The 230686-nt window shown below is 71.2% G+C and carries 196 protein-coding genes and 1 pseudogene (1 of these 197 running past the window's edge); 94 read left to right on the top strand and 103 right to left on the bottom strand.

Features of this window, described 5'->3' with window-relative positions:
- A protein-coding gene (locus OP04_RS16185; protein WP_033340478.1) for an MGH1-like glycoside hydrolase domain-containing protein crosses the window boundary here: on the top strand, nt 1-2540 show its 3' portion. The gene continues 76 nt to the left of window position 1, outside the view; only the last 2540 of its 2616 coding nucleotides appear in the window; the start codon falls outside the window, past its left edge; the stop codon is at nt 2538-2540.
- A 169-nt stretch (nt 2541-2709) separates the two neighbouring features.
- Here OP04_RS16185 and OP04_RS16180 read toward each other — a convergent pair whose 3' ends face one another.
- The gene (locus OP04_RS16180) at nt 2710-3000 is read right to left on the bottom strand and encodes a hypothetical protein (protein ID WP_033340671.1); all 291 of its coding nucleotides are present in this window, start codon (nt 2998-3000) and stop codon (nt 2710-2712) included.
- Between the two features lie 170 nt (nt 3001-3170).
- Between OP04_RS16180 and OP04_RS16175 the strand changes: the two genes are divergently transcribed.
- The 3 genes from OP04_RS16175 (at nt 3171) to OP04_RS53340 (ending at nt 5388) form a co-directional block, all read left to right on the top strand.
- Complete coding sequence (locus tag OP04_RS16175; RefSeq protein WP_051798015.1) at nt 3171-4460, top strand: hypothetical protein; 1290 nt, start codon at nt 3171-3173, stop codon at nt 4458-4460.
- 79 nt (nt 4461-4539) lie between these two features.
- Nucleotides 4540-5061 (top strand): hypothetical protein, encoded by a 522-nt coding sequence (locus OP04_RS16170; RefSeq protein WP_033340476.1) that lies wholly within the window; start codon nt 4540-4542, stop codon nt 5059-5061.
- A gap of 66 nt (nt 5062-5127) precedes the next feature.
- On the top strand, nt 5128-5388 hold the full coding sequence (locus OP04_RS53340) for a hypothetical protein (RefSeq protein ID WP_157239882.1): 261 nt from the start codon (nt 5128-5130) through the stop codon (nt 5386-5388).
- A gap of 286 nt (nt 5389-5674) precedes the next feature.
- Here OP04_RS53340 and OP04_RS48495 read toward each other — a convergent pair whose 3' ends face one another.
- Nucleotides 5675-6523 (bottom strand): hypothetical protein, encoded by an 849-nt coding sequence (locus OP04_RS48495; protein WP_051798013.1) that lies wholly within the window; start codon nt 6521-6523, stop codon nt 5675-5677.
- Nucleotides 6524-6693: 170 nt separating this feature from the next.
- Here OP04_RS48495 and OP04_RS16160 point away from each other — a divergent pair, with 170 nt between their 5' ends.
- The gene (locus tag OP04_RS16160; protein WP_033340475.1) at nt 6694-7182 is read left to right on the top strand and encodes a DinB family protein; all 489 of its coding nucleotides are present in this window, start codon (nt 6694-6696) and stop codon (nt 7180-7182) included.
- Nucleotides 7183-8344: 1162 nt separating this feature from the next.
- On the opposite strand, the gene OP04_RS16150 is transcribed toward OP04_RS16160, so the two are convergent.
- Both OP04_RS16150 and OP04_RS16145 read right to left on the bottom strand, forming a co-directional pair.
- Nucleotides 8345-9016 (bottom strand): response regulator, encoded by a 672-nt coding sequence (locus OP04_RS16150; protein WP_033340473.1) that lies wholly within the window; start codon nt 9014-9016, stop codon nt 8345-8347.
- Between the two features lie 139 nt (nt 9017-9155).
- The gene (locus OP04_RS16145) at nt 9156-10382 is read right to left on the bottom strand and encodes a sensor histidine kinase (protein ID WP_051798010.1); all 1227 of its coding nucleotides are present in this window, start codon (nt 10380-10382) and stop codon (nt 9156-9158) included.
- Here OP04_RS16145 and OP04_RS16140 point away from each other — a divergent pair.
- The 5 genes from OP04_RS16140 (at nt 10374) to OP04_RS16120 (ending at nt 15280) form a co-directional block, all read left to right on the top strand.
- Nucleotides 10374-10751 (top strand): hypothetical protein, encoded by a 378-nt coding sequence (locus tag OP04_RS16140; RefSeq protein ID WP_157239880.1) that lies wholly within the window; start codon nt 10374-10376, stop codon nt 10749-10751. The two genes, OP04_RS16145 and OP04_RS16140, sit on opposite strands and share 9 nt — an antisense overlap.
- 275 nt (nt 10752-11026) lie before the next feature.
- On the top strand, nt 11027-11518 hold the full coding sequence (locus OP04_RS16135; protein WP_063746615.1) for a DUF1707 SHOCT-like domain-containing protein: 492 nt from the start codon (nt 11027-11029) through the stop codon (nt 11516-11518).
- 126 nt (nt 11519-11644) lie between these two features.
- Nucleotides 11645-12457 (top strand): metal-dependent hydrolase, encoded by an 813-nt coding sequence (locus tag OP04_RS16130; protein ID WP_033340471.1) that lies wholly within the window; start codon nt 11645-11647, stop codon nt 12455-12457.
- Between the two features lie 97 nt (nt 12458-12554).
- Nucleotides 12555-13640, top strand: coding sequence for a hypothetical protein (locus tag OP04_RS16125; RefSeq protein WP_157239878.1), 1086 nt, complete (start codon nt 12555-12557; stop codon nt 13638-13640).
- Between the two features lie 317 nt (nt 13641-13957).
- Nucleotides 13958-15280 carry a PQQ-binding-like beta-propeller repeat protein gene (locus OP04_RS16120; RefSeq protein WP_033340470.1) on the top strand — a complete coding sequence of 441 codons (1323 nt, stop codon included), beginning with the start codon at nt 13958-13960 and terminating at the stop codon, nt 15278-15280.
- Between the two features lie 20 nt (nt 15281-15300).
- Here the strand turns inward: OP04_RS16120 and OP04_RS16115 are convergent, their stop codons facing one another.
- Nucleotides 15301-16314: an aspartate-semialdehyde dehydrogenase gene (locus OP04_RS16115; RefSeq protein WP_033340469.1), complete on the bottom strand. Its 1014-nt coding sequence runs from the start codon at nt 16312-16314 to the stop codon at nt 15301-15303.
- Between the two features lie 190 nt (nt 16315-16504).
- On the opposite strand from OP04_RS16115, the gene OP04_RS16110 reads away from it, so the two are divergent.
- The 3 genes from OP04_RS16110 (at nt 16505) to lexA (ending at nt 20487) form a co-directional block, all read left to right on the top strand.
- Nucleotides 16505-17554, top strand: coding sequence for a DUF4037 domain-containing protein (locus OP04_RS16110; RefSeq protein ID WP_033340468.1), 1050 nt, complete (start codon nt 16505-16507; stop codon nt 17552-17554).
- A gap of 10 nt (nt 17555-17564) precedes the next feature.
- Nucleotides 17565-18194 carry an HAD family hydrolase gene (locus tag OP04_RS16105; RefSeq protein ID WP_033340467.1) on the top strand — a complete coding sequence of 210 codons (630 nt, stop codon included), beginning with the start codon at nt 17565-17567 and terminating at the stop codon, nt 18192-18194.
- A 568-nt stretch (nt 18195-18762) separates the two neighbouring features.
- Complete coding sequence (gene lexA / locus OP04_RS56985) at nt 18763-20487, top strand: transcriptional repressor LexA (protein WP_198153844.1); 1725 nt, start codon at nt 18763-18765, stop codon at nt 20485-20487.
- Between the two features lie 12 nt (nt 20488-20499).
- Here the strand turns inward: lexA and OP04_RS16095 are convergent, their stop codons facing one another.
- Nucleotides 20500-21003: a DUF2199 domain-containing protein gene (locus OP04_RS16095; protein ID WP_033340466.1), complete on the bottom strand. Its 504-nt coding sequence runs from the start codon at nt 21001-21003 to the stop codon at nt 20500-20502.
- Nucleotides 21004-21027: 24 nt separating this feature from the next.
- Nucleotides 21028-22719 carry a bifunctional 3'-5' exonuclease/DNA polymerase gene (locus OP04_RS16090; protein ID WP_051798005.1) on the bottom strand — a complete coding sequence of 564 codons (1692 nt, stop codon included), beginning with the start codon at nt 22717-22719 and terminating at the stop codon, nt 21028-21030.
- Nucleotides 22720-22806: 87 nt separating this feature from the next.
- Here OP04_RS16090 and OP04_RS16085 point away from each other — a divergent pair, with 87 nt between their 5' ends.
- Nucleotides 22807-23577: a DUF4132 domain-containing protein gene (locus OP04_RS16085; protein WP_033340464.1), complete on the top strand. Its 771-nt coding sequence runs from the start codon at nt 22807-22809 to the stop codon at nt 23575-23577.
- A gap of 34 nt (nt 23578-23611) precedes the next feature.
- On the opposite strand, the gene OP04_RS16080 is transcribed toward OP04_RS16085, so the two are convergent.
- The 6 genes from OP04_RS16080 to OP04_RS16055 all read right to left on the bottom strand — a co-directional run bounded on the left by OP04_RS16080 (nt 23612) and on the right by OP04_RS16055 (nt 33223).
- Entirely contained in the window at nt 23612-24508 is an 897-nt protein-coding gene (locus tag OP04_RS16080) for a carbohydrate ABC transporter permease (protein ID WP_033340463.1), read from the bottom strand.
- A gap of 12 nt (nt 24509-24520) precedes the next feature.
- Complete coding sequence (locus OP04_RS16075; RefSeq protein ID WP_033340462.1) at nt 24521-25432, bottom strand: carbohydrate ABC transporter permease; 912 nt, start codon at nt 25430-25432, stop codon at nt 24521-24523.
- Between the two features lie 63 nt (nt 25433-25495).
- Nucleotides 25496-26911 (bottom strand): N-acetylglucosamine/diacetylchitobiose ABC transporter substrate-binding protein, encoded by a 1416-nt coding sequence (ngcE, locus tag OP04_RS16070; RefSeq protein ID WP_033340461.1) that lies wholly within the window; start codon nt 26909-26911, stop codon nt 25496-25498.
- 47 nt (nt 26912-26958) lie between these two features.
- The gene (locus tag OP04_RS16065) at nt 26959-27879 is read right to left on the bottom strand and encodes a MurR/RpiR family transcriptional regulator (protein WP_033340460.1); all 921 of its coding nucleotides are present in this window, start codon (nt 27877-27879) and stop codon (nt 26959-26961) included.
- Between the two features lie 378 nt (nt 27880-28257).
- Nucleotides 28258-29595 carry a radical SAM protein gene (locus OP04_RS16060; protein WP_033340459.1) on the bottom strand — a complete coding sequence of 446 codons (1338 nt, stop codon included), beginning with the start codon at nt 29593-29595 and terminating at the stop codon, nt 28258-28260.
- 184 nt (nt 29596-29779) lie between these two features.
- A complete protein-coding gene (locus OP04_RS16055; protein ID WP_085066500.1) occupies nt 29780-33223 on the bottom strand; it encodes an ATP-binding protein in 3444 nt (1147 codons plus the stop codon).
- 615 nt (nt 33224-33838) lie between these two features.
- On the opposite strand from OP04_RS16055, the gene OP04_RS16050 reads away from it, so the two are divergent.
- On the top strand, nt 33839-34789 hold the full coding sequence (locus tag OP04_RS16050) for a daunorubicin resistance protein DrrA family ABC transporter ATP-binding protein (protein ID WP_033340458.1): 951 nt from the start codon (nt 33839-33841) through the stop codon (nt 34787-34789).
- Nucleotides 34786-35616 carry an ABC transporter permease gene (locus OP04_RS16045; RefSeq protein WP_033340457.1) on the top strand — a complete coding sequence of 277 codons (831 nt, stop codon included), beginning with the start codon at nt 34786-34788 and terminating at the stop codon, nt 35614-35616. The genes OP04_RS16050 and OP04_RS16045 overlap by 4 nt, the downstream gene beginning before the upstream one ends.
- 421 nt (nt 35617-36037) lie before the next feature.
- On the opposite strand, the gene OP04_RS16040 is transcribed toward OP04_RS16045, so the two are convergent.
- The 3 genes from OP04_RS16040 to OP04_RS16030 form a co-directional block, all read right to left on the bottom strand.
- A complete protein-coding gene (locus OP04_RS16040; RefSeq protein WP_033340456.1) occupies nt 36038-37096 on the bottom strand; it encodes a hypothetical protein in 1059 nt (352 codons plus the stop codon).
- 91 nt (nt 37097-37187) lie between these two features.
- On the bottom strand, nt 37188-38672 hold the full coding sequence (locus OP04_RS16035) for a CoA-acylating methylmalonate-semialdehyde dehydrogenase (RefSeq protein ID WP_033340455.1): 1485 nt from the start codon (nt 38670-38672) through the stop codon (nt 37188-37190).
- The gene (locus tag OP04_RS16030; RefSeq protein ID WP_033340454.1) at nt 38669-39976 is read right to left on the bottom strand and encodes an aspartate aminotransferase family protein; all 1308 of its coding nucleotides are present in this window, start codon (nt 39974-39976) and stop codon (nt 38669-38671) included. Before OP04_RS16030 ends, OP04_RS16035 begins: the two co-directional genes overlap by 4 nt.
- Nucleotides 39977-40159: 183 nt before the next feature.
- On the opposite strand from OP04_RS16030, the gene OP04_RS16025 reads away from it, so the two are divergent.
- From OP04_RS16025 to OP04_RS16015, 3 genes are all read left to right on the top strand, one after another.
- Nucleotides 40160-40879 (top strand): lysophospholipid acyltransferase family protein, encoded by a 720-nt coding sequence (locus OP04_RS16025; RefSeq protein WP_033340453.1) that lies wholly within the window; start codon nt 40160-40162, stop codon nt 40877-40879.
- 110 nt (nt 40880-40989) lie between these two features.
- Nucleotides 40990-41934: an acyl-ACP desaturase gene (locus OP04_RS16020; RefSeq protein ID WP_033340452.1), complete on the top strand. Its 945-nt coding sequence runs from the start codon at nt 40990-40992 to the stop codon at nt 41932-41934.
- 96 nt (nt 41935-42030) lie between these two features.
- Nucleotides 42031-43377, top strand: coding sequence for a hypothetical protein (locus OP04_RS16015; protein WP_033340665.1), 1347 nt, complete (start codon nt 42031-42033; stop codon nt 43375-43377).
- On the opposite strand, the gene OP04_RS53335 is transcribed toward OP04_RS16015, so the two are convergent.
- The gene (locus tag OP04_RS53335) at nt 43356-45317 is read right to left on the bottom strand and encodes a globin domain-containing protein (RefSeq protein ID WP_157239876.1); all 1962 of its coding nucleotides are present in this window, start codon (nt 45315-45317) and stop codon (nt 43356-43358) included. The genes OP04_RS16015 and OP04_RS53335 overlap by 22 nt on opposite strands.
- 257 nt (nt 45318-45574) lie before the next feature.
- On the opposite strand from OP04_RS53335, the gene OP04_RS16005 reads away from it, so the two are divergent.
- The 4 genes from OP04_RS16005 to OP04_RS15990 all read left to right on the top strand — a co-directional run bounded on the left by OP04_RS16005 (nt 45575) and on the right by OP04_RS15990 (nt 53636).
- Nucleotides 45575-50998 (top strand): ATP-binding protein, encoded by a 5424-nt coding sequence (locus tag OP04_RS16005; RefSeq protein ID WP_033340450.1) that lies wholly within the window; start codon nt 45575-45577, stop codon nt 50996-50998.
- A 145-nt stretch (nt 50999-51143) separates the two neighbouring features.
- Entirely contained in the window at nt 51144-52400 is a 1257-nt protein-coding gene (locus OP04_RS16000) for an AAA family ATPase (RefSeq protein ID WP_033340449.1), read from the top strand.
- Nucleotides 52397-53050 carry an RloB family protein gene (locus OP04_RS15995; protein ID WP_033340448.1) on the top strand — a complete coding sequence of 218 codons (654 nt, stop codon included), beginning with the start codon at nt 52397-52399 and terminating at the stop codon, nt 53048-53050. Before OP04_RS16000 ends, OP04_RS15995 begins: the two co-directional genes overlap by 4 nt.
- Nucleotides 53051-53300: 250 nt before the next feature.
- Nucleotides 53301-53636, top strand: a complete 336-nt coding sequence (locus tag OP04_RS15990) for a DUF4352 domain-containing protein (protein ID WP_033340447.1) — start codon at nt 53301-53303, stop codon at nt 53634-53636.
- 8 nt (nt 53637-53644) lie between these two features.
- Here OP04_RS15990 and OP04_RS15985 read toward each other — a convergent pair whose 3' ends face one another.
- Entirely contained in the window at nt 53645-55504 is a 1860-nt protein-coding gene (locus tag OP04_RS15985) for a PucR family transcriptional regulator ligand-binding domain-containing protein (RefSeq protein WP_033340446.1), read from the bottom strand.
- 59 nt (nt 55505-55563) lie between these two features.
- Here OP04_RS15985 and OP04_RS15980 point away from each other — a divergent pair, with 59 nt between their 5' ends.
- The 5 genes from OP04_RS15980 to solA all read left to right on the top strand — a co-directional run bounded on the left by OP04_RS15980 (nt 55564) and on the right by solA (nt 63358).
- Nucleotides 55564-56328, top strand: coding sequence for an SDR family NAD(P)-dependent oxidoreductase (locus OP04_RS15980; protein WP_033340445.1), 765 nt, complete (start codon nt 55564-55566; stop codon nt 56326-56328).
- 113 nt (nt 56329-56441) lie between these two features.
- A complete protein-coding gene (locus tag OP04_RS15975; RefSeq protein WP_033340444.1) occupies nt 56442-57764 on the top strand; it encodes a Rieske 2Fe-2S domain-containing protein in 1323 nt (440 codons plus the stop codon).
- Nucleotides 57757-59271, top strand: a complete 1515-nt coding sequence (locus OP04_RS15970) for a glutamine synthetase family protein (protein WP_157239874.1) — start codon at nt 57757-57759, stop codon at nt 59269-59271. Before OP04_RS15975 ends, OP04_RS15970 begins: the two co-directional genes overlap by 8 nt.
- Nucleotides 59272-59374: 103 nt before the next feature.
- On the top strand, nt 59375-60808 hold the full coding sequence (locus OP04_RS15965; RefSeq protein WP_033340443.1) for an aldehyde dehydrogenase family protein: 1434 nt from the start codon (nt 59375-59377) through the stop codon (nt 60806-60808).
- A gap of 243 nt (nt 60809-61051) precedes the next feature.
- Nucleotides 61052-63358 (top strand): N-methyl-L-tryptophan oxidase, encoded by a 2307-nt coding sequence (gene solA / locus OP04_RS49685; RefSeq protein ID WP_051797998.1) that lies wholly within the window; start codon nt 61052-61054, stop codon nt 63356-63358.
- Here solA and OP04_RS15955 read toward each other — a convergent pair.
- Nucleotides 63348-64034, bottom strand: coding sequence for a GntR family transcriptional regulator (locus tag OP04_RS15955; protein ID WP_033340442.1), 687 nt, complete (start codon nt 64032-64034; stop codon nt 63348-63350). The two genes, solA and OP04_RS15955, sit on opposite strands and share 11 nt — an antisense overlap.
- Before the next feature lie 157 nt (nt 64035-64191).
- On the opposite strand from OP04_RS15955, the gene OP04_RS15950 reads away from it, so the two are divergent.
- From OP04_RS15950 to OP04_RS15885, 14 genes are all read left to right on the top strand, one after another.
- Nucleotides 64192-66126: a primary-amine oxidase gene (locus tag OP04_RS15950; RefSeq protein ID WP_033340441.1), complete on the top strand. Its 1935-nt coding sequence runs from the start codon at nt 64192-64194 to the stop codon at nt 66124-66126.
- 143 nt (nt 66127-66269) lie between these two features.
- Nucleotides 66270-67883, top strand: coding sequence for an ABC transporter substrate-binding protein (locus OP04_RS15945; RefSeq protein ID WP_051797996.1), 1614 nt, complete (start codon nt 66270-66272; stop codon nt 67881-67883).
- Complete coding sequence (locus tag OP04_RS15940) at nt 67876-68739, top strand: ABC transporter permease (RefSeq protein WP_063746613.1); 864 nt, start codon at nt 67876-67878, stop codon at nt 68737-68739. Before OP04_RS15945 ends, OP04_RS15940 begins: the two co-directional genes overlap by 8 nt.
- Nucleotides 68736-69797: an ABC transporter permease gene (locus tag OP04_RS15935; RefSeq protein ID WP_198153843.1), complete on the top strand. Its 1062-nt coding sequence runs from the start codon at nt 68736-68738 to the stop codon at nt 69795-69797. The genes OP04_RS15940 and OP04_RS15935 overlap by 4 nt, the downstream gene beginning before the upstream one ends.
- Nucleotides 69798-69800: 3 nt before the next feature.
- Complete coding sequence (locus tag OP04_RS15930; protein WP_033340438.1) at nt 69801-70478, top strand: alpha/beta fold hydrolase; 678 nt, start codon at nt 69801-69803, stop codon at nt 70476-70478.
- Entirely contained in the window at nt 70475-71497 is a 1023-nt protein-coding gene (locus OP04_RS15925) for an ABC transporter ATP-binding protein (RefSeq protein WP_051797994.1), read from the top strand. Before OP04_RS15930 ends, OP04_RS15925 begins: the two co-directional genes overlap by 4 nt.
- Nucleotides 71494-72480 carry an ABC transporter ATP-binding protein gene (locus OP04_RS15920; protein ID WP_232323605.1) on the top strand — a complete coding sequence of 329 codons (987 nt, stop codon included), beginning with the start codon at nt 71494-71496 and terminating at the stop codon, nt 72478-72480. Before OP04_RS15925 ends, OP04_RS15920 begins: the two co-directional genes overlap by 4 nt.
- The gene (locus OP04_RS15915; protein WP_033340437.1) at nt 72477-73235 is read left to right on the top strand and encodes an amidohydrolase family protein; all 759 of its coding nucleotides are present in this window, start codon (nt 72477-72479) and stop codon (nt 73233-73235) included. The genes OP04_RS15920 and OP04_RS15915 overlap by 4 nt, the downstream gene beginning before the upstream one ends.
- Entirely contained in the window at nt 73232-73672 is a 441-nt protein-coding gene (locus OP04_RS15910; RefSeq protein ID WP_033340436.1) for a cytidine/deoxycytidylate deaminase family protein, read from the top strand. Before OP04_RS15915 ends, OP04_RS15910 begins: the two co-directional genes overlap by 4 nt.
- 20 nt (nt 73673-73692) lie before the next feature.
- The gene (locus OP04_RS15905; protein WP_198153842.1) at nt 73693-74496 is read left to right on the top strand and encodes a creatininase family protein; all 804 of its coding nucleotides are present in this window, start codon (nt 73693-73695) and stop codon (nt 74494-74496) included.
- A gap of 11 nt (nt 74497-74507) precedes the next feature.
- Nucleotides 74508-75143, top strand: a complete 636-nt coding sequence (locus tag OP04_RS15900; RefSeq protein ID WP_198153841.1) for a cyclase family protein — start codon at nt 74508-74510, stop codon at nt 75141-75143.
- Between the two features lie 227 nt (nt 75144-75370).
- Nucleotides 75371-77053 (top strand): gamma-glutamyltransferase, encoded by a 1683-nt coding sequence (locus OP04_RS56450; protein WP_033340658.1) that lies wholly within the window; start codon nt 75371-75373, stop codon nt 77051-77053.
- Between the two features lie 442 nt (nt 77054-77495).
- A complete protein-coding gene (locus OP04_RS15890; RefSeq protein ID WP_157239872.1) occupies nt 77496-79283 on the top strand; it encodes an amidohydrolase in 1788 nt (595 codons plus the stop codon).
- A complete protein-coding gene (locus OP04_RS15885; protein WP_033340433.1) occupies nt 79280-80050 on the top strand; it encodes a sulfite exporter TauE/SafE family protein in 771 nt (256 codons plus the stop codon). Before OP04_RS15890 ends, OP04_RS15885 begins: the two co-directional genes overlap by 4 nt.
- Here the strand turns inward: OP04_RS15885 and OP04_RS15880 are convergent.
- Nucleotides 80047-80841, bottom strand: coding sequence for an N-acyl homoserine lactonase family protein (locus OP04_RS15880; protein WP_033340432.1), 795 nt, complete (start codon nt 80839-80841; stop codon nt 80047-80049). The genes OP04_RS15885 and OP04_RS15880 overlap by 4 nt on opposite strands.
- Nucleotides 80842-80859: 18 nt before the next feature.
- Here OP04_RS15880 and OP04_RS15875 point away from each other — a divergent pair, with 18 nt between their 5' ends.
- Nucleotides 80860-81699 (top strand): TrmH family RNA methyltransferase, encoded by an 840-nt coding sequence (locus OP04_RS15875; protein WP_051797993.1) that lies wholly within the window; start codon nt 80860-80862, stop codon nt 81697-81699.
- A 55-nt stretch (nt 81700-81754) separates the two neighbouring features.
- Here the strand turns inward: OP04_RS15875 and OP04_RS15870 are convergent, their stop codons facing one another.
- From OP04_RS15870 to OP04_RS15850, 5 genes are all read right to left on the bottom strand, one after another.
- The gene (locus tag OP04_RS15870; RefSeq protein WP_033340430.1) at nt 81755-82042 is read right to left on the bottom strand and encodes a hypothetical protein; all 288 of its coding nucleotides are present in this window, start codon (nt 82040-82042) and stop codon (nt 81755-81757) included.
- Entirely contained in the window at nt 82039-83253 is a 1215-nt protein-coding gene (locus OP04_RS15865) for an extracellular solute-binding protein (RefSeq protein ID WP_033340429.1), read from the bottom strand. Before OP04_RS15865 ends, OP04_RS15870 begins: the two co-directional genes overlap by 4 nt.
- 59 nt (nt 83254-83312) lie before the next feature.
- The gene (locus tag OP04_RS15860; RefSeq protein WP_157239869.1) at nt 83313-84032 is read right to left on the bottom strand and encodes a hypothetical protein; all 720 of its coding nucleotides are present in this window, start codon (nt 84030-84032) and stop codon (nt 83313-83315) included.
- Between the two features lie 109 nt (nt 84033-84141).
- Nucleotides 84142-85251 carry an SPFH domain-containing protein gene (locus OP04_RS15855; RefSeq protein WP_033340427.1) on the bottom strand — a complete coding sequence of 370 codons (1110 nt, stop codon included), beginning with the start codon at nt 85249-85251 and terminating at the stop codon, nt 84142-84144.
- Entirely contained in the window at nt 85252-85713 is a 462-nt protein-coding gene (locus tag OP04_RS15850; RefSeq protein ID WP_033340426.1) for an NfeD family protein, read from the bottom strand.
- Between the two features lie 185 nt (nt 85714-85898).
- Between OP04_RS15850 and OP04_RS15845 the strand changes: the two genes are divergently transcribed.
- The gene (locus OP04_RS15845; protein WP_033340425.1) at nt 85899-87218 is read left to right on the top strand and encodes a serine hydrolase domain-containing protein; all 1320 of its coding nucleotides are present in this window, start codon (nt 85899-85901) and stop codon (nt 87216-87218) included.
- Nucleotides 87219-87222: 4 nt separating this feature from the next.
- On the opposite strand, the gene OP04_RS15840 is transcribed toward OP04_RS15845, so the two are convergent.
- Nucleotides 87223-88026 (bottom strand): DUF3097 domain-containing protein, encoded by an 804-nt coding sequence (locus OP04_RS15840; protein ID WP_033340424.1) that lies wholly within the window; start codon nt 88024-88026, stop codon nt 87223-87225.
- 128 nt (nt 88027-88154) lie between these two features.
- Between OP04_RS15840 and OP04_RS15835 the strand changes: the two genes are divergently transcribed.
- Nucleotides 88155-88955, top strand: coding sequence for a hypothetical protein (locus OP04_RS15835; RefSeq protein ID WP_033340423.1), 801 nt, complete (start codon nt 88155-88157; stop codon nt 88953-88955).
- Between the two features lie 203 nt (nt 88956-89158).
- Here OP04_RS15835 and OP04_RS15830 read toward each other — a convergent pair whose 3' ends face one another.
- The 6 genes from OP04_RS15830 to OP04_RS15805 all read right to left on the bottom strand — a co-directional run bounded on the left by OP04_RS15830 (nt 89159) and on the right by OP04_RS15805 (nt 93670).
- Nucleotides 89159-89620, bottom strand: a complete 462-nt coding sequence (locus tag OP04_RS15830; protein WP_033340422.1) for an Lrp/AsnC family transcriptional regulator — start codon at nt 89618-89620, stop codon at nt 89159-89161.
- Between the two features lie 8 nt (nt 89621-89628).
- Nucleotides 89629-90018: an Asp23/Gls24 family envelope stress response protein gene (locus OP04_RS15825; RefSeq protein ID WP_033340421.1), complete on the bottom strand. Its 390-nt coding sequence runs from the start codon at nt 90016-90018 to the stop codon at nt 89629-89631.
- 62 nt (nt 90019-90080) lie between these two features.
- Entirely contained in the window at nt 90081-90902 is an 822-nt protein-coding gene (locus OP04_RS15820) for an HAD-IIA family hydrolase (RefSeq protein WP_051797991.1), read from the bottom strand.
- Nucleotides 90899-91969: a ferrochelatase gene (locus tag OP04_RS15815; RefSeq protein WP_033340419.1), complete on the bottom strand. Its 1071-nt coding sequence runs from the start codon at nt 91967-91969 to the stop codon at nt 90899-90901. The genes OP04_RS15820 and OP04_RS15815 overlap by 4 nt, the downstream gene beginning before the upstream one ends.
- Nucleotides 91970-92166: 197 nt before the next feature.
- Nucleotides 92167-92934, bottom strand: a complete 768-nt coding sequence (fabI, locus tag OP04_RS15810; protein WP_033340418.1) for an enoyl-ACP reductase FabI — start codon at nt 92932-92934, stop codon at nt 92167-92169.
- 28 nt (nt 92935-92962) lie between these two features.
- Nucleotides 92963-93670: a beta-ketoacyl-ACP reductase gene (locus tag OP04_RS15805; RefSeq protein ID WP_033340657.1), complete on the bottom strand. Its 708-nt coding sequence runs from the start codon at nt 93668-93670 to the stop codon at nt 92963-92965.
- Between the two features lie 165 nt (nt 93671-93835).
- On the opposite strand from OP04_RS15805, the gene OP04_RS48490 reads away from it, so the two are divergent.
- The 3 genes from OP04_RS48490 to OP04_RS15790 all read left to right on the top strand — a co-directional run bounded on the left by OP04_RS48490 (nt 93836) and on the right by OP04_RS15790 (nt 96840).
- Nucleotides 93836-95074 carry a sensor histidine kinase gene (locus OP04_RS48490; RefSeq protein WP_051797989.1) on the top strand — a complete coding sequence of 413 codons (1239 nt, stop codon included), beginning with the start codon at nt 93836-93838 and terminating at the stop codon, nt 95072-95074.
- Complete coding sequence (locus OP04_RS15795) at nt 95075-95740, top strand: response regulator (RefSeq protein ID WP_033340417.1); 666 nt, start codon at nt 95075-95077, stop codon at nt 95738-95740. It begins immediately after the preceding gene.
- 164 nt (nt 95741-95904) lie between these two features.
- Entirely contained in the window at nt 95905-96840 is a 936-nt protein-coding gene (locus OP04_RS15790) for an alpha/beta hydrolase (RefSeq protein WP_051797987.1), read from the top strand.
- A 680-nt stretch (nt 96841-97520) separates the two neighbouring features.
- Here OP04_RS15790 and OP04_RS15785 read toward each other — a convergent pair.
- Genes OP04_RS15785 through OP04_RS15775 form a run of 3 tightly spaced genes read right to left on the bottom strand, consistent with a single transcriptional unit; the run spans nt 97521 to nt 100544 of the window.
- Nucleotides 97521-98471: a VWA domain-containing protein gene (locus tag OP04_RS15785; protein ID WP_033340416.1), complete on the bottom strand. Its 951-nt coding sequence runs from the start codon at nt 98469-98471 to the stop codon at nt 97521-97523.
- On the bottom strand, nt 98468-99388 hold the full coding sequence (locus OP04_RS15780; RefSeq protein ID WP_033340415.1) for a DUF58 domain-containing protein: 921 nt from the start codon (nt 99386-99388) through the stop codon (nt 98468-98470). Before OP04_RS15780 ends, OP04_RS15785 begins: the two co-directional genes overlap by 4 nt.
- A gap of 4 nt (nt 99389-99392) precedes the next feature.
- Nucleotides 99393-100544, bottom strand: a complete 1152-nt coding sequence (locus OP04_RS15775; RefSeq protein WP_051797985.1) for an AAA family ATPase — start codon at nt 100542-100544, stop codon at nt 99393-99395.
- 301 nt (nt 100545-100845) lie between these two features.
- On the opposite strand from OP04_RS15775, the gene OP04_RS15770 reads away from it, so the two are divergent.
- The 7 genes from OP04_RS15770 to OP04_RS15740 all read left to right on the top strand — a co-directional run bounded on the left by OP04_RS15770 (nt 100846) and on the right by OP04_RS15740 (nt 105149).
- A complete protein-coding gene (locus OP04_RS15770; protein WP_033340414.1) occupies nt 100846-101040 on the top strand; it encodes a hypothetical protein in 195 nt (64 codons plus the stop codon).
- A 186-nt stretch (nt 101041-101226) separates the two neighbouring features.
- Nucleotides 101227-101610, top strand: a complete 384-nt coding sequence (locus OP04_RS15765) for a PH domain-containing protein (protein WP_408606761.1) — start codon at nt 101227-101229, stop codon at nt 101608-101610.
- Between the two features lie 7 nt (nt 101611-101617).
- Nucleotides 101618-103135, top strand: coding sequence for a PH domain-containing protein (locus OP04_RS15760; RefSeq protein WP_085066493.1), 1518 nt, complete (start codon nt 101618-101620; stop codon nt 103133-103135).
- A gap of 53 nt (nt 103136-103188) precedes the next feature.
- Nucleotides 103189-103611, top strand: coding sequence for a thioesterase family protein (locus OP04_RS15755; protein ID WP_033340652.1), 423 nt, complete (start codon nt 103189-103191; stop codon nt 103609-103611).
- A gap of 10 nt (nt 103612-103621) precedes the next feature.
- Complete coding sequence (locus tag OP04_RS15750; RefSeq protein ID WP_033340413.1) at nt 103622-104461, top strand: MBL fold metallo-hydrolase; 840 nt, start codon at nt 103622-103624, stop codon at nt 104459-104461.
- 83 nt (nt 104462-104544) lie between these two features.
- Nucleotides 104545-104748, top strand: coding sequence for a hypothetical protein (locus tag OP04_RS15745; protein WP_033340412.1), 204 nt, complete (start codon nt 104545-104547; stop codon nt 104746-104748).
- The gene (locus OP04_RS15740) at nt 104745-105149 is read left to right on the top strand and encodes a type II toxin-antitoxin system VapC family toxin (RefSeq protein ID WP_033340411.1); all 405 of its coding nucleotides are present in this window, start codon (nt 104745-104747) and stop codon (nt 105147-105149) included. Before OP04_RS15745 ends, OP04_RS15740 begins: the two co-directional genes overlap by 4 nt.
- Here the strand turns inward: OP04_RS15740 and OP04_RS15735 are convergent, their stop codons facing one another.
- Nucleotides 105150-105758 carry a superoxide dismutase family protein gene (locus OP04_RS15735; protein ID WP_033340410.1) on the bottom strand — a complete coding sequence of 203 codons (609 nt, stop codon included), beginning with the start codon at nt 105756-105758 and terminating at the stop codon, nt 105150-105152. It lies immediately after the preceding gene.
- Nucleotides 105759-105896: 138 nt separating this feature from the next.
- On the opposite strand from OP04_RS15735, the gene OP04_RS15730 reads away from it, so the two are divergent.
- The 5 genes from OP04_RS15730 to map all read left to right on the top strand — a co-directional run bounded on the left by OP04_RS15730 (nt 105897) and on the right by map (nt 113511).
- Nucleotides 105897-106835 carry a carbohydrate kinase family protein gene (locus OP04_RS15730; RefSeq protein WP_033340409.1) on the top strand — a complete coding sequence of 313 codons (939 nt, stop codon included), beginning with the start codon at nt 105897-105899 and terminating at the stop codon, nt 106833-106835.
- Between the two features lie 728 nt (nt 106836-107563).
- Nucleotides 107564-109024, top strand: coding sequence for an aminopeptidase P family protein (locus OP04_RS15725; protein WP_033340408.1), 1461 nt, complete (start codon nt 107564-107566; stop codon nt 109022-109024).
- A gap of 267 nt (nt 109025-109291) precedes the next feature.
- Nucleotides 109292-110356 carry a carbohydrate-binding protein gene (locus tag OP04_RS49680; protein WP_157239867.1) on the top strand — a complete coding sequence of 355 codons (1065 nt, stop codon included), beginning with the start codon at nt 109292-109294 and terminating at the stop codon, nt 110354-110356.
- 89 nt (nt 110357-110445) lie between these two features.
- The gene (locus tag OP04_RS15715; protein WP_033340407.1) at nt 110446-112479 is read left to right on the top strand and encodes a sensor histidine kinase; all 2034 of its coding nucleotides are present in this window, start codon (nt 110446-110448) and stop codon (nt 112477-112479) included.
- Between the two features lie 252 nt (nt 112480-112731).
- The gene (map, locus tag OP04_RS15710; RefSeq protein WP_033340406.1) at nt 112732-113511 is read left to right on the top strand and encodes a type I methionyl aminopeptidase; all 780 of its coding nucleotides are present in this window, start codon (nt 112732-112734) and stop codon (nt 113509-113511) included.
- Between the two features lie 131 nt (nt 113512-113642).
- Here the strand turns inward: map and pulA are convergent, their stop codons facing one another.
- Nucleotides 113643-119102, bottom strand: a complete 5460-nt coding sequence (gene pulA / locus OP04_RS15705; RefSeq protein ID WP_033340650.1) for a pullulanase-type alpha-1,6-glucosidase — start codon at nt 119100-119102, stop codon at nt 113643-113645.
- A gap of 323 nt (nt 119103-119425) precedes the next feature.
- Here pulA and OP04_RS15700 point away from each other — a divergent pair, with 323 nt between their 5' ends.
- The 4 genes from OP04_RS15700 to acnA all read left to right on the top strand — a co-directional run bounded on the left by OP04_RS15700 (nt 119426) and on the right by acnA (nt 124627).
- Nucleotides 119426-119839 carry a hypothetical protein gene (locus tag OP04_RS15700; RefSeq protein ID WP_033340405.1) on the top strand — a complete coding sequence of 138 codons (414 nt, stop codon included), beginning with the start codon at nt 119426-119428 and terminating at the stop codon, nt 119837-119839.
- A complete protein-coding gene (locus OP04_RS15695; RefSeq protein ID WP_033340404.1) occupies nt 119839-121191 on the top strand; it encodes a glutathionylspermidine synthase family protein in 1353 nt (450 codons plus the stop codon). Before OP04_RS15700 ends, OP04_RS15695 begins: the two co-directional genes overlap by 1 nt.
- A gap of 51 nt (nt 121192-121242) precedes the next feature.
- On the top strand, nt 121243-121632 hold the full coding sequence (locus tag OP04_RS15690; RefSeq protein WP_033340403.1) for a hypothetical protein: 390 nt from the start codon (nt 121243-121245) through the stop codon (nt 121630-121632).
- Nucleotides 121633-121855: 223 nt separating this feature from the next.
- A complete protein-coding gene (acnA, locus tag OP04_RS15685; RefSeq protein WP_033340402.1) occupies nt 121856-124627 on the top strand; it encodes an aconitate hydratase AcnA in 2772 nt (923 codons plus the stop codon).
- Between the two features lie 521 nt (nt 124628-125148).
- On the opposite strand, the gene OP04_RS49675 is transcribed toward acnA, so the two are convergent.
- The 6 genes from OP04_RS49675 to OP04_RS15655 form a co-directional block, all read right to left on the bottom strand.
- Nucleotides 125149-125982 carry a hypothetical protein gene (locus OP04_RS49675; protein ID WP_051797977.1) on the bottom strand — a complete coding sequence of 278 codons (834 nt, stop codon included), beginning with the start codon at nt 125980-125982 and terminating at the stop codon, nt 125149-125151.
- Nucleotides 125983-126039: 57 nt separating this feature from the next.
- Entirely contained in the window at nt 126040-126285 is a 246-nt protein-coding gene (locus tag OP04_RS15675) for a DUF2630 family protein (RefSeq protein ID WP_033340401.1), read from the bottom strand.
- 9 nt (nt 126286-126294) lie between these two features.
- Nucleotides 126295-127212, bottom strand: a complete 918-nt coding sequence (locus OP04_RS15670) for a serine protein kinase RIO (protein WP_033340400.1) — start codon at nt 127210-127212, stop codon at nt 126295-126297.
- Nucleotides 127213-127358: 146 nt separating this feature from the next.
- Nucleotides 127359-128021 carry an HAD family hydrolase gene (locus tag OP04_RS15665; protein ID WP_033340399.1) on the bottom strand — a complete coding sequence of 221 codons (663 nt, stop codon included), beginning with the start codon at nt 128019-128021 and terminating at the stop codon, nt 127359-127361.
- Between the two features lie 103 nt (nt 128022-128124).
- The gene (locus OP04_RS15660; RefSeq protein ID WP_232323604.1) at nt 128125-129591 is read right to left on the bottom strand and encodes an FAD-dependent oxidoreductase; all 1467 of its coding nucleotides are present in this window, start codon (nt 129589-129591) and stop codon (nt 128125-128127) included.
- The gene (locus tag OP04_RS15655) at nt 129552-129965 is read right to left on the bottom strand and encodes a hypothetical protein (RefSeq protein WP_033340398.1); all 414 of its coding nucleotides are present in this window, start codon (nt 129963-129965) and stop codon (nt 129552-129554) included. Before OP04_RS15655 ends, OP04_RS15660 begins: the two co-directional genes overlap by 40 nt.
- Nucleotides 129966-130042: 77 nt before the next feature.
- On the opposite strand from OP04_RS15655, the gene OP04_RS49670 reads away from it, so the two are divergent.
- Nucleotides 130043-130624, top strand: a complete 582-nt coding sequence (locus OP04_RS49670) for a TetR/AcrR family transcriptional regulator (protein WP_051797975.1) — start codon at nt 130043-130045, stop codon at nt 130622-130624.
- Here the strand turns inward: OP04_RS49670 and OP04_RS15645 are convergent.
- Genes OP04_RS15645 through OP04_RS15630 form a run of 4 tightly spaced genes read right to left on the bottom strand, consistent with a single transcriptional unit; the run spans nt 130606 to nt 133413 of the window.
- The gene (locus OP04_RS15645; RefSeq protein ID WP_033340397.1) at nt 130606-131022 is read right to left on the bottom strand and encodes a hypothetical protein; all 417 of its coding nucleotides are present in this window, start codon (nt 131020-131022) and stop codon (nt 130606-130608) included. The genes OP04_RS49670 and OP04_RS15645 overlap by 19 nt on opposite strands.
- Entirely contained in the window at nt 131015-131836 is an 822-nt protein-coding gene (locus OP04_RS15640; protein ID WP_033340646.1) for a DUF692 domain-containing protein, read from the bottom strand. The genes OP04_RS15645 and OP04_RS15640 overlap by 8 nt, the downstream gene beginning before the upstream one ends.
- Complete coding sequence (locus OP04_RS15635; protein WP_033340396.1) at nt 131833-132780, bottom strand: TIGR04222 domain-containing membrane protein; 948 nt, start codon at nt 132778-132780, stop codon at nt 131833-131835. Before OP04_RS15635 ends, OP04_RS15640 begins: the two co-directional genes overlap by 4 nt.
- 60 nt (nt 132781-132840) lie before the next feature.
- Nucleotides 132841-133413, bottom strand: coding sequence for a TetR/AcrR family transcriptional regulator (locus OP04_RS15630; protein ID WP_033340395.1), 573 nt, complete (start codon nt 133411-133413; stop codon nt 132841-132843).
- Between the two features lie 81 nt (nt 133414-133494).
- On the opposite strand from OP04_RS15630, the gene OP04_RS15625 reads away from it, so the two are divergent.
- The 3 genes from OP04_RS15625 (at nt 133495) to OP04_RS15615 (ending at nt 135134) form a co-directional block, all read left to right on the top strand.
- Nucleotides 133495-134250 carry an SDR family oxidoreductase gene (locus OP04_RS15625; protein ID WP_033340394.1) on the top strand — a complete coding sequence of 252 codons (756 nt, stop codon included), beginning with the start codon at nt 133495-133497 and terminating at the stop codon, nt 134248-134250.
- A gap of 10 nt (nt 134251-134260) precedes the next feature.
- Nucleotides 134261-134797 (top strand): G/U mismatch-specific DNA glycosylase, encoded by a 537-nt coding sequence (gene mug / locus OP04_RS15620; protein ID WP_033340393.1) that lies wholly within the window; start codon nt 134261-134263, stop codon nt 134795-134797.
- A gap of 91 nt (nt 134798-134888) precedes the next feature.
- Nucleotides 134889-135134: a hypothetical protein gene (locus OP04_RS15615; RefSeq protein WP_033340392.1), complete on the top strand. Its 246-nt coding sequence runs from the start codon at nt 134889-134891 to the stop codon at nt 135132-135134.
- 33 nt (nt 135135-135167) lie between these two features.
- On the opposite strand, the pseudogene OP04_RS15610 reads toward OP04_RS15615, so the two are convergent.
- The 4 genes and pseudogenes from OP04_RS15610 to OP04_RS15600 form a co-directional block, all read right to left on the bottom strand.
- A pseudogene (locus tag OP04_RS15610) lies at nt 135168-137018 on the bottom strand (ABC transporter ATP-binding protein); the annotation flags it as partial.
- A gap of 1167 nt (nt 137019-138185) precedes the next feature.
- The gene (locus OP04_RS15605; RefSeq protein ID WP_033340391.1) at nt 138186-138929 is read right to left on the bottom strand and encodes an enoyl-CoA hydratase/isomerase family protein; all 744 of its coding nucleotides are present in this window, start codon (nt 138927-138929) and stop codon (nt 138186-138188) included.
- A gap of 46 nt (nt 138930-138975) precedes the next feature.
- Nucleotides 138976-139203 (bottom strand): helix-turn-helix domain-containing protein, encoded by a 228-nt coding sequence (locus tag OP04_RS51775; protein WP_085066491.1) that lies wholly within the window; start codon nt 139201-139203, stop codon nt 138976-138978.
- Nucleotides 139204-139573: 370 nt separating this feature from the next.
- Entirely contained in the window at nt 139574-141172 is a 1599-nt protein-coding gene (locus OP04_RS15600) for an ABC-F family ATP-binding cassette domain-containing protein (RefSeq protein ID WP_033340390.1), read from the bottom strand.
- 180 nt (nt 141173-141352) lie between these two features.
- On the opposite strand from OP04_RS15600, the gene ypfJ reads away from it, so the two are divergent.
- Entirely contained in the window at nt 141353-142276 is a 924-nt protein-coding gene (gene ypfJ / locus OP04_RS15595; protein ID WP_033340389.1) for a KPN_02809 family neutral zinc metallopeptidase, read from the top strand.
- On the opposite strand, the gene OP04_RS15590 is transcribed toward ypfJ, so the two are convergent.
- The 14 genes from OP04_RS15590 to OP04_RS15525 form a co-directional block, all read right to left on the bottom strand.
- Nucleotides 142273-142917: an acVLRF1 family peptidyl-tRNA hydrolase gene (locus OP04_RS15590; RefSeq protein WP_033340388.1), complete on the bottom strand. Its 645-nt coding sequence runs from the start codon at nt 142915-142917 to the stop codon at nt 142273-142275. The two genes, ypfJ and OP04_RS15590, sit on opposite strands and share 4 nt — an antisense overlap.
- Before the next feature lie 13 nt (nt 142918-142930).
- On the bottom strand, nt 142931-143557 hold the full coding sequence (locus OP04_RS15585; RefSeq protein WP_232323603.1) for a sigma-70 family RNA polymerase sigma factor: 627 nt from the start codon (nt 143555-143557) through the stop codon (nt 142931-142933).
- Complete coding sequence (locus OP04_RS15580; protein WP_157239865.1) at nt 143558-144484, bottom strand: hypothetical protein; 927 nt, start codon at nt 144482-144484, stop codon at nt 143558-143560.
- Between the two features lie 68 nt (nt 144485-144552).
- On the bottom strand, nt 144553-145971 hold the full coding sequence (locus OP04_RS15575; protein ID WP_198153840.1) for a bifunctional 3-(3-hydroxy-phenyl)propionate/3-hydroxycinnamic acid hydroxylase: 1419 nt from the start codon (nt 145969-145971) through the stop codon (nt 144553-144555).
- A gap of 23 nt (nt 145972-145994) precedes the next feature.
- A complete protein-coding gene (locus OP04_RS15570) occupies nt 145995-146627 on the bottom strand; it encodes a LysE family transporter (protein ID WP_033340385.1) in 633 nt (210 codons plus the stop codon).
- 507 nt (nt 146628-147134) lie between these two features.
- Nucleotides 147135-147878, bottom strand: a complete 744-nt coding sequence (locus OP04_RS15565; protein ID WP_033340384.1) for an HAD family hydrolase — start codon at nt 147876-147878, stop codon at nt 147135-147137.
- A gap of 75 nt (nt 147879-147953) precedes the next feature.
- The gene (locus OP04_RS15560; protein ID WP_033340383.1) at nt 147954-148391 is read right to left on the bottom strand and encodes a metal-sulfur cluster assembly factor; all 438 of its coding nucleotides are present in this window, start codon (nt 148389-148391) and stop codon (nt 147954-147956) included.
- Nucleotides 148392-148422: 31 nt separating this feature from the next.
- Nucleotides 148423-148881: a Fe-S cluster assembly sulfur transfer protein SufU gene (sufU, locus tag OP04_RS15555; protein ID WP_033340382.1), complete on the bottom strand. Its 459-nt coding sequence runs from the start codon at nt 148879-148881 to the stop codon at nt 148423-148425.
- A 12-nt stretch (nt 148882-148893) separates the two neighbouring features.
- Complete coding sequence (locus OP04_RS15550; RefSeq protein ID WP_033340381.1) at nt 148894-150186, bottom strand: cysteine desulfurase; 1293 nt, start codon at nt 150184-150186, stop codon at nt 148894-148896.
- 17 nt (nt 150187-150203) lie between these two features.
- Nucleotides 150204-150971: a Fe-S cluster assembly ATPase SufC gene (sufC, locus tag OP04_RS15545; RefSeq protein WP_033340380.1), complete on the bottom strand. Its 768-nt coding sequence runs from the start codon at nt 150969-150971 to the stop codon at nt 150204-150206.
- A complete protein-coding gene (locus OP04_RS15540) occupies nt 150968-151294 on the bottom strand; it encodes a non-heme iron oxygenase ferredoxin subunit (RefSeq protein ID WP_033340643.1) in 327 nt (108 codons plus the stop codon). The genes sufC and OP04_RS15540 overlap by 4 nt, the downstream gene beginning before the upstream one ends.
- Nucleotides 151295-151303: 9 nt before the next feature.
- Nucleotides 151304-152434 (bottom strand): Fe-S cluster assembly protein SufD, encoded by a 1131-nt coding sequence (gene sufD, locus OP04_RS15535; RefSeq protein ID WP_033340379.1) that lies wholly within the window; start codon nt 152432-152434, stop codon nt 151304-151306.
- A 34-nt stretch (nt 152435-152468) separates the two neighbouring features.
- Nucleotides 152469-153899 (bottom strand): Fe-S cluster assembly protein SufB, encoded by a 1431-nt coding sequence (gene sufB / locus OP04_RS15530; protein ID WP_033340378.1) that lies wholly within the window; start codon nt 153897-153899, stop codon nt 152469-152471.
- Complete coding sequence (locus OP04_RS15525) at nt 153896-154636, bottom strand: helix-turn-helix transcriptional regulator (RefSeq protein WP_408606760.1); 741 nt, start codon at nt 154634-154636, stop codon at nt 153896-153898. The genes sufB and OP04_RS15525 overlap by 4 nt, the downstream gene beginning before the upstream one ends.
- A 168-nt stretch (nt 154637-154804) precedes the next feature.
- Here OP04_RS15525 and OP04_RS15520 point away from each other — a divergent pair, with 168 nt between their 5' ends.
- From OP04_RS15520 to OP04_RS15495, 6 genes are all read left to right on the top strand, one after another.
- Nucleotides 154805-155665 carry a COX15/CtaA family protein gene (locus tag OP04_RS15520; protein ID WP_085066490.1) on the top strand — a complete coding sequence of 287 codons (861 nt, stop codon included), beginning with the start codon at nt 154805-154807 and terminating at the stop codon, nt 155663-155665.
- Nucleotides 155666-155685: 20 nt separating this feature from the next.
- Nucleotides 155686-156798, top strand: a complete 1113-nt coding sequence (locus OP04_RS15515) for a ParA family protein (protein ID WP_269746680.1) — start codon at nt 155686-155688, stop codon at nt 156796-156798.
- Nucleotides 156795-157349, top strand: coding sequence for a hypothetical protein (locus tag OP04_RS15510; RefSeq protein ID WP_033340376.1), 555 nt, complete (start codon nt 156795-156797; stop codon nt 157347-157349). The genes OP04_RS15515 and OP04_RS15510 overlap by 4 nt, the downstream gene beginning before the upstream one ends.
- 342 nt (nt 157350-157691) lie before the next feature.
- On the top strand, nt 157692-158627 hold the full coding sequence (locus OP04_RS15505; RefSeq protein ID WP_198153838.1) for a ParA family protein: 936 nt from the start codon (nt 157692-157694) through the stop codon (nt 158625-158627).
- 230 nt (nt 158628-158857) lie between these two features.
- On the top strand, nt 158858-159100 hold the full coding sequence (locus OP04_RS53330; protein WP_157239859.1) for a hypothetical protein: 243 nt from the start codon (nt 158858-158860) through the stop codon (nt 159098-159100).
- On the top strand, nt 159094-160464 hold the full coding sequence (locus OP04_RS15495) for a restriction system modified-DNA reader domain-containing protein (RefSeq protein ID WP_033340373.1): 1371 nt from the start codon (nt 159094-159096) through the stop codon (nt 160462-160464). The genes OP04_RS53330 and OP04_RS15495 overlap by 7 nt, the downstream gene beginning before the upstream one ends.
- 15 nt (nt 160465-160479) lie before the next feature.
- Here OP04_RS15495 and OP04_RS15490 read toward each other — a convergent pair whose 3' ends face one another.
- From OP04_RS15490 to OP04_RS15475, 4 genes are all read right to left on the bottom strand, one after another.
- A complete protein-coding gene (locus OP04_RS15490; protein ID WP_063746612.1) occupies nt 160480-163671 on the bottom strand; it encodes a S8 family peptidase in 3192 nt (1063 codons plus the stop codon).
- A gap of 129 nt (nt 163672-163800) precedes the next feature.
- Nucleotides 163801-164727, bottom strand: a complete 927-nt coding sequence (locus OP04_RS15485; protein WP_033340372.1) for an ATP-grasp domain-containing protein — start codon at nt 164725-164727, stop codon at nt 163801-163803.
- Between the two features lie 111 nt (nt 164728-164838).
- Entirely contained in the window at nt 164839-165165 is a 327-nt protein-coding gene (locus OP04_RS15480) for a hypothetical protein (RefSeq protein ID WP_033340371.1), read from the bottom strand.
- A gap of 277 nt (nt 165166-165442) precedes the next feature.
- Nucleotides 165443-166408 (bottom strand): heme o synthase, encoded by a 966-nt coding sequence (locus tag OP04_RS15475; protein WP_033340370.1) that lies wholly within the window; start codon nt 166406-166408, stop codon nt 165443-165445.
- 316 nt (nt 166409-166724) lie between these two features.
- Here OP04_RS15475 and tkt point away from each other — a divergent pair, with 316 nt between their 5' ends.
- The 7 genes from tkt (at nt 166725) to OP04_RS15440 (ending at nt 175867) form a co-directional block, all read left to right on the top strand.
- Nucleotides 166725-168863, top strand: coding sequence for a transketolase (gene tkt, locus OP04_RS15470; protein WP_033340369.1), 2139 nt, complete (start codon nt 166725-166727; stop codon nt 168861-168863).
- 32 nt (nt 168864-168895) lie between these two features.
- Complete coding sequence (tal, locus tag OP04_RS15465) at nt 168896-170017, top strand: transaldolase (protein WP_033340368.1); 1122 nt, start codon at nt 168896-168898, stop codon at nt 170015-170017.
- On the top strand, nt 170014-171624 hold the full coding sequence (locus OP04_RS15460) for a glucose-6-phosphate isomerase (protein ID WP_033340367.1): 1611 nt from the start codon (nt 170014-170016) through the stop codon (nt 171622-171624). Before tal ends, OP04_RS15460 begins: the two co-directional genes overlap by 4 nt.
- A 37-nt stretch (nt 171625-171661) precedes the next feature.
- Nucleotides 171662-173179 (top strand): glucose-6-phosphate dehydrogenase, encoded by a 1518-nt coding sequence (gene zwf, locus OP04_RS15455; RefSeq protein WP_033340366.1) that lies wholly within the window; start codon nt 171662-171664, stop codon nt 173177-173179.
- Nucleotides 173176-174156, top strand: coding sequence for a glucose-6-phosphate dehydrogenase assembly protein OpcA (locus OP04_RS15450; protein WP_033340365.1), 981 nt, complete (start codon nt 173176-173178; stop codon nt 174154-174156). Before zwf ends, OP04_RS15450 begins: the two co-directional genes overlap by 4 nt.
- A gap of 250 nt (nt 174157-174406) precedes the next feature.
- Nucleotides 174407-175129, top strand: coding sequence for a 6-phosphogluconolactonase (gene pgl, locus OP04_RS15445; protein WP_033340364.1), 723 nt, complete (start codon nt 174407-174409; stop codon nt 175127-175129).
- A gap of 75 nt (nt 175130-175204) precedes the next feature.
- The gene (locus OP04_RS15440; protein ID WP_033340363.1) at nt 175205-175867 is read left to right on the top strand and encodes a M50 family metallopeptidase; all 663 of its coding nucleotides are present in this window, start codon (nt 175205-175207) and stop codon (nt 175865-175867) included.
- Here the strand turns inward: OP04_RS15440 and OP04_RS55630 are convergent.
- The 4 genes from OP04_RS55630 to OP04_RS15420 are packed head-to-tail and all read right to left on the bottom strand — an operon-like array spanning nt 175845 to nt 183236.
- Complete coding sequence (locus tag OP04_RS55630) at nt 175845-179378, bottom strand: ATP-binding protein (protein ID WP_033340362.1); 3534 nt, start codon at nt 179376-179378, stop codon at nt 175845-175847. The two genes, OP04_RS15440 and OP04_RS55630, sit on opposite strands and share 23 nt — an antisense overlap.
- Nucleotides 179378-180025 (bottom strand): hypothetical protein, encoded by a 648-nt coding sequence (locus tag OP04_RS15430; protein ID WP_033340361.1) that lies wholly within the window; start codon nt 180023-180025, stop codon nt 179378-179380. The genes OP04_RS55630 and OP04_RS15430 overlap by 1 nt, the downstream gene beginning before the upstream one ends.
- Nucleotides 180022-181104: a DUF559 domain-containing protein gene (locus tag OP04_RS15425; RefSeq protein ID WP_033340360.1), complete on the bottom strand. Its 1083-nt coding sequence runs from the start codon at nt 181102-181104 to the stop codon at nt 180022-180024. Before OP04_RS15425 ends, OP04_RS15430 begins: the two co-directional genes overlap by 4 nt.
- Nucleotides 181101-183236 carry a coiled-coil domain-containing protein gene (locus tag OP04_RS15420; RefSeq protein ID WP_033340359.1) on the bottom strand — a complete coding sequence of 712 codons (2136 nt, stop codon included), beginning with the start codon at nt 183234-183236 and terminating at the stop codon, nt 181101-181103. Before OP04_RS15420 ends, OP04_RS15425 begins: the two co-directional genes overlap by 4 nt.
- Before the next feature lie 411 nt (nt 183237-183647).
- On the opposite strand from OP04_RS15420, the gene OP04_RS15415 reads away from it, so the two are divergent.
- Nucleotides 183648-183827, top strand: coding sequence for a hypothetical protein (locus OP04_RS15415; protein WP_033340358.1), 180 nt, complete (start codon nt 183648-183650; stop codon nt 183825-183827).
- A 105-nt stretch (nt 183828-183932) separates the two neighbouring features.
- On the opposite strand, the gene OP04_RS15410 is transcribed toward OP04_RS15415, so the two are convergent.
- From OP04_RS15410 to OP04_RS15355, 12 genes are all read right to left on the bottom strand, one after another.
- Nucleotides 183933-184277, bottom strand: a complete 345-nt coding sequence (locus tag OP04_RS15410) for an RNA polymerase-binding protein RbpA (protein ID WP_033340357.1) — start codon at nt 184275-184277, stop codon at nt 183933-183935.
- A gap of 144 nt (nt 184278-184421) precedes the next feature.
- Nucleotides 184422-184682, bottom strand: a complete 261-nt coding sequence (gene secG, locus OP04_RS15405) for a preprotein translocase subunit SecG (RefSeq protein WP_033340356.1) — start codon at nt 184680-184682, stop codon at nt 184422-184424.
- A 119-nt stretch (nt 184683-184801) separates the two neighbouring features.
- The gene (tpiA, locus tag OP04_RS15400) at nt 184802-185593 is read right to left on the bottom strand and encodes a triose-phosphate isomerase (protein WP_033340355.1); all 792 of its coding nucleotides are present in this window, start codon (nt 185591-185593) and stop codon (nt 184802-184804) included.
- Entirely contained in the window at nt 185593-186795 is a 1203-nt protein-coding gene (locus OP04_RS15395) for a phosphoglycerate kinase (protein ID WP_033340354.1), read from the bottom strand. The genes tpiA and OP04_RS15395 overlap by 1 nt, the downstream gene beginning before the upstream one ends.
- 6 nt (nt 186796-186801) lie before the next feature.
- On the bottom strand, nt 186802-187809 hold the full coding sequence (gap, locus tag OP04_RS15390) for a type I glyceraldehyde-3-phosphate dehydrogenase (protein WP_033340353.1): 1008 nt from the start codon (nt 187807-187809) through the stop codon (nt 186802-186804).
- A 418-nt stretch (nt 187810-188227) separates the two neighbouring features.
- Nucleotides 188228-189208 carry a DNA-binding protein WhiA gene (gene whiA, locus OP04_RS15385; RefSeq protein WP_033340352.1) on the bottom strand — a complete coding sequence of 327 codons (981 nt, stop codon included), beginning with the start codon at nt 189206-189208 and terminating at the stop codon, nt 188228-188230.
- Between the two features lie 62 nt (nt 189209-189270).
- Nucleotides 189271-190248, bottom strand: coding sequence for a gluconeogenesis factor YvcK family protein (locus tag OP04_RS15380; protein ID WP_033340351.1), 978 nt, complete (start codon nt 190246-190248; stop codon nt 189271-189273).
- Nucleotides 190245-191120 (bottom strand): RNase adapter RapZ, encoded by an 876-nt coding sequence (gene rapZ / locus OP04_RS15375; protein WP_033340639.1) that lies wholly within the window; start codon nt 191118-191120, stop codon nt 190245-190247. The genes OP04_RS15380 and rapZ overlap by 4 nt, the downstream gene beginning before the upstream one ends.
- Before the next feature lie 148 nt (nt 191121-191268).
- Nucleotides 191269-193461, bottom strand: a complete 2193-nt coding sequence (gene uvrC / locus OP04_RS15370) for an excinuclease ABC subunit UvrC (protein ID WP_085066488.1) — start codon at nt 193459-193461, stop codon at nt 191269-191271.
- 72 nt (nt 193462-193533) lie between these two features.
- Nucleotides 193534-194034, bottom strand: coding sequence for a Rieske (2Fe-2S) protein (locus OP04_RS15365; protein WP_033340350.1), 501 nt, complete (start codon nt 194032-194034; stop codon nt 193534-193536).
- A 205-nt stretch (nt 194035-194239) separates the two neighbouring features.
- Nucleotides 194240-197209, bottom strand: a complete 2970-nt coding sequence (gene uvrA / locus OP04_RS15360) for an excinuclease ABC subunit UvrA (protein WP_033340349.1) — start codon at nt 197207-197209, stop codon at nt 194240-194242.
- Between the two features lie 188 nt (nt 197210-197397).
- Nucleotides 197398-199185 (bottom strand): hypothetical protein, encoded by a 1788-nt coding sequence (locus tag OP04_RS15355; RefSeq protein ID WP_051797968.1) that lies wholly within the window; start codon nt 199183-199185, stop codon nt 197398-197400.
- An 83-nt stretch (nt 199186-199268) separates the two neighbouring features.
- On the opposite strand from OP04_RS15355, the gene OP04_RS15350 reads away from it, so the two are divergent.
- The 3 genes from OP04_RS15350 to OP04_RS15340 are packed head-to-tail and all read left to right on the top strand — an operon-like array spanning nt 199269 to nt 200608.
- Nucleotides 199269-199928 carry an MBL fold metallo-hydrolase gene (locus OP04_RS15350; protein WP_033340348.1) on the top strand — a complete coding sequence of 220 codons (660 nt, stop codon included), beginning with the start codon at nt 199269-199271 and terminating at the stop codon, nt 199926-199928.
- Nucleotides 199929-199976: 48 nt separating this feature from the next.
- Nucleotides 199977-200186 carry a type II toxin-antitoxin system VapB family antitoxin gene (locus tag OP04_RS15345; RefSeq protein ID WP_033340347.1) on the top strand — a complete coding sequence of 70 codons (210 nt, stop codon included), beginning with the start codon at nt 199977-199979 and terminating at the stop codon, nt 200184-200186.
- Nucleotides 200183-200608: a PIN domain nuclease gene (locus OP04_RS15340; protein WP_033340346.1), complete on the top strand. Its 426-nt coding sequence runs from the start codon at nt 200183-200185 to the stop codon at nt 200606-200608. The genes OP04_RS15345 and OP04_RS15340 overlap by 4 nt, the downstream gene beginning before the upstream one ends.
- 215 nt (nt 200609-200823) lie before the next feature.
- Here OP04_RS15340 and OP04_RS49660 read toward each other — a convergent pair whose 3' ends face one another.
- Both OP04_RS49660 and OP04_RS15330 read right to left on the bottom strand, forming a co-directional pair.
- Nucleotides 200824-202536 carry a DUF2079 domain-containing protein gene (locus OP04_RS49660; protein WP_051797966.1) on the bottom strand — a complete coding sequence of 571 codons (1713 nt, stop codon included), beginning with the start codon at nt 202534-202536 and terminating at the stop codon, nt 200824-200826.
- 203 nt (nt 202537-202739) lie between these two features.
- Complete coding sequence (locus OP04_RS15330; RefSeq protein ID WP_033340345.1) at nt 202740-204362, bottom strand: GMC oxidoreductase; 1623 nt, start codon at nt 204360-204362, stop codon at nt 202740-202742.
- A 206-nt stretch (nt 204363-204568) separates the two neighbouring features.
- Between OP04_RS15330 and OP04_RS15325 the strand changes: the two genes are divergently transcribed.
- Nucleotides 204569-205813, top strand: coding sequence for an ATP-binding protein (locus tag OP04_RS15325; protein WP_198153837.1), 1245 nt, complete (start codon nt 204569-204571; stop codon nt 205811-205813).
- A gap of 97 nt (nt 205814-205910) precedes the next feature.
- Here the strand turns inward: OP04_RS15325 and OP04_RS15320 are convergent, their stop codons facing one another.
- On the bottom strand, nt 205911-208694 hold the full coding sequence (locus tag OP04_RS15320) for a tetratricopeptide repeat protein (protein WP_051797963.1): 2784 nt from the start codon (nt 208692-208694) through the stop codon (nt 205911-205913).
- Nucleotides 208695-208854: 160 nt separating this feature from the next.
- On the opposite strand from OP04_RS15320, the gene OP04_RS15315 reads away from it, so the two are divergent.
- Together OP04_RS15315 and OP04_RS15310 are read left to right on the top strand one after the other, a co-directional pair.
- Complete coding sequence (locus tag OP04_RS15315; RefSeq protein WP_051797961.1) at nt 208855-209661, top strand: hypothetical protein; 807 nt, start codon at nt 208855-208857, stop codon at nt 209659-209661.
- Nucleotides 209662-209739: 78 nt separating this feature from the next.
- Nucleotides 209740-212457, top strand: a complete 2718-nt coding sequence (locus OP04_RS15310; protein ID WP_033340343.1) for a DEAD/DEAH box helicase — start codon at nt 209740-209742, stop codon at nt 212455-212457.
- On the opposite strand, the gene OP04_RS15305 is transcribed toward OP04_RS15310, so the two are convergent.
- The 3 genes from OP04_RS15305 to OP04_RS15295 are packed head-to-tail and all read right to left on the bottom strand — an operon-like array spanning nt 212447 to nt 214973.
- On the bottom strand, nt 212447-213196 hold the full coding sequence (locus OP04_RS15305) for an ABC transporter permease (protein ID WP_033340342.1): 750 nt from the start codon (nt 213194-213196) through the stop codon (nt 212447-212449). The two genes, OP04_RS15310 and OP04_RS15305, sit on opposite strands and share 11 nt — an antisense overlap.
- On the bottom strand, nt 213193-213981 hold the full coding sequence (locus tag OP04_RS15300) for a class I SAM-dependent methyltransferase (RefSeq protein ID WP_232323601.1): 789 nt from the start codon (nt 213979-213981) through the stop codon (nt 213193-213195). Before OP04_RS15300 ends, OP04_RS15305 begins: the two co-directional genes overlap by 4 nt.
- Before the next feature lie 5 nt (nt 213982-213986).
- Nucleotides 213987-214973 (bottom strand): ABC transporter substrate-binding protein, encoded by a 987-nt coding sequence (locus OP04_RS15295; protein ID WP_033340341.1) that lies wholly within the window; start codon nt 214971-214973, stop codon nt 213987-213989.
- A 115-nt stretch (nt 214974-215088) separates the two neighbouring features.
- Here OP04_RS15295 and OP04_RS15290 point away from each other — a divergent pair, with 115 nt between their 5' ends.
- The gene (locus OP04_RS15290; protein ID WP_033340340.1) at nt 215089-216273 is read left to right on the top strand and encodes a homogentisate 1,2-dioxygenase; all 1185 of its coding nucleotides are present in this window, start codon (nt 215089-215091) and stop codon (nt 216271-216273) included.
- Entirely contained in the window at nt 216249-217346 is a 1098-nt protein-coding gene (locus OP04_RS15285) for a fumarylacetoacetate hydrolase family protein (RefSeq protein WP_033340339.1), read from the top strand. Before OP04_RS15290 ends, OP04_RS15285 begins: the two co-directional genes overlap by 25 nt.
- Here the strand turns inward: OP04_RS15285 and OP04_RS15280 are convergent.
- The 4 genes from OP04_RS15280 to OP04_RS15265 all read right to left on the bottom strand — a co-directional run bounded on the left by OP04_RS15280 (nt 217337) and on the right by OP04_RS15265 (nt 221421).
- Entirely contained in the window at nt 217337-217993 is a 657-nt protein-coding gene (locus OP04_RS15280; RefSeq protein WP_051797957.1) for a hypothetical protein, read from the bottom strand. The genes OP04_RS15285 and OP04_RS15280 overlap by 10 nt on opposite strands.
- Complete coding sequence (locus OP04_RS51095; RefSeq protein ID WP_063746611.1) at nt 217990-219270, bottom strand: ATP-binding cassette domain-containing protein; 1281 nt, start codon at nt 219268-219270, stop codon at nt 217990-217992. Before OP04_RS51095 ends, OP04_RS15280 begins: the two co-directional genes overlap by 4 nt.
- Before the next feature lie 118 nt (nt 219271-219388).
- Entirely contained in the window at nt 219389-220807 is a 1419-nt protein-coding gene (locus OP04_RS15270) for a DUF6297 family protein (protein WP_033340338.1), read from the bottom strand.
- Entirely contained in the window at nt 220804-221421 is a 618-nt protein-coding gene (locus OP04_RS15265) for an ABC transporter ATP-binding protein (RefSeq protein WP_033340630.1), read from the bottom strand. The genes OP04_RS15270 and OP04_RS15265 overlap by 4 nt, the downstream gene beginning before the upstream one ends.
- A 93-nt stretch (nt 221422-221514) precedes the next feature.
- Between OP04_RS15265 and OP04_RS15260 the strand changes: the two genes are divergently transcribed.
- Nucleotides 221515-221826 (top strand): type II toxin-antitoxin system Phd/YefM family antitoxin, encoded by a 312-nt coding sequence (locus OP04_RS15260; protein ID WP_051797954.1) that lies wholly within the window; start codon nt 221515-221517, stop codon nt 221824-221826.
- A complete protein-coding gene (locus OP04_RS15255) occupies nt 221823-222080 on the top strand; it encodes a Txe/YoeB family addiction module toxin (protein ID WP_033340337.1) in 258 nt (85 codons plus the stop codon). Before OP04_RS15260 ends, OP04_RS15255 begins: the two co-directional genes overlap by 4 nt.
- 7 nt (nt 222081-222087) lie before the next feature.
- On the opposite strand, the gene OP04_RS15250 is transcribed toward OP04_RS15255, so the two are convergent.
- Nucleotides 222088-223302 carry an EAL and HDOD domain-containing protein gene (locus OP04_RS15250; protein WP_033340336.1) on the bottom strand — a complete coding sequence of 405 codons (1215 nt, stop codon included), beginning with the start codon at nt 223300-223302 and terminating at the stop codon, nt 222088-222090.
- A 76-nt stretch (nt 223303-223378) separates the two neighbouring features.
- Here OP04_RS15250 and OP04_RS15245 point away from each other — a divergent pair, with 76 nt between their 5' ends.
- Entirely contained in the window at nt 223379-224008 is a 630-nt protein-coding gene (locus OP04_RS15245) for a maleylpyruvate isomerase N-terminal domain-containing protein (RefSeq protein WP_033340335.1), read from the top strand.
- Nucleotides 224009-224041: 33 nt separating this feature from the next.
- Here the strand turns inward: OP04_RS15245 and OP04_RS15240 are convergent, their stop codons facing one another.
- The 7 genes from OP04_RS15240 to OP04_RS15210 form a co-directional block, all read right to left on the bottom strand.
- A complete protein-coding gene (locus OP04_RS15240) occupies nt 224042-225031 on the bottom strand; it encodes a terpene synthase family protein (RefSeq protein WP_033340334.1) in 990 nt (329 codons plus the stop codon).
- Between the two features lie 51 nt (nt 225032-225082).
- Entirely contained in the window at nt 225083-225913 is an 831-nt protein-coding gene (locus OP04_RS15235) for a cytochrome c biogenesis CcdA family protein (RefSeq protein ID WP_033340333.1), read from the bottom strand.
- Nucleotides 225914-225916: 3 nt separating this feature from the next.
- Nucleotides 225917-226156, bottom strand: a complete 240-nt coding sequence (locus tag OP04_RS55625) for a TlpA family protein disulfide reductase (RefSeq protein WP_232323600.1) — start codon at nt 226154-226156, stop codon at nt 225917-225919.
- A gap of 456 nt (nt 226157-226612) precedes the next feature.
- Complete coding sequence (locus OP04_RS15225; RefSeq protein ID WP_033340332.1) at nt 226613-227209, bottom strand: GTP-binding protein; 597 nt, start codon at nt 227207-227209, stop codon at nt 226613-226615.
- A complete protein-coding gene (locus OP04_RS15220; RefSeq protein WP_232323599.1) occupies nt 227193-227675 on the bottom strand; it encodes a DUF742 domain-containing protein in 483 nt (160 codons plus the stop codon). Before OP04_RS15220 ends, OP04_RS15225 begins: the two co-directional genes overlap by 17 nt.
- Complete coding sequence (locus tag OP04_RS15215; RefSeq protein WP_033340331.1) at nt 227672-228097, bottom strand: roadblock/LC7 domain-containing protein; 426 nt, start codon at nt 228095-228097, stop codon at nt 227672-227674. The genes OP04_RS15220 and OP04_RS15215 overlap by 4 nt, the downstream gene beginning before the upstream one ends.
- The gene (locus OP04_RS15210; protein ID WP_051797952.1) at nt 228094-230565 is read right to left on the bottom strand and encodes a sensor histidine kinase; all 2472 of its coding nucleotides are present in this window, start codon (nt 230563-230565) and stop codon (nt 228094-228096) included. The genes OP04_RS15215 and OP04_RS15210 overlap by 4 nt, the downstream gene beginning before the upstream one ends.
- Between the last annotated feature and the right edge of the window lie 121 nt (nt 230566-230686).

The following is a 230686-nucleotide window of genomic DNA, read 5'->3' as shown; positions in this document are numbered from 1 at the left end:
AACGCGCCTGGGGCACGGTCCGCGAGGACTACAGTGAGCACGGCACCGCCTGGGACTACTTCCCGCACGATCATGCACGGTCGCGCGTGTACCGGTGGAACGAGGACGGCATGGCCGGCGTCTGCGACGACCGCCAGCTGTTCTGCTTCGCACTGTCGCTGTGGAACGGCAAGGACTCCATCCTCAAGGAGCGGATGTTCGGCCTCGGCGGCGACGGCGGCAACCACGGCGAGGACGTCAAGGACTACTGGTGGTACGAGGACTCCACGCCCACCCACTCCTGGATGCGCTGGCGCTACCACTACCCGCAGGCCGCGTTCCCCTACGAGGACCTGGTCCGGACGAACCGGCTGCGCCGCCGCGACGAGAGCGAGTACGAGCTCGTCGACACCGGCATCTTCGACGAGGACCGGTTCTGGGCCGTCACGGTCGACTACGCCAAGGCCTCGCCCACCGACTACTGCATGCTGGTCACGCTGGCCAACCGCGGCCCGGACGAGGCCACGCTGCACGTGCTGCCCACGCTCTGGTTCCGCAACACCTGGTCCTGGGGCATCCCCGGTCGTGTCCACGTGCCCACCGTGCTCGGCTCCGGCAACCGGCTCATCGGGCAGCACCGCGGGCTCGGGCAGATCGTGCTGGAGGGCGCCGGCGAGGGCCTGCAAGGGCCGCTGGCCTGTGACAACGAGACCAACACCGAGCGGCTGTGGGGGCTGAAGGGGCGCAGCGCGTACCCGAAGGACGGCATCAACGACCACGTGGTCGACGGTGACGACACCATCAACCCGGACGGCGAGGGCACCAAGGCCTCGCTGCACTACACCGTGACCGTCCCGGCCGGCGGGCAGACCACCATCCGGCTGCGGCTGGCGCTGACCGCGCCGGTCACCGCGCCCGAGCTGGACCTCGGCGACGGCTTCGACACCGTGATGCGCCTGCGCGCGGCCGAGGCGGACGAGTTCTTCGGCGAGGTCATCCCGGCCGCCGCACCGCGCGAGGCGGCGAACGTGGCCCGGCAGGCCATCGCCGGGCTCATGTGGGGCAAGCAGTTCTACCACTTCGACGTGGAGCAGTGGCTCTCCGGCGATCCCGGCTCCAAGCCGCCGTCCGGCCGCCGCCACGGGCGCAACAACGCCTGGTGGCACATGAACAGCTTCGACGTCATCTCCATGCCCGACCCCTGGGAGTACCCCTGGTACGCGGCCTGGGACCTGGCGTTCCACTGCGTGTCCATCGCGCGCGTCGACCCCGGGTTCGCCAAGTCGCAGCTGCTGCTCCTGCTCCGCGAGTGGTACATGCACCCCAACGGCCAGATCCCGGCGTACGAATGGGCGTTCGGCGACGTGAACCCGCCCGTGCACGCCTGGGCCGCGCTGCGCGTCTTCGAGATCGACGGCGGCTGGGACCACGACTTCCTCGCCCGCGTGCTGCACAAGCTGCTGCTCAACTTCACCTGGTGGGTCAACCGCAAGGACGTGCACGGCAACAACGTGTTCGAGGGCGGCTTCCTCGGCCTGGACAACGTCGGCCCGTTCGACCGGTCCGCCGCGCTGCCGGTCGCCGGCGTGCTGGAGCAGTCGGACGGCACCGGCTGGATGGCGATGTACGCGCTGAACCTGCTGGACATGGCCGTGCGGCTGGCCATCCACGACCATACGTACGAGGACGTGGCCACCAAGTTCTTCGAGCACTACGCGTACATCGGCATGGCCGCCTACCAGCAGGGCCTGTGGAACGACGAGGACTCGTTCTTCTACGACGTGCTGCGGCTGCCGGACGGCGCGAAACTGCCGCTCAAGGTCCGGTCCGTGGTCGGGCTGCTGCCGCTGGCGGCCACCAGCACGCTCACCGCGGTCACGCTGTCCCGGCTGCCGGAGCTGGCCGCGCGCGTGCGCTGGTTCCAGCACCGCCGCCCGGAGTACGCGGACATCGTCGGCTCCCGCCGGCTCTCCGGCGACGGCCGGCAGCAGCGGTTGCTCGCCATGGTCGGGCAGGAGCAGCTGATGCGGATACTCGCGCGCATGCTCGACGAGGAGGAGTTCCTCTCGCCGTACGGGCTGCGCACGCTCTCCCGCAGCCACCTGGAGAAGCCGTTCACGATCTGGCTCGGCGGCTCCGACTTCACGGTCGGCTACGAGCCGGCGGAGTCGACCAGCGGCCTGTTCGGCGGCAACTCCAACTGGCGCGGGCCGATCTGGATGCCGACCAACTACCTGCTGATCGAGGCGGTCCGCGAGTTCGCCACGTTCTACGGCGACGACCTGCTGGTGGAATATCCGACCAGGTCCGGTAAGAAGGTCACGCTCACCGAGGTGGCGGACGACCTGTCGCACCGGCTGATCTCACTGTTCCTGCCGGACTCCGACGGGCGGCGGCCGATCTACGGGCAGGCCGAGCTGTTCCAGACCCACCCGGACTGGAAGGACCGCATCGTCTTCCCGGAATACTTCCACGGGGACAACGGGGCCGGCCTGGGCGCGTGGCACCAGACCGGCTGGACCGCGTTGGTCAGCGACCTGATCCTGACGGTGTATCGCTGAGCTGAGCTTCTGGTCGTCGCTTCGCTCCTCCGGGCTCGGCGTCACTCCCGGTGGAGGCACCGTAGGCCCGGACGAAGCGCATGTCCGGCCCTACGGTGCCTCCTCCGGTCGCCTGCGCCTCACGAATTCGGGGAGCTCCCGGGCGTACCCTCGTGGCTGATTTTGATCTTTAAAGCGCCGCGTGGTGTGCGATGTCGCGACGCATGATCGTCTCGGCCACCCGCTGCAGCTCGGCCGGGTCCGGCTGCCAGGCGTCCGCGATGTCGTGGTGCAGCCCGGCGCGCGTCTCCTCGAGCAGGCGCGCCCGGACCACGTCCACCGGCTCGCCCGCGTACTCGTCGCGCACCTTCACGGTCGCGGCCTGCAACGCGGAGGTCAGCTGCTCCTCCAGCGCGCCGCGCAGCCGCCGCTCCACCGGCCCGAGCTGCCGGACATCCAACGTGACCTTCGGTTCGTCCAAATCGGACATGCGAATCCCCCTGGTGGCGCCGTAATGCCTGTTCGCGCTCGGTACCCAGTCCGCTCGGCGTGGCAAACGTCATGCCCCCGAAAACTTTCGTAGCCGCTCGGCAACCTCATGGCGGTCGATGTTCGCTACTCTCTTGTCGGGATCAAGGCGGGGAGGCAGTCGTGACCAGGCTCGCTCGGGCTCTTGCCGTGCTGTTGTTCGTGCTGAGCGGGGTCTTCGCGGGTGCGCCCGCCGTCGCCGCACATCCGCCGGCCTGCGCGGACGGGAGCGTCACGCTCACCGCCGAGGAGGCCCGGCTCGACCGCCCGGTGCCCGGCGGCACCGCCTCCGTCCCGGCCGAGCTGATCCGCCGTGGCAACTTTGAAGCGCTGGTCCAGGGATTCACCCGTGGCCTCTGCGCGGTGCCGAGCAAGAGCATCGCCGGGGGGTACGCGGAGGCGACCGGCCGGCTGCTCTTCGAGTCCGCCGTGGCACGGGCCCAGCGGTCGCTCTCCATCGGCGCCGCGCTGCCCGCCGACGACGACCGTCCGTTGTACTGGACCCGGCTCGCGCTCACCCGCGCGCTGCGGCAGTGGACCCCGTCGTTCACCGTCACTCCGGCGGACCGTGCCTCCTGGGAGAAGCGCCTCGAATACGCGTCCCGTGGCCTGACCGGCAGCGCGTTCCGCCCGGAGCGCGGCGCCCGCAAACTGATGATCTCCGGCTTCGACCCGTTCCAGCTGGACGCGGAGATCCGCCGCGGCAACCCGTCCGGCGCGGTCGCGCTGGCGCTGGACGGCCGCGTGCTCACCGCACCCGACGGCACCCGCGTGCAGATCCAGGCCGTCATCTTCCCGGTCCGCTACCCCGACTTCGACCGCGGCATCGTCGAGGACGCCTACCGGCCCGCGCTCGCCCGCCGCCCCGACCAGGTCACCACGATCAGCCAGGGCCGGCCCGGCGCGTTCGACCTGGAGGCCTACAACGGCCGTCGCCGCTCCGCCTCCGCGCCGGACAACCTCAACATCTGGGGCGGCGGCACGCTCGCGGCCCCGGTCGTCTTCCCGAACGTCGGTCCCGGCGCCGAGTTCGTGCCCAGCACGCTGCCGATGGAGGCGATGAGCCAGGCCGGCGGCCTCTTCCCGATCCGGATCAACACGACGGTCCGCGAGATCCCGGCCGGCAGCACGATCCCGGTCGTGCGCACGGACGGGCCGACCGAGGGCTCGATCGCGTCCGAGGGCGGTGGCGGCGGCTACCTCTCCAACGAGAGCGCCTACCGCGTCACCCGCCTGCTGACCGAGGTCCCGTCCGCGCCGCCCGGCGGCCACGTGCACACGCCGGTCCTCGCCTTCGACCCCGCCAACACGACCGAGCTCAGCGACCCGGTCTTCGAGGCCAACCGCGCCGCCATCATCGCCCAGACCACCGCCGTCCTCCTCGCCGGCCTGGCCGGCTCCCCGGCCGCCTGACCGCGCCAGATTTCGGAGGCCGTCGGCTCGCTCATGAGGCCATCGGAGAGCCGTATCCCTCGTTCGCATTCAGCAGCCGATGAACGAGGGGCTCGGAGTCATCGCGCTGACACATGACCGGCTCGAGGAGGCGGCCGCACGATTCGCCTCGCAACTCCGTCTTCACCAACAGTTGGGGGAGGTACGCCGGACCGGTCTCGCCATGCTGAACCTGGGCATCGTGGACAACGAGGCCGGCAGATTCGAGCGGGCGGCGCCCGTGCTCCACGGAGCGCTCGGAATCCTCGCCGGCCTGGACCGCTCCGATCCGTACAACGAAGCGCGGGCCAGGATCGAGTTCGGCCGGGCGCTCGGCGAGATCGGGAACAACGATGCCGTCACACAGCTCGCCCTCGCGGTCGAGCAGATGCGCGAGGTCGGTTCGGACAGAGGTGTGGCGCAGGCACTGCACCGTCTCGGTGAACATGCGTGGCGAATGCGGTGCACCGACGAGGCACGCCGGCATCTCACCGAGTCGGTCCGGCTGTACCGGCTCACCGCGGAGACCGAGGCCGGACAGGTCCAGCAACTGCTCGACTCCGTACCGGCGGACCTCGTCTGATCCGGCACACGTCGTCGCCCAGGACACTCGCACCCGGCCCGGAGGTCGTCCGGCGGTGAGCCAGGTGTGGAACGCCGCCCCGAGAAGCGGCTCGGGCTCTACCGCCGGCGTCAGCCGCACCATGTTCCCATCACGGCAGGCAAGGCCGCCCGGCCCGAGAGCAACAAACGCATACGGGTGGCGGGCGAGCACGCAGGCCAGGCACTGCGCGGGCTGACGCACGATGACGACATCGGCCAGGAACCGCCAGCGTGGCGCCGCAGCAGTACCGATCGTCGTGACGACTACCGTGGACCGGCACCCGTCCGCTTCTCGCACGACCCCTGAGGCACGGTCAAGCCGAGAAGGCGGTACATCTCCGATCGCAAACGATCTGCCGCGTCTCCCGGCACGCTGCTGACCAGTTCGGCGACTGCGGCCGTGACAGAGTCCCGCCGACGCCATGCGGCATCGAGCTGCGCGGAGACAGGTCTGTCCGTAGTCAGCTCCGGTGCCAGCCGGGCCAGTACGGCTGCGGCTGACCCGGCTCTGAGGATGCCCGGCGGCGGAGGTGTCAGCAGCACCGGCACACCGGATGCCGCCGCGTACACCACCGCCGAGCCATGATCACCAATCACCACGTCCGAAGCCACGACGAGTCCACGCCAACCGGTCGGGGGAACCCAGCGCAGGCCATGCCGGCTCTCCCGTCCGCCCATGCCGCGATCTGGCGCGGTCCGTGCGTGTACCACGCGGCCGGATGCAACACCGCACGTGTGTGAGCGCCGTCCAGGCTCCTGATCAGGTCGCTGATCATCGGCCAGGCGCGGGCGTAAAGCGAGTCAGGCCCCCAGGTCGAGCTGATCGCCACCACCGGCCGGTCGTCACGGACACCCAACGCAGCCCGGTAGACCGCACGGTCCGGCCCGCTGGCGGTCAAACGGTCGAGACACAGGTCGCCGGTCAGTACAGCCCGCGAACATGCCTCCGGACACTGTGCCTCGAGTGTCCGAAGCGCCGCCTCGTGCGTAACCGCGACCGAGGCCGGCACCACCCTGCCGTAGTGGGTCAGCCACGGCCTGGACAGTCCGACGACGAACCCGCTCGCCGGATCCCCGACGCTGGCGGGGACGATCCGATTGTTCATTGCGCCGTGCGGAAGTTTGAGGATCGGGCCCTTCAACTCGTAGAGATGCCCGCTGTCCGCGGCGATCACGAGGTCGAACATCGTTCGCGTCGCCTGCTCCCAGGTGACAACGAGTCCGTCCAAGCGCCGTAGTTCCGTCCGGCGTCCACCCGTGAGCACGTCGGGCGCCAGCACGAATGTCGTCTGAATCCGCGGATCTGTCTCGAGCAGCTCGACAGCATCGAGCACGGATCGCAGCGTGGCGACCGTATGCACCACGGCGAGGACCGTCCGCTCCGGTGATGCCGTCCGCCACAGTTCAGCGTCGGTGCCGATGCCCGGCGTCATCTCATTCATTCGCCAATGCCTCTCTTCGTCGAACGCGAGAGGGACATCGTGCTTCCGGACGCGTGCGCCAACCCGGACACGAATCCGGACAGCAGAGTGAACATCCTCGTTTAGGACAGGATCTGTCCGTCACTCTTCCTAGGCTGAGGCGGTCACATCTTCAGTGGAGAGGGACCATCATGCTGACTGGCGAGCGCGCCGACCTGGTGAAACTGCTGGACCGCCAGCGCGGCTTCCTGCGCTTCACGGTGCAGAACCTGACCGACGAGCAGGCCGCGTCCCGGCCGGTGCCGAGCACCACGCTGTCCCTGGGCGGCCTGATCAAGCACGTCTCCGCGACCGAACAGTCCTGGTACGCGTTCGCCACCGGCACGGAGAGCACCGGCGCCGGCGCGGAGAACTGGGCCGACGCGTTCCGGATGACCGAGGGCGAGACGCTGGCCGGTCTGCTCGCGGACTACGAGAAGGTGGCCGCCCGCACCGACGACCTCATCGCCACGGCGGACCTGGACGCCTCCTACCCGCTCCCCGAGGCCCCCTGGTTCGAGGCCGGCGCGTCCTGGTCCGTCCGCCACGTCCTGATCCACCTCATCGCCGAGATCTCCCAGCACGCCGGCCACGCCGACATCATCCGCGAGGCCATCGACGGCCAGAAGACCATGGGCTGACCGCCGCGGGCCGCACACGATTCCGCCGCAGGCCCCGCGCGCCGCCCTTCCCGCACGGTGCGGCCCGCCTGGCCGGTGAACGCTCGAGCATGCCCAGCCCTCGCTCCCACGCTGAGCATCGGCCGCTTCAGATCCTTCCCGCTTCCGGCACGGTGCGGCCCGTGCGCTCCCCGCTCGCACCAGCCTGAGGGGAGCCCCCTGCCACAGCGGCCGGCGCACACGTCTCGAAATCAAGATCCAGTTCATTTTCCCGCTTCCGGCGTGGTCGCGGTCCGCATGCTCCCGCGGGCAAACCTCCGCCGGGCCGAAGACTCCGCCGGCGCTCCGCTTCGGCCCGCCGATCGGAGCCGGTCCCGCCGCTGGTCCCGTACAACCAGCGACCCTCCACTCACGCTGCAAACCCGATATTTCACCCTAAAGCGCCTTCCGACCACCAGCCCACTACAAGATCATCCGTAAACTCGGAGCGCCCAGCGAGCCAAAGGATCATTGAGCGATGCAAAAAGGAGATCAACTAGCGCTGTTGACCTCCTTTTCGTATCGCTCAATGATCCTTTGGCCTTAGCGATGCGAGCACCGCGGTCGAAACGGCTCGTCACCGCGCAAACACGAGCGCCTTATCACGAAATTTCGGACGCGCAGCGCCCGCTCGTCGACTCAGCCCCGCAGAGGTTCCCTCGGCCCCGCAGAACGGGCCGGCCACTCCGCAGGCACAGCGCCCACCCAAGCAAACCACCCCGGACATGTCCGGCGTCGCGACAGATCAACAGGGCTTTATACCGAAATTTCGGGCACGGTAGATGCTCGACCTGCCGACTTGGACCGCCTACCAACGTGCACTCGGACGCCGAGCCCTACAGCGATCGCCGCACGCCAGGCACCGCACGCCAGGCGCACTCACCGCGCTGGACGCCGGCATCACCGCGATGCTCGACTTCTCGCACAACGCCCGCAGCGCCGCCCACTCCGACGCGGCGCTCCGCGGCCTCGCGTCCACCGGCATCCGCGGCGTACACGCGTCGATGCGCCGCACGCCAGGCGCCCGAAATTTCGGGAAATAGTGACCCTGGAGGTGAGCGCGGATCGTTCTGCTGCTGGAGGCGAGTGGGGCGCTGCGGTACAGGGCGCCGGCGCAGGTCGAGGTGCAAGGTGCGTGTGGCGATCAGGCCAGCCAGGTGGGGCGGACGAGGGCGGACTCGTAGGCGTAGACGACGAGTTGGGCGCGGTCACGGGCGGCGAGTTTGATCATGGCGCGGGAGACGTGGGTCTTGGCGGTGGCGGGGCTGACGTGGAGGCGTTCGGCGATCTCGTCGTTGTTGAGGCCCTCGCCGACCAGCGCGACCACCTCCCGCTCGCGATCCGTCAGGGGGTCCAGCGACGGCGGCGGCGGGGCGGGGACGCTACGGCCGCGGGTGGCGAACTCGGCGATCAGGCGACGTGTGACGCCGGGCGAGAGGAGTCCGTCGCCGGCCGCGACCGCGCGGATGCCGCGGAGCAGGTCGACCGGCTCGGTGTCCTTGACCAGGAAGCCGGAGGCGCCGACGCGGAGCGCCTCGAAGAGGTACTCGTCCAGCTCGAACGTGGTCAGGATGATGATCCGGGTGTCGGTGAGCGCGGGGTCGGCGGCGATGCGGCGGGTCGCCTCCAGGCCGTCGACGCCCGGCATGCGGATGTCCATCAGCACCACGTCGGGGCGGGTGGACGCGGCCAGCGTGGCGGCGGCGAGACCGTCCGCGGCCTCGCCGACGACCTCGAGGTCGGGCTCCGCGTCCAGCAGAGCGCGGAAGCCGGCCCGGACCAGCGCCTGATCGTCCGCCAGCAACACTCGGATCACGTGGCAGTCCCTTCCAACACGGGCAGAGGCCCGACGTGCAGATATACGCCGGACACGGCCGGCGGACCGCCGGACGTCTCGGGCCGTGCGCGGGAGCCGGCCAGGGCCAGCGGGTGATCCTTGACCGGCAGCACGTGGATCACGCGGCGGTCCCTTCCGGCGTGGGCAGGTGCGCGACGACCATATATCCGCCGGACGCGGTCGGTTCCGCGGCCAGCGTCCCGCCGAGCGCCTCGGCCCGCGCGCGCATGCCGGGCAGGCCGATGCCGGAGCCGCGTGGCACGCCGGGGTCCGCGACGCCGGGCTGGTTCTCCACGCGCAGGTCGAGGCCGGCCGGCGTGTAGCCGACGGTGACCGTGGTCGCGGCGCTGCCGGCGTGGCGGCGGACGTTGGTCAGCGCCTCCTGGACGATCCGGTACGCCGCGCGGTCCACCCCTGCCGGGACCGGGCGGGGCGTGCCGAGGACCACGGTGCGGCAGGGCAGGCCCGCGTCCTCGGTGAGCGCGTCCAGGCGGGCCAGGCCGGGCGCGGGGGCGCGCGGTGCGGACTCGTCCTCCTCGGCCAGCGCGCCGAGCACGGCCCGGACCTCGCGCAACGCCTCCGAGCTGGCGGTCTTGATCGCGGCGAGCGCGGAGCGGGCCTGTTCCGGGCGGCTGTCCATCAGGTGCAGGCCCACGCCGGCCTGCACGTTGATCAGCGACAGGTGGTGGCCGATCACGTCGTGCAGTTCGCGGGCGATGCTGAGCCGCTCCTCGCTGGCCTGCCGTTTGTCCTGCTCCTCGCGGGCACGTTCCTCCTCGGCAGCGGCGCGCAGCATCTCCGCGATCCGGATCTCCCGGTTCCGCGTGCCCTCGGCGCCGACCACCATGACGATCGTGACCAGCGCGATGATCGCCAGCGCGGTGATCGACGGGCGGTTGCCGGGCGACACGCCGAGCTGATCGGCGAAGACCCGCCCGGCCAGCACGTAGGCCAGCAGGCCGCCGCCGGCCACTGCCGCGACGCGGATCGCCCGGTCCGCGCGCACGCCGTTGATCACGGCGACGATCAGCGCGAAGAAATACGGCCCTCCGGGAAAGCCCATCAGGGTGTACGCGATGGCAGCCGCCCCGGCCACGGCCACCGGCAGTACCGGGAACAGCCGGCGGACCAGCAGGACCACCGGGCCGGCCAGCAGCAGCACGATCATCAGCGGCTCGAACGCGACCCAGCTGCCGGCCACCGCCCGGACGCCGAGCACCTGCACCAGCGCGGCGAAGACGGCGACGCCGGCCGGCGAGTCGGGCTTCTTCCGCTCCGGGTTCCCCCACGAGGGCGGGCCGCCGCCGTGGTGCCAGCCGCGCTGACGCCCCTGCTGATGCCGCATGCGACGCAGCAGTTCCTGCCGGATGTGCTCCTCACGCTCCCGGTGCGCGCGCTCGCGGGCCGCCGACCGTTCCCGGACCCGGCGCAGATGGTCGTCGTGCCGCTCCTGCGCCGACCGCCGCCGACGCCCCCCGCCCGGCGCCGCACCCCCGGCCCGAGCGGCAGCCTGCTCGGCACCAGGGTCGGCACCCGGCCGCGGGCCGCCGGTCACCGCAGCACCAGGAGTAATACCAGGCTGCGCACCGCCGGCCGCCACACCACCAGAAGCAGTGCCGGACCGGGCGCCGCCGGCCGCCACAGCACCAGAAGCGGCACCGGGCTGCGCGCCGCCACGCGTAACACCCGGCTGCGCGGCGTCGCCGGCCGGTGAGCCACCGGCCGGCACACCACCGGGCGACGACGGATCGGATGAGTGAGGCACGTCCACGACGGTAGGCCACCGGAGGGCGGCGCGGCGTCACCGGAGCGCGGGCTCTCGTCGTACCCTCGCGGCGGTATGTCGTTGATCTTCAGCTACTCCGCCCGGCGTAGCCGGAGCGTGCGCCCACTCCGCACGGACCGCCGGAAGTGACGCCCGCGGCCCGACGTGCCGCTCCCCCTCCGGCGCGCACGCTGGGACCCGGCCACACAGACCGGGAGGACATCATGGAAGCCACACAGACCGGCAGGATCCGCACGTCGGACGCGGAGCGTGAGCAGACGGCGGAGATCCTGCGTGCCGCGATGGGTGAGGGGCGGCTGCCGCTGGACGAGGGTGAGCAGCGGATGACCGCGGTCTACGCGGCCGTCTACCGGGACGAGCTCGCGCCGCTGACCGAGGATCTGCCCGGTCAGGGGTGGCCGGCGCTGTCCCGCACGCCGGAGCACCGCGCGTTCGCCCGGCGCCGGCTGGGCGGGCACGTCAGCGGCGTCGCACTGGTCAGCGGCGTGCTGATCGCGATCTGGGCCGCGGCGGGCGCGCACTTCTTCTGGCCGATCTTCATCATCGTCCCGATGGTGCTGAGCATCGTCAAGCACGCCTCGTTCGTCCGGCACGGCGCGGACTGGCAGGCCCGCGACTGGCACGGACACGGGCCGTGGGGTCCCGAGGGCCGTCGTCCGTACCACCACGGACGTGCCTTCCGACACGTGTCTTAATTGGACCCGTGGCGGTGTTTGATCACGAACGGCTGACCTGACACAGTGTGGCGGGCCCGCGAGCCCCGGAGGCGACTGGCGCTGACGGACGGTGCGCGCGGGCACACCCTGGGGAGGGTACGCACGATGATGGGGCCGCAGCATGCGCTGTCCGGCGCGGCAGCCTGGCTGGCCGGGTGCTGGGCGCTGGACCAGTTCGCCGGTTACGAGCAGTCTCCGGTCGCGATCGCGGTCGGGACCGCCATGTGTGCCGGAGGTGCGCTGCTCCCGGACATCGACATCTCCGGCAAGGTCACCAAGAACAAGGGCGGCGCGACCGTGGCCCGCACGTTCGGCGTGTTCTCGCTGTTCGTGGCCGAGGTCGTGGAGAAGTTCTCGCTGGGCGTCTACACCGCGACGCGGCTGAGCAAGGACCCGAAGCGCGACAACGGGCACCGCACGTTCACGCACACGCTGCCGTTCGCCGCGCTGATCGGCTGGGGCACCGGCGCGCTGTGCGACGCGTTCGGCAAGTGGGCCGTGCTCGGCATCCTGTTCTTCATGATCGGCCTGGCGCTGCGCGGCGTGTTCGACGAGTGGGCCGACAAGGCCGGCTGGGTCGTGATCACGCTGGTCTCCGCGGGCGCGGCGTGGTTCGCGTTCACGCAGCTGGACAGCGATCGCGGTTATCCGATGCTGGGCGTGGCGATCGGCCTGGGCTGCGTGATGCACCTGTTCGGCGACATGATCACCAAATCCGGCGTGCCGATCCTCTGGCCGATCCCGACCGGCAAGGGCCGGATGTGGCGCATGATCGGCATCAACGACAACTGGGCCATCAAGGTCGGCGGCAAGTTCGAGACGATCTGGCTGCGCGGCGCGTTCACGGTGATCGCGCTGGCGTCCGCGGCGGCACTGCTCGGCCGCGCGATACTCCACCGCTTCAACATCGAGATCTAGATCAAGATCATCAGGGGGTACGCGGCGCGCCCGCGTACCCCCTGATTGTTTTCCGGGTTCCCACCCGGCATTTATGGTCGGCACTTAGCCTCAGCGCATGAAGATCAGGTTGCTGGTCCTGGCGTTGCTGCTGTGGTCCGTGCCCGCTCCGGCCGCCGCCGCGCCCGCGGTCGGCTACGGCGGCTTCCGGGTCGTCCGCGCCGCGGCCGGCACCCCCGAGACGCCGGCCGTGTTCCTGCCGGTCGGCTACGAGATCCTGCGGAACGCGCCGAGCCGGGCGGAGTACTTCGCGTTCGTCCGCGGGCCGGCCGGACCGGTCACCGTGACCGTGGCGTGGGAGGGGCAGACGGTCGCGGACGTCATCTCCGGCAAGGCGCACGTGCCGGTCACGCGGGACGGCTCCACCGTCCGCTTCACGCTCACGCTGAGCGGCGCCTCCGTCAATCAGAACACGCTGCAGGTCTTCTCCTATCCGAGCGGGAGCACGGCGACCGGCGTCTACTGGCGGGTCGAGCACAACGACCCGGACCGGGTGGCGGGCCCGTGGACCGGCGTGGCGTGGCCGGGGAACCAGGCGGCCTCGGTGATCAACTACATGGTGGCGGCGAACCTGGTGCTGCAGGACTCCGGGCTGGCCGCGGAGGCACGGCGGCGCGGGCACTTCTTCGCGCTGATGGGCTTCGAGACGAACAACCCGCTGCATCCGGACAACCCGCCGCACTGGCACCTGTCCTACTACCCGGGTGCGGGCTTCGGCGCGGCCGGCGCGCACGTGCCGCACTTCTGGATCGACGCGGCCGGGAAGACGTTCTACAACGGCATGGACGTCCAGGGCCGGGGGCGCACCGCGTTCTACGCGGGCGATCCGGCGCAGATCAAGGATCCGGCGGGCGCGCTGATCGTCACGATGACCATCCGGGCGGACGGCGGCCTCGACGTCGCGGGCCCGAACGGCGGGCCGGTCTACTCGATCACGTCGCCGGGCGGGAACTTCGGCGCGGAGGTGACGGTGCTGCGGGGCGGCGCGCCGTGGCGCTGGGTCCGCAGTGACGACAATGTGACCGGCGGGGTGCTGGTCACGCTGGTGGGGAGGCTGGAGGCGCCCGGCCACCACATCCAGCGCGTCGTGTACCGCTACGACCGGCTGACCGGGACGATCCTCGAGGTGACGCGGCCGAGCTGACCCGACGGGCGCCACGCGGAACGGCGGGGCGACCGGCGCTGTCGAGCAGGTCCGCGTCCCGGCAGCCGCGCGACGTGGCCGCCCGGTCGGCGCGACGGGCGAGCAGGCAGCCGCCCAGGCGCCGTCCGCACCGGTCGGCGCGGTCGCGCCCGGCCCGGCGAGCAGCCGCCGGACCGGCGGCGCGTGTCAGCCGCACCGGTACGTACAACCCTTGGGTCGGCGCGGCAGCCGGGCACCGGGTGGGCAGCGGCCTAGGCTCGACCCACCCCATTTCCGATTTGTCGGATTCGGAAGGCGGGGCCGGCTCCGGAGGAACGATGAGACGACGCTGCCTGCTCGCCGCCGCGCTGACCACGCTGCTCGCGGTCCACGGCCCGGCCACCCCCACGCCCGCGATCGCGATGTCCACGGCTGCCACGCGCTCGATCACCACGCCCTCGATCACCACGCCCTCGGCAACCGCGATCGAGAGCGCTGCGGCCAAGCCCGCCGGCCTTGAAACCGGCACCCACCTCTCCGGCGACTGGACGCACGGTCACGGCGATGCCGGGAATACCGGATACCAGCCGTTCACCGGTGGGCTGAGCACCACCAACGCCACCCGGCTGCACGAGGCCTGGCAGATCACCGGCACGCCGCGCGGCACGCTGGCCGCGGCCGGGGGCGCGCTCTACCTGCCCGTCTCCGTGGAGGGTGCCGGGTCGGCGATCGTCAAGCTCGATGCCCGTACCGGCGCGGCGTTGCCTTTCGGGGTGGAGGCCGACGGATGGCTGGGCCAGCCCGCGGCCGTGAACGGCACGATCGTGACCGTCGCGTCGGACATGGCGAACCGGCACGAGCTGCGCGCCTACACCCCGGACGGCCGGCTGCGCTGGCGCGTGCCGCTGCGCACCGACCGGCAGGCCGACGATCTCGCCGTGGATGACGGGCTGGTCTTCGTCGGCGGCGGCATGGACTGTCACTACGACTGCGCGCAGTCGCGGCTCCAGGCGTACCGGCTGAGCGACGGCACGCTGGCGTGGGAGTCCGACGTCGCCGGTGACCTGCAGTACGAGGCACCGGCCGTCGCGGGCGGCACGCTGGTCTGGCCGATGCGCGACAGCTCCGGGACGCGGCCGGTGGCGTTCGACGCGAGGACCGGCTCACCCCGCTGGGGCGCGCCGGCGAGCCGCGGCGGGATCTCCGAGCTGGTGGTCACGGAGGACACGGTCTACGCGATCGAGGGCGAGGAGCTGTGCGCCTGGATCGCCGCGACCGGAGGCAAGCGCTGGTGCCGGAAGGATCTCGCCTACGTGAGCGTGTCCGTGGCGCCGCAGCGCACGACCAAGCGGGACACGCCGTCCGTGGTCTATACGGGCGCCGGCAACACGCTCCGCGCGCTCGACCCGGCTGACGGCAGCATCCTCTGGTCGATCCGGACGAACGGCGATCCGCGCCCGGTCACGGCCGGCGGCGGCCTGGTGTTCGCGCAGCTGTGGCGCGCGCAGGACACCCGGATCGCGGTGCTGGACGCGTCGGACGGCCACATCCTCTGGGACCGGGTGATGAGCCGTGAGGGGATCTTCGGCACGATCGTCCCGGCGTACGGCCGGCTCTACGCGGTCGACCCGTACGAGTCCGTGCTGGCCCTGGAGCCCTGACCGGGCCCCAGGGACACGCTTCAGACGAACAGCTCGGCGATCTGCACCGCGTTCAGCGCGGCGCCCTTGCGCAGGTTGTCGTTGGAGCAGAAGAACGACAGGCCGTGCTCCACGGTCTCGTCGCCGCGGATGCGGCCCACGAACGTCGGGTCCTGACCGGCTGCCTTCAACGGCGTCGGCACCTCCTCCAGCAGCACGCCGGGCGCGGACGCCAGGATCTCCCGCGCACGAGCCGGCGTGATCGGACCGGCGAACCGCGCGTTGATCTGCAGCGAGTGGCCGGTGAACACGGGCACGCGCACGCAGGTGCCGGAGACCTTCAGGCCGGGGATGCCGAGGATCTTGCGGCTCTCGTTGCGGAGCTTCTGCTCCTCGTCCGTCTCGTTCAGCCCGTCGTCCACGATCGCGCCGGCCAGCGGCAGCACGTTGAACGCGATCGGCTGGGAGAACTGCTTCGGCGCCGGGAACTCGACCGCGGACCCGTCGTGGGTCAGCTCCGCCGCCCGCGCCGCGACCTCGATCACCTGGTCGGACAGCTCGGACACGCCGGACAGCCCGGCGCCGGACACGGCCTGGTAGGTGGCGACGACCAGCGCCTCCAGCCCCGCCTCCTCGTGCAGCGGCCGGAGCACCGGCATCGCGGCCATGGTGGTGCAGTTCGGGTTCGCGATGATGCCCTTGGGGCGGTCCTGCGCGGCCTGCGGGTTGACCTCCGCGACGACCAGCGGCACGTCCGGGTCCATCCGCCAGGCGGACGAGTTGTCGATCACGATGGCGCCGGCGGTTGCGACCGTGGGCGCCAGCTCCTTGGACGAGCCCTTGCCGGCCGAGAAGAGCACGATGTCGAGGCCGGAGAAGTCGGCCGTGGCCGCGTCCTCCACCGTCACCTCGCCGCCGGCCCAGGGCAGCGTGCGCCCGGCCGACCGTGCCGACGCGAACAGCCGCAGCTGCTCGACCGGGAAGTTGCGCTCCGCCAGGATGCGCCGCATGACGCCGCCGACCTGACCCGTTGCTCCGACAATGCCAATCCGCATGACGAGGAGGTTACCGAGCTTCGCCGGCCAGCTCGAATCCGGAATCCCACCAGGTGAACGGGGGTGTGCGGATGGCCGCAGGTGTTGTGTGCGGACGGCGGGCGCACCGGATTTTCCGCGGCCGGCCCCGAGACGCGCCGGAGGAAAAATAGTGCGGGAAATGCCACACCCACTGTCATCATGCATATCCATGGAGTCCGGGATCGCGCTCGCGCAGGCGTACCATCGCGAGATCGTAGGGCCTCTGCTGGCCACGGAGGTGCCACGTCTGCCGCACGCGGTCGGGCGGCTCGGGTCCGGCTCGGACATGCTCGGCTTCGACGACGCGCTCAGCCGCGACCACGACTGGGGCCTGCGGCTGCACCTGCTGCTCGACGACGCGGACGCGGACCTGGTGCCCTACCTGGACGCGCTGCTGGAACGCGAACTCCCCGACCGGTTCCGCGGCCACCCGGTGCGCTTCGGCACGACGTGGGAGCGGCAGCCCCGGCACAAGGTGCACGTGCAGACCGTGCCCGCGCTGGTGCGCGAGCGGACCGGCGTCGCGTTCGACCCGGCGGAGACGACCGACTGGCTGATGCTGACCGGCCAGGCCGTGCTGGAGGTCATCGGCGGCCCGGTCTTCGCGGACACCACCACCTGGCTGGGCCCGCTGCGCGCGTCGCTGAGCCACTATCCGCCCGAGGTCGAGCGGTACGTGCTGGCCGCGGGCTGGCACCGGCTGTCCCGCATGCCGCTGCACGCACGCGCCGCCGCGACCGGTCAGCCGCTGCACTCCCGCCGGATGGCCGGCACGCTGGCCGAGGACGTGATGCGGCAGGCGTTCCGGCTGTGCCGCACGTGGGCGCCCTACGACAAGTGGTTCGAGCGCGCGTTCCACCGGCTGCCGATCGCGGCGGAGCTGACCGGCCCGCTCGCCACCGTGCTGCACACCGGCGACGCCCGTGTGCGGGAGGACGCGCTGGTCACGGCCGTGCGCGTGCTGCTGCACCGGCAGCGTGCGATGGGCCTGCCGACCCCGGCGGACGGCATCGGCCCGTTCTTCGGCCGCCCCTACCGCGCGGTCCGGCCGGAGGTCCCGGCCGCGCTCACCGACGGCCTCACCGACCCGCTGCTGCGCCGGCTGCCGCCGGAGATCGGCGCGATCGACCAGTGGCTCGACAACCCCTGGCTGCTCTCCCAGTCCCGGATGCGCGCGCCGCTCGCCGCCGCCTACGGCCAGTGGCTGGCGAACGCCTAATCTGTCCGCCATGCAGCGGTCCGTGGACGCCATCGTGTTCGACATGGACGGCACGCTGCTGGACTCGCACGAGATCGTGATCTCGGCGTACCGGGACACCGTCGCCGACCCTGCACTCAGCGACGCGGCCGTCCTCGCCGCGTTCCCCGCCGGGCCGCCGGCCGCGGTCCTGGCGCGGCTGCTCGGGCGCGCCGCCACCGCCGCTGAGCTGCGGCGATATCACGCACTGCTGGCGGACGCCGCGGATCGGGTGCCGGTCTACCCCGGCGTCACGGACCTGCTCGCCGCAGCCGGTCAGCGGGCCGGGCTCGGCGTCTTCACCGGCGCCAGCCGCCAGGCCGCGCGCATCCTGCTCGGGTTCGGCGGACTGCTCGGCTACTTCCGCGTCATCGTCGGCGGCGACGAGGTCCCGGCGCCGAAACCGGACCCGTCCGGCGTACTGCGGGCGTGCCAGGCGCTGGGCGTGCACGCGTCCCGCGTCGCATACGTCGGCGACAGCCCGCTCGACCTCCTGGCCGCGCGCCGGGGCGGGGCGCTGGCGGTGGCGGCCGCCTGGTCGTCACCGGATCTCGGGGGCTCCGCGGAGCTCGCCCACCTCGTGGCGGCGACGCCGTCCGACGTGCTGTCGCTCTTGGAGTAACCAGATCTTCCCGCTCACGTGGTGGTCCGGTTCCGCATGCTTCCGTCGGCACCGGTCCAACGCCGCTCGGCCTATTTGGATCGTGACCCACGGGCTCACCGCGAAGGGCTTCCGGGCGGGAGCGGGCGCTGCGCGCCCGAAATCTCACCATAAAGGAGCCATCATCGGGTACGTCAGGGCTGCCGCAATCAACCAGGCACTCCGCGCCCGAAATTTCATGAAATAGTGTCCCGCGCGCCTACCGGGCCCTCACGTCGGCATCGAAGCTCAGCATTTGAAGTGGCCTTTCCGCCGCCCCGGTGTCGGAGGCTCCCGCCGGAGGCCCGTCGGAGGCCCGCCGGAGACCGCCGGAGACAAAACAGCAACCAGCCCACCCAAAGCAATCAATAGCGCGAAATATCTGGCGCACCAACGCCCGGCCAATCGCGGCCGGACCCAGACCTCAACGCCGAAACACAAGCACATGGCGCCTCAGGCACCGACCGTCGCCGACCCCCTCCTTCCGGTTCCACAGGTGGCACCAAACCCATACTGGTCACCGACAACGACAGGCCCGACACTCATCTCCGTGGATGTCGAGTCGTTGACCGCGCCGGACGGGGCAACCCTGGCCGTACGCCGGACCGGGCAAGGAGTGCCGGTGGTGCTGGTGCACGAGTCCGCGGGCGGATTGTGGTCGTGGGATCGGGCCGCGCGGGGCCTGGCGGACGAGTTCACGGTGTGGGTCTATGCGCGGCGGGGATACGCGCCGAGCGGCGCGGGAGTGCGGGCGAAGACGTTCGCCGGCGAGGCCGCCGACCTCGCCACCGTGCTGGCGGCCGCGGGCGGAGCCTATGTGGCGGGCGCGTCCTACGGCGCGACGGTGGCACTGCATGCGGCCGTGCTGTACCCGGAGAAGGTCGCCGGGGCGGTGCTGTTCGAGCCGCCGCTCTTCGCGGCCGGGGCGGAGGTGGCCGCCCTGATCCCGGAGTTCCGCGCACACCTCGCACGCGGTGATGCGGAGGCGGCGACCCGTCTGCTGGCCGAGCGGGTCGCACGGACACCCGCGCGCTTCCTCGAAGCGCTCGCGGCGACGACCCGCAGCGGTCCCGGCCTGACCGGCTGCCTCTCCGACCTGGAGGCGATGGGCGCGGACAGCACGGATCTGGTGCGCTGGCAGGCCGTACCGGTCCCGGTGCTGCTGTTGCAGGGCGGCGCGTCGTGGCCACCGCTACCGGACACGATGGACGGTCTGGCCGCCGCGTTACCTCACGTGACCCGCGAGATCTGGCCGGACGAGACCCATTTCGCGGTCCACACGTCCCCGTCCCTGTTCACGGACGCCATCCGCCGGCCGGCACGGATACCGGCGGCAAGACACTGGGCCGGACCATCGCGTCAGCGGGCTCGGGGTCTGGGGTCGCCCCCAGAAAAGCGCAAGGCCGGCACGGATACCGGCGGCAAGACACTGGGCCGGACCATCGCGTCAGCGGGCTCGGGGTCTGGGGTCGCCCCCAGAAAAGCGCAAGCGCCCGCGGGAACAACGCTGCCGCACCGCGCCGGAAGCGGGAGGATGAGCGGGACCTTCCGGAGTCCGGGCGTAAATCACCCTGGGTGGTCGGCGCGCCTGAGCGGCGGTGAGGCGGGGATGGGGCAAGATCCTCAGGTGCTGTGGGCTGAAGATCTCGACACCTCGACGCTGACCGATCGTCAGCGCGCCATCCTGGGCGTCATCCGGGACTGGGTGGTGCGGCACGGGTACTCGCCGTCCAGCAGGGAGATCGGGGACGCGGTCGGGCTGGCGTCGACGTCGTCGGTGAGCCGGCATCTGCGCGCGCTGGAGGAGCTGGGGTTCCTGCGGCGGGGGCGTACGGCGACGCGGCCGGTGGATGTGCGCATGTTCCTGGAGAGCAGCGGCGGCGGCCGGCGGGACGGCGACGAGACCGTGGGTGTGCCGCTGGTCGGTGTGATCGCAGCCGGCACACCGATCATGGCCGAGGAGACCACGGAGGAGACGCTCCAGCTCCCCCGCGATCTGGTCGGGCGCGGCACGCTCTTCTCGCTGCGCGTGCAGGGTGACTCGATGGTCGACGCCGCGATCACGGACGGCGACATCGTCGTGGTGCGCCAGCAGCCGGACGCCTACAACGGCGACATCGTGGCCGCCATGATCGACGAGGAGGCCACGGTCAAGGTCTTCCAACGCCGCCACGGCCACGTGCTGCTGGAGCCGCGGAACCCCGCCTACGCCCCGATCGACGGCGACCGCGCCACCATCCTCGGCAAGGTCGTCTCCGTCCTCCGCCGCGTCTGAGCCGCCGGCGGGCTAGTCCTGCGCGTGGTGGAGCAGCGACGCGATCTCGTGGACGCGGGCGGTGCTGATGCCGTGGTGCTGCTCGACCGCGAGCGGGTGGCCGGTCGGCTCGGTCAGGACGTGCGGTTGCTCGCCGAGCGGCGCGGTGTGGACCCGGAGCTTGATGTTGATCGTGCTGTGCGGGTAGACCGGCAGCTCTGTGGAGAGCCAGCCGAAGTAGGACGACTCCGACTCGCGGCCGGGCGTCTCCCGGAGCGAGGTCATCCGGGTGAAGCTCTCCCGGCTCAGTGAGGTCCAGATGCCCCACGTGAAGTCGTGCTCGGCGTCGTGCACGGGGATGACCAGGCGGGCGCGCACGAAGTGGTGTTCGCCCTTGATGACGCAGAGATCGTCGCTCAGCATGCTGTCCCGGTCCGAGGCCAGGTCGTCCGACCAGTAGGCCGGGGCCGTCGTGCCGTAGCTGAACGGCACGCCGTCGTGGCGCTCGCCGCAGCGTGCGCAGTCGTACGCGGTCATGATCGGTAAAGGTACCGGAAGGCGTCAGGGTTTCGCGTCGACGTAGCGGTCGACGATGGACGGTTCCAGGGGGAAGCGGACCGGGCTGTCGCCGAAGAGGAGCCGACCGGCCTGGTCGGCGGCCTCCTGTGCCGCGGCAGCGACCTCGGGGGCCTGATCCGCCGGGCAGTGGACGACGACCTCGTCGTGCTGGAAGAAGACGAGTTCGGCGTCGGTGCCGGCCAGGGCGCCACGCAGCGTGGCCAGCAGGACCAGCGCCCATTCGGCGGCGGTGGCCTGGATGACGAAGTTGCGGGTGAAGCGGCCCCGGGCGCGCGCGTCGGGCCGGCTGCGGGGCACGTCGCCCTCCTCCGCGGACCCGCCGCCCGTGTCACCGGACAGCGATGCCAGGTCCGCGTGCGCGGGCGGGCAGGTGCGGCCGAGCCAGGACCGGACCAGTCCGCCCTGCTCACCGGCGCGCGCGGCTGCCTCCACGTGGTCGAACGCCCGCGGATAGCTGCGCCGCAGCACCGCGAGCGCGAGGACGGCGGCGCCGCCGGTCTGCCCGTACATGGCGCCGAGCAGCGCGACCTTGGCCTTGGCCCGGTCGCCGCCGAACGAGTCCGTGGCCAGCGCGGCGTAGAGGTCCCCGGCGGCGCCGGCCGCGGCGAGGCGGGCGTCACCGGAGACCGCGGCCAGGACGCGCGGCTCGAGCTGGCCCGCGTCCGCGACCACGAGTTTCCAGCCGGGGTCGGCGACGACGGCGCGGCGGACGACCTTGGGGATCTGCAGCGCGCCGCCGCCGCGGGTGGCCCAGCGGCCGGAGACGACGCCGCCGGCCACGTATTCGGCGCGGAAGCGGCCGTCCTGGACCCAGGCCTCGCGCCAGGCCCAGCCGTGGGCGGTCCAGATGCGGTGCAGCTCCTTGTATTCCAGGACGAGCGGGACGGCGGGGTGCCGCACGTCGCGCAGCACCCAGGCGCGCGTGCTGGGCAGGTCGAACCCGGATCTGGCGAACGCGCGCAGCAGCTCGGCGGGTGAGTCGGGGTTGAGGCCGCGTACCCCGAACGCGTCGTTGATCTTCGAGGCCAGCTCGGCGAGCCGGCGCGGACGGCCGCCGACCGGGGACTGCGGGCCGAGCAGCTCGACCAGCAGTTCGTCGTGCACGGCCGCGTCGAACGGCAGGCCGGCGCGGCCCATCTCGGCGGCGATGAGCGCACCGGCGGACTCGGCCGCGACCAGCATCCGGAACCGGCCGGGGTGGGCGGTGGCGGCGATCCGGGCGACCTGGTCCGCGTAGACCTCGGTGACGGCGGTGAGCGGATCCGCGCCGGCGGCGACGGGTGACGGGGCGGTGTCGAAGAGCACGGGCTGGCTGCCGCCGGGCGGCTCGGCCTGGCGGGGCGGCGGGTCGCGCGGGACCGGGCCGCCGGTGAGGCGTGCCCAGGCGGCCGGGAGCGCGCGCGGCTCACCCCAGCGGCCGGCGTGACCGAGCAGCAGCGCCTCGGTCAGCTCGAGGTCATGGCAGCGCTCGACGCGGACGCCGTCGCGCAGCAGCCCGGGGTAGATCGCGTCGGTGGCGGACCAGAGCCAGCGTGGGTGGTCGCGCTGCTCGCGGACCGAGACCGCGCCGGCCAGCGAGGCGACCGGCGTGACCCGGCCGGCGGGTGCCCCGTCCGGGCGCAGCGGGGCGAGGCGACCACCGCCGCCCTCCCCCGTCACCGCCGCAACCAGCACGTTCCCATTCTGCGCCGCGGGTACGACAGCGAAACTGTCGGAGGGCGCGGTCAGCGTGTGCGCCGGGAGTACGGGGCAGGAGCGAACATGGTGCATCCACGGCGGGGCGGAGCCGTCTACGAGCCGGAGCCGCAGGCGGCGGCGCAGGCGGCGGCGCAGGCGGCGGCGCAGGCGGCGGCGCAGGCGGCGGCGCAGGCGATGACGATGACACCGCCCGACGAGCGGTCGTCCCCGGAGCTCATCGCCGCCGTGCTGGCCTGGCTGCGCCGTCATCCGGAGTCGGCCGCCCGCGCGCTGATCCCGGCAGCACCCGGATCGCAGGCGACCACGCGACGGCAGGCCACCGGTGCGCTCGCCGCGCTGGTGTCCGCCGGGCGCCGGGACACCGTTCTCGACTCGCCGTTCACGCTCGCGGACGACGCCGTGGTCCGGCTCGCGCACCCGGCGCTGCTGGACAACCTGAAGGAGTGGTCCGAGGTGTTCGCGGACTACGAGATCGTGCAGCCGTTTCCGCAGCTCGGCCGCGAGGTGTTCACGCTCACCGCGACGGAGCGGGCGCAGACACGGCTGTCCGGGATGACGGGCCGAGTCGTACCCACGCTGTCTTTGATCGGTCTTGAGAGGCGCGGGTGGGAGCGGGATGCGGCCGGGGACGGCGGAGATCAGTCGCGGTTCCGGCGGGCGCTGCCGGACGGGCGACAGATCGTCGTCGACATCAGTCCGGGGATCCAGGCCGGGGAGCCGTCGCTGCACCCGGAGCAGACCGTCGAGGGGGTGTGGATCGCGCCGCACGGGAACGAGTTCGGGACGCTGGACGCGGTGGCCGTGTCGGAGCTGGTCAGGGACCTGGGGTTCTGAGGGGTGGCCGGAACCCGGCCACCCCTCAGAAGACCTACTTGACCGCGCCGGAGGTGAGGCCGGACTGGATCTGACGCTGGAAGATCGCGTAGATGACGATCATCGGAAGGATCGCCATGGTCAGCGCCGCGAACAGGCCGCCCCAGTCCGCGTCGAAGCCGGCGCTGGTGGAGATGTTCGCGATGCCCTGGGTCAGCACCCACTTGTCCTCCGCGCCCTCGCCCTGGAGGAGCGCGAGCGGGAGCAGGTACTGGTTCCACTGGCCGATCACGTTGAAGATCGTGATGCTGATCAGGCCGGAGCGGGCCATCGGCATCATGACCTGGAAGAACAGCCTGGTGTGCGAGGCCCCGTCCATGGTCGCGGCCTCGGCCACCGAGTTCGGCAGCGATTTGAAGAACGCGGCCAGGAAGAACACGGTGAACGGCAGCGAGTACGCGATGTAGACCAGGATCAGGCCGAGGTACGAGTTGAGCAGTCCCAGGTTGCGCACCACGAAGAAGAGCGGCACGAGCGCCAGGAAGACCGGGAAGGCCAGGCCGGACACGAACAGGTAGTAGATGATCCGGTTGCCCCAGAAGCTGTACCGGGCCAGCACGTACGCGGCCATCGCGCCGAGCAGCATGGTGCCGGCCGTGCTGAGCGCGACCACGAACACGCTGTTCAGGAAGTACTGGCCGACGTGCGCCTCGGACCAGGCGCGGGTCCAGTTGTCCAGGCGGAGCGCGCCGGGCATGGTCCAGGCGTCGCCGAAGATCTCCTCGTTGCTCTTGAACGAGGCGAGGAACGTCCAGATCAGCGGCGCGATGATGAGCAGCGCCCAGACCGCGAGGAACGCGTGGCCGAAGCCGGCCAGGATGTTGACCTCGCGCCGGGTCTTCTCCGGCGAGGGGGCGGCAGACTTGGATGCCGGCTTGGTGTCGATTGCCATGATTGTCCCGCCTTACATCTCGACCGATTCGCGGCGGCTGACCCGGAGGCTCAGCGCGGCGAACGTGATGGTCAGGAAGAACAGCGCGACGCCCATCGCGGACGCGTAGCCGTACTTGGAGTAGGTGAACGCGTTCCGGTAGATCTCCATACCGATCACGGTGGTGGAGCCGTCCGGTCCGCCCTGGTCGACGGAGAGCGTCTGGACGATCGCGAACGCGTCGAACGCGGCGATGCCGAGGTAGACCCAGGCGACCTGGAGCGTGTCCCACAGCAGCGGCAGCGTGACCCGGAAGAACATGCTCATCCGGGTGGCGCCGTCCAGCATCGCGGCCTCGTAGATGTCCTTCGGGATGTTGGACATGCCGGCCGAGAAGAGCACCACGTAGAAGCCGACGGCCTGCCAGACCAGCACCGCGATGATCGACCAGAGCGCGATCTTCGGCTCGATCAGGAAGCCGATCGGCTCCAGCCCGGCCTTGGTGATCAGGCTGTTGATCATGCCGGAGCCGTCCGGGCGGTAGATCGCCTGGAACAGCACGCCCAGGATGGCGACCGCCAGCACCTGCGGGAGGAAGAAGACGACGCGGTAGAACTTGGAACCCCAGACGCCGGTCATGATCCCCTTCTGGGAACCGCCGCCGACGTTGAGCATGAACGCGAGGAAGAGCGCGATGATGATCGTGATCAGCGGCAGCGCGAGCAGCAGGATCCCGTGGTGCTGCAACGCCTTCCAGAACGCATCGTCGTTCGTGAAGAGCCGCTGGAAGTTCTCCAGGCCGACGAACTTGCCGGGAGACAGCCCTCGCCAGTTCGTCAACGCCATGTAGAAGGCCTGCGCGTACGGCGCGATGACGAAGACGACGTAGATCGTCACCGGGGCTGCGAGGAACCCGATGACGAACGGGTACTTGCCGTGCCGCATGTGGACCAGATCCTCAGGAAAGATGGGCGGGACGCGCTGGTGCGACGCCCCGCCCGGCGAACATCAGCGGGTGAACTTGGTGATCGACGAGTCGGCCTTGATCGCGTCGGCCTTCTTCTGCATCCGCTCGCAGAACTGGTCCGCGGTCTCCCGGCCGAACATCAGCGCGTTCGTGGCGGTGCGCAGCTCGGTGTCGAGCTCCTTGTACCAGCCGTCGAAGCGGTAGGAGAAGATGCCCGTGCCGGCCGCCTTCAGCACCGTGGAGGCGCTGGTCAGACCGGGAGAGAGCGTGATGCCCTCCTCCGCGCCGGCCACCGAGGTCAGCGACTTGTTGAGCTCGGTGAAGCCCTTGGCGCCGGCCTTGGACAGCATCTGGCGGGCGTACTCCATGCCGCCGCGCGGGTTGGTGCCCTTGGCGGAGACGAAGTAGGGCTCACCCGCGGTGGCGAAGAGGCCGGTCGCCAGCGTGGCGCCGTCCGCGGCCGGGATCGGCGTGACCGCGTAGTTGAAGCCCTCCGGGGTGGAGGCGGCCTGCTCGGCCTCCAGCCACGAACCGGACGGGTAGAACGCGACCTTGCCCTGGTTCTGCTTGAGCTGCACCTCGGTGTGGATCAGGCCCTCGTCGGACTTGTCCATGTACTTGGCGCCGATCTCGGCCCACTGGGTGGCGGCGGTCTTGACGGCCGCGGCCTTCCAGGCACCGTCGGCCAGGTTGTCGATGTTCTTCAGCACGTCCGGGCCGCCGAGCTTGGCGGCCGAGGTGAGGATCGCGAGGTACTGGTAGTACGGCGCGTTCTTGCCGGCGTACGCGTACGGCGTGATGCCCGCGGCCTTGATCGTGTCGAGCAGCTTGGTGAAGTCCGCCCAGGTGGCCGGCACGGTCCAGCCCTTGTCCTTGAACAGCTTCTCCGAGTACCAGAGGCCGTAGACGGTGAAGACGTAGTTCAGCACGTACGGCTTGCCGTTGTACGTGCCGGACTCGATCGTGCCGGCGACCAGCGTGTCCGAGACCTTCTTGGCCGGGTCGTCCACGGACGGGGCCGCGAACAGCTCGGTCAGGTCCTGCAGCTGGCCGTCCTGGATCAGCGTGCCGAAGTCCATGAACTTGGTGCCGGAGTTGTTCACGAAGTCCGGCGGGGTGCCACCGGCGAACCGCGGCTGCAGCGTGGTGGCGATCTCCTGGGTGGCGGAGTGCTTGATCTGCGCCTCGGGGAACTTCGCCTTGTAGAGCGGCTCGTGCACGTCGGTGGCGTACTTCTCGCCGTAACCGCCGTTGAAGATGACGATCTCGAGCGGGGCCTTGCCGTCGACGCCGAGCGGGTTCTCCGCGCTCTTCTCGCCTTCCGCCTGGTCGGCGGGCTCGTCCTCGCCGCCGCCGGTGACGCAGGCGGAGAGGAGGCCCATGGCCGGAGTGGCCAGCAGGCCCGCGGCCGCGGTCCGGCGGAGCAGAGTCCGGCGGGTGAGGTCGTTGTCAGACATGGTGTCGCGACTCCTTGATGACGAACTACTACCTGAAGGCGGAGTTACTACTCTTTGCGGCCCTTGTGCCCGTCGACTGCACGGGCGGTGCGCTGAAAGGCCGCGTGGGATCGTTCGGTGGTCCGCTGCGCTACCGCGATGTAGAGCAGATCCAGCACGACCAGCTGAGGGTGCCGCGCGGAGAGCGCGTCCGGCCGGAACGTGGTGGCCTGCGTCGCGGTGAGCAGGACTATGTCGGCCAGCTCCGCCAGTGGTGCGCGGGGGAAGCTGGTCAAGGCCACGGTGGTGGCACCGTGACTGCCGGCCTCGGCCAGCATCTCGATCGTTTCTCGTGTCTGGCCGCTGTGCGAGATGCCCAGGGCCACATCCCCGTCCCGCATCAGCGCGGCGCTGGCGAGCCCGTTGTGCACGTCGGACCACGCCCACGCCGGCACCCCGATGCGGTGCAGGCTGAACTGAAGCTCCCCGCCGACCAGCGCGCTTCCGCTGGCGCCGAAGATGTTGACCCGGTCCGCGGTGGCGATCGCCGCCGCCGCGCGCTCGACCTCGGCGAGGTCGAGCAGGGCCGCCGTGTCCTGCATGGCGCGCGTGTCCGCGGCCATGAGCTGGTCGAGCACCCGGTCCAGCGGGTCGCTCGGCTGGATCTCACGCCCGATGTCGACCGTCCAGCCCGCCGCGCGGGCCCGGCCGGTCTCGGCCGCGATGTCCAGCCGGAGATCCGCGTACCCCTCGAAGCCCAGGGCCCGGCAGAACCGGGTCACCGTGGCCGGTGAGGTGCCGCTGCGTTCGGCCAGCTCCACGATCGTGGACCGGGCCGCAACGGCCGGGTCGGCCAGCACCTGCTCCGCGACCCGCTGCAGTGCGCCGGTGAACTCCGGCAACCGCGAACGCACCCGGACCAGGACGCCGCTCTCCCGCACGGAGGCATCCGTCACCGTGGTCACCACGGTGGTGTCGACCTCCGTCATCCGCGAGCCTCCGAAAAGAATGTTTACTGTTTGGTGGTAAAACTTCTTACTGCGGGCCCCCTTGTGTCAAGACTTCGGGTGAAGTTTTCAAACCGTTACCGAGGTCGCGCTCACCGACCGTTCACACGTGCGTGCTAACGGAACCCTAAGTAACCGGTTCCACCAGCAAAGACGCAGGCCAGGGGGCGATTACGCCCCGTCAGCGGCACGCGTGGAGCATTAACAAGATCGAAATTCAGCGAGGGTACGGCCGGAAACTCGCCCGGCCCGCACGGAGCGCCGACACGCCCACCGTGAAAATCCGTCTTACCAGAACGGCCCGCACACGAAAAAAGTCGGCAACCCGGGGGTTGCCGACTTTTCGCGCTTTATGCCGTTTTAGACCGTTGCGGGCTTCTCCTCCGCGATCTCCATGTCCGCTGGGAGCGTGTCCATGAACGAGCTCACCGAGAAGACCGCGTTACCGGCACCGGGCGGGCCGTAGCCGGGCGGCGGCAGCAGACCGTTCGCGTCCATCACCGCGCGGTACCGGTCCAGCAGCCGGATGTGGTACTCCAGCGGCGCACCCTCCGGGTTCATCTGCCCCAGCGGCGTGGTCGGCTCCGGGCACCAGGTGGTGAAGCGCGGCAGGATGCCCCGGGACATGAAGTACTCCAGGCCCTCGCCGGTCGAGTCGACGGCCTGCTCCGGCGTCGGGAAACCGGCCGGCGCGGCCATCTCGATGCCGGCCACGAAGTTCGGAATCACGTTCCTCGGGCCGAAGATCTCGGCCGAGTCGAGAATGCGGCGGTGCCATTCCTCGCGGCCGACATAGCGCTCCTTGCCCGGACAGTGCAGCTCGAACAGGCGCTTGTCCCACACCTCGTAATTGGGGTGGTAAATGCGCACGCCGTAGTCGTAGAAACGCTGCACGTCCGCCTTGGGAAGCGCCTGCGCCACGACCTTGCCGATCCAGCGGCCGGGGAACCGCTCCTCGATCGCCTTCGCGTACCGCCCGTAGAAGTCCGCCTCGGCCAGGCCGTCCACCTTGGACGTCACCGAGCCACCGGTGAGCGTGTACGCCTTCGAGGTGCCGAGCGTGTCGTGCTTGTCGATGATGTCCAGCGCCTCCAGCACCTCCTGCACCGGCTTCACACCGGTGTAGGGACGGCCGGCCGCCTTGTGCTGACGCCAGTTGTGGTTGATGTCGCAGTACTGGCACTCTTCCTTCGCGCCGAAGTACTGACACACGCGGAAAACGGTGAGGTAAATCAGGTAGCCCCACTGAATGGTGGGAGCCACCTCCATCACCGACTTACCATTCCGCAGCGCGTGCCGGTAATACTCCGGCATCGGCGGCAGGCCCACGTCCGCGATCTCGCGCCCGTCCAGGTAGAGCTTCGCGCGCCCCTCGGAGTCCGCCGAGATCTTGTACGGCGAGGACGGGTTGACCCGGACCGACACCACGGTGCGTCGCAGATCGTACGGACCACCGGTCAGGATGATCTCCTCCGGCGGGCGGCGCAGCGCGGCCTCGCCCAGCTCCGGCAGTGTCCGGTGGTCGAACGAGAAGATGAAGTACGACTTCGGCTTGACCTCGCCGTCCTCACCGTCGGTGAGCATCGACCCGTCGAAGGCGACGCCGCCGCGGAGCAGATCCTCCTTGATCACGGCCTCTCTGGGGATGTGCGGGAACCTGGACATCAGGTCCTCGACGACATCGGTGCGCCTGTCCATCGCCGCGAATCTCCATCCTGCCGGTGGTCGTGCCTCGACCCCCACGAGCCAATCGTCCGCCCGGCGCGGGGGTGGCCGCCAGGCACGAGTCGCCGGGTCGGCAACACCTCAGTCTCCACCTCATCACCCGTATCCGGCGAACACCCCGGGGGCACTTACCTCTGTGCCGCCTGTCACGCGCGTTTCACACAGTCGGCAGCAGCGCGACCGCGGCCTCGCGGGACAGCGCGCGACCCCGCGCCACCGCCTTCCCGAACGCCTCCGCGCCCAGGTCCGCCGCCACCGCGTCACCGAGCAGCGCGATGTCCAGGCTCAGGCGGTCCGGCCCGCCGCGGATCACCTCCACGGCGCCGAGCAGCTCCGCCGCCTCCTCCGCCCGGCCCCCCGCGTGCCGCAGCAGCGCGAGCGTGACGCCGGTCCGGGCCAGCACCGGAATGTCCTTGACCTCCAGCGCGGTCGCCACCGCGCCCGGGATCGCCGCCCCGGCCGCGGCCAGGTCGCCGCGCTGGATCGCGATCCCGGCCAGCCCGCAGTCGATCAGCACCTGCAGCTGCGGCGGCGAGGACAGCGACCCGGCCGTCAGCGCGCGGGCCCGGAGCAGCTGCGCCTCGGCCTCGTCCGGATAGCCGAGCGCGCCGAGCGCGACGCCGAACGTCACGGACGCGAACACGTGCGACCGCAGCGACCCGGTCAGGTCACACTCCGCGATCACGGCCCGGAACTCGGCCCGCGCCTCCTCCGCGCTCACCTGGCGGGCCAGGATCAGCGCCCGCCAGACCCGCTGGTGCGAGATGTCGTCGCCGGCATTGAGCGTGCGCAACAGCGTGATCGACTCGTCCAGCACACCGAGCGCGTCGTCGAACTCACCGCCGAGCGCCAGCGCCTCGGACAGCTCGGTGAGCGCGGCGGACAGCCCGAGCCGCTCCCCCAGCTCCCGGAAGCACGCGGTCGCGATCTCCAGCTCGTGGCGGCGCGCGGACAGGTCGCCGTCGTTGTCCATCACGTACGACCGGACCAGGTGCATCATGGCGCGCAGCCACGGGTCCGGCGAGTCCAGATGCGCCGCGATCGCCGCCAGCGCGGCCGGGATGTCGTCCTCGAACACGGCCAGCACGGTCTCGACCAGCACCAGGAACGGGTGCTGCCAGGACTCGTCCCGCTGCCGGGCCAGCGCGCGCACCTCCGCCAGCGCCGAGCCCCGGTCCCCCTCCTGGAACTGGGACAGCAGCCGCCCGCCGCGCACGATCGCGCGCGCCTCACCCGGCGCCGGGCCGGGCAGGTCCGCCGTCAGCTCGCACCACGCCGTGGCCTCGGCCTGCTTGCCGGTCACGATCCAGAACATGGCCATTGCCGCGGTCATCCGTACCGCCGTGTCCGCGTCCCCCGCATCCGTCGCGAACCGCAGCGCCGTGAGAAGGTCGTCGTGCGCGCCGTGCAGCCGCGCCAGCCAGTCCAGCTGCTCCGCGCGGCGCAGGTGCGGCTCCGCCTCCTCGGCCAGCGCCAGGAAGTGCCGGGCGTGCGCACGCCGCGTCTCCGGGCCGTCGCCGGACGCGGCCAGACGCTCCGCCGCGTACGCCGCGATCGTGTCCAGCATCCGGTACCGCGGCACGTCCGCACCCGGCGCCACCTGCACCAGAGACCGATCGACCAGCGACAGCAGCACGTCGCCCGGCACGCCGCAGACCGCCTCCGCATCGTCCTGCGTGAACGAGCCCGGGAACACCGCCAGCCGCTCCGCCAGCAGCCGCTCGGACTCGTCCAGCAGATCCCAGCTCCAGTCGACCACCGCCCGCAACGTCCGATGCCGCGGCAGCGCGGTCCGGCTCCCACCGGTGAGCAGCGCGAACCGGTCGTCCAGCCGCCGCACCACCTCCTGGATCGGCAGCGCACGCAGCCGGGCCGCGGCCAGCTCGATCGCGAGCGGCATCCCGTCCAGCCGGCGGCAGACCTCCACCACCGCATCCACGGTCCGCGCGTCCACCGCGAAATCCGGCCGGACCGCCACCGCCCTGTCCCGGAACAGCCGCACGGACGGCCAGCCCAGCGCCTCCGCCGCACTCAACCCCACACCCGGAAGATCCAGCGGGGGTACGGGACAGAGCGCCTCACCACCGATCCCCAGGCGCTCCCGGCTGGTCGCGATGATCCGCAGCCGGGGACAGCTGCCCAGCAGCTCGTCCGCCAGCCGGGCCGCGCCGGCCACCACGTGCTCACAGTTGTCCAGCACCAGCACCGCGTCGTGCGGCGCCAGCAGCTCCACCAGCCGGTCCACGGTCGAGGCCGCCCCACCGGCCATCCGCGCCGCGCCGAACGACGTCACCCGCAGCCGCTGCAACGCGCCCAGCGCGGCCTGCGCCACATCCTCGTCCGCCGCCACCGGCGCCAGCTCGACCAGCCAGACGTCGCTCCTCGGCGTACCCCCGTGATGCTCTTGGGTCGTGGTGGTCGCCTGCCCCCGGCTCGAGGTCGCCGGGCCGGCCGGCTCTCGCACGCTTCCGGTCGCCGCACGGGCCTGGCCTGCGATCTCTCGCGCGCCTGCGGTCCCCGTCCCGCCGGACTCCCGGGCGTCCGCGGTCCCCGTCCCTGCGAGTTCCCGGGCGACCGCGGGGCCCGTCCTGGCGAGTTCCCGGGCGACCGCGGGGCCCGTCCTGGCGAGTTCCCGGGCGGCCGGGACCGCCGTGCCGGTGCCACCCCACGCCGGGTCCGCGAGCTCCTGCGCGACCGTGGTCGCGAGGCGGGTCTTGCCGGCGCCGCCCGGCCCGACCAGCGTGACGAGGCGGCCCTCCCGAAGCTGGCGGTGCAGCAGCGCACGTTCCGCATCGCGGCCGACGAAGCTGTTGACCGCGGCCCGCAGGTTCGTCACCGCGACCGGCGCGGGAGCGGGCTCGGCGCCGCGCAGCGCCGCCAGGTGGATCGCCTGCACCTCCGGCGACGGATCGACGCCCAGCTCCCCGGCGAGACGCTCGCGCAACTCCGCGTAGGCGGTCAGCGCCTCGGCCGTGCGGCCGTCCGTGACCAGCGCGCGCAGGCGCAACGCGTGCAACCGCTCGCGCAACGGGTGCGCGGCGGCCAGCTCGCCCAGCTCCGCGACCAGGCCGGCCGGGACCGCGGCGTCACCGGCCGCGATCAGCTCGGCCTCGGCCCGGTCCTCGGCCGCGGTGAGACGCAGCTCCTCCAGGCGGGCGGCCGCGCCCTGCGCGTAGGGCGCGTCCGCGGCATCGGCGAGCGCGGGACCACGCCACAGGCGCAGGGCCTCCCGCAACGCGGCGCCGGCCTCCTCCGCCCGGCCGGCCTTCAACGCGCGGCGCCCCTCGGCGACCAGGCGCTCGAAGCGGGCCGCGTCGACCGCGTCCGCAGGCAGCTCCAGCAGATATCCGGCGGGCGTCGAGCGCAGCACGCCACCGTCCGGCAGCGCACGCCGCAACCGCGAGACCAGCTGCTGCACCGCCCCGACCGGGTCACCCGGCGTCTCGTCCGCCCAGAGCGCTCCCGCCAGCGCCGCGACGGTCACCGCCCGCCCCGGCTCCAGCGCCAGCCTGATCAGCAGCGCACGCAGCCTTCCGCCGGCCACCTCGACGGCCACCCCGTCGGCGGCCACCTCCAGCGGCCCCAGAATCCCCACGCGCACCAGATCACTGTCTCACTCCCCCGCCTGCTCCGACTCCCCCACCGGGCGCAGCCCCCGCTCATCCCCCGGTCGTAGCCGCGCCCTCGCCTACTCCCGTCACCTCGCCGAGCACCACACTCCTGCTGCACCGGGCGCAGCCCCGGCCCACGTTCCCCCGAAGACCCGATCCCGCGAGAAACGATCACCGCCCCCGCCCCGAAATATCCCCCCATATCCGACAGTCATGGATCGTGACACAAGCCGATCAAGACGAAATGCGGGCAGCGCAAGGCGGGCGGGCGGTGCATGCCCGGCGAGCGCGGACGGGCGTCGCGCCGGGTGGGGAGTGAGCGCGGGCGGAGAGCAGACGGGCGGGTGTTGCTTTGAGGGTGACCAGCCGCGGCACCGGCAGGGAGGAGCGCCGGCGACGACCGGTGCCCGCGGGAGCGTGCGGACCGCAACCACCCGTAAAGCGGGAAAATGCCTTTTGTGGTCTTGATCTGGCTTTTGGGCACGGGGCGCTGACACGGGCCGGTGAAGGCGTGTCAGCGATCTGTGCCCGTGCTGTCAGCGGTGCCGCGCACTCTGGGGAAGTCCCGCCTGACCGGGGCATCCGCACGAGGACGAGGGGTAACGATGACCGCCGCATTCCAGGCTGAGGGCCTGGTGAAACGCTACGGAAAGACGGTCGCGCTGGACGGCGTGGACCTGATCGGGAGGCCGGGCACCGTGCTCGGGGTGCTCGGGCCGAACGGGGCCGGCAAGACCACGGCGGTCCGGATTCTGGCCACGCTGCTGCGGCCGGACGGCGGGCGCGCCACGGTCGGCGGGTTCGACGTGGTCAAGGATCCGGTGAAGGTGCGGCGGCTGATCGGGCTCACCGGGCAGTACGCGTCCGTCGACGAGGATCTGACCGGCCTGCAGAACCTGGAGCTGATCGCGGCGCTGCTCGACTATCGCGGTGCGGAGGGCCGGCGGCGTGCGGTCGAGCTGCTGGACCAGTTCGACCTGACCGACGCGGGCGGGCGGCCGGTCAAGACGTACTCCGGTGGTATGCGCCGCCGCCTCGACCTGGCCGCGAGCCTGGTCGGACGCCCGGACGTGATCTACCTGGACGAGCCGACCACCGGCCTCGACCCGGCCAAGCGCGACGACGTCTGGAACATGGTCCGCAACCTGGTCACCGAGGGCGTGTCCGTGCTGCTCACCACGCAGTACCTGGAGGAGGCGGACGCGCTCGCGGACGAGATATCCGTGATCAACCACGGTCGGGTGATCGCGCACGGCACGCCCGCGCAGCTCAAGCACATCGTCGGCGGCCAGACCGTGGTCGTCCGCCCGCTCGACCCGGAGCACCTGCCCGCGGTCGCGGACATCCTGCAGGGCATCGCCGGTGTGGCCGCGGAGTCGCCCAGCCGCGGCGTGCTCACCGTGCCGGTCGACGGCGACGCCGCGCTCGGCCACGTGGTGCGGCAGCTCGAGTCCGCGAGCATCCCGGTGCTGGAGCTGGCGCTGCGCCTGCCCAGCCTGGACGAGGTCTTCTTCAGCCTGACCGGCCGCCACGAGCTCGAGGAGCAGGCAGCATGAGCACTTCCACCACGTCGACGCGTCTCTCCGATCCGCACGCGATCCCGGACCGTCCTGAACCCAGACCGTTCGCGCTGGTCCGGCACAGCCTCCAGCTGGCCAGGCGCAGCCTGCTGAAGACGATGCGCACGCCGGAGCAGCTGCTCGACGTCACGCTCCAGCCGATGATCTTCATCGCGATCTTCGTGTACCTGCTGGGCGGCGCGATCGCCGGCTCCACCCACGACTACCTGCAGTTCCTGCTGCCCGCGATCATGGTGCAGACGATCATGATGTCGTCCACGGTGACCGGCACCAACCTCAACACGGACATCAAGAAGGGCGTCTTCGACCGCTTCCGCAGCCTGCCGATCGCCCGGTCCGCGCCGCTGATCGGCTCCGTGCTCGGCGACCTGATCCGCTTCGTGGTCGCGATCACGGTCACGCTGGGCTTCGGCTACCTGATCGGCTTCCGGATCGGGACGGATCCGCTGCAGCTGCTCGCCGCCTGCCTGCTGGTGATCGTGTTCGGCTTCTGCCTGAGCTGGGTCTCCGTGCTGATCGGCATGCTGGTCCGCGAGCCCGGTGCCGCGACCGGGCTGGGCTTCCTGGTGATGTTCCCGCTGACGTTCGGCACCAACATGATGGTCCCGACCGACACGCTGCCCGGGTGGCTGCAGGCCTGGGTCAAGATCAATCCGGCTACGCACGCGATGGAGGCCGCGCGGGCACTGATGCTCGGCACCCCGGACGCCTCCGGCCCGGTGCTCAAGACGCTCCTCTGGTCGGCGGTCCTCCTGGTCGTGTTCGCGCCGCTCGCCGTCAGCGCCTACCGCCGCCGCACCTGATCCACCCCGCATCTGCTGCCGCCGCCGGCCCTCTGTCCGGCGGCGGCATGGGCATTCATCTTCACTTCGGCGCCGGAGTCCGGCTTGGTGGGATTCATCGGGCACTCCGTGCCCGAAATTTCGGGAAATAGTGGGCCATGCGTCACTCGCGATCTCACGCCGGCGCCGAAAGCCCAGCAACGCCACCCACCCAGCCAACCAGCCACCCAGCCGCCCGCCTGCTTCCACAGTTCGAGCGCGCGCTTCCAACATCCGGGATCCAAGATCCTTGCATACGCCACCGCTGTTATGTGGCCGGAATAACAGCGGTGGCGTATGCAAGGATCTTGAGTCGCCTTCCCGCCTGGCGCCGGGCGGGTCTTTTGTCCTTAATGCGCAAGCACCACACGGGCCGAAAGGAGCGCGCTGCCGCGTGCGTGTCCTAGCGGAGCTCCTCCAGGTAGTCGTCCATCAACGGCCGGCCGCCCTCGGACCAGAAGGTGGACATGGCCGCGCGCAGAGCGGACTCGTCGAGGCGGGTGGCGTCGGGGATGACTTTCGGATCGATGTATGGACCCGTGATGTCGAGGCTCAGAACCAGGTTGCCGGCACGTACGACGCAGTCGTAGGAGACGTTGACCCGATCCGTCGTCTCCGCGGCGCAGCGGCCCTCGTCACCAAACCCGGTGATGTCCATGGTCGCGCCGACACGCCCCTGGGGGACAGTGGCGTCGCGGGTGTTGAACCGGTAAAGATCCCGAGCGTCGGTAAGGCTGTCCCCCTGCAGCCAGTGCTTCGTGCCGAACTGGGCCAGCATCGACAGGTGCCCCTGCGCGCCACCCTCACCCCGGTCCCAGGAGCACTGCGGCGTCTCGGCGTCGCCGTAGGAGTTCCGGCCCTCGGTCTCGGCCATCAGCGTGGTGAAGACGCTGCCGTTCATCGCGTCGCACATGTCCGGGCGAGCGACGTAGGGCCCGCTCTCCATGGTCACATACCGGATGCCGAAAAACCCGACCGGCAGCACGACCGCGGCGGCGACGATCGCCAGCAGCACGATCAGGACCGGATTCGGCCCCTTCCGCGGTCCTCCGGGACCGGCATGACCCGGGCCCGGCGGGAACTGCGGCCCAGGCTGGAAGGTCTGCGGGCCCGGCGGGAACTGCGGGCCCGGCGGAAAGGACTGCGGGCCGGGCCGGCCGTGAGGCGACCCCTGCTGCACGAACGGCGGCGCGGACTGGGGCGGCGGCGTGAACGGCGGCACGGAATGCTGCACCGGCGGCGCCGACTGCGGATACGGCATGCCCTGCTGCTGCGGCGGCGGTCCCTGCGGCGGATACGGCCCGCTCTGCGGCGCGGACGGCGGATAACCCGGATACGGCGCCGAGCCGTCCGGCTGCAGCTGCGGAGGCTGCTCGTCCGCCGCCGGCGGGTACGCACCCTGCGGCGCCTGCCACGGCGAGGGCTGCTGCGGGTCTTGCGGAGGCTGACCGTTGGGATGCACAAACGCACCCTAATAAATGAAAGCCATCACGTCTGCCCTGCCCAGACGCGCTGTGACCCACAGCGGAGCCACAGCGCGCACCCAGGATGACTCAGCTCTGCGTCGGGAACCCGAGGTTGAGGCCGCCGTGCGACGGGTCCAGCCAGCGGCTCGTGACCACCTTGCCGCGCGTGAAGAAGTGCACGCCCTCCAGGCCGTGCGCGTGCGTGTCGCCGAACAGCGACGCCTTCCACCCGCCGAACGAGTAGTAGGCCATCGGGACCGGGATCGGCACGTTCACGCCGACCATGCCGACCTCGACCTCGTGCTGGAAGCGCCGCGCGGCGCCGCCGTCGTTGGTGAAGATCGCGGTGCCGTTGCCGTACGGCGAGTTGTTGACCAGTTCCAGGCCCTCGTCGTAGGAGGAGACGCGGACCACGGACAGCACCGGACCGAAGATCTCGTCCGTGTAGACGGACATGTCCGGCGTGACGTGGTCGAAGAGCGTCGGCCCGAGCCAGAAGCCGCCGGGCTCGCCGTCCACGTCCGGGTCGCGGCCGTCGACCACCGCGGTCGCGCCCGCGTCCACGCCGGCCTGCACGTAGGAGGCGACCTTGTCCCGGTGCACGCCGGTGACCAGCGGTCCCATGTCGCAGCCGCGCCGCCCGTCCCCGGTCTTGATCTTCGCGATGCGGGACGCGATGAGAGGAACCAGCGCGTCCCCGACCGACCCGACCGCGACCACGACCGAGATCGCCATGCACCGCTCGCCCGCGGAGCCGAAGCCGGCGTTCACCGCGGCGTCCGCGGCCAGGTCCAGGTCCGCGTCCGGGAGCACGACCATGTGGTTCTTCGCGCCGCCGAGCGCCTGGACGCGCTTGCCGTTCGCGGTGCCGCGCTCGTACACGTACCGCGCGATGGGGGTGGATCCGACGAACGACACGGCCTTGACCTGGGGATGGTCGAGCAGTGCGTCGACCGCCTCCTTGTCGCCGTGCACCACGTTGAGCACGCCCTCGGGCAGCCCGGCCTCGGCGAACCACTCGGCGAGCAGCACGGCCGCGCCCGGGTCCTTCTCGGACGGCTTGAGCACGACCGCGTTGCCGGCCGCGATCGCGATCGGCACGAACCAGAGCGGCACCATGGCCGGGAAGTTGAACGGCGAGATGACCGCGACCACGCCGAGCGGCTGCCGGATCGCGTAGGAGTCGACGCCGGTGGAGACGTTCTCGCTGAAGCCGGCGCGGATCAGCGTGGGGATGCCGCACGCGTACTCGACGACCTCGAGGCCGCGCTGCACCTCGCCGGCCGCGTCGGAGAGCACCTTGCCGTGCTGGGCGGTGACGACCGCGGCGAGTTCGGCACTGCGCGCGTTCATGATCTCCCGGAACGCGAACAGCACGGCGGACCGCTTCGCCAGCGACACCTCCTTCCAGCTCTTCGCGGCCTGCGCCGCGCTGGAGACGACGGTGTCGACATCGGCCGTCGACGCGAAGAGGACCGAGTCGGCCACCTTTCCCGTCGCAGGATCAAAGACGTCGCCGGTACGGGCGGAAGCGCCGGACCAGGCTTTTCCGCCCACGAAATGCTGGATCATGCGATCACTGCCTCTGCATCAGCCACCGCGATCGCGTTCACGAGAATCGACAGCCCTTCCCGGGCCTCGTCCTCGGTGAGCGTGAGCGGCGGTCCCATCCGGAGCACGTTGTTGTAGAGCCCGCCCTTGCCGACCAGCAGGCCGTTGCGGCGGCACTCGTCGAAGACGCGCACGGTGGCCGGCGCGTCCGGCTCCGTGGTGCCGGGCCGGACGAACTCCAGGCCGATCATCAGCCCGCGCCCCCGTACCTCCTGAAGGATCTTGAATTTGGGGGCCTCCGCGCGCAGACCGTCGAGCAGGATCGCGCCGGTGCGGGCCGCGTTCGCCTGGAGGTCGTGGTCGAGCACGTAGTCGAGCACCGCGTTGCCGGCCGCGGTGGAGACCGGGTTGCCGCCGAACGTGGAGAAGCTGATCGCGGGCACCGCGTTGATCACCTCGGCGCGCCCGACCACGCCGGCCAGCGCGAACCCGTTGCCGATGCCCTTGGCGAACGTCAGCAGGTCCGGCACCACGCCGTGTGCCTGGTAGCCCCAGAAGTGCTCGCCGGTACGGCCCCAGCCGGTCTGCACCTCGTCCGAGATGAGCAGGATGCCGGACTCGTCTAGGACCTTCTTCAGCGCGCCGAGTGTGCCGTCCGGCGCGTGCACGAAGCCGCCCACGCCCTGGATCGGCTCCGCGATCAGCGCGGCTACGTCGCCGGCGGTCTGCGTGGCCAGCACCTCGCGCAGGTCCTCGACCGCGGCGTCGATGTGATCCGAATCGGACAGCTTGGCCAGCAGGCCGCGGACCCGGTCGCCGGAGTGCAGCCAGGAGATGTTGAGCGGGTTGAGCGAGCTGGCCGACCAGCTGCGGTGACCGGTGATGCCCATGGTGGCGAGCGTGCGGCCGTGGTAGCTGTTGCGGATCGCGAGGATCTGGTTGGAGCGGCGCAGGTTCGTGGCGAACAGCAGCGCGGCCTCGTTCGCCTCGGAGCCGGAGTTGGTGAAGAAGACGCGCGCGTCCGGGATGCCGGAGACGCGGGCGATCTTCTCGGCCAGCGCGATCTGCTGCCTGATCAGGTAGAGCGTGGAGGTGTGCACGACGCCGGTGGCCAGCTGGCGCTCCACGGCCTCGCGGATCTCCGGGATGTCGTACCCGATCATGTTGGTCAGCACGCCGCCGAAGAAGTCGAGGTAGCTGCGGCCGTTCTGGTCGATGACCCGGCGGCCGGCCCCGGAGACGATCTCGATCGGGTCGTCGGGGTAGTAGATCGGCATCCATGACGGCAGCACGGCTCGGTGGCGCGCCAGCAGGTCATCGCTCATACGCACCCACGCTGCCACCGCGCGCCCCCGATGGCAACTGTCACCCTGTCGCCCGGCGCGCCCTCCGGCCTGACACTGTGCCAGTTGATCAGAAACGGACGCGGGTGGTTATAGCAGGAATGCCTTTCCTTCACCTGGCGGGCACAACAGGCGATCCTCAGGTAGGGCGGCTACCGTTACGCCATGTCAGAAGTGGTGTACCCGCCCGTCATCGCCGCGGCGAAGCTCATGTTCAAGGTGCTGGACCTCAAGATCCGGGTCGAGGGCTCGGACAATGTTCCGCGCACGGGTGGCGCGGTGCTGGCCAGCAACCACATCGGCTACCTCGACTTCATCTTCGCCGGCTTCGGCGCGCACCCGTCCAAGCGCCTGGTGCGGTTCATGGCGAAGCAGGAGGTGTTCAAGCACGCGATCGGCGGCCCGCTGATGCGCGGCATGAAGCACATCCCGGTGGACCGCGGCTCCGGCATCCAGTCGTACCGGGACGCGCTGACCGCGCTGAAGTCCGGCGAGGTCGTCGGCATCTTCCCCGAGGCCACGATCAGCACGTCGTTCACGGTCAAGGACCTGAAGACCGGCGCGACCCGGCTGGCCATGTCCGCCGGTGTGCCGCTGATCCCGGTCGCGGTCTGGGGCACGCACCGGATGTGGACGAAGGGCCGGCCGAAGACGCTGACCCGACGGCACACGCCGATCACGATCCTGGTCGGCGAACCGATCGAGGCCGGTCGCAAGGACGACGTGAACGTGCTCACGACCGAACTGCGCCGCCGGATGACCGTGCTGGTCGAGAAGGCCCAGGCGGAGTACCCGGACAAGCCTGCGGAGGGCGAGGACCCGTGGTGGCTGCCTGCGTACATGGGTGGCACGGCGCCGCAGCCGGCGGCCGCACCGGCATCCTGACCTGCGGCGTGTAGTTACCGGCGCGTTGCGTAACGGCCTGTCGCGGTGGTTTCAAAGCAGCGAACCTACGGTACCGTAACCGTAGGTTCGTTACGCCCCCTGGAGGTCTCGTGACCGTCGACCAAGCAACCACGCGAGCGCTTCTGCTGGAGCTGGAGCCCGTGGTGGAGACCAACCTGAACCGGCACATCGGCCTGGCCAAGGAGTGGTTCCCGCACGAGTACGTTCCGTGGTCCGACGGCACCAACTTCGACGGCCCGCTCGGCGGCACCGCCTGGACGCCGGACCAGTCGAAGCTCTCCGACGTGGCGCGCACCTCGCTGATCGTCAACCTGCTCACCGAGGACAACCTGCCCAGCTACCACCACGAGATCGCGTCCATGTTCGGCCGCGACGGCGCGTGGGGCGACTGGGTGCACCGCTGGACCGCGGAGGAGGGCCGGCACGGCATCGCGATCCGCGACTACCTGCTGACCACGCGCGCGGTGGACCCGATCGAGCTGGAGCGCATGCGCATGACGCACATGTCGACCGGCTTCGAGAACGACCACGACCAGACGATCCTGCACTCCATCGCGTACGTGTCGTTCCAGGAGCTGGCCACGCGCGTCTCGCACCGGAACACCGGCAAGTTCTCCGGCGACCCGGTCTGCGACGCCATGCTGCAGCGCATCGCCACCGACGAGAACCTGCACATGGTCTTCTACCGCAACCTGCTGGAAGCCTCGCTCCAGGTCTCGCCGAACCTGGCGATGCGCGCCATCTCGGACGTGGTCCGTAACTTCCAGATGCCCGGCCACGGCATCGAGAACTTCTCCCGCAAGTCCGTCCAGATCGCCATGGCCGGCATCTACGACCTGCGCATCCACCACGACGAGGTGCTGCTGCCGGTCCTGAAGAAGCTCAAGGTCCTCGAGACGCCGAACCTGACGGACGACGGCGCCAAGGCCCGCGACGAGCTCGGCGAGTTCATGGCCCAGCTGGACTCGCAGGCCACCCGCTTCACCGACCGCCGCGAGGCCAACCGCGCCCGCGCGGCCGCCCGCAAGGGGTAAGCCCTCCTGAACCGCGCACTCGCTACCGGCCGGGGCTACCATTGCGCCCGGCCGGGAGGCGGCCGGCGGGCACGGCGAAGGGCTGAATCGGTGGCGTTGAGCGCGGACGAGATCCGGGGGCGGGACCTCTTCACGGCCGAGGGGTACGACCTCGATCCGGCGACGGGGACTGTCGCGCTGCACTACGCGCTGACCGGGCCCGGCGTCGCGCCGCTGCGCTTCACCGAGACCGTGACGCTGCCGGCGCCGGAGACCGCGCCGGGCGAGGACGCGCTGGCGCGCACGCGCCGGGTGCTGGAGCTGCTGCTGATCGCGGCCGGCGTCTCCTACTACAAGGTGGCGGCGCCGGCGCGGATCGCGCTGCCGCACGCGCTGGGCGAGGCGGCGCGGACGTGGGCGACCGCGGTCTACACCAAGGGGATGGGCGAGTTCGCCTACCGCAACGCGCTCCCGCACGTGCTCACGGTCGGTATCCGCACGCCGGATCGCGCGCCCGCACCCGTACCCTCGCATGCCCTTGATCTTGATCTTAGGCCGTTGTCCGCGGTCGGTGGCGGCAAGGACTCGATCGTCACGCTGGAGGCGCTCCGGGCTGCGGGGCGGGACCCGGTGCCGTTCTCGGTGAACCCGAACGGCGTGATCGAATCGGTCAACGCGGCGTCCGGCCTGACCGCGCTGAAGGCCCGCCGGAAGATCGACCCGCTGCTGTTCGAGGTGAACAAGGCGGGCGCGCTGAACGGGCACGTGCCGGTGACCGCGGTGAACTCGCTGATCGCGGTGGCCACGGCCGCGTTCAACGGGCTCGGCCCGGTCGTCATGTCGAACGAGCGCTCCGCCTCGGATCCGAACCTGGTGTGGCACGGCGTCGAGATCAACCACCAGTGGTCGAAAGGCGTGGAGGCCGAGGGGCTGCTACGGGACGCGCTGGCCGCGCACGCCGGGCTGACGAACGCGTACTTCTCGCTGCTCCGGCGGCTGTCCGAGCTGCACATCGCGCGGCTGTACGCGGAGACCGACCGCTACGACGACGTGGTGACCAGCTGTAACCGGGCGTTCCTGCTGCACAACGCGACCGCCCGGTGGTGCGGCGACTGCCCGAAGTGCCGGTTCGTGTTCCTGGCCATGGCGCCGTCGATGGACCGGGACCGGCTGCGCCGCATCTTCGGCAGCGACCTGCTGGCCCAGGAGAGCCAGATCCCGGGCTTCCTGGAGCTGCTCGGCGTGGACGCGCACAAGCCGTGGGAGTGCGTCGGCGAGGTCGAGGAGTGCGTGGTCGCGCTGGACCTGCTCCGGAAGTCGCCGGAGTGGCAGGACGAGCCGGTGGTGAAGGCGCTGGCCGACGCCGTGCCCGCGTCCGCGTGGGAGACCGCGGCGCACTCCGCGGTGTTCACGCCCGGCGGGCCCGCGTTCGTGCCGGACAGCTACCCGGCCGTAGGGAAGTAGACCCGCGCGAACACGCCGGTCAGCGACGCGATCAGCGCGGGCGGGCCGTCCACGTAGACGTCGCACTCGGACCAGTCCGCTGCGGTCGCGGCCACGTGCGCCAGACTGCCGCCCAGGAAGCGGCCCTGCGGACCGGCCGCGACCACCACCTGCACCTCCGCGTCCAGGCACTCGGCCGCGATCGCGCGCAGCGGCTCCAGGTCGTAGAGGTCCGCGACCGTGCGCACGCCGACGAACAGCCGCACGGCCCGCCGCTGCCGCCGCCACGCCACCTCGGTGAGCAGTGCCTTCATGGTGGCGACGCCGGGACCCTCCGCGACCATCAGCAGGTCCCGGAGGGACCCGCGGTCGACCGGCAGGTGCTCGACGGCCGGGTGCAGGCGGACGCGCTCGCCCGGCTCCGCGTCCCGCAGCAGCGCCAGGCCGGTGTAGTCGGTCGGCCGTGACTCCACGTGCACCTCGATCGTGTGGTCCGGCGTGGGCGGGTTGCCGATCGGATAGGCGTGCGTGGCGCCGTCCGCCTCCAGCACCGCGTACTGCCCGGCCCGGTGCGGGTAGGGCAGGTAGGTGCGGATCCACAGGATGGACAGGTCGTCGCGCCAGTCCTGCCGGGCCACCACCGTGCCGAGCCAGGTCAGCGGCGCGTACCCGGCGTCCTCCTCGCCCTGCTGCAGCCACTGCGCGGCCAGCTTCCAGGTCGAGCGCCAGGCCACGTCGTGCTCCGGCCGCCAGGCACCGCCCATGCTGGCCCGCAGCGCGTCCAGCATCGCCATCCCGAACGCGTCTATGTGCGCCCGCTGCACGCCGAACTCGCGCAGCACCGGGCCGAGCTGCCCGCAGCCGGCCGCCAGCACCTGCGGCTGGTCCAGGTTGTCGACCAGCCAGTTCAGCGCGTCGTGCAGCTGCTGCCGGTGCACCTCGGCGCTGGGCGGGAAGAGCGGGCGCAGCTCCGGGCGGGCGGTGAAGAGGTGGTCGTCCAGCAGGTGCACGGCGTCGTCGACGGATCCGACCAGTTGCAGGGATTCCCGGAGCCGGGTCTGGAGCGCGTGCAGCGCGGACTCCTCGCCGGGGCGGAATCCGTCGACCGGCGCTCCCGGACCGGCCGCGGGTCGTTGCGGGCTGACCCTGATCGGGACGACCGCCTCCCACGACGGGATGCCCACCCCATAGGGCACAGGCGATCCGGGGGTACGGGGAGGGAGCGCGCCGGGCCCGGCCGTGTTCTCGGGGTAGGGACAGGCGGGGGCGCCGGTGGGCGGGCCGGGGATGTAGGGGGCTGGAACGGTGCTGCCCGGGACCGTCGGCGGCGGCATGCCCGGGACCGCCGGCGGCATTCCCGGGATCGTCGGCGGCGGCGTGCCCGGGATCGTGGGGGCCGGGAGAGCGGGAATCGCGGGGGTGGGAAGGCCGGGAATCGCGGGGGCGGGGGTGCCGGGAATGCCGGTTGGAGGGCCGGCCGGGCCGCCGGGGACCGTGCCCGGTGGCGCGGTGTTGCCCGGGATCGTGGGTGGCGGGGTGCCGGGTTGGCTCTGGACAGGCTGGCCCTGACCCTGACCCTGACCGCCCGGTCCCGCCGTCGCGGGGAACGGCACGGTCGGGCCCGGTGGGAACGCGGCGGTCCCGGCGCCGTAGCGCCCCTGCGGTGCCGCGTTCCTCGGCGCCGCGCTGCCGCGCGGCAGACCCGGCGGCAGCCCTGACGTGCCCTGCTGCGTACCCCCGGCCTGCTGTGTCGCTGTGTGTTGCGCCGCCTGCTGGGCCGCGGTGCCGCCCATCGGGACCCAGGTCTGCGCGGGCTGCGCGGCCGGGGGCGCGGTGTAGGGGGCCGGGACCGGCGGGACGTTACTGTGAGCGTTCGGCAGCTGCTCGACGACCTTGCCGACGCGCAGCGCGTGCAGCAACGCCTGCAGGTCCCGGTGTCCCGCACCGCCAACGTGGGTCACCCTGTGCATTCTCCCGAAACCGAGCCCGCCTCGCGACTACCTTGCGGGGATAGCACCCGGTTTGCACCAGTTACCCGGGGGCCGGGATCGGGCGGGGTGTGGGTTCTCTCCATGTAGAGTTGTCGGGTTCCAACAACTGGGGACCGCGTCCAGTGGCGGGTCCAACGGTTCCATACCGACCGGTAACGACGAAGCTTGGTACGGGGCCCGACCGGGGGCCCCGCTACGTTGTGTACGCACTTTGGGAGGCTCGGTCGGTGTTCAACCGCATCGCCATCGTCAACCGCGGAGAGGCCGCCATGCGGCTCATCCACGCCGTCCGCGAACTGAACGCCGAGACGGGAACATCGCCGATCGAGACCGTCGCGCTCTACACGGACGGCGAGCGTTCCGCCACGTTCGTCCGTGAGGCCGACCGTAGCTACTGCCTCGGGCCGGCCTCCGCCCGGCCGTACCTGGACCATGCCGTCCTGGAGCGCGCGCTCATCGCCACCGGCGCGGACGCGGCCTGGGTCGGCTGGGGCTTCGTCGCCGAGGACCCCGCCTTCGCCGAGGTGTGCGAGAAGATCGGCGTCACCTTCATCGGCCCGAGCCCGGATGCGATGCGCAAGCTGGGCGACAAGATCGGCGCCAAGCTGATCGCCGAGGAGGTCGGCGTCCCGGTCGCGCCGTGGAGCCGCGGCGAGGTCGCGAGCCTGGAGGCCGCCAAGGAGGCCGCGGCGAACATCGGCTACCCGCTGATGCTCAAGGCGACCGCGGGCGGCGGCGGGCGCGGCATCCGCGTGGTGCGCAGCGACGACGAGCTGACCGACGCGTACGAGCGGACCAGCCTGGAGGCCGAGCGCGCGTTCGGCAGCGGCATCGTGTTCCTGGAGCGCCTGGTCACCGGCGCCCGGCACATCGAGGTCCAGGTGATCGCGGACGGTCAGGGCAGCGCCTGGGCGCTCGGCGTGCGCGACTGCTCCGTGCAGCGCCGCAACCAGAAGGTCATCGAGGAGTCGTCCTCCGTCGTGCTCACCCGCGAGCAGGCACGCGAGGTCAAGGCGTCGGCGGAGCGGCTGGCGCTCGCGGTGGACTACCGCGGCGCGGGCACGGTGGAGTTCCTCTACCACCCGGGCGAGAAGCTGTTCGCGTTCCTCGAGGTGAACACGCGACTGCAGGTCGAGCACCCGATCACCGAGGAGACCACGGACTTCGACCTGGTCAAGGCGCAGATCCACGTCGCCTCCGGCGGGAAGCTGGGCGAGCTGATCCCGGCCGAGAAGGGCCACGCGGTCGAGGCGCGGCTCAACGCGGAGGACCCGGACCGCGACTTCGCGCCGTCCCCGGGGCGGATCGTGCGGCTGGCGCTGCCGAGCGGGCCGGGCATCCGGGTGGACACCGGCGTCAGCGAGGGCGACCTCATCCCGGCCGACTTCGACTCCATGATCGCGAAGATCATCGCGTACGGGCGTACCCGGGACGAGGCCCTCGGTCGCCTGCGACGGGCCGTCGCGGAGACCATGGTGATCATCGAGGGTGGCGCCACCAACAAGAGCTTCATCCTGGACCTGCTGGACGCGCCCGAGGTGATCGACGGCAGCGCGGACACCGGCTGGATCGACCGGGTCCGGGCCGAGGGCCGGCTGGTCTCCACGAAGCACTCCGGCATCGCGCTGGCCGCGGCCGCGATCGAGGCGTACGAGGACGAGGCGCAGGTCGAGCGGCAGCGGCTGCTCTCCACCGCGCACGGCGGCCGCCCGCAGGTGCAGCACAAGAGCGGCCGGCCGATCGACCTGAAGCTGCGCGGCGCGACCTACCGGGTCACCGTGGCGCAGACCGGCCCGCGCCGGTTCCGGGTCGGCATCGGCGAGGCCGCCGCGCTCGACGCGGAGCTGGACCGCTTCGACGCGCACACCGGCCGGATACTGGTCAACGGATCCCGGTTCCGCCTGGTGACGGACACACACGGCCCGATCCACCTGGTCGAGGTGGACGGCGTCACGCACCGGGTCAGCCGCGACGAGGGCGGCGTGCTCCGCTCCCCCGCGCCCGCACTGGTCGTCGCCACGCCGCTCGCGGTCGGCGACGAGGTCGAGGCCGGCGCGCCCGTGCTGGTGCTGGAGAGCATGAAGATGGAGACGGTGCTGCGCGCGCCGTTCAAGGCCAAGGTCCGCGAGTCGCTGGTCACGGTCGGCAGCCAGGTCGAGACCGGCGCGCCGCTGATGCGCCTGGAGCCGGTCGCGGACGACGACGCCGCCGTCGCCGAGGTGACCGAGGCCGTCGACCTGGACCTGCCCGCCTCCGTGGACGGGCTGTCGGCCGAGGCGCGCGTCGCGCACCACATCTCCGAGCTGCGCAGCCTGCTGCTCGGCTACGACGTGGACCCGCACGACGAGAAGCGGGCGATGGCGTCCTACCTGGCCGCGCGCGCGGAGCTGAGCCACCGGCCGCTGGAGGAGGAGGCCGGGCTGCTGGAGGTCTTCGCGGACCTGTCCGAGCTCAGCCGCAACCGGCCGGCCGGCGAGGAGGCGTCCGCGGACACGCGGGTGCACAGCTCCCGGGAGTACTTCCACGCGTACCTGCAGTCGCTGGACGTGGACCGGGCCGGGTTGTCCGACACGTTCCGCGGCCGGCTCGCCCGGGTGCTCGCGCACTACGGCGTCACCGACTTCGCGCGGACGCCGGAGCTGGAGGAGGCGGTCTTCCGCATCTTCCTGGCTCAGCAGCGCGCGTCCGCGGACGTGTCCGTGATCGTCACGTTCCTGCAGCGCTGGCTGACCGAGCCGCTGCCCGGCGACGGGCTGCGGGAGCTGGTCAGCGGCGCGCTGGAGCGGCTGATCGCGGCCACCCAGGTGCGTTTCCCGGTCATCGGCGACCTGGCCCGCTCGATCGTGTTCCGCTGGGCTGCCCAGCCGATGCTGCGGCGCCGGCGCGCGGAGGTGTACGCGGAGGTCCGCAGCCACCTGCGCCACCTCGACCAGCACCCGGACGCGCCGGACCGCGGCGAGCGGATCGCGGCCATGGTGTCGTCGTCGGAGCCGCTGGTCCGCATCCTCGGGCAGCGGATCGGGCGTCCCGGCGCGGATCACGGCCCGATGCTCGAGGTGCTGAGCCGCCGCTACTACGGCAACCGCGGGTGCGCGGATCCCCGTACCGTGGAGGTCTCGGGCTTCTGCTTCTTCACCGCCACCTATCCGGAGCTGCGCCTGGTCGCGGTCGCGGCCGACTTCGACTCGCTGGCGTCGGCACTGTCGGCGGCCTCCGGGTTGCTGGACGGCACGTCGGTCGCCGACGTGTACCTGACGTGGGACGGGCAGCCGTCGCCGGACGAGATGGCGGCCGCTCTCGGGTCGGTGCTCACCGCGTCCGGACTGCTGAACTCGGCGCGCCGGGTCACGTTCTCCGTGGCCGGCACCAGCGGCGCAGCCATGCACCACCACTTCACGTTCCGTGCTGACGGTCTGGAGGACCGGGTCATCCGCGGCCTGCACCCGCGGATCGCGGACCGGCTGCAGCTGCCGCGCTGGGAGAAGTTCGACCTGACCCGGCTGCCGTCCGCGGACGAGGAGGTCTACCTCTTCCGCTGCGTCGCCCCGGAGAACCCGGCCGACGAGCGGCTCGCCGCGATGGCGCAGATCCGCGACCTGACGCCGCTGCGCGACGGGGACGGCCGGATCGTGGCGCTGCCCGCGGTCGAGGGCGCGCTCGACGCCTGCCTGGACGCGATCCGCAAGGTCCAGGCGCAGCGCCCGGCCAAGAAGCGGTTCGACACCAACCGCATCACGCTGTACGTGTGGCCGCAGGTCGAGCTGTCGATCGAGGAGCTCAACGCGGTCGCGCAGCGGGTGCTGCCGGTCACGGCCGGCGCGGGCCTGGAGGAGGTGCAGTTCATCGGCCGTCAGCGGGACGCGGCGACCGGTGAGCCGCGGGAGATCGCGGTGCGGCTGTCATTCGAGGCGGGTATGGAGGTGTCGTTCACGGCTCCTTCCTCTGCTCTGATCGAGCCGCTGGACGACTACCGGTCGAAGGTGGTCGCGGCGCGGCGGCGGGGGACGACGTACCCGTACGAGCTGACCTCTCTGCTGGGTTCGTTCACGGAATACGATTTGTCCGACTCGGGCGTTCTGGAGCCGGTCGACCGGCCGCACGGGCAGAACAAGTCCGGCATCGTGGCCGGTGTGGTGAGCACGCCGACGCCGCGATACCCGGAGGGCGTTTCTCGCGTGGTGCTGCTCGGCGACCCGACCAAGGCGCTGGGCGCACTGGCCGAGGCGGAGTGCCGGCGGGTCATCGCGGCGCTCGACCTGGCCGCTGCGCTTCAGGTGCCGGTGGAGTGGTTCGCGCTGTCCGCGGGTGCGCGGATCTCGATGTCGTCCGGCACCGAGAACATGGACTGGGTGGCGGCCGCGCTGAAGCGGATCGTGGAGTTCACCCAGGACGGCGGCGAGATCAACATCGTGGTCGCGGGCATCACGGTCGGCGCGCAGCCGTACTGGAACGCCGAGGCCACGATGCTCATGCACACCCGCGGCATCCTGATCATGACGCCGGACTCGGCCATGGTGCTGACCGGCAAGCAGTCACTGGACTTCTCCGGCGGCGTCTCCGCCGAGGACAACTTCGGCATCGGCGGGTACGACCGGGTGATGGGCCCGAACGGCCAGGCGCAGTACTGGGCGCCGGACCTGGTCGCGGCACGGGACCTGCTGATGACGTACTACGACCACTCGTATGTGCTGCCGGGTGAGTCGCGGCCGCGGCGGGCCGTCTCTTCCGACCCCGTCTCTCGCGATATTTCGGACTTTCCGCATTCGGTGCCGGACAGCGACTTCACGACGGTCGGGCAGATCTTCTCCTCCGCGCACAACCCGGACCGGAAGAAGCCGTTCGACATCCGCACCGTGATGCGGGCAGTGTCGGACCAGGACCACGTGATCCTGGAACGGTGGGCCGGCATGGCCGACGCGGAGACCGCCGTGGTGCAGGACGTACACCTCGGCGGCATCCCGGTCACGCTGCTCGGCATCGAGTCCCGCTCGGTGCCGCGCCGCGGCTTCCCGCCCACCGACGGCCCGGACACGTACACCGCGGGCACGCTGTTCCCGCGCTCGGCCGCCAAGGCCGCCCGCGCGATCAACGCCGCGTCCGGCAACCGCCCGCTGGTGGTGCTGGCGAACCTGTCCGGCTTCGACGGCTCCCCCGAGTCGATGCGGCGGCTGCAGCTGGAGTACGGCGCCGAGATCGGCCGGGCCATCGTCAACTTCGACGGCCCGATCGTCTTCTGCGTGATCTCCCGCTACCACGGCGGCGCGTTCGTGGTCTTCTCGAAGGCGCTCAACCCCCGGATGACCGTGCTGGCCGTCGAGGGCTCGTTCGCGTCCGTGCTGGGCGGGGCGCCGGCTGCCGCCGTGGTCTTCTCCGGCGAGGTGAACGCGCGGACCGCGAAGGACGCGCGGGTGACGTCGCTGGAGGCCGCTGTGGCCGCCGCCTCCGGCACCGACCGGGCCGGCCTCAACGCCGAGCTGGCCGAGACCCGCTCCTCGGTCCGCGCCGAGAAGCTGGGCGAGGTCGCCGCCGAGTTCGACGGCATCCACAGCATCCGCCGGGCAGTCGAGGTCGGCTCGGTGGACGCCATCATCAGCGCCGCCGAACTGCGCCCCCAGATCATCGCCGCGATCGAGCGGGGTCTGGACGGCTAGCTCGTCCCGAAGCAGGGCCGGTCCTCGGTGAGGACCGGCCCTGTTCTGTTTCTCGCGGTCGCCTTGGCTGCAATCTGAGGGCTTATTTCGTAAGGTTCTGACGTAGAATCGATTGAACGTGCGCCCCGGCAGCAGGGAGACGGCTGTGCTAGTTCGCTTCGAGGTGTCGAACCATCGCTCGATCGACGAGCCGGTCGAGCTGTCGATGGTGGCCGTCGACAACAACCGGGCGGCCGCTCGCGGATTCGACCTGATCAACGAGAAGATCCTCACCGTTGCCGGCATCTACGGGCCGAACGCGTCCGGCAAATCCAACGTGCTGGACGCCATCGCCTGGCTGTCCGAGGCCGTGGCGCACTCCCTTCGCTCATGGGACGGCTACGTTCCGCGTGAGCCGTTCCGATTCAACGGCGGACCGGCACGCCCGACCCTCTTCGAGGTCGAGATGATGGTGGACGGCGTCCGCTACTCCTACGTCCTCGAACTGGACGGAGAGCGCATCAGATACGAGGCGCTCTACAGCTTCCCCGAACGCCGCCCACGTCGGCTGTTCGAGCGGGAAGGTATGGAGCTCTCCATCCGCCGGGGCCTGGGATCGCTCTCCGGCGTGCGGGAACTACTCACGCCGACCACCCTCGCGCTGTCCGCCTCGACACGGTTCGAGTCGGAGGTCCGCGAGTTCGGTCAGCGACTGGGATCCATCGGCCTCACCGCCCTCAGCAGGCCTCGGCGACGCGATCCGTCGTCCTTCCTCCTGGACGATCGAAACGTCCCGGCACGATCCACCGGGCGGTTGATCCTGGATTCGCTCCACGACCCCGACGACGCCGCCTCCGTCCTCGCCCTGCTCCGCTACGCCGATCTGGGGATCGACGACGTCCAAGTGGTCGAGGTGCTTGACGAACGGCATCCGGATCGCCCGCGTCGATCGATCAGACTGGTGCATCGCGTCGACGAGGAGACCCACGCCTTCGAGATCTTCGACGAATCGGAAGGCACCCAGACGTGGTACCAACTCATCGGTCCGGTCCTGACCGCGCTGCGCGATGGGCAGATCCTGCTCCTGGACGAGATCGACGCGAGCCTTCATCCACAACTCTCCGCCCAGTTGCTCGAGCTGTTCCAAAACCCGGAAACCAACCCTGACGGCGCACAACTGATCTTCACGAGCCACGACACCAACCTGCTGAACAGCCTCAATCGCGACGAGGTCTGGCTGACGGAGAAGCGGCGGAACGCGTCGACAGCCCTGGTCGCCCTCGCGGAGTTCGGTGGCGACAAGGTCCGCCGCTCCCTGAACCTGGAGAAGGCCTATCTACAGGGCCGGTTCGGGGCCGTCCCCGAGCTGGATCAGGTCCTTCTCCGCCATGCGCTGGGGCTCGCCACGGAGGCCGGCCGGTGAGCCGCGAACGCCGACGGCAGCCCAAGGCATCACTGGCCCGGCGAGTCGGCGTTCGCAAACCTCGCAAGACGATCTTGATTTTCTGCGAGGGCAAGAACACGGAACCACAGTATTTCGAAGCCCTGAAGCGCGAACCGGATGTACGTGATGTCGCGGCGGTGGACCTGAGGGTCGACCCGGACAGTGCCGGCGGTGCGCCGATCACGCTGGTACGCATGGCCGTCGACGCACGTCGGCGCGCACTCCGCGAAAGCAGCGAGATCGACGAGTTCTGGTGCGTCTTCGACGTGGAGTGGCCCACGCACCACCCGAGCCTCCACGACGCGCTGGAGCTGGCAGAGCGGAACGACATACACGTGGCCGTCTCCAACCCCTGCTTCGAACTCTGGCTCGCCCTTCATTTCAAGGATGTCCGGGCATTCCACGACAACGATCAGGCCAGGCGCCTGCGTCGCGGCCTGGACGGCCAGCAGGGCAAGAGCATCACCGGTTCGCAGTACATGCCACTCCGCAAGGAGGCCGCCCGCAGGGCCGCCAAGCTGGCCGGCTTCCACACCGAGAACAGCGCCACCGTCCCCCATGACAACCCGTCGAGCGGAATGTACCGCTTGATCGAGGCCACTCTTCCCATCGGGGATAGTCTGCTATGACCGGGCACTGCCGCCTTGGCACTCGCGGGTACGAGGAATTCGGACAGCCGACGGATTGACCATATCGTCCACGAAAGTCGATTAACCGGCGGCGCCCGACACTTTCCACCCACCCCCAGTCGGTCAGGCCTGATCAGCCAATCCTCCGACCGCGGACAAAGCACGTGCGGACCAGAACAAGAAGAGCCGTGAAGGTAAATCCTACCCGGACCAACAGGCAGACAATGACCGCTGCTCCGACGCTTCCGGAATGGTCGTTCTGAACGAGATTCAGGTAACCGACCGGAAGATCACAGCACAGTCCGGCAGCATGTGCACCAGCGTCACCTACGACAACAAGAGCGATAAGACTGTCAGCTTCAACGAGTTCGACTGGAAGCTCCAATTACCGTCCGGCGAGGTGAAGGATGCCTTCGACACCACCATTCAGGCCGACAGCCCTCTCGGTTCGGGAGACCTGATCTCGGGCGGCAACAAGCAAGGCGATCTCTGCTTCGCCGCTTCGACAGCGAGCGGAAAATTCATTCTCATCTACAAGCCGTCTTTCTGGAACGAAGACAGAGGCGTCTGGATCAACGACGTGTGAGGGCGAGTTCAGCGCTCGCGGAGGGCGGGGAGGGCGAGGAGGGCGACGTGGAGGGAGAGGCAGGTGTCGACGGAGTCGAGGTCGGCGGAGAGGAGGCGGGAGATGCGGGTGAGGCGGTCGTAGAAGGCGGGGCGGGAGAGGTGGGCGGCGGAGGCGGCGGCGGACTTGTTGCGGCCGTGTTCGAGGTAGAGGCGGAGGGTGCCGAGGAGCTGGTCGCGGGGGTGGGCGGCGTCGTGGGTGAGCAGGGGGCCCAGTTCGCGTTCGACGAACGTCTGCAGGCGGGGCTCGTCGCGGAGCAGGTGGAGGAGGCCGGCGAGGCCGACGTCGGGGAGGCGGAAGAACGGGACGGCGCGGTGGTCGTGGCGGGCGGCGTCGGCGACCTGGCGGGCCTCGGTCAGGGAGCGGCGGGCCTCACGGAGCGTGGGAGCACCGGTCCCGGCCGCGATGATGACCTCAAGAGCATTGCCGCGGGTACGGGCGAGCGCGTCCACGAAGGCGGTCAGCGCGCGGTCCTCGTCGGCGGCGGAGGCGACCGCGAGCAGCGCGCCGACCGTGGCGTCGTCGATGGGGCTGGTCAGGCCGCTGATTCCGCTGTCGCGTAGCGCGTCGCTGACGGCTTCGGCGAGATCACGCAACCGCTCCTGGCCACTGTCGGGAAAGTCGGACATCTCCCGCGCCGGGGATCGGCCGCCGCTGGTCGGAACGCGAGGGGCGGGCCCGCCCGCGCCCGTCGGATCGCGAGAAGCGGAGCGTGACCCGCCGGAGGAGTCGCGAGAAGCGGAAACCGACCCGCCGGACGGACCGCGAGAAGCGGGACGCGATCCGCCGGACTCGCGCGACGTGGGAGAACTGCGGGAAGCAGACCGCGGCCCGCCGGGATCGTCATGCGACGCGGGAGAAGCCACGGGGGCGTCGGGGCGGAAGCGGACCACGACGCCGATCAGGTGGCGGCGGTCGAGGGTGACGCCGAGGGCGCGGGCCCGCAGCGCTACCTCGTCGACCGGGCGGGTGTGGTCCAGGAGCGCGGTCAGCAGCGTGCGGTGGATCTGGCGTTCGAGGCCCTCCGCGTCGCGGCGGAGGAGGCGGCCGAGGGCCAGCGTGGAGGCGGCGCGCTCCAGCAGGATGGACAGGCGCGACGGTGGCGAGGAAGGGCCTGGCCAGCGCAGTAGCAGCCGGCCCCAGTCCTGGCCGCGGGCGCCGACCGTGGTGACCAGCCAGCCGGACACGAACGCGGTGCGCGACGTGGGCTGGAGACGGCGGGAGTGCTGTTCCCAGTTGTCGAGGAGCAGGTCGGCGCGGTCGCCGGCGGTGTCGTAGGCGAGCACCTGGCGGGACAGGTTCTCCAGGACCACGGGGCAGCCGGACAGGACCGCGGCCTGGTGCACCACGTCCGACGGTGAGGCGCCCTCGACGGACAGCTCGGTGAAGCGCTGGTGGATCTCCTCGGTGGCCCGGAGCTCGGTCAGCTGGGCGTCGACGATCAGCGCGTGGACGGCCTCGGTGATCCGGACGAACCGCACGGTACGCCGCAGTTCGATCAGCGGTAGCGAGTGGCGGGCCGCGGCCTGGACCATGGCGCGCGGCAGCGAGGTGGCGAAGCGCCCGCGGCCCAGCTCGATGACCAGGCCGGCGGCGCCGACCTCGGCGAGCGCGTCGACGAACGCGGCCAGCGCGGTGTCGGCGGGTGGCAGCCCGATGCCGGTGCTGAGCACCAGCTCGCCGCCGCGGAGCAGCGTGGCGATGTCCGGGACCTCCGCGACGTGCACCCATCTGACCGGCCGGTCAAGCGCGGCATCGCCTGCGAGCACGCGTGGAAGCCCATGGCGGACTGAGTCCAGAGCCAGGATCTCGCGCACGGTCGGGAACACGCGGGCGAGCCTATCCCGCTAGAGTCTGCCCGCTGACCAAGAGAAAGGCAGGGCTAAGGATGGCCAGGGTTCTGATTACGGGCTCGTCGACCGGCATCGGGCAGGCTGCGGCGATTGCGTTGATCTCGCAGGGGCACGAGGTGGTGCTGCACGCGCGGAACGAGGAGCGCGCGCAGCAGGCGGAGCAGGCCGCGAAGGGCGCGATCGGTGTCGCGATCGGTGACCTGTCCACGCTGGCGGGCACGCATGAGCTGGCGTTGCAGGCGGAGAAGTTCGGCGCGTTCGACACGGTGGTGCTGAACGCGGGCCTCGGGCACGTCATCAACCAGGAACGGATGGTGACGTCCGACGGAAATGAGATGATATTTCAGGTTAATACGCTGTCGTCGTATTTGATGACGGCGCTCATGCCCCGGCCGAAGCGGCTGATCTTCACCTCGTCCGCGTTGGCGGGCGCCGGCGTGCTGAATCTGGACGACCCGAACTACGAGCGGCGGCCGTTCGCAGCCCGGGAGGCCTACTGCAGCACGAAGCTGCACCTGGTGCTGCTGACGCTCGCGTTCGGCCGGCGCTGGCCGGGCACGGACAGCGTCGCGTTCGACCCGGGCTGGGTCTCGACCCAGATGACCCAGCGTAATGGCGACAACGCGCCGCTGACGCCGGAGCACGCGGGAGCACGGCTGGCCCGGCTGGCGACCGCCGAGACGACCGCGACCAGCTACGACACCGAGCGCGCCTGGCAGCCCGGGGAGCGGGAGCACGACCACCGCAACCAGGACGAACTGCTCGCGATCTGCGCGAAGCTGACCGGCGTCACGATCTAGAAACGCGGAGGACCTTCCCACGCCACGTGACCTCATGGCAGGATTGGATCCAATCTTGGCGGCATCGGATGCCGAGATGAGATTAAGGATCCAAGACGACGGAGGCCCGCACGGTGCTCAAGCGCGAGGACAACGAACGCGTCACCCGAAGCGGGCCCGGGACCCCGCTCGGCAAGCTGCTGCGGGCCTACTGGCAGCCTGCCGCACTGGTCTCCGAGATGTCGCCGGACCGGCAGGTCAAGCCGGTCCGGCTGCTCGGCGAGGACCTGGTGCTCTTCCGGAAGCCGGACGGCACCTGGGCGCTGGTGGGCAGGTTCTGCGCGCACCGCGGCGTGGACCTGGCGTTCGCCCGGCACGAGGACGGCGGGCTGCGCTGCCTCTACCACGGCTGGCTCTACGGCGCGGACGGCCAGTGCAAGGAGCAGCCGGCCGAGCCCGCGCACAGCCGCTTCGCGGAGAAGATCCGCATCCCGGCGTACCCCTGTGTGGAGAAGAACGGCATCGTCTTCGCCTACCTCGGCGAGGGGGATCCGCCGCCGTTCCCGTACTACGACGCGTTCCAGGCGCCGGACGAGTACACGTTCGCGTTCAAGGGCCTGTGGGAGTGCAACTGGTTGCAGGGGCTCGAGGGCGGCATCGACCCGAGCCACGTGAGCTTCCTGCACAGGTTCATCGACGAGGACCCGCGCGAGGTCTACGGCCAGCAGTTCAGCGAGATCGTCGAGGGCACGGACCAGAAGCTGTCGAAGCTGGTCGGCGACTCGTTCCGGCCGGACATCGAGGTCGAGGAGGCGGACCACGGCCTGCGCGTCTACGCGATCCGGCAGCTCACGGACGAGATCAAGCACGTGCGGATCACGAACCTGGTGTTCCCGAACGCGTTCGTGGTCCCGTTCGGCAACAGCAAGGTCTTCATCCAGTGGCACGTGCCGATCGACGACAACAGCCACTACTGGTACATGATCTGGTACGACTTCGCGGAGAAGACCGACAAGGACACGCTGCTGGAGCAGCGTCTCAAGGAGGTCTCGCTCCCCGACTACCGGCCGCTGCGAAACCGCACCAACAACTGGGGGTACGACCCGGCCGAGCAGCGTGACCTCACGTACACCGGCATGGGCCTGGACATCAACGTCCACGACCAGTGGGCGGTGGAGAGCATGGGCCCGATCCAGGACCGCACCACGGAACGCCTCGGCGTCTCGGACCGCGCGGTCACCGCGAACCGCCGCATGCTGCTCCGCGCGATCGAGGCGTTCGAGCAGGGTGGCGCGATCCCGGCCCGCGCCGAGGACCCCGCGACGCTGACCGGCCCGCTCGCCGTGGACACGATCGCGCCGACCGCGGACTGGGAGGCCACCTGGCGCCGCCGCGAGGCCGAGCGCCGGGCATCCTCGCCCTGGGCGGCCCCGCAGAAAGACAGGGCCGATGCCTAGCACCGACGCGCGGCCGGTCGCCGAGGGCGGTGGCGGCTGGGACGCGCGGCCGATGCTGGCCGCGGATCGTGGTGGCTTCATCGACCGGCACGACCTGTGGACCCAGGCGCAGTACGCGGCCGCGGGCCAGCTGCGCCGCGTGATCGACGAGCTGGGCCTGGAACTGGTCCGGTTCTCGTTCGCGGACCAGCACGGCGTGCTGCACGGCAAAACGCTGACCAGGGCCGCCGTGCCGGGCGCGCTGCGGTCCGGCATCACCGCGCCCAGCTCGCTGCTGCTCAAGGACTCGTCCGGCCGGTCCGCGTTCCCGGTCTTCACGCCGGACGCGCAGGAGGGCTTCGCCGGCGCCGGCGACGTGGTGCTGGTCCCGGACCCGGCCACGTTCCGCGTGCTGCCGTGGGCCGACAGGACCGGCTGGGTCCTCTGCGACCTGCGCTTCCCCGACGGTTCCCCGGTGCCGTTCTGCACCCGCTCGATGCTGAAGAGCCAGATCGACAAGCTCACCACGCGTGGGTACGACATGACGGTCGGCGTCGAGCTCGAGTTCCACGTGTTCCGCGCCGAGGAGGGTGTGCTCTCCCCCGACCGGGTCGGCGGGCCGGGCACACCCGGGCGACCGCCACGCGTCGGGCCGGTCAGCGCGGGCGCGCAACTGCTGCACGAGGAAGGCCTGGACCGCGTCGACGACGTCGTCCAGCTGCTGCAACGCGGCCTGACCACGCTCGACCTGCCGCTGCGCTCGATCGAGCTGGAGTTCGGCCCGAGCCAGCTGGAGATCACCATGCAGGCCGGGGACGCACGCGAGTCCGCGGACCACGTGGTGCTGGCGCGCAGCGCGGTCCGGCAGATCCTGCGCCGCGCCGGGTACCACGCCACGTTCATGTCCCGCCCGGCCGGCGCCGCGACCGCGTCGACCGGCTGGCACCTGCACCAGTCGCTGCGGGACCGCGCGACCGGGCAGCCCGCGTTCGACCCGGGCCCGGACGAGGCGCTGATGTCCAGCACGGCCCGGCACTGGCTGGGCGGGCTGCTGGCGCACGCGCCGGCCGCGGCCGCGTTCACCACGCCGACCGTCAACGGGTACAAGCGCTACCTGCCGTTCTCGCTGGCGCCGGACCGGGTGCTGTGGGGCGCGGACAACAAGGGCGCGATGGTCCGGGTGGTCGGCGGCGGCACCGACTCCGGCGCCCGGCTGGAGAACCGGTCCGGCGAACCGGCCGCGAACCCGTACCTCTACGTCGCGTCGCAGGTGGTCAGCGGCCTGGACGGGCTGGCGCGGGGCATCGACCCGGGCCCGCCGACCGAGAACCCCTACGCCGCGGACGCGGTCCGGTTGCCGCCGTCGCTGGGCGCGGCCGTGGACGCGCTGGAGGCGGATCCGGTGTTCGCGGACGCGTTCGGCGCCCGGACGATCGGCTGGTACGCCAAGCTCAAGCGTGACGAGTTCGCCCGCTATCTGGCGCACGTCTCCGACTGGGAGCAGCGCGAATACTTCGACCTGTTCTGAGAGGAACGAGATGAGCGATCTTCAACCTGGCGAGCGGGCCGAGGCCACGAAGGAGTCGACGGGACGAACGCGCACGGGCGAGGACCACGGTGGAACAGGCTCAGTGCGCCAGTTCGAACCCTTTCTGATCGACGGCGAGTGGATCGCCGCGGGAGACCGGGAGACGTTCGCGGTCATCGACCCCAGCAGCGGCGAGGTGCTCACCACCGTCGCCCAGGCCACGGGCGACGACGTCGACGCGGCCGTCGAGGCCGCGACCAGGGCTCATCGGGACCACCGATGGTCCGGGCTGCCGCCGATCGAGCGCACCCGGATCCTGTCCCGGATCGCGGACCTGATCGAGGAAAATCTGGAGGAGCTGGCCGTCCTGGAGACCCGGGACAACGGCAAGCCGATCGAGCGCTCCCGCGCGGACACGCTCTTCTCCGCCAAGGACTTCCGGCACTTCGCGGGTGCGCCCGGCCGGCTCGCCGGCACGGTGGTGCCGATCGACGGCGGCGCGCACCACGTCTACACCGTGCTGGAACCGGTCGGCGTGGCCGCGCTGATCCTGCCCTGGAACTTCCCGATCATGACGGCCGCGCACAAGCTGGCCCCGGCGCTCGCGGCCGGCTGCACGGTGGTGGTCAAGCCGGCCGAGCAGACGCCGTTGACCATGCTGCGGCTGGCCGCGCTCTGCGAGGAGGCCGGGCTGCCGAAGGGTGTGCTGAACGTGCTGACCGGCGACGGCCGCACCGGCGCCGCGCTGGTGGCGCACCCGGGCGTGGCCAAGGTGTCGTTCACCGGGTCCACGGACGTGGGCCGCCGGGTGATGGCGTCCGCCGCGGCCACCACCAAGCGGCTCACGCTGGAGCTGGGCGGCAAGAGCCCGAACATCGTCTTCGCGGACGCGGACCTGGACGCGGCCACGGTGACCGCGATGCGCGCGTCGTTCGGTCACTCCGGGCAGATGTGCACGGCCGGCAGCCGGCTGCTGGTGCAACGGTCGATCCTGGACGAGATGGTGTCGCGGCTGTCCGAGGCCACCAGGCGCGTGCCGGTCGGCAACGGGCTGGACGGCGGGATCTCGGTCGGCCCGCTGGTCTCGGAGGAGCAGCGCCAGATCGTGCTCTCCTACATCGAGAAGGGCAAGGCGGACGGCGCGACCGTGGCGGTCGGCGGCGGTGTGCCGGACCGGCCGGGCTTCTTCGTCGAGCCGACGCTGTTCACCGGCGTCACCAACGACATGACGATCGCGCGCGAGGAGATCTTCGGGCCGGTGACCGGTGTGATCGCGTTCGAGGACGAGGACGAGGCGGTCGCGGTCGCCAACGACACATCCTACGGCCTGGCCGCCGGCGTCTGGACCCGGGACCTGTCCCGCGCGCACCGGATGGCCGCCCGCCTGCACGCGGGCACGGTCTGGGTGAACACCTACAACATCTTCGACCCGGCGCTGTCGTTCGGCGGCGTGGGCGACTCCGGCCTCGGCCGCGACCTCGGCGACGACGCGCTGCACTCGTTCTGCGAGCGCAAAGGCGTCGTCATCGCTCTATAGCTGGTCGTCGCTCCGCTCCTCCGGCTCGGCGCCACTCCCGGCGACGACAGACGGCCTCCGGACGAAGAGCGTGTCCGGAGACCGCCCGCCGTCCCTGGTCGCCCGCGCCTCACGGGGTGGGCGCTTGGAGAACGGTGCGAACCGGGTCGCACGGCGGCGGCCGTGGAAGCTCCTCCCGTACCCTCTGATGCCTTTGAATTTGATTGGATCCAATATGGTCACTTTCACATCCAGGAAGGCGCCATGACTCGCCTGGACCCGGTGGCGCTGCGTGCGGCCACGCCCGGCATGCGGCACGCGCGGCATTTCAACGCGGCCGGGTCCGCGCTGCCCAGCGACGCCGTCTTCGGCACCGTGATCGCGCACCTGCGGCTGGAGGCGCGGATCGGCGGCTACGAGGCGGCCGAGGAGGCGCGGGAGCGGCACGAGGAGGTGTACGCGCTGGCGGCCGCGCTGGTCGGCGGCGGTCCGGACGACATCGCGCTGACCGAGAGCGCGACCGTGGCCTGGCATGCGGCGATGGACGCGATCCCGTTCCGGCCGGGCGACCGGATCCTGGCGGCCGCGTCCAGCTACGTCAGCTCCGCGATCCACCTGTTCCGGCTGCGGGAGAGCCACGGCGTGATCGTCGAGGTGCTGCCCTGCGCGCCGGACGGCACGATCGACCTGGACACGCTGGAGAAGGCGCTGCGCACGCCCGCGCGGCTGATCACGATCGCGCACGTGCCGACGTCGTCCGGGCTGGTCGAGCCGGTCGCGGAGGTGGCCGCGCTGGCCAACGCGGCCGGCGTGCCGTTGTTGCTGGACGCGGTGCAGTCGATCGGGCAGCTGCCGCTGGACCTGGGCGCGCTCGGCGTGGACCTGGCGGTCGGCACCGGGCGGAAGTTCCTGCGCGGGCCGCGCGGCACCGGCTTCCTCTACGCGTCGCCGCGGATCAGGGAGCTGCTGCGGCCGCCGCACCCGGACGTGCGCGGCGCGGTCTGGAGCAGCGCGGACGGTTACGAGGTGAAGGACGGCGCGCGCCGGTTCGAGACCTGGGAGACCGCGCACGCGCTGCGGCTCGGCCTCGGGACCGCGCTGCGCGAGGCCCTCGACCTGGGGATTCCCGCGATCGCGTCCTACACCACCGCGCTGGCGGAGTCGCTGAAGAGCGCGCTGGCCGAGGTGAGGGGCGTGCGGCTGACCGATCCGGGCGCGGCCGGCGGCGCGATCGTGACGTTCGTGGTCAAGGGCGAAGAGCCGGTCGACACGGTACGCCGGCTGCGTGCCGCCGGGGTCCACGTGACCTCGGTGCCGGACCATCACGGGCAGTGGGACCTGGGGCGACGCGGCCTGGAGTCGGTGGTGCGCGCGTCCGTCCACGTCTACAACGACGAATCCGACATTTCGGCATTGACGGGTGCATTGGGTAAATCGATGTCGATGCCAGCCTTTATCCCGTCAGGAACGCGGACCGACGTGATCGTGGTCGGCGCGGGCGTGCACGGCAGCGCCACCACCTGGAACCTGGCCCAGCGCGGCGCGTCCGTGGTGCAGCTGGAGCAGTTCGCGGACGGGCACCGGCAGGGCTCGTCGCACGGGCACATCCGGATGATCCGCCGCGCCTACCCGAACCCGATCTGGGACGAGCTGGTCGACCGGGCCTATCTGAGCTGGTCGGAGCTGTCGCACGCGGCCGGGGTGCCGCTGCTGACCACGACCGGCGGCCTCTACGCCCGCCCCGCCGCGGACGGCTCGCCCGGCCTGCGCGGCCCTTCCTGCGAGACGGTCGACGCGGCGCGGGCGACGTCGATCTTCCCTGGGCTGCGGCTCGGCGACGAGTTCACCGCCGTGTACGACCCGGCCGCCGGCGTACTGGACGCGGCCGCCACCATGCGATCGCTGCGCGAACTCTCGCTCGCGGCGGGCGCGGAACGGCGTACCGGCGTCCGGGTCCTGGGGTGGGAGACGGACGGGGACGGCGTCGCGGTGCGCACCGAGGACGGCGTGCTGCGCGCGGACCGGCTGGTGATCGCGGCCGGGCCGTGGACCGGCACGCTGGTGCCGTCGCTGCGGGACCTGCTGCGCGTGGTGCGGATCGTCAACATCCACGTCGGCGCCTCGGACGTCTCGCGCGTCTCCGCGCCGCGGCTCGGCCCGTTCTCGATCGAGATCCCCGGCGTGGGGCTGCTCTACGGGCTGCCCGCGTTCGACGGCGCCGCACTCAAGATCGGACTGGACCACGGGCCGGACGACGACCCGTCCCGGCCGCAGACGCCGGTGACCGCGGCCGAGGCCGCGCAGCTGCTGGTCCAGGCCCGCCGTTTCCTGCCCGCGGCCGACGGTGACGTGGTCGACTCGGTGTCATGCCGCTACACGATGGCGCCGCGGAACCGGTTCGCCGTGGGGCCGCTGCCGGACGCGCCGCAGGTGCTGGTGGCGGCCGCGTGCTCCGGGCACGGCTTCAAGTTCGGGCCGGCGATCGGGGCGGCGCTGGCGGACCTGGCGCTCGGCAAGGAGCGCCCGGACCTGGACTTCCTGGCGCCGTCCGCGCTGGGTGTCAGCCTTTGAAGACCGTGGCGGAGCGGCGCTCGTACCAGCGGGCCAGTTGCTCCCCCGCGCTCAGCACGTGGGTGAGCATCTCCCGGCGGGCCGTCTCCGCGTCCTCCGCGGTCAGCGCCGCCAGGATGCGCTCGTGCTCGGCGAAGTTGTCGTCGCGGTGGCGCGGGTGCTCCTGCAGCACCAGCGCGGAGACGTTGCGCGGGAACGCCTCGTTTATCTCCTTGATGACCTTGGCGAGGCGCTCGTTGCCGGCGATCTGGTGGATCAGCGTGTGGAACCGGTCGTTCGCCGCGTGCGAGGCCGGGTTCGGCGGCGCGTCACCGGGGCGGAGCAGCTCGTTCGTCTCGCGCAGCTCGGCGAGGGAGTCGCGGGTCAGCCGGCGCACCGCGCGCTCGCAGGCCAGGCCCTCCAGCTCGGCGCGCACCTCGTACGCCTCCCGGACCTCCCACGGCGCCGGCACGCGCACGACCGCGCCCCGGTTCGGCACGACCTCGATCAGGCCGCCGGTCTGCAGCTGGCGCAGCGCCTCGCGGACCGGCGTGCGGCTGACGCCGAGCGTCTTGGCGAGCTCGGCCTGCCGCAGCTGGGCGCCGATCGGGATCTCGCCGGACATGATGCGCGCGCGGATGGCGGCGGCGGTCTCGTCGACGAGCGCGCTGCTCGCGGTGGGGGTAGAGGCGTCCATTGTGTCCTCGTCTGGAGGTCCGGGGTGAGCTGGAGCTTAGCAAGACGTACGCCACTCCTGGATACGGTGCTGCCCAATTTTGGATCCAAAAACACTATCCCCGTATCCCAAAATCTCGTAATGTCACCGAGCACGAACGGAAAGACAGGAGCCGCCGATGAGCGCCTGCCACACCAGCCCTGACACCAGCCGCGCGACCCGCACGCACCCGCTGGACCCGCCCACCGCGGACGAGATCTCCCGCGCGGTCGCCGCCGCCCGCGCGGACGGCCGGCTCGGCGACCCGGCCCGGTTCTGGGGCATCACGCTCGACGAGGCGCACGCCCGCCGCGCGGTCGCGGGCGAGGCCACCGGCGTCCGGCTCGGCCTGGTCGGCATGCGCGTCGACGGTGCCGGCGCCTGGGAGATCGACGTCCTGCTTGACGACTCCTTCGCAAAGGTCACGGACTGGCGGCCGGTCGACCCGCGCCGGCCCGGCATCACGTCGGACGAGGCCCGTGCCGCCGCGAGGGCCTGCCGGGAGAGCCCGCTGTTCCAGGAGGTCATGGCGCGGCGCGGCATCCACGACGTGTCGCTGTGCATGATCGACGCGGAGTCGATGGGCGGCTTCGAGCCGGAGAAGTACCAGGGCCGGAGAATCACCTGGGGTACGGTCTGGCACCGCACGACCGAGGACGACAACGGGTACGCCCGGCCGGTCCAGGGCGTGGTGCCGATCATCGACATGCACACCATGGAGGTCCTCGAGGTCGAGGACCACGGCGTCATCCCGGTCTCCGAGGAGGCCGGCCCGCTCACCACCGGCGGGTTCGGGCCCGATCGGGAGGGTCTCAAGGCGCTGGAGGTCGTGCAGCAGGACGGGCCGAGCTACACCGTCGACGGCTGGAAGGTCGACTGGCAGGGCTGGACGTTCCGGGTCGGCTTCACCCACCGGGAGGGCCTGGTCCTCTACGACCTGGAGTTCCTCGGCCGGTCCGTGCTCAAGCGCGCGGCCTGCAACGAGATGTACGTGCCGTACCTGGACTCGAACTCCACGCAGTACCGGAAGAACTTCTTCGACTGGGGCGAGTACGGCGCCGGCCCGCTGACCAACTCGCTCGCGCTCGGCTGTGACTGTCTCGGCGTCATCCACTACTTCGACGGCACCCACCTCGGCGGGTACGGCGACCCGGTGACGATCCGGAACGCGATCTGCATGCACGAGGAGGACGACAGCATCCTCTGGAAGCACAACGACCTGCGCCGCGGCGTCAGCGAGGTGCGCCGCTCCCGCCGGCTGATCATCTCCAACTTCCAGACCGTGGCGAACTACGACTACGGCTTCTACTGGTCGCTCTACCAGGACGGCCGGATCGAGCTGGAGGTGAAGCTGACCGGCATCCTCTCCGCCTCCGGGATCAACGAGGGCGACGAGGTGCCGTACGGCCGGATCGTCTCGAAGCACGTCCAGGCGCCGACGCACCAGCACTACTTCGGCGTCCGGCTGGACACCGCGGTCGACGGCGCGCTGAACCGGCTGGCCGAGGTGCACGCGGAGGCGGAGACCGACCCGGCGCTCAACCCGTTCGGGAACGCGGTCCGCTGGGTGCGCGAGCCGCTGACCGTGGAGACCGGGCAGCGCAACGACCCGTCGGTCGCGCGGCACTGGCGGATCGAGTCGGCCTCCGCGACCAATCGCTACGGCGAGCCGACCGCGTACCAGCTGCGCATCCCGGACACCACGCGCAGCTTCGGGCTGCCGGACTCCGTGATGGCCCGGCGCGCGCCGTTCATCCACCAGCACCTGTGGGCCACGCCGTACGCGGCGGACGAGAACTTCATCGGCGGCCAGTACCCGAACCACGCCGAGCCCGGCGAGGACGGCGTGCACGTCTGGCAGGAGCAGCAGCGCTCGATCGACGGCGTGCCGCTGGTGCTCTGGCCGGTGCTCGGCACCCACCACCTGCCGCGGCCGGAGCAGTGGCCGGTGATGCCGGTGGAGGCGATCCACCTGGTGCTGGCGCCGGACGGCTTCTTCGACCGCAACCCGGCGCTCGACATCCCCGACCCGGCCGCAGCGCGCGGCCAGACCGACAGTTCCTGCTGCTCATAGCGGGTGCGGCGACACATCTTGTTCACAAACCCGATACGCGCCCGCAGCGGTCGGACAGCAGGATTGGATCCAATCCGCACAGAATGAAATCCCAAATAGCTGAACTTTGATACCACCCCTCGGCAGGCCAAGGAGTTCCCCAGATGACGAACACAGTCTCCCGGCGCAACATACTGCGCGGCGCCGCCATTCTCGGCATGGGCGCCGGATTCACCAGTCTCCTCGCGGCCTGCGGCATCGCCTCCGAGGAGGGTGAGAGCGGCGGCAAGACCGGCGGCACGCTCACGCTGGCGATCGACGGCACCAGCGCGGTCAACGACCCGGCGTTCTACACCACGCTCGGCGACTGGATGGTCGTCGACTGCGTCTGTCGCGGCCTCACGTTCATCGACTACGAGACCACCGAGCCGAAGCCGGACATGGCGGAGAGCTGGACGGTCTCGGCGGACCAGCTGACGTACACGTTCGCGCTTCGCCAGGGCGTCACGTTCCACGACGGCACCGCGTTCACCTCGGCGGACGTGCTGGCCAGCCTGAACCGGCAGTTCAACAAGGACGACCCGACGCTGCCCGAGGGCGCGTCCCGGCCGCTGAACAGCATGGGCACGAACATCGCGTCGCTCACCGCGCCGGACGCCGCCACCGTGGTCTTCGTGCTGAAGAAGCCGGACCGCACGCTGCTCGGCCGGCTCTCCGACATCGGCGCCCGGATCATCTCCAAGGCCGCGCTGGACAAGCACGGCAAGGAGATCGGCAAGAACCTGGTCGGCACCGGGCCGTTCAAGTTCGTCTCCGCGACGTCCGGCCAGAACATCACGCTGCAGGCGTTCGACGGGTGGTACAAGGGCAAGCCGCCGATCGACCGCCTGGTGATGCAGCAGGTCACCGACCCGTCGACGATCGTCAGCTCGCTACTCTCCGGCGATGTCGGCGCGACCCAGTTCACGCCGTACTCCGCGCTCGAGCAGCTGCGCAAGGACGATTCGATCACGGTGTACGACACGCCGAAGAGCTTCGACGCGTTCCTGATGATGGACGTCCGCCGCATCCCGGAGCTGGACGTCCGCAAGGCGATCAACATGGCGGTCGACCGGCAGGCGCTGATCGCGCAGGCGTTCTTCGGCGCGGCCGTGCTGCCGGACGGCTACACGATCCCGCCGAACCAGGACGCCTACGACGCCAGCCTCGCCGACCTCAGTGCCACGAACATCGAGGAGGCCAAGCGGCTGATCGCGGCCGCCGGCGCCACCGGGCGCACGGTCCGCCTGATGGCCGCGAGCGACAGCTGGCACCCGAAGGCCGCGCAGATCATCGCGCAGAACCTCACGGACATCGGCCTGAAGGTGGAGAGCGACTCGGTCGACCCGGCCGCCTACTTCAACCGGCTGCTCAACCCGGAGGACCAGTTCCACGACATCATGATCTGGGAGCGGAACGGCTACTACCCGGACGCGGACGACATGATCGGCTCGCTGGCCCGGCCGTCCGGCGTCTACGGCGACTTCATCTCCGGCTTCAAGACGCTGGACGGGTCCGCCGAGTACGCGGACAAGCTGTTCGAGGCGAAGAACATCGCGGACGTCGCGGCCCGTAAGGCCCGCTACACCGAGATCCAGCGCGAGTGGGCGACGAAGTACATGACGCTCTCCATGCTGGTCACCGGCGCCAACCCGGTCGTCTCCGGCAAGAGCGTCGAGGGCATGAACTGGAAGGCCCTCGGCAGCCACCGCTGCTACATGGAAAACGCGAGTGTCTGAGACAGCCACCCCGTCCCGCCTCCGCGCCTCCTTCCGGGCGCGGAGGCTCGGTCGCGGCCCGCTCGCCGCCGGCTCCTGGGTGGTCGTGGCGCTGTTCGTGATCGTCGCCGCGTTCGGCCCGCTGGTCGTCGGCGCGGACCCGGCGCGCGGGACCAACGACACGCTGCTCCCGCTCGGCGCGCCCGGCCACCTGCTGGGCACGGACGATCTGGGCCGCGACGAGCTGGCCCGGATGGTGCACGGCGCCCGGCCGCTGCTGATGGTCGCGTTCCTGTCCACCACGCTGGCCGCGGCGCTCGGCATCGGCATCGGGCTGGTCGCGGGCTACGCCGGCCGGTGGATCGAGTGGGGCCTGATGCGGTTCATGGACCTGGCGCTCGCGTTCCCGTCCATGCTGCTGATCATTCTGATCGTCTCCGCCTGGCGGCCCGGCGTGGGCAGCCTGGTGGTCGGCATCGGCGTCGCGCTCGCGCCCGGCCTGGCCCGGCTGGCCCGCGCGCTGGCGGCCCGCGAGGCGCGCCGCGACTACGTGCTGGCCGCGAAGCTCGGCGGCACCCGCAGCCCGCGGATCCTCGTGCAGGAGATCCTGCCGAACATCGCCGGGCCGATGCTCGCCCAGGTGGTCATGACGCTCTCCGTCGCGGCCGGGTTCGCCGCCGGGCTCTCCTACCTCGGGCTGGGCATCCAGCCCCCGACACCGGACTGGGGATACATGGTGCAGGCCGGCCAGGAGTTCCTCTACAGCGCGCCGCGGCTCGTGGTCATGCCCGCGGCGGCCACGCTCGTCTTCGTGGTCGCGTGCAACTTCGTCGGCGACGACCTGCGCGACGCACTGGACCCGCGGAGCTCGCGATGAACCTGGCCGTTCCGGGCTCACTCCGTACCCCCTGGATGATCGTCAAGCGGCTTGCCGCTGTCCCGCTCGTGATGCTGGCGCTGGCCACCATGGTCTTCATCGCCATGCGGATGCTGCCGGGCTCTCCGGCCACGTCGCTCGCGGTCGGCGGCGGCGCGGCCAGCCAGTCCACCGCGGAGGAGATCGCGGAGAACGAGGCGCGGATCAACGAGGCGCTCGGGCTGAACGAATCGCTGGCCGACCAGTACACGACGTTCCTGCACGACGTGGCCACGCTGGACCTCGGCCGGTCGTTCTACGGCGGCAACGACATCACGAAACTGCTCGGCGAGGCGTTGCCGGCCACGATCGAGCTGACCATCGCCGCGATGCTGATCGCGGTGCTGATCGGCATGGTCACCGGCGTGGTCGCGGCGCTGCGCAAGGACACCTGGATCGACACCACCACGCGCGCGATCGGCACGGTCAGCTTCTCGCTGCCCTGGTTCGCGCTCGGTGTGCTCTCCATCGTCATCTTCGGCGTGTGGCTGCGCTGGCTCCCGGTCATCGGCCGGATCCCGAACGCGCTGGACTACCACCCGTTCACGAACTTCGTCCTGCTGGACGCGATCCTGCAGGACCGGCCGGAGCTGATCTGGCCCTGGATCAAGCACCTGATCCTGCCCGCCACCACGCTGGCGCTGTCCATGGCCGGGTTCATCACCCGGATCGTGCGCGCGTCCGTGCTGGAGGTGCTGAGCGACGACTTCGTGCGTACCGCGCGGATGAAGGGCCTGTCCGGCGGCGCGATCCTGCGACGGCACGTGCTGCGGAACTCGTCGCTGCCGATCGTCACCGTGCTCGGCCTGCAGTTCGGCTCGCTGCTCGGCGGCTCGGTGATCACGGAGACCGTCTTCTCCTATCCCGGGGTCGGGAATCTCCTGATCAACGGCATCATGCAGCGCGACTACCCGATCGTGCAGGGTGCCGCGCTCGCCATCGCGCTGCTGTTCACGCTGGTCAACGTCGTCGTGGACCTCCTCTACCTGGCTCTCGATCCCCGGCTCCGGAAGGCCTGACACATGCACATCGTCCTCGTTCACGGCGCCGGCGGGACCCCGACCACCTGGTCCGAGGTCACGCCGTTGCTGACCGCTGCCGGCCTGCCGTTCACGCTGGTCACGAACCCGATGACGTCCCTGGAGGACGATGTCGCGCACACGCTCTCCGTCGCCGGGGGCGCGGGCGGGCCGGTGCTGCTGGTCGGCCACTCCTACGGCGGCGCCGTGATCACCAACGTGGGACGGTCGCCGCTGGTCAAGGGGCTCGTCTACGTGGCCGCGTTCGCGCCGGACGAGGGCGAGACCGTGAACGGCATCGTCGAGCGCTATCCCCCGGCCGAGGTCTCCAAGTACATGCGCCGTGGCCCGAACGGCGAGTGGAAGTCCGAGCACACGGACGAGTACTGGGCGGAGATCGGCTGGGACGTGCCGGTCGCGCAGCGCGCGATCTGGGACACCGAGTCGCGGCAGAGCGACAACCGGATCTTCACCCAGCCGACCGGTGAGCCCGCCTGGAAGACCAAGCCGGCCTGGTACCTGGTCGCGGCGCAGGACAAGACGCTGAGCACCGAGATCCAGCGGGACATGGCCAAGCGGGCGAACGCGATCACCAGCGAGGTCCCCGGTAGCCACTTCACGCCGCGTGTCCGGCCCGCGGACGTGGTCGCGCTCATCCGCACCGCCCTGGACGCGCTGTGAGCGCGCTGATGGAGATCCGCGACCTGCGGGTGGAGTTCGACGTGCCGGCCGGGCGGCTGCCCGCGGTGGCCGGCATCGACCTGGACCTGCGGCGCGGTGAACTGCTGGCGCTGGTCGGCGAGTCCGGGTCCGGCAAGTCCGCGCTGTCGATGAGCCTGGTCGGCCTGAACCGCGGCCCGACCGCGCACATCAGCGGCGAGGTGCGCTTCGGCGGCCGGAACCTGGTCGCCGCGTCCGAGAAGGAGCTGCGCGGCGTCCGCGGCAGGGACATCTCCGTGGTGTTCCAGGACGCGCTCGCGGCGCTGAACCCGACGCAGAAGGTCGGTGACCAGGTCGCCGAGATGATCCGCACGCACCGGAAGGTCGGTCGCCGGGACGCCTGGAAGCGCGCGGAGGAACTGCTCGGCGAGGTCGGCATCGCGAACCCGGTCCAGGCGGCCCGTGCGTATCCCCACCAGCTCTCCGGCGGCATGCGGCAACGCGTGATGATCGCGATCGGGCTGGCGAACGACCCGGCCGTGCTGATCGCGGACGAGCCCACCACCGCGCTGGACGTCACCATCCAGGCACAGGTGCTCAAGCTGCTCAAACGCCTTCAGGCCGAGCACGGGACCACGATCGTGCTGATCACGCACGACCTCGGCGTGGTGGCGGAGGTCGCGGACCGGGTCGCGGTGATGTACGCCGGCCGGGTCATCGAGCAGGGCACCCGGGACGAGGTGCTCTTCCACCCGCAGCATCCGTACACGATGGCGCTGCTCCACTCCGTCCCCCGGGTGGACGGGCCGCACACGGACCGCCTCCCGGCGATCGCGGGCAGCCCGCTCACCGGCGTCACCCGGCCGTCCGGCTGCGCGTTCGCACCACGCTGCGCGTTCGCCTCCGCCGGGTGCGGCGATCACATGCCAGAGCTTCTGCGGCGGTACGGCGGCAGCGGTCATCTCGACCGCTGCCTCCTGGACGAGCCGGCTCGGGGGCGGGCCCGAGCCGGCTCCGATTCTCAGGCGGTGGCTCCGTGATAGCGAAACCTGCTCCGCTGCTGCAGCTGGAGAAGCTGCGCGTCGAGTTCCACGGCACGGCCGGGCGCAGGGTCCGCGCGGTCCGGGACGTGGACCTGGAGATCTACGAGGGCGAGACGCTCGGGCTGGTCGGCGAGTCCGGGTGCGGCAAGTCCACGCTCGGGCGCGCCATGCTGCGGATCACGGAGCCGACCGCGGGCTCGATCAACTACCTCGGGCTGGACATCACGCGGCTGCGGGGGACGGTGTTCCGGCGTACCCGCGCGGATCTGCAGATGGTCTTCCAGGACCCGTTCGGATCGCTGAACCCGCGCCGGACCATCGCGGACATCGTGGCCGAGCCGATGCTGCGGGCCCGCGGCATGTCCCGTGCGGATGCGCAGAAGGCGGTCGGCGATCTGCTCGACCAGGTCGGGCTGGGCCGGGAGGCGGGCGCGCGGCGGCCGCACGAGTTCTCCGGCGGGCAGCGGCAGCGGATCGGCATCGCCCGCGCGCTGGCGCCGTCGCCGCGGTTCGTGGTCGCGGACGAGCCGGTCTCCGCGCTGGACGTGTCCATTCAGGCGCAGGTGATCAACCTGCTCACCGACCTGATCCGCGAGCGCGGCCTGACCATGCTGTTCATCTCCCACGACCTGGGCGTGGTCCGGCACATCGCGGACCGGATCGCGGTCATGTACCTCGGCGAGATCATCGAGATCGCGTCCCGGGACGACTTCTTCGCCGGCCCGGCCCACCCCTACGGCGAGGCGCTGCTGTCCTCGGTGCCCACGCTCGGCGGCACATCCGCCCGGGAGCGCATCGAGCTCGCGGGTGAGCTGCCCGACCCCGCTTCACCGCCGTCCGGGTGCACGTTCCACACCCGCTGCCGGTACGCCGTCGACCGTTGCCGCGTCGAGGCGCCCGCGCTGCGCGAGGTCGAGCCCGGCCGCCAGGTTCGCTGTCACCTTCCGCTCCTCACCGTCTCGAAAGGCGCCGCCGCATGATCATTGACGCGTACAACACCACGCAGGACGTCCGCGGGCGCTCCGACTACCTGACCGGTGCCAAGCCCGGCCAGGCGCCGCCGCCGTACACGCCGTTCGACCCCAAGCGCATCCTCGACCGGATGGACGCGGCCGGCGTGGACCTGGCCATGGTCTGCTCGCTGGCCCAGCGGATCGAGAACGACTTCATCGCCGGGCTGGTCAAGGCGCACCCGGACCGGCTGTTCGGCTTCGGCCAGGTGATGCCGCAGGCGGACGACGCGCTCGACGAGATCGCCCGGATGCGCGACAACGGCATCGTCGGCCTGAAGCTGCACCCGTCCATGCACGGCTACCACGTCGCGGACCACGGGCTGCTCGACCCGGTGTTCTCCAGGTGCGCGGAGCTGGGCATGCCGATCCTGATCAACGCGCTGGACGACGCGTTCTGCGCGCCGCTGGCGATCGAGGAGATCGCCAAGGGGCACCCGGACGTGCCGACGATCATCGCGCACATGGGCGCGGTCTGGAACGTGCCCGAGGCGATCATCGTGGCCGAGCGGAACCCGCACATCTACCTGGAGACGTCCGCGACGCTGATCGCGGACGTGCGGCGCGCCTACGCGCGGCTCGGTGCGTCGAAGATCCTGCTCGGCAGCGAGTGGCCCGGATCCGACTTCGACCTGGAGCGGATGAAGATCGCCAAGGCCGTGCCGGACGAGGCGGACCGCGCGCTGGTCGAGGGCGGCAACATGGCCCGGATCCTGGGCCTGTGACCGCCCCGGTCGTACCGCCGGCGATCATGCCGGTTTCTGATCAACTGCTGCTGTCCCGGGCCCAGGAGCTGCTGGAACGCGTCTGGGTGGACGGGCGGCACGAGGTCGCGACCGCGTTGCGCGTCACCACCGGGGAGATCTTCACCGGCGTGCACCTGGAGGGGTCGTGCCGGCGCAGCTCGATCTGCGCCGAGGGCATCGCGCTCGGCGCGGCCCGGTCGGCCGGGATCGCGCTCGCGGACGTGAAGGCCGTGGTCTCCGTGCAGATCAAGCCGGCCGGCCGGTTCCGGATCATCGCGCCGTGCGGCGTGTGCCGCGAACTGATCAGCGACTACGCGCCGGACGCGACCGTCTGGCTGACCGCGCCCGGCGACGACTCGATCATCTCGATGCGGGCGCTGGACATGCTGCCGGAGAAGTCGCGGCGGACCTGGTGACGACGAAGGAGGAACAGGCTGTGACCGTACCCTCGGATGGCCTTGATGATCTGGTGACCGACCTCGGCGGCACCGGGCAGCCGGTGCGCTGGGACACGCTGACCTGGCCCGAAGCCGGGTCCGCTGCGGATCGCCTGGATGCGGTGATCATCCCGGTCGGCGCGATCGAGCAGCACGGCCCGCACCTGCCGCTCAACGTGGACAGCGTGATCTGCGAGGAGGTCGCGCTCGGCGTCTCCGCGCTGACCGGCGTGCCGGTCGTGCCCACGCTCGGCTACGGCGTGTCCGGCTCGCACGGCGACTTCGCCGGCACGCTGGCACTGCGCCCGGAGACGCTGATCGCCATGGTCGAGGACGTGATCGACTCGCTGCACGCCAGCGGCATCCGGCAGTTCATCCTGCTCAACGGCCACATCTGGAACAGCGGCTCGCTCGACGTGTCGGCCGAGAAGCTGCGGGTACGGCACAAGGACGCCCGGGTGCGCTCCATCGCCTACGTGACCATGTACCCCGGCCCGGAGGTCAACGGCCGGGTGCACCACGGGCGCGGCCTGATGCACGCGAACTTCTTCGAGACCTCGGTCATGCTCCACCTGCGCCCCGCCCTGGTCCACATGGACCGCGCCACCTCGCACCTCGACGTCGACTCGTTCTGGGACTACCGGATGGACCAGGTCAGCGAGACCGGTGTCTGGGGCCGCGACGTAGCCGAGGCGAACGCGGAGCACGGAAAATCCGAGTTCGAGCGATGCGTGCAGACCACCGCGCGCGCCATCGCCGCCGCCGTCCGCGAACCCTGGCCGTCCTCGGCCCACCGTCCCTAGGAGTTTCCATCGTGGAGATCTACGACATCACGCTCCCGATCCACCCGGAGATGCTGCACTGGGGCCGCAAGCCCGAGGTGGAGATCGTCGAGTCGCTGGCCAACGGCGACGCGTCCAACGTCACCCGCTGGCGGCTCGGCGCGCACACCGGCACCCACGTGGACGCGCCCGCGCACTTCGTCGACGGCGCCACCCCGGTCGACAAGCTCGACCTGCACACGCTGGTCGGGCCCGCGCTGGTCGTGGACGCGACCGCGGTGACCGGCGACATCACGGTCCAGCACCTGGAGGCCGCGGGCGTGGCCGGGCATCGGCGGGTGCTGCTCAAGACGTCGAACTCGGCCGGGCCGCTGAAGCTGACCGACCGCGCGGAGAGCTGGGTCGGCCTGTCCCCCGAGGCCGCGCAGTGGTTGATCGCGCAGGGCGTGCAGCTCATCGGCATCGACTACCTGACCATCGAGAGCCACACGCTCACCGAGACCTGGGACGCGCACCACGCGCTCCTCGGCGCCGGCCTGATCATCCTGGAGAACGCGGACCTGGACGCGGTCCCCGGCGGCGAGTACGAGCTGGTCTGTCTCCCGGCGAAGCTGGTCGACGCGGACGGCTCCTTCACCCGCGCCATCCTGATCAAGCGAGACGCCTGATGTCCGGTCCGGGCGCGGGCGGGGTCCCTGGCGAGGACGCCGCGGTCGGCGGAGGTGCGGCGAGCAGCGCTGGTCCGGCCGCAATGGCCAGCTCCAGCGACGCGACCGGCTCCGGTGACACGGCCGGCTCTGGCGGCGCGGCCGGCTCTGGCGGCGTGGCACGCATCCATGCCGGGACAGTCGGCGGCAGTGGGCCGATCGACGCCGCTGCGGCGGCCGATGGCGCGGTGGGTCGCGGGGTCGCCGTCGCGGCGCCGCATCCCGCGGCCGTGGACGCGGCACGCGAGGTGGTCGCGGCCGGTGGCAACGCGTTCGATGCCGCGCTCGCGGCCGCGGCGGCGCTGACCGTGGCCTACCCGCACCAGTGCTCGGTCGGCGGCGATCTGGTCGCCATCGTGCGGCCCGCGGGCGGCGAGGCACGGGCGGTCCTCTCGATCGGCGCGGCGGCCGTAAACGTGGACGTGCCCGCACTGCGCGCCGGCGGCGAGCGGATGCCGTTCGGCGGCCCGCAGACCGTGACCGTGCCCGGCGTGGTCGCGGGCTGGGCGTCGATCGCCGCGCTCGGCGCCTCGATGCCGTTGTCCGCGCTGCTGGAACCGGCGATCCGCCTGGCCGACGACGGTGTGGCGGTCAGCCCCGGCCTGCACCGCGCGACGCTCGGGCGTCTCGACGGAGTGCGGGCCGACCCGGGTCTGTCCGCGCTGCTGCTCGACCCGGCAACCGGGGAGCCGGTCGAGTCGCTGAACCAGCCCGCGCTGGCCGAGACGCTGCGGCAGATCGGCGCGAACTGGCGGACGTTCTACAAGGGACATCTCGCGCACCGGCTCGCGGACGGGCTGGCCGCGCTCGGCAGCCCGCTCACGGCGGACGATCTGGCCGCACATCGGGCCGAGGTGACCATGCCACTGACCACTGTGGTCGGTGACGTGACGTGGTCGGCGGCCCCGCCGCCGGTCCAGGGCGCCACGTTCCTGGCCATCGTGGGCTCGGCCGCGGGATCGGGTTCGCAGGCAGACGCCGGCTCCATCGCGCACGCAGGTCTCCCCGCCGGTGCCGACATCGCCGCAGGCACGACCACCGCCGCAGGCACGACCACCGCCGCAGGCACGACCACCGGCGCGGGGACAGCCTCACCTACCGGTGCCGGATTCCCCGTGGCCACGGGTTCCGCCGGCGGCGCGAACGCCGCAGCGCTGCTCACCGACGCGCGACGCGCCCAACTGGCACGCGACACGCTGCTCGGCGACCCGCGCACCGGTCCGGTCGACCTGGACGGCCTGCTGCTGCGCACCCCGGAAGCATTCGCCGGGTCCGACGCCGGTCCCAAGCCCGCCGGCGACACCGTCGCGGTCACCGCCGTGGACGAGGACGGAAACGCGGTCACGCTGATCCAGAGCGTGTTCCAGAGCTTCGGGTCCTGTCTGCTGGAGCCCGGCACCGGGCTGGTGCTGCACAACCGGGGCTCGTCGTTCAGCCTGGACCCGGCGCATCCGGCCAGGATCGCGCCCGGCGTACGCCCGCCGCACACGCTCTGCCCCACGCTCGCCACCACCCGGGACGGCGGGATCGTGGCGCTCGGCTGCCAGGGCGGGCGCTCCCAGCCCTGGATCCTGGCCCAGGTCGCGCCGGCCGCGCTCGACTCGGACGACCTCGCCGGCCTGCTCGCCCGCCCCCGCTGGATCATCGGCGCCCGGGAGATCGGCCGCGACGCGCCCACGCTGCTGCTGGAGCCGGGCACGCCGGACGCGGAGGCGCTCACGCGTACCGCCGAGGCGCTTGATCTGCTCGTCGACGTCACCGACGGGCCGCACGACGACGCCGGCCACATCCAGGTGGCCCGCCTGACCGCGGGCACGCTCGCCACCGCGAGCGACCCTCGCGCCGACGGTCTGGCCGCCGTCCTCCGATGATCAACCGCTCAGCAAGGCGGGGCCACGCCTCACCGCCGACCCCCAGAGGCGTGGCCCCGCACCCCGCACACCCGTCACCGCCGACCCGGACAGGCCAAACCGAGCAGCACCCGGCGCCGCCGACCCGGACAGGCAAAGCCACGCGGCACCCGGCGCCGCCGACCCGGACAGGCAAAGCCGAGCAGCACCCGGCGCCGCCGGCCCGGAGAGACGAAGTCGCACAGCGCCCGTCGCTGCCGGCCGCCCGCGCGTTCCCGCAACTCGCTGCCGCGACCCCGCGGCTTGCCTCCGCACCCCCGAGAGAAGGGGCTCGCCCGAAATTTCGTCTTATGGCGGGCAGCGGCCCCGCAGGGCCATCGGCAGGACAGACCCGAGAACACACCGCGACGGTACGGATCGGCGTCGCGCTCCCGGCCACCGCCGGGCGCCTGGGAGCGCCACGGTGAGCCGCCCACTGGTGATCGTCGGCGACGTGGTCACGATGGATCCCGAGCGGCCGCGCGCGGAGGCGATCGCGGTCGTCGACGGGCTGGTCACCGCGGTCGGGAGCGTCGCGGAGGCGCGAGCGGCGGTGCCGGCCGGGACCGCCGGGATCCGCGTCGCCGGAACCGTGATCCCCGGGTTCGTGGACAGCCACGTCCATCTGCTCTGGGCCGGGCGACGGGCGTCCCGCGTCTCGCTGACCGGCGCGACGTCGATCAAGGACATTCAAGAACGGATCCGGGGGTACGCGAGGGCGCACCCCGGCGACGGCTGGATCGAGGCGGACGACAACCTGGATCCGTGGGACCTCGCGGAGGGGCGGCTGCCCAGCGCGGCCGACCTGGAGGCGGCCGCGCCGGGCCGGGGCGTGCTGCTGGACCGGCGCGGACATGACGCGCTGGTCAGCACGACCGCGCTGACGCGCGCCGGGATCACCGCGACCACGCCGGACCCGCCGGGCGGCCGGATCGAGCGCGACGCTCGCGGCGACGCGACCGGGCTGCTGGTCGAGCATCCGGCGGTGGCGCTGGTCCGGGCCGTGATCCCGGCGCCGGGCCGGGCGGAGCACCTGCGGTGGATCGAGGCCGGCCAGGCCGAGCTGCTGGCGCACGGCATCACCACCGCGATGGACCCGGCCGTGGGCGTGGCGGAACTGGCCGCCTACGCGGACGCGGCGCGGGCCGGCGCGCTGCGGCTGCGCGTGACCGCGATGCCGCTCGGGTCGGAACACGTGAGCTTCGCGGACCTCGACCTCGCGGCGACCGCCTGCGGGCTGGAGCGCGCGGACCCGGACCGGCTGCGACGCGGCCCGACCAAGCTCTTCCTGGACGGCGGCGGCTCGCTCGGTACCGCGCTGCTCTCCACGCCCTGGCCGGGACGACCGGGCTACCACGGGAACCAGACGCTGAGCCGCGACGTGGTGCTCGCGCACTGCCGGGACGCGGCGCGGGCCGGGCGCGGCGCGGGCGTGCACGCGGTCGGCGACGCCGCGATCGCGCTGGTCCTGGACGTGCTGGCCGAGGTGAACGCGGAGACGCCGATCGCCGGGCCGGGCTTCCACCTGATCCACGCCTACCTCGGGCCGGACGCGGCGGCGATGCGACAGGCCCGGGAGCTGGGCGTACGGGTGTCCGCGCATCCGGCGCTGCAGTGGGACTTCGGGCTCGGCCTGATCGACCGGCTCGGCGAGGCGCGTGCCGCGGCCGCGAACCCGCTCCGCGCCTGGCTGGACGCGGGCGTCGAGGTGGGCGGCGGCTCGGACGGTCCGGGCCCGCCGATCGCGCCGCTGCACGGGATGTGGCAGGCGCGGACCCGGCGGGTCCGGGGGCGGGACGCGCCGCTCGGCCCGGAGCAGGCGGTCACGGCCGCGGAGGCGCTGGCGCTGTTCACCACCGGCGCGGCCGCGATCACCGGCGGGCCCGGGACCGGGCGGCTGCGGGCAGGCGACCCGGCCGACTTCGCGGTGCTGGACGGCGATCCGCTCGCGGCCGACCCGGACGCGCTGCTCACCATCCGTGTGACGGCGACCGTGGTCGGCGGCACCCTGACCGGCACAGCGGCTCCCGACGGCGTGCCGGCGGGCGCCACGACAACGGACACCGGAGCGACCGGCGCCGCGGAAGCCGATACCGCGACGGCCGGCACCACCACGACCGGCACCGCGACCGTTGACACGGCCGCGGGCGGGCGCGCTCGGGGCGTACCCTCGTGGCCGTTTGATCTTGATTTTGAGGATGGGGAACGATGAGTCTGACGGAAGCCGCGCTGCTGGTGCTGGCCGGACTCGCGGCCGGGATCGTGAACGCGATCGCCGGCGGGGGCTCGCTGATCACGTTCCCGACGATGCTGGCGATCGGGATCCCGCCGGTCTCCGCGAACGTGAGCAACGCGCTGTCCGTGGCGCCCGGCTATGCGTCCAGCGTGGTCGGCAGCCGTGCGGATCTGCGGGGGCAGCGCGGCAGGATCCTGCGGGTCGCGCCGACCGTGCTGGCCGGTGCCGCGTGCGGGTGCGTGCTGCTGCTGAACACGCCGCACCGCGTCTTCGACGTCGTGGTGCCGTTCCTGGTGCTGGGCGCGGCGCTGACGCTGGCGTTCCAGGCGAGGCTGCGCGGGCTGGTCGGGCACCCTCGGGAGGTGTCGCCGCGGCGGGCCGCCGTCACGCTGCACGTGGCCGTGTTCCTGTGCGGGCTGTACGGCGGGTACTTCAACGCCGCGCTCGGTGTGCTGCTGGTGGCCGGTCTGGCGCTGGTGCTGGACGAGACGATGGCCAGGGTGAGCGCGCTGAAGAACCTGCTCTCGGCCGTGGTGGGCCTGGTGACCGTGCTGGTCTACAGCGTGTTCGGCCCGGTGGACTGGGCCGCGGTCGCCGCGGTCGCGCCCGCCACCGTGGTCGGCGGCTACCTGGGCGCCCGGGTGGCCCGGAAGCTGTCCGCGACGGTGCTGCGGGCCGTGATCGTCACGTTCGGCTCGACCGTCGGCGTCTATCTGCTGTTCAGGGCCGTGTTCCTCGGTTAGGGGAATCGCGCCGCCAGCTCCGCCGTCAGCGTGGGCCAGGCGATCGGGTCGTGGCCGGGGATGACCGGATATCCCCGGCGCGCGCCGATCTGCTTCAGCCGCCGGATCGGCGCGATCGTCTCCTCCGCCGTGACCCCCTTGAACGAGCCGATCGCGCGCTCGTGCGTGATGTTCTCCGTAAGATCCGCCGCGTCACAGGCGAAGACGTAGCCGCCGCCCTTCGCGAGGTCGACAACGAAGCTCTGATGACCGGGCGTGTGACCGGCCGTGAGCAGCGCGGTCACCCCCGGCACGATCTCGATGTCACCGTCTGCGAGCCGCCAGTCGATGCGCGGGTCGTCGTAGTCGACGCGGGCCATCGAGTAGCGCTCCGGTTCCGGGTGGTTGCTCATTCCGTAGCTCAGCTCGGCTCGCTGGAGGTGCACCGGCACCCGGCCGGCGAAGTGCTTCAGCCCGCCCGCATGGTCGACGTGCAGGTGGCTGAGCGCGACCCGGGTGATGTCGCCGATGTCGATGCCGTGGGTGGCCAGCGCCTCCTCCAGCGGCTCGCCCGCGCCCGGCAGCTCCGGCTGGTAGTTCGGGCTGGGATAGAAGCGGCGGCGCAGCGCCGGATCCCGCAGCAGCGCCGTGTTGAAGCCGGTGTCGAGCAGCAGCCAGCCCTCGTCGTGTTCGAGCAGCAGGGCGGGGACGGGTTCGCGGACGCGGTCGGTCCGGGAGGCGCCGTGAACCGACGCGGACCTGGGCAGGTCTTCCCAGCCCAGCGTGAGCGCGATGATCCTTGAGATAGTCATTGGATCCCAAGATAGCCGATGCGGATCCCATCTTGGCGCCTGACAGAATGCCCAATCGTGCAGGCCGAGCAGATCACCAGCCCCGACGACGACCGGATCGCGGACTACCGCGCGCTCACCGACGTGGAGCTGCGCACCAGGTGGGAACCGCCGAACGGGCTCTTCATCGCAGAGGGCGAGCTGGTCGTCCGGCGTGCGGTCCGGGCCGGCTATCGGCTGCGCAGCGTCCTGGTCGACGAGAAGCGCGTCGACCAGCTGGGCGACCTACCGGGTGAGGCACCGTTCTACGCCGCCACGCCGCCGGTGCTGGAGTCGATCACCGGCTTTCATGTGCACCGCGGCGTGCTGGCCTCGTTTCATCGCAAGCCGGCGTTGTCGCTGGGCGAGGTGCTGGGGGCGGCCCGGCGGGCGGTCGTTCTGGAGGGGCTGAACACGCACACGAATCTGGGCGCACTGTTCCGCAGCGCCGCCGCGTTCGGCATGGATGCGGTGGTCCTGTCCCCCGACTGCGCCGACCCGCTCTACCGCCGGGCCGTGCGGGTGAGCATGGGCGAGGTCTTCGCCATCCCTTATGCAAAAGCGGAGGACTGGCCGGCCGCCCTGGAGGAGATCCGCGCCGCCGGTTTCACACTGCTGGCGATGACGCCGGCCGCGGACTCGGTGCCACTCCAGCACCTGTCCGCCGCACAACGGGAGCGACCCGCCGTCCTGCTCGGCGCGGAGGGCCCCGGCCTGACCCGGCGCGCGCTTGCGGCGTCGGACGTGCGGGTGGCGATTCCGATGCGGCGCGGGGTTGACTCGCTGAACGTGGCGACGGCGGCGGCGGTGGCGTTCTGGGAGTTGTCGCGCGAGGACTAGCTCGGGGGATTCCAAGGCCGACCGCTGCCGGACCACGCCGGAAGCGGGAATTGCTTCAGTCGTTCCTGGGGGTGGGTTTGGGAAGGAGGGCGGCCGCGATGAAGCCGAAGATGGGGACGAGCGCGCCGATCGCGCCGACGATGGCGTCGGTCTGACTCAGGCCGAGGACCCAGACCATCACCCCGATCGCGGCCACGCACAGCAGGCAGAGCAGGATGACGATCATCCAGCGGACCCAGGGTGGACGGCGGTAGAGCAGGACGTAGACCACGGCCTCGACCGCGACGATGAGGACGGCGACGCCGAGCACCACCCAGTGCGCCGGCAGCGGCAGCGTGATCATGACAGCGCCTGCTGCATCGCGTTGAGGAAGTCGCGTTCGATGCTGACGTCCTCCCAGAGCGCCGCATAGGCATGTTCGCGAATCACCGCGGAGAACGCCCGATAGCCGGGGTGCATGGGCCGCAGCCGGGAGCCCTCGACCGCATCGCGGAGCATGTTGAGGTGCGGGACCATCCGGGACACGCCCACGTCGTCGTCGTAGGCGCCCAGGTGGGTCGGCACGAACCCGTGCAGCGCCAGCACCTTCTGCGACTCCGGCGACGTCAGGAACGTGATCAGTTCGAGCGCCTGGCGACGGTGCGGGCCGCCGCTGACCACGGCCAGGTTCTGGCCGCCGAGCACGCCGCCGGGCAGCGGCAGCACGTCGAGGCGGTCGCCGCGCTCCTTCTCGCGGCGGGACGCCTCCAGCGCGGGCCACGCGGTGGGCCAGTTGCGCAGGAAGTCGGCCTTGTCCTCGTTGAACGCGTCCGTGCTGGCCTGTTCGGTGTCCATCTGCAGCAGGCGCCCGGCGTCCACCGAGGTGCGGATCTGCGTGAAGAGCAGGTTCCAGCTGTCGACGCCGTCCTTCGGCGGTTTCTGGGCGGGTCTGCCGTTCGTGTCGAACAGCGTGCGCTGGTACGCCTGGGCCAGCTCCAGCACGTTGACCACGAACGCCTCGTCGGACGCCGAGTTCGACGGCTGGAGCTGCATCAGGAGGCTGCCTGGTGACGCGTCGCCGAGGAAGTCCAGCAGCACCGGCTCCTTCCCGGGCCGCTCCTGGCCGGCGGGCGCGCGGCGGTAGAGCACGCCGACGTCGGAGTTGAACGGCACCGCGTACTGCCGGCCGTTCCAGCGGCAGGTCTCGAGCGCCTTCGACAGGTACGGCGTGGAGAGGTCCAGCTCCTCGATCAACCCGTCCTGGGCGAACGCGGGCACGTCGATGACGTCCAGGTTGACGATGTCGACCGCGTGCGTGCGGGCCGCGTCGCGCAGCCGCTCGCGCTGGTCCGTCGTGGACGTGCCGAACTCGATGATCTCCGCCTTCGCCTCGCGGTGCATGGCGTTCCACTGCCGGATCAGGAGCTCCCGGCCGCCCGAGGGGTCCGAGCCGCTACCGATACGTAGCGTTATGTCCGGACCGGGGTCGGACAGCAGGTAGGTGGCGGACGCGGTGACCGAGCCACAGGTCAGCACACCCACGATGAACGAGCGGCGAGAGTACGGAAGCTCCATCGAAACCCCCTATCGGACCTGCGCCGATACCCCTCCGAGCATAGACCATCACCACAATGTCAACAGGTCCGCCGCACGAGGTCGAGCAGCGTGTCGCGGGCCGGGGCCGGCACGTCGATCAGCGTGTAGACCGCGGGGGCGTCACCCACAGCGAGCCAGGCGGGGAACTCGTAGGGCTTCTTCACCTCACCCACGGCGTGCGGGTCGCAGCGAGACGTGTCGATGACGATCGGAATGTCCACCGTGGACTGCCCGGCCGCGAGCACGCCGTAGGGCGGCGTGGCGACAGCCGGTGTCAGGCGGTAGAGGATGCTGCCCTTGAGGTCCGTCATCACCACCGGCACGGTCCCGCCGGTGCGGGTGAGCGTGACGTTCGCGGCCATCGTGCCGTCCGGGCGCGCCGCCAGGCCGGTGAGCGTGGCGGTGGCGACCTTGTGCACCTCCGCCTGTTCACAGTCGGTGCGCAGAAGATAATCCAGGAGCTCGTTGGGGTACGGCAGCGGCAGCGCGACCTCCCGGCCACCCGCGAGCGTGAGCACGGCCGTGGCCGGTGCCGCGGACAGCGTGCCCGCCGGCCCGGTGCAGACGCCCTGGCCGTACCCGATGCGGATGTCCGTGGCCACGTCGCCGTTCATCACCAGCGTGTCCGTGCCGACCGGCCCCACGCCGGTGAACGACGGCGACCTCAGCTCGGCCCGGACCAGCTGGATCGGCGTGTCGCCGCCGTTCCTCAGCTGGATCTTGACGGTGCGGAGCACCTGGTCGGTCCGGTGCTGCATGACCACGGCCGTGAGCGGGAGCGCGGGCTCACGCGGAGGGGCCGCCGCGTCTGTCGCCGCGACGGCCACCACCAAGGCTGTTACCGCTATCGCCTTCCACCGCACACGGCTAAGCCTTGTCGGTCTGCGGCGTTCCGTAAAGGCCGGTCACGGCCGACGGCGGGGACGCGGGCAGGCTGCGCGGCGCGTCCGTCCTCGGCGCGCTCACCTCGGCCTCGGCGACCTTGGCCGCGTCCGCGACCTCGCGCGCTGCCGCGGCGGCCTCCTCCGCGGCCCGTGCCGCCTCCCGCTCGACCTCGCCGGCCGCGGCGGACGCGGCCGGGGTCGGCTCGTCGTTCGCGGTGCCGGCCAGCCCGCCGAGCGCGCCGCCGAGGCCCTCGAGCGCCTTGGTCAGCTCGGCCGGGACCACCCACACCTTGTTCGCCGAGCCCTCGGCGATCTTCGGCAGCGCCTGGAGGTACTGGTAGGCCAGCACCTTCTGGCTCGGGTTCGCCGTGTGGATCGCGTCGAAGACCGTGCGGATCGCCTTCGCCTGGCCCTCGGCCTGGAGGATGCTGGCCTGCCGGTCACCGTCCGCCTTGAGCACGGCGGCCTGCTTGTCACCCTCGGCGGTGAGGATCGCGGCCTGCTTGTGACCCTCCGCGTTCAGGATCGCGGCACGACGGTCCCGCTCCGCGCGCATCTGCTTCTCCATGGAGTCGCGGATGCTCGGCGGCGGCTCGATCGCCTTGATCTCGACGCGGGTGACCTTGATGCCCCAGCGGCCGGTGGTCTCGTCCAGCACACCGGACAGGTGGCGGTTGATCTCCTCGCGGCTGGTCAGCGCGCGCTCCAGGTCGAGCGAGCCGATGACGTTACGCAGCGTGGTGACCGTGAGCTGCTCGATCGCCTGCAGGAAGTTCGCGATCTGGTACGTCGCGTCCGCCGAGTTGACGACCTTGAAGTAGAGCACGGTGTCGATCGAGACGACCAGGTTGTCCGACGTGATGACCGGTTGCGGCGGGAAGCTGACCACCTGCTCGCGCACATCGACCTTGGTGCGCACCTGGTCGATGAACGGAATCAGCAGGTTCAGCCCCGGGGTCAGCGTGCGCTGATACTTACCGAGCCGTTCCACGATGTATTCACGCTGTTGCGGCACGATCTTCAGCGCCGAGATCAGCGTGACGACCACGAGCAGTGCGATGGCGCCGACAACCACGCCGATGACTGTTTCCATCTATTCCTCCAACTCCGTCCGCGCACTCGGGCCGATGCCCTCGCGCCAGACGTAGACGGTCGCTCCCCGTACCTTGATGACCCGGACGCGCTCTCCCACCTCGTACGACTCCGTGTCGTCGAAGGACCGCGCGGTCCACAGCTCACCATCGATCTTGACCTGCCCGTGCTCACCGTCGACCCGCTCCAGCACCAGCGCGGTCTCGCTCTCCAGGCTGTGCGCGTCGAAGGACGGCGTCTCCCCGCCCAGCCGGTGCCGGCGGATCGCGGGCCAGAACGCGGCGACCGTGGCGGCGGAGACGCCGGCGAACACGGCCAGCTGCACGGCGGCACCGAACCCGAGCGCGGCGGCCCCGGCCGCGGCGAACGCGCCGGCGGAGAACATGATGAGGAAGAGCGACACCGTGAAGATCTCAGCGACCGCCAGTGCGACGCCGAGCGCGATCCACAGAAATGGCTCCACGCTTAGATCGTGTCACGGCCGCGCACCATCCGCGAACGCTGCCGATCTTGTGGTCGTCACGTGTTCTACACACTGCGGAATTGTGGCCCGCATGCCAACTTCTTCATCGCCGGAAATCAGTTAGATTGTCGGGCAATCCACCCCTCATACATGACAAAAACCTAAAGAAACTCCCGGAGTATCCAGTGTCGCTGTTGCCGGAAACCAGTCGGCGGGTTACCGAGATCGTCACCTCGGCGCAGTCGGCCGGCCGGGTGCCGTCACTCGTCCTCGGCGTGGTGCGGGACCGCGCGCTGGCCTGCTTCACCGGGGCCGGTGATCAACCCCGGCCGGACGCCAAGACGCAGTACCGGATCGGGTCCATCACCAAGACCATGACCGCGGCCATGGTGATGCAGCTGCGCGACGAGGGCGCGTTCGGCCTCGACGACCTCGTCTACCGGCACCTACCCGGCACGTCCATCGGCGGCGTCACGCTCCGGCAGCTGCTCGGCCACGTGGCCGGCCTGCAGCGCGAGCCGGACGGCGACTGGTGGGAGCGCACCACCGGCGGAGACGTGGACCAGCTGGTGGCCGGCCTGTCGTTCGACAAGATCTCCTGGCCGCCGTACCGGACGTACCACTACTCGAACCTGGCGTACGGCGTGCTCGGCGCGGTCCTGCAGCGCGTCACCGGCGAGTCGTGGTCCTCGCTGCTGGCCAAGCGCGTGGTCGACCCGCTCGGCATGAAGCGCACCACGTACCACCCGGTCGAGCCGTTCGCCCGCGGCTACGTGGTGCACCCCTGGCGGCAGACGCTCCACGAGGAGCCACGGCTGGACGCGGGCGCGATGGCGCCGGCCGGGCAGCTCTGGTCGACCGTCACGGACCTGGCGAAGTGGGCCGGTTTCCTGGCCGACCCGGTGCCGACCGTGCTGTCCCGGGAGACCGTGGCGGAGATGTGCGCGCCGGTCGCCATCAGCGACCTGGAGTCGTGGACGCACGGGAACGGGCTCGGCGTGGAGCTCTACCGCAGCGGCGAGCGCGTGTTCGCCGGCCACAACGGCTCGATGCCGGGGTACTCGGCGCAGCTCACCGTGCACCGCGGGACGCGCACGGCCGTGGTGGCGTTCGCGAACGCGTACACGATGCACGTCCGCGGCGGCATCCTCGGCGTGACCGCGGACGTGCTGAACGCGGTGCTCGACCTCGAACCGCCGCTCCCCCGCCCGTGGCGCGCCGCCGCCACACCCGCGCCGGCCGAGGCGGAAGGACTGTGCGGGCGCTGGTGGTGGATGGGCCGCGAGTTCGAGGTCGCCTGGCAGGAAGGCCACCTGCTGATCACCTGCGTGACGCTCCCGGACCGCGCCCCCTGGCGCTTCCGTCAGGAGTCCGCCACCCGGTGGCGCGGCGAGTCCGGCAGCAACGACGGTGAGCCGCTCGTCCCGGTCCTCTCCGCGGCCGGCGACGTGGTCGCGCTGACCGTCGCCACGGCCCGGTTCACCCGTACACCGGAGATGGACTGATCGCTCAGTCGAGCACGGTCACGAAGTCGATCAGCCGTTCCATCGAGTTGATCAGCGGGGTCTCCAGGTCGCGGTAGCTGGAGACCGACGTCAGCACGCGCCGCCACATGTCCTGCGGCGTGGCCACGCCGAGCGCGGCGCAGACGCCCTCCTTCCACGGCCGGCCGGGCGGAATCACCGGCCACGCCGCGATGCCGACCCGCTCCGGCTTCACGGCCTGCCAGATGTCCACGTAGGGGTGACCGGTCACCAGCACGTGCGGGGACGTCACCGCGGCCACGATCCGGCTCTCCTTCGAACCCGGGACCAGGTGGTCGACCAGCACGCCGAGCCGCCGATCGGGCGACGGGCCGAAGTCCCGCACGGCCGCGGCCAGGTCGTCGATGCCGTCCAGCGGCTCGACCACGACGCCCTCGATGCGCAGGTCGTCGCCCCAGACGCGCTCGACCAGCGTGGCATCGTGGATGCCCTCGACCCAGATCCGGCTGGCCTTCGCGACCTGCGCGGGCGCGTTGCCGACCGCGATCGAGCCGGACGCGGTCAGCCGCCTGCTCTCCGCCGGAGGCGTCGCGACCGGGCGCCGCAGCGTCACGGTCTCGCCGTCGAGCAGGAACGCGGCCGGGTCCAGCGGGAAGTTCCGGCGGCCGCCGTGCCGGTCCTCCAGCACCACGGCGCCGTACTCGAACCCGACGACCGCGCCGCAGAAGCCGGATGACACGTCCTCGACGACCAGGTCCGGCTCCGCGTCGACCACCGGGACGGTCTTGCGGCGGCGCCGGTTCCCGGCCAGTACGTCCTCCCCATACATGGTCAGGACCGTAACGCGCTCGCGTTTGCCGGGCCATCACCCACGCCGCGGTCACGTGACGTTCTCGACAGATCGACCGGCGCAGCGAACCGCGACAATCGTCGTACCCACCCCGTACCCTCTTCTGCATGTCCCCCACCGCAGGCGCCACAACGCAGGTGGCGCGCCGGTCGACCCGGTTCACCGCCTGGGTGCGCGCGTGGCGTGCCGGGCTGGTGCCGTTCGACGACCTGGCCGAGGAGATCACGCAGGGCGCGCCGGACGAGGAGCATCTGGCCGCGGACGCGCCGGGCACCTGGTCCGACGTCGCGCTCGGCGCCGCGCTGCCCGCGTTCGCGAAGGTGCATCCGGACGAGATCCGGCTGGTCCTCCCGGTCCCCGGCGATCCGCGCGGGCTTCCCGGGCCCGGCGAGTTCACCAACGCGGCGCTGCTGGCCGGCGAGGGCATCGTGGCCCGCGGTTTCGGCCTGGTGCCCGAGGTGCGCACGCACACGTCCGGCTCCGGCATGACGTTCTCCACCGTGCTGTGGCGCTTCCACCCGCTGCCGGATTCCGCGTCCCGCGCCGGTCTGACCGAGCCCACCGCCGCCGAGGCGGAGGCGGACCTGTCCGCCGCACTGGCCGAGACCACACACCAGCTGACGCGCCTCGACGTCGCACATTGGAGGCCGGAGCTGGCCGGCGCGCTCGCCGCGCTCCGCAAGCCCGACGCGGGCACGGATCTGCCCGCCGGTTTCGACCCGCGCGCCCGCCGCCTCTACGCGCGCGCCGCCGTGCTGGACCGGGTGCTCGCGCTCGCCGAGACCGCCGCGCCCGGTGGCGCGGTCAACAACTACGAGGCCCAGCAGCGTGATGCGGCGCTCCGCCCGCTGACGACGGCCTGCCGGCGTGCGCTCGTCGCCGCTTGCAACGCGCCGCTGAAGATCTAAGACCCTTCACAAGCGGATTTTCCCGCTTCCAGCGTGGTCCGGCCCGCATGCTCCCGCGGGCACCGGTTCCGCCGTGGTCACCGAAAACCCGCCCGTGCGCCGACGCCTCAGCACACGGTGACCGGGGCGTCGTCCTCGTGGTGATGGGCGCGGTGGCTGCCCACCGGCGTTCGCCGGGGTGCCTCGACGATCGGGGCAGCCCGCTAGAGCGGCTCGACCGGGCGGCGGCGGGCGTGCTCGTAGACCAGCGTGGTGCGCAGCTCCGCGACGGCCCAGTGGGAGGCCAGGCGGTCCAGGACCAGGCCGTCCAGCTCGCGAGTGCCGGGGACGGCCACGTGGACCAGGAAGTCGTCCGCGCCGGCCGTGTGGAACGCCGCGATCGTCTCCGGCAGCGTCAGCGCCAGCGTGCGGAACTCGTCGACGGCCGTGCGCGTCTTCGGGTGCAGGCGTACGCCGATGATCGCCTGGACCGGGCGGCCGAGTGCGGGCAGGTCGACCTCGCTGTGGTGGCCGGTGATCACGCCGTCCGCGTGGAGCAGGCGGACCCGCTCCAGGCAGGTGGACTCGGCCGTGCCGATGATCCGGGCCAGCTCGCGGTTGGTCTGCCGCGCGTTGCGCTGGAGTTCCACGAGCAGGCGCCGGTTCACGGTATCGAAATTCGGCACAAAGGGGACTATACCGAGGCGGCGGGCCCGCCGACCTCGATGTCGTCCACCTTCACGTTCACGGCGGACACGGTCAGGCCGTACTTCTCCACGCCCTCGATGATCGCGACGCGGACGGCCTCGGTCACGTCCGCGACGACGGAGCCGGCCGCGATGACCAGCACCACGTTGATCTCGGCGGCGGTGCCGGTCACCTTCGCGTTGACGCCGCGGGTGGCGTCGCCGACCTCGTCCAGCCCGACGCGGTTGAAGATGTTGTCGAAGAAGCGCGCCACGTCACCGCCGAGGTCGGTGACGCCCGGCACCGTGCGGGCCGCCGCGGCCGCGATCTTCTCGATGACCTCGTCGTCGACACTGGTCGTGCCGCGCGTTGCGCCGTTGTCCGCTACGTCCGTCATGTCCCACTCCCCCACATCAAGATCTCAAAAGCCCAGGTGCGGGGGCAGCCTACAAGGACTTCTCAGATCTCGTCGATCAGGTCTGCGACGGAATTGACCACACGGGACGGACGGTACGGATAACGGTCCGCCTCGACCTCGTCGGAGATGCCGGAGAGGACCAGGATCGTGTGCAGGCCGGCCTCGAGTCCGCAGAGGACGTCCGTGTCCATCCGGTCGCCGATCATCGCGGTGCTCTCCGAGTGCGCCTCGATGGTGTTCAGCGCGGAGCGCATCATCATCGGGTTCGGCTTGCCGACGAAGTACGGATCCACACCGGTCGCCTTGGAGATCATCGCGGCGACCGAGCCGGCGGCCGGCAGCGCGCCCTCGACGGACGGGCCGGTCGGGTCCGGGTTCGTGCAGATGAACTTGGCGCCGTCGTTGATCAGGCGGACGGCCTTGGTGATCGCCTCGAAGCTGTACGTCCGGGTCTCGCCCAGCACCACGTAGTCCGGGTCGTAGTCGGACAGGATGTAGCCGACCGCGTGCATGGCCGTGGTCAGGCCGGCCTCACCGATCACGTACGCGGTGCCGCCCGGACGCTGGTCGGACAGGAACTGCGCGGTGGCGAGCGCGGCCGTCCAGATCGCCGACTCCGGCACCTCGAAGCCCATCCGGGACAGGCGCGCGTGCAGGTCACGCGGCGTGTAGATGGAGTTGTTCGTCAGGATCAAAAACGGCTTGCCGGACGAGCGCAACCGGTTGATGAACTCGGGCGCACCCGGCACCGGCTGCCCCTCGTGCACCAGCACGCCGTCCATGTCGGTCAGCCAGCTCTCCACCGGCTTGCGGTCCGCGCCCATCTTGTTCTCCCTCGGGAAGACGACACCACGAAAGCTCATCGAGACGACGGGCGAGCCGGCGGCCTGCAGCAGTCCACCGCACAGTAGTCCCAGACCGGGAGATTACCGAGCCGCTGTGCCGGTGCGGAAACGCACACCGGCTGTGGCACGGTGAACGGCGCGCCCTCATCAGAGGAGGCCAACCGCTCCAGCACCAGCTCACGCACCATTGCCACGTAACGGGGGTCGTGGCCGGGCGTGCCGGCGCGCGCGTAGCCCAGCCCGAGCGAGGCGGCCGTCTCCTTCGCCTCGTTGTCCAGGTCCCACACCACCTCGAGGTGGTCGGAGACGAAGCCGATCGGGCTGACCACCACGTCCGTCACGCCCTTCTCCGCGAGCGCGGTCAGGTGGTCGTTGACGTCCGGCTCCAGCCACGGCACCTGCGGCGGGCCGGAGCGGCTCTGCCAGACCAGGTCCCACGGCAGGTCGAGGCCGTCCGCGACCAGCGTGGCGGTCTCGTGCAGCTGCGCCTCATAGCGACCACCGGACGGGCCCGCGGTGGCGGCCATCGACGTCGGGATCGAGTGCGCGGTGAACACGATCCGGGTCGTGTCGCGGCGGGCCGGGTCGAGCGTGGCCAGCGCGTCGCGCAGCGCGTCCGCATGCGGCGCGACGAAGCCCGGGTGGTCCCAGAACTGGCGGAGCTTGTGCACGCGCGGCGCGCCCTCGCCGACCGCCTCGGTGGCCTTGGCGATGTCCTCCCAGTACTGCCTGCAGGACGAGTAACCGCCGTAGGCGCTGGTGGCGAACCCGAGCGCGTTCTGGATCCCGTCCGCACGCATCTGGGCGAACGTGTCCGCCATCATCGGGTGCCAGTTGCGGTTGCCCCAGTAGATCGGCAGGTCCACACCGTTCGCGGCGAAGTCCTCGCGCAGCGCGTCGATCAGGTCGCGGCACTGCTGGTTGATCGGGGAGACGCCGCCGAAGTGCAGGTAGTGCTCGGCCACCGCGAGCAGGCGCTCCCGGGGCACGCCGCGCCCGCGCACCACGTTCTCCAGGAACGGCATCACGTCATCGGGCCCCTCGGGCCCGCCGAACGACATCACCAGCACAGCGTCGTAAGCCACGGCTCCCAGTCTGCCCGCTCCACCTGGACAGGCCGGGGCCAACCCCCCAATAACGCGACCAACACAACACCCAGAAATCATCAGGGGTACGAGGAAGAGCGCGCTCCCCTTCGTACCCCCGATGATCTTGATCTTGAAGTTACGCACCCACGGCTGTAAAGCTAAGGCTCAGCCGTTCCACGCAGCACGCGCGAAGATCATGCGCCCACGGCGTGGAACCCACCGTCCACGTGCACGATCTCGCCCGTGGTGGCCGGGAACCAGTCGGAGAGCAGCGCGAGGATGCCCTTGGCGGCCGGCTCGGTGTCGTGCAGGTCCCACGTGATCGGGGCCCGCTTGGTCCACTCGTCCTCGAACTGCTCGAAGCCGGGGATCGACTTCGCGGCCATCGTGCGCAGCGGGCCGGCCGCGACCAGGTTGCTGCGGATGCCCTGCTTGCCGAGGTGCAGCGCCAGGTAGCGGTTCGCCGACTCCAGGCCCGCCTTGGCGACGCCCATCCAGTCGTAGACCGGCCAGGCCACGGTCGCGTCGAACGTCAGGCCGACGATGCCCGAGCCGGGGCTCAGCAGCGGCACCGTGGCCTTCGCCAGCGACATGTAGGAGTAGGTCGAGACCTGCACGGCCGTGGCCACGTCCTCCCACGGCGCGTCCATGAAGCCGCCGCCGAGGCAGCTCTGCGGCGCGAAGCCGATCGAGTGCACCACGCCGTCCAGGCCGTCGACGTGCTCGCGCACCTTGTCGGCCAGGCCGTCCAGGTGCTCCTTGCTCGACACGTCCAGCTCGATCACCGGGACCGGCTTGGGCAGCCGCTTCGCGGTGCGCTCGACCAGCGACAGCCGGCCGAAGCCGGTGAGGATGACCTCGGCGCCGGCCTCCTGCGCGAGCTTGGCCGTGGAGAACGCGATCGACTGATCGGTGAGCACGCCGGTGATGAGCAGGCGCTTGCCCTCAAGCAATCCAGACACTGTTTCTTTTCCCTTTGTGTGAAGTGCTTCAGTGACCCATGCCCATGCCGCCGTCGACCGGGATGACCGCGCCGGTGACGTAGACCGCACCGTCGCTCGCCAGCCAGGTGACCACGGACGCGACCTCTTCCGGCGTCGCCATCCGGCCCAGCGGGATCTGTTTCTTGATCTCCGCCTTGCGCTCGTCGGAGAGCACGTCCGTCATCGCGGTGCCGATGAAGCCGGGGGCCACCACGTTCGCCGTGATGTTGCGGGAGGCCAGCTCGCGGGTGATCGAACGGGCGACGCCGACCAGGCCCGCCTTGCTGGCCGCGTAGTTGATCTGCCCCGGGTTGCCGGACAGGCCGACGACGGAGGAAATGAAGATCATGCGACCCCAGCGGGCGCGGACCATCTTCGGCGTGGCGCGCTTGGCCACGCGGAACGCGCCGGTCAGGTTCGTCTCGACGACGTCGGTGAACTGCTCGTCGGTCATCCGGAGCAGCAGCGTGTCCGCGGTCATGCCGGCGTTCGCCACCAGCACCTCGACCGGGCCGAACTTCTCCTCGACCTGCGTGAACGCCGCGTCGATCGAGGCCGGGTCCGTCATGTCGGCCTGCACGCCGAACAGGTCGCCGTCCGGCGCCCCGGTCCCGCGGTGCGTGATCGCGACCCGGTCGCCCTGCTTGGCGAACGCCTGGGCGATGGCCAGGCCGATCCCGCGGTTGCCTCCGGTCACCAGTACCGTGCGCGCCACGGTCACTCCCTCTCTCGGCCTGCCGAATCCCGCAGGCGGTCGGGGTGAGCCTAGGCGCTACCGATTGGTAAACGGTAACCGTCGGTGCCGGTGAGGCGAGTCATACCGGGGTATGAGCTCCGCAGGGTCACGACGTGGTGCCGTCGCGCGCCGTAGCCTGCCGAGGTGCAGGTCTCCTCCCGTTTCCGCAAGCCCACGCCGCTGCGCGATCTCGGCCGGCTGTTCAGCGGCGCCGACTACCCGTTCGCGCCGCCGCGGGCGGGCTCGCGCTGGTCCCGGGTGCGGCGCAGGCTGCTGCCACTGGGGCTGGTGCTGATCGCCGCGCTCACCGCGGCCGGCGCCGCCTACCTGCAGTCGGAGCGGGTCATCTCGATCGAGCGGGCGACGCTGCTGTCCGTGTCCGGCACGGCCCCGCTGCTGTTCGTCTTCTGGCGTCCGCTGGTCGCCTGGCGGTTCGCGTTCGCCGGCATGTTCATCGGCGCGCTCGGGATCGACCAGGAGGCGGAGGCCTGGGCGTGGAACCCGGTGCAGATCCTCGTGCTTCTGCTGGTGTTCGGCGTGGTGGCGGCACGGGCCAAGGGCGGCGTCGTGCTCTGGATGGCGGCGCTGATCGCGATCCCCACGATCATCTACACGCCGGCCAACAACGGCCTGGCCGTGTGGGTGCTGTTCCTGGTCGTGATCGTGCTCGGTGACCAGGTGCGGCGGCGGACCCGGGCGGAACAGATCCTGGAGGTCCAGGAGGAGATCAGCGACCTGGCCCGCGCCCAGCGCGCGGTGCTGGAGGAGCGGGCCCGGATCGCGCGCGAGATGCACGACGTGGTCGCCCATCACATGTCCATGATCGCGGTGCGCGCGGAGACCGCGCCGTACCGGCTGGCCGGGCTCTCCGACCCGGCGAAGGAGGAGTTCGTCGCGATCGCGGGCGCGGCCCGGGAGACGCTGGCGGACATGCGGCGGCTGCTCGGCGTGCTGCGCACCAGCCGGGAGGACGATCCGCAGCTGGCCCCGCAGCCGACGCTGGCGGACCTGCCCGCGCTGATCGCGACCGCGTCCGAGGCGGGCATGCCGGTCACGCTGGAGATGGAGGACATCGCGCCGGCGCCGCCGGAGCCGGTGTCGCTGGCCGCGTACCGGATCGTGCAGGAGGCGGTGGCGAACGCGGGACGGCACGCGCCCGGCGCGGTGGTCCGCGTGGTCGTGCTGGCCGAGAACGACGCGCTGCACGTCACGGTGGCGAACGGGCCCGCGCCGGCACCGCCGCTGGTGTCCGGCGGCACCGGGCACGGCTTGATGGGAATGCGGGAGAGGGCGCAGGCTCTGGGCGGCACGTTCATAGCGATGCCGTCGCGGGGCGGGTTCGAGGTGTCCGCCACGCTCCCCTTCAGCCTTTCAGGAGAATAGTTGATCAAGGTATTGATCGCCGATGACCAGGCGATGGTGCGCGAGGGCTTCGGCGCGCTGCTGGCCGCCCAGCCCGACCTGCTGGTCGTCGGCGCGGCCGCGGACGGCGCGCAGGCCGTGGCCGAGACGCGGCGGCTCGACCCGGACGTGGTGCTGATGGACGTGCGCATGCCGGTGATGGACGGCCTGGAGGCGACCCGGCGGCTGCTCTCCGGCCCGGCCACGGACCGGCCCAAGGTGCTGATCCTGACCACGTTCGACCTGGACGACTACGTGTTCGAGGCGCTGCGCGCCGGGGCCAGCGGCTTCCTGCTGAAGGACGCGCCCGCGGCCGACCTGGTCCAGGCCGTGCGCGTGGTGGCCGGCGGCGAGGCGCTGCTGGCCCCGTCCGTGACCCGGCGGCTGATCGCGGAGTTCACCGCGCGTCCCGCCCCTCGGGAGAAACCGCGGCCGACCGCATTGAACGCGCTCACCGTCCGGGAGACCGAGGTGCTGCGGCTGATCGCCCGCGGCCGGTCCAACTCGGAGATCGCCGCCGATCTCGTGGTGGCGGAGCAGACCGTGAAGACGCACGTCGGGCGGATCCTGGCCAAGCTGGCGCTGCGCGACCGCGCACAGGCCGTGGTGCTGGCCTACGAAACGGGCCTGATCGCCCCGGGTGAGTGAACCGGTCGTAGTACTCAAGCGGTAGTGAACGGATCACGGCAGTATCACGTACCCCGGGAAAGCCAGTCGAAAGGCGGCTCTGGTGGGGGACGTACCGCCTGTGGTCGCAGCCACAGGGTGTCCTCTCCAGCGATGAGAGGACCGCCATGACGGGACGTATGTTGATGACCGCACTGGTTGCGGTGGTGTTGTGGGCGTACCTGCCCATGTCGCCCGTGCATCAACCGGGCAGGACACGGCCGAAGCTGGCCGCGACCATCGCCGGGGCGTTCTCCGGATGTCTGACGCCACGTGAGTGCGCGCTCCGGATCGACGGGCTCTACGCGGCCAGCGTGGCCTCGATGCGGGCCGCGGGGCAGCCCTACGCCGGCTGGGCCGCGGACGGCAGGCACTTCCTCGGCTTCGACACGCGCGGCGACGGGCAGGCCGTGGAGGTGTTCGGCGACCTCGCCACCGCGGAGCGGATCACGGTGGTGGTGCCGGGCGTGGCCAGCACGCTCAACAACTTCACGCGCGGCCTCGGCAACGTGGCCCGGCGTGCGCCGTCCGCGCAGGCCCGGTCCGTCTACGACGCGGCGCTGGCCCACGACCCGGACGCGCGCGTCGCCGTGATCGCCTGGCTCGGCTACGACGCGCCGGACGGCGTCGGCGTCTCCGCGGCTCGCGAGGAGGTCGCCCACGCGGGCGGCCGCGCGCTCGGCCGGCTGCTGGACGCGCTGGGCGCCGCACTCCCCGGCACGCCGGTGACCGTGGTGGGGCACAGCTACGGCGCGATCGTCTCCGGGCTGGCCGTGCGGTCCGGCGCCGGGTCCGTCACCGACCTGGTCGCGCTGGGCGCGCCCGGCATCGGTGCGGAGAATGCCGGGGCCTTCCCGGGAGTACGCGTCTGGGCCGCCCGCGCGGACGCGGACTGGATCGGCCGGGTGCCGGCCGTGCGCGGTCTCGGCTTCGGTCACGGCACGCCGCCGGCCGCGCCGGAGTTCGGCGCGCTGCCGCTGCCGGTCGACGCGGCCACGGTGCACGACGCCTACCTGACGCCGGAGTCCCCGACGCTGTCCGCCGTGGCCGCGCTCGCGCTCCCGCACGCCGTGGCGCACTAGACACTCATCACGATCGGGTTGCGGTGACGGCTGTCCATGATCGGACAACCGTCACCGTCCGTGATCATTACAAGGCGTGACGTGGATCAGGGATCGACAGGTTTGCCCGCGCGAGCCGCCGGGAACACTCTGGGTTGACCTGGCGTTATCCGCCGCACTGTCCGGTTCCCCCGTCCGTGCGGTCCACACGCGACACGATCCTCGTGTTCATCGGATGGTCAAACACGGTCGTGCACAACGGGTGTACTGTGGCGCTCGGTTCTGGTCCGGAGCGAACTGCGGGAGGTGATTGCTATGCGAGATAGCGATCCCCCCAGTCATAGCCGGGCCACCCGTCAGTTCCGCTGACGCCGCTCCCGGCGTCTCCTTCACGCGACTGACCCGGTGACCGCTTCCTGAGAACACATTCCCCGCCCCGTTTCTCCCGGGCCCGGGGTCCTCTGCCCGTGCGCGTGTCGCGCCGCCACGGGTGTCGGGAGCGTGTGCGCGTTCGTCCTCGCGGCCTGCGCCGGCCGCGATCGCCACCGGAGACATCACCATGAGCCGTTACGTAGCCCCGCTCGGCCTGATGCTGGCCACCGCCTGGGTCGTCACCCTGTTCGTCCTCGCCAGCGGCGCCACCAGTTGAGCACCCCGCCGAGGACCGAGGCGTCCCCCGTGACGTGCACGGGGGACGCCGCTCACGGCAGCCGGGACGACCAGAGCAGGCTGCAGACGGCCGCGACCAGGCCGAACAGCAGCGCGATTCCCACGTAGTACTGCGTCACCTCGCGCGGCTCTATCCGGTACCCGATCGAGCTGCCCATGTCCTGGTAGACCTGCTTCAGCTCGGTCACCGAGGCCGCCTCGTAGAAGTAGCCCTTCGTCGCCTGCGCCAGCTGATCCAGCGAGTAACGGTCGACCGGCACCGGCTGGAGATCGCCGGCGATGTTCACGATGCCGCTGTCCGTGCCGAATGCGATCGTGGACACCGGCACGTTCGCCGCGAGCGCGGCGGCGCCGGCCTCCTCGATGGACCGGCCGGTGGTGCGGTAGCCGTCGGAGAGCAGCACGATGCGCGCCGGCGGTGCGCCCTCGGCGCCGTCCGGGGGAACGGACTTGATCGCGTCCAGCGAGGTGAAGACGGCCTCACCGGTCGAGGTCGCCTCCGCCAGCGTCAGCCCGTCGATCGCGGTGCGCACGGCGGACCGGTCCTTGGTCGGCGCGACCAGCACGTTCGCCGACTTCGCGAACGAGACCAGGCCCACGTTGAACGACTCCGGCAGCTCGCTGACGAACTGCTTCGCCGCGTCCTGCGCCGCCTCCAGCCGGGACGGCGCCACGTCGTCCGCCTGCATGGACAGCGACACGTCCATGGCCAGGATGATGGTGGCGCGCTCCAGCGGCTCCTCCATGTCCACGGACGGGCGGCCCATGCCGAGCGCCAGCGTCAGCAGCGTGAGCACGAACGCGGCCGGGCCGACGTGCTTGCGCCAGCCGATGCCCTTCGGCGCCAGCGTGCGGAGCAGTTCCACGTTGCTGAACCGGACCGCGACCGTGCTCTTGCGCATCTGCCGCCACACGTAGGCGCCCGCGACCGCGAGCACCGGCAGGATCAGGAGCAGCCAGTACGGCTCCAGAAAACGAATCATCGAGTCGTCCCTCGGGTCCGGGCGTGCCGCTGCGCGGCCACGAAGCGGACCATGTCGAGCAGCCAGTCGGAATCGGTGCGCAGCCGCAGGTGGGCCGCGCCGGCGCCACGGAGCGCGGACGCGATGGCGGCGCGCTGGGCGGCGGCCCCCTCGGCGTACCGCCGGCGGAGTTTGGGGTCCGAGGTCCGGACCTCGTGCACGTCGCCGGTCTCCGGGTCGATCACCGCGAGCACGCCGACGTCCGGCAGCTCCAGCTCGCGGGGGTCGACGATCTCGATCGCCAGCACGTCGTGCCGGACCGAGAGCTTCTTCACCGCACGGGACCAGGACGCCGGGTCGGACATGAAGTCGGAGATGACCACGGCCACGCCCCGGCGGCGCGGCGGCTTGTTGAGCAGGTCCACCAGCTCGCCCAGCGAGGAGCGGCCGGGCGTGCTGGGCAGCTTGGCGACGTGCCGGAGCAGGCCCTGCGCCTCCTTGCGCCCGGGGCGGGCGGGGATGCGGCGCATCGCGTCGCCGGTGCCGACGACCGCGCCGAGCCGGTTGCCGCCGCGGACGGTCAGGTGCCCGACCGCGGCCACCGCGGCCACGGCCAGGTCGCGTTTGAGCCACTGCGCGGTGCCGAAGTCGAGGCTGGCGGAGAGGTCCAGCGCGATCCAGGTCTCCAGCTCGCGGTCCGCGACCGTGCGGCGCACGTGCGGGACCGTGGTGCGCGCGGTCACCGGCCAGTCCATCCGGCGGACGTCGTCGCCGGGCGTGTACTCCCGGGACTCGCCGGCCTCGGTGCCGGGCCCGGGGAGCAGGCCGACGTAGTCACCCTGCAGCAGGCCGTCGAGCTTGCGTGTGACCAGCAGCTGCAGGCGGGAGAGGACCGCTTCCGAGCGCGTCGACCCGTCCGGCGCGATACCGCGGATCATCGGATCACCGGGCTCCGGGCCAGGCGGCCGTGGTCGGCGCGCCCGCGGCCGGCGTCGCACCCTGGCGCGGCGTCACGGACGGCAGCGGCACGGTCGCCATGATCCGCTGCACCACGTGGTCGGCCGGGATGTCGTCCGCGAGCGCGTCGTAACTGAGCACGAGACGGTGCCGCAGAATGTCCGGCGCGATGTCCTGCATGTCCTGCGGGAGCGCGTAGTCCCGGCCGCGGAGCAGCGCCAGCGCGCGGGTGGCCCGGACGATGCCGAGCGAGGCGCGCGGGCTGGCGCCGTACTGGATCAGGCGGGCCACGTCCGGCATGCCGTGCGCGGCCGGGTCGCGGGTGGCCAGCACCACGCGGACCGCGTAGTCGATCAGCGCGTTGTGCACGAACACCTGGTCGGCCTTCTGCTGCAGCTTGATCAGGTCGTGCGGGGAGAAGACCGGCGACGGCTCGGGCGCGCGCACGCCCATCCGGTAGACGATCTCGCGCTCCTCCGAGTCCGTCGGGTAGCCGACCACGATCTTCATCAGGAAGCGGTCGCGCTGCGCCTCCGGCAGCGGGTAGACGCCCTCCTGCTCGATCGGGTTCTGCGTGGCCATCACCAGGAACGGGTGCGGGACGCGGTGGCTCTCGCCGCCGATCGACACCTGCTGCTCGGCCATGACCTCCAGCAGCGCTGACTGCACCTTGGCCGGCGCGCGGTTGATCTCGTCGGCGAGCAGGAAGTTCACGAAGACCGGGCCCAGCTCGACGTCGAACTTCTCACTGGACTGCCGGTAGATCCGGGTGCCGACGATGTCGGCCGGCACCAGGTCCGGGGTGAACTGGACGCGGGAGAACGTGCCGCCGACCACCTTGGCCAGTGTCTCCACCGCGAGCGTCTTCGCCACGCCGGGCACGCCCTCGATCAGGCAGTGACCGCGGGCCAGCAGCGCCACGAACATCCGCTCGACCATCCGGTCCTGGCCGACGATCACGCGTTTCACCTCGAAGAGCGCCCGCTCGACCTGGGTGGCGTCCTGCGCGGGCGTGGTGCCCGCCGGAGCCGCCGGGGCCACTGGGGCTGCCGCCGCCGGGGTCACCGCGTCCGTCGCCGGAGCGGGCTCCGGGGCGTCGGCGGGAACGGGCACCTCGGGCGTGGTCTCTTCGGCCACCGGTCCTCCACAACGTGGGACAAAAGAACTGAGTCACTGCGATTGCTGCGCAATACGTAACGTCTTGATCAAAGGCTAGTCCGCGGGACCCGCCAAGCGTGACACGTCCCGATACCGACCGCCCGAGACAACCACAGTTGTCTGACACCGGGCTGGGAGTACGCCGGGAGAAACCGGAGACTCGCCGTGGGCGGGTGGACAGACGCCACGGTCCCGTGTGTACCATTTCAGCCGTCGCCGGGCAGCTTCCCCCGTGGTTGCCCGGCGACCCATCAGCACCACCGATCCCGGGGGTTCCCACGTGACAGCGCCCGAGGAGCCCGTCTGCTCGGCCAAGGGCTGCAAACAGACCGCGACGTGGCGCCTGCTGTGGAACAATCCCTCGCTGCACACGCCGGACCGGCGCAAGACCTGGCTCGCCTGCGACGATCACCGCGAGCACCTCTCTCAATTCCTCGACGCGCGCCGCTTCCTGCGCGAGGTGCGCCCTTTCTGAACGCGCCGATTGTGGGTCACGGCGACTACCGTGGACGCTGTGACTGAGACGCCCGCACCCCTGGACAGCGGCGAGGTGCGCATCGACCCGCTTTCGCCCTGGCCGGACACGGTCGAGTGGAAGCCGGTGTCGCACGATCTGATCTGGGTCGAGCTGGTCCGGCTGGCGATCTGGCTGGTGATCCTGATGGGCGCGCTCGTGGTCGGCTGGGTCCTGGCCGACCACTGGCTGTTCGGGGCCGGCGTGGGGCTGGTGCTCCTGTTCGGGCTGTGGCGCGCGATCGTGATCGGCCGGGCCGTGCGCGCCTGGGGTTACGCGGAGCGCGATCGTGACCTGCTGGTCCGGCACGGGCTGCTGGTGCGGCGGCTGTCCATCGTGCCGTACGCGCGGATGCAGTTCGTGGACGTCACCGCCGGCCCGCTGGAGCGCTCGTTCGACCTGGCCACGGTGCAGCTGCACACGGCGGCGGCGGCCAGCGACGCGAAGGTGCCCGGTCTGCGGCCGGCCGAGGCGTCCCGGCTGCGCGACCGGCTGACCGCGCTGGGCGCGGACCGCGCGGAAGGCCTGTGAGCCGTCCATGACGCACGAGCCGTCGACGACGGACCAGCCAGCGGCAACAGACCAGCCCTCGACGACGGAGCCACCGGCGACGAGCGCCGCGCCGGTGCCGCCCGAGCCGCCGGAAACGCAGGGGCCGCCGGAAACGCAGGGGCCGCCGGTGACCGGTGCGGAGGCGCCGGCCGAGGCCGTGCCGCCGCGTCAGCGGCTGCACCCGCTCAGTCCGCTGCTCAACGGCGCGCGGTCGCTCGTGGTGATCGTGGGTGCGATCTCGCTCAGTCAGGCGTCCTCGTTCGGCTGGGAGCGCTTCGCGATCCTGCTGGTGGTGATAGCGGTCGGCGCGGTGGTGTTCTCGCTGATCAACTGGTGGAACACCGGTTACCACATCGTCGGCCGTGAGCTGCGCATCCACGACGGGCTGATCTGGCGGCGCACGCGGGCGATCCCGCTGGAGCGCCTGCAGACCGTGGAGGTGCGGCGGCCGCTGCTGGCCCAGCTGACCGGCCTGGCGGAGCTGCGGCTCGAGGTGGTCGGCGGCGGCAAGACGGAGGCCCCGCTCGCGTTCCTGACCGTGGCGGATGCGGAGGCGCTCCGCGAGCGCCTGGTGCGCCTGTCCGGCGATGTGCAGACCCACGATCAACTGCCCTTCGCGGGTACGCCGCCGGCGGTGGAGAGCGCCGAGTCGTACCCCCGGAACGATCTTGATCTGGGTTTTCCTCTGCACACGGTGCGGAACGCGGATCTCGTGCTGAGTCAGGTGCTCACGCCGCAGACGTTGCTGCTGCCGCTGGGCGTGGCGTCCGTGCTCGTGCAGTTCAGCTTCGCGGGCGACTTCAACCCGATCGCGATCTTCTCCACGCTCGCGGCCGTGGGCGGCGTCATGCTCGCGCCGGCCCGCCGCGTGCTCAACGACTGGAGTTTCCGGCTCGCCGACGTGCCGATCAGCGGCGAGGGGCGCGGGCTGCGGATGGCCTACGGCCTGCTGGAGACGCGCAACCAGACCGTGCCGCTGCACCGGCTGCAGGCCGTCACCGTCACCTGGCCGCTGCTCTGGCGCGCCAAGCGGTGGATGCGCGTGCGCTTCTCCGTGGCCGGCGTCGCGGGTCCGGGCGACGGCAACGAGCAGCAGTCCGACCGGCTGCTCCCGGTCGGCGACGCGGAGACCGGGCGGCGACTGACCGTGCTCGCGATGCCCGGCCTGGACCTGGCCGCGGTCCGGGTCGCCGGGCCGCCGCCGCGCGTGCGCTGGCTGCACCCGTTCGCCTGGTCGCGGATGGGCGTCGGGCTGAACCGGACCGTGTTCACCGTCACCAAGGGCGTGCTGACGCGGGAGCTGGTGGCCGTGCCGTACACCAGGATCCAGAGCGTGCGCGTGGTCCAGGGGCCGATCCAGCGGCGGATGCGGCTGGCCACCGTGCACGTGGACACCGTCGGTGGCGCCGGCGCCGAGGCCCCGGACCGGGACGTCCACGAGGCGTGGGCGCTGGCCGCCGCGCTGAGCGCCCGCGTGCATGCGGCGCAGGCAGCAACGATGTGATCTTGACCGATCCTGCACGGCACAGGGGTGCGGACTGCGCATAGGCTGTGGTCATGGAAGCCCAGCCGGCCCTCGCTCCCGGGCTCACCGCCCGCGTCGAGCTGGTGGTCAGCGACTCCGACACCGCACAGACGCTCGGCTCCGGCGACGTGCCGATGCTGGCCACGCCGCGCGTGCTCGCGCTGGCCGAGACCGCCACCGTGGCCGCGACCGCGCGGCAGATGCCGAGCGGGCAGACCACGGTCGGTTTCCGCGTCGAGCTGTCGCACGTCGCGCCCGTCCCGATCGGCCGCAGCGTCGCGGCCCAGGCCACGCTGGCCACGGTCGACGGCCGCCGCCTGCTGTTCGAGGTGCACGTCACGGAGGTGCCCGCCACGGCCGACGTGCCCTACGCGGACCGCCGGGTCGTCGCGGAGGGCCGGATCGAGCGGATGCTCGTGGACCGGCGGCGCTTCCTGTCCACCGCCTTCGAGTGAAAGGTCATCCGTGAGGTTCGTTGAGGTTGCCGACCGTGTGTTCGTGCTGCGCTACCCGATCCTGGACGTCAACTCCACGCTGATCGTCGGGGACGGCGAGGCGATGCTGGTCGACACGCTCGCCACCGGCCGGCAGGCCACCGACCTGGGCGAGGCCGCACGCGCCATCACCAGCTTCCCGTGGGTGCTGGTCAACACGCACCACCACTTCGACCACTGCTTCGGCAACGCCGCGCTGGCCGACTCCGCGCGCCCGGTCTGGGCCCACGAGGAGGCGAACCGACTGCTGCTCGCGACCGGCGAGGCGCAGCGCGCCGCCTGGGCCGCGCGCTGGGCGGCCACCGACCCGGTGCACGCGGCGGACCTGGCCACGGTCGAGATCCGCGGCGCCAGCGACACGTTCGCCCAGGAGCTGCCGCTCGACCTCGGCGGCCGGCTGATCCACCTCAAGCACCTCGGGCGCGGGCACACCGCCGGCGACATCGTGGTCCAGGTCCCGGACGCGGGCGTGGTCATCGCGGGCGACCTGGTCGAGGAGTCCGCCGCCCCCGACTACGGCGACGACTCGTACCCGCTGCACTGGCCCGAGACGGTCGCCGCACTGCTCCGCCTGGACCCGCTCACCACGGTCGTCCCCGGCCACGGCGCCCCGGTCGACGCCGCCTTCGTCAAGGCCCAGCACGAGGTCCTGACCACCGTCGAGTGGACACTCCGCGACGCCTACGGCGACGGCCTCCCCGCCGAGGACGCCGCCCGCGCCGTCCTCGACAAGACCTCCCTCGGCCTCACCCCCGACGCCGCCCTCACCGCCGCCCGCCGCGCCTACGCCGACCTCTCCGGCACAGCCTGACCCGGCTCCACACGTTCGGGTGCAGCGGGCCGGGCACCGCTGCTGGCATCATTGACGCTGACTTTCGAAGGAGGGCGGCGACGATGACCGCAGCCAGCAGCGCCGACCGGCCCGTGCAGTGGCCCGGAGCAGAGCACGTGCCCGCCGAGGAGCTGGTGCGGCGGCACGGCGCCGTGCCGATCTCCTCGGTCGCCTCCATGGCGCGGCCCGAGCTCTTCGAGAGCGACGACGAGCTCGACGACTTCCTCCGTGACGTCTACGCAGCGCGCCGATCGGACCTGGCGTGAGCCTGGTCGTCCTCGACACGGATGTCGCCTCGACCATCCTCCGTGGCCGGCAGACCGAGCGGCTCGAGGCCCAGCTGGCCGGCAAGACCTGGCTGATCACCTTCGTCACCCAGGGTGAGCTGACCCAGTGGACCATCGCGCGCAGCTGGGGTCCCCGCAAGCTGGCGCACCTCGCGGAGTGGCGACGGCAGGTGACGCTCCTCCCCGCGGACGAGGCGGTGGCGACCGCGTGGGGCATGCTCCGCGCCCGCGCGACGGGACGGGGCCGGCCACGTCCCGTCAACGACAGCTGGATCGCGGCCTGCTGCATCGTCAACGGCTTGCCGCTGGCCACGTTCAACGTCAAGGACTTCGCGGACTTCGCCCAGCACGACGGCCTCCGGCTGCTGAACCTGAGCTGACTACTCCGGCAGGGTGATGCAGGCCAGGCGGGTGCCGGCGGTGCCGGCCTTGCCGGGGGCGGTCTTGGTGTGCTCGGCGTGGATGATCAGGGAGCGTGGGGGCTTGGCCTGGTCGAAGCGCCACGCGACCGTGGAGCTGACGGAGGCGGTGCCGGCCACGTCCGTGGTGAAGTCGAGCCAGACCTCGTTGCTGGGGTTGGCGAACGACGGGTCGACGGACGGCGGCGACGCGGCGGCCTTCGGGTCGTGGTGGTGCTGGTAGTGCGGGCCGGCGTCGTCCGGCTTCGCGCCGCAGACGTTGGTGTGCAGGTGGGCGCCGTACGCACGGGACGGCAGCAGGCCCTCGACGTCCAGCTGGACCACGGTCTCGACCACCGCGGGTGAGACCGTGACCAGCGCGCCGGCACCGATCGGGACGCCCGAGGGGTCGTACGTGATCGCGGTTTGATCGTCGGCCCAGGCCGCGAACGTGCCACCCTCGGCGTAGGCGCGGAGCACGGATGCGGTCGCGACGTCGGAGGGCATCGCGGCATCCTTCTCCGCGGATCCGCAGCCGCCAGCCGCGAGCAGCCCGGTGAGACCGAGCCCGATCATGATCGCTCGTCGCATACGCCCGCTCCTCCACAAACCGACAAAACCCGACAAATAATGATATTTCATTATCCATTGTCCCATGGTGGTACTCGCCGGTCAGGCGGACGGCCTGGCAGGATCGGGTGAAAAACCTTCCCGGGAGGGGCGCGAAAAATGGCCTATGCGGTGGTGCTCGGCGAATCGCTCATCGACCTGCAGGAGACCGAGCTCGACGGCGCGCCGGCCTACCGCGAGGTGATCGGTGGCGCGCCGCTCAACGTTGCCACCGGCATCGCCCGCCTGGCCGGCCCGGGGCACGTGGAGTTCGGCGGCGCGCTCGGCGACGACGCGCTGGCCGGCCGGATCGACGCGTCGCTCACCGGCGCCGGCGTCGGCACCCGTGCGGTGGCCCGCGTCCCGGTGCCGACCGCGCTCGCGGTGGCCACGTTCGACGGCGCGGAGCCGGACTTCCGGTTCTACGGCGAACCCCCGTCGTACGCGCTCTACGGCACGGACGATCTCCCGGACGGCCTGGTGGAGCGCGCGGCCGTGCTCTACTGCGGCTCGATCAGCCTGCTTCGCGAGCCGTTCGCGTCCACCGCGCGCGCGGCCTGGCGCAAGCCCGGCCCGCTGCGCGTCTTCGATCCGAACGTGCGCCCGCGCCTGCTGCCGGACGAGGCCGCGTGGGAGCGGCAGCGCACGGTCGTCACCGAGTTCACCGCCGGCGCGGACCTGGTCAAGCTCTCCTCCGTGGACGCGGAGGCGCTCTACGACGGCGCCGCGCCGGCCGAGGCCGCCCGTCGGCTGCACGCGCTCGGCGCGCCGGTCGTGGTGGTCACCGCGGGTGCGCGCGGCGCGCTGGTCTCCACCGGGGACGAGGAGTCGTTCCTGCCGGCGCCGGTCGTCGAGGCCGTGGACGCCACCGGCGCGGGCGACTCCGTGATGGCCGCGCTGGCGTACCGGCTGATGTCCTCGGGCCGGCCCACCGGCCACGCCGAGTGGTGCGGGCACGTCGAGTTCGCCCTGTCGGTGGCCGCGCTGGTCTGCGAACGCGTGGGCGGCGCCGTGGCCATGCCGACAATCGCCGATCTTGAAAAGCGCTGGACCGAATAAAGATCGATTCCGGGGGTACGGGTCGAGCAGCGCGATCAATTCGTACCCGCGTGGTGCCGGTGGCGACCGGGCGGGTGATGTCGTTCGAGGACGGCACCCGCGGCCTCTCCTCCCAGCCGATCTCGAAGGGCCCGGACAGCCCGCCGGTCGAGGCGTGGACGCGCGCGCACTACGACGGCGGCCTGCTGCCGATGGACGATTACCGGCGTCCGGTCGGGCCGGTGGAGAGCGGCAGCGAGGGTTCACGGGTGGCTGCCCGGCCGATCCCTCGATGGCGGCGCGGCCGGGCGGCGAGTGCGGGACGCTCTGTTCCGTACCGTCGATCGCGTTGTGTTCCGTTCACGTGTTTCCGAAGTATCTGGCAACACCGCGGGACGTGGGCGCGATGGCGCAGGGCTGGCGCACCGAGGCGGACAAGCTGCACAAACCCGTCATCATGGAGAAGGCTGGCTACTCTCTGTCAGACGACGGTGACGAAACCGCGCGCGCCGCGCTTTACGCCGCGACCGCGAAAGCGGTCGGCCACAACGACCCTGGACGGCGCGCCGCTCTGGAACCTGGGGGCGAGCGTTCACGCTCAGCTACCCGGACCCGGAGTGGTCGACCATGATCAATTAGAAAGGGCAGGTACGCCGGTGGGGGTGACGACGCGGTAACGTCGAAGGGATAATCCTTTCGGCGCCACAGGCCACCCCCACCTGTGCGCCCGAACTCCGGGAGGCAGGCCCATGACCGAGCAAGAGGCCCCGAAGACGGAGTCGCACGACCCCGACTTCCCCGACGCGCTGCTGCAGTTCATGCGCTCCGGGTGGCGGGACGACTCGCTCACGGTCGCCGCGCAGCCCGAGGCCGAGCGATACGCGGCCCGCCGCAGCGCACTCTCCGCCGCGTTCCCGGGCGAGACGCTGGTCATCCCGACCGGCCGGGAGAAGGTCCGGGCCAACGACACCGATCACCCGTTCCGCCCCGGCAGTGACTTCGTCTACCTGACCGGCGACCACGACCCGGACAGCGTGCTGATCATGCGGCCGGTCGGCGACGGTCACGACGCGGTGCTCTACACCCGGCCGCGTTCCTCCCGCGAGACCGACGAGTTCTTCCGCAGCCGCGACGGCGAGCTCTGGGTCGGCCGTCGCCACACGCTCGCCGAGAAGGCCGCGCTGCTCGGCATCGAGACCGCGCCGCTGCACGACTCCGACCGCGCGCTCGCGGACTGCGCGCCCGGCCGCACCCGCGTGCTGCGCCGCTTCGACCCGCGCGTCGACGCCGCCGTCCGCCCGTGGGAAGCGGACAAGCCCGGCGACCGGGACCGCGAGCTGGCCTGGGTGATCTCCGAGCTCAAGCTGGTCAAGGACGAGTGGGAGATCGGGCAGCTCCAGGCCGCGATCGACGCCACCGTGCTCGGCTTCGAGGACGCGGCCCGCATCATCCCGGCCGACCGGGGCGTCTCGGAGCGGCTGATCGAGGGCGTCTTCGGCCTGCGCGCCCGCCACGACGGCAACAACGTCGGCTACGGCTCGATCGTCGGCGCCGGCTCACACGCCACGATCCTCCACTGGGTACGGAACAACGGTGTCACCAGGCCCGGCGAGCTGCTGCTGATGGACATGGGCGTGGAGGGCGACCACCTCTACACGGCCGACATCACGCGCACGGTCCCGGTCAGCGGCACGTTCACGCCGCTGCAGCGCCAGGTCTACGACATCGTGCACGCGTCCCAGCAGGCCGGCATCGACCTGATCAAGCCGGGTGTGAAGTTCAAGGACGTGCACGAGACGTGCATGCGCGTGCTCGCGGACGGCCTCGCCGACCTCGGCGTGCTCCCGGTCAGCGCGGACGAGGCGATGGACCCGCAGTCCACCGTCTACCGCCGCTGGACGCTGCACGGCTTCGGCCACATGCTCGGGCTGGACGTGCACGACTGCGCCCACGCCCGCAAGGAGAGCTACCGCGACGGCGAGCTCGGGGAGAACTTCGTGCTCACCGTCGAGCCCGGCCTCTACTTCCAGCCGGAGGACGACCTGGTGCCGGCGGAGCTGCGTGGCCTCGGCATCCGCATAGAGGACGACATCCTGGTCACGGCGGAGGGCGCGGTCAACCTCTCCGCCGGCCTGCCGCGCAGCTCGGCCGAGGTGGAGTCCTGGCTGGCCGCGCAGCGCGAGGCGGGGCCGCGTTTCCCGGGCGCCTGAACCGATGGCCGGATATCCGCATATTTCGCGGATGTCCGGCCATCGTCGTAGTAAAAGCGTTGTCACACAAAGCAATCTCGGTTCGAGATCGTATTGCGGTCTACGCAATGGCCGAACGGCACAGTACGATCAGCGGCGCTGTCGGACCAAGGGAGATTCCAAGCGATGCCGAGTCGCGAATCGGACCGGGACAACGGGTCTGACATACCCAAGGTGGGGCCGGATTCCGGTCGGATAGACCACGATTCGACGATCGTGATGCCGCTGGTGAAGCCACGCACGGCCGAGCCGGCACCCGCGAGCCCGGCAGGTCCGGCGACTCCGGCGACTCCGGCGGGTCCGAGACCCGCCGACACACCGCCCGCGGAGGCGCAGACGCAGGCGATCCCGCGAATCCCCCCGTCGGACGACACCGTCATCCTCCCCGCGCTGCGCGGCCGCACCACCGCGCAGGACCGGGAACACCCGCCCGCCCATGAGCAACCTCGCGACGAAGAGCCGCCCCCGGTCGTACCCCCGCATGATCCTGAGAGGCCCGCACGCCGCGGCCCGTCCCGCGCGATGATCGGCGTCGGCGTGGCCGTCGTCCTGGTGATCGCGGCGGCGGTGCTGCTCGTCAGCCTCCCCAGCAGCGCCCCCGGCAGCACGGACTGGGCCGGTGACTCCAGCCGCAACTGGCCGCCGGCCCCGCCGACCCACGACCCGGGCACGGGGACCCCGTCGCCGGCCTCGCCGCAGGCCAGCATGCCGTTCGCTCCCCCGGCGCCCGGCGAGATCGTCGACAACGGCCTGCTCCCCGGCGCGCCCGCGCGCAGCCCGAGCCCCGGCTCGTCCGCGACCCCGGCACAGCCCCAGATCGTCCCCGGCACGCCGACCAGCCCGCCCAGCACGGCGCCGACCAGCGTCTCCCCGACGACGCCGAATCCGCTGACCGGCGGCGACGGCTCCGGCCAGATCGAGGCGGAGTCGTTCGCCTGGCAGTGGGGCGTGCTCTCCACCGCGCTGGACGGCGCGTCCGGCGGCCGGGCCGCGTCCGGCATCGCGAACGGCGACTGGCTGCGCTTCGACAAGGTGAACGTGGGCTCGGCGAAGACGCTGCAGGTGCGGATCGCGAACGGTTCCGGTGCCAGCGGCCGGATGGAGATCCGGTACGACAGCCCGTGGGCCTCGCCGGCCGCTACCGTGACGGTGGACAACACCGGCGGCTGGGCCCAGTGGCGCACGCGCAGCGTGTCGTGCGGCGCGACCTCCGGCACCCGGACCGTCTACGTCTCGTTCGTCAGCCGCGGCAACGGCGACTTCGTATACCTCGACTGGTTGTCCTTTTCCTAGGAATCGAAAAACCCGCCAAACACTCATAAACGCCCCGCATCATCCGATGGGACACCGCAGACACCCAGCGGATCGGACCAGGCGGCGGCATGGCAGCGCGCGAGTCGAGGAGCAGGCACGGCACCGGCACCCGGCGACGGGAGGCCGCGCCGGGTGAGGGACGGTCGGCCGGCCGGCAGCTGACGTTCTACTTCACCGTGCTGGTGATGCTGCTCGCGCTGACCGCGCTGGCCCGCGCGGCCACCATGGAGTACGCGACGCGGGAGATGACCGAGGTCGCGCACCGCTGGTACCCGGCCGGCGTGACGAACGCGAAGGTGCTGCAGTCGCTGACCGACGTGCAGGCGGGCGTCCGTGGATACCAGCTGACCGGGAACCGTGAGTTCCTGGACACCTACTCGTCCGGCACGGCCGGGTTCCTCTCCGCGGTGGACCAGCTCAGTGATCTGGGCCTGGCCGACCCGCCGCTCGGCACGATGCTGGAACGGCAGGAGACGCTCGGCAAGACCTGGTGGCAGACGTACGCGGAGCCGATCTCGCAGGGCCGGGACGTGAACGCGACCGACGCCGCAGCCGCGTTCGCGGAGATCCGGGATGCGAACGCGGCGACCACGGCCCGGATCAACACGAACATGGCCGCGTCCACGTCCGCCGCCAAGGACCTGATCCGGCTGGTGAACGCGGTCTCCGTGCTGGTCACGCTGGTGGCGCTGGCCGTGACGCTGTACCTGGCGTACCGCGCGGTCGGCGACATCATCCGCCCGCTGCGCCGGCTCACCACCACGCTGAAGCGCCTGGAGCTGGGCGAGTACGGCGAGCGCGCCCCGATCTTCGGCCCGGCCGAGGTGCAGAACGCGGCGACCGGCGTGAACACGCTCGCAGCGGAGAACCAGCGCCTGCGCGTCCAGCAGGAGCACGAGGGCCACATGCGCGAGGTCGCCCGCACGATCGGCGTCGCGGTCCGCGCCCACCTCGACATCGACACCGTGCTGCAGGAGCTGGTCGACAAGCTCGGCCCGATCATCGGCGCGGACCGGGTGTACGTGCAGCTCGGCGGCCTGTCCAGCGGCATGCGCCTGAAGCAGTGGCACGCGAACGGCCTGGTCCCGCTGCCGCCGAGCCTGCTCACCCAGGCGCCGGGCCGGATCGACGCGGCCATGTCGGAGCAGGACCCGGACTCGCCGCCCGGCATCCACTACCGCCAGGGCCGGATCCTGATGGAAATCGGCAGCGCGGACGGCGCGTCCGGCACCGTCACCATGGCGTTCCCGCGCGAATATCAGGTGCCGGACGGCGAGCTGGGCCTGCTGGGGCTGGTCCGGGAGGACATCGACCGCGCGCTGCACCACTCCGGCGTCTACGCGGAGCAGAACCGGCTGCTGGCCGAGGTCAAGGCGCTCGACGAGCACAAGGAGCGCTTCCTCACCGACGTCACGCGCGAGATCCGCAACCCGCTGAGCAGCATCCAGGGCTACCTCGAACTGATCGGCGACTCCCCCGCGCCGCTCCCGGCCGGCCAGCAGAAGATGATCGGCGTCATCGACCGCAACGCGCACCGGCTGCGCGCGCTGGTCGACGACATGGTCACGCTGTCGTCCATCCGCCCGCGCCTGGCCAAGGCGAAGAACAAGCCGGTCCCGATCGCGGACGTGGTGAACGCGGTCGCGGACGAGTTCCGCCCCCGTTTCGAGTCGCAGGACGTGACGTTCACGGTCGACTGCCGCGCGGCCGAGGCCGAGGTCGGCGGCGACGCGGAGCTGCTGGCCCACGCGCTGCGCAGCCTGCTGGACAACGCGGCAAAATTCACCTCGAAGGCCGGCACCGCGACGCTGCGCTGCACGATCCCGCCGCGCAAGGTCGGGGACGCCGGCATCTCCGTGCTGACGGTCAGCGATACCGGCATCGGCATCCCGCCGGAGGAGGTGGATCGCGTGTTCGGCGAGTTCTACCGCGCGTCCAACGCGGTCCGCGCCGCCGTCGAGGGCCCCGGCCTGGGCCTCAGCCTGGTGAAAGAGATCATCCAGGCCCATTCCGGCCGCATCAAGATCACATCGGAGCTGGGCCGCGGCACCCAGATCATGGCCGAACTCCCCTTGCTCCGCGCCGTACCCACAACCGCATAAATCACCATATGGTACGCCCGGAGCGTTCCCCGCCCCGCTCCGAGGCACACGGTCCGCGAGTCGCGGTGCGGGCTTCTCCGGACATCCGGCACGGCCTCACGGATCTCGCAGCGAGGTGATCCAGGTGTCGCGGAAGCCCGGATCACGGTTCCGGCGCGGGAATCTCGTGGTTCCCGACCCCGCCATGCGCCCAATAGTTATACCGGTACACTCTGGCCGGGATAGTTATTGGTACCGCATGGAAGGCCCCGCATGATCGAGATCCTGAGCCCCGCCCAGCTGCTGCGTGCGAAGGACACCGGCACCCTGGTCGCCGACATCCTGCAGACCATGAAGAGCCGCAGCGCGGTCGGCACGAACCTCCTGGACATCGACCGGTGGACCCACGAGATGATCATCGCGGCCGGGGCGCAGTCCTGCTACGTCGACTACGCGCCGTCGTTCGGACGCGGCCCGTTCGGCCACTACATCTGCACCTCCGTCAACGACGCGGTGCTGCACGGCCTCCCGCACGACTACGCGCTGGCCGACGGCGACCTGCTGACGCTGGACCTCGCGGTCTCGCTGGGCGGCGTGGTCACCGACTCCGCGATCAGCTTCGTCGTCGGCGAGACGCGGCGGCCGGAGGACCTGGCGATGATCGACGCGACCGAGCGCGCACTGCAGGCCGGCATCGCGGCCGCCTCGGTGCCGGACGCACGCATCGGCGACCTGTCGTTCGCGATCGGCGAGGTGCTGACCGAGGCGGGCTACCAGATCAGCTCCGAGTTCGGCGGCCACGGCGTCGGCACCACGATGCACCAGGACCCGCACATCTCCAACACCGGGCGTCCCGGCCGCGGCTTCAAGCTGCGCCCCGGGCTGCTGCTGGCGCTGGAGCCCTGGATCATGGCGGACACCGCGAAACTGGTCACGGACGACGACGGCTGGACGCTGCGCAGCGTCACCGGCTGCCGCACCGCCCACAGCGAGCACACCATCGCCATCACCGAGGACGGCGCCGAGATCCTCACGCTCCCGGCCAGGGCGTGATCCGGACCCGGTGAGAGCCGTCCGGTCGCCCGGTCACCGTGATCCGCACGCCGCCGGCGAGCAGATCAGGGACGTGGCCGGACCATCCGTGGAGTGAGCGGGCCCGGCCGGTACCGGGCCCGCTCACCGCGTCAGGACCGGACGAAGACCGCGACGCTGCGGGCCGGGACCGAGAACGTGCCGGTCCCGGACTCGAACGACGCGGTGCGCAACGCCGGGTCCGCCGAGTTCCGCAGCACCGGGTGGAGTGCCACCGACGCCCCGGCCAGCGACGGCACGGTCTGGGTGACCGCGTCCGGCGTCGCGTTGAAGACCACCGTGATCGACGTGTCGTCGCCGGTCAGCAGCATCGTGATCACGCCCGGCGTCTCGGCCGCGCCGGACAGCGGGAACGACAGCTGCCGCTGCACCGCCTCCGCCGTGCCGAGCGAGAACAGCGGCGACGACCGCTTGATCTCCAGCAGCTCCCGGTAGCGCGCGTCGGCCAGGCTGATCGCGTCGCAGCCCGGCACCAGCGCGGGGTCGGCCAGCAGCGGGCGCGCGTAGACCCACTTGTCCGCGTTGTCCGCCACCGGCGGCAGGCCGCGCCCGAACCCGTTGCCGGCGGCGCAGTCCCACGAGATCTGGTTGAACCAGTCGCCGGAGTTGAACGAGTTCCGGTCCAGCGACTTGGAGCGCAGCCGCTCCGAGCCCGCGGTCACGAACCCGACGCCCTGCCCGAGCACCACGGTCGAGAGCCCGAGCGTCTGCATGCGTGCCCGGTCGACCGCGGACGTGGACTGCGGCAGCTTGTAGGCGAGCGCGTCGTACAGGATCTCGTTGTCGTGCGCGTCCACATAGGTGATCGCCTCGCCCGGCTGCGCGGTGTAGCCGGTCGGCGAGCCGTTGTAGTCCACCTCCGCGCCGCTGACCGGATGCCCGGTGACCGAGGACGTGAACCGGTAGGACGCCAGGTTTCCGGACAGGCCGACCTTGATGCGGTCCTGCTGCAGCAGCAGGGAGGCGCGCTGCTGCTCCGGCGTGCCGTTGACCGCGGCGCCGTTCGGATCCGTGAACAGGCCGGACGCGAAACCCTGCACGCGCGGGTCCGCGTCGAACGGCCCGCCGCCGCGCACCGCGTCCCGCATGCGGTCGTTGAACGTGCCGACGCCGGTCCCGGCCATGTTCGCCTGGGTCGCCTGCACGAACCGCGCGTCGCCGGCCACCTCGCCGAAGTTCCAGCCCTCGCCGTACAGGTAGATGCCCTTGCCGTCGACGCCGTCGCGCTCCACCGTCAGCGTGTCGAGCGCCGCGCGTACCGCCAGGATGTTCGCCTTGGGGTGGTGGCCCATCAGGTCGAAGCGGAAACCGTCCACCTTGTACTCACGGGCCCAGGTGACCATGGAGTCGACGACGAGCTTGCCCATCATCGCGTGTTCCGGCGCGGTGTTGGAGCAGCACGTCGAGTTCGCCACGGTGCCGTCGGCCAGCAGCCGGTGGTAGTAGCCGGGCACGATCTGGTCGAGCACGGAGTGCGGGGCGACGCCGTTCGCGGCCGTGTGGTTGTAGACCACGTCCAGCACCACGCGCAGCCCGTCCCGGTTGAGCGCGGACACCATCGACCGGAACTCGGTGGTCCGCGCCGCGCCGTCCGGCCGCACGGCATAACCGCCTTCCGGCACCGTGTAGTGCAGCGGGTCGTAGCCCCAGTTGTAGCCGTCCGTCGCCGCGATCCCGGCGATGCACGCCTGCTGCTCCTCCGAGTCCGGCGGCAGCGAGGCGAGGTCGCAGGCGGGCTGCGCCTGGTCCGCACGCCGCTCCGGGATGGTGGCGAAATCGAACGCGGGCAGCAGGTGTACGTGGGTGACGCCCGCGGACGCCAGCTCACGCAGATGCGTCGCGCCGGCCGAGGACGCGGCCGTGAACGCCGCGTAGGTGCCACGTTGCGCCTCCGGCACGGTGGTGTCCGCGATGCTGAAGTCCCGTACCGACAGCTCCTGGATCTGGATCTTCGAGGCGGGCACCGCGGCCGGCTTGTCCGCCGCGAGCCGCTCCCACCCCTCCGGCGCCAGCGCCGGGTCACGCAGATCGGCCAGCTGGCTGTGCGTCGAGTTCGCGGCCAGCGCGACCGAGTAGGGGTCGGTGACGGACGCGGTCACCACGCGCTGCGCGGCCGGCTGCCACGCGGTCACCTCGAACCGGTAGTACTTCCCGGCCCACGATCGGTCCGGCGTCGCGGACCACACGCCGGTCGCATCGTCGCGCCGCATGCCGACCACCGAGGTCGGCACGCCGGTCGGCGTGGTGAAGAGCTGCAACCGCACCGTGCGCGCGGTCGGCGCCCACACCGAGACGGACGGCCGGCCGTTGACCACGACCGGCCCCAGCGTCGCGGACGTGGCCGCGGAGTAGACGTCGTCCAGCACGCCCGGGATCTGCACGGCCGTGGCCGCGAGCAGCCTGCCCGTGTGGTCGCGCTCGGTGACCAGCACCTGGCCGCGCAGCACGTCCTTCACGGCGACGCCGGACGGCAGGTCGAGCGCGCCGTACGCCCACAGGTGCGGGAACCGCTGCCGCTGCTGCTCGGTGAGCCCGTTGTGCCGCGCCGACAGCGTGGCGCTGGAATATCGGCCGGTCAGCTCGCCGTCGGCCACGCCGATCGTGCCGTCCGGCGACCAGACCAGCGCATACGCCTTACCGTCGGACGGCCGGCCCTCGCCGGACGAGGGCGTGCCCGTGCGCGCCCAGGCCACCGTGGACCGGTCGATCCACTGGGCCTCGGCCGTGGTCAGGTCGACGTCCGCGTTCACCGTGGTCGTGCTCCCCGGCAGTAGTCGTCCCGGCACGCCCGCCTGCAGCCACACCTCGTGGCCGGCCGTGGCGAAGTCGAGCCGCTGATCATCCGGCAGGTCCTTCACGTCGCCGCGATGGATTATGTAGTTGAGCCCGGCCGCGCCGGATACGAGCGGCACCTCGAACACCGCGCCGTACGCGTCCCGCCGCACCGGCTGCAGCGGCGCGTCCCACGCGGTCGGCGTCGCCGCCCCGTCCCAGACGTGCAGCCCCCACCCGTCGTAGTCGCCGGCCGGCCGTCGATAGTGGACGATCGCGGTATCCGGGTCCTGCGGCGGCGCGGGCTGCCCGGTCGCGGCCTCGCGGGTCGGATAGAGCGTGCCGTCGCCCTGCTTGACCCACACTTCGCCGGTCGCGGTCACGTCCACGGTCCGGTCCACGGCCGGGTCCTTCACGCCGGCCGGGTCCACGACCAGGAAACCGACGCTCTGCGCGCCCGGCTTGAGCTTGACCCAGGCGAACCGGCCGTAGTCGTCCTCGCCCGCGAACGGCTGCCCGTCCGGCCAGGTGGTCACGGAGGCGGGGTCGACGTCTCCCCAGGTGTAGAGCTTCCAGTCGTCGTAGTCCCCGGCGGGTCGCTGATAGTGGACGACGAGCCAGTCCCGGCTCGCGGTCTGCGGCGGCGTCTCGACGGCGGCGGTCGCGGTGGCTGAGGCGGTGCGCCCCTTGCTGTCTTGCACCACTGCCTTGTAGACGATGGACGCGCCCGCGGGCAACCCCTGCGGGTCGAAGGCGACACGGTACGGCGCCCGCGTCGCGGTGCCGGCCAGCTCCCACTGCCCGCCCGGCCGCTTCGCCGCGAACGTGACGGTCGCGGCCGGATCCCCGCCGGTTACCGTGGCCTCCACGCCCCTGTCCGTCGCGGTGAGCGTGAGGCCGGGCTTGGCGGACGGTCCCGGCACCGTCTTCGCGGCGCGGAGCGCCACGGCGGACATCGCCGGCACCGTGATGGTCACCCGCCTGTCCGCGCCCGAGGTCACCGTGCCACCGCCCCCGTAGATCGGGGCGAACCGCGTCGACGGCGAGAACGTGTCGATCGTGACCGTCTGCGCGGTCGGCGCGTTGTTGACCGCGACCAGGTGCTCGACCCGCTCGTCCGCCAGCAGTCGCGACGCCGCGAACACGCCCGGCCCGGTCGCGGCGTGCCGCGTGGTCTGTGTGCCGTCCGCCAGCGCCGGGTACCGCTCGCGCAGCGCGCCCAGCGCCGCGATGGTCCGGTAGAGCGGGTGCCGGGTGTCGTAGTTGTCGCCCGCGTGCGTACGCGTGGTCCCGATCAGGTCGTCGTCCAGGTAGTCCGCGGTCCGGCTGGCGAACATGTCCTGCCGCGCGTCCTTGTCGCCGCCGGGCCCGGTGAAGCCCTGCTCGTCCCCGGAGTAGATCACCGGCTGGCCGCGGGTGAGGAACATCAGCTCGTGCGCGAGCTGGTCAGCCTTCAGGCGGGCGGCATCCCCGGAAACCGCGGTCGCCACGAACGACCCGATCCGGCCCATGTCATGGTTGCCGAGAAACGTCGGCAGCCGCCCCGCGTCCGTGTCCCGCACGGTGTAGAGGTCGTCCGCGGCGTACACCTCGGCAAGGCCTGCGGCGGTTCCGGTGCCGGTAACGAAGCCCTGCGCCGCGGCCTGGAACGGGAAGTCCAGCGTCGCCGGCAGCCCGCCGCGCCGCACGTAGGAGGAGGTGAGCGCCGGGTCCGCGCTGTAGACCTCGCCGAACGTGAAGAAGTCCTCGCCGCCCGCCTGCTGGATGCCCTGGTTGAAGCGCGGCCAGAAGTCCATGTTCACGTGCTTGACCGTGTCCATCCGGTAGCCGTCGATGCCGACGTCCCGGATCCAGTCCGCGTAGATGTCCGTCAGGCCGTCGACCACCTCCGGCCGCTCGGTCCACAGGTCGTCCAGGCCGAAGAAGTCCCCATATTCGCTGTTCTCGCCCGCGAACGTGGAATCGCCCCGGTTGTGGTACATCGCCGGATCGTTCAGCCAGGCCGGCACCTTGACCGTGGCGTCGGACGGCGTGCGGAAGACCGGCGTGTACGGTCCCGCGTTCTTGTCCACGCGCGGGAACGGCCGGGTGCCGTCCGCGTAGTTGCGGTCCTCGAACGGCTGCCCGGTCGCGTCGACGTAGGGCGAGGTCTGCTTGGGCACGTATCCGTACTCGTTCTCCGCGTAGGCGATCACGTCCGCCGTGTGGTTGGCGATGATGTCAAGGTAGATCTTCAGACCGCGTCCATGTGCGGCCTTGACCAGCCTCTTCAGGTCATCGTTCGTGCCGAAGTGCGGATCGAGCCGGGTGAAGTCCGTGATCCAGTAGCCGTGGTAGCCCGCGCTGACGTTCTCGCCCGAGCCCTGCACCGGCTGGTTCTTAAAGACCGGTGCCAGCCAGATCGCGGTCGTGCCCAGCCCCTCGATGTAGTCCAGCCTGTCGATCACGCCCTGGACGTCGCCACCGTGGTAGAAGCCCTTGTCGGCCGGGTCGTAGCCGGTGCTCAGCCGGTCGCCGCCGAGCCCGCCGCGGTCGTTGCGCGGATTCCCGTTCGCGAACCGGTCCGGCAGCACGAAGTAGAACTGCTCCGCCTCGTGGTCGCGCTCCCGCACGCCCGCACCCTGCGCGGCCAGCACGCTGTTGGACGGTTCGGCGGCCCAGGCCACACCTCCGGTGGTGGTCCGCAACGGCGGCGACGCCGGGCCGTGCGAGGCGGCGACCGCGGCGAGCGGCAGCACGACCGTCACGGCAACGGCCGCGACCAGCTTTTTGAAGATCATCAGGGGGTACGGGAGCGCCGTGAGGCGCGGGCGACCAGAGAGGGTGGCGACCGGCCGAACACGCTCTTCGTTCGGCCGATCGGTGCCTTCGCCGGGAGTGGCGCCGAGCCGGAGGAGCGAAGCGACGACCATAGGCAGGGAATCCATCGACAGCCTTCCTGGGTATCGGTGTGGCCGCACGCTAACCCTTGCTGCAAGTCGATGCAAGACCTTGCAGATGATCCGCAACTTTTCGTCAAGACTTGCGCAAGGCGATCGCCGGGCGCAGTCGACCTTGCGAAGCAATGTCACGATCGGGTGAACCCCAGCCCAGGAGTCGCTGAATGCCCCGCAGCACCACCACGCGGCGGATCACGTTGACCGCCGCTTTTCTCGGCCTCGCCGCCGGTGGCACCGCCGCCTGCGACAGCAGCCCCGACACCTCCACGAAGAACCGCAGCGAGGATCTCTCCTACTACTGCACGGACCGCGACTACGCGATCGTCGACGAGAGCAAGTGCGACAACTCGGCCTCGTCCGGCAGCAGCAGCACCCCGTTCTTCCTCTGGGCCGGCGTCGGCGCGCGCGGGCTCCGGGTCGGCCAGAAGGTGCCGAGCGGCGGGACGAGCTTCCCGTACAACGACACGGCGGCCCGGCGCGCGGCCGGACTGCCGGAGTACGGCCGGGTCACCAACGGCACGGTGCGGACCGGCGTGGTCGGCAAGAGCGGCGCGGACAACGGATCGAGCGGCGGCTGATGCGGCGCGAGAGCATCCCGGCCCGGCCGGACTGGCGCGCGGAGAACGCCCGGCTCGGCCTGGTCTACAACGACACCGGCGCGACCTCGTACTGGCGGGAGGGCGCGCGCTACGTGTTCACCGCCGCCGAGATCGACGAGCTGGAGACCGCGGCCGCGACGCTGCACGAGATGTGCGTGGCCGCGGGTGACCACATCGTCGGCACCTGCCCGCGCCGCGACCGCACGGTCCGGGCGAACCGCTACCTCGACTCGGTCTGCACGCCGGACGTCTGCCTGCTGTCCCGGTTCGGCGTGCCCGAGTTCGCACACGCGCAGGTCATCCGGACCTGGCAGGACGGCTCGCCGGAGACCTGGACACATTGGGACAAGGATCTCGACGCGAAACACCCGCCGCAGCCCCCGGACTACTCGCCGGGCATCTACGGCAGGTTCGACGTCCGCTACGACGGCGACGGCCCGCCGAAGCTGCTGGAGTTCAACGCGCAGACGCCGACCAGCCTGCTCGAAGGCGCGATCACGCAGTGGCGCTGGCTCGAACAGACCGGTGCGCCGGATCAGTGGAACAGCCTGCACGAGGCGCTGGTCGAGGCCTGGCGGCGCAACCTGGCCGAGCTGCGCGCCGCACGCCCGTGGCTGCCGGAGAACCTGACCGTGCACTTCGCGTACGAGACCAGCGAGACCTCCGGCGAGGACCGGATGAACACCGCCTACCTGCAGGAGACGTGCCGGCAGGCCGGGTACGACACCGAGTTGATCGGCATGTCGCAGATCGGCTGGGACACCCTGGAGGACCGGATGGTGTTCGAGGGCCGGCACCTGGACGTGGTGTTCGCGCTCTACCCGTGGGAGTGGATCTGGCACGAGGAGGGCGGCCGGCCGATCTTCCGGGACCAGGCCGACCCGATGAAGCGCGGCACCGTGTGGATCGAGCCGCCGTACACGGCCGCGCTCTGGGGCAACAAAGGGCTGCTGCCGGTGCTGTGGACGCTGTTCGGCGACGATCCGGCGCGCGGACGGTACCTGCTGCCCGCGTACTTCGCGGACGAGAAGCCGGAGCACCTCACGTCGTACGCGATGAAGCCGTTGTGGGGTCGTGAGGGCGCGTCCACGCGACTGGTCCTGGACGGCGCGCCGATCGAGGACAACCCCGGGCCGTACGGTGAGGAGGGTTTCGTGGTGCAGGCTCTGGCCCCGCTGCCCGGGTTCGAGTCGGCCGACGGCGTGATGCACCCGGTCCTGGGCGTCTGGCTGGTCGACGGCGAGCCGGCCGGCATGGGCCTCCGCGAATCCGCCGGGCTGATCACGCGCAATGACTCGCACTTCGTCCCGCATGTGATCAGCGCACCGTGATCGGTGTGTCGGCGCGGTTTGCGGACCTTCCTGGCAGGAAACTCTGCAGAGGTGAGCGCCACGACTGATCTGGACACGTTGAGTGACTTCTTCGACCGCTATGGCGCCGCGCTGACCGCCGGCGACCTGTCCGGCATCGCCGGGTGCTACGCGCTGCCGGGCATGGTGGTCTCCGGCTCGTACAGCTTCACGTTCACGTCGCCGACCGCGGTGGCGCTGAGCTTCCTCGGCGCCGCGCACTCCTACCTCGAGGCGGAGCTGGTGGCCGCACACGCGCAGATCCGCGACGTGCAGCGCCTCTCGCCGGCGCTGTCGATGGTGGCGGTCGACTGGGAGTTCCTGGACAGCCACGGCGGCGCGGTCCCGGGCCAGAGCTTCCGCTACCTGCTCCGGCTGACCGCGCACGGCCCGGAGATCTGCACCGTCATCTCCACGGGCTGAGGCCTCGTCGCCCGGCCTCGTGGCAGCCTTGTATGCTGTAGCAAGACGGACGTACGGTTTGGAAGGCTTACTTAGGCCGCCCTAACCGACACGAACGGGTAACACATGCGAAAGACTGTTTGAGGACTACTCACGGTCAGCCCGTTTTCCGGAGCGCCATGCAGCCGAGCGGCGGTGGCCCCGGGGGCCGAGGGACCGCAGGGACAGCGGGAAGGAGTACGACGTGGCGAGCCTCGACACCTTCGGTGCGAAGAGCGAGCTGCGCGTCGGTGACGCGAGCTACGAGATTTTCAAGATCAACAAGGTGGCCGGCCACGACCGCCTGCCGTACAGCCTGAAGATCCTGCTGGAGAACCTGCTCCGCACGGAGGACGGCGCGAACATCACCGCCGACCACATCAACGCGCTGGGGCAGTGGGACCAGAACGCGGACCCGAGCGTGGAGATCCAGTTCACGCCCGCCCGCGTGCTGATGCAGGACTTCACCGGTGTGCCCTGCGTCGTCGACCTGGCGACCATGCGCGAGGCGGTCAAGGACCTGGGCGGCGACCCCACCAAGGTCAACCCGCTGGCCCCGGCCGAACTGGTCATCGACCACTCGGTCATCGCCGACCTGTTCGGCGGGCCGGACTCGTTCCAGCGCAACGTGGACCTGGAGTACCAGCGCAACCGCGAGCGCTACCAGTTCCTGCGCTGGGGCCAGACCGCGTTCAACGAGTTCAAGGTCGTCCCGCCGGGCACCGGCATCGTGCACCAGGTCAACATCGAGTTCCTGGCCCGCACGATCATGGAGCGCAACGGCCAGGCGTACCCGGACACGGTCGTCGGCACCGACTCGCACACCACCATGGTCAACGGCCTTGGCGTGCTGGGCTGGGGCGTCGGCGGCATCGAGGCCGAGGCCGCCATGCTCGGCCAGCCGGTCTCCATGCTCATCCCGCGCGTGGTCGGCTTCAAGCTCTCCGGTGAGGCCCCGGCCGGCACCACCGCCACCGACCTGGTGCTGACCATCACCGAGATGCTGCGCAAGCACGGCGTGGTCAGCAAGTTCGTCGAGTTCTACGGCCCCGGCGTCTCCGCGGTGCCGCTGGCGAACCGCGCCACCATCGGCAACATGTCGCCGGAGTACGGCTCGACCGTGGCGATCTTCCCGATCGACGAGCAGACGATCGACTACCTGAAGCTGACCGGCCGCACCGAGGAGCAGGTCGCGCTCGTCGAGGCGTATGCGAAGGAGCAGGGCCTCTGGCTCGACCCCGCCGCCGAGCCGGACTACTCGGAGAAGCTGGAGCTGGACCTCTCCACGATCGTCCCGTCGCTGGCCGGCCCGAAGCGCCCGCAGGACCGCGTCCCGCTGAACGCGGCGAAGTCGATGTTCCGCGACGCGCTCGGCAACTACGTCCAGCCGAACGGGCACGCGGACGAGGCCAGCGACGAGTCGTTCCCGGCCAGCGACGCCCCGGCCAACCACGTCGACGACGAGGCCGACAAGCCGCACGTCTTCAGCGCGGCCGCCGGCGCCAACGGCCGGGTCTCCAAGCCGACCCGGGTGGTCGGCGAGGACGGCACCGAGTTCGAGCTGGACCACGGCGCGGTCGTCATCGCCGCCATCACCTCCTGCACCAACACGTCGAACCCGCAGGTCATGATCGGTGCGGCGCTGCTGGCCAAGAAGGCGGTCGAGCGCGGCCTGACCCGCAAGCCGTGGGTCAAGACCACGCTGGCGCCCGGCTCCAAGGTCGTCATGGACTACTACGACCGGGCCGGCCTGACTCCGTACCTGGACAAGATCGGGTTCAACCTGGTCGGCTACGGCTGCACCACCTGCATCGGCAACTCCGGCCCGCTGCCCGAGGCGATCTCCGCCGCGGTCAACGAGGCGGACCTGACCGCCGTCAGCGTGCTCTCCGGCAACCGGAACTTCGAGGGCCGGATCAACCCGGACGTCAAGATGAACTACCTGGCGTCCCCGCCGCTCGTGGTGGCGTACGCGCTGGCCGGCTCGATGGACATCGACATCACCACCGAGCCGCTCGGCATCGGCTCGGACGGCACGCCGGTCCACCTGACCGACATCTGGCCGTCCTCGCAGGAGATCGACGCGGTCATCGCGCAGGCGATCGGCGCCGAGGGCTTCTCCGCCGCCTACCAGGACGTCTTCGCCGGCGACGAGCAGTGGCAGTCACTGCCGACGCCGACCGGCAAGACGTTCGAGTGGTCGGACGACTCCACCTACGTCCGCAAGCCCCCGTACTTCGAGGGCATGCAGGCGTCGCCGTCGCCGGTCGCCGACATCTCCGGCGCGCGCGTGCTGGCCAAGCTGGGCGACTCGGTCACCACCGACCACATCTCCCCGGCCAGCTCGATCAAGGCCGACTCCCCCGCCGGCAAGTACCTGGCCGCGCACGGTGTGCCCCGGCACGAGTTCAACTCGTACGGCTCCCGCCGCGGCAACCACGAGGTCATGATCCGTGGCACGTTCGCGAACATCCGGCTCCGCAACCAGCTGGTGCCGGGCGTCGAGGGCGGCTTCACGGTCAACCACCTGACCGGCGAGCAGACCACCATCTACGACGCCTCGACCGCCTACGCCGCCGAGAACGTGCCGCTGGTGATCCTGGCCGGCAAGGAATACGGTTCCGGCTCGTCCCGCGACTGGGCCGCCAAGGGCACCATGCTCCTCGGCGTCCGCGCCGTCATCGCCGAGTCGTACGAGCGCATCCACCGCTCGAACCTGATCGGCATGGGCGTGCTCCCGCTGCAGTTCCCGCAGGGCGAGACCGCGGAGTCGCTGAAGCTCACCGGCACCGAGACGTTCACCGTCACCGGCGTCACCGAGCTCAACAACGGCACCACGCCGCGCACGGTCAAGGTCGTCACGGACACCGGCATCGAGTTCGACGCCGTCGTCCGCATCGACACCCCCGGCGAGGCCGACTACTACCGCCACGGCGGCATCCTGCAGTACGTCCTCCGCAAGATGATCGCCGGCTGACCCGCCCGCACCGCACCTCCGACGGGCGGCCCTCCCTCTCCGGGACGGCCGCCCGTCGCCTTTCCCACAACCACATTCAAGATCCAATTCATTTTCCCACTTCGCGGTGGTTGCGGTCCGCACGCTCCCGCGGGCACCGGTCGTCGCTGGCGCTCCTCCCTTCCGCTCCCGCGCCACACCGGCTCACAACAAAAACCCGAACGCCGCACTCCCGCCGCAAGCCCGAGGGAATCGCGCGTTCCCTGTCACATCACGTGGCATCGGACCGGCCCTGGGCCCCCGCTCCGATCACTGAGCCGGCGGTAGGAAGCCACCGCGCGCGGCACAGGCCACGCCTCGGCCACAGCGAGCACAGCGGAACTCGCGTGCTCTTCCCTGCGCCGCGCGGAACCGGCTCCGACGCCGGGAGGCAAGCGGAGCGCCAGCGGAGTCTTGGCGTATGGCGAGGTTGGCCCGCGGGAGCATGCGGGCCGCAACCACGCTGGAAGCGGGAATATGAATTGGATCCTTATCTTTCCAGGTCAGGGTTGTGCGGCCCAGGGTGGTGGGTCGGTGATGCGGCGCCACCACCAGCCGGTGCCGATCGCCGGGGGCGTCGACCAGATCGGCTCGTCCAGTGGGGCGTCGCTGAGCCGGTGCAGCAGCGCGGCGCCGGCGTCGTCCCTGGTCAGGTGGCGGAAGCGGGTGTCCAGTGCCGCCAGCGCGGCGCGGGTGGGCTCGTCGAGCGCGGCGGGGTCGATGGCGTCGCGATGGGACAGCCACTGGTGGTAGAACTCGGCCGGATACCACCCGTCAGGTGGCCAGCCGGACTCGATCCGGATGATCAGATGTTCCCAGAGGGCCAGGGCGGGGATGCCGAGGCCCTCCGGCAGCCGGTGATCGTGGATCACCTCGGGGATCGGGCGCACCGGCACGTCGGGGAGCGCCGCGATCGGGCGTTCGGAGGCGGAAAAGCGCACGACACAGGGCTCGCCGTCGGCCGGCATCTCGTCGGGATCCACCCAGCGGACCCGCGTGTGGACGCCGTCCGGCAGCGCGAACCAGTAGGCGCTCGGGCGCGGCTCGACGGCCGGGTAGCAGACCGGCGTGCCCAGCGAGCGCGCGAGGATCGCGGCCGCCTCGGGCTCGGGCGGGCGGCGCACGGCGGTCTCGCCCAGCCAGACCTCCACCGCGAGCCGCAGGTGGCCGCCCATCGGCGACAGCGTGCCGAGCACCGCGACCTGCCAGTCGCGCGCGGCCGTGTCCGGGTGCGCCAGGTCGACCGAGGACGCGGGCACGCCGGCGACCTCGCCGAGCGCGGCCGCGAGCCGGTCCGGCGGCGGTGCGATCGTGCAGTACAGGTTGTAGGCGGTCATGACGCCATTGAATCCGCCGGCCCCGCGCGCGAGCACACGGGACCGGCGGCGGCGACGCTAGCTGATGTAGCCCTCTACCTGCTCCCCCGAACGGACCTCGACCGCCTCCGGGTCCTGGCCGAACTCACGGGCGGCACGGCGGCGGCGCAGCAGGTCCCAGCACTGGTCGAGCGACACCTCGACGGCACGCAAGCGCTCGTGCTCCTCGGTGGCGGTGATCTCGCCGGAGGCCAGCTGCGTGCGCAGCTTGTGCTCCTCGTCGACCAGGTCGTTGATCTGGCTCAGGATTGACGTGTCTTCCATGGGTCATTCCTACCGCAGGTTCGCTTCGGCGAGGAGGGTGGAGATCAACGGTTCCGGATCGGCCAGCTCCGAGGGGAGGCCGCGGGAGGCGAACCAGGCGGAGACCACGCGTACGTCCCGGGAGAGGAACTCGGGGCCCTGCGGGTTCGCGATCACGTCCACGATCTGCGGCAGGTCGATCAGGACCAGCCGGCCCTCGTGCACCAGCATGTTGTAGGGCGAGAGGTCGCCGTGCGCGAGCCCGGACCGGGCCAGCACGGTCAGTGCCTCCACCATCTGCCGCCACAGGTCCAGCAGCTCGTCCGGTTCGGGCCGGGCCTGTGCCAGGCGCGGTGCGGCCTGCCCGTCCGCGTCGCCGATGAACTCCAGCATCAGTTCGGTGCCGAGCAGCTGCACCGGGTACGGCACGTGGATGCCGCCCATGGTCCGGCCGATGTGCCAGAGCCGGGAGAGCGCGGCGAACTCCGCGGCCGCCCACTGCCCGGCGATCATCTGGCGGCCGAACGAGGTGCGGTTCTCCATCGCGCGCATCTCGCGGGAGCGGCGCACGCGGCGCCCTTCCAGGTAGCCGGCGTCGCGGTGGAAGAGGCGGTGGTCGGCGTCCCGGTACCGCTTCACGGCGAGCAGGACGGAACGGCCGGTCTCGGGAACCGCTCGGCGTACCAGATGGACGTCGGCTTCTTTGCCGGTTTTGAGAATGCCGAGCTCGTCGTCGACCGCGGCGTGCTCGGTGACGACCCAGTCGGGAATCGGCTCGGGGCCGTGGTCGGCCGCGTCCCAGCTGGACCACCGGTCTCCGGTGTCGGGGGCGTCGGCCTCGGCGACCGCCTGACGGCGGGGGCCGCGGAACTTCAGATCGTTGGGCTCGTCGTCGTCGAACTGACGGCGGCCACGCGGACGGGAACTATCAAGATCGTGCGATCGCACTGGAGGGTCTCCTCGACCGAGAAAAGAAAGGAAGGCATGGCGAAGCTCGTGACAGTGACAGCCATTACTCGCACCTCTTTCTTCTCTGGCCGGGCGTGTTCCCGCGCGGATCACTATTACGGACCGTCCCGCGGTCCGCAAGCTATTTACGGATAGACCATCTGACCGCCGGCCAGCACCGCGGACAGGCCCTGGATCAGGCCGCCGGCCGTGGTGGTCGGCTCGAAGCGCGACTCCATCCAGCGCCGGCCGCGGTGCAGCCACACGCTCGGCAGGCCCATCGCCGCGGCCGCGCCGATGTCCGCCTCGGGGCTGTCGCCCACGATCCAGGCGTCGCGCAGCTGCATGCGCACGCGCTCGGCCGCGAGCGTGAAGATCCGCGGGTTCGGTTTACTGACGCCGGCGGCCTCGGAGATGACCCAGTCGGCGACGTAACGGTCCAGGCCGGTGCGGCGGATGATGCTCTCCTGCCGGTACGCCGGGCCGTTGCTCACCACCACGGGCATCCAGCCCGCGTCGTCCGCGATCCGCAGCGCGCAGGCGACCAGCGGATCAAGCCGGGTGTTCTCCATCAGCCCGAGGTCCAGCTCGTCGACCAGGTCCACGGCGGAGGCGCGCAGCCGGTATCGCTCCAGCATCGCGTCGGCCAGGTCCCAGCGGGACGTCAGGCCGTCCGCATCGATGGAGACCAGCCATTCCAGGTCCTGCGGGGGCGCCCCGATCTCGTCGAGGAAGCTCGCACCCCAGGCACGGAACGCCGCCTCCCGGTCGAGGAGGGTGTTGTCGAGCGCCAGCAACATGAGGGGCACTCGCGCACACTAGTTGAGCGGTCTGGCAGCCGACCAGTCCCACCATGTAAACAACCCGTATAAAGCGCGGGCCCGGGGCGCGTCCGCCCCGGGCCCTCCCCCCTCACGCGGCCGCCGTCACCGCGGTCCACGTGCCGAGAACGGCCGCCCACCCCGGATCGGCCGTCGCGCCCGCCCAGGCGACGTATCCGTCCGGACGTACCAGCAGCGCCGGGCCCTCGTCGGTCCGCTCGGCCTGCCGGATCGCGGCCGGTGGTCGGCCGGCGCCGCGTTCCCGCACCAGCACGAAGCCGGGCGTGCGCAGCAGCTCGGCCAGGCGTGCGGTGCCGAGCGGCACGTGCGACGCGTTCGTGCCGACCAGCGGGTGGTCGCCGCGCTGCCGGCCGTACCGCAGCGTGATGCCGGAGAAGCCGCCCGCGATCCTGTCCCCGGCGCCGGTGCCGAGCAGACGGCCGGAGAGCAGGTCCCGGGCGCGGCGGGCCAGGCGGGGGTGCAGCGTGACCGCGCGCATCATCGCGCCGCTCTGCAGGATCACCCGGCGGCCGATCGGATGCCGCTCGTCGTGGTAGGTGTCCAGGATCCGGTCGTCGGCCCCGTCCAGCGCGAGATCCAGCTTCCAGGCCAGGTTGGCCGCGTCCTGGATGCCGGTGTTCATGCCCTGGCCGCCCATGGGCGAGTGGACGTGCGCGGCGTCCCCGGCGAGGAAGACACGGCCGTGGCGGTACTGCGCGATCTGGCGTTCCTCCGCATGGAAGCGGGAGCGCCAGCGGATCTCGGTCACCCCCAGGTCCCGGCCCATCGCGCGGTTCAGGACCGGGCCGATCTCGGCGTCGCCCACCTCCGCGGTGTCCGGCAGCTGGCGGTCCCGGTCCCAGGTCATGGACCGGAACCAGCCGTCGCCGTACGGCGCGAGGAACCCGAACAGGTCCGGCGTGCTGCCCAGCGTGAGCTGTCCGGCCGGGGGCGGCGCGGTCGGGCGCACGTCCGCCAGCACCACGGACGACAGCACCACCTTGCCGGGGAAGCCGATGCCGAGCAGCCCGCGGACGCTGCTGTGCGCGCCGTCCGCGGCCACGGCGTACCGGGCGCGCCAGGTCCGCAGCTCGCCGCCGTCGCCGGGCCGGGCGGCGACGGTCACGCCGTACGCGTCCTGCATCAGCTCGACCGCCTCCATCCCGCGCACCACGGTGGCGCCGTTGCGTCGCGCGTAGTCCTCGAGCGCGGCGTCCACGTGTGCCTGCGGCGTGATCAGGCCGTGCGGGAAGCGGGTCGGCAGCCGGTCCAGGCGCAGCTCCGCGTCGCTCCACAGATGCACGGCCGAGGTGGTCGCGCCGGTGGCCAGCACGGCGTCGGCCAGGCCACGCGCGTCCAGCACCTCCAGCGTGCGCGGCATCACCAGAAACGCACGGCTGCCCGGGTGCCGGGCCGGGCGGCGCTCCAGGACCACGACCCGCCGTCCGGCGCGGGCCAGGTCGCCGGCGACGGTCAGGCCGGTCGGGCCGCCGCCGATGACGATGACGTCGGCGCCGCTCATCGTGCCGGCCCGGTCGCGTCCGCGGACGTGAACCATCGGAGGATGTCGTCCGGCGTGGACTCGGGGCCGCGGTTGAAGACGAACCGCGCGTGCGGCAGCTCGGTGTGGACGAGGTTGACCAGCTCCTCGAAGAGCAGCGTGTTGCTCGCGACCAGCCGCACGCCGGCGCCGATCAGCACGGCGTCGTACCGCGTGGTGGCGATCGCCTTCCGGATCACGTCGGCTGCGGTCTCGCCGAAGTCGATCAGGATGTTGTCCACCTCGAAGCCGGCCGCGCGCAGCCGGGCCACGTTGTCGTCGTTGGCGCGGCGCAGCTTCTCCCGGTCGAGGCCCTTGAACTGCGCGAAGTCCGGCGAGGAGTAGTCGATCAGGTCGGCGTCGAGCCCGGTCTGGAGCACTCGGATGGTCATGTCGCGATACCTCCATCGGCATCTGTCGCTCAAAAACGAGACTAAGCAGTCTTGGTACGAGACGATACAGTCTTGTTATGCCCGTCACAGATCCCCGTGTCGCCCGCAGCAAGGCCACCGTGATGCGGACCGTGACCGCGCTCCTGGTGGAGGGCGGTCCGGCCGCGGTGACGATCGACGAGGTGGTCACCCGTTCGGGGGTGGCGCGCGCGACGGTCTACCGGCACTGGCCTACCCGTCGGCAGCTCGTCTTCGACGGGCTCGCGGCGCTGGTGCCGGAGCCGCCGCCCGCCCCGGCCGCGGGCCCGATCGACGAGCGGCTGCCCGCGCTGCTGCTGTCCTACGCCCGCCAGCTGACGGACGGCTCCTGGCCCGCGGTCCTCCCGGCGCTGCTCGACGGCGCGCGGCGGGACCCTGACCTCGCGGCCGCCATGCCGGGGTACGTCGCCGGGCGCCGTGCGCCGCTGACCGTGCTGCTCGGCGAGGCCATGGCGAACGGCGAGATCCCGGACACCGCCGACCTCGGCCCGGCGATGTCGGTGCTGGCCGGCCCGATCTTCTACCGGACCATGTTCAGCGCGGAGCCGGTGGACACCGCGTTCTGCCGGCAGCTCGCCGACGACTACCTGGTCGCGCTCCGTCAGCGCGCGCGGCGGTAGGTGCGGCCCGCGACCTGCACGATCACGGACTCCGCGGTACGCCGCAGCGCCGGCAGCCGCCGGGGCCGGGGCGGATGGACGCCGTCGTAGACCCAGGCGGCCTCCCGGGCGGCGAGTTCATCCGTGGCGGGGGCACCGAGGGAGCGCGCGAAGTCCCAGCCGTCCCGCAGCGACCCGTTGGTGGGCCGGCCGGCCGCCCAGGCCGCGAACTCCGGCACCCAGCGGTCACCCAGCGCGAACGCCAGCCTCGGCCAGTGCCGCGCCACGTCCCCGGCGCGCTTGCGCAGCAGCGCCTTCCGGGCCACGCCGACCAGCCGCGGGTCGAAGCCGTCCGGGATCGGTGCGCCGCCGGTCAGCGCAGCGACCAGCGCTGCCTGCTGTGCGGCGAGGTCACCCACGGGCCGGATCCGGATAACCGGCCGCGGCCGCGATCGAGGACAGCTCCGCGGCCAGTTCCGCCGCCGGTGGGTAGTCGCCGTCCCGCTCCAGCATCAGCGCCGGGGGCCGGGTCCGTGTGACCAGTTCGCCGATCAGGTCCAGCACCGGCTGCGGCGTCGCCGCCGTGTGCGTGTCATGATAAATCCCGTCATTCTCGTCGCCGCCGGCCACGTGGCAGTACGCGATCCGCTCCAACGGGAGCCGGTCCAGCAACTCCACCGGGTCGGTGCCGCGGTTGCGCGCGTTCGCGTACACGTTCGCCACGTCGAGCAGCAACAACGCGTCCGAGCGCTCCAGGATCTCGGTGATGAAGTCGGCCTCGGACAGCTCGTCGTCCGGCCAGTCGAAGATCGCCGCGATCGGCTCCAGCGCGATCGGCACGGACACGGCCGCCCGGACCCGCCGCACGTTCGCCACGACCGCGTCGACCGCCTCCCGGCTGCGCGGCAGCGGCAGCAGGTGCCCGGCCTCCACCCCGCCGGCCCGGACGAACGCGATGTGCTCGCTGACCAGCGGCGCGTCGAGAATCTCGGCCGCGGCCGCGAAGTGCTCCAGCCGATGGCCGTCGACCGGCTCGGCGCCGCCCAGCGAGAGCCGGACGCCGTGCGGCACCACGGTGACGCCGCGGTCCAGCAGCGCGGCCAGCGCGGGCGGTGGTGGCCCGGCGTGCGGCATCGACTCCGCGACCACCTCCACGAACCTCAACCCGGGCAGGCCGGCGACGAACCCGGCGATCTCCGGGCGCCACCCGATGCCGACGCCGTAGAACGTCATCCGCCGCAGCCTCCGCCGCCACCGCACGAGCTGCCGCCGCCGCAGGAACTGCCGCTGCTGCACGAGCTGCCGCTGCTGCTGTCCGAGCCGGACCAGGACGAGGTGCCCGAATCACTGGACCACCCGCTGCCACCGGCGGACGCCGACGCCTGGCGCTGGATCTCCGCCTCGGCGGCGAAGCCGGGGTCGAACGCGTAGAACGACGCGGTGCCCCAGAGCGCGACGCCCATCGCCACGCCGGTGGTGCCGTACGTGGCCCACGCGGGTGACTGGGACGGCGAGAGGTACTGGTAGCGGGTGCGCAGCCCGGCGATCGCCCGCTTGCCGGCCCGGGTCATCCAGGGCTTCCGGCCGCGCAGGATCAGCGTGACGACGCCGAGGATCAGCAGGACGAAGAGCAGGTTCATGATCGGCTTGCCACCGAGCAGCCCGAACGCAGCGCGTGCGACGCCGAGCACGAACAGCGCGGTGAGCAGCAGCGTCGTGTTGCGGTAGGCGCGGCGGTCGTCCTCGCTGAGCGCCAGGCCGAGCCGTTCGAGGTCGGATCGCAGCACGTCGAGCGCGCTGCGCACCTGGGTGTCGTTCCGCGCGGCCCGCACCGAGCCGTGCAGCTGCAGCGCCCGGTAGACGGCCGTGTCCAGCGGCGGCACACCGTGCGGCAGCGCGGCGATCGGCACGGTCTTCCGGTCCGGACCGGTGCCGATCAGCCCGGCGCTGCGCAGCGCCGCGACCGCGGAGTAGACGGCCTGGTCGGGGCCGCCGGTCAGGTAGGCGGCCTGTTGCGCGGTCAGCTGGTCCGCGCCCGGGACGGTCTTGCCGCCCGCCATCGAGTGACGGCGGACCAGAACGATGACGAGGGCGACGGCGATCGCCCCGAGGTACAGCGCGAGGAAGGTCGGACCCGGGATCCCCCAGGTGTCGCCCGATGCCGAAAGCGCGTTCATGCCGTCATTGTGCTGCACGAACGCCAGCCGGTGATCTCCCCGTTTCGGGCCGGAACACCGCTACGGGTGGCGGACCGCTTCCTCCACCACGTCCAGCACGCGGCTCAGCGACCCCGCCGGCCGTCCCATCGCCAGGTGCAGCACCAGCCCGTCGTAGGCCAGCTCCAGGAACTCGGCCAGCACGTCCAGCGGCACGTCGTCGCGCAGCTTCCCGGCCTCGCGCAGCCGGCCGAGGCGCTCGCGGGTGGCCTCCTCGATCGCGGCCTGCCGCTGCGCCCACCGGGACGCGAAGTCCGGATCCGTGCGCAGCCGCCGCGAGACCTCCAGCTGGCTGCCGAGCCAGCCGGCCGTGTCCGGTGAGGCCGCGCGCGCCAGCAGATCGCGCATGACCTGCACGAGCCCGTTCTCCGCGACCGTGCTGACCATGGCCGCGGCGTCGTCCTCCGCCACCGCGAGGAACAGCGAGTCCTTGTCGCGGAAATGGTGGAAGATCGCGCCACGGGACAGCCCGGTGGCCTCCTCCAGGCGACGGACGGTGGCACCCTCGTAGCCGTGCCGGGCGAAGCACGCACGCGCGGCCGAGAGAATCTCCTGGCGGCGGGCGTCGAGCTGATCCTGGCTTACCCTGGGCACGTGATCGATCGTGTCACGCAGCGCAGTAATTTTGCAATCCGTACGTACGGCTTGTAACTCCGTCGTGCGTAGGATGTTCTGATGGACCTCGGACTTGACGGTCGCGTCTACGTGCTCACCGGCGCGTCCCGCGGGCTCGGTTTCGCCACCGCTGCCGCGCTCGTCGCGGACGGTGCCCGGGTGGTCGTCTCCGCCCGCGACGCGGACACGGTCAAGAACGCGGTCGAGCGCCTGGGCCCGCTCGCGCACGGCCTGGCCGCGGACCTCGGCGACCCGGGCGCGGCACAGACCCTGGTCGACGCCGCCACCACGCGCTTCGGCCGGATCGACGGCGCGCTGCTCTCCGTCGGCGGCCCGCGGCCCGGCACGTCACTGGAGATCACGGACGAGCAGTGGCGGCAGTCGTTCGAGACCATCTTCGTGGGCGCGGTGCGCGCGGCCCGTACGGTGGCGGCGGCTCTGGGCGAGGGCGGCGCGATCGCGTTCGTGGCGTCCAGCTCCGTCAAGACGCCGATCAAGGGGCTCGGCCTCTCCAACGGCCTGCGCCCCGGCCTCGCCATGGTCGCCAAGGAGATGGCGGACGAGCTGGGCCCGCGCGGCATCCGCGTGCTGAGCCTGCTGCCCGGCCGCTTCCTCACCGACCGGCTCCGCGGCCTGTTCGACTCCGCCGACGACCCGGCCCGCGAGGAGGCCGACTCCGCGAAGAACATCCCGCTGCGCCGCATCGGCAAACCGGAGGAGTTCGGCCGCGCGGCCGCGTTCGCGCTCTCCCCCGCGGCCGGCTTCATGACCGGGATCGCGCTGCCGATCGACGGCGGCGCCACCCGTACCCTCTGATGGGATTCTGATGGGTTTCACCCCGGCGGAGCTGCAGGCCGCGTCCGGCAACGTCCTGTCCGACGTGATCGCGCCCGGCCTCGACGTGCTCTTCTGCGGCATCAACCCGGGCCTGTACTCCGCCGCGACCGGACACCACTTCGCGCGGCCCGGCAACCGATTCTGGCCGGCCCTGCACGGCTCCGGTTTCACGCCGCGGCAACTGAGACCCTCAGATCAAGATCTGCTTCCGGGGTACGGGCTGGGGATCACGAACCTCGCGCCGCGCGCCTCGGCACGGGCGGACGAGCTGACCCCGGACGAACTCGCGGCCGGCGCGGCGGCCCTCACCGAGCGCGTCGTCACGTTCGCCCCGGTCTGGCTGGCCGTGCTCGGTATCGGCGCGTACCGCACCGCCTTCGCCCGCCCGAAGGCCACGATCGGCCCGCAGCCGGAGCGGATCGGCGGCACCGGCGTCTGGATCCTGCCGAACCCGAGCGGCCTCAACGCGTCCTACCAGCTGCCGCGCCTGATCGAGGAGTTCGGGCGGCTCCGGGCGCGACTATGAGGGAACTCTGAGGCCGGGGCGCGCAGGCCGGCCCAGTGCTGTCCGATGGGTCAGGTGTCACGCCGCACGTTCTTCGCAGAGGAGCCATCCCATGTCCGTCGGTCCGGTGTCGTCGTCCTCTTCCTCGTCGGAGCTGACCAGCGCCCGCGCGCAACTGCAGAAGGATCAGCAGCAGCTGGCGGCCGACAGGGCCGCGAAGGCCGACGAGAAGACGATCGCGGCCGACAAGGCCGCGGTCGCGAAGGACCAGCAGCAGATCGCGCAGCTGCAGCAGGGCTCGGCCTCCGCGGTGGTGGCCACCGCGCTCTCCACCGGGCGCCTCGACACCTACGCCTGACCGAAAACTCAGGCCGGGACTCAGTCAGGCCGGGGCGAACTGCGTCCGGTACAGATCCGCGTACAAGCCGCCCCCGGCCAGCAGCGACTCGTGCGTGCCGCGCTCGACGATCCGGCCGTGGTCCATCACCAGGATCTGGTCCGCCGCCCGGATCGTCGACAGCCGGTGCGCGATGACCAGCGCGGTCCGCCCGGCCAGCGCCTCGGTCAGCGCCGCCTGCACCGCCGCCTCGCTCTCCGAGTCCAGGTGCGCGGTCGCCTCGTCCAGCAGCACCACGGCCGGCGCCTTCAGCAGCAACCGGGCGATCGCGATCCGCTGCTTCTCCCCACCGGAGAACCGGTAGCCGCGCTCCCCCACCACCGTGTCCAGCCCGTCCGGCAGCGCCCGCACCACGTCGCCGACGCGCGCCGCCTCCAGCGCGGCCCACAGCTCGTCGTCGGTGGCGGCCGGGCGCGCGTACCGCAGGTTCTCCGCGATCGACTCGTGGAACAGGTGCGCGTCCTGCGTGACCACGCCGACCGTGTCCCGCAGCGAGGTCAGCCGGGCGTCGCGCACGTCCGTCCCGCCGATCGTGATCGCGCCGCCGGTCACGTCGTACACGCGGGACAACAGCATCGCCGTCGTCGACTTGCCCGCGCCGGACGGCCCGACCAGCGCCACCAGACTGCCGGGCTCGACGGTGAACGACACGCCGCGCAGCACCGGCGCGGACTCGGTCCGGTCCAGCGCCGCCACGTCCTCCAGCGAGGCCAGCGACGTCTCCGCCGCCGTCGGGTACCGGAACGACACGTCCTCGAAGACCACGCGCGCATCGTCCCGGTCCAGGTCGCGCGCGTCCGCGCGCTCCGCGATCGCCGGCCGCAGGTCCAGGATTTCGAACACACGTTCGAAACTCACCAGCGCGCTCATCACGTCGACCCGGACGTTCGACAGCGCGGTCAGCGGGCCGTACAGCCTGGTCAGCAGCAGTGCCAGCGTCACCACGGTGCCGGCGCTGACCGCGCCGTTGACCGCCAGCCAGCCGCCCAGCCCGTAGGTGAGCGCCTGCGCCAGCGACGCCACCAGCAGCATCGCCACGAAGAACGTCCGGGAGTAGATCGCCTGCCGGACCCCGATGTCCCGCACCCGCCGCGCCCTGGCCTCGAACTTCCGCGCCTCCTCGGCCGGCTCGCCGAACAGCTTGACGAGCAGCGCGCCGGAGACCCCGAACCGCTCGACCATCGTCGCCTGCATGGAGGCGCTCAACGCGTACGACTCCCGGGTGATCTCCGCGAGCCGCCGCCCGACGCGCCGCGCCGGAACGATGAAGATCGGCAGCATGACCAGGGAGATCAGCGTGATCTGCCAGGAGAGCGTGAACATGACGCCCGCGGTGAGGGCGAGCTGGATCGCGTTGCTCACCACGCCGGACAGCGTGGAGGTGAAGGCCTGCTGGGCGCCGATCACGTCATTGTTCAGACGACTGACGAGCGCGCCGGTCTGGGTCCGCGTGAAGAACGCGAGCGGCTGCCGCTGGACGTGGTCGAAGACGCGCGTCCGCAGGTCCAGGATGATCGACTCACCGACGCGGGCGGAGTACCAGCGCTGACCGAGCGACAGCAGCGAGTCCGCGATCGCGATACCGGCGATCGCGAGCGCGATCGTGACGATGGTGCGGGCGGCGGCGGGCGTGCCCTTCGTGATCTCGTTGACGACGTCGCCGGCCAGGATCGGGGTGGCGACGCCGAGGACCGCGGAGATCACGACCGCGATCAAGAAGATCGAGATATCCCGGCGGTACGGGGTGGCGAACGTCAGCACACGCCGGGTGATCTTCCAGTCGACCGTGCGCCCGGCCAGCTTCTTCTCGTTGTCGAGCGAGCGAAGGGTCGACCAGCCACCCATGCTCCCGGGCCCACCCGGCATTCCCCGCATGTTGTTCATCAGGGCGTCGAGCTTAGCCCGTGCCTGGTGGCCGGGTCCCCGCTCGGCCCTGGCAGGGCGAGGTTCTCGCGAGGCTCGGCGCCGACCGGCAAGGGTCGCCGCTCTCGCTTCGGCTGCTCCCGCTCGCCACAGGCGGACCCGCTCGCGCCGGCCATTCGCTGCGCCCAGCTTTCCTCCCCTTGCTGAGCTCTCGGCATCAGGTGAGGACACCGCGAACTTCCAGGCCACTATTTCACGAAATTTCGGGCAAGGAGTGCCCACTTGATCGCGACGAATCCGGACCTCGACGCCGAACGGCCGGTGACCGCTCCACTCTCCCGCACCCGGGAAACGGTCGGTGACCGCTCCACCCTCCCGCACCCCGGGAACCCGCTTCCAACATCCGAGACTCAAGATCCTTGCGTCTCTGGTGGCCCTTATTCCGGGCGAGAAAGGGCCACCAGAGACGCAAGGATCTTGCTCCACCCCTCCAGACTCCCGCCCAGACCGAAATCAAGATCCTTCCGACTTTCATGGCTACCACCGGCCGGTCAACCTGCCATGAAAGTCGGAAGGATCTTGACCCGCCCTGCACCCCGCCCGCGGGTGGGTGTTTTGTCTTTTTGCGTGAGCAGCCACAGTGGTGACCGCCTGGCTGCCCCGTTTGCCATCGACCCGCCCGCAGGGGTGCAGATCATCGGCAGGGCATCAGCGAGAAGCGCCCGCCCACACGCGAGAACCGGCCTACCGCCGCGCGACAGACCAAAGCTGGCGGCCCTGCCGATGATCTGCTCGGCTTGTCCCGGATCGATGGCAAACGGGGCAGCCAGGCCGCACGAAACCCAACCACCCACGGGAATCGCCAGCGCAGCTGCAAAGTCTTGTCCCCTGCCCCGGAGCCGGAGCGCTCCCGCCGGAGGCCCGCCGGAGGCAAACAGCCACCAGCCCACCCAGCGCAACCAATAACACGAAATATCGGGCGCGCAGCGCCCGCGACGAGTTCTCCCGCGCAGCGCAGGCAGCGCAGGCAGCGCGGCACAGGCAGCGCAGCGCGGCACAGGCACAGGCAGCGCAGCACGCGGCGCGGCTCAGGCACAGGAAACGCAGCACACGCGGCGCGGCGCAGCACACGCGCCGCGCAGCGCGCGGTTAGAAGAGGGACTTGAGGCGGCGGACCTGGGACTCGCGTTCGGCGCGGTCGGCGTCGGGGTAGGAGCGGTCGGCGGCGCCGGAGAGCAGGGCCTTGATCTCGATGACGGCGTCGCGGTTGCTGGACAGGACGGCGGCGGCGAGGTCGCGGGCGGCGGAGGTCAGGTCGGCCGCGGGGACGACGAGGTTGGCCAGGCCCAGGGTGGCCGCCTCGGAGGCGGGGACGCGGCGGCCGGTCACGCAGAGCTCCAGGGCGCGGGCGTAGCCGATGAGTTCGACGAGGCGTTTGGTGCCGCCGAGGTCGGGGACGAGGCCGAGGGTCACCTCGGCCATGGTCAGTTTGGCGTCATCAGCAAGGATTCGCAGATCGCAGTTCAGCGCGAGCTGGAAGCCGGCGCCGATGGCGTGGCCCTGGACGGCGGCGATCGTGATGAGGTCGGGGCGGCGAAGCCAGGTGAAGGCGTCCTGGAAGAAGGCGATGCGGGTGGCGGCCTCGTCGTCGGGCAGGGCGGCGAGGTCGGTGAAGTCGGTGCCGGTGAGCACGGCGCGGTCCAGGCCGGCGGAGAATGCGCGGCCCTCGCCTTGCACGAGAACGACCCGCACGTCACCCGTGAGTTCGCGGGAAAAATTGCGAAGCGTCCGCCACATATCGGGAGTCTGTGCATTGAGCACGTCGGGCCGGCACAACGTCACCGTCGCCACCGGCCCGTCGCATTCAAGCCGCACGCCACTATCTGAATTCATCGGGGGGATCCCGGACGCGCGTACTGTTTGCCGGCGATTGCTGGCCTCACGCCTTCTTGCGACGGCGGGCACCGCCACGCTGGCGCAGTTGAACGCCGCTTTCGGTCAGAACACGGTGCACGAAACCGTAGGAACGGCCGGTCGAGGCCGCCAAGGCGCGGATGCTTTCCCCCGAGGTATACCGCTTTACGAGGTCCTTGGCGAGCGTCTGCCGCTCCGCCCCAACAATTCGGCGACCTTTCTCAGTGCTGGTGGCTGTGCCAGTGGCTGCCATGTTGAATCCTCACGTCCCAGACTGTGCGGTTCGATGCGGTCCCACCTATTAGACCGCCTCGAACGATCATGCGCCAGATACCATTCGTTCGCCAACCGACACGCATGCCACTGTCTGGGAGCGATCGCGGCGGCCGAGTCGCTTCGTGGGCTGGCTCGTTTGCCGCCTATCGGCTTGTACCTGCACATTCTTGGTGTGGCCGGTCCGGTGCGGCATCGTCGGCCGTACATCGGGGGCACCACGGAGTGTGCCAAGATTTTCACACTCCCGTGTCGCCGCCGACACGGGAGGGCGTCAATACCTACCGTCACTGAAACTTTCGGCGCCAATTCCACGCGCGGGAACTGCAAAACGTGGGATTAGCTGCGGCTCAGGCGAGTTCCACAAGCTCCAGGAGGTCGTCGCTCCACGCGTCCTCGTCACCGTCCGGCAGAAGAATCGCGCGATCGGGCTTGAGAGCGAGCACGGCACCCGGATCGTGGGTCACGAGCACGATGGCACCCGGATAGTTCGCGATGGCGTCCAGCACCTGTTCGCGACTGGCCGGGTCGAGGTTGTTCGTGGGCTCGTCGAGCAGCAGCACGTTCGCCCCGGAGCAGACCAGCGTGGAGAGCGCGAGACGCGTCTTCTCACCGCCGGAGAGCACGCCGGCCGGCTTGTTCACGTCGTCGCCACTGAACAGGAACGCGCCCAGGATCTTCCGCAGCTCCGTGTCGCTCTGGTCGGGCGCGGCGCTGCGCATGTGCTCCAGGATCGTGCGGTCCACGTCCAGCGTCTCGTGCTCCTGCGCGTAGTAGCCGAGGCGCAGGCCGTGCCCGGGGTTCACCGAACCGGTGTCGGACGCCAGCAGGCCGCCGAGCATGCGCAGCAGCGTGGTCTTGCCCGCGCCGTTCAGGCCGAGGATCGCAACCTTGGAGCCGCGGTCCACCGCCACGCTGACGTCCGTGAAGATCTCCAGCGAGCCGTACGACTTCGACAGGTTCGACGCGGTGAGCGGCGTCTTGCCGCACGGCGCGGGCGCGGGGAAGCGCACCTTCGCCACCCGGTCCGCGGACCGGACCTCCTCCAGGCCGCCGAGCAGCCGCTCCGCGCGCTTCGCCATGTTCTGCGCGGCGACGGTCTTGGTGGCCTTGGCCCGCATCTTGTCGGCCTGCGCCATCAGCGCACCGGCCTTCTTCTCCGCGTTGGCCCGCTCGCGCTTACGACGGCGCTCGTCCGTCTCGCGCTGCTCCAGGTACGCCTTCCAGCCCAGGTTGTACTGGTCGACGACGGACCGGGTGGCGTCCAGGAACCACACCTTGTTGACCACGGCCTCCAGCAGCGCGCCGTCGTGGGAGATGACCACGAGGCCGCCCTTGTGCGCGGAGAGGAAGCTCTTCAGCCAGTTGATCGAGTCGGCGTCGAGGTGGTTGGTGGGCTCGTCGAGCAGCAGGATGCCGCTGTCGCCGGCGTCGCGGAACAGGATGCGGGCCAGCTCGATGCGGCGGCGCTGACCGCCGGAGAGCGTGCCGATGGTCTGCGCCAGGATGCGGTCCTCAAGCCCGAGGTTCGCACAGATGCGGGCCGCCTCGGCCTCGGCCGCGTAGCCGCCGAGCGCGGAGAACTGGTCCTCCAGCGCGCCGTACCGGCGGACCAGGCGGTCATCCGTGTCGTACGCCAGCTTCTCCTGAAGTTCGTTCATCTCGCGGAGGATCGCGTCCAGGCCGCGGGCGGAGAGCACGCGGTCACGGGCGGTGACGCCGAGGTCGCCGGTGCGCGGGTCCTGCGGCAGGTAGCCGGCCTCGCCCTTGCGCTCGACCTTCCCCGCGTACGGCTGGCCCTCGCCGGCCAGCACCTTGAGTGATGTGGTCTTGCCGGCCCCGTTGCGGCCGACCAGGCCGATCCGGTCGCCCGGCTGAATCCGCAGATTCGCCTCGGACAGCAGAATTCGAGCTCCGGCACGTAGCTCCAGGCCGGTGGCGGTGATCATGCGGTGACTCACTCTCGATGGAAAACCGGGCCGGACCGAGCCCGGCACAGAGAGAAGCTCCGCCGAGGCGGAGCACCAACCTTCAGTGTACCGACGACCCCACGCGCACTGCTCCGGATTGATTTCCAAGATCAACGGGTACGTCCAGGCCACCCCCTGATCGATGAGTGGAGCCGGCAGATGGAGCTCAACGAGAATGCGCAGGTCGACACGGACCAGGTCACCGATCGCCGAGGCAGCGGCGGCGGTGGCGGCGGCCTGTCCGGCATCCCGATCCCGATCGGCGGCGGCAAGGGCGCGTGGATCGGATTCGCGGTCTTCCTGGTGATCTCGCTCATCGGCGGCGGCGTCGGCCTCAACTCGATGGGCGACGGGTCGTCGGACAGCGGCGGCGGCTCCGGGGAGTCGCTGTCCCAGGAGTGCAGCGGGTCGGCCAAGCTGGAGCAGCTGGAGTGCCGCAACGTGCTGTACGTGAACTCGATCCAGGACTACTGGAAGGACGCGCTGCCGCAGCACTTCGGCGATCAGTACACCGAGTCCGACACCGTCTTCTTCGAGCAGGCCGTGAGCACCGGGTGCGGCAACGCGGACTCCGGCGTCGGCCCGTTCTACTGTCCGGCCGACGACCTGGTCTACATCGACCTGTCGTTCTACCGTCAGCTCGCGGACCAGCTCGGCGCGCCCGGCGAGTTCGCCCAGCCGTACGTGCTGGCCCACGAGTACGGCCACCACGTGCAGGATCTGCTCGGCACGGAGGCGGAGATGCGCCGTGGCCAGGAACGCGACCCGGGCGCGGCGAACGAGCTCTCCGTGAAGCTGGAGCTGCAGGCCGACTGCTACGCGGGCGCCTGGGCGAAGAACGCGACCGGCACGGACGACGCGAGCGGGCAGAAGATCTTCAAAAGCATCACGGAGAAGGACATCCAGGAGGGCCTGGACACCGCGGCCGCGATCGGCGACGACACGCTGCAGAAGAAGTCCGGCAACCCGGTCGACGAGGCCGCGTTCACGCACGGCTCGTCCGCGGACCGGCAGAAGTGGTTCCGCACCGGCTACGACAGCGGCGGCCCGAAGTCCTGCGACACGTTCGGCAGCGCGCTCTAGGGATCCTGCACCAGGATCGTCACGGCCCGAGCCTCGGGCAGCGCGGCCACCAGGACCGCGTGCCGGGGCTCGGGCACGTCCAGGAAACGCTCCGCGCGCAGCGCCAGCAGCGGCTCCAGACGACGGTCCGCCAGGATCGTCTCGACCGTCTTCCGGTCCCCGCCGGTCACCAGCGCCGTCAGTGAGGAGACCCGCGGCAGCAACAGCCGCACCACGATGTCGACCGCGTCCCCGGCCGCGGCCTTCGCCTGGTTGTCCCGCCGCCGGGCGAACCGCTGCTGCGACCAGCCGCCGGCCGCGGTCCGCGACTGCACGTAGCTGGTGTCGACCTTCGACTCGCGCAGCTCGTCGCCGACCGCGTAGCCGACCGCCACGGCGGACTTGCGCGCCAGCAGCAGGCCGAGCGGCCGGGGCGCGACGGCGGCGGCCAGGAAGTCCTCGACATCGCCCGACCGGGGTGCGCCCGGCGGGGCGTGCAGCTCCGCGGTCGCGCCGTCCGGGGCTTCGAGGCGCACGGCGTACCCCCGCATGCTTGTCAGGGGTTGACCGTGTCTGGCGGTGAAGTTGTCGAGCCATCGGGTCAGGCGGCCGGGGACCACCTCGACCTGACGGCCGCCGCCCGCGGCGGGTCGCGCACGCATGGTGACAGCCTAGCTAGTCGTTCTCCTCCAGCAGCAGCGCGCGGTGGTCGCCGAGCAGCCGGCGGAGCCGCTCCAGGCAGCGTTTGCTCTGCGATTTGACCACCGTGGTGGTGACGCCCATGACCTCGGCGACCGTCTCCACGCTGTGGTCCTCCCAGTAGCGCAGCACCACGATTGCGCGGTCCCGTTCCGGCAGCGTGCCGAGCGCCTCCAGCAGCGTCATGCGCAGCTCGGGGCCGGGCTCGGTGGCGGGGCCGTCCGCGACGGAGATGCCGACGAACTCGCGGTTGCCCTTGCGGCGGTGGTCGAAGAGCGCGTTCATCAGCACCTTGTGGCTGTACGCCTCCACGTTGACGGTGCCGTGCAGGCGTTTCCAGGACACGTACATCTTGGTGAGCGTGATCTGGGTGAGGTCCTGCGCCAGGTGCCAGTCCCGGCACATCAGGAACGCGGTGCGCCGCAGCCGTTCCGCCATGGCCTGGGCGAACTCGACGTACTCGTCCTCCTGCTCCTGGCGCGCGGTCCGCGCTCTGCCGGTGCGCAGGAGGCGGCGGACGCCGGACTCGGCCGGGGGCTGCGGTGGCGCGGAGGGAGCCACGACCGGCGCCGCCAGGACGTAGTTGCCGGAAACGCTGGTCACTCAGCCTCCAACAATCGGGTTCAGCTCGGGGTGGCTGAACTGGCCCGACTTGATCAGCGAGAGCGGCATGGTCGGCCCCCACGCCGGGTTCAGCACCACGGTCACGGCCTCCTGGAGGCTCAGCACGATGGTGCCGGCCGGGTTCCGCTCGCCGTCCCACATCAGGCAGTCCGCGATCTGCAGCGTGACCTCGACGCCGTCCGCACGCTGCAGCGTGACCGCCATGAACCGGGTGCAGTCCGTCGGGTTGTGCTCCACCAGCAGCAGGCCGATGCCGTCCAGCTCGGCGCAGGTCTGCTCCGGGTAACACGCCGCGGGCTCCGCCACGCTGCCGACATAGACGCGGATCATACCGGGACCGTCGCCGCGGTCGAGGTACGTCTGCACGGAGGCGTAGCCGTCCGGCAGGTAGCCGAAGCCGTCGGTCTTGCCCTTCGGCAGCAGCTCGGTGAGCAGCTCCAGCGCGGACGAGGGCGTGGTCGGGCCGACCTCGCCGTCCGCGGTCGGCCGCACGTAGGGGATGCTCAGGTCCAGCTTCACCAGCTCGTCCGGGCAGGACGCCGTGGCCTTCTCCCCGGTCTTCTCCTCGGTCTCCTTCCCGGTCTCGGCGACGGACCGGGACGGCTCCGGCATCACGCAGCGCGGGGTGGTCGCCGACGGCGACGGCAGCGGGCCGGTCACGGTCATCGACGTCGGTGACGGGGCCTCGGCGGCCTGCCCGGAGGGGGCGGACGGCGTGCCGAGCGCCAGCAGGCCGGCGACGGCGAGCACGGCGGCCGCGGTACCGCCGCCGGCCCCGGCGAACACCCGGCGCCGGCGGCGGACGCGTCGCCCCGAGTCGACGGACACCCGGACGACGTCACCGAGCGGTGGTGGTGTCTCGCCGGCGAGCTCCTCTTCGAGAAGCCTCCGAAGTTCATGTGTCACTGGCGTGTTTTCCTCTGCTGGCCGACGCTAGGGAGACTCCGCGCGGCGTGATTCGGTGACACGATTTCTCAGAATCTGTGACGCGCGCTCACGATCAGACGATCAGGGCGGATCACGAGGGTACGTCCCGGGGGCGCCCACCTCCGCAGCGTGCCGCTGTCGTCCTCGATCTCCGCGGGGTCCACGATCCGGGCGCCGAGTTCGTCGGCCCAGCGCCGGGCCCTCCCTTCCTGTGACGTGATCACGGCGAATCCGGTGCCGAGCACGTCGTCCAGCAGCATCTCCCGGCCGCGGTGACGGACGCGGGGCTGCGGCAGGCAGCGGCCGATCGGCGCGCGGCTGCCACGCGGGCGCAGCGCGCTCGGCCCGACCAGCGGCGCGATCCCGCGCAGGCCGGCCGCGGTGAAGCCGGGCACCCGGCAGGCCGCGGCCAGCACGCTCCGCCGGACGGCCGCGGCCCGGTCCTGCCCGCCGGTCATCGCGGCGCCGAGCAGGCGCGCGGCCTGGATCAGGCGCAGCGCGGGACGGCGGCGCTCCCGCTCGTACGTGTCGAGCAGCGCGTCGCCGGCCCGGCCGGTCAGCACCAGTTCGAGCTTCCAGGCCAGGTTCGCCGCGTCGCGCAGGCCGGCGCCGAGCCCCTGCCCGATGAACGGCGGCGTCTCGTGGGCCGCGTCGCCGAGCAGGAACACGCGTCCGTGCCGCCAGCGGTCCGCGATCCGGGCCCGGAACGTGTACGCGGCCCGCCGCCGGATCGTGAGCGCCGCGCCGCCGGTCCAGGGTGCCAGCAGCGTGCCGAGGTCGGGAGCGTCGGCGGTCTCGCCGGGCAGCAGCCGGAACTCCCAGCGGAACCGGTCGTCGCCGATCTGCATGAACGTGGCCGCGCGCCGGGGATCGCTGACCTGGTGGACGCCGGGCCAGTGGGCCGGGCCGCCGCAGCCGGACGCGTCGACGACCAGCCACTGCTCGGTGTATCCCAGGTCGGTGCTGGTCGCGCCGATCAGCCGCCGGACCGTGGAGTGCGCGCCGTCGCAGGCGAGGATCGCGCTGGCCGCCTGCTTATATCCGCCTTTTTCGTCTTTTAATAGGGCGTTCCGATGAGCCAGGTCGACCAGCTCGGTGCGGGTCCGCAGCTCCGCGTGCGGGAGCGCGGCCAGGCGGTCGCGCAGCAACGCGTCCAGCGCCGGCTGGTCGAACATGTTGGCCTGCGGCCAGCCGTGCACGCCGACCGGGCTGTCCCGGCGGAACTCGGCCAGCGTCCGCAGCCGCGCGTCCACAATCCGCAGGCCGAGCGCGGGCCGGCTGATCGCGCTGAACCCCTCGGCCACGCCGGCCCACTGCAGGATCCGGTGGCCCTCGTCGTCCAGGTGCACGGCGCGCGGCAGCGGGTAGGGCTCGGCGTGCCGCTCGACCACGACCACCGGGATGCCGCGCTGGGCCAGCAGGATCGCGACGGTCAGCCCCGTCGGCCCCGCCCCCACCACCAGCACCGGCTCCACCTCGCCATATAACCTCAGCCGGCCAGCGTGTGCACGGCCAGCGCGACGATCAGCGCGGCGGAGGCGAGCGCGGTCGTCAACCGTCCCCGGCGCCCGGTCAGCGCGCGCCCGACCAGCGAGCCACCGGCCGCGATCAGCAGCTGCCAGCTCGCCGAGGCGCCGAACGCGCCGAGCACGAACGCGACCGCCTCGCCGGGCGGCAGGTCCCCGGTGGCGCGCCGGGCCAGCACCAGCGCGCCGAAGTAGACGACCGTCATCGGGTTGAGCAGCGTCAGCGCGAGGATGCCGCCGTAGGCACGGACCGGTGTGGCCGGCGCGGTCCTTCCGCCGGGCCGCGCGGCGCGGACCGGGTCACGGTGGTGGCGGATCGCGGTGACCGCGGTCCACGCCGCGAGTCCGATAAGGACAAAAGACGCAAACCACCTCAGGGGTACGGTCACCGGCGCGATCAGCCCGGCCAGCGCGGCGCCGCCGGTGACCGCGACCGCAGCGTAGAGCCCGTCCGCGGTCGCCACGCCGAGCGCGGCGGCCGCGCCCACGCGCAGCGACGTGCGGGCCGCGAGCCCGGCGATCAGGACCGCGATCGCCCCGACCGGCACCGCGACGCCGTATCCGGCGATCAGGCCGGCCACCAGCGCCGCGCTCATCGCCGGAGATGGTGGGCCGAGGCCGGCGCCGGGCAGCGCTGCTGTCGCGCGGGCCGGGTGGCCGTCGCGACAGGGAGCTGCGGGCGCTTCGTCTCGGTCATACGCCTGATGCTGCCCTCCGCCGGGCACACCGGGCTACCGCTTTTCCCCGGGGCCAGTCAGCGCCCACCGGCCAGGACCAGCTACCGCCCACCGCCAGGACCAGCCGACGCCCACCGCCAGGGCCAGCTACCGCCTACCACCAGGACCGGGCAACGCCCACCGCCAGGACCGGGCAACGCTTGCCGTCGGTGCCGGCTACCGCTCCCCCGCCGGGGCGTGGGGGCCGCCTGGTTCTGGCTCTGATCCGGTGCCGCGCGGGACCGGCAGGGAGGAGCGCCAGCGACGACCGGTGCCCGCGGGAGCATGCGGACCGCAACCACCGCGAAGTGGGAAAATCTGGCTTTGATGCTCTTGGCCGCAGGCCGGTTCTCGCTGGTGATTGGGCTGCGGCCCGGCGGAGGAACGCTAGGTCAGGTAGGCCTGGACGAGTTTCTGCAGGCCGTCGGCGTCGGCGACGTTGGTGTGGGGCTGGATCCAGGGGTGCGGGATCGGCTCGGCGGACATCAGGATGGTGGCGCCGACGCCGGCGCGACGGCCGCACAGGATGTCCCGGTCGAGCTTGTCGCCGGCGAACCAGGCGTGGGCCAGGTCCGCGCCGAGGCGGTCGGCCGCGTGCTTGAGGATGGCCGGGTTGGGCTTGCGGACGCCGACCTCGTCGCTGTAGATCTCCGCGCCGAACGCGCCGTCGAGCGGCGAGCGGGCGATGATCTCGCGGAACGCGGCGCCGCAGAGCGTGTTGCTGACCACCGCGACCGGCAGTCCGGCGTCGACCACGGACTGGACCAGCTCGACGATGCCGGGCAGCAGCGTCCACTCGTTGTTGTCGATCAGCCAGAGGCGGCTGAGCACCTCGGCGCTGGCGCGGACCGCGTCGCGCGCCTTCTCCGGCCAGTCGGCGGCCACGTACTCCGTCCAGAACTCCTGCTGGGAGAGCTCCACCGGGGCGGACGGCCGGGACATGGCGTCCCGCCACTCACGGTAGGCCACCCGGCCGGCGGCGTGGTCCGCGCGGATGCGGTCGGCGGGCACGGACGGCCCGGCGATCCGGGCGAGGACCTCGATGAACGCGTCCTCGCGGTCGGGGTGGGCCTCCGCGCGGCCGATCACCCCGTGAAAGTCGAGCAGCAGTGCCCGTGGCCTGATCAACACGGCCTTGATCCTGACATGTGAGCGCCAGTAGGTCCAAAGCGGCCGGTGCCCGGACGTGCCGGGCACCGGAGGAGATCAGACGTTGAAGCCGAGCGAGCGCAGCTGGTCACGACCCTCATCAGTGATCTTGTCGGGGCCCCACGGCGGCAGCCACACCCAGTTGATCCGGACATCGCTCACCAGACCGCCGTCCGGGCCGCTCATCAGCGCGCTCCGGGTCTGGTCCTCGATCACGTCGGTCAGCGGGCAGGCCGCGGACGTCAGCGTCATGTCCAGCGTGGCGACCTTCTCCGCGTCGACGTAGACGCCGTAGATCAGGCCGAGGTCGACGACGTTGATGCCGAGCTCGGGGTCGACGACGTCCTTCATCGCCTCCTCGATGTCCGCGACCAGCTTCGGGTCCACGGTGCCGGGGGCGACGGCGGCGGCCGTGGCCTCCGCGGTGGTGGTCTTCGACGGCGAGACGGTGGCGTCGTCGTCGTACAGCGAGGCGGGGGCAGGGGTATCGGTCATCAGGGCACCTCGTGTCAGGAAGGCAAGCGGTTCAGGCGGCGGGCGAGGTCACGGCGACGCCGGCACGGGCCGCCGCGTCCTTGAACGCCATCCAGGGCAGCAGCGCGCACTTCACGCGTGCCGGGTACTTGGCGACGCCGGCGAACGCGACGCCGTCACCGAGCAGATCCTCGTCGGGCTCGACTGCGCCGCGGCCGCCCATGAGCTCCGCGAACGCCTCGTGCACGCGCGCGGCCTCGTCGGCCCGGCGGCCGCGCAGCAGCTCGTGCAGCACGCTGGCGGACGCCTGGCTGATCGAGCAGCCCTGCCCGTCGTACGAGATGTCGGAGAGCACGCCGGCGGAATCCACGGCGACACGCATGGTGACCTCGTCGCCACACGTCGGGTTCACGTGGTGCGCTTCCCCGCCGAACGGGTCGCGCAGCCCGCGTCCGTGCGGGTGCTTGTAGTGGTCCAGGATGATCTCCTGGTACAGCTGGTCAAGCCGCATCGCTTACGCCCCTCAGCCGAATATCTTCCGCACCTGGTCGAGGCCGCGCACGAGGGCATCGACCTCCTCGGTGGTCGTGTATAGATAGAACGACGCACGCGTCATGGCCGGAACGCCGAACCGGGCGCAGACCGGGCGGGCGCAGTGGTGGCCGACGCGCACCTCGACACCGACCGAGTCCAGCACCTGGCCGACGTCGTGCGGGTGCACGCCGTCGAGCGCGAAGGAGAGCGTGCCGCCGCGGCCGACCGGCGTCTCCGGGCCGAAGATCCGCAGGCCGGGCACGGCCAGGAGCGCGTCCAGCGCGTAGGTGGTGAGCTCCTTCTCGTGCCAGGCGATGGCCTCCATGCCGATGCCGGAGAGGTAGTCCACGGCCGCACCGAGTCCCACCACCTCCACGATCGGGGGCGTGCCGGCCTCGAACCGGGCCGGCGGCGCCGCGAACGTGGAGCCGCTCATCGACACGGTCTCGATCATCGACCCGCCGCCGAGGAACGGTGGCATGGCGTTGAGCAGCTCGTACCTGCCCCAGAGCACGCCGACGCCGGTCGGGCCGCACATCTTGTGGCCGGTGAACGCGATGAAGTCCACGTTCAGATCCTGGACGTCGACCGGGATGTGCGGCACGGCCTGGGACGCGTCCAGCATGACCAGCGCGCCGACCTGCTTGGCCCGGGTGGTGATCGCGGACGTCGGGTTGATCGTGCCGAGCGTGTTGGAGACCAGCGCGTACGACACGATCTTGGTGCGTTCGTTGATCAGGTCTTCGAGCTTGTCCAGCCCGAGCCGGCCCTGGTCGGTGATGGAGAACCAGCGCAGCTTCGCGCCGGTGCGCTCGCAGAGCAGCTGCCACGGCACGATGTTGGAGTGATGCTCCATCTCCGAGATGACGATCTCGTCGCCCGGACCGATCCGGAAGCGCGGGTCGTCGGCGCGGTCGGAGAACGAGTAGGCCACCAGGTTGATCGACTCGGTGGCGTTCTTGCTGAACACCACCTCGTCGACGCTGGGCGCGTTGATGAAGCGCGCGACCTTCGCACGCGCTCCCTCGTACGCCTCGGTCGCCTCGGTGCCGACCGTGTGGACGGACCGGGACACGTTCCCGTTGTGCCGTTCCAGGTGCGCCTGCATGACCTCGAGTACCTGGCGGGGTTTCTGCGACGTGTTGCCGCTGTCCAGGTACACCATGCGGTGCCCGTTGACCTCACGGTCGAGCATCGGGAAATCGGCGCGGACCTTCTCCACGTCGAACCGGGGCTTGTCCTCGTACTGAGGCATGCCCTGCGGAATCGCGGCGGTCGACATCAGGCTCCTTCGGAAATCTAGATCGCGGCCGCGGCCTCGGTGTACTGCTTGTAACCGCCGTCTTCGAGCTTGTCCGCCAGCTCGGGACCGCCCTCTTCGGCGATCTTGCCGTTGACGAAGACGTGCACGAAGTCCGGCTTGATGTAGCGCAGGATGCGGGTGTAGTGCGTGATCAGCAGCAGGCCGGTGTCGCCGGTCTCGCGGACGCGGTTGACGCCCTCGGAGACCACGCGCAGCGCGTCCACGTCGAGGCCGGAGTCGGTCTCGTCCAGGATGGCGATCTTCGGCTTGAGCAGCTCCAGCTGGACGATCTCGTGGCGCTTCTTCTCACCGCCGGAGAAGCCCTCGTTCACGTTGCGCTGGGCGAACGCGGGGTCCATCTGCAGCTTCTCCATGGCGCCGCGCAGCTCGCCGGCCCAGGTGCGCAGCTTCGGCGCCTCGCCGTCGATCGCGGTCTTCGCGGTGCGCAGGAAGTTCGCCACGGACACGCCGGGGACCTCGACCGGGTACTGCATGGCGAGGAACAGGCCGGCGCGGGCCCGCTCGTCCACGGTCATCTCCAGCACGTCGACGCCGTCGAGCGTGACCGTGCCGCCGGTGACCTGGTACCGCGGGTGGCCGGCCAGCGAGTAGGCCAGCGTGGACTTGCCCGAGCCGTTGGGGCCCATGATGGCGTGCGTCTCGCCCGACCGCACGGTCAGGTCGACGCCGCGCAGGATCGGCTTGAGCTCGCCCTCGGGCAGCTTGACCGACACCTGCAGGTCGCGGATCTCCAGGGTGCTCAAAGCGTTACTCCATTACTCGGATTCAGATCGACGTAGATGTCCCCGTCGCGGATCTCGACGGGGAAGACGGCCACCGGTTCGGTGGCGGGCAGGCCGCTGGGCTCGCCGGTGCGCAGGTCGAAGCGGGAGCCGTGCAGCCAGCACTCGAGCGTGCAGCCGTCGACCTCGCCCTCGGAGAGCGGGATGGTGGCGTGCGTGCACTCGTCGTGGACGGCGTGGAACTCGTCGTCGTCCGTGTGCACGACCGCGAGCGGGACGCCCTCGACCTCCACCGCCATCGCCGTTCCCTTGGCGAGGTCGGCGGCGGCTGCCACCCGTACCATCGCCGGCATTTATGCTCCTGACCTGGCGAGCCGGGCCTCGATGGCGTCGCCGAGACGCTCCCGCAGATCCTCCACCGGGATCTTGTGCAGGATCTCGGCGAAGAATCCGCGGACCACCAGGCGGCGGGCCTCGTCCTCCGGGATGCCCCGGGCCATCAGGTAGAACAGCTGCTCGTCGTCGAACCGGCCGGTGGTGCTGGCGTGGCCCGCGCCGGCGATCTCGCCGGTCTCGATCTCCAGGTTCGGTACCGAGTCGGCGCGGGCGCCGTCCGTGAGCACCAGGTTCCGGTTGATCTCGTACGTGTCCGTGCCGGTCGCCTCGGCCTGGATCAGCACGTCGCCGACCCAGACCGTGTGCGAGTCCGCACCCTGCAGCGCGCCGCGGTAGCCGACGTAGCTGCGGCAGTCCGGCACGCTGTGGTCGATGAGCTGGCGGTGCTCCTGGTGCTGCCCGGCGTCCGCGAAGTAGAGGCCGTAGAGCTCGGCGTCGCCGCCACGCTCCGTGTACTCCACGCTGGTGAACTGCCGGACCAGGTCACCGCCGAGCGTCACCTGGGTGTGCACGACGCGCGCGTCCCGCCCGAGACGGATCTTGATGTGCTGGGCCTGGACCGCGTCGGCCGCCCAGTCCGCCACCGTGACCAGGTTGAGCCTGGCGCCGTCCGCGATCACGACCTCGACGTTGTCGGCCAGCGTGATCGAGCCCTGCTGCCAGAGCACCAGCGAGGCCTCGGCGAACCGGCCCACGGTGATCTGGGTACGCGTGGCGTGCAGGCCCTCGACGCCGGTGCCGGTCACCGTGACGACGGCCGGCTCCTTGATCACCGCGTCCTTGGCGATCTCGATCAGCGTGACCTCGGTGGCGGCGCCGTAGCCGAGCGCGCTGATCCGGTCGAACGGGGTCAGCACCTTCTCGGCGCTCTCCACCGTCGTCACGGTCAGGCCCTCGGTCTGCGTGCTCAGCTCAACGTTGACCCCGCCGCCGATCGCCTCCGTGGCACCGGCCAGCCCGCGGAGGCGCTTGAGCGGCGTGAACCGCCAGTCCTCCTCCAGGCCGGTCAGCGCCGGGAAGTCCGCGACATCGTAGGAGCGCAACGCCTGCGACTTGGTCTTCGGCGGCGCTATGGCTTCAGCAGTCATCTCGTCCTAGCTCTTGATCCGTAATGCGCCGGAATTAACCGACGGCGCCTTCCATCTGCAGCTCGATCAGGCGGTTGAGCTCCAGCGCGTACTCCATCGGGAGTTCCTTGGCGATCGGCTCGATGAAGCCGCGCACGATCATCGCCATGGCCTCGTCCTCGGTCAGGCCGCGGCTCATCAGGTAGAAGAGCTGGTCGTCGCTGATCTTCGAGACCGTCGCCTCGTGCCCCATGGACACGTCGTCCTCGCGGATGTCGACGTACGGGTACGTGTCCGACCGGGAGATCGTGTCGACCAGCAGCGCGTCGCACTTCACGGTCGACTTCGACTGGTTCGCGCCCTCCAGGACCTGGACCAGGCCGCGGTACGACGTGCGGCCGCCACCCCGGGCGATCGACTTCGAGATGATGCTGGACGACGTGTTCGGCGCCGCGTGCACCATCTTCGCGCCGGCGTCCTGGTGCTGGCCCTCGCCGGCCATGGCCACGGAGAGCACCTCGCCCTTGGCGTGCGGGCCGGTCATGTAGACCGCCGGGTACTTCATGGTGACCTTGGAGCCCAGGTTGCCGTCGATCCACTCCATGGTCGCGCCCTCGTGACAGACGGCGCGCTTGGTGACCAGGTTGTAGACGTTGTTCGACCAGTTCTGGATGGTCGTGTAGCGGACCCGCGCGTTCTTCTTCACGATGATCTCGACGACGGCGCTGTGCAGCGAGTCGGACGAGTAGATCGGCGCGGTACAGCCCTCGACGTAGTGCACGTACGAGCCCTCGTCGGCGATGATCAGCGTCCGCTCGAACTGGCCCATGTTCTCCGTGTTGATCCGGAAGTAGGCCTGCAGCGGGATCTCGACCTGCACGCCCTTCGGCACGTAGATGAACGAGCCGCCGGACCAGGTCGCCGTGTTCAGCGCCGCGAACTTGTTGTCGCCGACCGGGATGACCGTCCCGAAGTACTCCCGGAACAGTTCCTCGTGCTCCTTGAGCGCGGAGTCGGTGTCGACGAAGATGACGCCCTGCTCCTCGAGATCCTCACGGATCGCGTGGTAGACGACCTCGGACTCGTACTGCGCGGCGACGCCGGCGACGAGGCGCTGCTTCTCCGCCTCCGGGATGCCGAGCTTGTCGTACGTGTTCTTGATGTCCTCGGGCAGATCCTCCCAGCTGGAGGCCTGTTTCTCGGTCGACCGCACGAAGTATTTGATGTTGTCGAAGTCGATGCCGGTCAGGTCGGCGCCCCAGTTCGGCATCGGCTTGCGGCCGAAGAGCCGGTGGCCCTTCAGGCGCAGGTCGAGCATCCACTCGGGCTCGCTCTTCTTCGCGGAGATGTCCCGCACCACCGCCTCGGACAAGCCACGCTGCGCCGCCGCACCGGCGGCGTCCGAGTCAGCCCATCCGTACTCGTACTTTCCGAGTGCGGCGAGGTGCTCCTCCTGGCTGATCGGCTGCACGATCTGGTCCGTCATCGATCTGTCCTCACAGTGGAGTTCTTCTTCGAGATGTTCTTACCTGCGTGCCCTGCTGACGACGGGATATGCGTGGTGCACACCCCGTCGCCGTGGGCGATGGTGGCGAGACGCTGCACATGGGTGCCGATCAGGCGGGAGATGACCGCCGTCTCCGCCTCGCAGAGCTGGGGGAACTCGGCGGCCACGTGCGCCACCGGGCAGTGGTGCTGACACAGCTGCCCACCCGTCGCGATCGTCGTCGCGTTGGCAGCGTAGCCCTCGTCCGTCAGCACGGCGGCCAGCGCCTCCGCCCTGGCCATCGGGTCGTCGCCGGCGCCCTCCATGGCCGCGCGGCAGCGCTGCTCCAGCGCGGAGACCTGCGCCTCGGCGAACTCGGTGACCGCCTGGTCGCCACTGCGCGCCGCGATGAACCGCAGCGCGGCGGACGCGATGTTGTCGTAGGCGTGCGTGCCGCAGCGCAGCCGGGCCGCGTCCGTGAGCAGGAAGACCTTGGCGGGACGGCCACGGCCGCGCGGGGCGCCGCCGGACGAGCGGGTGGTCACGTCACCGTCCGCGAGCAGCGCGTCCAGGTGGCGGCGGATGCCGGCGGCGCTCAGCCCGAGCGCGCGGCCGACCTCGGCGGCGGTGGCGCCACCGCGCTCCAGCAGCAGCTGTGTGATCTTGTCCCGGGTGCGCCCGTCCGGCGTACCGGCGGCCGGGTCGGCCTCCGTCACGCTCTCGGGCAGCAGCTCCAGGTTTTTCACTACGCCAGTGTTACGTATTTCGTGGCGCACCCGCAAACCGCCCCACCCGTGAGCCCTGCCACCGGGGTGAACATGCGTCTACGACGCTGCGTAGGATTCCACGTCGTGAGTCGTATCGACGAAATCGCGCCCGCCACTTTACCCGGAAATATCCGGAATATGGATAGATGGTTGCGAGGGCTCGGCCTGGCCTCGCTCATCGCGAACGTCGGGATCGTCGGCACCGGCGGCGCGGTGCGGCTCACCAAATCCGGCCTGGGCTGCCCCACCTGGCCGCAGTGCACGGACGACTCGTACACCACCACGCCCGAGATGGGCGTGCACGGCGTCATCGAGTTCGGCAACCGGCTGCTCACGTTCGTGGTCATCGCGATCGCGATCGCCGCGCTGGCCGCCGCCGTGCTCGAGCGCCCGCGCCGCCGCCCGCTGGTCGTGCTCGGCCTGGTCACGCTGATCGGCCTGCCGATGCAGGGCGTGATCGGCGGCATCACGGTGCTGACCAACCTCAACCCGTGGGTGGTCGGCCTGCACTTCCTCGGCTCGATCTTCGTCATCACCACGGCGTACCTGTTCTACCGCCGCGTGGTCGACGACCCGATCATCACCCCGCCGCCCGCGCTGCTGCGCCGCCTCGCCTGGGTGATCACCGGCGTCAGCCTCGCGGTCGTGGTCGTCGGCGTCATCGTCACCAACTCCGGCCCGCACTCCGGCGACGGCGGCGTCAAGCGCAACCACCTCGACCCCGAGATGATCTCGCAGCTCCACGTGGACCTGGTCATGCTGCTCATCGGCCTGTCCATCGCGTTCTGGTTCGCCGCCCGCCTCTCCGGCGCCCCGGCCCGCCCCGCACTCATCCTGATCGCCGTCGAGCTGTCCCAGAGCCTGATCGGCTTCGTGCAGTACTTCACGCACCTCCCGATCATCCTGGTCGGCCTCCACATGATCGGCGCCTGCCTGGTCTGGATCGCCACGCTCCACGCCCTCCACGCGACACGGTCACCGGAACAGATGAAGATCTAATTCATTTTCCCGCTTCCGGCGTGGCCCGGCAGCGTTGCTCCCGCGGGCCGGCGGTTCCGCCGTGGTCCGGAAAGACCCGATCGGGTCTTTTCCCGCTCGCATATCACCCCTGTCGCGCTCGCGACCGGAATGGCACCGTCCGCGTCCCGCCTACACTCGGGCCGGGTCGGTTGCTCATTGCTCATCAGGGGTTGCGCGTGCGAGTCGTGTCGGTCATGAATTACAAAGGCGGCGTCGGGAAGACGACCCTCACCGCCAATCTCGCGGCCGAGACGGCACGGCTCGGATATCGCGTTCTCACCGTCGATCTGGATCCCCAGTCGAACCTGACGTTCTCGTTCTACTCGGCCGCGGACTGGCACGAGGATCTGCGCGAGGCGCGCACGATCAAGCGCTGGTTCGACAGCCGGCCGCCGGGCCGGGACGTGCCGCTGCGCGACCTCGTGCTCACGCCGCCGCGCGTCAACGACGTGCTGAAGAAGCACCTCGGCCAGCTCGACATGATCGCCTCCCACCTGGGGCTGATCGACATCGACCTGCAGCTCGCGATGGCACTGCACGACGGGCGCGACCCCGCGCTCGGCTACCTCGCGGTGCACGGCGCGCTCGGCGAGGCGCTGCGCGATCCGTTCTTCCAGACCTACGATCTGGTGCTGATCGACTGCGCGCCGAATTTCGGACTGGTCACCAAGGCGGCCATCGCGGCGAGCGACTACATCATCGTGCCGGCGAAGCCGGACTATCTGTCCACGCTCGGCATCGGCTACATGGTCGGCAGCCTTCACCACCTGGTCGAGGAATTCAATACGATGGCCGACCGGGCGACCGCGCTCGGATATCCGACCCGGCACGTCGCCCCGGAGATCGCCGGCGCCGTATTCACGATGACCCACATTCACGACGGCCGCCCGATCAACGCACAGCGGAATCAGATCGCCCAGGTCTACGCGGAAGGCATCACCCGCGTATTCCGGGCCACCGTCCGCAACAGCGCGCGCTACTTCGCCGAGGCCGGCGAGAGCGGCGTCCCCGCGGTCCTCCGCGGCGCCCAGTCCGACCTGCTGACCGTCGAACTCCGCGCGCTGACCGACGAGATCCTGTCCGCGCTCCACGAGAAGGGACTCCCCCGATGACCGCGTCCTCCCTGATGGGCCTGCTGCGCCTGGCCCACGGCGTGCTCGACTTCCTGGTCAGGCAGCCGGAGGAGCGGGTGGTCGCCTTCACCGAGGGCCGCGCCCACCTCGCCTTCGTCTCCCCGATCCCCCACCAGCACGGGGCCGATCCGGCTCCGGTGCAGACGCCCACGGCGGCTCCCGCACCCGCTCCCGGATCCGCGACTGAGCCCGAGCTAGATCCCCAGCCTGCGTCCCGGCCGGTCCCGAAGCCGGTCCCGCCGCGGCCGAAGCCCGGCCCGCCGCCCGCGAAGGCCGCATCCGCCGTCAAGACCGTGATGAGCGACGAGGAGGCAGCCTCGATCGCGGCGACCTTGCGGACCTTCGAGACCGAAGTCGAAGGTCTGGCCTACCTCGACAGGGTGGCCCGGAAGGTCGACGCTCGAAAGGCGGTCGCGGCCGCGCTGGGCATCGAGGGCACGCGCAGCATGACCAAGGACCCGCTCACAACGGTCATCCTGCGACATGCGATCGGGGCGCGGCGCACGTTCGCCGGGCTGTCCTCCTGGTAGCACTGCGCATCAGGTCGGTTGAGCGACGAATGCCCCGTTGATCAAGGTGTGGTAGTTCGATCGAGACTCTCCCGGCCCGCACCCTTGAAGAAGATCTTTTCCAGCAGCGGGTGTGGCGACGGCGATCACGGTCCGCTGGAACAGCCGGAACGACTGCGCCGAACAGATGATTTGGATGAATGAAAAGCCGACTCATTCCCTAAATACCACCCGCGCCGGACAGGATTTTCGCGTCATCTGCGAAGGCTGCCACTTGACCGTTCACCTCACCATCCACATGCCGCCTATAGTGCCCCGGGGCCAGTAGCTTCAGCACCTATCCGGGGGTGTCCTGTGCATGTCGTGTCCGTGATGAACTACAAAGGCGGCGTCGGAAAAACAACTCTGACCGCAAACATCGCGGCAGAGACAGCAAGCCATGGTCATCGCGTTCTCATGATCGATCTGGATCCACAGGCGAACTTGACATTATCCTTCTACACCGGCGCCGAGTGGCAGGATGACCTTCGCGAGAACCTGACCATAAAGAGCTGGTTCGACGCCGACCTTCCGGGTCAGAAGATTTCGCTTCCGGAACTCGTGCTGACTCCACCACGCGTGAACGAGCACCTGGCGGACAGCGGCGGAAGGCTGGATCTCATCGCCTCCCACCTGGGCCTCATCGACATCGACCTGCAGCTCGGCGCCATTCTCAACAGCCATCACGACTTCGACTCGTCTACCCGCAGATACCTGCAGGTGCACGATTGCCTTGCCGAGGCGCTGCGGGCGCCCGCGTTCCGCGAATACGACCTCATAATGATCGACTGTCCGCCGAACTTCGGGCTTGTGACCAAGACCGCGATCGTCGCCAGTGACCACGTACTGGTACCGGCCAAGCCGGATTACCTGTCCACACTCGGGATCGCCTACATGGTGTCCAGCCTTCAAAAGCTGGTCAACAATTTCAACAAGCATGCGACACATCAGTCAGACGCAGGAAATCATAGACGTTCCATTTCTCCACAGATCGCCGGCGTCGTCTTCACAATGACACAGCATCAGATCGGGCAGCCCGTAACCGCGCAACGCAATCAAATGGAACAGGTGCGCGCACAAAATCTCGCCCGCGTTCTCGACACGTCCGTCCGGAATGGTCCGACGTTCTTCGCCGATGCCGGCGAGAGTGGCGTTCCTGCGGTTCTCCGCGGCTCGCCGAGTAATCCATCCACCGTCGAATTGAAGGCGCTGACCGAGGAGTTCATCGCTTCGCTCGCCGAGAAGGGACAAAGCCGATGAGCCCGTCGCCCCTGATGAGCAGTCTCCGCCTGCTGCACGGAGTTCTCGGCTTCCTCGTGAGGCAGCCCGAGGAGCAGGTCGTCGCTTTCGCCGAGGGACATGTCCGGCTGGCCTTCGTCCCGTCGTCCGCCGCCAACGCAGAGCCGGATCCGGTTCCCCCCGTCCTCACACCGGTGGCGGAGGTCAGAGCAGCGGGCAAGAAGGCGCCCGGCTCATCCAGGAAGAGGACGATGCCAACGATCAACGGCCAGGAGGCGGCGGCGATCGCGGACAAGCTTCGAGGCCTGAAGACCGAGTCCGAAGGGCTCGCCTACCTGGGTGAGGTCGCCCGGAACAACGAGGACCGCAAGCTAATCGCGAAGGCTCTCAAGATCGACGGTAGTGGGAGCATGACCACGGACAAGCTGCTCACGCAGATCGTCCGGCACGCGATCGGCGCGCGACGTACGTTCACCGGGCTGGCCTCGTGGTAACGCCGGGCCGCTCCACTCGGACAACGTATCTGATCGATGGGCGGCGGGTCGTCATCCGCGATCTGATCGATGCGGGCCTTCTCGTTCCCAACACGGAGCTGAGCTTCAACCGCCCTCGCATGCGCGAATCTCACCGGGCGACCGTTACGGAGACGGGGCGCATCAGGCTCGATTCGGGCGAGGAGTTCCAGTCGCCGTCGCGGGCCGCGGTGGCTGCGGCGAACACCCGGGTGCTGGATGGCTGGCGTGCGTGGGTGGTGGAGCCGGAGCGCCGGTCGCTGGATGCCCTGCGTCAGGAGTTCCTCGACAAGGCCGTCGCTGACACGCCCGCGGCGGCCACGGACCCGGACGGGGCCCAGCCCTCCCGCGTGCACGAACGGCTTCGGGAGCTGCGCAGACGTGCCGACGAGCATCGGCCGGAGACGATCACGGTGCGCGAATTGCTGTCGCTCTGGGGTGCGCAGGACCGGGGAGATCAGGTCAGCCGCATCGAGGCGGATCTCGCGAACCACGGCCTCGCCACCCGCCCCGGTTTCCGCAGCGTGACGCTGGACGCCGAGGTCCAGATGATCACCGCCGCGCAGGATCCCGAGGAGCAGACGGCGCCGGAGGTCGAGGTGACAGTGCTCCCCGATGTCGACGAGGAGGACGAGGCGCTCCATCACGCCTGGCTGACGGTCGGCAACCTGACGCCGTTAAAGGGGATCGGGAGCGTGTCCCCGACCGGGTCTCTGGACGAGGCCGTGACCACGATGTCGCTCAACGACTGGTCACAGCTGGCGGTCATGTCCGGCCGGCACCAGCTGCGGGGCGCGGTGACGTGGCAGTCCATCGGCCAGGCCCGGCAGCGGAACCCGGACGCACGGCTGGCGGACGCGATGATCGACGCGCAGGCGGTGCCGTACGACTGGGATCTCTTCGAGGCACTCGATCGGGTCCACAAGTCCGGCTTCGTCTTCGTCAAGAACGAGAAGAGCGAGATCGCGGGCATCGTCACGACGTACGACATCGTCGACCGCTACACGACGACGGCGAACCCGTTCATCCTGATCGGCGACCTGGACCGCGCGTTGCGCAAGGCCATCGCGGCGCGCATCGAGCTCGACGACGTCAAGGCGCTCTGCAACTCGCGGGTCAACGGCTTCGACGAGATGTCGATGGGTGATTACCAGCGGGTCCTGGAGAGCGAGGTGCAGTGGCAGCGTCTCGACTGGCGGCTGGACCGCAAGGCGTTCATCGCCCGCCTGGACGAAATCCGAAAAATCCGGAACAAGGTGATGCACTTCAACCCGGATCCGCTACCCGAGGACACCGTCCTGTTGCTGCGCAACATGAACGCGACGCTGCGCCGCCTAGCGGGTTGACAGACCCGGCGCGGGTCAGGCCGTACGGTACGCGCGGATGACGGTCTGGGTGACGGTGTTGCCGGACGTGTCGGTGGCGGTGGCGCGCAGGGAGACGTAGCCGGGGGCCGCGGGGTGGGTGAGGGTGACGGTGCCGGAGGTGACCGGGGTGCCGGACCAGTGGGCGCCGTCGTCGTAGGAGACGGAGACGGTCAGCTGGGCGTTCGCGGCGGCGGCGGAGTCGGGCTGGCGGTGGACGGTGACCGGGAACGTGACGCGGGTGCCGGCGGGGGCGGTGCTGGCGGCGTCGACCGGGGGTGCGAAGCCGACGGTGGAGAGTGGCATCCGGGTCGGCTCCGTGGTGTGTGCGGAGGTGAAGGTCCAGGCCACGTGCACGTCCGTGGAGAGCAGGGCCGGGTCGCCGCGGGAGGCGGAGACCTCCAGGCGGTACCGGGCCGGCGCGGGCGGGACGGTGAACTCCGCGGTCACGCCGGCGGCGGTGTCCGGGGCGGCGCCGTCGCGGGTGAGCGTGACCGTGCCGGTGGCCAGCGAGGAGTAGCCGGCGCGGCCGGACGGGTCGCCGTAGAGCGGGGCGAGTGCGCGCAGCGTGTCGCCGTCGCGGGTGACCCACTGGTGCTCGTACGGCGGGGACTCGACCGTGGGCGCGAAGACGCCGCGTGACCAGTTCTCCGCGGAGGTGCCGGGCCGGTACGCCAGCGGTGGCGCGACCGTGCTGGTCACGGCCTGGGTGACGCCGTCGACCTCGGCCATCTCGTCGAGTGAGCGGAACCAGGACGCGCCGCCGTCGGTGTTGTAGTACTCGGTGCGGGCGGACGGGAGCGTGAACGTCATCGGCTGCGCGAAGCCGCCCATGATCACGCCGGGCAGGACCGGCCACGCCATTTTCCGGCCGGTGAGTCCGGCGAGCGCGGTGCCGTGGTCCGCGCGCACGGTGGCCAGCGAGGATGCGGTGACGTCCCGGGACAGACCGGTCATCATCGTGCCCTGACGCAGCCATCCCAGGAGGTAAGCGCCCCCGGTAGAAGACCAGGTGGAGCTGACCCGGGCCACGAAGCCGGGCTGCGCCGCCGAGGATCCGATCGCGCCGGCGAAGAAGCTCTCCAGCGACCCGCCGAACGTGCCCACCTCGACCGTGCGCAGCGGCGTGACCAGCGTGGTGGCGACCTCGCCGAAGAGGGAGACGGCGGAATCGGCCGGTACCCGCACCGACACCGGCTCGGCCAGCCGCGCGTCCAGCGTGACCCGCACGTTCCCCGCGACCGTCAGCGACGGCCGGGCCAGCACGGACACGCCGTAGACGCCGTCCGGACCGGGCCCGACCAGCGCGGTCATCACCGTGTACGACCCCGCGGGCACCCTGGCGCTCACGATCCCGGTCGGCGAGGCGGGCAGTGACGCCACCACCGTGCCGTCCGCGCCGGCCAGCAGCGTGCTGTAGTCCGGCACGGCCGCGCCGTCCCGGCCCACGTGCGCCACGGTCACGTCGTAGCTCTCCGCCTCCCGGTCCAGCGACACCGGCGTCACCAGCAGGCCCGACGCGAGCAGTTGCCCGCTGAGCCGCCCTGTCCCGCCCTCGACCGTGGTGTCCGCGGTGACGGTCGCGGTCGCGGTGCCGCCCGCGGGCACGCTCAGCGTGGCCGGGCTGACCGTCACCATCCCGGCCGGGAATCCCGCCACGGACAAGTCGAGTGGCAGATCCTCCGCGCCGGTGTTGCGGTACGTCACCTCACGCGTGATCACCGGGTCGTCCCCGTGCGGCCACACCGCCCGCCCGAGGTTGACCGTGGGCGGCTCGGACGTCACGGCCTGCCCCAGCGCCCGCGCCACGTCGACGCGCCCTGCACCCTGCGCGAGGACCGGGATGTCCGGCAGCGGCAGCGCGCTCCCGACCAGCAGCGCGCGCAGCGCGGACGGCGACAGGCCCGGGTGCTGCGAGGCCAGCAGCGCGGCCGCGCCGGAGACGTGCGGCGCGGCCATCGAGGTGCCGGACATCGCGACCGTGCCGCCGGTGCCGGCCTGCGCGGCGACGATGTCCACGCCCGGTGCCACGATCTCCGGCTTGAGCGCGCCGTCGCCGATCCGCGGCCCGCGCGAGGAGAAGACCGCCAGTTCGTCCGACTTGTCCACCGCGCCCACGGCCAGCGCCGCGTCGGCCGTGGCCGGGGACGTGACGGACGAGTCGGCCGGGATGTTGCCGGCCGCGACCACGAAGAGCGTGCCGGTCAGCGTGCCGATCGCGGCCTCCAGCGGGTCGGTGCCGGGCGTGTCCGGGCCGCCGAGGCTGAGGTTGACCACGTCCGCGCCCTGGCCGGCCGCCCACTCCATGCCGGCCAGGATCCACGACTCCGCGCACCCGCCGTCCACGCAGACCTTGCCGTCCAGCAGCGCGGATCCGGGCGCGACCGCGGCCACGGTGGAGGCGACGTGCGTGCCGTGGCCGGTGTGGTCGGCCGCGTCCTCGGCGCCGTCGGTGAGGTTGGCCCGGCCGGTGACACGGCCGGTCAGCGCCGGGTGGGTGTCGTCGACGCCGCTGTCCAGCACCGCGACCGTGACGCCGTCGCCACGATGACCGGCCGCCCAGGCCGCGGGCGCGCCGATCTGCGGCACGCTCTGCGCGAGCGTCGGCTGCCGGATGCCGTCGAGCCAGATGGTGCCGAGGCCGGTCGCGAGCGTGCGGTCCGGCGCGACGATCGCGGCCCAGAACGCGGACTGGCGTCGCTTGTCCGTGCTGAGCAGCACCGCGTCCACCTCGGTAAGGTCGTCGCGGACCGTGGCGCCGGGCGCCGATATGACAGGGAACGGGGTGTTCCCACCGTCGTCGTCGTAGCTCACGATCAGCGGCAGGTCGCCGCGCCGGTCGTCGTAGCCGAACTCGATCAGCGTGCCGACCTGGAACAACCGGGGGTCGAGCGCGCCGGTGCGGACCATCGGGAGCGCGTCGAGCGGCGTCACCGTGATCTGCGCGCCGTCCCGCCGGGTGACGAAGACCGTGCCCGCGCGCCCGTCGCCCGGCGTGACCGCGACCTTGTCCCCGTCCGTGACCGTGACCCGGTCACCGGTGATCAGGGTGACCGTGCGCGTCTCCGTGGCGATCGCGGGGGTGGACACCCTGGTCACGGCCTCGGCGCCGGGTGCGGCGCGGAGTGTGCCGGCCACCAGGGCGAGGCACAGCGGTAGCACCAGGAGACGTCGTCGGGAAGCGCTCATTCATCGACAACAACACATGAAGGGAGGCAAAAGCAACATTCACAAGCGTCAATCTCATGGGTACGACGTGCGCGCTCACGTCGTACCCACGAGGGATTTTGAGGCCCCTAAGGGGTGAAAAGACGTGCACTAACGGGTGATGTGGGCCGAAACCGCCGCCGCGAACCGGGTCGCCGCGTCCTGGTCGAAACCGAAGAAAAGGGATGGTTCGGTCAGCTCCAGCTCGACCACGATCGGGTCGCCGCCGGGGCCGGGCAGCAGGTCGACGCGCGCGTAGAGCAGTCGTTCGTCACCGCCGGGAATCGCGGCCAGCGCACGCTCCGCCACCGCCCGCTGCGCCTCGGTGGCCACCCGCGGGTCGATCTGCTCCTGCTTGTAGAGACCCTCCACGCCGGTGTCCGGGCCGGTCAGCATGGGTCCCTTGCGGATCGCGTGGCTGTACGCGAGCCGCCCGGTCACCGGGTCCGTGAAGTAGAGCAGCGCGGTCTCACCCTCCGTGTCCACGGCGGTGAGGTAGGGCTGCACCATCACCAGCTTCGCGGCCGCCAGCAGGCGCTCCACGTGCAGCTCGGCCAGCTCGCGGTGCTCCGGGTCGGAGAAGTCGTAGCGGCCCGCGTCCACGCTGCCGGCACCGATCGCGGGCTTGACCACCCACTCCCCCGCCTCGGGCGCGGTCCAGACGTCGCTGCCGCCGACCCACTGCGTCTCGGTGACCGGGACGCCGGCCGCGGCCAGCTCGCGCAGGTAGGTCTTCTCCGTGTTCCAGACGACCACGTCGGCCGGGTTGAGCAGCTGCGGGATCGACGCGACCCAGGCCAGGAAGTCGGCGCGGCGCAGCGTGTAGTCCCAGGGCGAGCGGAGCAGCACCAGGTCGTAGGCGGCCCAGTCGGCCTCGGGGTCGGTCCAGACCACGGGCTCCGCGGCGATGCCGGCGGTGGCGAGCGGCGCCAGGATCAGCCGGTCGTCGAGCTCCAGGTCGGGGAATGCCTCGGCGGTGACGACAGCGACCCGGGGCTGAGCCCGGGTCGCAGCGTCGTTGAAGGGTTGGGTTGTCACACACTGATCGTGCGCGAGGATCGTGCGGCCCGGTCGCCCGGGGTCCTGCCTGCCCGGCTTCCCGGGATGAATCGCCCGGTCGCCCGGGATCGTGCGTGCTGTCGCGTGGAGCTAACGGGCCATCATCCGGCGGCCCATGGACCGCCAGAGGTCGTTGCTGGGCCGCATCTGCTCCATCAGCTCGCGCTCCCACTCGTTCTCCACCGCGACGCCGGCCGTCTCGCAGGCCTGTCGTGCCGTCTTGGTGTCGGAGGCGAACTGGTCGGCCCACTCACCGTCCTCACCCACGAGGACGATGCGGGCGCCGCGCTTACCGACGTACTCGACGACCGCCTTCGCGCCACCGTGCCCTGCGGCGAAAGAGCGGATGCTTCCGGCCAGACCGGCCGGCTGCGGCTTCTCGTCGATCGTCAGCGTCGTATCGGAACCTTCTGCCATGAGGGGAAGCGTAAGCAGACGAAAGGTGAAACGCAGGGGTTACGTGTGTGTTTTGTGATGCCTCTAACGACAGGTTTGAGCCATTTCTTCGCCGCTTTTCGCCCGATTTTTCTTATAAAAACCGGACAAAATTTGGGGACAAAGCGGACTTAAAGGAAGCCACTCGTGGGGTAACACTTCTCAGCGATGATTTTCAGGCGTTTCACTGCTAAGAGCGTCCGTAAGGGACAGGCGGGCATCAACCGTTCAGCGGAGGATGCCGAGGTCAAAAGCCGTTTCAGACCAGCGCGTCGATCGCGACCGTCAGGAAGACGATCGTGAGGTACGTCGTGGACCAGTGGAACAGCCGCATCGGCTTGACCGGCTCCCCCTTGGACGCGCGGCGGGCCAGCAGGTGGGACTCCAGCACGAACATCACGCCGACGATCGTGGACGGAATGCCGTAGATCCAGCTCAGACCGAACGGCCAGGCCGCCAGCGAGGAGATCAGCGTCAGCCAGGCGAACCCGACGATCTCCAGGTTGACCCGCTTCACCGAGGCCACGACCGGCAGCATCGGGATGCCGGCGCGCGCGTAGTCGTCCTTGTACTTGATGGCCAGCGCGTAGAAGTGCGGCATCTGCCAGAAGAAGACCACCGCGAACAGCGCCCAGGCGACCGGCGACAGCGAGCCGGTGACCGCGGCCCAGCCGATCAGCACCGGCGTCGAGCCGCAGATGCCGCCCCAGAACGTGTTGGCGGACGTGGTGCGCTTCAGCCAGAGCGTGTAGACCAGGTCGTAGTAGACGATCGAGCCCAGCGTCATGGCCGTGGCCAGCCAGTTCGTCGTCAGCGCCATGATCACGACGCTGAGGACGGAGAGCGTGAGGCCGAAGTAGAGCGCGTTGCGCGGCGAGACCGTGTGGGCCGGCAGCGGGCGGCGCTTGGTGCGCCGCATGAGCTGGTCGATGTCCCGGTCGATGTAGCAGTTCAGCGCGCTGGCGCCGCCCGCGGCCAGCGAGCCGCCGACCAGAACCGCCGCCATCAGCCAGAGCGACGGCAGGCCGTTTGCGGCCAGCATCATCGTGGGTACGGTCGTGACCAGGAGCAGCTCGACGATGCGCGGCTTGGTGAGCGCCACGTACGCCTTGACCACGTCACGCGCGCGCGGCGGCGAACCCGCAGGACGCCTCACCGACCGGGTCTTCTTCCCACCGGCCTTGGAGGCGGCGGGCAGAACCGGGCGTTCGGTGAGTGTGCTCACGGATTGTCACCTTCCGGCTTCGGCGATGGTGCGACCAGACCCGCGCCTGCCTGTGGGAAGGCGCGCGTCACCGGCGCTTACCGCCAAGGTCATGCGCCACACGCGACAGCCTATCGGCACCGCTTCGCGCGTCCCGCCAGACCCGGCGGACATGCGCGGCGTCACACCGGCACCCGTGATTGATCATGCGTGTGTCCGCTCACAGCTTAGGTTGTTAGCGCGTTCCCCGGGCGCATGTTCAACAGCGCTCGCTAGGGTCGAACACTGGAGTAGTCGAAAATCTCATCGCCGGTCACACCCGAGGAGCACACCCATCGTGGCTGCCACCCATTCCGAGGACAGCGCTCTGAGCTGGTCCGATCTCGACCGTAAGGCGGTCGACACCGTCCGCGTCCTGGCCATGGACGCCGTGGAGAAGTCCGGCAACGGCCACCCCGGCACCGCCATGAGCCTGGCGCCGGCCGCCTACCTGCTCTTCAACAAGGTCATGACGCACAACCCCGCCAACTCGTCGTGGCCCGGCCGCGACCGGTTCGTGCTGTCCGCCGGCCACAGCAGCCTCACGCTCTACATCCAGCTCTACCTCTCGGGGTACGGCCTGGGCCTGGACGACCTGAAGTCGCTGCGCCAGTGGGGCTCCCTCACCCCGGGACACCCCGAGCACGGCCACACCGACGGCGTCGAGACCACCACCGGCCCGCTCGGCCAGGGCATCGGCAACGCGGTCGGCTTCGCCATCGCGGCCCGCCGCGAGCGCGGCCTGTTCGACCCGGAGACCCCGGACGGCGAGTCGCTCTTCGACCACAACGTCTGGGCGATCGCGTCCGACGGTGACATCGAGGAGGGCATCAGCCACGAGGCCAGCGCGATCGCCGGTCACCAGAAGCTGGGCAACCTCACGCTGATCTGGGACGACAACGAGATCTCGATCGAGGACGACACCCGGATCGCCAAGTCCGAGGACGTCGCGGCGCGCTACGAGGCCTACGGCTGGCACGTCCAGACCGTGAACTGGCGGAAGTCGTTCGACGACGGCGGCGAGTACGCGGAGGACGTCGAGGCGCTGCACGCGGCGCTGGTCGCGGCGAAGGCGGCGACGGACAAGCCGTCGTTCATCGCGCTGCGCACCGTGATCGGCTACCCCGCGCCGAAGAAGCAGAACACCGGCAAGATCCACGGCTCCGCGCTGGGCAAGGACGAGGTCGCGGCCACCAAGTCGGTGCTGGGCTTCGACCCGGAGCAGACGTTCCAGGTGGACGACAAGGTCCTGCAGCACGCCCGCGAGGTCGTCGAGCGCGGCCGCGCCGCCGAGGCCGCCTGGCAGGAGAGGTTCGACGCGTGGGCGTCCGCGAACCCGGAGCGCAAGGCGCTGTGGGACCGGATGGCGAAGCGTGAGCTGCCGGCCGGCTGGGAGTCCGCGCTGCCGGTCTTCCCCGCCGACGCCAAGGGCATCGCCACCCGCGCCGCGTCCGGCAAGGTGCTCAACGCGCTCGCGCCGGTGCTGCCGGAGCTGTGGGGCGGCTCGGCCGACCTCGCGGAGTCGAACAACACGACCATGGAGGGCGAGCCGTCCTTCATCCCGGAGGAGTACGCCACCAAGGCGTTCCCGGGCCACAAGTACGGCCGCACGCTGCACTTCGGCATCCGCGAGCACGGCATGGGCTCGATCCTCAACGGCATCGCGCTGCACGGCGGCACCCGGCCGTACGGTGGCACGTTCGCCGTGTTCTCCGACTACATGCGCCCGTCCGTGCGGCTCGCCGCGCTGATGAAGCTGCCGGTCGTCTTCGTGTGGACGCACGACTCGATCGGTCTCGGCGAGGACGGCCCGACGCACCAGCCGGTCGAGCACCTCACCGCGCTGCGCGCCATCCCCGGCCTCGACGTGGTCCGCCCCGCGGACGCGAACGAGACCGCCCAGGCGTGGAAGGCCGCGCTGGAGAACACGGACCGGCCGACCGCGCTGATCCTCTCCCGGCAGAACCTGCCGACCGTGGACCGCACCACGCACGCGGCCGCGGAGCACACCACCAAGGGTGCGTACACGCTGATCGACGCCGCGAACGGGCAGCCGTCCGTGATCCTGCTGGCGTCCGGCTCCGAGGTGTCGATCGCGCTGGCCGCGCGCGAGCGCCTGGAGGCCGAGGGCACGCCGACCCGCGTGGTCTCCGTGCCGTCCCAGGAGTGGTTCGACGAGCAGGACCAGGCGTACCGCGAGTCGGTGCTGCCGTCCTCGGTGAAGGCCCGGGTCAGCGTCGAGGCCGGCATCGCGATGTCCTGGCGTCACCTGATCGGGGACGCGGGCGAGTCGGTCAGCATTGAACACTACGGGGCCTCCGCGCCGTACACGGTGCTGTTCGAGCAGTTCGGCTTCACGGCCGACAACGTGGTGGCGAAGGCGCACGCCTCGCTCGCCAAGGTCGGCGTCATCACCGGCACCAAGACCGGCAACTGAGCTTCTCAATATCGAGTGAGGGTGTGATTCCCATGACCGATCGGCTCAAGGAACTCTCCGACGCCGGGGTGGCGGTGTGGCTCGACGACCTGTCGCGGGTCCGCCTGGCGACCGGCACGCTGGACAAGCTCCGCACGGAGAAGCACGTGGTGGGCGTGACCACCAACCCGACCATCTTCGCGAAGGCGCTGTCCGACGCGGACGCGTACGACGAGCAGCTCCGTGAGCTCGCCGACCGCGGCGTCACCGTGGAGGAGGCGACGCGCGCGCTGACCACGTACGACGTGCGCTGGGCCGCCGACGTGATGAAGCCGGCGTACGACGCGTCGCAGGGCCAGGACGGCCGCGTCTCCATCGAGGTCGACCCGCGCCTGGCGCACGAGACCTCGAAGACGGTCGCCGAGGCCAAGGCGCTCTGGTGGCTCGTCGACCGGGAGAACGTGCTCATCAAGATCCCGGCGACGCTGGCCGGCCTGCCGGCGATCACGGCGACGCTGGCCGCGGGCATCAGCGTGAACGTGACGCTGATCTTCTCGCTGGACCGCTACGGCAAGGTGATCGACGCGTTCCTGGACGGTCTGGAGCAGGCGAAGGCGAACGGCCACGACCTGTCGAAGATCGCGTCGGTCGCGTCGTTCTTCGTGTCCCGCGTGGACAGTGAGATCGACAAGCGGCTCGACAAGATCGGCTCGGACGGGGCCAAGGCGCTGAAGGGCAAGGCGGCGGTCGCCAACGCCCAGCTGGCGTACAAGCTCTACGAGGAGAAGTTCGGCGGCGAGCGGTGGGCCGCGCTCAAGTCGGCCGGCGCGCACCCGCAGCGTCCGCTGTGGGCGTCCACCGGCACCAAGAGCGCCGAGCTCAAGGACACGATCTACGTCGAGGAGCTGATCGCGCCCGGCACCGTCAACACGATGCCGGAGTCGGTCATCAAGGCCTACGACGACCACGGCGACACCCGTGGCGACACCGTCACCGGTCAGTACGCGACCGCGCAGAAGGTCTTCGACGACCTGGCCGCGATCGGCATCGACTTCGACGACGTGGTCGCGGTGCTGGAGTCCGAGGGCGTCGACAAGTTCGAGGTCTCCTGGGGCGAGCTGCTCGAGGGCCTGGCCAAGTCCCTGGACGCGGCCAAGAAGTCCGTCACGTCATGAGTGACCTGCTCAGCGGTGGCGCCGAGGCGGCGGCCGGGCTCGCCGTCCACGGCGCTCGTGCCATCGACGAGCAGTCACCCGCGTCCACCCGGCGGGCGCTGGTCTCCGACGGTGTGCCCGGCCTGCTGGCCCGCAAGGACCCCACGCTCTGGGGTCCGGAGGCGGAGCCGGCGGCCGGCGCGCACCTCGGCTGGCTCGACACGTTCCACCGGTCCCGCGAGCTGCTCCCCCAGCTCGCGGAGCTGACCGCGGAGCTCGCCGACCTGGACCACGTGGTCCTGTGCGGCATGGGCGGCTCGTCGCTCGCGCCCGCCGCCATGGCCGCCACGCTGGGGCGGCCGCTGACCGTGCTGGACACCACGGACCCGGGCCAGATCCGGGCCGCGCTCGGCGATCGGCTGGACACCACCGTGGTGGTCGTCGCCAGCAAGTCCGGCAACACGATCGAGACGGACGCGCAGCGCCGGGCGTACCAGCAGGCGTTCCTTGATCTGGGCCGCAGCCCGGAGGAGGCCGGCCGGCACTTCGTGATCGTCACCGATCCCGGCTCGCCGCTGGTCGACGCCGGGCTCGAGATGGGCGCGTTCGTCATCGTGGCGGATCCGTCGGTCGGTGGCCGGTTCGGCGCGCTGACCGCGTTCGGCCTGGTCCCGGCCGCGCTGGCCGGGGTCGACGTGGCGGAGCTGCTGGACCAGGCGGAGGAGTTCGCCGCCTCGCTCGGCCGCGACGAGGACAATCCCGCGCTCGCGCTGGGGGCCGCGCTCGGCGCCGCCGCCACCGCGGGCTACACGTCGGTCGCGCTGGTGCCGGACGGCAGCGGGCTGGACGGGCTCGGCGACTGGGCGGAGCAACTGCTCGCGGAGTCGCTGGGCAAGGACGGCATGGGCCTGCTGCCGGTCGTGGTCGAGTCGCCGGAGGCGCCGGGCGTCACCGGGCCGGGCGTGCTGACCGTGGCCTACGGCGGCTCGCTGGGCGCGGGCGCGGTGCCGGGCGGCGGGGCGGGCGCGCAGCTGGCGGTGAACGGGCCGCTCGGCGCGCAGTTCCTGGCCTGGGAGTTCGCGACCGCGATCGCGGCCCGGGTGCTGGGCGTGGACCCGTTCAGCCAGCCGGACGTGGCGTCCACGAAGACGCACACGACAGCCTTCCTGGCACAGCTTCAGGAAGAGGAACCGACGTGCGTCGACGGCGCGATCCAGGTCTTCGGAGCGCCCTCCCTGACCGACGCGCTGCGGACCGTCCTCGACGCCGGCGACTATCTTGCGGTCATGGCCTATCTGGACCGAGGCGCAGATCACGCGATCACCCGACTCAGGTCCATTCTGGCCGAAAAATCCGGCAAGCCGGTCACGTTCGGGTGGGCGCCGCGGTTGCTGCACGCGGCCGGGCAGTTCCACAAGGGCGGGCCGCAGGTCGGCGCGTTCCTCCAGATCACCGGCGAGGTCACCGACGATCTCCCGGTGCACGGCCGGCCGTACACGTTCGGACGGTTACAGGCCGCACAGGCCGCGGGCGACCGAGCCGCGCTCGACCGCCCCGTTCTTCGCCTTCACCTCACCGACCGCTCGGCCGGAATCAATCAACTCGTCACGGCCGCGCAGGCACTGTAACCATGCTCTGCCTGACAAGAACTGGGAGGATGGCGGCGTGAGAAATCCGCTGCGCGACCCGCAGGATCGCCGGCTGCCGAGAATTCCGGAGCCGTGTGCTCTGGTCATCTTCGGAGTGACCGGCGACCTGTCCCGTAAGAAGCTGATCCCCGCGGTGTACGACCTGGCCAACCGTGGCCTGCTCCCGCCCGGTTTTGTGGTGCTCGGCTTCGCCCGCCGCGACTGGGGCGACGGAGACTTCGAGTCGCTGGCGTACGAGGCGGCCAAGAAGGGCGCCCGCACCCCCTGGCGCGAGGACGTCTGGGCCCGGCTGGCGGAGAACATCAAGTTCGTGGCCGGCTCGTTCGACGACGACGCCGCGTTCGACACGCTGGCCTCCTCGCTGGACGAGCTGCGCGCCTCGCACGGCATCACCGGCAACGCCGCGTTCTACTTCTCGATCCCGCCGGTCGCGTTTCCGATCGTGCTCAAGCAGCTGGCCCGCACCGGCATGGCCGACAACGAGACGTCCGGCGGCTGGCGGCGCGTGGTCGTGGAGAAGCCGTTCGGCTACGACATGGCCACCGCCAAGGAGCTCAACCGGCTCGTCGACTCCGTCTTCACCGCGGACGACGTGTTCCGCATCGACCACTACCTCGGCAAGGAGACGGTCCAGAACATCCTGGCCCTCCGCTTCGCGAACTCGCTGTTCGAGCCGGTGTGGAACTCGAAGTACGTCGACCACGTGCAGATCACCATGGCCGAGGACGTCGGCATCGGCACCCGCGCCGGGTTCTACGACGGCGCCGGCGCCGCCCGCGACGTCCTGCAGAACCACCTGCTCCAGCTGATGGCCATGTTCGCGATGGAGGAGCCGACCAGCTTCGACCCGTCCGAGATCCGGGCCGAGAAGCTGAAGGTCCTGAAGGCGATCAGCGTGCCGAAGGACATCGCGGCCGACACGGTCCGCGGACAGTACCTCCAGGGCTGGGTCGCGGGCGAGCGCGCGGTCGGCTACCTGGAGGAGAAGAACATCCCGGCCGAGTCGACCACGGAGACGTACGTCGCGGTCAAGCTCGCCATCCAGAACCGCCGCTGGGCCGGCGTCCCGTTCTACGTGCGCTGCGGCAAGCGGCTCCCGCGCCGGGTCACCGAGATCGCGATCGTGTTCAAGAAGGCGCCGCACCTGCCGTTCGACCCGGCCGACGTGGAGATGCTGGGCCACAACCAGCTGGTCATCCGCGTGCAGCCGGACGAGGGCATGGTGCTCAAGTTCGGCTCCAAGGTGCCGGGCACCACGATGGAGGTCCGCGACATCGCGATGGACTTCCAGTACGGCGAGGCGTTCACCGAGAGCAGCCCGGAGGCGTACGAGCGGCTCGTTCTTGACGTGCTCGTCGGCGACCGGACGCTGTTCCCGGACGCGGCCGAGGTCGAGCAGAGCTGGGCGGTGATCGACCCGCTCGAGGAGGCCTGGGCGGGCACGACACCGGAACCGTACCGGGCCGGCGAGTGGGGTCCCCGCGCCGCCGACGAGCTGCTGGTCCGCGAGGGCCGAACCTGGAGGCGGGCATGATCGGCCTGTGGGACACGACCGGCAACGAGGTCGTGAAGGCGCTGGCCGCGGAGCGGCGCAGTGCGGGCGGTGTGGCCAGCGGCCTCGCGCTCACGCTCATCGCGGTCGTCGACGAGAAGCGCGTCCGGGAGGCGGAGGCCGCCGCCACGATCGCCGCGGCCGCGCACCCGTGCCGGCTGCTGATCGTGGTCCGGTCCGACGTGGAGAGCCAGCGCAGCCGGCTGGACGCGGAGATCGTGGTCGGCGGCCGGCTCGGTCCGGCCGAGGCCGCGGTGCTGCGCATGTACGGCCGGCTCGCGCTGCACGCCGAGTCCGTCGTCATGCCGCTGCTCGCGCCGGACGTGCCGGTCGTCACCTGGTGGCACAGCGAGCCGCCCGCCCAGATCGCCAACGACTTCCTCGGCATCGTCGCGGACCGGCGGATCACCGACTCCGCGCAGGCCCCCGACCCGGTCGCCGCGCTGCGGCAGCGGGCGGAGGACTACGCGCCCGGCGACACGGACCTCACCTGGACCCGGATCACGCTCTGGCGCACGCTCGTGGCCAGCGCGTTCGACACCACCATGGAACAGGTCGTCGGCGCCACCATCGTCGCGCCGGAGAAGGACCCGACCGCCGCGTTGATGGGCGGCTGGCTCGGCGCGCGGCTCGGCATCACGCCGGTCCTGGAGCCGACCACGGAACACCCGCGCATGCGGTCGGTCGAGCTCCAGTGCGCCAACGGCGACTGCATCAAGGTCACCCGCGACGAGAACACCGCGCTCTTCAGCCGTACCGGCCAGGCCGACCGCGAGATGCCGCTGGTCCGCCGCCCGGTCGGCGACGAGCTCGCGGAGGAGCTGCGCCGCCTCGACCCGGACCAGGTCTATTCCTCGGCGCTCGGCGCGCTGGCCGGCACCCCGCACCTGGAGAACCGCCCGGCGCAGCGTGTGCACGTCTGGAAGGACCCGGCACTCGCCCGGTCCGCGGCGAGCTGAGGCCGTCTTTCCGATCGGGGTCCGCTCGCCTTCCCGGCGGCGGACCCCTTTCAAGATCACCTGAGGGTACGAGAGGAGCTTCCACCGCCCCGGCCGTGCCCACGGCACTCGGCCCTCGTACTTCCGGCGCGCACCGCCCGATCCGGTGCCCGCCCCGCCTTCCGGCGAGCGCCGCCGTTCCGGTGCCCGCCCTGTTCCCGGTGTGTGCCGGCTCATCCGGTGCCGCCCCGACGAGCATTCGAGGTAACGCATGACATCGCCGACCGTCATCGTGCACGCGGACGCGGACATCCAGACGCAGGCCGTCGCCGCCCGCCTGATCGTGAAGATCATCGACGCGCAGGCCGCGCGCGGCACCGCCGACGTGGTCCTCACCGGCGGCCGCGGCGCCGCCAAGATCTACCGGGCGATCGCGTCCTCCCCCGCCGCCACCGCCATCGACTGGTCCCGCGTCGACCTGTGGTGGGGCGACGAGCGGTTCCTCCCGCTCGGCGACAAGGACCGCAACGAGACCCAGGCCCGCGAGGCCCTGCTCGACGCGCTCCCGCTCGACCCGAAGCGCATCCACCCGATGCCCCCGTCCGACGGCCCGGACGGCGACGACGCGCCGGCCGCCGCCGCCCGCTACGCCGCGGAGTGGGCCGCCGCCGCCCCGCACATCGACGTGGTGCTGCTCGGCGTCGGCGAGGACGGCCACGTCGCCTCGCTCTTCCCCGGTCACCCCGGCCTGGCCGAGACCGGCACCGCCGCCGGCATCCACAACAGCCCGAAGCCGCCGCCCATCCGCGTCACGCTCACCCTCCCCACGATCAACGCGGCCGACGAGGTCTGGCTGATCGTCACCGGCGCGGACAAGGCCGGCCCGGTCGCGGAGGCGCTCTCCGGCGGCTCCGAACTGCCCTGCGCCCGCGTCCACGGCACGTCCCGCACGCTGTGGCTGATCGACAAGGCCGCGGCCGCGAACCTCGGATAGGTCCCGGTCGCAGCCGGAATCGGTCGATAGATCAGCGGATGTTCCGGCGCTGGTCAGCGCGCCTAATCTGCGCGCATGACCAGCGCCGAACCATCTCTGCTGCTGGCCGTCGGCTCGCTCATCCTCGGCCTGGCGGCCTCGATCCTCTGGACGATCACCGGCCATCTGATCACCATCGCCCACGAGGGCAGCCACGCCCTGGTCGCGTCTGCGACCGGCTGGAGCGTCGATCACATCCGGGTCGAAGCACGGCAGGACGGCTACACCGAGTTCAAGGAGTCGTCCGTCGGCTTCCTGGCGGCCCTGTCCGGATACGCCGGACCGTCGCTGTTCGGGATCGCCGGCGCCACGCTGCTTGCCAACGGCGTCAGCCCGGAGACGATGCTCTGGATCTCCTTCGCCTGCCTGGTGATCATCTTCGTACAGATGAAGCACGTCTTCTCGCTCTTCATCACCGCGCTCTGGGGCGTGGTCATCTTCCTGCTCGTCCGCGAAGGGTCGCCGGGCGTCCGTGCGCTCGCCGCGTACACCCTGGTGTGGTTTCTGCTCCTGGGCGGCGTCGTGCAAACGTTCGTCTACAACGCTGGAGGCCGGAGATCCGACGACTCCAGGGTGCTCAAGGACATGACGAAGGTGCCCATGGGCTTCTGGTGCGCGCTCTGGTGCATGGCGGCAGTGGCCGCGCTCGTCTACGGCGGCGGCGTCCTGCTCCGATTCATCGCGCCGCCGCTCGGGTGATCACCTCTTCCGTGGTGAGCGGGCTGGCCGGGTGGTGCGTCAGGCAGAGCGGCGTGCGGAGCTTCCGCGGCGGTGCACCCTCGGCCGCCAGGTAGAACTCGCCGCTGGTCAGGCGCGCGATGTCGGGCACGTCGCCGCCCTTCGCCTTCGCCATCTCGCGCGCCGCCTCCATCTGGATCGGGCTGTTCAGCCGCCCGTAGAGCTGCGTCGCCGCGTTGCCGGGGATCCGGTTGTGCAGGCCCTTCGGCGACTGGGTGGCGAAGATCAGGCCGAGGCCGTACTTCCGGGCCTGCGACGCCAGCGCCAGCGTGCTCTGCGTGCAGGCGGTCATCGCCCCGGACGGCGCCAGATTCTGCGCCTCATCCATGATCAGCAGCCCGCCGAGGGGCCGGTCGCCCGCCGGGTTCCGCTTGATCCAGGCGAACAGCGCCATCTGCAGCTGGTTCACGAAGCTCTGCCGGACGTCGTCGTTCCCCAGCCCGACCATGCTGATCACCGAGACCCGCGCCCGCTTCCCCGCCGCCGGCGTCAGCAGCAGCCCCGGATCCATCGCGGTGCCACCGCCCCCGAACAGCGGATCGTTCACCATCGCCGCGGTCAGCGACTCCGCCAGCTGCCCGGCGATCTTCGCGGAGTCGGCCAGGTCGATCACGTCCTCCGGGAAGTCGTTCAGCGTCGCGATCAGCCCCTGCAACCGGTTGCCGCCCTGGCGTCCATAGTGCTCGACCGCCTTGCGCAGCACCGCCAGCCCTAGGTGCGCCTTGACCGACTTGCCGCTGAGCAGCGCGCGCGGCGCCAGCGACGCCACGGCCGACTCCACAGCCTCATTGAACTCGTCGGGATCGTCCCGTACCCCCATGAAGTCCGGCAGCGGCTGGAAACTCAGCGGACGCCCGGCATCGCGGCGCGGCGTCCAGATCACCACGTCCGTGTGAGCCAGGTAGTCCGCCGCCTTCGCCGCGTCCCCGTCCCCCCAGGCGGCCGGCTCCTCCGGCCACGCATCCCCCAGCCGCGCCAGATCATTGTTCAGATCCAGCACGATCGACGAGACCCCCTGCAGCGCACACTCCTCCACGATCCGCCTGATCAGCACCGTCTTCCCGGACCCCGACCCCGCAAAGATCGTCATATGCTTCCGCAGCGCCTCCAGCTGCAACGGCACCGACGTACCTGAACTGTGCCCATGCCCGATCACGAACCCGGCCGGCCCCGCCTCCCCGACGGACTGCCGCGGAATCCGGCCGACCGCAGGCGCGAACCGCTCCCCCGGCGCGGCATTCCGGCCCGCGGCGTCACCCGGCGTGCCGTCGGCCCGGCCCGGTGACCCGCTGCCGGATCCGCCCGTTGCTCCACCGCCGGTCCGTGGCGGCAGCCCGCCGGTGGACCCGGTCCTGGTCCGCTGCGGCAGGCCGCTGCCGACGGGCGGCGCGGGGGGAACAGCCGCCGCCCCGAGGCGCTCGCGACCCAGGGCTGCCAGCCGTTCTCCTGCTCGCGCGGCCGGATCCGCCATGGCGGTGGTGCGGTCCCCGGGAATCACCGCCGGATCAGCCGCGCCGCTCGCCCTGTCCTCGGGAATCATCGCCGGTTCCTGCCGCGCCTCCGCTCGTGCCGCCGCGGCCGCCGGCGCCGATGGGATCGGTGCGGCACCGGCCGCGTGCGACCGCACGGTCGCCCGATCCCCCTCGGCCGGCCAGCTGTCCGCGCCCGCGAGCGCGGTCTGGAACACCGCGACGCTGCGGGTGGGACGGCGGGCGACCAGCCAGGCCCGCAACTCGGCGGACGGGTCCTGGAACATCATCCGCAGCGCGAACAGGATCCGCAGATCCTCGTCGTCCAGCGGGAGTCTCGCGCCGCCGTCCTGCGCGAACGCGGCGACCGCCTCGCGCATCTTCGGGCCGCCGGTCATGTCGCCGTTGCGCAGCACGAACAGCTTCCGCTTCGGCACCCGGGCGTCCAGGCCCGCGGCGTTGCACGCCTTGCGCAGCCGGGACAGCACCGCGTTCCCGTGGTGGCCGTCGCTGATCGCCCGGAAGCACCAGTGGACCTGGTCCTCCCGCTCCTCGTCGACGGTCAGCCGGAGACGCGCGTGCAGCGACGGCCGCGAGCTGGGCGGCGGGTCCAGGCTGAACCGCTCCCCGGCCTCGCCCCGCTCCAGGATCCAGGCGGTCAGACCCGCCGTGAGCAGCGTCGGAATCTCCGCGTCCTCCCGCGCGCCGGACAGCGGCCCGGCCACGTCCGCCACGCGCTTGAACTCGACGAACCGCGCATCGAACCGGTCGAGCGCACCCGCAGCGACGTCCGGGACCGGCAGTTCCACACGCGGCGTCCGCTCACCCAGCCGGGTCAGCTCGCGCACCTCGCCGGACAGCAGGCACGCCCGCACGTGCGCGTCGATCTCGATCAGCAGTTGCCGCGGGGTGAAGTCGCCGACGTCCTCGAACGCCTTCTCGCTGACCGGCCACGTCGGGTACGGCGGCCGGAAGCCGACCTCCGCGAACCGCACCGCGAACCGCTTCTCCACGATCGCCCGGCCCAGGTTGTTGTCCTTGATCGTGCTCAGGATCGGCGAGAGCCGGAACCGGCTGCTCACCGACGCCGTGGCCCTGGTCCTGATCATGGTCCAGGTCGCCGGGATGCAGGACACCACGGTCAGCGTGCGGCGGGTACGTTCCCGCAGCGTCATCAGGCCGCCCGCGATCTGCTCCAACGGGGCCGTGTCGCCGGCACCGGGTGCCTCCGCCGCGACCGCGTTCCCGGCCGACTGCGCGATAAGCGTGTCGATCTGGTCCACCGCGATCACGGTGGGCCCGGTCAGCGCCAGCAGGCGGGACAGCTCCTGGACGATCTCCTCCGACGTCTTCGGCATCCGGCGCATGCCCCAGGCGGCACGCTCCCCCGGCGCACCTTCGTCCAGCAGCGCGAAGAAGCCGTCCGCCAGATCCTGGTGCGCCACGTCGTCGGACGCGCTGAGCGCGAGCGCCCGCGCGGTGTCCTGGCTGTTCCGGCCCACGTACGAGTCGTAGGCGGTGAGACCCTGGATGAACGCGTCCAGCGTCTCGCGGCTCAGCTCCGTCTCGCCCATGAACGCGCGGCGGGCCAGCCGGGGCGCGCCGACCTTCGACGAGATCCGGCGCAGCAGCAACTGCAGCTGGGTCTCGTTGCCCGGGATCGGGCGCGCCAGGCCGTCCAGCATCGAGGCGAGGACGCTGTCCCAGAACCCCTTGGAGTCGAGCAGGCTGACCAGGAAGAAGTAGCCGCCGAGCTGCTGCGTGTGCTGCCGGACCCAGCCAAGCATGTGCGTCTTGCCGGAGCCGGGCGGCCCCTGTAGCGCCACGCCGATCGGGCTGCCCTCCGTGCTCTTGACCGCGTCTGCGATCCCCTCCACCACGTTCTGCACGACCGTCGGGTGCAGACCGTCCACATGGAACCGCGACGGGCGCCAGACGTCGTCCGGGACCCGGGCCCAGTCGAAGTTCAGCGCCTGCAGCGCGGCCCGCTCCTCCTCGGTCATCACACTCCGATCGCCAGCAGGTGCTTGTCCTGGCCGCCACTGCGCACCGCCGCGTCGATCTCGGCCGTGGTGAGCGTCTTCTGGTTGTCCTCCGGCGCCAGGTGCACGTTCTCCTCGCGGCCGAGCCGCTTGAGCGCCTCGTCGAGGTCCGCGCGGGGCACGTCGGCGAAGTGCGGCCGGAGACTGGCCAGGCTCACCCAGGCACCGGACCCGCTGGTCAGCGTCGCGTAGACGTTCCGGATCCGCTCCGCGAGATCGTCCTTCTCCACCGGCAGCGGCTCCGGCTCGGGCCGCTGTGCCGGCACGACCGGGCCCTGCGAGAACAGCTCCCCGAAGCTGCCGATCCGCAGTCGAACGGCGTTGTGAAGCGCGGCCATGGCTCCGCCGAGTGTCTTGGACCGCTTGTCGGCGAAGTTCAGCTCCCCGTTGACGCGGGCCCATCCCTTCTCGGTGAGCACATGCGTGAAGGATCGCCCCTTCTTCGCACTGGTCACGTATCCGAGCAGGTTCAGCTTCTCGCGGTTCTCCTTGCGGACATCGACTCCGTGGAGCTTCTCGAGGTCCGGATTGGTGACCTCATCCCCGACCACCATCAGTGCAATGAGGATGGCGCTTTCGGCGGGGGTGAGGCCGTCGTCGACAGTCATGGTTGGTGCCCTTTCAGGAGTTCGTGGCGGCGGTGGTGGATGAAGGTGCCGATCTGGCGGACGACCGCCTCGACGTCGTGGCCTATCCGGTGGTTGGTGAACCTCAGGACGGCGAAGCCGTCGAGCTGGAGTTGCACGTCACGCTGCCGGTCCGCCTCGAACGCCTCCGGACGGCAGTGTTCGGGCCCGTCGATCTCAACGACGCAGCGCTCAGTTCGCCACAGCAGGTCGAGCCGCACCGGGCTGGCCAGCGCATGCGACTGATAGGTCTGGTTCCACGCCCGGCCGCGCGCCCACGTCTGGCGGGCGAGCGCGGCCTCCAGCGCCCGTTCGGCACCGCTCCGCGGATGCGGCTGCCCGATCACGCCGGCGAACAGCAGGCCGTCCGCGGTCAGCACGGCCGCACCGGGCATACCGCCGGAGGTACCGCGCGGTCCGGCGCCGGGATCCGGGCGAGTCGGCGCTTCAGCATCGAGATCCGGGATCGAGGCGACGGTCAGGCGGTCGATGGTGGTCAGCGGGGTGCCGCAGAGCCAGATTCCGATGCCGGCGCGGTCTGCCAGCCACTCCGCGCCGGACACGAGCGTGCGCTCCTCGTCCGCGCTCAGGCCCTCCGGAACCGCAGCCACCAGCACCAGCCGCGCGCGTCCGAGCCCGTCCGCGACCGCGCGGGCCAGACCCTTGGCACGGATCTCCGAAGAAAAGCGACGCCGCAGCGGTACGCCCGAGAGCGCCCCTGCCGCGAGATCCGCCAGGAACGGCCCGAAGTGGGCACTCCCCGCCGCCCGCGACGCTGCCAGCGCGCGGACCGCCGCGAGTCCGGCACCGCCCGGCGAGTCGATGTGCTCCGCCCCGGGCAGCCAGGCCGGGAACAGCTCGAACGCCGCACCCTCCAGGTCGTCGAGGAGCTTGCCCACGAACCCGGCGACCGGCCCGGTGCCGGGCGAACGGAACCGGTGGCTGAGCACGGCCGGCAGGTCCGGACCGCCGCGCGCGGCGAGCAGCGCGATCCGGCCGGCGTCCCCGCCGCGCACCTGCACCACCCGGTCGGCCGGCAGCCCGGCCAGGGTCGCGTTCACCGCGGATCACCGGGCGGGAGCCACGCATCGCGCGCTTCCGCTGCGATCGATCGGCTGCGGCCGCCGGACGGGAGTGGCGCCCCGTTCTCGTCGATCCCCCAGGCGCGCAGCAGGTGCAGCCGCTCCAGGTCCGTCTCCTCGCGGGCGGTCAGCAGCGCCAGATAGCGGTCCACGGCCCCCGGCGTGCCCGCGTTGACCTCGGCCAGCAGCGCCTCGGCCTCGCCCAGCTCGAAGAGCAGCGCCGTCAGTTCGCGGGCGGCGTCCTCGTCGCCGCCGTCGACCCGGGCGCGCAGCGCGTCGACCTCGCGTGCCACGGCCGCGTCCTGGCCGTGCGGGGTCGTACCCACGAGCTTGTTGTATCTGCGGTTCGCGGCATCGTCGCCGCGCTCGGCGCGGGCCTTCAGCTCTTCGGTACGCCCGTGGGCCGCGAGCATGTCGGCGAGCTGTTCCGCCGCGTACCCGTGCCCGCGGTCCGCGCGTTCGCGCAGCTCGTCCAGCCGCCCGCGGTCGACGAGCCGGTCGACGAGCGCCTCCGCGGCGAGCGCGTCGCCCCGGTCCGCGCGTTCCCGCAGGTCGGCGAGGACGCCCGCGTCGGCGAGCAGTTCGTCGAGTGCGGCGGCGGCACGTGGCTGGGCCGGGATCAGCGGCCGCAGCTCGGCCGCGCGGTGCTGGATCCGCTGGAGTTCGGCGCGGCGTTCGCGCAGCTCGGGTGCGTTGCTGGCGGCGATCCGCCGGTCGATGGTGTCGATCGCCTCGTCCAGGCGGTCCTGGCGGGCGAGCAGGTGGGCCAGGTCGAGCGCGGTGAGGTCGTTGCGCTCGGGCAGGCGGCGCAGCGCGGCCTCGGCGTACCGGTACCGCATGCGGGACTGGGCGCTGGCCGCGAGCCGGCGCAGGTCGTCGGGCGCGGTCACGTGGGCGAGCAGCGCGGTCCAGAGGCTGGCCGGCGGGCAGTCGGTACGGCCGGCCCGGCGGATGTGCTGGGCGAGGAAGTCCGCGATCACGTAGCCGTCGAGCGTGCCGGCCCGGCGTGCGTACGGCGAGAGCGCGGTGACGCCGCCCTTGAGCTTCGTGGTGGCGTGCGGCAGCGCGTGCCCGAGCCAGGTGCCGGGCGGCGTGGCGCGCGCCGTGTGGTCGAGGTAGCCCTCGATCGCGTCGCGCAGCAGCGGTTCCGGCAGCGGGGAGCTGACGCCGAGGCGACGGGCGTCGGCCGCGGCGGTGATCACGGCACGGGCGTACGGGTTGGGCGCATGTTCCCACCACTGCACCAGCGCGGGTGCCCCGGCCAGCGCCTGGGGTAGCCCGGTGCCGCCGCCGGTCTCCAGCGCCTCCCGGATCCGGGAGTCGGTGGCGGCGAGCGCGACCGCTTTCTCCCGTTCTCCGGCGGAGAGCACGTCGGGTACCTCGATCGGGGTGGCGCTCTCCAGCAGTCGCCGGTCACGCACGTGCTTGTCGACGCCGGCCGGGCGATGGACCGCGGTGCGCGGCAGGTACTCCTCGAACCAGAGCGTGCCCACGATGATCGTGCCGGCGCGCCGGAGGCCGTCCAGCACCGCGAGCGTGAGCGGCGGGTCGGCGCCGAGGAAGTTCTGCAATTCGTCGAGCCAGAGTACGGTTTTCTCGGTCGGATTCTCGGCGGCGCGGAGCACGTCGGCGGCGTCGGCCGGCTGAAGCAGCCACCAGTCCGGCACCACGGCGAGAACCGCCTCGTAGAGCGAGCGGGTCTTTCCGGTCGACGAGCCACCGATCATGAGCACGAAACAGCCGCCGGTCGCGCCTTTGGCGATCATGTCGCGGAGACGGTCGTCAAAGTCCCGTCCGACATAGGCGGGCAGTTCGCTCCCGGATTCGTTCGCCCGGATGGAGGCGTGAATGCCGAGGGTGCGGGGTGAGGCGTCCCGGCATCGTCCCGCGCCGGCCGGTCCGGAACCGCCGTGTGCGGCCAGCCGGTGCCAGGCCGCCCGCACCTCGCCGCGCACGCCGTCGGAGAGCGGCCAGGCCGTGAGCAGGCTCTCCAGCAGCGTCTCCCGGATCGGGCCGGCCCCGATCAGCGCGTCGCTGACCGCCCCTCGGCCCAGCTCACGCCCCCGATGTGCCCACCCCGACTCCGCTTCTTCGAGGTCGGCCCAGCTCATGCCCGTGGCTTGATGAATGAGGTTCAGATAGCGCGCGAACTCCGACCAGGTCCGAATCCCGGAAAGATCGACAAGGGCGGCTGCTGACAGCGTGCTCAACCCCTCCGTCATGGACTGCCGGATTTCCGCAACAGCCTAGAAGGACGCGGCGGCGGATTTCCATAGACGGCGCGGGGTGCGTCCGATCGGCGTGCACAGCCCGCCGATCGGCCAATCCGTTCCGGGTGAATGGGTGCTGATATCGATCGTCCACACACCATTCGTGGGATTTTCACAAATGCATATTCCACGGGTACGAAGGTCCCGTCGCCCCGGACCCTCCGGCCCTGCACCGGGCCCGGCGCCGGAGGGGATGCTGATCTCGCCGCCGCGGACGGAGCCATCGTCCGGGAAGCCCGAGGGAGTAGCGCGATGCACGCCACCAGCCAGTCCACAGTTCTCGCACCGGCCCGCCTGCGCGGCGGTTTCGGCGCGTACCGCGGGACCACCGGCCGCACCCGCCGCAACCCGCCGGCCAGGGCCCCGCAACCGCACCCCCGCACGGCCACCGCCCCGGAGACGGACTGGTTCACCCACCCGTTCGTCGACTGATCTTTCCCCGCCCCCGACATGAAAAAGGGCCTGAGTGACCAACCCGGGTTGGTCACTCAGGCCGGCGGCGTTTCCGGACGTGGTCGCGGCGCCGTCGGGGAGACGTCAGACCTCGCCGCGACGGGCGCGGACCGCGCGGAGCGCCTCGGCCAGGATGGCCTCGCCGTCCTCGGGCGAGCGCCGCTCCTTCACGTAGGCGAGGTGTGTCTTGTACGGCTCGGGCCGCGCCGGTCCGGGCGGGTTCTCCCGGTCGCGGCCGGCGGGCTGGCCGCAGCGCGGGCAGTCCCACGCCTCCGGCGCCGGGGCGTCGGCCGCGAGCAGCAGCTCCGTGGTGTGGCCGTTGCCGCACCAGTAGCTGACGGGGACGCGCGGGGCCGGTTCGCTCCGCTCGGTGGGGCGCATGGGGCTGGAGCCCACGCGGGTGCCTCGAATAGCGCTGCCGTTCGGCACGGTTTCGCTCCTGTCCGTTGGGGGTCATCGGTGGTTGCGATCCACGCCGACGGCGGCGTCCCGTGCGGCGCTGGCCAAAAAATACTCTGCGCCTGGCCCCGAGGACGGGGGCCAAGCGCAGAGTGTACGACTACGAATGGACGCTTAGGAACCGCCGTCGACAGCCAGCTTCAGCCAGAAGCCCAGGCCGACGATGCAGGCGAACCACACAATTCCGACCAGAACGGTATAGCGGTCGAGGTTCTTCTCCGCCACCGAGGAACCGGCCAGGCTGGAGGTGACGCCGCCGCCGAACATGCTGGACATGCCGCCGCCCTTGCCCCGGTGGAGCAGGATGAGCATGGTCAGAATGGCGCTGGTGATAATCAGCAACACGATCAACGTGTAGGCGAACCCGATGTGCATTATCGGTTCGCTCCTCTCTTCGGACGTCGGCCGTGCCAAGGATAGCGGGCGGTCTACGTCGCGGTCACGGGGGGCACGCGGAAAGGGGGCCCCGAAGGACCCCCTCCCGCAGCGAAAACCTAGCGAGCGACGCGCTCCGGGAACCGGACAATCTGCACGAACTGCTCGGCGTCGATGCTGGCGCCGCCGATCAGCGCACCGTCCACGTCGGGCTGAGCCATGATCGAGGCGATGTTGTTCGCCTTGACCGAGCCGCCGTAGAGCACGCGCACCTTGTTCGCGGTCTCCTCGCCGTACTTCTTCGCAAGGCGGGCGCGGATGTCGCCGCACACCTCCTGCGCGTCGTCCGGCGTCGCGGTCTTGCCGGTGCCGATCGCCCAGACCGGCTCGTACGCGATGACGATCTTCTCGACCTCGGCGGCCGAGAAGCCGGCGAGCCCGGCCTCGAGCTGGTCGGCGCAGTGGGCGATGTGCCCGCCGGCCTCGCGGACCTCAAGGCCCTCGCCGATGCACAGGATCGGGGTCAGCTCGTTGGCCAGCGCGGCCTTCGCCTTCGCGTTGACCAGGCCGTCCGACTCGTTGTGGTACTCCCGGCGCTCCGAGTGGCCGACGACCACGTACGTCACGCCGAGCTTCGCGAGCATCGCGCCCGAGATCTCGCCGGTGTACGCGCCCGACTTGTGCGCGGACACGTCCTGCGCGCCGTAGCCGATCTGCAGCTTGTCACCGTCGACCGCGGTCTGCACCGTGCGGATGTCGGTGAACGGCGGGATGACCACGGTCTCCACGTCGGTCAGCTGCTTCTCGTTGAGCCCGGCGGCCAGCTTCTGGACGAGAAGGTTCGCCTCGAAGTGGTTGAGGTTCATCTTCCAGTTGCCGGCCATGAGCGGCCGGCGCGACGAGGTCGCCATTACTTCTCCAAAGCCTCGATGCCGGGGAGGGTCTTGCCCTCCAGGTACTCCAGCGAGGCGCCGCCACCGGTGGAGATGTGGCCGAAGCCGTCTTCCTTGAGGCCGAGCGTGCGCACGGCCGCGGCCGAGTCGCCGCCACCGACCACGGTGAACCCGTCGACCGCGAGGATGGCCTCGGCGACGCCCCGGGTGCCGGCCGCGAACGGCGCCAGCTCGAAGACGCCCATCGGGCCGTTCCAGAAGACGGTCTTCGCGGTCGACACGGCGTCGGCGAAGATCTTCACGGATTCCGGTCCGATGTCGAGGCCGAGACGGTCCGCGGGGATCGCGTCGATCGGCACCACGTCGTGCGCAGCATCAGCGGCGAACGCAGAAGCCGCCACCACGTCGACCGGCAGCACGATCCGATCGCCACCGCGCGCCAGAAGATCGGCACACGTGGAAAGCATCTCCTCCTGGAGCAGCGACTTCCCGACCTCGTGGCCCTGGGCCTTGAGGAACGTGAAGCACATGCCGCCGCCGATGAGCAGCTTGTCCACCTTGGGCAGCAGCGCCTCGATCACGGCCAGCTTGTCGCTGACCTTCGAGCCGCCGAGCACCACGACGTAGGGCGCCTCCGGGGAGGCGACCTTCTTCAGCACGTCGAGCTCGCGCCCGACCAGACCGCCCACATAGTGCGGGAGCAGGGCCGGCACGTCGTACACGCTGGCGTGCTTGCGGTGCACCGCACCGAAGCCGTCGCCCACGTAGACGTCGGCGAACGCGGCCAGCTGCGCCGCGAACGCCTCACGCTCGGCGGCGTCCTTGCTGGTCTCGCCCGCGTTGAAGCGCAGGTTCTCCAGCAGCAGGACGTGACCGTCCTCCAGCGCGGCGACCGCGGTCTCCGCGCCGGGGCCCACGGTGTCCTCCGCGTAGACCACGGCGGAGCCGAGCAGCTCACGGAGCCGATCGGCGACCGGCGACAGCGTGAAGGCGGGGTCCGGCGCGCCCTTGGGACGGCCGAGGTGGGACATGACGATGACGCGAGCGCCGGCGTCCCGGAGCGCCACCAGGGTCGGCAGCACCGCGCGGATCCGGCCGTCGTCGGTGATGACGCGCGGGTCGGAGCCCTTCTCGAACGGGACGTTCAGGTCGGCGCGCACGAGCACGCGCCGACCCGAGACACCCTCGCCGAGCAGGTCGTCGAGAGTCTTCACAGAGATAGTCCCTTACAGGGAGGCGCCGACGTACTTGACCAGGTCGACGAGACGGTTGGAGTAGCCCCACTCGTTGTCGTACCAGCCGACGACCTTGACCTGCGTGCCACCGATGACCTTGGTCAGCGGCGCGTCGAAGATGCAGGAGGCCGGGTCGGTGACGATGTCGGAGGACACGATCGGGTCCTCGGAGTAGGTCAGGTAGCCCTTGAGCGCACCGTGGGCGGCGGCCTTCACCGCGGCGTTGACCTCCTCGACCGTGGTCTCGCGCGAGGCGACGAACGTCAGGTCGGTGGCGGAGCCGGTCGGGATCGGCACGCGGACCGCGAAGCCGTCCAGCTTGCCCTTGAGCTCCGGCATGACCAGGCCGATCGCCTTGGCGGCACCGGTGGAGGTCGGGACCAGGTTGAGCGCGGCGGCGCGGGCACGGCGGAGGTCGCTGTGCGGGCCGTCCTGCAGGTTCTGGTCCTGGGTGTACGCGTGGATCGTGGTCATCAGGCCGTGCTCGATGCCGATCGCGTCGTTGATCGCCTTGGCCATCGGCGCGAGGCAGTTCGTGGTGCAGGACGCGTTCGAGATCACGGTGTGCGACGCGGGGTCGTACTTCTCGTGGTTCACGCCCATGACGACCGTGACGTCCTCGTTCTTCGCCGGAGCGGAGATGATGACCTTCTTGGCGCCGGCCTCGACGTGCGCCTTGGCCTTGGTCGCGTCGGTGAAGAAGCCGGTCGACTCGATCACGATGTCGGCGCCGACGGCGTCCCACGCGAGCTTGCTCGGGTCGCGCTCGGCGGACGCGCGGAACGTGGTGCCACCGACGGTGATCTCGGTGTCGGTCGCCTTGACCTCGTGGCCCAGGCGGCCCAGGATGCTGTCGTACTTCAGCAGGTGCGCGAGCGACTTGTTGTCGGTCAGGTCGTTGACGCCGACGATCTGCACGTCGGCACCGGACGCGAGCACCGCCCGGAAGAAGTTACGGCCGATACGGCCAAAACCGTTGATACCAACCCGGATGGTCACAGGTCCGTCTCCTCGCGATCTGGCCCGCCGCGGGATTTTCCCGTCACCGGCGGACACGTGTGCCGACCGTTTACCGCAGCCGGCCGCCAATTGGTCGTACCGGGAAGCCCCGCCGCGGTTGCGCTAGAGACAGAACCGCGACGAGTGAGAACCGGTTGCCGGCCCCGTCGCCGTACGCTGCGAACACTATCGGAGTTGTTGCAGCGCCGTTGCGGCGGGGCTAAGGATCCCATCCTGTCCGGTTGCACATGCCCTTACCAGGGCACTTCGGCCCAAAAACCCTTCAAAAAAGCCCCCCGGAGGGTACGGATCCCCGTACCCTCCGGACGCCGTGGAGCCGGTCCGTTTGCAAGATCGGGGCGTCATTCACGCCGTCAGAACACCGTGAATGACGCCCCGAGTCAGCAGACGGGACTCGCTAACAGGCGAGCATCTCCGGCGTGACCGCCGCTTCCGTATCCGGTATTCCCAGGTCACGGGCCCGCTTGTCGGCGAGCGCGAGCAGGCGGCGGATGCGGCCGGCGATCGCGTCCTTGGTCAGCGGCGGGTCCGCGAGCGCGCCCAGCTCCTCCAGCGACGCCTGCCGGTGCTGCAGGCGCAGGTGGCCGGCGGAGGTCAGGTGGTTCGGCGCGTCCTCGGCCAGGATCTCCAGCGCACGGGTGACCCGCGCGGCCGCGGCGACCGCGGCACGGGCGGACCGGCGCAGGTTCGCGTCGTCGAAGTTCGCCAACCGGTTCGCGGTGGCGCGGACCTCGCGACGGACCCGCCGCTCCTCCCAGGAGAGCACGCTGGAGTGCGCGCCGATCCTGGTCAGCAGCGCCGCGATCGCGTCGCCGTCCTTGACCACGACGCGGTCCACGCCGCGCACCTCACGCTGCTTGGCCGTTATCCCGATCCGCCGGGCCGCGCCGACCAGTGCCAGCGCCGACTCCGGGCCGGGGCAGGTGATCTCCAGCGCGCAGGAGCGACCGGGCTCGGTGAGCGAGCCGTGCGCCATGAACGCGCCACGCCAGGCCGCGACCGCGCAGCAGGCGTTGCCGGAGATCACGTGGTGCGGCAGTCCGCGCACCGGCCAGCCCCGCACGTCCAGCAGCCCGGTCTGACGGGCCAGCGCCTCGCCGTCCTTGACCACCCGGACGATGAAGTGGCTGCCCTTGCGCAGGCCACCGGACGCGAGCACATGCGTCTCGCTCGAGTAGCCGTACACCTCGGCGATCTCCCGCCGGAGGCGGCGCGCCGCAACGCCCGTATCGAGCTCGGCCTCCACCACCACCCGGCCGGACACGATGTGCAACCCGCCCGAGAAGCGCAGGAGCGCGGTCATCTCGGCCCGCCGGCAGCACGGCTTCGCCACTTCCACGCGGCTCAGCTCGTCCTTGACGGCTGCAGTCATCGCCATATCGTCGTCACCTCGTGCACGCATTCCTTGAGTTGTAGGTCCCGGCTCGCCTCGCCCATGGCTTAACGATCGACTCCCAGCACCGGCACCAGCGCGGCGCCCAGTGTGACCGGATCATGTCGCGGGCTGCCGTCCGGCACCGCGACGGGCGCCAGCACCAGCCGGGCACCCAGCGATTCTGCCGCACCCGCGACCGGTTCGGGGTCACCTACGGCTGCCGGATCGGCCAGCACCACGTCCGCACTCAGGCCGGGCAGGTACCAGGCGAGCGCGGCCAGGTGATCGGCGACGGAGAGACCGGACGTCTCCTGCTCCGCCGCCAGGTTGAGCAGCACCAGCTTCCGGGCCGGGCTGTTCAGGATCGCGGCGGCCAGCTCCGGCACCAGCAGGTGCGGGATGACGCTGGTGTACCAGCTGCCCGGCCCGAAGATCAGCCAGTCCGCCTCGGCCACGGCGGCGAGCGCCTCCGGGCAGGCGGGCGGGTCCTTCGGCAGCAGCCGGACCTGCTGCACGGTGCCGCGGGTGACCGCGACCGCGTGCTGGCCGTGCACGGTGCTGACCGCGTCCGGCCGATCCGGGTCGGCGCCGCGCACGTCCGCCTCGAGCTGGACCTTGTGCGTGGACATGGGCAGCACCCGGCCCTGCGCGCGGACCATGCCGGCCGCGTGGTCGAGCGCGGCGATCGGGTCGCCGAGCAGCTCCATCAGGCCGCAGAGCAGCAGGTTTCCGACCGCGTGCCCGGTGAGCGGGTCCTCGTCGCCGATCCCGGCCGGCACGAACCGGTGCTGGAACAGCTTGGCGGTCCGCGTCGAGTTCTCGTCCTCGGCGGACAGCGCGGCGAGCGCCTGGCGCAGGTCGCCGGGCGGGAGGATGCCCCGCTCCGCGCGCAGCCGGCCGCTGGAGCCGCCGTTGTCACCGACCGTGACCACGGCGGTGATGTCGAGGTCCAGCTCGGGCCGGACGCGTCGCAGCGCCCGGAGTGAGGCGCCGAGCCCGTGCCCGCCGCCGAAGGCGACCACCTTCAGGTGCGAATGACTCATTCGCGGCCCAGATCGCGGTGCTGGGCGTTGGCGGACAGGCGGGCGTCGCGCAGGCGTGCGGCCATCTCCTCGGTGATGGCCACGCTGCGGTGCTTGCCGCCGGTGCAGCCGATCGCGACCGTGAGGTAGCGCTTGCCCTCGCGCTCGAAGCCGGACGCGGTGGCCGCGATCAGGCCGGCGTAGGAGGCGACGAAGTCGATCGCGCCGTCCTGACCCAGCACGTACGAACTGACCGCCTCGTCCCGGCCGGTGAACTCGCGCAGCTCCGGCACCCAGTACGGGTTCGGCAGGAAGCGGGCGTCGAGCACGAAGTCCGCGTCCGGGGGCAGTCCGTACTTGAAGCCGAACGACAGCACGGTCACCCGCAGCCGTCGCGCGTCCTCGCCGCCGAACAGCTCCTCGACGCGACGGCGCAGCTGATTCACGTTCAGATGGCTGGTGTCGATGATGACGTCGGCCTCGTCGCGCGCGTCCTCCAGCAGCTTCCGCTCGGCCGCGATGCCGTCCGCCAGCCGTCCGTCGCCCTGCAGCGGGTGTGACCGGCGCACGCTCTCGAAGCGGCGGATCAGCACCTCGTCGTCCGCGTCCACGAACACCACGCGCGGGTGGAAGCCCTTGTCGCGCAGCGCCTGGATCGCGCCGGTCAGGTCGGTGGAGAACGCGCGACTCCGCACGTCCAGCACCATGGCGGTCTGCCGGGTCGCGCCGGCGCCGGCCGCGAACGCCAGCTCGGCCATGTCGACCATGAGCGCCTGCGGCAGGTTGTCCACGACGTAGAAGCCGACGTTCTCCAGCGCGCGGGCCACGGTGCTGCGGCCGCCGCCGGAAACGCCGGTGACGACGACCAGGCTGGTGTCCGAGCGGGACGCCAGATCTGCCTCCGGCCGCTGCTCGCCGTGCCGGTCGAGCCGGTCGGTCACTGTCTCCTCCGGTCGGTCATCGCCATGCCGGTCGGGTCGATCGGTCACGACGCCCCCTGGTGTGATCGGTCTGTGCGGGCCGGACGCCCGGCCGCCAATCCTAGAGTTCGCCTCCGGCGGGCTGCGCGCCCGCGTCCGCCACAACCTCGCCGGTGGATCCGCTGTTCCCCTGCACATCGGCCCGCGGGGGCCGGTCGGCCGCGGGACCGGCGGCCGGCTTTTCACCCGTCAGGGCGGCGAGGATGGCCTCGGCCGTGCGTGGCCCGATGCCGGGGACCTCGGCGATCTCCGCCGGGGAGGCGTCCGCCAGCTTCTTCACCGAGCCGAACTGCCGCAGCAGCGCCTTGCGGCGCACCTCGCCCAGACCGGGCACGTCGTCGAGCGCGGAGACCGTCATCCGCTTGGAACGACGCTGACGGTGAAAGGTGATGGCGAAGCGGTGTGCCTCGTCACGCACGCGCTGGAGCAGGTAGAGCGCCTCGGAGTTGCGCGGCAGGATCACCGGGAACTCGTCGTCCGGCAGCCAGACCTCCTCCAGCCGCTTGGCCAGCCCGCAGAGCGCCACGTCGGTGACGCCCATCTCGGCCATCACCGCGGCCACGGCCGCGACCTGCGGGGCGCCGCCGTCGACCACGATCAGATTCGGCGGGTACGCGAAGCGCCGCGGCCGGCCCGTGGTCGGGTCGATGCCGGGCAGCTCGGCCGGGACCGGCTCGCCGCGCGCGGTCAGCTCGACCGGCGCCGGCTCGCCGTCGGAGGTGACCTCGTCGTTCGGGGTCACCTCCTCGTCCGCGGCCGCGGTGCCGGGTGCTGTGGCCTCGGTCGTCCAGCCGCCGGGGCGTACCGTGGCGGTCTCGGTGTTGATCTGGTCTTCGGCCTGGGCGTTGTCGGACTTGAGCCGGGCGAAGCGGCGGCGCATCACCTCGGACATGGCGGAGAGGTCGTCCATGCCGCCGCCGTGCTTGTCGCCGCGCACGATGAAGCGCCGGTACTCGCCCTTGCGGGGCAGGCCGTCCTCGAAGACGACCATGCTGGCGACCACGTCCGTGCCCTGGATCTGGGAGACGTCGAAGCACTCGATGCGCAGCGGCGCCGTGTCCATGGCGAGCGCGTCCGCGATCTCCTCCAGCGCCTTGCCGCGCGTGGTGAGGTCGCCGGAGCGCTTCAGCTTGTGCCTGGTCAGCGCCTCGGCCGCGTTGCGGGCCACGGTCTCCATCAGCGTCTTCTTGTCGCCGCGCTGCGGGACGCGCAGCTGCACGCGGCTGCCGCGGTGGTCGGAGAGCCAGTCGGCCAGCGCGTCCGCGTCCTCGGGCAGCTCGGGGACCAGCAGCTCGCGCGGCACGTCGGCCTCGCCCTGCTCCTCGCCGTAGACCTGGGTGCAGAAGTGGTGGACGAGGTCACCGACGGACAGCTCCTCGTTCTTCTCCACGACCCAGCCGCGCTGGCCCCGGATCCGGCCGTCGCGCACGTGGAAGACCTGGACCGCGGCCTCCAGCGGGTCGTCGGCGAACGCGACCACGTCCGCGTCGGTGCCGTCGCCGAGCACCACGGCCTGCTTCTCCAGCGCGCGGCGCAGCGCGGCGATGTCGTCGCGCAGCCGGGCGGCGAGCTCGAAGTTGAGCTCGTCGGAGGCGGCCATCATCTCGCGCTCGATCCGCTTGACCATGGTGTCGGTCTTGCCGGCCATGAAGTCGCAGAAGTCGTCGACGATGGCCCGGTGCTCGTCCATGCCGACCTGGCCGGTGCAGGGGGCGGAGCACTTGCCGATGTAGCCGAGCAGGCAGGGGCGGCCGACCTGGCCGGCGCGCTTGAAGACGCCGGCGGAGCAGGTGCGGGCCGGGAACACGCGCAGCAGCAGGTCGAGCGTCTCGCGGATGGCCCACGCGTGCGAGTAAGGCCCGAAGTAGCGCACGCCCTTGCGCTTGGCGCCGCGCATCACCTGGAGGCGGGGGTAGTCCTCGTCGAGCGTGACGGCAAGGAACGGGTACGACTTGTCGTCGCGGTACTTCACGTTGAAGCGCGGGTCGAACTGCTTGATCCAGGTGAACTCCAGCTGGAGCGCCTCGACCTCGGTGCCGACCGTCACCCAGTCCACCGACGCGGCGGTGGTGACCATCTGCTGGGTGCGCGGGTGGAGCGTGAACGTGTCGGCGAAGTAGGAGTTGAGCCGGCTGCGCAGGCTCTTCGCCTTGCCGACGTAGATCACCCGGCCGGTCGGATCACGGAACCGGTAGACACCGGGGGCCTCGGGGATGGTTCCCGGCGCGGGGCGGTAGGTCGACGGATCGGGCACGTCGTCCAGCGTAATCCGGGGGTCCGACAGTCCCGCTCCGGCGGCCGGGCCTCCGGCCGCCGGAACCTGGACTCAGGCGAGCGCGATGGAGTCGCCCTCGACGGTGATCTCCTTCTCCTCCAGCGCCTTGCGCGCCGGGCCGGAGGTCGGCGAGCCGTCCTCGATCGAGAAGATGCTGTTGTGGCACTTACAGGTGATCGAGCCACCGTCCACGCTGGTCACCGGGCAGCCCTGGTGGGTGCAGATGTTGCTGAAGCACTTGAAGTTGCCCTCGGTCGGCTGGGTGACGACGACCTTCTGCGTCGCGAAGATCTTGCCGCCGCCGACCGGCACGTCCGCGGTCTTGGCGAAGCCGGCCGCCCCGCCACCGGTCGCCGGTGCGCTGGTCTCCGCCGCGCCGCCGGTGGCCTCCGGAGCGCCGGTGGTCGGGTCCGCACCGGCGCCCGAGCCGGTGCTCGGCGAGTCGGACTCAGTGCCGCACGCCGCGAGCGCGGTGACCACACCCACGGACCCGACGCCGACCATCAGCGCCCGCCGTGACGTTCCGGCCTCGAGCATCTGCTCGTTCTTCATGCTGTAAACCCTCCTGTTAGCCCGCGGGGCGCCGGTCAGGTGCGACCGGTCACGCCCACGTCCATAGACACGGGTGGCGGGTCCGGCCGGTTCATCGAGACCCGGCCGGACCACCCCAAGTCCGTTACTCACGGTAGAGAACACACCTGTGCGTAACAGAAGAACCCGGACACAGTTTGCTGACTGAGGGTAGGCTTACCTCTCCCTAGCGCGCCGTGGCCTTGGCTCGACTAGCACGAGCCTTGGTCGTGGCGGCCGGTTTCACCGAGTTGACCTTTTCTCCGTTCGCCTTCGCGGCGCGCGCGACGGCCTCCTTCGCGCCGGCCGGCTCGCCCTCCAGCCCGAGCATCGGTCGCAGGAACCGTCCGGTGTGGCTCTCCGGCACCTCGGCCAGCTCCTCCGGCGTGCCCATGGCCAGCACGGTGCCGCCGCGGTGGCCGCCCTCCGGGCCCATGTCGATCAGCCAGTCGGACGACTTGATCACGTCGAGGTTGTGCTCGATCACGATCACCGTGTTGCCCTTCTCGACCAGGCCGTCCAGCACCAGCAGCAGCTTGCGGATGTCCTCGAAGTGCAGGCCGGTGGTGGGCTCGTCGAGCACGTAGATCGAGCGGCCGTTGGAGCGCTTCTGCAGCTCGGAGGCGAGCTTGACGCGCTGCGCCTCGCCGCCGGAGAGCGTGGGCGCGGGCTGGCCCAGCCGGACGTAGCCGAGACCCACCTCGACCAGCGTCTTCATGTGCCGGTGGATGGACGTGATCGGCTCGAAGAAGGTCGCGGCCTCCTCGATCGGCATCTCCAGCACCTCGGAGATCGTCTTGCCCTTGTAGTGCACCTCGAGCGTCTCGCGGTTGTAGCGCGCGCCCTTGCACACCTCGCAGGGGACGTAGACGTCCGGCAGGAAGTTCATCTCGATCTTGATGGTGCCGTCGCCCGCGCAGTTCTCGCAGCGACCGCCCTTCACGTTGAACGAGAAGCGGCCCGGACCGTAGCCGCGCACCTTCGCCTCGGTGGTCTCCGCGAACAGCTTGCGGATGTTGTCGAACACGCCGGTGTACGTCGCCGGGTTCGACCGCGGGGTGCGGCCGATCGGCGACTGGTCCACGCCGACGACCTTGTCGATCTGGTCGAGGCCGGAGACGCGGGAGTGCCGGCCGGGCACCAGCTTCGCGCCGTTGATCTGATTCGCCAGCACCTTGTAGAGGATGTCGTTGACCAGGCTGGACTTGCCGGAGCCGCTCACGCCGGTGACCGAGATCAGCTGGCCGAGCGGGAACGGCACGGTCACGCCGCGCAGATTGTTCTCCCGGGCGCCCTGGACGACCAGCTCACGGTCGGTGCGCGGGCGGCGGACCAGCGGCGTCGGGATCGACTTGCGGCCGGACAGGTAGGCGCCGGTCGCGGACTCCTTGTTCTTGAGCAGCGCCGCGTACGACCCGCTGTGCACGATCTTGCCGCCGTGCTCGCCCGCGCCCGGCCCGATGTCCACGATCCAGTCCGCCTGGCGCATCGTGTCCTCGTCGTGCTCGACCACGATCAGCGTGTTGCCCAGCTTCTTCAGCCGCAGCAGCGTCTCGATCAGGCGGTGGTTGTCGCGCTGGTGCAGGCCGATCGAGGGCTCGTCCAGCACGTAGAGCACGCCGACCAGGCCGGAGCCGATCTGGGTGGCCAGCCGGATGCGCTGCGCCTCGCCACCGGAGAGCGTGCCGGCCGGCCGGTCCAGCGACAGGTAGTCCAGACCCACGTCGACCAGGAACCGCAGCCGCGCATTGATCTCCTTCAGCACGCGCTCGGCGATCATCTTCTGCCGGTCGGTCAGCTCCATCGCGCCCAGGAAGTCGGCACACTCGCCGATCGAGAGGTTGCAGACCTCCGCGATGGACTTGTCGTCGAGCGTGACGGCCAGCACCTCGGGCTTCAGACGGGTGCCCTTGCACGTGCCGCAGGGCACGTCGCGCATGTAGCCCTCGTACTTCTCCCTCGACCAGTCCGACTCCGTGTCCGAGTGGCGGCGCTCGATCCACTGCATGACGCCCTCGAAGCCGGTGTAGTACGACCGGTCGCGCCCGTACCGATTCCGGTATTTGACGTGGACCTGGTCCTCCGCGCCGAACAGGATCGTCTTCTGCGCGGAGGAGGAGAGCTTCCGCCAGGGCGTGTCCAGCGTGAAGTGCTCCTGCTCGCCGAGCGCCTCCAGCAGCCGCAGGAAGTATTCCTGGGTCTGGCCGCCGGCCCAGGGCTGCACCGCGCCGTCACGCAGCGTGCGCTCCGTGTCCGGGATGACCAGCTCGGGGTCGATCTCCTTCTTCGTGCCGAGGCCGGTGCACTCCGGGCAGGCGCCGTACGGCGCGTTGAACGAGAAGACCCGCGGCTCCAGGTCCTCGATCGCGAGCGGATGCTCGTTCGGGCAGGCGAGGTGCTCGGAGAAGAGCCGCTCCCGGTCCGGGTCGTCCTCGGGCCGGTCGACGAACTCGAAGATCACCAGGCCGCCGGAGAGCCCGAGCGCGGCCTCGACCGAGTCGGTCAGGCGCTGCTTGCCGCTCGCCTTCACGCCGAGACGGTCGATGACCACCTCGATCGTGTGCTTCTCCTGCTTCTTCAGCTTCGGCACCTCGGTCAGCGGGTAGACCACGCCGTCGACGCGGGCACGCGCGTAGCCCTTGGTCTGCAGCTCCGCGAAAAGATCCACGTACTCGCCCTTGCGGCCGCGGATCACCGGGGACAGCACCATGAACCGGGTGCCCTCCTCCAACGCGAGAATCCGGTCCACGATCTGCTGCGGGGACTGCTTGGAGATCAGCTCGCCGCAGACCGGGCAGTGCGGCACACCGGCGCGCGCGAAGAGCAGACGCAGGTAGTCGTAGACCTCGGTGATGGTGCCGACGGTCGAGCGCGGGTTGCGCGACGTCGACTTCTGGTCGATCGACACCGCGGGCGACAGGCCCTCGATGAAGTCGACATCCGGCTTGTCCATCTGGCCGAGGAACTGCCGCGCGTACGAGGAGAGGGACTCCACGTAGCGCCGCTGGCCCTCGGCGAAGATCGTGTCGAACGCGAGGCTGGACTTGCCCGACCCGGAGAGGCCGGTGAAGACGATCATCGCGTCACGGGGCAGATCAAGGCTGACGTCACGAAGGTTGTGCTCTCGCGCGCCACGAATGATCAGTCGGTCGGTCACAGCCCGCCTGCTTCCCAGCTCAAAAATGTCATATCTGTGGTCTGTGTCACACCCGGCCGCAAAACGGCCCAGGATGCTTCAACGCCCTTCCCCCCGGTTGAACTCCCGCTTCCCCGACCGGGGTACTAACAGCAGGTCAGAACGCAGGCGGACGCCGTGGGCGAGCCTAACCGGGGGGTATGACAATTTCAGCGGGAGAGGTCCGAGACCTCCCAGACCCAGGCGCCGCCCACCAGCGTCGGCTCCCGGCCCAGCAGATCGGTCACCGTGGCCCGGAGCACGTCCGCCTGCGCGTGCGTCTCCCCCAGCACCAGCGCACCGGCCTTCCAGTATCTCAGGTCCTCGAGCGCGGCGGCCCGGTCCGCCTGCGTCACCGGTGGCGTGTACCCGTAGCGGATGATGTTGAACAGCCGCTCCGAGGTGGGCCGCAGCGGCGCGTTCCACGTGCCGGTCGTGTTCTCCTCACCGTTCGTCGGGCCCAGGAAGTAACCGCGCGGCACCGGCGCGTCCAGCCCGATGAACGCGGCCATCCGCATGCCCTCGCGGCCGACCGTCACCTCGGGCAACGGCACCGGGACCAGCGAGCGCCCCTCCGGCACGAACTCGCGCCACTGGCCGGACATGATCAGCTCCGGCACCCGCGTCGGATACGCGGTGATCAGCGGCTTCGGCGCGACCGGGATCAGCGCGACCGCCACCGTGGCCCACCAGATGACGACGCGCCTGCCCGACTCGTTGTCGTTCAGCACCTTGGCCGTCGCGGCGGCCAGCAGGAACGCGCACGCCCAGACCACCGCCATGGTGAAGCGCGTGGTGGTGATCAGGTTGATCACCGGCAGGTGGCTGATGAAGAAGAGCGGCATCGGCACGCCGGTGTCGACGCCGCCGGCCCGCAGCGTCGGGCCGGTCGCGATCAGCACGAAGACCAGCCCGGTGATCACGATCGCCCGCGTCGCCCTGTGCTGCCAGGTCAGGATCGCGCACACGACCAGCAGCACGATCATCGGCAGGCCGAAGAAGCTGTTGTCCTCGGTCGGGCTCACGCTCAGCGACTGCGCCAGGGCCTCGTTGCCGGCGATCGACTGACGCGCGTAGAACACGTACGACGCGAGGTCGGTGACGTAGACGTCCGGCGTGAACGGCAGGCCGTGGTAGTACTGCCGGCCGGAGAACTGCACGATCAGGGGGTACGCCAGCAGCGCGCCGGCCGTGAGCACGGCGACGCCGAGGCTCTTGAGGCCGGGGACCAGCGCGGCCCTGAACTCCTGCCGTGCCGACGGCCCCCAGGCGATCAGGAAGATGCCGCAGGCCAGCGCCACGAAGAGCAGAATCTCCTCGTTGATGAACGCCTGCACGGTGACCAGCAGCCCGAGGATGACCCCATTTTTCAGGCTCCTCCCGCTCTCGCGGAGCTTGGTGACGCGCCAGAACAGGAACGGCACCAGGATCAGCACGGTGAAGTTGATGTGCCCGTTCGCGTGGGAGATCATCGTCGGCGCGAAGCCGCCCCACAGACCGCCGACGAACGCGGCGCTGTTCCGGTCGACGAAGTGCCGGCTCAGCACCCAGTACCAGGCCGCGGCCGTGCCGCCCAGACCGATCGTGATCAGCAGCGCCAGCGCCACGCCCGGCCCGAACCAGTGCGTGATCGGCGAGACCGGGATGCCCAGCGCCAGGATCGACGTGTTCGCCATCATGTTGATGCCGTCGGGGAAGTTCAGCCGGTCCGTGAAGAGCAGGTTCTCCCCGTGGAAGACCGCGCGCTCCGCGTGGGCCAGCACGAACAGGAAGAAACCGTGATCGTCCTCGTTCGCCTTGAGGACCCGGCCGTCCGGGTCCGCCCACAGGCGCGACGTGACCACCACGGCCAGCGCGGCATAGACGACCGCTGCTATCACGTCCCAGCGGCGGCCGGGCCTGCGCTGGTCGGCGGGCTGCGGTGTCGCCTCCTCGGGCGTACTCTCCAGGACTCGCACCCGCGCATCATGCCAGAGCCGCTGCGCCCTGTTGCTGTGGCTAGGCTGGTCCGGACTGGATCATCGATGCGCTTGGGGGCGTCATGACGACATATTCCGGGCATGTCTCACCGGGCTCCGCGCCGGCCGTGCGCACCCTGCCGGAACTGACCATCACCAAGAAGTCGGTCGGCGGCGCGTACGACAACAACGCGTACCTGCTGCGGTGCACCGCCACCGGCGCCCGGCTGCTGATCGACGCCGCCAACGACGCGCCCGACCTGCTCGCGCTGATCGGCGACGGCGGCCTGTCCACGGTCGTCACCACCCACCGGCACGGCGACCACTGGGGCGCGCTGGCCGAGGTCGTGGCCGCCACCGGCGCCGAGTCCGTCGCCCACGAGGACGACGCGCCCGAGCTGCCCGTCGTCACCCGCACCGTGGCCGACGGCGACACGATCACGGTCGGTGCCGTGTCGCTGGAGGTCATCCACCTGGTCGGGCACACGCCGGGCTCGATCGCGCTCCTCTACCGGGACCCGTCCGGCACCGCCCACCTCTGGACCGGCGACTCCCTCTTCCCCGGCGGCGTCGGCAACACCCGCGGCGACAAGGCCGCCTTCCGGTCCCTCATCACCGACGTCACCACCAAGCTCTTCGACCGCCTCCCGGACGACACCTGGTTCTACCCCGGCCACGGCGACGACTCCACGCTGGGCGCCCAGCGCCCCTCCCTGCCGGAATGGCGCGAGCGGGGCTGGTGAGCCACCCGTATATACTCGGTGGCGCCCTCAGATATACGGGAGGTTCGCATGGCCAAGGTCCTCATCGACATCGACGAGGTCGCCCTCGCGGAGGTGTCGGAGCTACTCGGCACCAAGACCAAGAAAGACACCGTGAACTCGGCGCTACGGACGACCGCGCAGCAGCTCAAGCGGGCTCAGGCACTGAGCCGGCTGGCCGAGCTGGGTGAGGCGGGCGCGTTCGACGAGTTGTTGGACAAGAGCGCCTACCGGGCATGACGACGGCCAGGTTCCTCATCGACACGAGCGCCATCGTCCGCATGTTTCGTTATCCGGCGGTCCGGGAGCGCTGGCAGCCTCAAGTCCTCGCCGGTGTGATCGGCCTGTGTCCCCTGACCGAGCTGGAACTGCTGTATAACGCCCGCTCCAAGGCCGACCGCGAGGAACAGCTGGATCTGCTGGCTGTCGCCTTCACCTGGGTCGCCGTGCCCGACCGTGTCTTCCACCGGGCCGCCGAGGTGCAGCAGTTACTCACCCATAATGGCACCCATCGCTCGGCGGGCCCCGTCGATCTGCTTCTGGCCGCGACCGCCGAGCTGCAGTCCCTGACACTCGTCCACTATGACCACGACTTCGACACGGTCGCCACGGTGACCGGCCAGCCCACCGCATGGCTGGCACCACCCGGATCGATCGCCTGACCGCTGAGCCCACCTATTCGAACGGGTTGACCAGCGGAACTCCGGTGCGCCAGACATCGGCGATGTTGCGAGTGACAGGCATCAGGCCATGGACAGAGCCGTAGCCGCGATCAAGCCGTCGATGACAGGCGGCGGCTGCTCACGCGGCCGGGCAATCTCGGCGTCGCGTGGCGGCCAGGCGTGACCCCGCAGGGCCACGCCTGGACACGATCGGGTCAGCTGGCCTTGCCGGTGCCGCGGATCTCGGTGGTGGCCTCGGCGGTGCGTTCGAGGACGATGAAGCGGCCGTCGGTCCAGACCTCGCGGAAGCCCATGCGGTCGAGCTGCTTGGTGACGAGCGGGATGTCGTCCTGGCCGATGGGGCAGTCGGGGCGGACGGTGTCGAGGATCGCCCAGTCACCCTTGTCGACGTTGGAGCCGATCAGCGTGACCGTGTTGGTGGGGAGCAGCGGGACCAGCATGTTGTTGGTCGCGCGGACCTCGACGCCCTCGGGGACGTGGCTGAGCGCCTGCTTCGCGCCGTCGATCATGCCGCTGCCGTTCTTGAAGTCGACGGTGCCGGCGTGCCACTTGAGGATCCAGTTCTCCTGGTTCTCCTGGATCGCGAAGCCGAGGAAGATCACGGCGGCGACCGCGGCCAGGATCAGGCCGCTGCGGACCTGACGGCGCGGCGGCGTGGTGACCGGCTTCCCGCCCGCGTCGCGCGTCTCGCCGTCGGCAGAATCGCGTGATCCGCCGTCACCGGCGGAACCGCGTGCGCCGTCGTCACCCGCGGAGTCGCGTGCAGCGCCGTCGCCGGCAGAGTCAGCCGTGCCGCCGTCACCGGCGGAAGAGCCCCTCGGGGGTACGCCCCCGCCCGCCACTCCCGCGCCGACGAGCACCTCCTCGCGCTCCTCCGTCGTCTCCAGCTCCGCCGGCTTCTGCGGCGCCCGCGCCGGGTCCTCCGTCGGGCCGAGCCCGCGGAACCGGTCGATCAGGCTGCCCACCCGACGGATGCTGTCCGCGACGGCGGCGAACAGGATCGGCATGAGCGGCATGTCGTAGTAGAGGTTCGACGCCCACTGCGTGTCGCGCGAGGACAGCATCCGGCTCATCATCACCGGCACGAGCAGCAGCACCAGCGGCGAGGCGAGCGCGGCGAAACCGACCGGGAGCAGCAGCTTCATCCAGGTCTCGACCTTGGACGGGTGGTCGATCAGGATGCCGATGATCTCGAACGGATGAGTGATCATGTACGGAATGCCCTCGAGGATCCCGTCCGCGTGCAGGCTGTCCTGGTAGTCGACCGCGTACGTGAAGCCGCCGGGGTTGACGTTCGGGATGATCAGCTTGAGCGTCAGCACGAACCACACGACGCCCCACACCATCAGGAAGATGCCGTGCCGCCAGCGGCGGTTGAACAGCGCGAACAGGCCGAGCATCGCGCAGAACAGGCCGCCGTCCTCCTTGACGGTCACCAGCAGCATGAAGATCGCGGTGGCGTGGTTCCACTTGCCGGCGAGCGCGCGCTCCAGGCCCCAGGCCAGCAGCGGCGCGCCGAACATGACCTCGTGCACCGGGAACATGATCGTGCCGGTGACCGCGTGCGTGGCCAGGTAGGCGGTGAGCATGCCGGCGCCGACCCAGATGCCGTAGCGGCGGCGGAAGATGTGGTAGATCGGCACGCCGGAGAGGCAGATCAGGATGACCTGCGCGTAGACCAGCACGATCGCGGAGTCGTAGATCCAGAGCACCGGCGCGAGCAGCGCGAAGATCGGCGAGAAGTGGTCGCCGAGCTGCGGGTAACCCTTGATCGGCACGTCCGGCCAGCCGCCGTACGCCCAGCCCTGCACCGCCTGGTGGAAGATGCCGAGGTCGCACGCGCCCGCATCGAAGGTGAGGAACTGCGCCCGCGCCCACCGGCCGTAGACGTACAGCGCTACGAGCACGATCCACGTGCAGGGGGACAGGGCGGTTCTGATCGCTAACTCACGGACTCTCGACACGAAGGCGGATCCTAACGAATCCCGGAAAACCGTGCCGTCGGCAGAAGAGGCCATTGACGGACAGCCCATGTCCTGCATGGGACATCAGCGACCAATCGGTCACAGATAAGGCACGTCACCCATCGCAACAGGCACCGGACAACCCGTCAGAACACCACCCCGGCATCGGTACGGACGATCTCGTCCAGACACCGTTCGGCCAGCGCGGCGACGGTCAGCGCGGGGTTGCAGGCCGCGGTCGAGCCGGGGATCAGCGAGGCGTCGAGCACGTACAGGCCGGGGTGGTCGTGGACGCGGCCGTAGAGGTCGCAGGCCCGGCCGAGCACCATGCCGCCCAGCGGGTGGAACGTGTACGACTCCAGCGCGTTCAGGTCCAGCAGCCCGAACGGCGCGGCCGCGGCGGCGGAGAGCAGGCCGTCGAGCACCGGGATGCCGGTCAGGGGCGGATTCGGGCCCGGCGACGGCGTACCCGCGACAAGGGTTTGCAGGGTTTCGCGGATCGACGCCTGGGCGATCGCGTCACCGGTCGACGGCCAGGTCAGACGCACGTCGTCGGTGAGCGGCCGGTACGCGAATCGGCCCACCGGCTCGCACAGGCCGATGCCCGGCACCGGCATCGCGTGCGTCTCCACCGGGAACGGCGCCGGCCCGAACTCGATCGTGACCGGGCGGGCCGGGTCCGCCCACCGCATGATCGCGACGCTGGTGGGGCCGCCCTGGTACGCCCCGGTCGGCTCCGGGATCAGCGCGCGCAGGTAGAGGCGCAGCCCGTTGTTGCCCCAGTGCAGGCCGGCCTGGTCGCCGAGGCGGGGCAGCGCGCCGGTGTCCCGCGCCCGGACCAGCATCCGCGTGGTGCCCATCGACCCGGCCGCCATGATCAGCGCATCGGCCGTGAGCAGCAGCTCCTCTACCAGCACGCCGTCCTCGGTGATGTGCCGGGCGCGGACCCGATAGCCGCCCTGCGGCCGCTCCGCCACGTCCGTGACCACGTGCAGCGGGCGCACCTCGGCCAGGCCGGACGCCTCCGCCCAGGCGAGGTAGTTGCGGTCCACGGACGTACGCGCGCCGCTGTTGATGCCGGTCAGGTACTCGCCGATCGACGCGGACGGCACGGCGGCGCCGGCCAGCTCGTCGCGGACCACGTCCCAGTCGCAGGCCTCGTCCAGCCGTCCGGTGGGCAGACCGGCGCGGGCGGCCTGGTCGAGGAAGAGGCGGGTGGGCGCGTACCGCTGGTGGGCGAGCACGTCGTCCGGGATGCTCCGCGCGCTGATCCGCGTCCGTACGCGCGGATAGTGCACGTCGCTCATCTCCTGGTAGTCGACGCCGGCCGGCATCACCCGGGTGAACGCGTCGCCGTCCGGCTGCAGCATCACGCCGTCGACCAGCGACAGCCCGCCCACGCCGGCCCCGGTGATCACGTCCATGCCGTCGCCCTCGACGCGCTCGAACAGCCCGGCCCAGGGCCGGTAGACGGCCGGCGGCATGCCCGGGTAGACCGGCGTGGGCGTGAACCAGGACGAGCGGCGGTCCGGCGACAGGAACGGCGGGAACGTGTCCCCGGCCGGCGTGACCGGCCAGCGGCGCCCGCGCTCCAGCACCAGCGTGCGCACGCCGGCCTCGGCCAGCCGGAACGCGGCGATGGCGCCGCCGTACCCGCTGCCCACGATGATCACCCGATGGTGTTCCTCCCGGACCCTGCGCCGAGGCAGCGGCAGCACCGCGGCCGCCCCCAGTGCCAGCACGCTACGACGGCTCAGCTCGACGTCCACAGCAACATTCTGCGACGCCCCACATCACGACGCACGTCGATCAAAGGCGGCCGGGCGACCGCAGGACAGGCGGCCAGATGACCACACACCCCACGGCCAAGTGACCACACACCCCACGGCCAAGTGACCACACACCCCACGGCCAAGTGACCACACACCCCACGGCCAAGTGACCACTGATCATGAAAATGGCGCATAATCGGGTGGTGCCCGACCTCATTCCACGACACGCTCAGACCCTGGTGGGCGAGGCTCTTGCCGACACCCGGGTGATCCTCGTGAACGGCGCCCGACAGTCGGGCAAGAGCACGCTGACTCGTCTCGCCATCGCCGGTCTCCCGGGGACCACGGTTCGGCTGCTCGACGACCCGGCGACGCTGCGCGCCGCCCGAGATGATCCGATGACATTCGTCGACCATAACGGCCTGATGGTGATCGACGAGATTCAGCTCGCTCCGGACACCATGCGACCGATCAAGCTGAAGGTCGATCTGGACCCCAGACCGGGACAGTTCATCCTTACCGGATCGTCGCGAGTGCTGGCGTTGCGCGCGCTGCCGGACGCCCTCCCCGGGCGGATGGAGATCATCGAGCTGTGGCCGCTGTCGCAGGGCGAGATCAGCGGTGATCCGGACCGGTTCATCGACGCGGCGTTCGCGCACGGCCCCCGCATCGACCACACATCGGACTGGCGGCGGAAGGACTATCTCGCGCGGGCGGTGATCGGCGGTTTTCCCGAAGCGGTGCGGCGGACGGACCGTCGCCGGGCGGCGTTCTTCGACTCGTATCTGATGACGTTGATCGAACGGGACGTGCTCGAACTGTCGAACATCGAACGCCGTGGCGAGATGTTCCGATTCCTGTCGCTGCTCGCCGGGCGGGCAGGTCAGCTGCTGGTGCCAGGGACGTTGGCCGGGCAGTCCGGCATCCCCCGCACCACTCTGGTCCGCTATCTGGAGCTACTCGTATCGGTCTTCCTGATCAAGAGCATTCCGGCCTGGTCGTCGAACCTGACCCATCGTGCAACGGGAACACCGAAGCTCGCCTTCGTCGACACCGGCATCGCGTGCCACCTGATCGGCCAGGATCTGACCCGCCTCAACGATCCCGGCGGCGCAGCTGGATCGATCATCGAGAATTTCGTGCTGATGGAACTGGCCCGGCAGATCACCTGGTGCGACCAACGCGCGACGCTCTATCACTTTCGCACGAAGGACGGCGTCGAGGTCGACGCCGTTCTGGAGACGCCGGATGGCCGCGTCGTCGGCATAGAGATCAAAGCCGGTGCAAACGTCCGCGCCGAGGACGTACGCGGGCTGCGGTTGCTCGCCGATACGCTCGGCGACCAGTTCGTAGCGGGCTACGTGCTCTACACCGGTCAGCAGACGCTCTCGTTCGGCGACAAGATCCGCGCCGTACCACTCGATGCCCTGTGGCGTTTGATGCCATGATCCGCATCTGCGCTGATTTTGTTCCGCATTTGCAGTCCCTGAATTCCGCATTTGCAGCCCTTGGATTCCGCAAATGCAGGCAGCTTCTTCCGCGTTCTCACGCCGCCATCGCGTGCCGCAGCCGGTCGCGGAGCGCGCGGGTCTCCGGGGAGGCCGGGGCGCCGATCTCGGTGTGCAGCAGGTCGACCAGGTCGTCGTACTGGCGGAGCGCGCGGGCCGGGTTGCCCAGCGCGGCGTGGCAGCGCATCAGCCCCCGGTGCGCGGCCTCCAGCAGCGGGTCGTGCTCGATCAGCCGGGTGAACGTCTCCGCGGCCTCGGCGAACCGCCGCTCGCGCCCGAGGATCAGCCCGCGGTCCAGCATGATCTGCTCGTAGCGGCGCCGCAGCCGGTCCCGCGGCACGGCCGCCCAGTCACCCGCGGCCAGGTCCGCCAGGAAGTCGCCCGGGTAGAGGCCGGCGGCCTCGGTCAGCGCGTCCAGGTCGCCGCCCGCGGCCCGGTCCGCCGCGGCCAGGAACACGTCCACGTCGTAGACGAACCGGCCCTCCACCCGGTAGCCGCCGGCGGCGTGACCGATCGTGGCGGCGCCGGCCAGCGCACGCCGCAGGTGTTTGACGCAGGTGTGGAAACTGTTGCGCAGCTCCGCGGGCCCGGCCTCGGGCCAGAGCGCGGCGCCGACCTCGGCCTTGGTGGCGCCGGGATGTGACAGCAGGTGGTAGAGCAGCTCGCGGGGCTTGGCGTAGGTCCAGTCCTCGGGCCCGAGCGCCCGGTCGCCGCGCAGCACGCGGGCGCGGCCCAGCGCGTGCACCACGAGCAGGTCCGTACCGGCCGCTGCCGGTACGCCGAGCGCCAGCGCCACCGCGCGGTCCAGCGGCAGCGACCGGCCCTCCGCGGAGGCGGACGCCAGCTCGGCCGCGCTCAGCCGGTCCGTGACCGCGCGCAGGCACCGCTCGTGCTCCAGCCGGTCGCAGGGTGGCAGTGGCGTGCCGATCGCGGTGCGGGCCGCGGCGGCGGCGGAGAGCAGCACCGCGGCGGTACGCGCGTCCGTCAGCAGCCCGGCCAGCGCGTCGAGCACGCCGGCCGTACGCCACCGGTCCCCCACCTCGTGGTGCCCGACCAGGCCCGTGCGCAGCAGCACCAGCGCCTGGTCCCGTTCGCCGAGCGCGATCGCGGCCAGCCCGAGCTGCTCCGTGGCCCAGGCGATGCCCTCCTCGGACTCCAGCCGCCGGGACACCTCCAGCGCCTCGCGCAGCAGCGGCCGGGCGCGGGCCGGGTCGCCGCCGCGCAGCATGGCCGCGCCGAGGTCGACCAGCGCGCCGATCATGCCCTCCTGGTCGCCGAGCTCGCGGAACTGCCGGAGCGCGTCCGCGGCGAGCGAGGCCGCGTGCGCGTGGTCGCCCTCCAGCCAGGCGGTGAACGCGAGCGCCTTGAGCGCACGCGCGGTCCCGGCCGGGTCGCCGAGCCGCTGCCAGACGTCGAGGCTCTGCCGGTGGTGGGCGCGCGCGTCCGCATAGCGGCCCTGTTCGCGGGCGATGCCGCCGAGGTGCTGCAGCGCGGTGGCGGTGCCGCGCGGGTCGCCGATCTCCTCGAAGAGCGCGACCGCGCGGCCGAGGCGTTGTGCGGCCGACGGATAGGCGCACTGCAGGAACTCCAGCACGCCGAGCCCGGCGAGCGCCTTGGCCAGCACCGCGGGCGGCGTGGTGGTCCCCGGCAGCGCGAGCGCGGCGCGGAGTCGTTCGCCGCCCTCGGCGTACCGGCCACGGAGCCGGTGGTAGCGGCCGAGCGCGGCGGCGAGCCGGACCGCCGCGTCCGGGTCGTGCCCGAGCGCCCAGGTGAACGCGGCGCGCAGATTGTCCCGCTCGCGGTGCAGCCGTTCCAGCCAGCGCGCCTGGTCCGGCCCGGCGAGCCCGGCGTCGGCCTCCTCCGCGAACGCCAGGTAGAAGGCGGCATGGGCGGAGAAACCGGACACGCCCAGCGACTCCGCGTACTGCCGGACCACCTCGAGCAGCCGGTACCGCTCCGCGTCGCCGTCCGTGTGCGCGTGGACCAGCGACTTGTCGGTCAGCCGGGCGAGTAACGGCAGCGCCTCCGGGCCGGCGACCGCCTCGGCCGCGTCTAGCGTGAACCCGCCGCGGAACACCGCGAGCCGCGCGAACAGCTCCCGTTCCGGGCCGGGCAGCAGGTCGTAGCTCCAGTCGAGCGCGGCGCGCAGCGTGGCGTGCCGTGCGGGCACGTCCCGGTCCGCGGTGACGAGCAGGCCGAACACGTTGTCGAGCCGGTCCAGGATGCGCTGCGGCGGCAGCATCCGGACCCGGGCGGCCGCCAGCTCGAGCGCGAGCGGCAGCCCGTCCAGGCGGCGGCAGAGCCGGGCCACCGCGTCCGCGTTCGTGCCGTCGACCCGGAACGCGGGGGCGACGCGGCGCGCGCGGTCCGTGAACAGCTGCACGGACTCGTCGCCGGGCAGGCCCTCGACCCACCAGACGTGCTCGCCGGCGACCGCGAGCGGCTCCCGCGAGGTGGTCAGCACGCGCAGCCGCGGGCAGGCGCGCAGCAGCTCGCCGGTCAGCTCCGCGCACGCCTCGATCAGGTGCTCGCAGTTGTCCAGCACCAGCAGCAGGGACCGCCGGGCCAGCCGGTCGGCCAGCGAGCCCTCGGGCAGGCCCAGCGCGTCCGCGACCGCGGAGGCCACGGACTCGGGCCGGTCCAGCTCGGCCAGCGCGACCCAGACCGTGTCCGGGCCGTCGCAGACCTCGCGGGCCAGGCGCGTCTTGCCGCTGCCGCCCGGCCCGACGAGGCTGAGCAGCCGAGACTCGCCGAGCAGGCGACGAATCCCGGGGACGTCGCGGCGGCGGCCGATGAATCGGGTGAGCGGGGCATCCATCATGTCCGGATCAGCATTCGACGACCGATGTCGATTATCAAGTCGATTGTCGGCTCCGCGATGACCTGTATTTTCCGCGCTTCCCCCCACATCACCCCGCATCTCCCCCCGCACCCGGAAGCCACTCTCAGAGGGTCTTTTCCACCGGAGAAAGGGAATTCAGATGCTTCGCAGCGGGATCCGCGGGCGCCTCGTCGCCGTCGCGATCACGGCGGGCGCCGTCACGGCGGCCCTGCTCCCCACCGGGCCGGCGTCCGCCGCGCCGGCCTCGTTCACGAAGATCCAGGGTGCGGCGTCGAACGCGGCCGGCCTGCAGGAGACCGTCGACCTGTACCGGACGCTGCTCGGCGCGCCGGACAACGGCAGCCTGCCCGGCACCCAGCCGGCCGGCCGCCGGGAGATCAACTGGGACGGCGTGCCCGACACGTTCTCCGCCCCGAACCAGCTGCCGCGCGACTTCTTCAACACCACCGCACCGCGCGGCGTGGTCTTCTCCGGCGCCACCAGCTTCCAGGTCAGCGCAGACAGCGCCAACCCGGCCGCGGCGCCGGTCCGGTTCGGCAACCTGAACTCGACGTACCCGTCGCAGTTCGGCACGTTCAGCCCGGAGCGGCTCTTCACGCCGGTCGGCACGAACAAGACCACGATCCAGTTCTTCGTCCCGGGTACGACCACGCGGGCCGCCGTCAAGGGCTTCGGCGCGGTGTTCACGGACGTCGACAAGGCGTCCACCACCCGGATCGACGTGTACGACCGCTGGGGCGCGGTGCTCTGGGGCGAGTGGGTGCCGGCCGGCCCGACCGCGGCCAAGAGCCTGTCGTTCCTCGGCGTCAAGACGGACGCGGACATCTACGAGGTCCGGATCACCACCGGTAACGCGGCGCTGAACTCCTGGACCAACGACACGGCGAGCACGGACGTGGTCGTGCTGGACGACTTCCTCTACGGCGAGCCGAAGGTCATCGCCTGAGCCACAGGGCAACACGCGATCCGGTGGCCGGGGCACACGCCCCGGCCACCGGCCGTGCGGCGATTACAGTTGCCCGCGATGGACCCCCGGAAGATCCTCGCCGCGCTCGCCGACCTCGCGCCCGCCAGGTCCGACCTGGTGCTGGACGTGGCCAGGTCCGGCCAGCCGTTCGCCTGGCTGGAGGACCCGGACCGGGCGCCGCGCGGGAAGGCCGGTGACCGGTTCGCCGGCCTGGACGCGCTGCACCGCGAGGAGCGCGTGCTGCGGCGCGGCTGGGGCTGGGTGCTCGGCAGCACCGAGGTCGGCGGCACCGCACGCCGGGTGCGCCTGCCGCTGGTGTCGCAGCCGGTCCGGATCGAGCGCGGCCTGCGCGCCCGGCTGCTGCCGGCCGGGGACCTGGAGATCACGCCGCTGGTCGCGGACCGCGCGCTGGCCACCCGCTTCGAGGAGGCGTCCGGGCTGGGCGGCGCCGGCTGGCTGACCGCGCCCGGCACGAAGGCGTGGATCTCGTCGCTGGCCTGGGCCGCGGAGCTGCCGGTCCGCGACGTGCACGACGCGCCGGTGAAGAAGCCGCCGACCGGTCACCTGGTGGCCTACGCCGCGGCCGCGCTCTACATCGCCCGCGACGTGGCCTCGACCGGCCCGCGCGACACGCTGCTGACCTGGGCGAACCGGTCCGGCCTGGATCAGACCGCGCTGGCCGCGATCTACTCCGGCGCCGAAGATCAACCCCCAGGATCACCTTCCCCATACGGTACGGGCGCCCCGCCCGACGCCCGCCGGCCGAGCGCCACGGGCACGTCGTCGCCGACGCGGGAACCGGACCCCGAGGTCGTCTCCCCGCTCCCGCTCAACGCGTCGCAGCGGGAGGTCGTGGCCCGTACCCGCCGGGAGCGTGTGGTCGTGGTCTCCGGCCCGCCGGGCAGCGGCAAGTCGCACGCGGTCGTGGCCGCCGCGCTGGACACCGTCGACCGCGGCGGCTCCGTGCTGATCGCCACCCAGTCCCGGCACGCGGCGGACGTGCTGGGCGGGCTGCTGGAGCGCTACCCCGGCCCGGTCCCGGTGCTGTTCGGCGACGCGGAGCGGCGCGACGAGATCGCCACGAAGCTCACCTCCGGCCTCGGCGAGGGCGTCTCCCGCCGGCAGCTGGCCGACGACGCGCACGCGGCCCGGGACGCGCGCGACGCGGTCCGCGCGGCCGAGCACCGGATCACCGTGGCGCTGGAGCGGGAGGCGCGGGCCGCGGAGCTGGAGGACTGGCTCCCGCTGCTGCCCGCGCTGCGCGCGGACGTACCCGCCGCCTTCGCACCTGATCTTGATCTTGAGGAGACGTGGTGGCAGCGCCTGCGGCGGGCGCGGGCACTGAAACGCCTGCACCGGCTCGCCCGCACCGACCCGCGCGTCCGCGAGGCGCTGCGGGCCGCCGCCGGCCTCCGCGCCGCCGGTGAGCTGGCTTCCACCGGCGGCACCGATCTGGACGCGGACTGGACCGCGCTGATCCGCGCGGACGACGCGGTCGCGGCCGCCACCGGCACGCTGATGCGCCACCGGGCCGCCAGCGCGGAACGCTGGGACGCGGCCGCACGGCGCAGCGCCACCGCGCTCGCGGCCGCGCTCCGGGCCGGGCGGAACCGGCGCCGCGAGTCGCTGGCGGCGCTGAACGGGCCCGCGCTGGTCCGCGCGCTGCCGCTCTGGGTGGGCACGGTGACGGACGCGGAGGACCTGCTCCCGGCCGTGCCCGCGCTGTTCGACCTGGTGATCCTGGACGAGGCCGCGCACATCGACCAGATCCGGGCCGCGCCGGTGCTGGCCCGCGCCCGGCACGCGCTGGTCGTCGGCGACCCGCGTCAGCTGCGGTTCGTCTCCTTCGTCGGCGACGCGGACGTGGCCGTCACGCTGGACCGCCACGACCTCGGCGGGTACGCGGACCGCCTGGACATCCGCCGGCAGAGCGCGTTCGACCTGGCCGCCGGCGCGGCCGCGGTGACGCTGCTGGACGAGCACTACCGATCGGTGCCGCACCTGATCGAGTTCTCCGCCCGCCGATTCTACGACGACCGGATCTCGCTGGTCACCCGCCATCCGCGCACGGAGGACACGGACGCGGTGGAGGTCCGCCACGTCCCGCCCGCGGCCGAGATCGAGACCGTGGTGGCCGAGGTCCGCGCGCTGTCCGGCCGGACCGGCATCGGCGTGATCACGCCGTTCCGCGGGCAGGCGGACGCGCTGGAGGCCGCACTGCTGGCCGCGTTCACGGTGCCGGAGATCGAGGCGATGGGGCTGCGCGTCGGCACCGTGCACGCGTTCCAGGGCGCGGAGGCGGACGTCGTGATCGCGTCGCTGGGCCTGTCCGACGCGGACCCGCCGGCCCGGCACCGCTTCGTCGCCGACCCGAACCTGTTCAACGTGCTGGTCACCCGCGCCCGCCACCGCCTGGTCGTGGTGACCGCGCTGGAGAAGGCGTCCGGGCTGGTCGGCGAGTACCTCGGGTACGCCGCGGAGCCGCCCCGCCCGGCCCACGCGCCACCGGACGCGGCCAAGGGGTGGGCGGCCCGGCTCGGCCGGGAGCTGGCCGAGTCCGGCGTGCCGGTGCGCGCGGACTATCCGGTCGGGCGCTGGACCGTGGACCTGTGCGCGGGCGAGACCGGCCTGATCTGCCGCGTGCACCCGGACGGCCCGGCGGCGCACATCGAACGGCAGCGCACGCTGCTGCGCGCGGGCTGGCACCTGCGCGACGCGTTCCCGACCCGCTGGGACGCCGACGCGGCCCGCGCGGCCCTGGACCTCAGCCCGTGATGTCGCGGGCCCACGGGAGCAGCAGGCGTTCCAGCAGCGCGACCGTGTAGAACAGCGCCACGCTCGCCAGCGCCAGCAGCGCGATCGCCGCGAAGGCCAGCGCCGTGTCCGCGGACGCGCTGGACAGCACGATCACGGAGCCGAGCCCGCGGTCCGGGTTGCCGATCTCCGCGACCACCGCGCCGATCACGGACAGCGACACCGCCACCTTCAGTCCGGTGAAGATCTGCGGCAGCGCCCACGGCAGCCGCACCTTCGCATACGTCTGCCAGCGAGACGCGTCCAGCGACCGGGACAGGTCGACCAGCTCCGCCGGGGTCGCGGTCAGCCCGGCCGCGGACGCGAGCACGATCGGGAAGAACGAGATCAGCACGACCAGCACGATCTTCGGTGGCGCGCCGAACCCGAGCCAGACCACGAGCAGCGGCGCGACCGCGACCTTCGGCACCGCGTTCAGTGCCACCAGCAACGGCAGCACCGCGTGCTCGACCGGGCGCCAGGTGGTGAGCACGATCGCGAGCGCGATCCCGCCGGCCGCCGCGATCGCGAACCCGGCCGTGGTCACGCTCAAGGTGCGGCCCAGCTCGGCGAGCAGGTACTCCGGCTGCCGGCGGTACGCGGCCACGATGTCCGGCGGCGAGGGCAGGAAGAACGTGCGCACCTGGAAGGCCTCGACCGCCCACCACCAGAGCCCGATCACCGCGGCGGCCGCGACCAGCGGCGAGAGCCAGCGCGTCAACGCCGGCGGCCGATGGTGGAGTAGACCAGGTGGCTGCGGATGACCATGCGCGGGTCGGACATCAGCGCGGTGACCCGGTCGAGCAGCGCGTCGGTGAGCCCGGCCGCGCGCAGCCCGGCCCGCTGCTGGGCGATGTTCGCGGCGTTGAGCAGCGCACCGGCCGTGCCGCCGGCCCAGGACCGGGCGAAGACCTCGGTGTCCACGTCCGCCAGGCCGGCCTCGACCATGGCCGCGTGCACGCGCCGGGCCCAGGCCGGGTCGTTGCCGTGCGCCGGGAGCACCCGCTCGACCAGCGTGTCCAGGTAGCGGTCGTACGCGGCCGCGTCGCCGGGACCGGGTGCGACCAGGACCGCGTTGCGGAACGTGGTGGCGAACTCCTCCAGCACCAGCGCGCCGCCGGGCGCGAGCGCGCCCGCGAGCCGTCGCAGGATCTCCTCCCGCTGCGGCAGGTGCAGCAGCAGGAGGCGGGCGTGGATGACGTCCCACTCGCCGGGCGGCAGCGGCTCGGTGACCAGGTCGTGCCGCAGCACCCGGTAGCCCGCGTCCGTGGGCAGGTGCCGGACGTTCAGGTCGGTGGCGAGCACGTGCGCGCCCTGGCGGGCCAGCCAGCCCGCGATGCTGCCGCCGCCCGCGCCCAGCTCCAGGCAGCGGCGTCCGGCGAGCGCGCCGAGCGTGGACAGGCGCGCGGTGGTGTGCCCGTCGAGCATGTCGGACAGGCAGCGGTGCCGGTCGATCGCGGCGGGATCGTCGTTGTCGAACGCGTACCGGGCGGCGGGAAGGGTCACGGTGCTCAGCTCCCGGGGGTCAGCGAGAAGTCGACGACCTGGTCCACGGTCAGACCGGCCGGGAAGAGCCCGTTCTCCACCATCACCGCGATGGCCCGGGTGACCCGGTCGCGGTCGATCGTGCCGAGCGGCGCGCCGTTCGCGGGCGTGGTCAGCGGCGCCATCAGCGTGATCTCGCCCTCGGCGGCGGCCGCGGCCGAGGCCGGGTTGCGCTGGTGCAGCAGCTCCGCGGCCGCGTGCGGGTCGGCGAGCGTGTCGACGAGCCCGCGCAGCGCCGCGTCCCGGAACGTACGCACCAGGTCCGGATCGCTGACGGCCAGGCTGGAACTGATCATGATGGCGTTGCCGAACAGGTCCGGCAGCAGGTCGCTGTACGGCAGCACGGTCATCGGCTTGCCCGCGGCCGTCTCGATGCCGGGCCGTCCGATCAGGAACGTGCTGAGCGCGTCCACCCGCCCGGACGCGAGCAGCGCCGGGACCTGCGGCGGCGCCGCGTTGACCCACTGGACGCCCGCGGGGTCGAGGCCGGCGGTCCTCGCATAGGCCGGGAAGAGCAGCTGGTTGACCGAGCCGGTGGCCGCGCCGAGCGTCTTTCCGGCCAGGTCCGCCGGCTTCTTGATCGGCCCGTCGGCCGGCGCCACGATCGAGACCAGCGACTGCTGGTGCACCGCCGCGATCGCCCGGAAGTCGGTGAACGTGCCCTGACCGGCGACGATCATGCTGCCGATCAGGTCGGAGTTGGCGAAGTCGGCCTGGCCGGCGGCGAGCGTGCGCAGGTTCTCCGCGGTGGCGGCGCCGAGTTTGATCTCGACGTCCAGCCCGGCGTCCCGGAAGTAGCCCTTCTCCTGGGCCACCCAGACGAACGCGTCGCGCCCGGCCGCGCCGAACGCGGTCAGAAAAGTGATCTTCCGGAGCCCTTGTCCGGCGCCGCGGCAGCCGGTGACGAGCAGAATCATGGTGAGCAGGATCAGGACTGTGCGCGACCGGCCCATGAGGACCTCCCCGTGAGGTCAGCACGTGATCAAGACATCCAAGCCTAACGATGGCTCAGGTTGATCGCGACGAAGCGTCCTAGATCTGATAGAGATAGACCGGAGGTGGGGAACAATGGCGTTCTATCGTTCCGTCGGCGAGGTGCCGCCGAAGCGGCACACCCAGCACCGGCGCCCGGACGGCGGTCTCTACTACGAGGAGCTGATGGGCGAGGAGGGCTTCTCCTCCGACTCGTCGCTGCTCTACCACCGCGAGATCCCGACCGCGATCGTGGACGCGTCGCCGTGGGACCCGCCCGGCCTCGGCACCACGGCCAACCGGCCGCTGCTCCCGCGCCACCTCAAGCTGCACGCGCTGTTCGACGATCAGAAGGACGTCGACGTGGTCACCGGGCGGCGGCTCGTGCTCGGCAACGGCGACGTGCGCATCTCGTACGCGGTGGCCGACACGCCCTCGCCGCTCTACCGCAACGCGATCGGCGACGAGTGCGTCTACGTCGAGTCCGGGTCCGCGGTCGTGGAGACCGTGTTCGGCGCGCTGCAGGCCACGGCCGGCGACTACGTCATGCTCCCCCGGGCCACCACGCACCGCTGGCTGCCCTCTCCCGGTGAACCGCTGCGCGCCTACGTGATCGAGGCGAACAGCCACATCGCGCCCGCCAAGCGCTATCTCTCCCGGTACGGCCAACTGCTGGAGCACGCGCCGTACTGCGAGCGCGACCTGCACGGCCCGTCCGCGCCGCTGCCGGCCGAGGGCACGGAGGTCCCGGTGCTGGTCAAGCACCGTGGCAGTACGGGCATCACCGGCACGCGGTACGTCTACCCGAAGCACCCGTTCGACGTGGTCGGCTGGGACGGCTGCCTGTATCCGTACACGTTCAGCGTGCACGACTTCGAGCCGATCACCGGGCGCGTGCACCAGCCGCCGCCGGTCCACCAGGTCTTCGAGGGCGCCGGGTTCGTGATCTGCAACTTCGTGCCCCGCAAGGTCGACTACCACCCGCTGGCGATCCCGGTGCCGTACTACCACTCCAACGTGGACAGCGACGAGGTCATGTTCTACTGCGGCGGGAATTACGAGGCGCGCAAGGGCTCCGGCATCGGGCAGGGCTCGATCTCGCTGCACCCGGGCGGCCACCCGCACGGGCCGCAGCCCGGCGCCTACGAGCGCTCGATCGGCGTCACCGAGGTCGACGAGCTGGCCGTCATGGTCGACACGTTCCGGCCGCTGGAGCTGGGCGAGGGCGGCACCGCCTGCGAGGACCCGTCCTACGCGTGGAGCTGGGCGGGCGGCCGGTGAGCTACGGCGTCTTCAGCACGGCCGGCGGCCCGCCCCGGCTCGGCGCGCGCCTCGGCGACCGCGTCGTGGACCTGTCCGCCGCCGGGATCTTCCGGGCCACCACGCTCAACCCGCTGATGGCGGCCGGGCCGGCCGTGTGGCGCGAGGTGTTCGACCAGCTCGCCGACGTCGACCTCGAAAAACATTCACACCCCGTTGAAGGGGTACGGATGCACCGCCCCTTCGACGTGGCCGACTACGCGGACTTCTACGCCTCCGTGCACCACGCCTCGAACGTCGGCCGGATCTTCCGCCCCCACGGCGCACCGCTGCACGAGAACTGGCGGCACCTGCCGATCGGCTACCACGGCCGGGCCGGCACGATCGTCGTCTCCGGCACGGACGTGCGCCGCCCGGCCGGCCCGCTCGGGCCCGGCGAATTCGGCCCGACGCGGAAGCTGGACTTCGAGGCCGAGGTCGGGTTCGTGGTCGGCGTGCCGTCGGACGGGCCGGTCCCGATCGACGCGTTCGCCGACCACGTCTTCGGCGTGTGCCTGGTCAACGACTGGTCCGCGCGGGACGTGCAGCGGTGGGAGGCGACGCCGCTCGGCCCGTTCCTCGGCAAGTCGTTCGCCACGTCGATCGGCGCCTGGGTCGTACCGCTGCATGCTCTTGATCTGGCTCGTGTCCCGGCGCCGGCGCAGGATCCGGTGCCGTCGGCCTACCTGCGAGCGGCGAAGCCGTGGGCGCTGGACCTGGCACTGGAGGTGCGGATCAACGGGCATCTCGTGTCCTCGCCGCGGTTCGCGGACATGTACTGGACCGCTGACCAGCAGCTCGCCCACCTCACCGTGAACGGCGCGACGCTGCGGACCGGCGACCTGTTCGCGTCCGGCACGGTCAGCGGACCGGCCCCGGACCAGCGCGGCTGCCTGCTGGAGCTGACCTGGGACGGACGTGATCCACTGACGCTCCCGGACGGCACCACCCGCACCTACCTGGAGGACGGCGACACGGTCACCGTCTCCGCGACCGCGCCGGGCGGCCTCTCACTGGGCGAGGTCACCGGCACGATCCGCGAGGCTCATTCCTGACGGCGGCCCACGACGTAGACCGTGGCGGCGGACGCGCCGACCATGAGCAGCGAGACCGCGCCCAGGCCGGTCAGCGGCGTCAGCATGGTCTCCGGCGCGCGCTCGCTCTCCAGCAGCGTCAGCATCGGCGCGACCGGCGGGACCACGCGGAACAGCACCATCACGCCCACGCCGCCGAGCGCGGCCAGCACCGCCACGCCGGTGTGCCGGATCAGCAGCCGCGAGCAGAGCAGGCCCACCGCGATCCCGGCGAAACCGCTGGTCAGCTGCGCGATCAGGCCGACGGCCAGGCCGGGGCCGCTGATCGGGTGCTGGCCGGCGTAGAGCGGGTAGATCAGGCCGGCCAGCGTCAGCGACAGCGTGATCACGGCGGCGGCCAGCACGTTCCCGGCCAGCACGAAGGGCTCGCCACCGGCCGCGGCCGCGGTCATGGCGCGCTGCGTGCGGTCCTCCGTGTTGATCAGCGCGACGGTCAGCCAGGTCATGCAGAGGAACAGCAGCAGCGCGCACGCGGAGTACGCCTCGGCCAGCGGCCCGGCACCGCCGGTGGTGAACACGCCGACGCCGGCGAAGAACACCACGACCGGCGCGATGTACGCCTGGCTGCGGACCAGCATCGACAGCGAGTAGCGGACCAGCGCGATCATCGGACCTCCTCGGCGACGGGCTTCCGGTCGTCGCCGTCCGTGTCCTTCACCAGCTTCAGCTTGGGGCGCGGGGAGGGCTTCTTCGCGTTCGCGGCGGGCGCGGGCGGCTGCGGCGCGTCGTCGCGGTCGTCCGCGGCGTCCCAGGCCTCACCGGGCCGCGCGGGACGCGACCGGCCGTCGTCCCAAAGCTGATCGCCGCGACGATCCGCGGCGTCCCGCCGATCGCGTTCGTCGTGCTCGTCGCGGGCTTCCCGGTCGTCACGCTCGTCGCGATCCGGCTCGTCATCGCGCTGGTCGCGACCCACACGATCATCTTGACTCGGGTGCTCGCCGCCGGGCTCACGGGCCGGCCGCTCTCGCTCCTCGCGTACGGCCGCGCCATCACGCTCGTCGTCGAAGTCGTCCGCCGCGTCGACCTCTTCCCCGTCACGCGCGTCGCGGACCGGCACCGGCGCGGTCCGGCGCACGGACTGCACCGACCACCCGTTCCCCAGCGCCTGGAACATCAGCTCGTCCGCGTACTTGGACACGACCTCGAGCCGCACCACCGCGCCCTCCCGCTGCGCCTCCAGCACACCGGGCAGGCGCCACCAGTCCGGCTCCGGCGCGTCCAGCGACGCGTCGACCAGCTCCAGGAACGCCATCGCCTCGCCGGACGCCGCGGTGGACAGCCGCCCGCCGGAGATCCGGTAGATCACGGACGCGCTGGCGGACACGACCGCCTCGCGGTGGTCGGTGAACACGACCGCGCCGCCGTCGCGGGCGGTCTCCTCGATCAGCTCGGCCAGCACGTCGTGCGCGGCCGCGTCCAGCCCGGACCACGGCTCGTCCAGCACCAGCAGCTGCGGCGGGACCATCAGCGCCTGCGCGACCGCGACCTTCTGCGCGTTGCCCTTGGAGAGGCGGCGCAGCTCGGAATTCGCGCCGCCGACCAGCGCGAGCCGGACCAGCAGCTCGTCCGCGCGGGACAGTGCGTCCCGCGTGCTCAGGCCCTTGATCCGGCCGATGTGCTTCAGGTAGGACCGCGCGGAGATGCGGGCCTGGGTGGGAAAGCGCTCCGGCACGTATCCGACGTTCCTCGGCCGCGCGATCACCCGGCCGGACGTGACCGGCGAGAGACCCGCGACGATGCGCAGCAGCGTCGACTTGCCGGAACCGTTGCCGCCGACCACGCCGACGACCTCGCCCGGGTAGATCACCAGGTCGATATCGTCCAACACGGTGCGTGACCGGTTGTACCGTTTGCCGACGCCGCGCAGCTCGACGAGGCCAGCCATGGCACCTCCACAGTCGCAGGCATCCGCCCTTCGCCCCGGCCCAGCATACAAACCCATGAGCATTTGCGGGGGTACGCGGCCGCAGCGTCACCCACACGACAATGATCACGCACAGCGATCAGGCGGTTGCGATCAGATCCACGATGATGAGCAGCGCGACCACGTCCCAGCCCCGCCAGAGCTGTCGCAGCAGGTCGACCGGGATCAATCCGAACGGCGTCTCGACCACCGGGCCGTCGTAGACCAGCGCCGGGCGGGTGCCGGACCGGTAGACCGCACCGGCCACGCCGGCCAGCAGCGTCACGTCCAGCCAGGGCGGCCGCACGCCCGCGACCGGCTCGGTGACCAGGAAGAACAGCAGCGCGGCCACGACCGGCACGGCCAGGTGCGCGATCTTCAGCGCGGTGTCGTCACCACCGAGCGCGCGGCGCAGGCCCGGCGAGCGGGTGACCGCCCGGAGCCCGCCGGCCAGCCGGTCCCCGGCCAGGAAGGCGGTGATCACGTGGGCCGGTCCGGCCAGGCCGGGCACCGCGAGCGCGACCGCGTACTGCACCAGCACCAGCGCGGCCCACCCGAGCAGCGCGCCGCGACGCCGCACGGCCCGCCGCAGCTCCGCCTGCACCAGCGGCCACCAGAGCGGGCCGGGCCGGAACGGACGGCTGCGCACGCTGCCGACCGCGCGCCAGCGCCGCGACTCCAGCAGGTCCGCGATCAGCGTCGGGTCCAGCATCACGGTCGCGGCCGCCGCGCTGCTCGCGAACTGTGCGCCGGTGCTCATCACGGCCTTGTCCACCCGGCGCAACGCCCGCACCGCGAACACCACGAGCACCAGAGCCACGACCGACACCATCAGCGGTACGGCGAGCGGCACGCCGAACCGGGGGCGTGCCATCGGCGTACCCGTGAAATGCATTGCCACCACCGCGGCAGCGGTGGCCGCGCCCGCGACCAGCAACACCTGTCCGGGCAGGTCAGCAGCCCACCGCGCCCGCCGCACGCCCTGCGCCGTGACCGAACCGGCACCGGCCAGCAGCCCGATCGAGGCGCCGAGCAACGCGGCGTCGGCGGTCTCCGCATCCGTGCCACCGGCACTGAGCCCATCGCCGCCTCCGGCAATGCCTGACAGCACCCCCAGAACGAGGCCGAGCGTCGCCACCACCGCGGCCGCGCCGGCCAGCAGGCCGGTGAACCGGGGCAGCAGCAGCACGCGGCGGTCGATCGGCGTGCTCGCGACCCAGGACTGCAGCGCCGGGCCGACGAAGATCGGGCCCAGCGCGCGCAGCCCGGCCCAGCCGAAACCGGCCGCGGTCAGCACGGCCGCGACCACCAGCCACCGTTGCTCGGCCGGGTCGCCGCCGCCGGCCAGCGGCGAGCGCAGGAAGCCGCGGCTCGCGTCCAGGAACGCCCAGCCGTAGAGCGCGGCCAGCAGCCCGAACATGTAGAGATCCGTGAGGAAGTCACCGAACGATGTCGAGTGGTGCCGGCGCCGCAGCCCCCGCAGCCGGGACCGGACCGCGCGGACCCGGACCGTGCTCACGCGCCGATCTCGATCCGCACGTCCGTGACCGCGTCGATCAGCTCGGCGTCGTGCGAGGCCAGCAGCACGGCCACGCCGGCCGCCTTCTCCCGCAGCAGGCGCTCGGCCAGCCAGGCGCGACCGCGCACGTCCAGGCGCTGCTCCGGCTCGTCCAGGATCAGCAGCCGCCGCGGCCGTACGAAGCACGACGCCAGCGCCAGCCGCCGTCGCTGACCGCTGGAGAGCGTCGCGGGCAGCTGGTCCCGGGCCCGTTCGAGACCCAGCTCGGTCAGCACCTCGCCGACCGGGTCCCCGCCGCCGCCGTGCGCCATCGCCAGCAGCTCCAGGTGCTCCGCCACGGACAGGTCCGGGAAGAAGTCGATGTCGTCCAGCGCCGCGGCCAGGATCGACCGCGTCCACGGGTCGGCCTCGTCCAGCTTCCGGCCCTTCGAGGTAATCTCCCCGTCGTCCGGCCGTTCCGCGCCCACCACGCAGCGCAGCAGCGTCGTCTTCCCCGACCCGTTCGGCCCGACCACGACGCCGGCCTGCCCCGCCTCGATCACGAAGCTGACGTCGTCCAGCACCACCAGGTCCCCGAAGCTGCGCCGCAGCCCGCGTACGTTCAGCGCCTCCATGAGCAGCACTCTGTCAGATCACCCCGCGCGCCGCCGTACCAGCCGCTGGCCCACGGTTGACACCGGTCCTCCGCGTACGTGATTCTGTACTTCATGCGGATCTACCACTACACAGAGCTGCGAAAGAATCTCGCCACGATCCTCAACGGCATCGAGGACGACGCCGAGCCGGTCGCCATCACCCGTGCTGGTCACGAGCCGGTCGTGATCATCACGCAGGCGCTCTATGACTCGCTCACGGAGACCGAGTTCGTTCTGGGTGACCGGGATCAGACCCGCGCGCTCCTCGACGCCATCGCGGAGACCGAGGCCGGAGAGAACATGCGGCACACGACCGTCGAGGAGCTGGACGAGCTGGCGGCGCTCGCGGCGGCGCGCGTGGAGCAGCGCGGAGCCGCCGCGTGAAAATCTCGTTTCACGAGGACGCCTGGGAGCAGTACGCCGAATGGCTGCGCCGCGACCGGGTCGTCCTAGGGCGAATAAACAGGCTGATCACGGACATCGCCCGCGACCCGTATGACGGGCTGGGCAAGCCCGAGCAGCTACGCGGGCCGCTGAGTGGCTGGTGGTCGCGCCGGATCACCCAAGAGCACCGCATCGTGTACCGGGTCGTTCAGGATCGCATCGAGATCGTGCGGTGCAGGGGCCACTACCAGTGACCGCGGGTCAGGCGGCGGTGCGGGTGGCGGTGACCATGCGGACGGACCAGCGCCAGCCGTCGACGTAGGCGCGGACGAGGTCGGTGCTGTGGGCGGCCGGGGCCACGGCGTCTAGGTCGCCGCGGGAGAAGGCGTCCACGGTGCGGAGGACGTCGCCGAGCGCGCCGGTGCCGTGGGTGAGGGCGGCCAGCACGTCGTCGGAGAGCGGGAGCCGGTCGGCGAGCATGCCGGGGGTGAGGCCGAGCACCTCGGCGACGCCGCTGATCAGGCCGGCGGTGAACGCGGCGTCCGGGGACGCGTGCATGCCCTCGGCCAGGCTCTCGCAGAAGCGGGCGCGCAGCAGCGCGGTGGTGAGCTGCTCGTCCGAGGCCTCGACGGCGTCGCCGAGCGCCATGATCATGGCCCAGCGGCGGATCTGGGCGAGGCCGAGCAGGACCACGGCCTGGCGTACCGACGAGACGCGGTGCGAGGCGCCCGCGGCGGCGGAGTTGCTGGCCCGCAGCACGCGCAGGGCCAGCGCGGGATCGCTGACGATGATGGTGAGCACGCGGTCCATGTCGGCCGCGCCGATCGCGGGCACGAGCTGCAGGCGGTGCAGGCGGGACGGCGAGAGGCTGGTCGCGGTCATCACCCGGGGGCGGCTCAGCGCGTACCCCTGGCGCAGTTCGAATCCGTAGCTGTCCGCCAGCGCGACGTGCTCCTGCGTCTCCAGGCGCTCCGCCACGATCTGCATGCCCGGGTACGCCCTGCTCACCTCGACCACCTCGGCGAACCGCGCCAGGTCCAGGTCGAGCATGTCGAGCTTGAGGTAGGAGGCGAGCGGCAGCAGGCGTTCGTGCCCGGAGCCGTGCACGTAGTCGTCGAGCGCGATCCGGTAGCCGGCCTCGACCAGCGCGGTGACGCCCGCGACCACCTCGTCGTCCGGGTCGACGGTCTCCAGGATCTCCAGGACCACGTTCTCCGGCCCGAACGGCAGCGGCACCTTGCCGATGATGAACTCGCGCGTCAGGTTGATGAAGCAGAGCCGGTCGCCGGCCACCTCCGCGATGCCGAACTCGGTGAACACGTTGATCATGACCTGGCTGGTGGCGTACGCATCGCGCGCGGACGCGTCCACCGCCTCCATGCTGCCGCGGAACAGCAGCTCATAGGCGACGACCACGCCGCGCGCATCGAAGATCGGCTGGCGGCCGACATGGACACGCTGGGTGATCGACGGCATAGGGTTCACGCGCCGAGGATCGGCCCGCCCGGCGCGGTCCTGAGGAGTTCGCGGGGGTGAGGCATATTACCTACCCATGATCGCCTCTTATCTGTCCGCCGCCCGCGCGGTCGCGGACCTGCTCGCGGAAGACCGGATCACGGCCGCCTGGGACCGCCCGAGCGCGCTGGACCGGATGACGGTCGGCGCCCTGGCCGGCCACCTGGCCCGCGCCGTGACCTCGGTGCCCGCGGTGCTGCACGCCCCGGAGCCGGACGCCGCGCCGATCACGCTGGTGGAGCATTACACACGGTCGGCGTGGGTGGGCGCGGATCTGGACGCGCCGGTGAACACCGGCATCCGGGACACCGCGGACGGGGAGGCCGCCGACGGCCCGGCCGTGCTGGCCGCGCGCACGCGGGACGCGCTGGCCGAGCTCACGTCGTACCTGCCCACCGAGCGCGCGGGTCGTCCGGTGCTGCTGTCCTGGGCCGGCTGGCCGCTGACGATCGAGGATTTCCTGACCACCCGGATGCTGGAGATCTCGATCCACGTCGACGATCTCGCGGTCAGCGCCGGCCTGCCCACGCCCGAGCTGCCGCGCGACGTGCTGGACCCGGTGCTGTCGCTGCTGCACGAGCTCGCGATCCGCCGCCACGGCCCGCTCGCCGTGCTGCGCGCGCTCAGCCGCACCGAGCGCGCTCCCGCCACGATCGCCGCGATCTGAGAACACACCGGGGGTACGACCCGGAGCTCCGGATCACACCAGATCCTCCGGCGGTGCGACCGGGGCCGCCGGGTCGTACCGCGCGGTGTGCCGCTGCCAGTCGTAGTTGCCGCGGATCAGCGCGTGCAGCGCCAGCGTCACGTACCGGTCCACGGTCGCGCGCTCGCCCGCACCGAGCCCGATCGACACCGCCGCGGCCGGGATCAGCCCCTCCAGCGCGGTCAGCTCCGCGAGCAGCCGGTGCACGGTCCGCACGGTCTGCCGGACCGCCTCCGACCGCCCGAGCCCGGTCGCGTCCTCCAGCACCAGCACCGCGTTCTGCCGGGTGCCGCGCCGCTCCTCCTTCTCCACGGACGCCACGTCGTTGCAGAGCCCGGCGATGTCCGCGACCAGCGCGCGCAGCCGGTACAGCAGCGGCGTGTGGAACGCGACGTCCGGCAGCTCGCAGCCCTGCACCCGCTCGGCCAGGTCGAGCACCGGGTACGCGCCCACGGTCGGCCGCCGCCGTTCCAGGTGTTCCGCGACCGTGCCCGCGGGCCCGAACAGCTCCTCCACCAGCACGCCGGCGAAGTATCCGGCCCAGTCCTGCGCCGCGCGTGCCCGCCAGGCCGCGGACATCCCGGCGCAGCTGCGTTCCCACACGTCCGCCCAGGCGCGCGTGGCCGGCACCGGATGCGGCGGCAGCGTGCCGGGTGGCTCGTGCAACAGCGTCAGCAGTTGCCGGGACGCCCTGACCGCGGCCGCGCGCGGCCCGCCCGGTTCGTCGTCGAACTGGTCGTCGAAGAGGAACAGGAAGCACTGCATGTGCGCCGCGAGCTGCAGGTCGTCGCCGTGCGCGGCCGGGTTGAACCGGGCGGCCAGCTCGGTGAGCCGCCAGCCGAGGACCCGGTCGGCCGCGGCTTGGCCGCGGATCAGGCCGAGGTCACGCGCCCAGTCGAGCGTGCCCGCGGCGGCCTTCTCGATCTCGGGCGGCACGAGGTCGGCCGCCGGGTACGGGATGTCGAAGACGACGCCCTGTGGCAAGGAGACTCCCGGAAAATATCGATTTCCATCGTCTTACCACAGAAACGGTGCTCAGTGATCGGCACGGGCCCGGCGGAACAATCCGGTCGCCAGCACGGCCAGCAGCAGCGCGCCGAACGCGACGGCGACCGGCAGCACGCCGGCCGTCTCCAGCACGGACACCAGCGACTCCTGCACGCCGAGCGCGGCCTCGACCACCGGGTCCGCGCCGGCCCACCGGGCGTCGTAGATGACGCGCAGCTCGTACCAGCCGTAGTAGGTGACGTAGAGGCCGGCGATCGCGAGCAGCACGCCGCCGACGCGGGGCGCGACCGCGCTCGCCCGGCGCACCCGGGACAGCAGCGACGTGCGGACCAGCGCGACCGCGAGCGCGGTGACGCCGACGACAAGCGCCATGCCGCCCGCGTAGGCGAGGAACAGCGCGACCGCGCTGCCGCTGAGCGAGGCGCCCACGATCGCCAGGAACGGCGCGATGGTGCAGCTCACGGACGCGAGCGCGTAGGCGACGCCGAACAGCGCCATGGACGGCAGCGACCGGGTGAGCCCGGGTGCGCGCCGCAGCATCGGCAGGCTCGGCAGCTTCCGCCCGGACGCCATCAGCACGCCGAGCACGGCCAGCACCGCGCCGGACGCGAGCGTGAGCCAGGGCAGTCGCGGCTGCAGCCAGCTCGCGGCCGGGGCCAGCGCCAGCCCGAGCGCGCCGAACACGGCCACGAACCCGGCGGTCATGGCCAGCGTGGAGGTGAGCGCACGGCCCGCGGCACGGAACCGGCCGCCCTCGTCGGACGAGGCGACGAGCACGGAGAGGTACGCGGGCAGCATCGCGAACCCGCACGGGTTGAACGCCGCCAGCATCCCCGCGGTGAGCGCGAACAGCAGCACGGCTCAGGCCGCCAGCTTGTCGAGCCAGCCGACCAGGTCCTGGTCGTCGAGCCAGCCCTTGTGCACGACCTCGCCGGAGGCGTCGATCATGACGTAGTAGGACTGCCGGGTGACCTCGAAGCGCTTCCACAGCTCACCGGCGCCGTCGTTGATCTGCGGGATCACGCCGACCTCGTACTGTGTGACGAATTTGTTCATCGCGGCCGTGTCCGTGCTGAGCCCGGCGACGCCGATGATCGGCACCCGGTCCGCGTAGCTCGGCGACGGCCCAGCCCTGGCTGGCGCAGGTCGCGCACCAGGGCGCCCAGAACCAGAGCACGGCCGGCTTGTGCGCCAGCGACGCGCCGTCGAACGTCTTGCCGTCCAGCGTGGTGCCGGTGAAGCTCAGCAGCTCCGGCACCGGGCCCGTGGGCTCGGGCTCGGGCGCAGACGAGGGTGACGAGGCGGTAGAAGCAGGAGCGGAAGGGACCGGTGCCGCCTCGACCCACGACTCCGGTGGTGACACGCACGCGCTCAGCGCCAGCAGCGCGGCTCCCATGACCAACGCCGTCAACCGCCGTGCCCGCATGCCGCCCCCAAGATGTCGCCGGATACCCGCTGCACCATGAGGTACGGCGAGCACCGGCCATCCGGTTCACCACGCGATCCGGCCGGCGCGCTCACCATCGAGCACGCCGGCCGGACTGCGTCACGGACGGATCAGCGGGTGGCCATCGCCCGGCCTCGTCCGAGGCGGGCCGCGAGCACCTGTTCGATCAGCGAGACCAGGATGCTCTTGACCGACTCGCGGGACCGGGCGTCGCACTCGACGACCGGTACGTGGTCGGCCACGCCGAGCGCCTCCCGGATCTCGCCCATGTCGAACCGGTTGATCCGGTCGAACACGTTCACCCCGAGCAGGAACGGGATGTTGTGTTCCTCGAAGTAGTCCAGGGCCGGGAAGCAGTCCTCGATGCGTCGCGTGTCGACCAGGACCACGGCGCCGAGCGCGCCGTCGACCAGGTCGTCCCAGAGGAACGCGAACCGGTCCTGTCCGGGCGTGCCGAACAGGTAGAGGACCAGCGACTCGTCGAGGGTGATGCGGCCGAAGTCCAGGGCCACCGTGGTGGTGGTCTTGGCCGCGACCTGCGACGTGTCGTCGACGCCGATCGACCGCTCGGTCATCTCGGCCTCGGTGACCAGGGGCTCGATCTCGGAAATCGCACTCACGAAAGTGGTCTTCCCGACGCCGAAGCCGCCGCTCACCACGATTTTCACCGAAATCGGTGACGTCAGGCGGCTAGAGGGCGCGTACACGATCCCGAATCCTCTCGATCAGCTCAATGGAAAGCTCGTCCTGCTGCTCGGAGACCTGGATGTACTTCTCAGCAATCAGGTCTCCGACCAGCACACGAGTCACGCCGAGCGGTGTGCGCAGCGCGGCGGCCACGTCCGCGAGGGACATCGGCTGCTGGCAGATCTGGACTATTCGCTCCGCCTCGAACCGCAGCGGCGCGGAGAGCGCCGCCGGCAGTGCGAAGAGCAGCGTCTCGATGCGGAGGTTGTCCGCGAGCGGCCGGGTCCGGCCGCCAGTCACCAGGAACGGCCGGATGATCGGGTCTTCCGGCTCGGAGGGCCCGGAAGGCCCGCCGTTCCCGTCCGCCGCGTGCCTGCCGGAGTGATCGTCTGTCCGGTCCCGTTCGGCCTGCTTCTGTTGCTGCTGCCAGTTCGGGAACATGCGCGGATCCGGCATCCGCAGTCCGGACTCGGGATCGCTGGTCACAGGCCCAGGTGACGTCGGGATTCCGCGATCAGGGCCGGGGTGAGCAGCGAGCCGAACCGGTCGGTGAGCATGGAGATCTCGTACCCGATCAGGCCGATGTCGCTGTCGCCGGTGGCCACCACGCCGAGCACGCTGCCGCCGGTGATGACGGAGACCAGCAGGAACCCGCGCTTCATCTCGATCATGATGAGCTTGAGGCCCTCGAACTCGTACTTCTTCGACGCGCTCCGGGCCAGGCTGGCCATGCTGGACACGATCGCGGCCAGGTGGTCCGCCTCGGTCCGGTTCAGCCCGTCCGAGGCGGCGATCAGCAGCCCGTCGGAGGAGACGGCGACCGCGTCCTTGACGCCGTCCGTCTGGTGCACGAAGTTGCCGAGGAGCCAGTTGAACTGGTGCCTGTCGGTCTGAGTGTCGACGCTCATGCGCTGCTACCTCCGCCTTCGGTGCCGTTGTGATCGTTGGTGCGGACATCGGTCTGTCCGCGCTGCATGCCTGCCCGCAGTGCCGTGAGCCGGTTGCGGATCTCACCGGGCGAGGAGTCGACCGCGGCCGCGGGTGCGGCCGGCGCGGCGGCTGCCGCCGGGGCCTCGGGGGCCTCGGCCTTGACCGGACGGGCCGCGCGCTTGCGGAGCCCGTTGCGGGTGTGCTCCACCTCGCCGGTCTCGATGTTCCGGGGACGCGGTGACGCCTGCTCCGCGACCGCCTCGGCGGCGGCCTCCGCGGCCACGACCTCCGGGGACGGCGGCACGGTCAGGTACTCGACCACGCTGGGCTTGACCCGGCCGCCGATCGCCAGGAACGGCGCGTCCGGCGAGTGGGTGGGTGCCCCGGAGCTGACCAGCGGCCGGCTGACCTCGGGCGATCCGGGCGGCGTGGTGTTCGCCAGGTCCGGGAAGACCGGGATCGAGGCCGGACGCTCCGGCGCCGGGGTCTCCCGTCCGCCGCTGGCCGTGGCGAGCACGCTCACCGGCAGCAGCACGCGGGCGGTGACGCCGGTGACCGGCGAGGACGCCAGCTTGACCTCCGCGCCCATGTCCCGGGCCAGCTGACCGACCACGTAGTGGCCGAGGTAGCGGGCCGGGGCCGTGATGAAGTCGCCCTCACCGCGGAGACGCGCGTTCGCGATCTCGATGTCCTGGTCGGTCATGCCGACGCCCTGGTCGACGATCGCGATCAGGTACTGGTCGCCGACGCGGCGGCCCTGGATCTCCACGTCCGAGTCCGGCGGGGAGAACGTCAGGCCGTTCTCGATCAGCTCGGCCAGCATGTGTGCGAGGCCGCTGACCACCGCGCCGGCGATGAACGCGTCGTCGATCCGGCGGAACGAGACCCGCCGGTACTCCTCGACCTCGGAGACCGCGGCGCGGATGACGTCCGCGATCGGCAGCGGGGCCGACCACTGGCGCGGGCTGGACGAGCCGACGAGAACCAGGAGGCTCTCCGCGTTCCGTCGCATGCGGGTGGCCAGGTGGTCCAGCTCGAACAGGTTGGCGAGCGCGGACGGGTCCGTCTCCTCCCGCTCCAGCGTGGTGATGAAGCCCAGCTGGCGGCGGAGCAGGTTCTGGTTGCGGCGGCCGAGGTTGGCCAGCGACTCCGTGGTCGACTTCCGCAGCAGCGCCTGCTCGGTGGCGAGCGCGTACGCGGTGGCCTGCACGTGGTCGAACGCATCCGCCACGGACCGGATCTCGGACGACGCGCCGCGGGCCAGCCGGACCGGCGTGAGCGGTGGCCGCTCCTCGTCCGGCGACAGCTCCTGGGCGATCGCCACGGCCTGCGGCAGCCGGATCTCCGCGATGTGGTCGGCCTCGTGGGCCAGCGCGTCCAGCGGCCGGGTGATCGACCGGGACGCCAGGATCAGCAGCACGATGGCGCCGGCGATACAGGCGACGACGATCACGAGGAGCAGGATGATCTGGTTGACGGCGGCGGCCTGCAGCTCGGAGGCACGGTCCTGGATCGAGGTGGCCGTGGTCCCCTGGATCCCGGTGGTGCCGTTCAGCAGGGTGGTCATCGCGGACGAGAAGAGCTGGGTGTCCGCGAAGATCTCCCGGCCGTCGGCCGAGGTGTCCGCGATGCCCTCGAAGCGCTCGACGGTCCGGGCCGAGCCGGTGTCCAGCACGCGGGCGAGCTCGTCGCGCTGGGCCTGGGTGGCCTGTCCGGCGAACTCGTTGACGGCCGCGTCCTTACGGGCGACGAGCGCGGCGTAGTCCAGGTAGTCGCTGACGCCGTTGAGCTCGAACGTGCCGCGCAGGAACACCTCGTTGAGGATGGCGGCCTCCTGGGAGGTGGCCTCCTTCAGCGCGCTGAGCGAGTCCAGCACGGCCACACTGCGCCGCAGCGACTGGTCGTTCAACCGGTCGAGCGCGAAGTCGATCGTGTTGAACGAGGTGATCCGGTCGGTGAAGAAGACGATCGCGCTGTTCAGCTTGATCGAACGCGCGTCCACCTGCCCGCGGATCGTGTTCAGCGTCCCGAGTCCGTTGACCGTGGTCCGGATCCGGTTGTCGACGTCGTCGTTACCGAGCAGGTTGGTCACGTCGCGCATCCGGGCGTCGACCGCCTCGCGCGCCGGCGCCAGCCGTTCCGCGACCTGCTGGTTGCCGGTCAGCAGACCGACGGTGACGCCACGTTCGTCCTGCAGCGCCTGTACCAGCTGCTGCACGCCGACCGCGAGCGTGACCGCCCGGGTGGTCTCCCGGGCGTCGTTGTAGTCCCGGACCTCGCCGATGACGACGACTCCGAGAAGGGCAAGAACACCGGCGAGCGGGACCGCCAGAAGGACGGCAAGGCGCTGGCGGATCGGGCGGCCCTGCCGGAGCTTCTGCCCCGGCGTGGTACCCGATCCGCGACCAGGCCTGAGAAACCCGCTCAGCCGCGATGTGCGTTGCACGGCTGCACTCAACACCGACCTCCAAATAGCAGACGCGGACATCGGCTACCTCCCGGTACATGACCGGGCCGCATCAGCTGTGGCGGTCTAGGTGGCCTGGGTTGCAGTTCGACAGGAATCG

Origin of the sequence: Catenuloplanes japonicus, from assembly GCF_000717135.1 — a bacterium.
Taxonomy (GTDB): Bacteria; Actinomycetota; Actinomycetes; order Mycobacteriales; family Micromonosporaceae; genus Catenuloplanes; species Catenuloplanes japonicus.
The sequence above is the reverse complement of the archived record's forward strand: the minus strand, read 5'-3'. Positions and strand labels throughout refer to the sequence as shown.

Excerpts from the sequence above, each read along its gene's own strand:
- OP04_RS15635 (WP_033340396.1), bottom strand. The coding sequence starts at position 132,780 with ATGAACGCGCTTTCGGCATCGGGCGACACCTGGGGGATCCCGGGTCCG.
- OP04_RS15880 (WP_033340432.1), bottom strand. The coding sequence starts at position 80,841 with ATGACTATCTCAAGGATCATCGCGCTCACGCTGGGCTGGGAAGACCTG.
- OP04_RS15290 (WP_033340340.1), top strand. The coding sequence starts at position 215,089 with ATGGCGTTCTATCGTTCCGTCGGCGAGGTGCCGCCGAAGCGGCACACC.
- sufB (WP_033340378.1), bottom strand. The coding sequence starts at position 153,899 with ATGACGGACCAGATCGTGCAGCCGATCAGCCAGGAGGAGCACCTCGCC.
- OP04_RS15450 (WP_033340365.1), top strand. The coding sequence starts at position 173,176 with ATGATCGGCCTGTGGGACACGACCGGCAACGAGGTCGTGAAGGCGCTG.
- OP04_RS16035 (WP_033340455.1), bottom strand. The coding sequence starts at position 38,672 with ATGATCCAGCATTTCGTGGGCGGAAAAGCCTGGTCCGGCGCTTCCGCC.
- tpiA (WP_033340355.1), bottom strand. The coding sequence starts at position 185,593 with ATGGCGACCTCGTCGCGCCGGCCGCTCATGGCCGGCAACTGGAAGATG.
- OP04_RS15930 (WP_033340438.1), top strand. The coding sequence starts at position 69,801 with ATGCACATCGTCCTCGTTCACGGCGCCGGCGGGACCCCGACCACCTGG.
- OP04_RS15780 (WP_033340415.1), bottom strand. The coding sequence starts at position 99,388 with ATGATCCGCGGTATCGCGCCGGACGGGTCGACGCGCTCGGAAGCGGTC.
- OP04_RS15590 (WP_033340388.1), bottom strand. The coding sequence starts at position 142,917 with ATGCGTGCGCGACCCGCCGCGGGCGGCGGCCGTCAGGTCGAGGTGGTC.
- solA (WP_051797998.1), top strand. The coding sequence starts at position 61,052 with ATGACTCGCCTGGACCCGGTGGCGCTGCGTGCGGCCACGCCCGGCATG.
- OP04_RS15380 (WP_033340351.1), bottom strand. The coding sequence starts at position 190,248 with ATGAGTCATTCGCACCTGAAGGTGGTCGCCTTCGGCGGCGGGCACGGG.
- OP04_RS16110 (WP_033340468.1), top strand. The coding sequence starts at position 16,505 with ATGGAGTCCGGGATCGCGCTCGCGCAGGCGTACCATCGCGAGATCGTA.
- OP04_RS15790 (WP_051797987.1), top strand. The coding sequence starts at position 95,905 with ATGACCGCACTGGTTGCGGTGGTGTTGTGGGCGTACCTGCCCATGTCG.
- OP04_RS15755 (WP_033340652.1), top strand. The coding sequence starts at position 103,189 with ATGGAAGCCCAGCCGGCCCTCGCTCCCGGGCTCACCGCCCGCGTCGAG.
- OP04_RS16140 (WP_157239880.1), top strand. The coding sequence starts at position 10,374 with ATGCCGCATGCGACGCAGCAGTTCCTGCCGGATGTGCTCCTCACGCTC.
- OP04_RS15550 (WP_033340381.1), bottom strand. The coding sequence starts at position 150,186 with ATGTCGACCGCCGCGATTCCGCAGGGCATGCCTCAGTACGAGGACAAG.
- OP04_RS15760 (WP_085066493.1), top strand. The coding sequence starts at position 101,618 with ATGACGCACGAGCCGTCGACGACGGACCAGCCAGCGGCAACAGACCAG.
- OP04_RS15875 (WP_051797993.1), top strand. The coding sequence starts at position 80,860 with ATGCGGATCCCATCTTGGCGCCTGACAGAATGCCCAATCGTGCAGGCC.
- OP04_RS15245 (WP_033340335.1), top strand. The coding sequence starts at position 223,379 with ATGATCGCCTCTTATCTGTCCGCCGCCCGCGCGGTCGCGGACCTGCTC.
- mug (WP_033340393.1), top strand. The coding sequence starts at position 134,261 with ATGGGTTTCACCCCGGCGGAGCTGCAGGCCGCGTCCGGCAACGTCCTG.
- sufD (WP_033340379.1), bottom strand. The coding sequence starts at position 152,434 with ATGACTGCTGAAGCCATAGCGCCGCCGAAGACCAAGTCGCAGGCGTTG.
- OP04_RS16115 (WP_033340469.1), bottom strand. The coding sequence starts at position 16,314 with ATGCGGATTGGCATTGTCGGAGCAACGGGTCAGGTCGGCGGCGTCATG.
- OP04_RS15745 (WP_033340412.1), top strand. The coding sequence starts at position 104,545 with ATGACCGCAGCCAGCAGCGCCGACCGGCCCGTGCAGTGGCCCGGAGCA.
- OP04_RS15510 (WP_033340376.1), top strand. The coding sequence starts at position 156,795 with ATGACCGCGTCCTCCCTGATGGGCCTGCTGCGCCTGGCCCACGGCGTG.
- OP04_RS55630 (WP_033340362.1), bottom strand. The coding sequence starts at position 179,378 with ATGACCGAGGAGGAGCGGGCCGCGCTGCAGGCGCTGAACTTCGACTGG.
- OP04_RS16065 (WP_033340460.1), bottom strand. The coding sequence starts at position 27,879 with ATGACGGAGGTCGACACCACCGTGGTGACCACGGTGACGGATGCCTCC.
- OP04_RS16060 (WP_033340459.1), bottom strand. The coding sequence starts at position 29,595 with ATGGACAGGCGCACCGATGTCGTCGAGGACCTGATGTCCAGGTTCCCG.
- OP04_RS49670 (WP_051797975.1), top strand. The coding sequence starts at position 130,043 with ATGCCCGTCACAGATCCCCGTGTCGCCCGCAGCAAGGCCACCGTGATG.
- OP04_RS15310 (WP_033340343.1), top strand. The coding sequence starts at position 209,740 with ATGGACCCCCGGAAGATCCTCGCCGCGCTCGCCGACCTCGCGCCCGCC.
- OP04_RS15640 (WP_033340646.1), bottom strand. The coding sequence starts at position 131,836 with ATGACGTTCTACGGCGTCGGCATCGGGTGGCGCCCGGAGATCGCCGGG.
- OP04_RS48495 (WP_051798013.1), bottom strand. The coding sequence starts at position 6,523 with ATGAATGAGATGACGCCGGGCATCGGCACCGACGCTGAACTGTGGCGG.
- OP04_RS16075 (WP_033340462.1), bottom strand. The coding sequence starts at position 25,432 with ATGCGGCACGGCAAGTACCCGTTCGTCATCGGGTTCCTCGCAGCCCCG.
- ngcE (WP_033340461.1), bottom strand. The coding sequence starts at position 26,911 with ATGTCTGACAACGACCTCACCCGCCGGACTCTGCTCCGCCGGACCGCG.
- OP04_RS16080 (WP_033340463.1), bottom strand. The coding sequence starts at position 24,508 with ATGGCAATCGACACCAAGCCGGCATCCAAGTCTGCCGCCCCCTCGCCG.
- OP04_RS15860 (WP_157239869.1), bottom strand. The coding sequence starts at position 84,032 with ATGCAGCACCGGACCGACCAGGTGCTCCGCACCGTCAAGATCCAGCTG.
- OP04_RS16120 (WP_033340470.1), top strand. The coding sequence starts at position 13,958 with ATGAGACGACGCTGCCTGCTCGCCGCCGCGCTGACCACGCTGCTCGCG.
- OP04_RS15695 (WP_033340404.1), top strand. The coding sequence starts at position 119,839 with ATGCGGCGCGAGAGCATCCCGGCCCGGCCGGACTGGCGCGCGGAGAAC.
- OP04_RS15700 (WP_033340405.1), top strand. The coding sequence starts at position 119,426 with ATGCCCCGCAGCACCACCACGCGGCGGATCACGTTGACCGCCGCTTTT.
- OP04_RS15840 (WP_033340424.1), bottom strand. The coding sequence starts at position 88,026 with ATGTATGGGGAGGACGTACTGGCCGGGAACCGGCGCCGCCGCAAGACC.
- OP04_RS15430 (WP_033340361.1), bottom strand. The coding sequence starts at position 180,025 with ATGACTGTCGACGACGGCCTCACCCCCGCCGAAAGCGCCATCCTCATT.
- OP04_RS16130 (WP_033340471.1), top strand. The coding sequence starts at position 11,645 with ATGATGGGGCCGCAGCATGCGCTGTCCGGCGCGGCAGCCTGGCTGGCC.
- OP04_RS16025 (WP_033340453.1), top strand. The coding sequence starts at position 40,160 with ATGTCAGAAGTGGTGTACCCGCCCGTCATCGCCGCGGCGAAGCTCATG.
- OP04_RS16160 (WP_033340475.1), top strand. The coding sequence starts at position 6,694 with ATGCTGACTGGCGAGCGCGCCGACCTGGTGAAACTGCTGGACCGCCAG.
- OP04_RS16135 (WP_063746615.1), top strand. The coding sequence starts at position 11,027 with ATGGAAGCCACACAGACCGGCAGGATCCGCACGTCGGACGCGGAGCGT.
- OP04_RS15655 (WP_033340398.1), bottom strand. The coding sequence starts at position 129,965 with ATGACCATCCGAGTGCTCCAGACCGGGCTCGACGCCGACCTGATCGAC.
- OP04_RS15990 (WP_033340447.1), top strand. The coding sequence starts at position 53,301 with ATGGTCGTTCTGAACGAGATTCAGGTAACCGACCGGAAGATCACAGCA.
- OP04_RS15870 (WP_033340430.1), bottom strand. The coding sequence starts at position 82,042 with ATGATCACGCTGCCGCTGCCGGCGCACTGGGTGGTGCTCGGCGTCGCC.
- OP04_RS15440 (WP_033340363.1), top strand. The coding sequence starts at position 175,205 with ATGACCAGCGCCGAACCATCTCTGCTGCTGGCCGTCGGCTCGCTCATC.
- OP04_RS15250 (WP_033340336.1), bottom strand. The coding sequence starts at position 223,302 with ATGCCGTCGATCACCCAGCGTGTCCATGTCGGCCGCCAGCCGATCTTC.
- map (WP_033340406.1), top strand. The coding sequence starts at position 112,732 with ATGATCGAGATCCTGAGCCCCGCCCAGCTGCTGCGTGCGAAGGACACC.
- OP04_RS16145 (WP_051798010.1), bottom strand. The coding sequence starts at position 10,382 with ATGCGGCATCAGCAGGGGCGTCAGCGCGGCTGGCACCACGGCGGCGGC.
- OP04_RS15820 (WP_051797991.1), bottom strand. The coding sequence starts at position 90,902 with ATGAGCTTTCGTGGTGTCGTCTTCCCGAGGGAGAACAAGATGGGCGCG.
- OP04_RS15715 (WP_033340407.1), top strand. The coding sequence starts at position 110,446 with ATGGCAGCGCGCGAGTCGAGGAGCAGGCACGGCACCGGCACCCGGCGA.
- OP04_RS16050 (WP_033340458.1), top strand. The coding sequence starts at position 33,839 with ATGACCGCCGCATTCCAGGCTGAGGGCCTGGTGAAACGCTACGGAAAG.
- OP04_RS15675 (WP_033340401.1), bottom strand. The coding sequence starts at position 126,285 with ATGGAAGACACGTCAATCCTGAGCCAGATCAACGACCTGGTCGACGAG.
- OP04_RS15480 (WP_033340371.1), bottom strand. The coding sequence starts at position 165,165 with ATGGCAGAAGGTTCCGATACGACGCTGACGATCGACGAGAAGCCGCAG.
- OP04_RS15350 (WP_033340348.1), top strand. The coding sequence starts at position 199,269 with ATGACGACATATTCCGGGCATGTCTCACCGGGCTCCGCGCCGGCCGTG.
- OP04_RS16170 (WP_033340476.1), top strand. The coding sequence starts at position 4,540 with ATGAACGAGGGGCTCGGAGTCATCGCGCTGACACATGACCGGCTCGAG.
- OP04_RS15540 (WP_033340643.1), bottom strand. The coding sequence starts at position 151,294 with ATGGTACGGGTGGCAGCCGCCGCCGACCTCGCCAAGGGAACGGCGATG.
- OP04_RS15725 (WP_033340408.1), top strand. The coding sequence starts at position 107,564 with ATGACCGAGCAAGAGGCCCCGAAGACGGAGTCGCACGACCCCGACTTC.
- OP04_RS15945 (WP_051797996.1), top strand. The coding sequence starts at position 66,270 with ATGACGAACACAGTCTCCCGGCGCAACATACTGCGCGGCGCCGCCATT.
- OP04_RS15460 (WP_033340367.1), top strand. The coding sequence starts at position 170,014 with ATGAGTGACCTGCTCAGCGGTGGCGCCGAGGCGGCGGCCGGGCTCGCC.
- OP04_RS15625 (WP_033340394.1), top strand. The coding sequence starts at position 133,495 with ATGGACCTCGGACTTGACGGTCGCGTCTACGTGCTCACCGGCGCGTCC.
- OP04_RS15615 (WP_033340392.1), top strand. The coding sequence starts at position 134,889 with ATGTCCGTCGGTCCGGTGTCGTCGTCCTCTTCCTCGTCGGAGCTGACC.
- OP04_RS15915 (WP_033340437.1), top strand. The coding sequence starts at position 72,477 with ATGATCATTGACGCGTACAACACCACGCAGGACGTCCGCGGGCGCTCC.
- OP04_RS15365 (WP_033340350.1), bottom strand. The coding sequence starts at position 194,034 with ATGAAGAACGAGCAGATGCTCGAGGCCGGAACGTCACGGCGGGCGCTG.
- OP04_RS15950 (WP_033340441.1), top strand. The coding sequence starts at position 64,192 with ATGAGCGCCTGCCACACCAGCCCTGACACCAGCCGCGCGACCCGCACG.
- OP04_RS15560 (WP_033340383.1), bottom strand. The coding sequence starts at position 148,391 with ATGACCGATACCCCTGCCCCCGCCTCGCTGTACGACGACGACGCCACC.
- OP04_RS15600 (WP_033340390.1), bottom strand. The coding sequence starts at position 141,172 with ATGATCACCGCCACCGGCCTGGAGCTACGTGCCGGAGCTCGAATTCTG.
- whiA (WP_033340352.1), bottom strand. The coding sequence starts at position 189,208 with ATGGCGATGACTGCAGCCGTCAAGGACGAGCTGAGCCGCGTGGAAGTG.
- OP04_RS15825 (WP_033340421.1), bottom strand. The coding sequence starts at position 90,018 with ATGACGGACGTAGCGGACAACGGCGCAACGCGCGGCACGACCAGTGTC.
- pulA (WP_033340650.1), bottom strand. The coding sequence starts at position 119,102 with ATGATCTTCAAAAAGCTGGTCGCGGCCGTTGCCGTGACGGTCGTGCTG.
- OP04_RS15955 (WP_033340442.1), bottom strand. The coding sequence starts at position 64,034 with ATGGACGCCTCTACCCCCACCGCGAGCAGCGCGCTCGTCGACGAGACC.
- OP04_RS16105 (WP_033340467.1), top strand. The coding sequence starts at position 17,565 with ATGCAGCGGTCCGTGGACGCCATCGTGTTCGACATGGACGGCACGCTG.
- OP04_RS15765 (WP_408606761.1), top strand. The coding sequence starts at position 101,227 with ATGGGCGCGCTCGTGGTCGGCTGGGTCCTGGCCGACCACTGGCTGTTC.
- OP04_RS15570 (WP_033340385.1), bottom strand. The coding sequence starts at position 146,627 with ATGAGCGCGGCGCTGGTGGCCGGCCTGATCGCCGGATACGGCGTCGCG.
- OP04_RS53330 (WP_157239859.1), top strand. The coding sequence starts at position 158,858 with ATGCCAACGATCAACGGCCAGGAGGCGGCGGCGATCGCGGACAAGCTT.
- OP04_RS15605 (WP_033340391.1), bottom strand. The coding sequence starts at position 138,929 with ATGAATTCAGATAGTGGCGTGCGGCTTGAATGCGACGGGCCGGTGGCG.
- OP04_RS15345 (WP_033340347.1), top strand. The coding sequence starts at position 199,977 with ATGGCCAAGGTCCTCATCGACATCGACGAGGTCGCCCTCGCGGAGGTG.
- OP04_RS51775 (WP_085066491.1), bottom strand. The coding sequence starts at position 139,203 with ATGGCAGCCACTGGCACAGCCACCAGCACTGAGAAAGGTCGCCGAATT.
- OP04_RS15935 (WP_198153843.1), top strand. The coding sequence starts at position 68,736 with ATGAACCTGGCCGTTCCGGGCTCACTCCGTACCCCCTGGATGATCGTC.
- OP04_RS15260 (WP_051797954.1), top strand. The coding sequence starts at position 221,515 with ATGCGGATCTACCACTACACAGAGCTGCGAAAGAATCTCGCCACGATC.
- OP04_RS15215 (WP_033340331.1), bottom strand. The coding sequence starts at position 228,097 with ATGAGCGTCGACACTCAGACCGACAGGCACCAGTTCAACTGGCTCCTC.
- OP04_RS15835 (WP_033340423.1), top strand. The coding sequence starts at position 88,155 with ATGTCCCCCACCGCAGGCGCCACAACGCAGGTGGCGCGCCGGTCGACC.
- secG (WP_033340356.1), bottom strand. The coding sequence starts at position 184,682 with ATGCACATCGGGTTCGCCTACACGTTGATCGTGTTGCTGATTATCACC.
- OP04_RS15885 (WP_033340433.1), top strand. The coding sequence starts at position 79,280 with ATGAGTCTGACGGAAGCCGCGCTGCTGGTGCTGGCCGGACTCGCGGCC.
- OP04_RS51095 (WP_063746611.1), bottom strand. The coding sequence starts at position 219,270 with ATGGCTGGCCTCGTCGAGCTGCGCGGCGTCGGCAAACGGTACAACCGG.
- OP04_RS15735 (WP_033340410.1), bottom strand. The coding sequence starts at position 105,758 with ATGCGACGAGCGATCATGATCGGGCTCGGTCTCACCGGGCTGCTCGCG.
- OP04_RS16125 (WP_157239878.1), top strand. The coding sequence starts at position 12,555 with ATGAAGATCAGGTTGCTGGTCCTGGCGTTGCTGCTGTGGTCCGTGCCC.
- OP04_RS15865 (WP_033340429.1), bottom strand. The coding sequence starts at position 83,253 with ATGGAGCTTCCGTACTCTCGCCGCTCGTTCATCGTGGGTGTGCTGACC.
- OP04_RS49675 (WP_051797977.1), bottom strand. The coding sequence starts at position 125,982 with ATGACCGCCTACAACCTGTACTGCACGATCGCACCGCCGCCGGACCGG.
- OP04_RS15295 (WP_033340341.1), bottom strand. The coding sequence starts at position 214,973 with ATGGGCCGGTCGCGCACAGTCCTGATCCTGCTCACCATGATTCTGCTC.
- OP04_RS16085 (WP_033340464.1), top strand. The coding sequence starts at position 22,807 with ATGGTGCATCCACGGCGGGGCGGAGCCGTCTACGAGCCGGAGCCGCAG.
- sufU (WP_033340382.1), bottom strand. The coding sequence starts at position 148,881 with ATGCGGCTTGACCAGCTGTACCAGGAGATCATCCTGGACCACTACAAG.
- pgl (WP_033340364.1), top strand. The coding sequence starts at position 174,407 with ATGACATCGCCGACCGTCATCGTGCACGCGGACGCGGACATCCAGACG.
- OP04_RS16030 (WP_033340454.1), bottom strand. The coding sequence starts at position 39,976 with ATGAGCGATGACCTGCTGGCGCGCCACCGAGCCGTGCTGCCGTCATGG.
- OP04_RS15315 (WP_051797961.1), top strand. The coding sequence starts at position 208,855 with ATGCTTCGCAGCGGGATCCGCGGGCGCCTCGTCGCCGTCGCGATCACG.
- OP04_RS15340 (WP_033340346.1), top strand. The coding sequence starts at position 200,183 with ATGACGACGGCCAGGTTCCTCATCGACACGAGCGCCATCGTCCGCATG.
- ypfJ (WP_033340389.1), top strand. The coding sequence starts at position 141,353 with ATGGAGCTCAACGAGAATGCGCAGGTCGACACGGACCAGGTCACCGAT.
- OP04_RS15855 (WP_033340427.1), bottom strand. The coding sequence starts at position 85,251 with ATGGAAACAGTCATCGGCGTGGTTGTCGGCGCCATCGCACTGCTCGTG.
- OP04_RS15320 (WP_051797963.1), bottom strand. The coding sequence starts at position 208,694 with ATGATGGATGCCCCGCTCACCCGATTCATCGGCCGCCGCCGCGACGTC.
- OP04_RS15785 (WP_033340416.1), bottom strand. The coding sequence starts at position 98,471 with ATGATTCGTTTTCTGGAGCCGTACTGGCTGCTCCTGATCCTGCCGGTG.
- OP04_RS15415 (WP_033340358.1), top strand. The coding sequence starts at position 183,648 with ATGCACGCCACCAGCCAGTCCACAGTTCTCGCACCGGCCCGCCTGCGC.
- OP04_RS15265 (WP_033340630.1), bottom strand. The coding sequence starts at position 221,421 with ATGGAGGCGCTGAACGTACGCGGGCTGCGGCGCAGCTTCGGGGACCTG.
- OP04_RS15730 (WP_033340409.1), top strand. The coding sequence starts at position 105,897 with ATGGCCTATGCGGTGGTGCTCGGCGAATCGCTCATCGACCTGCAGGAG.
- OP04_RS15280 (WP_051797957.1), bottom strand. The coding sequence starts at position 217,993 with ATGATCGCGCTGGTCCGCTACTCGCTGTCGATGCTGGTCCGCAGCCAG.
- OP04_RS16095 (WP_033340466.1), bottom strand. The coding sequence starts at position 21,003 with ATGACCGCGTACGACTGCGCACGCTGCGGCGAGCGCCACGACGGCGTG.
- OP04_RS15660 (WP_232323604.1), bottom strand. The coding sequence starts at position 129,591 with ATGGTTCACGTCCGCGGACGCGACCGGGCCGGCACGATGAGCGGCGCC.
- OP04_RS15490 (WP_063746612.1), bottom strand. The coding sequence starts at position 163,671 with ATGAGCGCTTCCCGACGACGTCTCCTGGTGCTACCGCTGTGCCTCGCC.
- OP04_RS16045 (WP_033340457.1), top strand. The coding sequence starts at position 34,786 with ATGAGCACTTCCACCACGTCGACGCGTCTCTCCGATCCGCACGCGATC.
- tal (WP_033340368.1), top strand. The coding sequence starts at position 168,896 with ATGACCGATCGGCTCAAGGAACTCTCCGACGCCGGGGTGGCGGTGTGG.
- OP04_RS15970 (WP_157239874.1), top strand. The coding sequence starts at position 57,757 with ATGCCTAGCACCGACGCGCGGCCGGTCGCCGAGGGCGGTGGCGGCTGG.
- OP04_RS15980 (WP_033340445.1), top strand. The coding sequence starts at position 55,564 with ATGGCCAGGGTTCTGATTACGGGCTCGTCGACCGGCATCGGGCAGGCT.
- OP04_RS15520 (WP_085066490.1), top strand. The coding sequence starts at position 154,805 with ATGGATAGATGGTTGCGAGGGCTCGGCCTGGCCTCGCTCATCGCGAAC.
- OP04_RS15420 (WP_033340359.1), bottom strand. The coding sequence starts at position 183,236 with ATGAGCTGGGCCGACCTCGAAGAAGCGGAGTCGGGGTGGGCACATCGG.